200 protein-coding genes, 1 pseudogene and 1 riboswitch (1 of these 202 cut by a window edge) are annotated in these 224,032 nt (G+C 70.1%); of the genes and pseudogenes, 95 read left to right on the top strand and 106 right to left on the bottom strand.

The window, feature by feature from the left end:
* Window positions 1–1,505, bottom strand: partial view of a peptide MFS transporter gene (locus tag FHT37_RS19550; RefSeq protein ID WP_091730114.1) — the 5' portion only. The gene continues 37 nt to the left of window position 1, outside the view; only the first 1,505 of its 1,542 coding nucleotides appear in the window; it begins with the start codon at window positions 1,503–1,505; the stop codon falls past the left edge of the window.
* 267 nt (window positions 1,506–1,772) lie between these two features.
* The gene (locus FHT37_RS19545) at window positions 1,773–3,947 is read right to left on the bottom strand and encodes a cation-translocating P-type ATPase (protein ID WP_255489841.1); all 2,175 of its coding nucleotides are present in this window, start codon (window positions 3,945–3,947) and stop codon (window positions 1,773–1,775) included.
* A 258-nt stretch (window positions 3,948–4,205) separates the two neighbouring features.
* Here FHT37_RS19545 and FHT37_RS19540 point away from each other — a divergent pair, with 258 nt between their 5' ends.
* Window positions 4,206–4,700, top strand: coding sequence for a Cd(II)/Pb(II)-responsive transcriptional regulator (locus FHT37_RS19540; RefSeq protein ID WP_091730107.1), 495 nt, complete (start codon window positions 4,206–4,208; stop codon window positions 4,698–4,700).
* On the opposite strand, the gene FHT37_RS19535 is transcribed toward FHT37_RS19540, so the two are convergent.
* A complete protein-coding gene (locus FHT37_RS19535) occupies window positions 4,633–5,550 on the bottom strand; it encodes a LysR family transcriptional regulator (RefSeq protein ID WP_183483758.1) in 918 nt (305 codons plus the stop codon). The two genes, FHT37_RS19540 and FHT37_RS19535, sit on opposite strands and share 68 nt — an antisense overlap.
* A gap of 145 nt (window positions 5,551–5,695) precedes the next feature.
* Here FHT37_RS19535 and FHT37_RS19530 point away from each other — a divergent pair, with 145 nt between their 5' ends.
* A complete protein-coding gene (locus FHT37_RS19530) occupies window positions 5,696–6,625 on the top strand; it encodes an alpha/beta fold hydrolase (protein WP_183483756.1) in 930 nt (309 codons plus the stop codon).
* 3 nt (window positions 6,626–6,628) lie between these two features.
* On the opposite strand, the gene FHT37_RS19525 is transcribed toward FHT37_RS19530, so the two are convergent.
* Window positions 6,629–7,540, bottom strand: coding sequence for a LysR family transcriptional regulator (locus FHT37_RS19525; RefSeq protein WP_183483754.1), 912 nt, complete (start codon window positions 7,538–7,540; stop codon window positions 6,629–6,631).
* 96 nt (window positions 7,541–7,636) lie between these two features.
* On the opposite strand from FHT37_RS19525, the gene FHT37_RS19520 reads away from it, so the two are divergent.
* From FHT37_RS19520 to FHT37_RS19505, 4 genes are all read left to right on the top strand, one after another.
* The gene (locus FHT37_RS19520; protein ID WP_183483752.1) at window positions 7,637–8,752 is read left to right on the top strand and encodes an alkene reductase; all 1,116 of its coding nucleotides are present in this window, start codon (window positions 7,637–7,639) and stop codon (window positions 8,750–8,752) included.
* A gap of 177 nt (window positions 8,753–8,929) precedes the next feature.
* Complete coding sequence (locus FHT37_RS19515; RefSeq protein WP_091730086.1) at window positions 8,930–10,066, top strand: HD-GYP domain-containing protein; 1,137 nt, start codon at window positions 8,930–8,932, stop codon at window positions 10,064–10,066.
* Between the two features lie 140 nt (window positions 10,067–10,206).
* Window positions 10,207–10,992, top strand: a complete 786-nt coding sequence (locus FHT37_RS19510; protein WP_183483750.1) for a hypothetical protein — start codon at window positions 10,207–10,209, stop codon at window positions 10,990–10,992.
* A gap of 71 nt (window positions 10,993–11,063) precedes the next feature.
* On the top strand, window positions 11,064–12,713 hold the full coding sequence (locus tag FHT37_RS19505; RefSeq protein ID WP_183483749.1) for a SulP family inorganic anion transporter: 1,650 nt from the start codon (window positions 11,064–11,066) through the stop codon (window positions 12,711–12,713).
* Between the two features lie 19 nt (window positions 12,714–12,732).
* On the opposite strand, the gene FHT37_RS19500 is transcribed toward FHT37_RS19505, so the two are convergent.
* Window positions 12,733–14,079 (bottom strand): MFS family transporter, encoded by a 1,347-nt coding sequence (locus FHT37_RS19500; protein WP_183483747.1) that lies wholly within the window; start codon window positions 14,077–14,079, stop codon window positions 12,733–12,735.
* 78 nt (window positions 14,080–14,157) lie between these two features.
* Complete coding sequence (locus FHT37_RS19495; protein WP_183483745.1) at window positions 14,158–14,826, bottom strand: LysE family translocator; 669 nt, start codon at window positions 14,824–14,826, stop codon at window positions 14,158–14,160.
* Between the two features lie 398 nt (window positions 14,827–15,224).
* Here FHT37_RS19495 and FHT37_RS19490 point away from each other — a divergent pair, with 398 nt between their 5' ends.
* Together FHT37_RS19490 and FHT37_RS19485 are read left to right on the top strand one after the other, a co-directional pair.
* Window positions 15,225–15,548: a DUF4148 domain-containing protein gene (locus tag FHT37_RS19490; RefSeq protein ID WP_221211165.1), complete on the top strand. Its 324-nt coding sequence runs from the start codon at window positions 15,225–15,227 to the stop codon at window positions 15,546–15,548.
* 408 nt (window positions 15,549–15,956) lie between these two features.
* The gene (locus FHT37_RS19485; RefSeq protein WP_147240047.1) at window positions 15,957–16,871 is read left to right on the top strand and encodes a LysR family transcriptional regulator; all 915 of its coding nucleotides are present in this window, start codon (window positions 15,957–15,959) and stop codon (window positions 16,869–16,871) included.
* 7 nt (window positions 16,872–16,878) lie between these two features.
* Here the strand turns inward: FHT37_RS19485 and FHT37_RS19480 are convergent, their stop codons facing one another.
* The 4 genes from FHT37_RS19480 to asd all read right to left on the bottom strand — a co-directional run bounded on the left by FHT37_RS19480 (window position 16,879) and on the right by asd (window position 21,479).
* A complete protein-coding gene (locus tag FHT37_RS19480) occupies window positions 16,879–17,283 on the bottom strand; it encodes a YkvA family protein (protein WP_183483743.1) in 405 nt (134 codons plus the stop codon).
* 33 nt (window positions 17,284–17,316) lie between these two features.
* Window positions 17,317–19,020, bottom strand: a complete 1,704-nt coding sequence (locus tag FHT37_RS19475) for an AMP-binding protein (RefSeq protein WP_183483741.1) — start codon at window positions 19,018–19,020, stop codon at window positions 17,317–17,319.
* A gap of 153 nt (window positions 19,021–19,173) precedes the next feature.
* Window positions 19,174–20,487, bottom strand: a complete 1,314-nt coding sequence (locus tag FHT37_RS19470; protein ID WP_183483739.1) for a tryptophan--tRNA ligase — start codon at window positions 20,485–20,487, stop codon at window positions 19,174–19,176.
* A gap of 143 nt (window positions 20,488–20,630) precedes the next feature.
* Window positions 20,631–21,479 (bottom strand): archaetidylserine decarboxylase, encoded by an 849-nt coding sequence (gene asd, locus FHT37_RS19465; RefSeq protein ID WP_091730050.1) that lies wholly within the window; start codon window positions 21,477–21,479, stop codon window positions 20,631–20,633.
* 148 nt (window positions 21,480–21,627) lie between these two features.
* Here asd and FHT37_RS19460 point away from each other — a divergent pair, with 148 nt between their 5' ends.
* Complete coding sequence (locus FHT37_RS19460; protein WP_183483737.1) at window positions 21,628–22,452, top strand: rhodanese domain-containing protein; 825 nt, start codon at window positions 21,628–21,630, stop codon at window positions 22,450–22,452.
* A 200-nt stretch (window positions 22,453–22,652) separates the two neighbouring features.
* Here the strand turns inward: FHT37_RS19460 and FHT37_RS19455 are convergent, their stop codons facing one another.
* On the bottom strand, window positions 22,653–23,777 hold the full coding sequence (locus FHT37_RS19455) for an RDD family protein (protein ID WP_183483735.1): 1,125 nt from the start codon (window positions 23,775–23,777) through the stop codon (window positions 22,653–22,655).
* Window positions 23,778–24,010: 233 nt separating this feature from the next.
* Between FHT37_RS19455 and FHT37_RS19450 the strand changes: the two genes are divergently transcribed.
* The 3 genes from FHT37_RS19450 (at window position 24,011) to FHT37_RS19440 (ending at window position 27,309) form a co-directional block, all read left to right on the top strand.
* Window positions 24,011–25,312 (top strand): UDP-N-acetylglucosamine 1-carboxyvinyltransferase, encoded by a 1,302-nt coding sequence (locus tag FHT37_RS19450; RefSeq protein ID WP_091730040.1) that lies wholly within the window; start codon window positions 24,011–24,013, stop codon window positions 25,310–25,312.
* Window positions 25,294–26,256, top strand: coding sequence for a TIGR02285 family protein (locus FHT37_RS19445; RefSeq protein ID WP_183483733.1), 963 nt, complete (start codon window positions 25,294–25,296; stop codon window positions 26,254–26,256). The genes FHT37_RS19450 and FHT37_RS19445 overlap by 19 nt, the downstream gene beginning before the upstream one ends.
* Before the next feature lie 120 nt (window positions 26,257–26,376).
* Window positions 26,377–27,309 carry a pseudouridine synthase gene (locus tag FHT37_RS19440; protein ID WP_183483731.1) on the top strand — a complete coding sequence of 311 codons (933 nt, stop codon included), beginning with the start codon at window positions 26,377–26,379 and terminating at the stop codon, window positions 27,307–27,309.
* Between the two features lie 216 nt (window positions 27,310–27,525).
* Here the strand turns inward: FHT37_RS19440 and FHT37_RS19435 are convergent, their stop codons facing one another.
* The gene (locus FHT37_RS19435; RefSeq protein ID WP_147240304.1) at window positions 27,526–28,008 is read right to left on the bottom strand and encodes a 6,7-dimethyl-8-ribityllumazine synthase; all 483 of its coding nucleotides are present in this window, start codon (window positions 28,006–28,008) and stop codon (window positions 27,526–27,528) included.
* Between the two features lie 107 nt (window positions 28,009–28,115).
* A riboswitch (FMN riboswitch) is annotated at window positions 28,116–28,288 on the bottom strand.
* Between the two features lie 276 nt (window positions 28,289–28,564).
* Here FHT37_RS19435 and FHT37_RS19430 point away from each other — a divergent pair.
* Window positions 28,565–29,863 (top strand): diguanylate cyclase, encoded by a 1,299-nt coding sequence (locus tag FHT37_RS19430; RefSeq protein ID WP_183483729.1) that lies wholly within the window; start codon window positions 28,565–28,567, stop codon window positions 29,861–29,863.
* A gap of 70 nt (window positions 29,864–29,933) precedes the next feature.
* On the opposite strand, the gene FHT37_RS19425 is transcribed toward FHT37_RS19430, so the two are convergent.
* Together FHT37_RS19425 and FHT37_RS19420 are read right to left on the bottom strand one after the other, a co-directional pair.
* Window positions 29,934–30,752: an HDOD domain-containing protein gene (locus tag FHT37_RS19425; RefSeq protein ID WP_091731834.1), complete on the bottom strand. Its 819-nt coding sequence runs from the start codon at window positions 30,750–30,752 to the stop codon at window positions 29,934–29,936.
* 155 nt (window positions 30,753–30,907) lie between these two features.
* Window positions 30,908–31,669 carry a TSUP family transporter gene (locus tag FHT37_RS19420; protein WP_183483722.1) on the bottom strand — a complete coding sequence of 254 codons (762 nt, stop codon included), beginning with the start codon at window positions 31,667–31,669 and terminating at the stop codon, window positions 30,908–30,910.
* 617 nt (window positions 31,670–32,286) lie between these two features.
* Here FHT37_RS19420 and FHT37_RS19415 point away from each other — a divergent pair.
* The 4 genes from FHT37_RS19415 to FHT37_RS19400 all read left to right on the top strand — a co-directional run bounded on the left by FHT37_RS19415 (window position 32,287) and on the right by FHT37_RS19400 (window position 37,076).
* The gene (locus tag FHT37_RS19415; protein WP_183483720.1) at window positions 32,287–32,952 is read left to right on the top strand and encodes an RNA polymerase sigma factor; all 666 of its coding nucleotides are present in this window, start codon (window positions 32,287–32,289) and stop codon (window positions 32,950–32,952) included.
* Complete coding sequence (locus FHT37_RS19410; protein WP_221211163.1) at window positions 32,952–33,452, top strand: hypothetical protein; 501 nt, start codon at window positions 32,952–32,954, stop codon at window positions 33,450–33,452. The genes FHT37_RS19415 and FHT37_RS19410 overlap by 1 nt, the downstream gene beginning before the upstream one ends.
* Before the next feature lie 77 nt (window positions 33,453–33,529).
* Entirely contained in the window at window positions 33,530–34,696 is a 1,167-nt protein-coding gene (locus tag FHT37_RS19405; protein ID WP_183483716.1) for a hypothetical protein, read from the top strand.
* Between the two features lie 49 nt (window positions 34,697–34,745).
* Complete coding sequence (locus FHT37_RS19400; protein WP_183483715.1) at window positions 34,746–37,076, top strand: DEAD/DEAH box helicase; 2,331 nt, start codon at window positions 34,746–34,748, stop codon at window positions 37,074–37,076.
* 58 nt (window positions 37,077–37,134) lie between these two features.
* On the opposite strand, the gene FHT37_RS19395 is transcribed toward FHT37_RS19400, so the two are convergent.
* Window positions 37,135–37,299 (bottom strand): hypothetical protein, encoded by a 165-nt coding sequence (locus FHT37_RS19395; RefSeq protein WP_158238893.1) that lies wholly within the window; start codon window positions 37,297–37,299, stop codon window positions 37,135–37,137.
* A gap of 207 nt (window positions 37,300–37,506) precedes the next feature.
* On the opposite strand from FHT37_RS19395, the gene FHT37_RS19390 reads away from it, so the two are divergent.
* Both FHT37_RS19390 and FHT37_RS19385 read left to right on the top strand, forming a co-directional pair.
* Entirely contained in the window at window positions 37,507–37,911 is a 405-nt protein-coding gene (locus FHT37_RS19390) for a thioredoxin family protein (protein WP_183483713.1), read from the top strand.
* Between the two features lie 174 nt (window positions 37,912–38,085).
* Entirely contained in the window at window positions 38,086–39,462 is a 1,377-nt protein-coding gene (locus FHT37_RS19385; protein WP_183483711.1) for a M17 family metallopeptidase, read from the top strand.
* A gap of 21 nt (window positions 39,463–39,483) precedes the next feature.
* Here the strand turns inward: FHT37_RS19385 and FHT37_RS19380 are convergent, their stop codons facing one another.
* The 5 genes from FHT37_RS19380 to FHT37_RS25180 form a co-directional block, all read right to left on the bottom strand.
* Complete coding sequence (locus FHT37_RS19380; RefSeq protein WP_183483709.1) at window positions 39,484–41,187, bottom strand: GMC family oxidoreductase; 1,704 nt, start codon at window positions 41,185–41,187, stop codon at window positions 39,484–39,486.
* Between the two features lie 70 nt (window positions 41,188–41,257).
* Window positions 41,258–42,685, bottom strand: coding sequence for a cell envelope integrity protein CreD (creD, locus tag FHT37_RS19375; protein WP_183483707.1), 1,428 nt, complete (start codon window positions 42,683–42,685; stop codon window positions 41,258–41,260).
* 62 nt (window positions 42,686–42,747) lie between these two features.
* Window positions 42,748–44,265 carry a two-component system sensor histidine kinase CreC gene (creC, locus tag FHT37_RS19370; RefSeq protein ID WP_091729966.1) on the bottom strand — a complete coding sequence of 506 codons (1,518 nt, stop codon included), beginning with the start codon at window positions 44,263–44,265 and terminating at the stop codon, window positions 42,748–42,750.
* Window positions 44,266–44,271: 6 nt separating this feature from the next.
* Window positions 44,272–45,003: a two-component system response regulator CreB gene (gene creB / locus FHT37_RS19365; RefSeq protein ID WP_183483705.1), complete on the bottom strand. Its 732-nt coding sequence runs from the start codon at window positions 45,001–45,003 to the stop codon at window positions 44,272–44,274.
* 8 nt (window positions 45,004–45,011) lie between these two features.
* Complete coding sequence (locus FHT37_RS25180) at window positions 45,012–45,944, bottom strand: helical backbone metal receptor (protein WP_310739762.1); 933 nt, start codon at window positions 45,942–45,944, stop codon at window positions 45,012–45,014.
* Window positions 45,945–46,240: 296 nt separating this feature from the next.
* Between FHT37_RS25180 and FHT37_RS19355 the strand changes: the two genes are divergently transcribed.
* A complete protein-coding gene (locus tag FHT37_RS19355) occupies window positions 46,241–46,735 on the top strand; it encodes an RNA-binding protein (protein ID WP_183483703.1) in 495 nt (164 codons plus the stop codon).
* A gap of 166 nt (window positions 46,736–46,901) precedes the next feature.
* Here the strand turns inward: FHT37_RS19355 and FHT37_RS19350 are convergent, their stop codons facing one another.
* Genes FHT37_RS19350 through FHT37_RS19325 form a run of 6 tightly spaced genes read right to left on the bottom strand, consistent with a single transcriptional unit; the run spans window position 46,902 to window position 52,003 of the window.
* Window positions 46,902–47,678: an SDR family oxidoreductase gene (locus FHT37_RS19350; RefSeq protein WP_091729957.1), complete on the bottom strand. Its 777-nt coding sequence runs from the start codon at window positions 47,676–47,678 to the stop codon at window positions 46,902–46,904.
* Complete coding sequence (gene lptC, locus FHT37_RS19345; RefSeq protein ID WP_091729953.1) at window positions 47,675–48,382, bottom strand: LPS export ABC transporter periplasmic protein LptC; 708 nt, start codon at window positions 48,380–48,382, stop codon at window positions 47,675–47,677. Before lptC ends, FHT37_RS19350 begins: the two co-directional genes overlap by 4 nt.
* Window positions 48,382–49,014 (bottom strand): HAD family hydrolase, encoded by a 633-nt coding sequence (locus FHT37_RS19340; protein ID WP_183483701.1) that lies wholly within the window; start codon window positions 49,012–49,014, stop codon window positions 48,382–48,384. Before FHT37_RS19340 ends, lptC begins: the two co-directional genes overlap by 1 nt.
* Window positions 49,014–50,003, bottom strand: coding sequence for an SIS domain-containing protein (locus tag FHT37_RS19335; protein ID WP_183483700.1), 990 nt, complete (start codon window positions 50,001–50,003; stop codon window positions 49,014–49,016). Before FHT37_RS19335 ends, FHT37_RS19340 begins: the two co-directional genes overlap by 1 nt.
* 30 nt (window positions 50,004–50,033) lie before the next feature.
* Complete coding sequence (locus FHT37_RS19330) at window positions 50,034–51,344, bottom strand: ATP-binding protein (RefSeq protein WP_310739761.1); 1,311 nt, start codon at window positions 51,342–51,344, stop codon at window positions 50,034–50,036.
* Window positions 51,341–52,003 carry a response regulator transcription factor gene (locus FHT37_RS19325; protein WP_183483698.1) on the bottom strand — a complete coding sequence of 221 codons (663 nt, stop codon included), beginning with the start codon at window positions 52,001–52,003 and terminating at the stop codon, window positions 51,341–51,343. The genes FHT37_RS19330 and FHT37_RS19325 overlap by 4 nt, the downstream gene beginning before the upstream one ends.
* A 170-nt stretch (window positions 52,004–52,173) precedes the next feature.
* Between FHT37_RS19325 and FHT37_RS19320 the strand changes: the two genes are divergently transcribed.
* A complete protein-coding gene (locus FHT37_RS19320) occupies window positions 52,174–52,923 on the top strand; it encodes a phosphatase PAP2 family protein (protein WP_310739760.1) in 750 nt (249 codons plus the stop codon).
* Between the two features lie 70 nt (window positions 52,924–52,993).
* Complete coding sequence (locus FHT37_RS19315) at window positions 52,994–53,572, top strand: DJ-1/PfpI family protein (RefSeq protein ID WP_091729937.1); 579 nt, start codon at window positions 52,994–52,996, stop codon at window positions 53,570–53,572.
* A 221-nt stretch (window positions 53,573–53,793) separates the two neighbouring features.
* On the opposite strand, the gene FHT37_RS19310 is transcribed toward FHT37_RS19315, so the two are convergent.
* The gene (locus FHT37_RS19310; protein WP_091729933.1) at window positions 53,794–55,065 is read right to left on the bottom strand and encodes a Glu/Leu/Phe/Val dehydrogenase; all 1,272 of its coding nucleotides are present in this window, start codon (window positions 55,063–55,065) and stop codon (window positions 53,794–53,796) included.
* 281 nt (window positions 55,066–55,346) lie between these two features.
* Here FHT37_RS19310 and FHT37_RS19305 point away from each other — a divergent pair, with 281 nt between their 5' ends.
* Window positions 55,347–57,344 carry a monovalent cation:proton antiporter family protein gene (locus FHT37_RS19305; RefSeq protein ID WP_091729928.1) on the top strand — a complete coding sequence of 666 codons (1,998 nt, stop codon included), beginning with the start codon at window positions 55,347–55,349 and terminating at the stop codon, window positions 57,342–57,344.
* Window positions 57,345–57,403: 59 nt separating this feature from the next.
* Here FHT37_RS19305 and FHT37_RS19300 read toward each other — a convergent pair whose 3' ends face one another.
* Complete coding sequence (locus FHT37_RS19300) at window positions 57,404–59,509, bottom strand: acyltransferase family protein (RefSeq protein ID WP_183483696.1); 2,106 nt, start codon at window positions 59,507–59,509, stop codon at window positions 57,404–57,406.
* 174 nt (window positions 59,510–59,683) lie between these two features.
* On the opposite strand from FHT37_RS19300, the gene FHT37_RS19295 reads away from it, so the two are divergent.
* The 4 genes from FHT37_RS19295 to FHT37_RS19280 all read left to right on the top strand — a co-directional run bounded on the left by FHT37_RS19295 (window position 59,684) and on the right by FHT37_RS19280 (window position 64,052).
* Complete coding sequence (locus FHT37_RS19295; protein WP_183483694.1) at window positions 59,684–60,430, top strand: histidine phosphatase family protein; 747 nt, start codon at window positions 59,684–59,686, stop codon at window positions 60,428–60,430.
* Between the two features lie 77 nt (window positions 60,431–60,507).
* Window positions 60,508–61,767, top strand: a complete 1,260-nt coding sequence (locus FHT37_RS19290) for an acyl-CoA dehydrogenase family protein (protein WP_183483692.1) — start codon at window positions 60,508–60,510, stop codon at window positions 61,765–61,767.
* A gap of 162 nt (window positions 61,768–61,929) precedes the next feature.
* Window positions 61,930–63,456 carry a diguanylate cyclase gene (locus tag FHT37_RS19285; RefSeq protein WP_183483690.1) on the top strand — a complete coding sequence of 509 codons (1,527 nt, stop codon included), beginning with the start codon at window positions 61,930–61,932 and terminating at the stop codon, window positions 63,454–63,456.
* 35 nt (window positions 63,457–63,491) lie between these two features.
* Window positions 63,492–64,052: an adenine phosphoribosyltransferase gene (locus FHT37_RS19280; protein WP_147241709.1), complete on the top strand. Its 561-nt coding sequence runs from the start codon at window positions 63,492–63,494 to the stop codon at window positions 64,050–64,052.
* A gap of 12 nt (window positions 64,053–64,064) precedes the next feature.
* Here the strand turns inward: FHT37_RS19280 and mnmE are convergent, their stop codons facing one another.
* The 5 genes from mnmE to rpmH all read right to left on the bottom strand — a co-directional run bounded on the left by mnmE (window position 64,065) and on the right by rpmH (window position 68,420).
* Window positions 64,065–65,441: a tRNA uridine-5-carboxymethylaminomethyl(34) synthesis GTPase MnmE gene (gene mnmE, locus FHT37_RS19275; RefSeq protein ID WP_183483683.1), complete on the bottom strand. Its 1,377-nt coding sequence runs from the start codon at window positions 65,439–65,441 to the stop codon at window positions 64,065–64,067.
* A 277-nt stretch (window positions 65,442–65,718) separates the two neighbouring features.
* Window positions 65,719–67,401 carry a membrane protein insertase YidC gene (gene yidC, locus FHT37_RS19270; RefSeq protein ID WP_091729900.1) on the bottom strand — a complete coding sequence of 561 codons (1,683 nt, stop codon included), beginning with the start codon at window positions 67,399–67,401 and terminating at the stop codon, window positions 65,719–65,721.
* A complete protein-coding gene (yidD, locus tag FHT37_RS19265) occupies window positions 67,394–67,723 on the bottom strand; it encodes a membrane protein insertion efficiency factor YidD (protein ID WP_091729896.1) in 330 nt (109 codons plus the stop codon). Before yidD ends, yidC begins: the two co-directional genes overlap by 8 nt.
* Window positions 67,724–67,749: 26 nt before the next feature.
* Window positions 67,750–68,052: a ribonuclease P protein component gene (locus FHT37_RS25810; protein ID WP_404932658.1), complete on the bottom strand. Its 303-nt coding sequence runs from the start codon at window positions 68,050–68,052 to the stop codon at window positions 67,750–67,752.
* Between the two features lie 233 nt (window positions 68,053–68,285).
* A complete protein-coding gene (gene rpmH / locus FHT37_RS19255) occupies window positions 68,286–68,420 on the bottom strand; it encodes a 50S ribosomal protein L34 (protein ID WP_067065970.1) in 135 nt (44 codons plus the stop codon).
* Between the two features lie 305 nt (window positions 68,421–68,725).
* On the opposite strand from rpmH, the gene dnaA reads away from it, so the two are divergent.
* The 9 genes from dnaA to FHT37_RS19210 all read left to right on the top strand — a co-directional run bounded on the left by dnaA (window position 68,726) and on the right by FHT37_RS19210 (window position 81,316).
* Complete coding sequence (gene dnaA, locus FHT37_RS19250) at window positions 68,726–70,261, top strand: chromosomal replication initiator protein DnaA (protein ID WP_183483679.1); 1,536 nt, start codon at window positions 68,726–68,728, stop codon at window positions 70,259–70,261.
* 70 nt (window positions 70,262–70,331) lie between these two features.
* Window positions 70,332–71,456, top strand: a complete 1,125-nt coding sequence (dnaN, locus tag FHT37_RS19245) for a DNA polymerase III subunit beta (RefSeq protein ID WP_091729890.1) — start codon at window positions 70,332–70,334, stop codon at window positions 71,454–71,456.
* Between the two features lie 118 nt (window positions 71,457–71,574).
* On the top strand, window positions 71,575–74,103 hold the full coding sequence (gene gyrB, locus FHT37_RS19240; protein ID WP_147240953.1) for a DNA topoisomerase (ATP-hydrolyzing) subunit B: 2,529 nt from the start codon (window positions 71,575–71,577) through the stop codon (window positions 74,101–74,103).
* Window positions 74,100–74,612, top strand: a complete 513-nt coding sequence (locus FHT37_RS19235) for a hypothetical protein (protein WP_183483677.1) — start codon at window positions 74,100–74,102, stop codon at window positions 74,610–74,612. The genes gyrB and FHT37_RS19235 overlap by 4 nt, the downstream gene beginning before the upstream one ends.
* Window positions 74,613–74,662: 50 nt before the next feature.
* Window positions 74,663–75,247: a DUF3617 family protein gene (locus FHT37_RS19230; protein ID WP_183483676.1), complete on the top strand. Its 585-nt coding sequence runs from the start codon at window positions 74,663–74,665 to the stop codon at window positions 75,245–75,247.
* Window positions 75,248–75,358: 111 nt separating this feature from the next.
* Complete coding sequence (locus FHT37_RS19225; RefSeq protein WP_183483674.1) at window positions 75,359–77,131, top strand: hypothetical protein; 1,773 nt, start codon at window positions 75,359–75,361, stop codon at window positions 77,129–77,131.
* A gap of 8 nt (window positions 77,132–77,139) precedes the next feature.
* Window positions 77,140–78,645 (top strand): cell wall hydrolase, encoded by a 1,506-nt coding sequence (locus tag FHT37_RS25175; RefSeq protein ID WP_221211162.1) that lies wholly within the window; start codon window positions 77,140–77,142, stop codon window positions 78,643–78,645.
* 21 nt (window positions 78,646–78,666) lie between these two features.
* Window positions 78,667–80,511 (top strand): hypothetical protein, encoded by a 1,845-nt coding sequence (locus tag FHT37_RS19215; protein ID WP_221211161.1) that lies wholly within the window; start codon window positions 78,667–78,669, stop codon window positions 80,509–80,511.
* Entirely contained in the window at window positions 80,495–81,316 is an 822-nt protein-coding gene (locus FHT37_RS19210; protein ID WP_141225388.1) for a M15 family metallopeptidase, read from the top strand. Before FHT37_RS19215 ends, FHT37_RS19210 begins: the two co-directional genes overlap by 17 nt.
* Before the next feature lie 7 nt (window positions 81,317–81,323).
* On the opposite strand, the gene pcaC is transcribed toward FHT37_RS19210, so the two are convergent.
* The gene (gene pcaC / locus FHT37_RS19205) at window positions 81,324–81,722 is read right to left on the bottom strand and encodes a 4-carboxymuconolactone decarboxylase (protein WP_183483671.1); all 399 of its coding nucleotides are present in this window, start codon (window positions 81,720–81,722) and stop codon (window positions 81,324–81,326) included.
* A gap of 104 nt (window positions 81,723–81,826) precedes the next feature.
* Here pcaC and FHT37_RS19200 point away from each other — a divergent pair, with 104 nt between their 5' ends.
* Window positions 81,827–82,882: a helix-turn-helix domain-containing protein gene (locus FHT37_RS19200; protein WP_091729861.1), complete on the top strand. Its 1,056-nt coding sequence runs from the start codon at window positions 81,827–81,829 to the stop codon at window positions 82,880–82,882.
* Window positions 82,883–83,371, top strand: a complete 489-nt coding sequence (locus FHT37_RS19195) for a nucleotide-binding protein (RefSeq protein ID WP_091729856.1) — start codon at window positions 82,883–82,885, stop codon at window positions 83,369–83,371.
* 33 nt (window positions 83,372–83,404) lie between these two features.
* On the opposite strand, the gene ilvB is transcribed toward FHT37_RS19195, so the two are convergent.
* A complete protein-coding gene (gene ilvB, locus FHT37_RS19190; protein WP_183483669.1) occupies window positions 83,405–85,267 on the bottom strand; it encodes a biosynthetic-type acetolactate synthase large subunit in 1,863 nt (620 codons plus the stop codon).
* A gap of 89 nt (window positions 85,268–85,356) precedes the next feature.
* On the opposite strand from ilvB, the gene FHT37_RS19185 reads away from it, so the two are divergent.
* A complete protein-coding gene (locus tag FHT37_RS19185) occupies window positions 85,357–85,824 on the top strand; it encodes an Lrp/AsnC family transcriptional regulator (RefSeq protein ID WP_221211160.1) in 468 nt (155 codons plus the stop codon).
* Between the two features lie 72 nt (window positions 85,825–85,896).
* On the opposite strand, the gene FHT37_RS19180 is transcribed toward FHT37_RS19185, so the two are convergent.
* Window positions 85,897–86,643, bottom strand: coding sequence for a GntR family transcriptional regulator (locus FHT37_RS19180; protein ID WP_183483667.1), 747 nt, complete (start codon window positions 86,641–86,643; stop codon window positions 85,897–85,899).
* 332 nt (window positions 86,644–86,975) lie between these two features.
* Here FHT37_RS19180 and FHT37_RS19175 point away from each other — a divergent pair, with 332 nt between their 5' ends.
* Window positions 86,976–87,326, top strand: coding sequence for an H-NS histone family protein (locus FHT37_RS19175; protein ID WP_310735233.1), 351 nt, complete (start codon window positions 86,976–86,978; stop codon window positions 87,324–87,326).
* A 53-nt stretch (window positions 87,327–87,379) separates the two neighbouring features.
* Here FHT37_RS19175 and FHT37_RS19170 read toward each other — a convergent pair whose 3' ends face one another.
* From FHT37_RS19170 to FHT37_RS19155, 4 genes are all read right to left on the bottom strand, one after another.
* Window positions 87,380–89,503, bottom strand: a complete 2,124-nt coding sequence (locus FHT37_RS19170) for a M13 family metallopeptidase (protein WP_183483665.1) — start codon at window positions 89,501–89,503, stop codon at window positions 87,380–87,382.
* Between the two features lie 116 nt (window positions 89,504–89,619).
* The gene (locus FHT37_RS19165; protein ID WP_255489824.1) at window positions 89,620–91,767 is read right to left on the bottom strand and encodes an esterase-like activity of phytase family protein; all 2,148 of its coding nucleotides are present in this window, start codon (window positions 91,765–91,767) and stop codon (window positions 89,620–89,622) included.
* Window positions 91,768–92,002: 235 nt separating this feature from the next.
* Window positions 92,003–92,449, bottom strand: coding sequence for a BON domain-containing protein (locus FHT37_RS19160; protein WP_183483664.1), 447 nt, complete (start codon window positions 92,447–92,449; stop codon window positions 92,003–92,005).
* Window positions 92,450–92,604: 155 nt separating this feature from the next.
* A complete protein-coding gene (locus tag FHT37_RS19155; RefSeq protein WP_183483662.1) occupies window positions 92,605–94,059 on the bottom strand; it encodes a CHASE3 domain-containing protein in 1,455 nt (484 codons plus the stop codon).
* A gap of 47 nt (window positions 94,060–94,106) precedes the next feature.
* On the opposite strand from FHT37_RS19155, the gene FHT37_RS19150 reads away from it, so the two are divergent.
* Window positions 94,107–94,739 (top strand): response regulator transcription factor, encoded by a 633-nt coding sequence (locus tag FHT37_RS19150; RefSeq protein WP_091729829.1) that lies wholly within the window; start codon window positions 94,107–94,109, stop codon window positions 94,737–94,739.
* Here the strand turns inward: FHT37_RS19150 and FHT37_RS19145 are convergent.
* The 3 genes from FHT37_RS19145 to FHT37_RS19135 all read right to left on the bottom strand — a co-directional run bounded on the left by FHT37_RS19145 (window position 94,717) and on the right by FHT37_RS19135 (window position 95,873).
* Window positions 94,717–95,148, bottom strand: a complete 432-nt coding sequence (locus FHT37_RS19145; RefSeq protein WP_183483660.1) for a response regulator transcription factor — start codon at window positions 95,146–95,148, stop codon at window positions 94,717–94,719. The two genes, FHT37_RS19150 and FHT37_RS19145, sit on opposite strands and share 23 nt — an antisense overlap.
* Before the next feature lie 178 nt (window positions 95,149–95,326).
* Window positions 95,327–95,644, bottom strand: coding sequence for a BON domain-containing protein (locus FHT37_RS19140; RefSeq protein WP_091729824.1), 318 nt, complete (start codon window positions 95,642–95,644; stop codon window positions 95,327–95,329).
* Between the two features lie 34 nt (window positions 95,645–95,678).
* Entirely contained in the window at window positions 95,679–95,873 is a 195-nt protein-coding gene (locus tag FHT37_RS19135) for a hypothetical protein (RefSeq protein WP_091729820.1), read from the bottom strand.
* Window positions 95,874–96,118: 245 nt separating this feature from the next.
* Between FHT37_RS19135 and FHT37_RS19130 the strand changes: the two genes are divergently transcribed.
* Window positions 96,119–96,403: a hypothetical protein gene (locus tag FHT37_RS19130; RefSeq protein WP_091729815.1), complete on the top strand. Its 285-nt coding sequence runs from the start codon at window positions 96,119–96,121 to the stop codon at window positions 96,401–96,403.
* Window positions 96,404–96,493: 90 nt separating this feature from the next.
* Window positions 96,494–97,096 carry a DUF2242 domain-containing protein gene (locus tag FHT37_RS19125; protein WP_221211159.1) on the top strand — a complete coding sequence of 201 codons (603 nt, stop codon included), beginning with the start codon at window positions 96,494–96,496 and terminating at the stop codon, window positions 97,094–97,096.
* Window positions 97,097–97,132: 36 nt separating this feature from the next.
* Here the strand turns inward: FHT37_RS19125 and FHT37_RS19120 are convergent, their stop codons facing one another.
* Window positions 97,133–99,355 (bottom strand): M3 family metallopeptidase, encoded by a 2,223-nt coding sequence (locus FHT37_RS19120; RefSeq protein WP_183483658.1) that lies wholly within the window; start codon window positions 99,353–99,355, stop codon window positions 97,133–97,135.
* A gap of 228 nt (window positions 99,356–99,583) precedes the next feature.
* Here FHT37_RS19120 and FHT37_RS19115 point away from each other — a divergent pair, with 228 nt between their 5' ends.
* The 3 genes from FHT37_RS19115 (at window position 99,584) to FHT37_RS19105 (ending at window position 101,905) form a co-directional block, all read left to right on the top strand.
* Window positions 99,584–100,627: a Gfo/Idh/MocA family protein gene (locus FHT37_RS19115; RefSeq protein WP_183483657.1), complete on the top strand. Its 1,044-nt coding sequence runs from the start codon at window positions 99,584–99,586 to the stop codon at window positions 100,625–100,627.
* An 83-nt stretch (window positions 100,628–100,710) separates the two neighbouring features.
* Window positions 100,711–101,232, top strand: a complete 522-nt coding sequence (locus FHT37_RS19110) for a GNAT family N-acetyltransferase (protein WP_183483655.1) — start codon at window positions 100,711–100,713, stop codon at window positions 101,230–101,232.
* A 31-nt stretch (window positions 101,233–101,263) separates the two neighbouring features.
* Window positions 101,264–101,905, top strand: a complete 642-nt coding sequence (locus FHT37_RS19105) for a glutathione S-transferase family protein (protein ID WP_183483653.1) — start codon at window positions 101,264–101,266, stop codon at window positions 101,903–101,905.
* A gap of 17 nt (window positions 101,906–101,922) precedes the next feature.
* Here the strand turns inward: FHT37_RS19105 and FHT37_RS19100 are convergent, their stop codons facing one another.
* The 5 genes from FHT37_RS19100 to FHT37_RS19080 all read right to left on the bottom strand — a co-directional run bounded on the left by FHT37_RS19100 (window position 101,923) and on the right by FHT37_RS19080 (window position 106,998).
* A complete protein-coding gene (locus FHT37_RS19100; protein ID WP_091729794.1) occupies window positions 101,923–102,324 on the bottom strand; it encodes a hypothetical protein in 402 nt (133 codons plus the stop codon).
* Between the two features lie 8 nt (window positions 102,325–102,332).
* Entirely contained in the window at window positions 102,333–103,046 is a 714-nt protein-coding gene (locus FHT37_RS19095; RefSeq protein ID WP_091729789.1) for a Bax inhibitor-1/YccA family protein, read from the bottom strand.
* A 108-nt stretch (window positions 103,047–103,154) separates the two neighbouring features.
* Window positions 103,155–104,093 carry a LysR family transcriptional regulator gene (locus FHT37_RS19090; protein ID WP_183483651.1) on the bottom strand — a complete coding sequence of 313 codons (939 nt, stop codon included), beginning with the start codon at window positions 104,091–104,093 and terminating at the stop codon, window positions 103,155–103,157.
* A gap of 287 nt (window positions 104,094–104,380) precedes the next feature.
* A complete protein-coding gene (locus FHT37_RS19085; RefSeq protein ID WP_183483649.1) occupies window positions 104,381–105,586 on the bottom strand; it encodes a PLP-dependent aspartate aminotransferase family protein in 1,206 nt (401 codons plus the stop codon).
* A complete protein-coding gene (locus FHT37_RS19080) occupies window positions 105,583–106,998 on the bottom strand; it encodes a pyridoxal-phosphate dependent enzyme (RefSeq protein ID WP_091729777.1) in 1,416 nt (471 codons plus the stop codon). Before FHT37_RS19080 ends, FHT37_RS19085 begins: the two co-directional genes overlap by 4 nt.
* 395 nt (window positions 106,999–107,393) lie before the next feature.
* Between FHT37_RS19080 and FHT37_RS19075 the strand changes: the two genes are divergently transcribed.
* Together FHT37_RS19075 and FHT37_RS19070 are read left to right on the top strand one after the other, a co-directional pair.
* Complete coding sequence (locus FHT37_RS19075; RefSeq protein WP_091729773.1) at window positions 107,394–107,597, top strand: hypothetical protein; 204 nt, start codon at window positions 107,394–107,396, stop codon at window positions 107,595–107,597.
* On the top strand, window positions 107,594–108,028 hold the full coding sequence (locus tag FHT37_RS19070; protein ID WP_254783491.1) for a type II toxin-antitoxin system VapC family toxin: 435 nt from the start codon (window positions 107,594–107,596) through the stop codon (window positions 108,026–108,028). The genes FHT37_RS19075 and FHT37_RS19070 overlap by 4 nt, the downstream gene beginning before the upstream one ends.
* Here FHT37_RS19070 and FHT37_RS19065 read toward each other — a convergent pair.
* The 4 genes from FHT37_RS19065 to FHT37_RS19050 form a co-directional block, all read right to left on the bottom strand.
* Complete coding sequence (locus tag FHT37_RS19065; RefSeq protein WP_183483646.1) at window positions 108,003–108,893, bottom strand: ABC transporter permease; 891 nt, start codon at window positions 108,891–108,893, stop codon at window positions 108,003–108,005. The two genes, FHT37_RS19070 and FHT37_RS19065, sit on opposite strands and share 26 nt — an antisense overlap.
* Window positions 108,894–108,902: 9 nt before the next feature.
* A complete protein-coding gene (locus FHT37_RS19060) occupies window positions 108,903–109,799 on the bottom strand; it encodes an ABC transporter ATP-binding protein (RefSeq protein ID WP_091729764.1) in 897 nt (298 codons plus the stop codon).
* A 2-nt stretch (window positions 109,800–109,801) separates the two neighbouring features.
* Window positions 109,802–110,785 carry an ABC transporter substrate-binding protein gene (locus FHT37_RS19055; protein WP_222617131.1) on the bottom strand — a complete coding sequence of 328 codons (984 nt, stop codon included), beginning with the start codon at window positions 110,783–110,785 and terminating at the stop codon, window positions 109,802–109,804.
* A 68-nt stretch (window positions 110,786–110,853) separates the two neighbouring features.
* A complete protein-coding gene (locus FHT37_RS19050) occupies window positions 110,854–111,789 on the bottom strand; it encodes a TauD/TfdA family dioxygenase (RefSeq protein ID WP_183483644.1) in 936 nt (311 codons plus the stop codon).
* Window positions 111,790–112,030: 241 nt separating this feature from the next.
* Here FHT37_RS19050 and FHT37_RS19045 point away from each other — a divergent pair, with 241 nt between their 5' ends.
* Window positions 112,031–112,843 (top strand): glycosyl transferase, encoded by an 813-nt coding sequence (locus FHT37_RS19045; protein WP_091729754.1) that lies wholly within the window; start codon window positions 112,031–112,033, stop codon window positions 112,841–112,843.
* A gap of 27 nt (window positions 112,844–112,870) precedes the next feature.
* On the opposite strand, the gene FHT37_RS19040 is transcribed toward FHT37_RS19045, so the two are convergent.
* On the bottom strand, window positions 112,871–113,269 hold the full coding sequence (locus tag FHT37_RS19040) for a response regulator (RefSeq protein WP_183483642.1): 399 nt from the start codon (window positions 113,267–113,269) through the stop codon (window positions 112,871–112,873).
* Window positions 113,266–113,769, bottom strand: coding sequence for a GAF domain-containing protein (locus tag FHT37_RS19035; protein WP_183483641.1), 504 nt, complete (start codon window positions 113,767–113,769; stop codon window positions 113,266–113,268). The genes FHT37_RS19040 and FHT37_RS19035 overlap by 4 nt, the downstream gene beginning before the upstream one ends.
* Window positions 113,770–114,252: 483 nt before the next feature.
* On the opposite strand from FHT37_RS19035, the gene FHT37_RS19030 reads away from it, so the two are divergent.
* The 10 genes from FHT37_RS19030 (at window position 114,253) to FHT37_RS18985 (ending at window position 127,417) form a co-directional block, all read left to right on the top strand.
* Window positions 114,253–115,305: a sulfate ABC transporter substrate-binding protein gene (locus FHT37_RS19030; RefSeq protein WP_221211158.1), complete on the top strand. Its 1,053-nt coding sequence runs from the start codon at window positions 114,253–114,255 to the stop codon at window positions 115,303–115,305.
* A gap of 51 nt (window positions 115,306–115,356) precedes the next feature.
* The gene (gene cysT, locus FHT37_RS19025; protein WP_091729746.1) at window positions 115,357–116,238 is read left to right on the top strand and encodes a sulfate ABC transporter permease subunit CysT; all 882 of its coding nucleotides are present in this window, start codon (window positions 115,357–115,359) and stop codon (window positions 116,236–116,238) included.
* A 1-nt stretch (window position 116,239) separates the two neighbouring features.
* Window positions 116,240–117,130 carry a sulfate ABC transporter permease subunit CysW gene (cysW, locus tag FHT37_RS19020; protein ID WP_091729742.1) on the top strand — a complete coding sequence of 297 codons (891 nt, stop codon included), beginning with the start codon at window positions 116,240–116,242 and terminating at the stop codon, window positions 117,128–117,130.
* Window positions 117,127–118,200 carry a sulfate/molybdate ABC transporter ATP-binding protein gene (locus FHT37_RS19015; RefSeq protein ID WP_183483639.1) on the top strand — a complete coding sequence of 358 codons (1,074 nt, stop codon included), beginning with the start codon at window positions 117,127–117,129 and terminating at the stop codon, window positions 118,198–118,200. The genes cysW and FHT37_RS19015 overlap by 4 nt, the downstream gene beginning before the upstream one ends.
* A gap of 52 nt (window positions 118,201–118,252) precedes the next feature.
* Entirely contained in the window at window positions 118,253–119,176 is a 924-nt protein-coding gene (locus FHT37_RS19010; protein ID WP_147241232.1) for a CysB family HTH-type transcriptional regulator, read from the top strand.
* Window positions 119,177–119,364: 188 nt separating this feature from the next.
* Window positions 119,365–120,312 (top strand): CysB family HTH-type transcriptional regulator, encoded by a 948-nt coding sequence (locus FHT37_RS19005; RefSeq protein ID WP_091729729.1) that lies wholly within the window; start codon window positions 119,365–119,367, stop codon window positions 120,310–120,312.
* A 178-nt stretch (window positions 120,313–120,490) separates the two neighbouring features.
* Window positions 120,491–123,304, top strand: a complete 2,814-nt coding sequence (locus FHT37_RS19000) for a TonB-dependent siderophore receptor (protein ID WP_183483637.1) — start codon at window positions 120,491–120,493, stop codon at window positions 123,302–123,304.
* A gap of 256 nt (window positions 123,305–123,560) precedes the next feature.
* Window positions 123,561–124,520: a sulfate ABC transporter substrate-binding protein gene (locus FHT37_RS18995; RefSeq protein WP_183484197.1), complete on the top strand. Its 960-nt coding sequence runs from the start codon at window positions 123,561–123,563 to the stop codon at window positions 124,518–124,520.
* Between the two features lie 354 nt (window positions 124,521–124,874).
* Window positions 124,875–126,326, top strand: coding sequence for a hypothetical protein (locus FHT37_RS18990; protein WP_183483635.1), 1,452 nt, complete (start codon window positions 124,875–124,877; stop codon window positions 126,324–126,326).
* Window positions 126,327–126,544: 218 nt separating this feature from the next.
* Window positions 126,545–127,417, top strand: coding sequence for a TIGR02285 family protein (locus FHT37_RS18985; RefSeq protein ID WP_183483634.1), 873 nt, complete (start codon window positions 126,545–126,547; stop codon window positions 127,415–127,417).
* 45 nt (window positions 127,418–127,462) lie between these two features.
* Here the strand turns inward: FHT37_RS18985 and FHT37_RS18980 are convergent, their stop codons facing one another.
* The 7 genes from FHT37_RS18980 to FHT37_RS18950 all read right to left on the bottom strand — a co-directional run bounded on the left by FHT37_RS18980 (window position 127,463) and on the right by FHT37_RS18950 (window position 139,165).
* Window positions 127,463–132,889: a diguanylate cyclase gene (locus FHT37_RS18980; protein ID WP_183483632.1), complete on the bottom strand. Its 5,427-nt coding sequence runs from the start codon at window positions 132,887–132,889 to the stop codon at window positions 127,463–127,465.
* Between the two features lie 138 nt (window positions 132,890–133,027).
* Window positions 133,028–133,690 (bottom strand): redoxin domain-containing protein, encoded by a 663-nt coding sequence (locus FHT37_RS18975; RefSeq protein WP_221211157.1) that lies wholly within the window; start codon window positions 133,688–133,690, stop codon window positions 133,028–133,030.
* Window positions 133,691–133,760: 70 nt separating this feature from the next.
* Window positions 133,761–136,034: a protein-disulfide reductase DsbD gene (locus FHT37_RS18970; RefSeq protein WP_183483630.1), complete on the bottom strand. Its 2,274-nt coding sequence runs from the start codon at window positions 136,032–136,034 to the stop codon at window positions 133,761–133,763.
* A gap of 427 nt (window positions 136,035–136,461) precedes the next feature.
* Entirely contained in the window at window positions 136,462–136,908 is a 447-nt protein-coding gene (locus tag FHT37_RS18965) for an SRPBCC family protein (RefSeq protein WP_091729712.1), read from the bottom strand.
* A 138-nt stretch (window positions 136,909–137,046) separates the two neighbouring features.
* Entirely contained in the window at window positions 137,047–138,171 is a 1,125-nt protein-coding gene (locus tag FHT37_RS18960) for an L-dopachrome tautomerase-related protein (protein WP_183483628.1), read from the bottom strand.
* A gap of 118 nt (window positions 138,172–138,289) precedes the next feature.
* Window positions 138,290–138,910 (bottom strand): alpha/beta hydrolase, encoded by a 621-nt coding sequence (locus tag FHT37_RS18955; protein WP_091729704.1) that lies wholly within the window; start codon window positions 138,908–138,910, stop codon window positions 138,290–138,292.
* 36 nt (window positions 138,911–138,946) lie between these two features.
* Window positions 138,947–139,165, bottom strand: coding sequence for a molybdopterin-binding protein (locus tag FHT37_RS18950; RefSeq protein ID WP_091729700.1), 219 nt, complete (start codon window positions 139,163–139,165; stop codon window positions 138,947–138,949).
* Window positions 139,166–139,368: 203 nt separating this feature from the next.
* On the opposite strand from FHT37_RS18950, the gene FHT37_RS18945 reads away from it, so the two are divergent.
* The 9 genes from FHT37_RS18945 (at window position 139,369) to FHT37_RS18905 (ending at window position 145,591) form a co-directional block, all read left to right on the top strand.
* Window positions 139,369–140,409: a S1/P1 nuclease gene (locus tag FHT37_RS18945; RefSeq protein ID WP_183483626.1), complete on the top strand. Its 1,041-nt coding sequence runs from the start codon at window positions 139,369–139,371 to the stop codon at window positions 140,407–140,409.
* Between the two features lie 338 nt (window positions 140,410–140,747).
* Window positions 140,748–141,860, top strand: a complete 1,113-nt coding sequence (locus FHT37_RS18940) for a 6-carboxytetrahydropterin synthase (RefSeq protein WP_091729693.1) — start codon at window positions 140,748–140,750, stop codon at window positions 141,858–141,860.
* Entirely contained in the window at window positions 141,857–142,504 is a 648-nt protein-coding gene (gene queE / locus FHT37_RS18935) for a 7-carboxy-7-deazaguanine synthase (RefSeq protein ID WP_091729689.1), read from the top strand. The genes FHT37_RS18940 and queE overlap by 4 nt, the downstream gene beginning before the upstream one ends.
* 394 nt (window positions 142,505–142,898) lie before the next feature.
* On the top strand, window positions 142,899–143,213 hold the full coding sequence (locus FHT37_RS18930) for a nucleotide pyrophosphohydrolase (protein WP_147239893.1): 315 nt from the start codon (window positions 142,899–142,901) through the stop codon (window positions 143,211–143,213).
* A complete protein-coding gene (locus FHT37_RS18925) occupies window positions 143,210–143,872 on the top strand; it encodes a PolC-type DNA polymerase III (RefSeq protein ID WP_183483624.1) in 663 nt (220 codons plus the stop codon). The genes FHT37_RS18930 and FHT37_RS18925 overlap by 4 nt, the downstream gene beginning before the upstream one ends.
* Window positions 143,873–144,023: 151 nt before the next feature.
* Window positions 144,024–144,542, top strand: coding sequence for a GNAT family N-acetyltransferase (locus FHT37_RS18920; protein ID WP_147239891.1), 519 nt, complete (start codon window positions 144,024–144,026; stop codon window positions 144,540–144,542).
* A gap of 3 nt (window positions 144,543–144,545) precedes the next feature.
* A complete protein-coding gene (locus FHT37_RS18915; protein ID WP_221211156.1) occupies window positions 144,546–144,878 on the top strand; it encodes an AbrB/MazE/SpoVT family DNA-binding domain-containing protein in 333 nt (110 codons plus the stop codon).
* Window positions 144,875–145,357, top strand: a complete 483-nt coding sequence (locus FHT37_RS18910; RefSeq protein ID WP_183483622.1) for a putative toxin-antitoxin system toxin component, PIN family — start codon at window positions 144,875–144,877, stop codon at window positions 145,355–145,357. The genes FHT37_RS18915 and FHT37_RS18910 overlap by 4 nt, the downstream gene beginning before the upstream one ends.
* A 15-nt stretch (window positions 145,358–145,372) precedes the next feature.
* A complete protein-coding gene (locus FHT37_RS18905; RefSeq protein ID WP_091729668.1) occupies window positions 145,373–145,591 on the top strand; it encodes a hypothetical protein in 219 nt (72 codons plus the stop codon).
* Between the two features lie 36 nt (window positions 145,592–145,627).
* Here the strand turns inward: FHT37_RS18905 and FHT37_RS18900 are convergent, their stop codons facing one another.
* Window positions 145,628–146,716: a hypothetical protein gene (locus tag FHT37_RS18900; protein WP_183483621.1), complete on the bottom strand. Its 1,089-nt coding sequence runs from the start codon at window positions 146,714–146,716 to the stop codon at window positions 145,628–145,630.
* A gap of 160 nt (window positions 146,717–146,876) precedes the next feature.
* On the opposite strand from FHT37_RS18900, the gene FHT37_RS18895 reads away from it, so the two are divergent.
* Window positions 146,877–147,857 carry a YafY family protein gene (locus FHT37_RS18895; protein ID WP_147239888.1) on the top strand — a complete coding sequence of 327 codons (981 nt, stop codon included), beginning with the start codon at window positions 146,877–146,879 and terminating at the stop codon, window positions 147,855–147,857.
* Window positions 147,858–147,867: 10 nt separating this feature from the next.
* Here the strand turns inward: FHT37_RS18895 and FHT37_RS18890 are convergent, their stop codons facing one another.
* Together FHT37_RS18890 and FHT37_RS18885 are read right to left on the bottom strand one after the other, a co-directional pair.
* A complete protein-coding gene (locus FHT37_RS18890) occupies window positions 147,868–148,482 on the bottom strand; it encodes a cob(I)yrinic acid a,c-diamide adenosyltransferase (RefSeq protein WP_183483619.1) in 615 nt (204 codons plus the stop codon).
* Window positions 148,483–148,549: 67 nt separating this feature from the next.
* A complete protein-coding gene (locus tag FHT37_RS18885; protein WP_183483617.1) occupies window positions 148,550–148,861 on the bottom strand; it encodes a hypothetical protein in 312 nt (103 codons plus the stop codon).
* 268 nt (window positions 148,862–149,129) lie between these two features.
* Here FHT37_RS18885 and FHT37_RS18880 point away from each other — a divergent pair, with 268 nt between their 5' ends.
* Window positions 149,130–150,497 (top strand): FAD-binding oxidoreductase, encoded by a 1,368-nt coding sequence (locus FHT37_RS18880; protein WP_255489886.1) that lies wholly within the window; start codon window positions 149,130–149,132, stop codon window positions 150,495–150,497.
* Here the strand turns inward: FHT37_RS18880 and FHT37_RS18875 are convergent, their stop codons facing one another.
* The 5 genes from FHT37_RS18875 to FHT37_RS18855 all read right to left on the bottom strand — a co-directional run bounded on the left by FHT37_RS18875 (window position 150,498) and on the right by FHT37_RS18855 (window position 157,375).
* Window positions 150,498–152,006, bottom strand: coding sequence for a SpoVR family protein (locus FHT37_RS18875; protein WP_254783525.1), 1,509 nt, complete (start codon window positions 152,004–152,006; stop codon window positions 150,498–150,500).
* Window positions 152,007–152,119: 113 nt separating this feature from the next.
* Window positions 152,120–153,409, bottom strand: coding sequence for a YeaH/YhbH family protein (locus FHT37_RS18870; RefSeq protein ID WP_091729645.1), 1,290 nt, complete (start codon window positions 153,407–153,409; stop codon window positions 152,120–152,122).
* Window positions 153,410–153,440: 31 nt separating this feature from the next.
* Window positions 153,441–155,363: a PrkA family serine protein kinase gene (locus FHT37_RS18865; protein ID WP_091729643.1), complete on the bottom strand. Its 1,923-nt coding sequence runs from the start codon at window positions 155,361–155,363 to the stop codon at window positions 153,441–153,443.
* Window positions 155,364–155,788: 425 nt separating this feature from the next.
* On the bottom strand, window positions 155,789–156,697 hold the full coding sequence (locus FHT37_RS18860) for a ParB/RepB/Spo0J family partition protein (protein ID WP_091729640.1): 909 nt from the start codon (window positions 156,695–156,697) through the stop codon (window positions 155,789–155,791).
* 87 nt (window positions 156,698–156,784) lie between these two features.
* The gene (locus FHT37_RS18855) at window positions 156,785–157,375 is read right to left on the bottom strand and encodes an alpha/beta hydrolase (RefSeq protein WP_183483614.1); all 591 of its coding nucleotides are present in this window, start codon (window positions 157,373–157,375) and stop codon (window positions 156,785–156,787) included.
* Between the two features lie 79 nt (window positions 157,376–157,454).
* Here FHT37_RS18855 and argC point away from each other — a divergent pair, with 79 nt between their 5' ends.
* Window positions 157,455–158,420, top strand: a complete 966-nt coding sequence (argC, locus tag FHT37_RS18850) for an N-acetyl-gamma-glutamyl-phosphate reductase (protein WP_183483613.1) — start codon at window positions 157,455–157,457, stop codon at window positions 158,418–158,420.
* A complete protein-coding gene (locus tag FHT37_RS18845; protein WP_183483611.1) occupies window positions 158,420–158,869 on the top strand; it encodes a GNAT family N-acetyltransferase in 450 nt (149 codons plus the stop codon). The genes argC and FHT37_RS18845 overlap by 1 nt, the downstream gene beginning before the upstream one ends.
* Before the next feature lie 25 nt (window positions 158,870–158,894).
* Here FHT37_RS18845 and FHT37_RS18840 read toward each other — a convergent pair whose 3' ends face one another.
* From FHT37_RS18840 to mnmG, 4 genes are all read right to left on the bottom strand, one after another.
* The gene (locus tag FHT37_RS18840; protein ID WP_183483609.1) at window positions 158,895–159,689 is read right to left on the bottom strand and encodes a GNAT family N-acetyltransferase; all 795 of its coding nucleotides are present in this window, start codon (window positions 159,687–159,689) and stop codon (window positions 158,895–158,897) included.
* Window positions 159,690–159,702: 13 nt separating this feature from the next.
* Window positions 159,703–160,476, bottom strand: a complete 774-nt coding sequence (locus FHT37_RS18835; protein WP_091729619.1) for a ParA family protein — start codon at window positions 160,474–160,476, stop codon at window positions 159,703–159,705.
* Window positions 160,477–160,564: 88 nt separating this feature from the next.
* Window positions 160,565–161,245, bottom strand: a complete 681-nt coding sequence (gene rsmG / locus FHT37_RS18830; protein ID WP_183483607.1) for a 16S rRNA (guanine(527)-N(7))-methyltransferase RsmG — start codon at window positions 161,243–161,245, stop codon at window positions 160,565–160,567.
* Between the two features lie 48 nt (window positions 161,246–161,293).
* Window positions 161,294–163,261 (bottom strand): tRNA uridine-5-carboxymethylaminomethyl(34) synthesis enzyme MnmG, encoded by a 1,968-nt coding sequence (gene mnmG, locus FHT37_RS18825; protein ID WP_183483605.1) that lies wholly within the window; start codon window positions 163,259–163,261, stop codon window positions 161,294–161,296.
* Window positions 163,262–163,471: 210 nt separating this feature from the next.
* On the opposite strand from mnmG, the gene FHT37_RS18820 reads away from it, so the two are divergent.
* The gene (locus FHT37_RS18820) at window positions 163,472–163,732 is read left to right on the top strand and encodes a YkgJ family cysteine cluster protein (protein ID WP_091729611.1); all 261 of its coding nucleotides are present in this window, start codon (window positions 163,472–163,474) and stop codon (window positions 163,730–163,732) included.
* 90 nt (window positions 163,733–163,822) lie between these two features.
* Window positions 163,823–164,824: a tripartite tricarboxylate transporter substrate binding protein gene (locus tag FHT37_RS18815; protein ID WP_091729606.1), complete on the top strand. Its 1,002-nt coding sequence runs from the start codon at window positions 163,823–163,825 to the stop codon at window positions 164,822–164,824.
* Window positions 164,825–165,044: 220 nt separating this feature from the next.
* On the opposite strand, the gene FHT37_RS18810 is transcribed toward FHT37_RS18815, so the two are convergent.
* From FHT37_RS18810 to FHT37_RS18795, 4 genes are all read right to left on the bottom strand, one after another.
* Entirely contained in the window at window positions 165,045–167,225 is a 2,181-nt protein-coding gene (locus FHT37_RS18810) for a peptidase domain-containing ABC transporter (protein WP_310739758.1), read from the bottom strand.
* Window positions 167,218–168,462 (bottom strand): HlyD family efflux transporter periplasmic adaptor subunit, encoded by a 1,245-nt coding sequence (locus tag FHT37_RS18805; RefSeq protein WP_183483603.1) that lies wholly within the window; start codon window positions 168,460–168,462, stop codon window positions 167,218–167,220. The genes FHT37_RS18810 and FHT37_RS18805 overlap by 8 nt, the downstream gene beginning before the upstream one ends.
* A 56-nt stretch (window positions 168,463–168,518) precedes the next feature.
* Window positions 168,519–168,707, bottom strand: coding sequence for a hypothetical protein (locus tag FHT37_RS18800; RefSeq protein WP_147239876.1), 189 nt, complete (start codon window positions 168,705–168,707; stop codon window positions 168,519–168,521).
* Between the two features lie 125 nt (window positions 168,708–168,832).
* On the bottom strand, window positions 168,833–169,546 hold the full coding sequence (locus tag FHT37_RS18795; protein ID WP_091729594.1) for a helix-turn-helix transcriptional regulator: 714 nt from the start codon (window positions 169,544–169,546) through the stop codon (window positions 168,833–168,835).
* A 362-nt stretch (window positions 169,547–169,908) separates the two neighbouring features.
* On the opposite strand from FHT37_RS18795, the gene FHT37_RS18790 reads away from it, so the two are divergent.
* Entirely contained in the window at window positions 169,909–170,154 is a 246-nt protein-coding gene (locus tag FHT37_RS18790) for a hypothetical protein (RefSeq protein WP_091729590.1), read from the top strand.
* A 2-nt stretch (window positions 170,155–170,156) separates the two neighbouring features.
* Here FHT37_RS18790 and FHT37_RS18785 read toward each other — a convergent pair whose 3' ends face one another.
* The 4 genes from FHT37_RS18785 to FHT37_RS18770 all read right to left on the bottom strand — a co-directional run bounded on the left by FHT37_RS18785 (window position 170,157) and on the right by FHT37_RS18770 (window position 174,303).
* Window positions 170,157–171,335 (bottom strand): ABC transporter permease, encoded by a 1,179-nt coding sequence (locus FHT37_RS18785; RefSeq protein WP_183483602.1) that lies wholly within the window; start codon window positions 171,333–171,335, stop codon window positions 170,157–170,159.
* Entirely contained in the window at window positions 171,332–172,147 is an 816-nt protein-coding gene (locus tag FHT37_RS18780) for an ATP-binding cassette domain-containing protein (protein WP_091729580.1), read from the bottom strand. Before FHT37_RS18780 ends, FHT37_RS18785 begins: the two co-directional genes overlap by 4 nt.
* Window positions 172,144–173,640 carry an alpha/beta fold hydrolase gene (locus tag FHT37_RS18775; RefSeq protein ID WP_255489815.1) on the bottom strand — a complete coding sequence of 499 codons (1,497 nt, stop codon included), beginning with the start codon at window positions 173,638–173,640 and terminating at the stop codon, window positions 172,144–172,146. Before FHT37_RS18775 ends, FHT37_RS18780 begins: the two co-directional genes overlap by 4 nt.
* Before the next feature lie 165 nt (window positions 173,641–173,805).
* Window positions 173,806–174,303 (bottom strand): MaoC family dehydratase, encoded by a 498-nt coding sequence (locus FHT37_RS18770; RefSeq protein WP_183483598.1) that lies wholly within the window; start codon window positions 174,301–174,303, stop codon window positions 173,806–173,808.
* Window positions 174,304–174,505: 202 nt separating this feature from the next.
* On the opposite strand from FHT37_RS18770, the gene gstA reads away from it, so the two are divergent.
* Complete coding sequence (gene gstA, locus FHT37_RS18765) at window positions 174,506–175,114, top strand: glutathione transferase GstA (protein ID WP_091729567.1); 609 nt, start codon at window positions 174,506–174,508, stop codon at window positions 175,112–175,114.
* A 34-nt stretch (window positions 175,115–175,148) separates the two neighbouring features.
* On the opposite strand, the gene FHT37_RS18760 is transcribed toward gstA, so the two are convergent.
* The 4 genes from FHT37_RS18760 to FHT37_RS25165 form a co-directional block, all read right to left on the bottom strand.
* A complete protein-coding gene (locus tag FHT37_RS18760; protein WP_255488890.1) occupies window positions 175,149–176,738 on the bottom strand; it encodes a thioredoxin fold domain-containing protein in 1,590 nt (529 codons plus the stop codon).
* Window positions 176,739–176,826: 88 nt separating this feature from the next.
* On the bottom strand, window positions 176,827–177,315 hold the full coding sequence (locus FHT37_RS18755) for a GFA family protein (RefSeq protein WP_183483596.1): 489 nt from the start codon (window positions 177,313–177,315) through the stop codon (window positions 176,827–176,829).
* A gap of 127 nt (window positions 177,316–177,442) precedes the next feature.
* Window positions 177,443–177,943 (bottom strand): hypothetical protein, encoded by a 501-nt coding sequence (locus FHT37_RS25170; RefSeq protein WP_221211155.1) that lies wholly within the window; start codon window positions 177,941–177,943, stop codon window positions 177,443–177,445.
* A complete protein-coding gene (locus tag FHT37_RS25165; protein ID WP_221211154.1) occupies window positions 177,862–178,245 on the bottom strand; it encodes a helix-turn-helix domain-containing protein in 384 nt (127 codons plus the stop codon). The genes FHT37_RS25170 and FHT37_RS25165 overlap by 82 nt, the downstream gene beginning before the upstream one ends.
* Window positions 178,246–178,366: 121 nt before the next feature.
* On the opposite strand from FHT37_RS25165, the gene FHT37_RS18745 reads away from it, so the two are divergent.
* Window positions 178,367–178,702 carry a DUF2834 domain-containing protein gene (locus tag FHT37_RS18745; protein WP_175538400.1) on the top strand — a complete coding sequence of 112 codons (336 nt, stop codon included), beginning with the start codon at window positions 178,367–178,369 and terminating at the stop codon, window positions 178,700–178,702.
* Here FHT37_RS18745 and FHT37_RS18740 read toward each other — a convergent pair.
* Both FHT37_RS18740 and FHT37_RS18735 read right to left on the bottom strand, forming a co-directional pair.
* A complete protein-coding gene (locus FHT37_RS18740; protein ID WP_255489814.1) occupies window positions 178,678–179,430 on the bottom strand; it encodes a hypothetical protein in 753 nt (250 codons plus the stop codon). The two genes, FHT37_RS18745 and FHT37_RS18740, sit on opposite strands and share 25 nt — an antisense overlap.
* A 359-nt stretch (window positions 179,431–179,789) precedes the next feature.
* Entirely contained in the window at window positions 179,790–181,079 is a 1,290-nt protein-coding gene (locus tag FHT37_RS18735; RefSeq protein WP_183483594.1) for a DUF4397 domain-containing protein, read from the bottom strand.
* 204 nt (window positions 181,080–181,283) lie between these two features.
* On the opposite strand from FHT37_RS18735, the gene FHT37_RS18730 reads away from it, so the two are divergent.
* Entirely contained in the window at window positions 181,284–183,344 is a 2,061-nt protein-coding gene (locus tag FHT37_RS18730) for an NADPH-dependent 2,4-dienoyl-CoA reductase (RefSeq protein ID WP_183483592.1), read from the top strand.
* A 171-nt stretch (window positions 183,345–183,515) separates the two neighbouring features.
* A complete protein-coding gene (locus FHT37_RS18725) occupies window positions 183,516–185,807 on the top strand; it encodes an EAL domain-containing protein (protein ID WP_183483590.1) in 2,292 nt (763 codons plus the stop codon).
* On the opposite strand, the gene FHT37_RS18720 is transcribed toward FHT37_RS18725, so the two are convergent.
* Entirely contained in the window at window positions 185,808–186,161 is a 354-nt protein-coding gene (locus FHT37_RS18720) for a hypothetical protein (protein ID WP_141225384.1), read from the bottom strand. It abuts the gene before it with no gap.
* Window positions 186,162–186,303: 142 nt separating this feature from the next.
* Window positions 186,304–186,774 (bottom strand): Lrp/AsnC ligand binding domain-containing protein, encoded by a 471-nt coding sequence (locus tag FHT37_RS18715; RefSeq protein WP_091729536.1) that lies wholly within the window; start codon window positions 186,772–186,774, stop codon window positions 186,304–186,306.
* A gap of 114 nt (window positions 186,775–186,888) precedes the next feature.
* On the opposite strand from FHT37_RS18715, the pseudogene FHT37_RS18710 reads away from it, so the two are divergent.
* A pseudogene (locus FHT37_RS18710) lies at window positions 186,889–189,849 on the top strand (L-glutamate gamma-semialdehyde dehydrogenase); the annotation flags it as partial.
* Between the two features lie 678 nt (window positions 189,850–190,527).
* On the opposite strand, the gene FHT37_RS18705 reads toward FHT37_RS18710, so the two are convergent.
* Entirely contained in the window at window positions 190,528–190,875 is a 348-nt protein-coding gene (locus tag FHT37_RS18705) for a hypothetical protein (protein WP_183483586.1), read from the bottom strand.
* 197 nt (window positions 190,876–191,072) lie between these two features.
* On the opposite strand from FHT37_RS18705, the gene FHT37_RS18700 reads away from it, so the two are divergent.
* From FHT37_RS18700 to FHT37_RS18680, 5 genes are all read left to right on the top strand, one after another.
* Window positions 191,073–192,512, top strand: coding sequence for a PLP-dependent aminotransferase family protein (locus FHT37_RS18700; protein ID WP_091729525.1), 1,440 nt, complete (start codon window positions 191,073–191,075; stop codon window positions 192,510–192,512).
* 41 nt (window positions 192,513–192,553) lie between these two features.
* Complete coding sequence (proC, locus tag FHT37_RS18695; protein WP_183483584.1) at window positions 192,554–193,369, top strand: pyrroline-5-carboxylate reductase; 816 nt, start codon at window positions 192,554–192,556, stop codon at window positions 193,367–193,369.
* 66 nt (window positions 193,370–193,435) lie between these two features.
* Window positions 193,436–193,996 (top strand): chorismate lyase, encoded by a 561-nt coding sequence (locus tag FHT37_RS18690; RefSeq protein WP_091729518.1) that lies wholly within the window; start codon window positions 193,436–193,438, stop codon window positions 193,994–193,996.
* Between the two features lie 75 nt (window positions 193,997–194,071).
* The gene (locus tag FHT37_RS18685) at window positions 194,072–195,241 is read left to right on the top strand and encodes an HPP family protein (RefSeq protein ID WP_183484187.1); all 1,170 of its coding nucleotides are present in this window, start codon (window positions 194,072–194,074) and stop codon (window positions 195,239–195,241) included.
* A gap of 85 nt (window positions 195,242–195,326) precedes the next feature.
* Window positions 195,327–195,941, top strand: coding sequence for a DUF4337 domain-containing protein (locus FHT37_RS18680; RefSeq protein ID WP_147239983.1), 615 nt, complete (start codon window positions 195,327–195,329; stop codon window positions 195,939–195,941).
* 72 nt (window positions 195,942–196,013) lie between these two features.
* Here FHT37_RS18680 and ubiA read toward each other — a convergent pair whose 3' ends face one another.
* From ubiA to FHT37_RS18645, 7 genes are all read right to left on the bottom strand, one after another.
* On the bottom strand, window positions 196,014–196,931 hold the full coding sequence (ubiA, locus tag FHT37_RS18675) for a 4-hydroxybenzoate octaprenyltransferase (RefSeq protein ID WP_183483582.1): 918 nt from the start codon (window positions 196,929–196,931) through the stop codon (window positions 196,014–196,016).
* 99 nt (window positions 196,932–197,030) lie between these two features.
* Entirely contained in the window at window positions 197,031–197,372 is a 342-nt protein-coding gene (locus FHT37_RS18670) for a helix-turn-helix domain-containing protein (protein ID WP_183483580.1), read from the bottom strand.
* 37 nt (window positions 197,373–197,409) lie between these two features.
* Window positions 197,410–198,396, bottom strand: a complete 987-nt coding sequence (locus FHT37_RS18665) for a branched-chain amino acid ABC transporter permease (protein ID WP_183483578.1) — start codon at window positions 198,394–198,396, stop codon at window positions 197,410–197,412.
* Window positions 198,393–199,280: a branched-chain amino acid ABC transporter permease gene (locus FHT37_RS18660; protein ID WP_147239979.1), complete on the bottom strand. Its 888-nt coding sequence runs from the start codon at window positions 199,278–199,280 to the stop codon at window positions 198,393–198,395. Before FHT37_RS18660 ends, FHT37_RS18665 begins: the two co-directional genes overlap by 4 nt.
* Window positions 199,281–199,369: 89 nt before the next feature.
* Window positions 199,370–200,578 carry an ABC transporter substrate-binding protein gene (locus FHT37_RS18655; RefSeq protein WP_091729485.1) on the bottom strand — a complete coding sequence of 403 codons (1,209 nt, stop codon included), beginning with the start codon at window positions 200,576–200,578 and terminating at the stop codon, window positions 199,370–199,372.
* A gap of 98 nt (window positions 200,579–200,676) precedes the next feature.
* Entirely contained in the window at window positions 200,677–201,387 is a 711-nt protein-coding gene (locus tag FHT37_RS18650; RefSeq protein ID WP_091729481.1) for an ABC transporter ATP-binding protein, read from the bottom strand.
* Window positions 201,387–202,157, bottom strand: coding sequence for an ABC transporter ATP-binding protein (locus FHT37_RS18645; RefSeq protein ID WP_183483576.1), 771 nt, complete (start codon window positions 202,155–202,157; stop codon window positions 201,387–201,389). Before FHT37_RS18645 ends, FHT37_RS18650 begins: the two co-directional genes overlap by 1 nt.
* 390 nt (window positions 202,158–202,547) lie before the next feature.
* Here FHT37_RS18645 and FHT37_RS18640 point away from each other — a divergent pair, with 390 nt between their 5' ends.
* Window positions 202,548–203,501, top strand: coding sequence for an MBL fold metallo-hydrolase (locus tag FHT37_RS18640; RefSeq protein WP_183483574.1), 954 nt, complete (start codon window positions 202,548–202,550; stop codon window positions 203,499–203,501).
* Window positions 203,502–203,540: 39 nt separating this feature from the next.
* Here FHT37_RS18640 and FHT37_RS18635 read toward each other — a convergent pair whose 3' ends face one another.
* Entirely contained in the window at window positions 203,541–204,350 is an 810-nt protein-coding gene (locus tag FHT37_RS18635) for an ABC transporter substrate-binding protein (RefSeq protein ID WP_147239977.1), read from the bottom strand.
* Between the two features lie 215 nt (window positions 204,351–204,565).
* Between FHT37_RS18635 and FHT37_RS18630 the strand changes: the two genes are divergently transcribed.
* Window positions 204,566–205,108 carry an outer membrane beta-barrel protein gene (locus FHT37_RS18630; RefSeq protein WP_183483572.1) on the top strand — a complete coding sequence of 181 codons (543 nt, stop codon included), beginning with the start codon at window positions 204,566–204,568 and terminating at the stop codon, window positions 205,106–205,108.
* Between the two features lie 54 nt (window positions 205,109–205,162).
* On the opposite strand, the gene FHT37_RS18625 is transcribed toward FHT37_RS18630, so the two are convergent.
* From FHT37_RS18625 to FHT37_RS18615, 3 genes are all read right to left on the bottom strand, one after another.
* Window positions 205,163–206,803, bottom strand: a complete 1,641-nt coding sequence (locus FHT37_RS18625) for a peptide chain release factor 3 (RefSeq protein ID WP_183483570.1) — start codon at window positions 206,801–206,803, stop codon at window positions 205,163–205,165.
* Window positions 206,804–206,863: 60 nt separating this feature from the next.
* Window positions 206,864–207,469 (bottom strand): DJ-1/PfpI family protein, encoded by a 606-nt coding sequence (locus FHT37_RS18620; protein WP_183483568.1) that lies wholly within the window; start codon window positions 207,467–207,469, stop codon window positions 206,864–206,866.
* An 80-nt stretch (window positions 207,470–207,549) separates the two neighbouring features.
* Window positions 207,550–208,770: an acetate/propionate family kinase gene (locus FHT37_RS18615; RefSeq protein ID WP_147239976.1), complete on the bottom strand. Its 1,221-nt coding sequence runs from the start codon at window positions 208,768–208,770 to the stop codon at window positions 207,550–207,552.
* Window positions 208,771–209,074: 304 nt separating this feature from the next.
* On the opposite strand from FHT37_RS18615, the gene FHT37_RS18610 reads away from it, so the two are divergent.
* Window positions 209,075–210,037 (top strand): phosphate acetyltransferase, encoded by a 963-nt coding sequence (locus FHT37_RS18610; RefSeq protein WP_183484184.1) that lies wholly within the window; start codon window positions 209,075–209,077, stop codon window positions 210,035–210,037.
* A gap of 96 nt (window positions 210,038–210,133) precedes the next feature.
* On the opposite strand, the gene FHT37_RS18605 is transcribed toward FHT37_RS18610, so the two are convergent.
* The 3 genes from FHT37_RS18605 to FHT37_RS18595 all read right to left on the bottom strand — a co-directional run bounded on the left by FHT37_RS18605 (window position 210,134) and on the right by FHT37_RS18595 (window position 213,360).
* Complete coding sequence (locus FHT37_RS18605; protein WP_091729451.1) at window positions 210,134–210,658, bottom strand: Dps family protein; 525 nt, start codon at window positions 210,656–210,658, stop codon at window positions 210,134–210,136.
* Between the two features lie 438 nt (window positions 210,659–211,096).
* Entirely contained in the window at window positions 211,097–212,212 is a 1,116-nt protein-coding gene (locus FHT37_RS18600; protein WP_091729446.1) for a trypsin-like serine protease, read from the bottom strand.
* Between the two features lie 227 nt (window positions 212,213–212,439).
* Window positions 212,440–213,360, bottom strand: a complete 921-nt coding sequence (locus FHT37_RS18595) for a hydrogen peroxide-inducible genes activator (protein WP_091729441.1) — start codon at window positions 213,358–213,360, stop codon at window positions 212,440–212,442.
* 95 nt (window positions 213,361–213,455) lie between these two features.
* Here FHT37_RS18595 and panB point away from each other — a divergent pair, with 95 nt between their 5' ends.
* The 3 genes from panB to FHT37_RS18580 all read left to right on the top strand — a co-directional run bounded on the left by panB (window position 213,456) and on the right by FHT37_RS18580 (window position 216,076).
* Window positions 213,456–214,304: a 3-methyl-2-oxobutanoate hydroxymethyltransferase gene (gene panB / locus FHT37_RS18590; protein WP_091729437.1), complete on the top strand. Its 849-nt coding sequence runs from the start codon at window positions 213,456–213,458 to the stop codon at window positions 214,302–214,304.
* A gap of 2 nt (window positions 214,305–214,306) precedes the next feature.
* Window positions 214,307–215,140 (top strand): pantoate--beta-alanine ligase, encoded by an 834-nt coding sequence (panC, locus tag FHT37_RS18585; protein WP_183483566.1) that lies wholly within the window; start codon window positions 214,307–214,309, stop codon window positions 215,138–215,140.
* 216 nt (window positions 215,141–215,356) lie between these two features.
* The gene (locus FHT37_RS18580) at window positions 215,357–216,076 is read left to right on the top strand and encodes a peptidylprolyl isomerase (protein WP_183483564.1); all 720 of its coding nucleotides are present in this window, start codon (window positions 215,357–215,359) and stop codon (window positions 216,074–216,076) included.
* Window positions 216,077–216,085: 9 nt separating this feature from the next.
* On the opposite strand, the gene recG is transcribed toward FHT37_RS18580, so the two are convergent.
* Window positions 216,086–218,260 (bottom strand): ATP-dependent DNA helicase RecG, encoded by a 2,175-nt coding sequence (gene recG / locus FHT37_RS18575; protein ID WP_183483562.1) that lies wholly within the window; start codon window positions 218,258–218,260, stop codon window positions 216,086–216,088.
* Between the two features lie 130 nt (window positions 218,261–218,390).
* Here recG and FHT37_RS18570 point away from each other — a divergent pair, with 130 nt between their 5' ends.
* From FHT37_RS18570 to sigJ, 4 genes are all read left to right on the top strand, one after another.
* A complete protein-coding gene (locus FHT37_RS18570; RefSeq protein WP_183483560.1) occupies window positions 218,391–220,757 on the top strand; it encodes a YCF48-related protein in 2,367 nt (788 codons plus the stop codon).
* 185 nt (window positions 220,758–220,942) lie between these two features.
* Window positions 220,943–221,704, top strand: a complete 762-nt coding sequence (locus tag FHT37_RS18565; protein WP_183483557.1) for an ABC transporter substrate-binding protein — start codon at window positions 220,943–220,945, stop codon at window positions 221,702–221,704.
* 114 nt (window positions 221,705–221,818) lie between these two features.
* Window positions 221,819–222,862, top strand: a complete 1,044-nt coding sequence (gene queA / locus FHT37_RS18560; RefSeq protein WP_183483555.1) for a tRNA preQ1(34) S-adenosylmethionine ribosyltransferase-isomerase QueA — start codon at window positions 221,819–221,821, stop codon at window positions 222,860–222,862.
* 69 nt (window positions 222,863–222,931) lie between these two features.
* On the top strand, window positions 222,932–223,966 hold the full coding sequence (sigJ, locus tag FHT37_RS18555) for an RNA polymerase sigma factor SigJ (protein ID WP_183483553.1): 1,035 nt from the start codon (window positions 222,932–222,934) through the stop codon (window positions 223,964–223,966).
* Window positions 223,967–224,032 lie beyond the last annotated feature (66 nt).

The following is a 224,032-nucleotide window of genomic DNA, read 5'->3' as shown; positions in this document are numbered from 1 at the left end:
CTCAGCAGCATCAGCAGCACGCCGGCGGCGGCCGGGATGATGGTGAAGATCAGGAAGAAGGTCGACATCGAATAGGTCGACGAGATCGCGTCGATGTAGGAGCCCGTGGCGCCCGCGATCTTGTTGGCGATCGCCGCGTTGACGAACCAGACGCCGAACATCAGGCCCAGCAGCCGCGCCGGCGCCAGCTTCGAGATGTAGGACAGTCCCACCGGCGACAGGCACAGCTCGCCCATCGTGTGCAGCAGGTAGGCCAGCGTCAGGAAGATCATGCTGACCTGCGCCGTCTTCGCGCCCGCCGGAATGCCCGACGCGCCATACGACAGCGCCGCGAAGCCCAGGCCCAGCAGCACCAGGCCGACGCCGAACTTCACCGGACCGCTCGGGTTCCAGTGACGCTCCCACATCTTGCTGAACATCGGCGCCAGGATCACCAGGAAGAAGGAGTTCAGCACCCCGAACCAGGTGGCCGGAATCTCCGATTGCTCCATCTGGAACTCGCGCCCCAGCATCCACAACGACAGCCCCCAGATCAGCGCCAGCGCCACCACCAGCAGGCCGTTGGACAGCGCGTACTTGCCTTCGGTGCTGCGGGAAAGCTTGACCAGCAGCCAGCTCAGGATCGCCACCGGGATCAGCGTCATCAGCGAATTGACGATCTTGAACACCAGCCCGCTGGTGCCCACCAGCGCGCGGTCGGTGTAGTCCGCCGCGAAGATGGTCATCGATCCGCCGGCCTGCTCGAAGGCGAACCAGAAGAAGATCGTGAAGAACGAGAACACGCCGATCGCGATCAGGCGGTCACGCACGATGTGCGCCGGCGTGTCGTCCAGCGGCTCGCTCGCGTCCACCATCGGCGCGTCCTTGCTTGGCGCGCCGCCGATGTCGCCGAAGATGCCCTGGCCGAACCAGAACTGCAGCGCGCCCAGGATCATGAAGATCGCCGCCAGGCCGAAGCCGTAGTGCCAGCCGATCTTCTCGCCGATGTAGCCGCACAGCGAGATGCCGAAGAACGCGCCCGCGTTCACGCCCATGTAGAACAGCGTGTAGCCGCCGTCGCGCTGGCCCTCGTTGTCCTTCGAGTACAGCTGGCCCACGATCGCCGAGATGTTCGGCTTGAACAGGCCCGTGCCCAGGATCACCAGCCCCAGGCCGACGTAGAAGGTCGCCTTGGTGTCGAAGAACAGCGCGATGTGGCCGGCCGCGATGATGAAGCCGCCCAGCACCACCGAGCGCCGCGTGCCCAGCATGCGGTCCGCGATGTAGCCGCCGATGATGGGCGTCAGGTAGACCAGCATCGTGTACCAGCCGTAGAGGCTGGTGGCTTCCTCGCGGGTCCAGCCCCAGCCGCCCTTGGTCGTGGCCGAGATCAGGTACAGCACGAGCAGCGCCCGCATGCCGTAGTAGGAGAACCGTTCCCACATCTCGGTGAAGAACAGGACGAACAGGCTGTTGGGCTGGCCGAGGATGGTCTGCCGCGCTCCGGGAGTTTGAATTGTGTTCAAACGACGCTCCGTGATGGATCGCTGAGGGATCGATGACCCGGCGCTCCGGGTCACGGGAAACCGCGTTCCAGGGATCAGAACGCGTTTGCCGCTGGTCCAGGCCCCGGACCGGTCGATCCCTTGGGGCCCGCCAGCGGCAGGCGCGCCATTGTCAGCGAAAGGTCAGCTTCAACCGCCGCCTCGGGATTAGGGCTCACCCTAGGTCGCGCGGACCTTCCCCAGCGCCCTCGCACGGCGTCCATGGCCGGTTCACGCCGCGTCGACGGCTCAGGGGCGCTCCTCGCGCAGCAGACGCAGGCCGTTGAGCACCACCAGCAGGCTCGCGCCCGCGTCGGCCAGCACCGCCAGCCACAACGAGCCGATGCCCGCCAGCGTGAGCGCCGCCACGATCGCCTTCAAGCCCAGCGCCACGACGATGTTCTGCTTGAGCACGGTCGCCACCCGCTCGGACAGGCCGATCAGCTCCGGCAGCTTGCGCAAATCGTCCTGCATCAGCGCGATGTCGGCCGTCTCCAGCGCGGTCGCGCTGCCGGCGGCGCCCATGGCGATGGCGATGTCCGCACGCGCGAGCGCCGGCGCGTCGTTGACGCCGTCGCCGATCATCGCGACCGGCCCCTGTTCATCGGCCATCCGCGCGATCGCGTCGAGCTTGTCCTGCGGCAGCAGCGGCGCGCGCACCGCGTCCTCCGGCAGGCCGAGCCGGCCCGCCATCGCCACCGCGCTGGCACGCTGGTCCCCGCTGAGCATCGTCAGCGCCAGGCCGCGAGCGCGCAGCGTGCGCAGCACCTCGGCGGCCTCGGGCCGTGGCGTGTCCGACAGCGCCAGCAGCGCCAGCGTCTGCGGGCCGCGCATCAGCCAGACCAGCGTGTGGCCCTGCGCCTGCAGCGAACGGGCCGCCGATCGCGCCTCGTCGTCGACGGCGCCGCGCTGCTCGGCCAGCCGCTCGTTGCCAAGGGCAAAGTCCTGCCCCTCCAGCTGCGCGGTCAGGCCCAGGCCGGGCAGGTTGCGCAGATGCTCGACCGGCTCCAGCGCCGTGCCCAGCCGCTGCGCATGGGCCGCGACGATGGCCTGCGCCAGCGGATGCGCGCTGCCGGCGTCGAGCCGCGCGGCCAGGTGCAGCGCCTGGTCGACGCTCACCGACGGGTACAGCGGCTGCACCGCCGCCAGCTGCGGCCGGCCTTCGGTCAGCGTGCCGGTCTTGTCGAAGGCCAGGGTCTTCAACTGCCGGGCGCGCTCGAGGTACAGCCCGCCCTTGATCAGGATCCCGCGCCGGGCGGCCGCGGCCAGGCCGCTGACCACGGTGACCGGCGTCGAGATCACCAGCGCGCACGGGCAGGCGATCACCAGCAGCACCAGGCCCTTGTAGACCCAGTCGCCCCAGGCGCCCAGGCCCAGCAGCGGCGGCAGCACCGCCAGCGCGACCGCCACCAGCACCACCGCCGGGGTGTAGACGCGGGCGAAGCGGTCGATGAAGGCCTGCGTCGGCGCGCGCTGCGACTGCGCCTGCTGCACGGCCGCGGCCATGCGGTCGAGCAGCGTGTGGCCCTTGTCCGCCGTCACCGCCATCTCCAGCAGGCCGTCGCCGTTGATGCTGCCGGCCAGCAGCGTGTCGCCGGGGGCCTTGTCGACGGGCATGGCCTCGCCGGTCAGCGCGGCCTCGTTCAGGCTGGAGCGGCCGCTGAGCAGCCGGCCGTCCAGCGGCACCCGCTCGCCCGGCGGCACGCGCACCCGCGCGCCGATCGCCACCTGCGCCGCCGGGACGGTGGTCCAGCGTCCGTCCTCGCCCTGGACCTGCGCGGTCTCCGGCGCCAGTTGCGTCAGCGCGCGGATCGCGTCGCGGGCGCGGGCCAGGCTGAGGCTCTCCATCATCTCGGACAGGCCGAACAGCCACACCACCATCGCCGCCTCGGGCCACTGGCCCAGCACGATGGCGCCGATCACCGCCAGGCTCATCAGCAGGTGGATGTTGAGCGTCACGCTCTTGAGCGCGATCCAGCCCTTGCGCAGCGTCGGCAGGCCGCCGAGCAGCATGGTCGCCATCGCCAGCGCGATCACCAGCGGGCCGGATTCGTCGAAGCCGGCGAAGGCCAGCGACTCCGCCGCGATCGCGGCCACGCCCGCCAGCGCCATGCGCCAGCGCAGCCCGGTCGAGATCGCCGGCGGCGGCGCGGGTGGCGCTGCGGCGGTGTCGACGGCCTCGGCGCTCATGCCGGCGGCCGAGATCGCCGCGCGCAGCGGGGCGTCGTCGGGCAGGCGGTGGTGGACGTCGAGCAGGCGATTGATCAGGTCGAACTCCAGGGCGACCACGCCGTCCTTGCCCTGCAGCTGCTTGCGCAGCAGGCCCTCCTCGGTCGGGCAATCCATGCCGGCGATGAAGTAGCGCTGCCGTGTCGTCCCGGCCAGGGCCTCGGCCGAGACCCGCGGCGCGGGCTCGACGGCCATGTCGTCGTGGTCGTGGTCGTGGCTATGACCGTGGTTGTGTCCGTGGTCATGCGCGTGAGCATGTCCGTCCCCGCGTCCTTGATCGTGGCCCTGACGGGTCTGGCTCGCGGGCGCGGGCGCCGGGTGACCGCAGCAGCCGCCGCAGGACGCCGCCGCGGGCTCGGGCGCGGCGGGACGGTGATCGTGTTCCTGATGTGCCATGGGGGTGGATTGGATAGTCTGTAGCCGCTCCAAGGTCAAGCGGCTATCCTGCCCGGCATGCGAATCGGCGAACTGAGCAAGTCCACCGGCGTGGACATCGAAACCATCCGCTTCTACGAGAAGAGCGGCCTGCTGCCGCCGCCCGCGCGCAGCGAGAACGGCTATCGCGACTACGCCCATGCCCATCTGGAGCGGCTCGCCTTCATCCGGCACTGCCGCGCGCTGGACATGTCGCTGGCGGACGTCGCGCTGCTGCTCGACAGCCTGGGCAGCCGCGACCCCGAGGCCCTGGTGCAGGTGGATGCGCTGGTCGCCTCGCAGCTCGGCAAGGTCCGCGCCCGGCTCAAGAGCATGCAGGCGCTGGAGGCCCAGCTGGTCGCGCTGCAGAAGCGCTGTGACGCCGACCATGACCACCACGCCTGCGGCATCCTTGAGGAACTCGTGTCGGCAGCGCACGGCGAGGCCTGCGCCTGCCACCCGGACCTCAAGGCGCCAGCGGCAGCGCGGCCCGCGTCAGCCGGTCCCGCAGGCGCGGCACCGCGAAATCGATGAAGGCTCGCAGCTTCAGGGGCAGGCGGCCCTGCGGCGCATAGACCAGGTGCACCGGCCGAGGCGCGGCTTCGAAGTCCTCGAGCACCAGCCGCAGCCGCCCCGCGCGGACGTCCTCGTTCACCTGGTAGGACAGCGCCCGCACCAGCCCTGCGCCCGCGCGACCGGCGTCGAGCGCGGCATCGATGGTGTTGACGCTCAGCCGAGATCGGAAGGCGCCAGTGCGCGCCACCCCGTCCTGGCGGAACGGCCAGACACCGCCGGTGGACACGCTCTCGAACGAAATCACGCGATGCCGCGCCAGTTCGTCCGGCGTGGCCGGCGCGCCGTGCGTGGCAAGGTAATCCGGCGCCGCGCAGACCACATGCCGGACCTCGCCGACCCGCGTCGCGATCAGGCCGCTGTCGGGCAGGGCGCCGATGCGCAGCGCGACATCGATCTGGTCGTCCAGGAAACGGGTGATGCGGTCGGTGAGCTTCAGGTCCACCGCGACGTCCGGATAGGCCTCCAGGAAGCCGGTCACCGTCGGCAGCAGGTGCAGGCGGCCGAACATCACCGGCGCGGTGACGATCAGGTCGCCTCGGGGCTCGGTGTATTCGCCGGCGGCGGCGCGCTCGGCCTCGTCGAGCTGCTCCAGAATGGCCTTGGCTGCTTCCACATAGGCCCGGCCCGCGTCGGTCAGCTCCAGCCCCTTGGCCGACCGGATCAGCAGCGCCGCGCGCAGGTGCTTCTCGAGGTCGGCCACCTTGCGGCTGAGGGTCGCCAGCGGCAGCCCGAGGCGACGGCTCGCCTTCGACAGGCTGCCGGCTTCCACCGCGGCGATCAGCATCGCCATTGCATCGAATCGATCCATCGGGTCCAGCGTGCGACAACCCTCCCGGATTTCGAGAGGCTTGCTCCCGATCCTAGCGGCTTCCCGTGAAATCCGGGAAGCAAGAGACTGGCGCCATGCCTTCCGACGCGGGTCGCCGACCCCGGGAACGGCGCCAGGAACCGTCATGAGCACCGCCCACGTCCCCGCTCACGTCCCCGCACAAGCCTCCAACCCGGCCGCCGGAGCCTTCGCTGCCCCGGCCGCCGCGGTCTTCCACCGCCACGCCACCGTGCTGGGCCGCCAGGTCTTCTATCGCGAGGCCGGCGACCCCGCCGCCCCCACGCTGCTCCTGCTGCATGGCCTGCCGACCAGCAGCCGCATGTTCAACCCGCTGATCCCGCTGCTGGCGGACCGTTTCCACGTGATCGCGCCCGACTACATCGGCTTCGGCCATTCGGACGCGCCCTCGCCCGAGGACTTCGACTACAGCTTCGACCAGCTGGCGGCGCATGTCGCCGGCCTGGTGGACATGCTGGGACTGAAGGCCTACACGCTCTACATGCAGGACTACGGCGGCCCGATCGGCTTCCGTCTGTTCCAGCAGCGCCCGGAGCAGGTGACCGGCTTCATCATCCAGAACGCCAACGCCTACCTGGATGGCGTGGGCGACGAGGCCAAGTCGGTGCTGCAGCCGCTGTGGGCCGGCCGCACCCCGGCGACCGAAGCGCCGGCGCGCCACCTCATCAGCCTGGAGGGAACGAAGTGGCACTGGCTGGTCGGCGCGCAAGACCCGGCGCGCATCGACCCGGACCACTGGCTCATCGACCAGGCGCTGCTGGACCGCCCCGGCATGCAGGAGGCCCACCTCGACCTGCTGGAGAACTACCGGACCAACGTGGCGCTCTACCCCGAATGGCAGGCCGCCTTCCGCCGGCATCGCCCGAAGACGCTGATCGTCTGGGGCCAGCACGATCCGATCTTCGTCCCGGCCGGCGCGCGGGCCTACCTGAAGGACCTGCCGGACGCGAAGCTGGTCTGGCTGGAAGGTGGGCACTTCGTGCTGGACGAGCATGCGCCGCGGGTGGCGGCCGAGATCCGCGCGACCTTCGGCTGAGCCTCAGCGCGGCATCGAGCGCGCGAACTCCTCCAGCCGCCGGCGCAGTTCATCCCGCAGCTGCCGCAGGGCCGGCGACAGCTGCGCGCGACCCGGCACGACGAGATGCAGCGGCGACGGGTCGCCGCGCCAGTGCGGATGGACGTGGACGAGCTGCCCGCTGGCGAGTTCCTGGGCCACGTCCGGCCACGACTTGTAGGCGATGCCCAGCCCGGCGAGCGCCCAGCGCTTGACCACCTCGCCGTCGTCGGCGACGCGCCGGCCGACCAGCGGCAGGTTCACCGGCTCGCCGGCGATCGACACCGGCCAATGCGTAGGCACTTCGCCCGCGCGCAGGTAGCGCAGCGCCTCGTGGCGCGCCATGTCCTCGGGCGAGGTCGGCAGGCCGTGCAGCGCCAGGTAGTGCGGCGCGGCGACGAGCACGCGGCGGCAATCGGGCAGCAGCGGCAGCGCGACCTGCGCGTTGCCGGCCGGCGGCCCGTAGCGCACGGCGGCGTCGACCGGCCGGCGCAGCAGGTCGGTCAGCGGGTCGCCGATCTGCAGGCGCAGCGTCAGCGCCGGATGGCGCTCCTGGAACTGCTCCAGCCACGGCAGCAGCACATGACGGCCCAGGTCCGAGGGCACGGTCAGGTGCAGCACGCCGCTGAGCGCCTCGCGTCCGGCGAGCGCCTCGTCCCGCCCGTCGGTCAGGGCGCGCAGCGCCGCCCGCGCATGCGGCAGGTAGCGCTGGCCCTCGCCCGACAGCCGCAGGCTGCGCGTGCTGCGCACGAACAGCGGAAAACCGAGCTGCTCCTCCATCCGCTTGAGCGCCGCGCTGGCCGCGGCCGGCGACCAGTCCAGCGCCTTGGCCGCCGCCGTGAGGTTGCCGAGATCGGCGATGCGCACCAGCAGTTCGAGGTCGGTGATCCGGGTCATCGTTCGATTTTCTTTGAAAAAGCTTCGACCGCCACCCGGCTCAACTGGCCGGCCATCGCTTCCAGACTGGCGACCATCAAACAACCTGGAACGACGATGACCGCTTCCCTTCTCCCTTCCACCGACCTCTTCACCCCGTTGACCCTCGGCCCGCTGACGCTGCCCAGCCGCGTCGTGATGGCGCCGATGACCCGGGCGCGCAGCTCGCAGCCCGGCAATGTGCCCAATGCGCTGATGGCCGCGTACTACGCGCAGCGCGCCAGCGCCGCGCTCATCGTCAGCGAGGCCACGCAGGTCTCGCCCCAGGGCCAGGGCTACAGCTTCACGCCGGGCATCCACAGCGAGGCACAGGTCGAGGGCTGGCGCCTGGTGACCCGCGCCGTGCACCGCGCCGGCGGCCGCATGGTGCTGCAGCTCTGGCATGTGGGCCGGATGTCGCATCCGGTCTTCCACGACGGCGGCCTGCCGGTGGCGCCGTCCGCGCTGTCGCCCGAGGCCCAGGTCTGGGTCGCCGACGAGCACGGCGTCGGCCGCATGGTCGATTGCCCGGTGCCGCAGGCGCTGACGACCGACGGCATCCGCGCCATCGTCGACGACTTCCGCCGCGCCGCCGCCAACGCGATGCGCGCCGGCTTCGACGGCGTGGAGGTCCACGCCGCCAACGGCTACCTGATCGACCAGTTCTTGCGCACCACCTCCAACCATCGCGACGACGCCTACGGCGGACCGCGCGCGCATCGCCTGCGCTTCCTGCTGGAGGTCGTCGACGCGGTGGCCGCCGAGGTGGCGCCCGAGCGCATCGGCGTGCGGGTCGCGCCCTACATCACCGCCCGCAACATGGCCTGCCCGGACATCATCCCGACCATCCTCGAGGCCGCCGCCGAGCTGTCGCGCCGCGGCGTGGGCTACCTGCACCTGGCCGAGGCGGACTGGAACGACGCGCCCCAGGTGCCGGAGGACTTCCGCCGGGCGCTGCGCCGGGCCTTCGCCGGCCGGATCATCGTCGCGGGCCGCTACGACGCCCCGCGCGCCGAGGCGCTGCTGGCGTCGGGGCTGGTGGACCTGGTCGCGTTCGGGCGGCCGTTCATCGCCAATCCGGACCTGCCGGCCCGGCTCGCGGGCCGCCTGCCGCTGGCGAGCTTCAACGGCCAGGCGCTGTTCGGCGGGAGCGCGGCCGGCTACAGCGACTACCCCGCGATCACCGCGACCTGACCCCCCGTCCTCCCCATTCGTGACGGAGTCGGCGCTTCCCTCGCCCGGCAGGGGGAGGGGCGGCCCCCGGGCTTCAGCCCGGCGAGGGATGGACGATGTAGAGTCCGGGCCGCCCGCGTTACAACTTTCAGACATGTCGAGCGCGGCCGGTCCTCCCTCCGCTCACCGCGCCCCTTCATGCGTGTCTGTTCACTGTCATCGGTCAAGAACCGCATCGTCCTCGGCCAGCCGCTCGCCTTCAGCGTGCGCGACGCCGACCGGACCTTGCTGCTGGCGCGCGGGCAGGTCATCGCCGACGAGGCCCAGCTCCGTGCGCTGATGGGCCGCGGCGCGCTGGTGGAGGTCCACGAGCTGACCGAGGCGATGCGCCAGCCGCAGCCGACGCGCTCGCCCGCCTACCTGCGCGACCGCCTGCCCGAGGAATGGGACCGCGGCATGCAGGACGTGCGCAATGCGCTGTCCGCCACGCCCGACCGCATGGCCGAAGCGCTCGACGGCGCGACGACGCTGCTGCTCTCGCTGATCGACAGCTCGCCCGAGGTGGCGCTCGCCCAGGTGGTGCGCCAGCCCGGCACGGGCACCGGGCATTACGGCGTGACGCACTCCCTGCACGCCGCGACCGCCTGCCAGGCGGCGGCGCGCTACCTCGGCTGGGGGCCGGAGGACCAGCGCCGGGCCTTCCAGGCCGCGCTGACGATGAACCTGGGCATGCTGGACCTGCAGGCGCGGCTGTCCAGCCAGGTGTCGCCGCTGACCTCGATGCAGCGCGACGCCATCCATGAGCATCCGATCCGCAGCGTCGAGATGCTGAGCGCCGCCGGCATCGACGACCACGACTGGCTGGAAGCGGTGCTGCAGCACCACGAGACGCCGGACGGCCGCGGCTACCCGCACGGCATCGGCGACATCGGCGAGCTGGCCGAGATGCTGCGCTACGCCGACGTCTACACCGCGCGGCTGAGCAGCCGCGCCAACCGGCCGGCGATGAGCGCGGCGCAGGCCGGCCGCGAGCTCCACCAGATGGCGGCGCAGAGTCCGCTGGCGGCGGCGCTGATCAAGGCCTTCGGCATCTTCCCGCCCGGCAGCCTGGTGCGACTGGCCAGCGGCGAGGTCGGCCTGGTCGTGCGCAATGGCGAGAAGGCGCATCGCCCGATGGTGAGCGTCTTGACCAACGCCAATGGCGAGCCCCGCCACACCCCGGTGCTGCGCGACAGCAGCCGCGACGACCACGCGGTGGTCGCGCTGCTGCCGGCCCACGCCGCGCCGATCCGCCTGTCCGACGAGCGCATCGCGACGCTGATCGCCGGCGCCTGAGGCATCGCCGGTCGGGCACCGGCTCACTCTTGCTTTCCGCCCACCCCGATGGGTGGCACCTGTCGGGGGCCGCCTTCCTATGGGTGGACGCCTTGGCGCGCCCGCCCGCGCAGACTGCGACCCGTTCGATCAAACGGGGGATGCATGTGAGGCGCGAGCTGGAACTGAAGTCGGGAACGTGGCGGGCGGTGGTCGCGCCGGCCCGGGGCGGGCGGCTGCGCTGGCTGGGCCAGGCGCGGCCGGGCGGCCACGAGCCGTGGCTGCGGCCGCTGATCACCGAGCGCGGCGCGCTGGTGGGCGGCGCGGCGGCCCGGCTGGAGGCGCCGACCGCGGTGGCCGAGGGCATGGACGCCCTGGTCCCGGACCCGATGACCTTCGACCAGCCCTGGCAGGTGACCCAGCAGTTGCCGGACCAGGTGACGCTGATGCTGCATCCCGGCCGCTCGGCGCCCGGCACCTGGGGCTTCCAGGCGAGCCAGACCCTGCGGCTGGACGAGCATCGGCTGGAGTGGTCGCTGTCGGTGCGCAACCTGAGCCGCATGCCGCTGCCGGCGCGCTTCGGCTGGCTGATGCACTTCCCCGAGGATTTCGCCGACGCCGCCTGGCTGGACGACACCATGGACCTGGTGCGCCGCATCGAGCGCGGCCGCGTCGAGCTGCGCGAGCCCTGGTGCGGCGTCGCCTCGCTGAGCGGCGCGGGCGGTCGCCTCGTGCTGGCGCGCGCGGCCGCGCCGCTGGACACGCTGCGCTTCGAGCGCCATCCGACGCGCAACTCGGTCCAGCTGGGGCTGTGGACGGCGGACGAGCCGCGGCTGGCGCCGCTGCCGCGCGGCGAGGAACTGACGCTGCGCCTGAGCCTGGACCTGCTGCTGCCGCGACTGCCGCCGCTGCCGAAAGCGCCGTCCGCGGGGCCGCTGATCCTCTGAGCGCGGGCGGCGGCGGGCGGCCCGGCCCCTATACTGCCGCGCGCCGCGCTGCTGCCGCGGCGCCCCCGTTCATGCCGCCGTTGCCGTCCCTCGCCGCCTTGCGGCCCTACCTGCGCGACGCCTTGCGCGACGACCTCGTCGCCGCCGTGGTGGTCAGCGTGCTCCTGATTCCCCAGAGTCTGGCCTACGCGATGCTCGCGGGTCTGCCGCCGCAGGTCGGCCTCTACGCCAGCCTGCTGCCGCCGCTGTTCTACGCGGCGCTGGGCTCCAGTCCCTTCCTGAACATCGGCCCGGTCGCGGTGCTGGCGCTGATGATCATGCAGACGCTGCAGCTGGCGCCGGCCGGCGTCAGCCCCAGTGAGGCCGCGCTGGTGCTGGCCGCCGAGGTCGGGCTGTTCCTCGGTGCCGCGGCGCTGCTGCGCCTGCATGCGCTGGCCGCGCTGCTGTCGGTGCCGGTGCTGCACGGCTTCGAGTCCGGCGCCACCATCGCCATCGCCGCCAGCCAGCTGCCGGTGCTGATCGGCTCGGCCGCCAGCGGCGGCACGCTGCCGGAGCTCTGGCGCTCGCTGAGCGCCCACGGCTTCGACGGGCGCGGCGTCGCGGCGCTGTTCGGCGTCGTCTCGCTGCTGACGCTGGTGGCGGTGCGGCGCCTGCCCAAGGGCTTCGTCTCGCGCATCGCGCCGCTGGCGGTGCTGCTGGCCGGCATCGGCATCGCCTGGGCCTGGGACCCGCAAGGCCTGCCGCGCGTCGGCGAGCTGCCGCCGCTGGCGCTGGTCTTCACGCCGCCGCGGCTCGATCCCGAGCTCTGGACCGCGATGCTGCCCGGCGCGGCGCTGATCGGGCTGCTGGGGTATGTCTCGAGCTTGGCGGTCGCGGAATCGCTGGCGCGCCGGGTCGGGCAGCGCGTCGACGCGCGGCGCGAGCTGATGGGACTGGCCGCGGCCAACCTGGCGGCGGCGGTGTCCGGCGGCATGCCGGCGGCGGCGAGCTTCTCGCGCAGCGTGCTGATGAGCGACGCGGGCAGCCGCACCCGCATGACCGGCGTCTTCGTCGCCGCGCTGATGGGCGTGGTGCTGCTGACGCTCTCCCCGCTGCTGGCCTGGGTGCCCAAGCCGGTGCTGGCGGCCAGCATCATGGTGGCGGTCCTGTCGGGGCTGAAGTTCGGCCCCTATGCCGACGCCTGGCGCTACGCGCGCGCCGAGGCGCTGCTGATGGTGGCGGTCACGCTGCTGGTGGTCTTCGTCGGCATCACCGCCGCGCTGGGCCTGGGCGTGGCCGGCGCGATCGCGCTGCTGCTGCAGCGCAGCGCGCGGCCGCATGTGGCCCTGATCGGCCGCATCGCCGGCACCGAGCATTACCGCAACGTCGAGCGCCACCAGGTCGTGCTCGACCCCGAGGTGCTGGGCCTGCGCATCGACGAGAGCCTGCTGTTCCTGAACGGCCGCAGCCTCGCCGACGTCGTCCAGGCCCACCTGGACACGCACCCGACGACGAAGCGGGTGCTGCTGCAGATGTCGCCGGTCAACGCCATCGACTTCAGCGGCCTGAGCGCGCTCAAGGAGCTGCACGAGACGCTGGAGCGCCAGGGCCGCCGTCTCGACCTCAGCGAGGTCAAGGGGCCGGTGCTGGACCGGCTCAAGGTCAGTGGCTGGGAGTCCTGGTTCCGCGGCCGGCTGTACCTGTCCCACCACCTGGGCATGCAGGACCGGGAAGGGCGCTGATCACTCGCGCCTTCCGGCGTCAATGCACGTCGTTCAGGTGCCCATGCTTGCGCGGGTCCGGCATCAGGAAGCAGACGAGGAAGGCGAACAGGCACATCACCGAGACGTAGACGTAGAACGCGCTCTCGACGTTCGCCGCCTTGAGGCTGAGCGCGACGTACTCCGCCGAGCCGCCGAAGATCGCGTTGCCGATCGCATAGGAGAGCCCGACGCCCAGCGCGCGGATCTCGGGCGGGAACATCTCCGCCTTGATGAGGCCCCCGATGGAGGTGTACAGCGAGACGATGGCCATCGCCACGACGATCAGCCCGAAGGCCGCATAGGGGCTGTGCACGCCCTTGAGCGCCGACAGCAGCGGCCAGGTGCCCAGCGCCCCGAGCAGGCCGAACCACAGCATCGAGGTGCGCCGCCCGATGCGGTCCGACAGGGCACCGAACAGCGGCTGCATGCACATGTAGACGAACAGCGCCGCGGTCATCACGGTGCTGGCCACCTTCTTGTCCATGCCCACGCTCAGCACCAGATATTTCTGCATGTAGGTGGTGTAGGTGTAGAAGGCCAGCGACCCGCCCGCGGTGAAGCCCAGCACGATCAGGAAGGGCTTCATGTGCTTGCTGAACAGCTCGCGCATCGATCCGGCTTCCTTGCGCTCGAGCTGCTCGGCCTTGGCGGTCTCGGCCAGCGAGCGGCGCAGATAGAAGGCGATCACCGCGGTCGCGGCGCCCGCCACGAACGGGATGCGCCAGCCCCAGGCATGCATCTGGGCGTCGGTCAGGGTCTGCTCCAGGATCGCCACCACCAGCACCGCCAGCAGCTGGCCGCCGATCAGCGTCACGTACTGGAAGGACGCGTAGAAGCCGCGCTGTCCGCGCAGCGCCACCTCGCTCATGTAGGTGGCGCTGGTGCCGTACTCGCCACCCACCGACAGCCCCTGGAACAGCCGCGCCAACAGCAGCAGGGTGGGCGCCATCACGCCGATGGTCTCGTAGGTCGGCATGAAGGCGATGGCCAGCGAGCCGCCGCACATCATGAGGACCGAGATCATCATGGCCGTCTTGCGGCCCTGCTTGTCGGCGATGCGGCCGAACAGCCAGCCGCCGATCGGCCGCATCAGGAAACCGGCCGCGAACACGCCCGCGGTGTTGAGCAGCTGGACCGTCGGGTCGCCCTTCGGGAAGAAGGCGTGCGCGAAATAGATCGAGGTGAAGGCGTAGACGTAGAAGTCGAACCACTCGACCAGGTTGCCGGAGGAGGCGCCGACGATCGCCAGGATGCGATCGCGTTTCTCGTGCGGCGTGTAGTGCCCGGGCTGGCCGGACGCCGGCGGCAGCGCGCCGCCGGTCAGGGGAGGAGTCTTGGCAGTCATGCCGGCAGACTACTCCCGCGATGGAAATCCCTCACGTCCGGTTCGGACGAACCGAACGCCACGCGCACCGCGGTCGGGCTAGCCCACTTCGGCGACCGCCAAGCGCACGCCGAAGGCCAGGAACAGCGCGCCGATGCCGCGGTTGAGCCAGCGGCCCAGCGCCTGCGCCCAGGCCTGACCGCGCGCGCGGGCACCCGCGGCGGCACTCGACCAGGCCAGCAGGTGGCACCACACCATGCCGTTCACGTTGAAGATCGCCCCCAGGAAGAGGAAGGCGGCGGCCTTGCTCGGCGCGTCGGCCGAGATGAACTGCGGCACGAAGGCCAGGAAGAACAGCCCGACCTTGGGGTTCAAGACATTGGTCAGGAAGCCCTGCGCGAAGATCCGGCGCAGCGGCAATGGCGCCGGCGGGGGCATGCCTTGGAGGGATCCGGGGGAGCCGCTCTCCGCCGCCGCGGCGCGACGCTTGAAGAGCATCCCCGCGCCGAGGTAGATCAGGTAGGCCGCGCCGAGCAGCTTGACCACGGTGAAGGCCGCCGCCGAAGCGGACAGCAGCGCCGACAGTCCCAGCGCCGCCGCCAGCACGTGCACGCAGGTGCCGGCCCCGATGCCCAGCGCGGCCGCGGAGCCGGCGCGGAAACCCTGGGTGGCGCTGCGCGCCATGATCAGGAGCGAGTCCGGACCGGGTGTCATGTTGAGCAGCAGCCCGGAGGCGATGAACAGGCCGAGGTCGTGGGTACCGAGCATCGAAGGCGTCTCCCGAAAGGCCGACATCATGCCTGCCCCCCGCCCTTTCCCCCGGCGCGGCGGGCGCCATGCGCCATCACGCCCCTTCCGGGGGACGCCGCGCGCGCTGCGCCCGGGAATATCGGCCGCTGCCGGCGCGAATGCCGATTGTTCCGATCTTTTCAACGGAGTGTTGCAAGCGAATGGATTTAAGGGTCAACCCTTATCGCTCATAGTTCAGCCCATCGACACATCGAAACCGCTCCAGGAAATCTCCACCAGGCGACGACTGAAACCTCCGGGCAACCGGCGGAATTCAAGAGAAACCCAGTGGCATCCCAAGCGCAATCGTCGGGTCGAATCCTCCACCCCGTGCCCCTTCGCTGATCGCCCTGGGACCGAAACCGAAAGGAAAGATCATGAGCACCAAGAACATCCTCGCTTCCGTCCTGTTCGCTTCCGCCGCCCTGGTGGCCGGCAGTGCGATGGCCAACGACAACCCCCACACCCAGCCGGTCAACACCCCCAGCGCCGTGAGCCGCGCCGAAGTGCTGGCCGACCTGGAGATCTACCGCGAATCGGGCCTGGCCGCCGTCGAGCAGTCGGAGACCTACGGCTACGACAACGCCCGCCGCGACGCCGCCAAGGCGCGTTACGCCGAACTGCGCAGCTCGCCGTACTACGCGACCCTGGTGAAGAAGTTCGGTGGCAGCGCCCCGGCCACCGCCGTCGCCGGCCGCTGAGCGACTCGTTTCCTGTCCCCTCCTGAGAGAACTCGAACAATAGATTCCTGAGAGCGATTTTTGGGTCAAGGGCTTCGGCCCTGGTCGGCGGCGGTTCTCCGCACTCCACCCTCCTGTCCGTCGCCGACCGCCTATACCCCCCTCGGATGAGCCAACGCTCGCCGAGGGGGTTTTCTTTTGCTTAAGTCGGCTTTAAGTTGAATTCAGAGTGACGCGCGAATCGATACTCGTGTCGATCGAGGAGATATTCAATCGATATTCGCCCCGGCGCGCTGAAACGGGGCACCAGAACGCCGCGCAAAAGGCCGATTCGGATCGGAACGCGCACGACCGTGCGGATTCCCTGAGAATCGCCCGTCGGCCCGCCAGCAGTCCCCCATCTTCCGGGCCGCCAGAGCGAGGGTGTCGATGGACCGGATCGTGCAAATGCGGGCGTTCGCCCGGGTGGTGGAAACCGGCAGCTTCACCAAGGCGGCCGACTCGATGGACCTGCCCAAGGCCAGCTTGACGCGCCTGGTGCAGGCGCTGGAAGCGCGGCTGCGGGTGCAACTGCTGACGCGCACCACCCGAAAGGTGAGCGTCACGCAGGACGGCGCCGCCTATTACGAGCGCACCATGGCCCTCTTGAGCGAGCTGGAGGCCATCGACCAGGGGATGCTCCACGACCAGAGCAAGCCCCGCGGCCGCCTGCGCGTGGACGTGACGACGCTGACCGGCTCGCGGGTGCTGATCCCGGCGCTGGCGGACTTCCATGACCGCTACCCCGACATCCAGATCGCGCTGGGCGTGAGCGACCGCGCGATCGACCTGCTGGTCGACAACGTCGATTTCGTGCTGCGCGTGGGCGCGGTGCAGGATGCCGGGCTGGTGGCGCGGCGGGTCGGACAGATCCAGTTCTGCACCTGCGCCGCGCCGGCCTACCTCCAGAAGCACGGCACGCCGCAGGCGCCCCAGGACCTGGACCGGGAGCCGCACCAGGCGGTGGGCTACTTCTCGTCGCGCACCGGGCGGGTGTTCCCCTTCGTCTTCCATCGCGGCGACGAGCGCGTCGAGATCGAGGGCCGTCGGCGGCTCGACGTCAACGACAGCAACGCCTATGTCGCGGCCGGCCTGGCGGGCCTGGGCGTCGTGCAGCTGGCCCGGTACGCGGTGCAGGACCAGCTCGACAGCGGAGAACTGGTGCCGCTGTTCCCCGAATGGCATCACAACGCGGTGCCGGTCTACCTGGTCTATTCGCCCAACCGCTATGTCTCGGCGCGCATGCGCGTCTTCATCGAGTGGGTGGCGGAGACGCTGGCCAAGAAGGGCCTGGGGCCCGATTGACGCGAGCTCAGACGGTCCCGGCGGGCGCGCCGCCGCTGCGGCCTACCAGCCACGTGACGACCAGCGCCAGCAGCAGCACCCACACCACCACGATCGCGCCGGCCACCTTGAGGTTGCGCGGCAGCCGGCCGCGCTGCGCGGCGGCGCGCTGGCGCGCCCGGGCGATCACAGCCGGCGGCATCAGGCGCAGCACCAGCCAGAAGCCCAGCGGCACCAGGATCAGGTCGTCGAGCAGGCCCAGCACCGGGATGAAATCCGGGATCAGGTCGATCGGGCTGAGCGCGTAGGCGGCGACCGCGATCGCGACGAGGCGCGCCAGCCAGGGCGCCTCCGGATCGCGGGCCGCGTAGAAGACGGTGAGCAGCTCGCCCTTGAGCAGGGCCGCCCAGCGCTTGAGGGATCCGCGTTTCATCCGCGCATCATGCCCTCATCGCGCGAGCGGGGCTCAGTCGGCCCAGATGACTTTCCGGCGCCGGCCGATCCAGTTTTCCAGGCGCGGACCGTAGACCTCGTCGACGCGGTTGCGGCGCACCTTGAAGGTCGGCGTGATCAGGCCGTTGTCGACCGTCCACGGCGTGGCCGTCACGATCAGGCACTCGAGCTGCTCATGCGGGTCCAGGCGCGCATTGACCTTCTCCAGATGGGCGGCCAGTTCCTGCTCCAGCGCGCCGCGGTCGCGCGCGGCGGCCTCGGGCGACAGCATCGCGATGCCCACCGGCTGCGCGAAGTTGGCGCCGGTCACCGCGCAGGCCTCGATCGCGGGATGCGTCGACAGCCGGTCCTCGATCGGCGCCGGCGACACGTACTTGCCCTTGCTGGTCTTGAAGAGATCCTTCACCCGGCCGGTGATGCGCACGCAGCCCGCGAGCGCGCCCTTGTCGGAGATCTCCGCCTTGTCGCCGGTGTGCAGCCAGCCGTCGGCGGTGAGCGTCTCGGCTGTCAGTTCCGGCTGCTTGTAGTAGCCCAGCATCAGCGCCTGGCTCTTCATCTGCAGCTCGCCGGTGATCGGATCCAGGCGCACCTGCACGCCGTCGTAAGCGGGCCCGACGCTGCCGATCTGGTCCTGGCCCGGCACGGTGATGTGGGACAGCGCCAGGTTCTCGGTCATGCCGTAGCCCTCGTTGATCGGCAGGCCCAGCGCGCGGTACCACTTCAGCAGCGCGACCGGCATCGGCGCGGCACCGCCGGCGGCAAACTTGCATTCGTCCAGGCCCAGCGCCTTGAGGATCTTCCTGCGCACCAGCTTGCCGATGATCGGCAGCTTGAGCAGCCGCTCGAGCTTGGGCTGCGGCACCTTGGCCTGAACGCCCTGCTGGAACTTGGTCCACAGCCGCGGGACCGAGAAGAAGACCGTCGGCCGGGCGCGCTGCAGGTCGGCGGCAAAAGTGTCCAGGCTCTCGGCGAAGTACACCGTCATGCCGGTGTGCAGCCAGCCGTGCTCGACCAGCGCGCGCTCGACCACGTGCGCCAGCGGCAGGTAGGACAGCATGCGGTCGGACTCGGTCAGCGGGATGCGCTTCAGGCCCGAGCCGATCGCCCAGGCGAAATTGCCGAACGAGTGCATCACGCCCTTGGGCGCGCCGGTCGTGCCGGAGGTGTAGATGATGGTGGCCAGCTCATCGGCGCCGCGGGTCGGCTTGCCCTTGAGCGGCGGCGTCTCGGCGCAGATCGCGTCCCAGTGGTCGTAGGCGTCCTGCGCGTCCTCCGGCGAGACCGGATAGGAGATGCACGGCAGCCCCAGCGGCACGCCGGGCCGCATGCCTTCCCAGCCGTCGAGCTTGCCGACGAAGAGCAGCTTGGACTCGCTGTGGCTGAGGATCTGGTGGATGGTGTCCGCGGCCAGCGTCGGATACAGCGGCACGCTGACGTAACCGGCCATCCAGATGGCCAGGTCGCTCATCAGCCACCAGGCGCAGTTCTTGGACAGGATGGCGACGCGCGCGCCCGGCTCCCAGCCCTGCTCCAGGCCCAGCGTCTTCAGGTGGGCGGCCATGCGGCGGGCCTGGTCCGCGACTTCCTTCCAGGTGAAGTCCTTCACCACGCCGCCGCCCATCGGCTGGCGCAGCGTGACCCGGTTCGGCGTGTCGAGCTCCCAGGCGTACAGGCGTTGCAACGCGAGGGAATCAGCCGGCAGGCGGGTCGTGGACATCGGGGGTCTCCTTGTTGTGATGGTGCTGAAACCGGACGGAATCAGCGCCGGAGACTACGCCGGCCCGCGCGAGGCAACGAGCGGGTTTCTTCGATGACCGTGATCGACTTGGCACCCTAAACCAGGGTTTCCTTTGGACACGGGGGGAGACGCTCAGCCCTTGGCGGCCGCCGCCTCGAGCTCCGCAGCGACCAGCGCCTCGAGCGCCGGCAGCAGCAGCTCGTCGCCCACTTCTCTGGACACCGGCGCGCCATCGAGCGCCGCGGCGCCTTCGCGCTTGAGCTTGGCGACCCACTGGCCGGCTTCCTTGCCCTGCGGCAGGCCGGTGCTCTGCAGCAGCAGCGTGCCGTCGGCGGCGAGCAGCTTGAAGTAGAAGAGCCCGTCGGACTCGCGGTACTGCTTGAACGCGGGGACGGTCGACTTGGCCTTGACCGCGTGCGCGACCGGCGCGGCCAGCGGCTGGAAGCGGCGCAGGCCGACGGCCTCGCGGGCGCGGGCCAGCAGCGGCGCGGCGATGGCGCGGGCCTTGGCGGCGCCTTCCATCAGGATGGCCTCGATCTTCTCGGGGTTGGCCATCAGCGCGTCGTAGCGCTCGCGCATCGGGCCGATCTCGGCGTCGATCAGCGCGAACAGCTGATCCTTGGCCTCGCCCCAGGACAGGCCGCCGTGCAGCGCGGCGCGGAAGGCCTGGCGCTGCGCCGGCGTGGCGAACGCGTCGTAGATCTGGACCAGGTGCGAGCCCTCGGTCTCCTTGGGCTCGCCGGGCAGCCGCGAGTCAGTCACGATCTTGGAGATCGCCTCGCGCAGCGCCTTCGCGCCGCCTTCGAACAGCGGGATCACGTTGTCGTAGCTCTTGGACATCTTCCGACCGTCCAGGCCCGGCAGCAGCTCCATCTCCTCGTCGATGCTGGCCTCGGGCAGCACGAACAGTTCGGCCTTGAACGTGTGGTTGAAGCGCTGCGCGACGTCGCGCGCCATCTCGATGTGCTGCGCCTGATCCTTGCCGACCGGCACGCGATGGGCGTTGAACATCAGGATGTCCGCGGCCATCAGGATCGGATAGCTGTACAAACCCATCGTGATGCCGGCGTCCGGGTCCTCGCCCGCGGCGACGTTGGCATCCACCGAGGCCTTGTAGGCATGGGCGCGGTTCATCTGGCCCTTGGAGGTGACGCAGGTCAGCAGCCAGGTCAGTTCGGGGATCTCGGGGATGTCGCTCTGGCGGTAGAACACCACCCGGCTCGTGTCCAGGCCGGCGGCCAGCCAGGTGGCGGCGATCTGCAGGCGCGAGGCCTCGATGCGGGCCGGCTCGTCGCACTTGATCAGCGCGTGGTAGTCGGCCATGAAGAAGAAGCTCTCGACGCCGGGCTCGCGGCTGGCCGCGATGGCGCGGCGCACCGCGCCGACATAGTTGCCGAGGTGCAGGGTGCCGGTGGTCGTGATGCCGGTCAGGACACGCAGGGTCATGGGAGCTCGTCGCCGTCGTTTCGCAAAACGGCGATTGTCCCGCAAAGGCGGACCGGCGCGGGCCCCCTCCAATGGCGATGCGTTGGGGGAGGCGCCGGGGAATGCGTGGGGGGACCCCTTGAGGGGGACGCCGGGGAGCCGCGTCAGCCCAGCGTCGCCATCGGCTCGCCCAGGCGCACCGCGCTGCCGGGCTGCCAATGCGCGTTGAACTGCATCGGCAGGTGCTTCGGGAACAGCATCACGACGGTCGAGCCGAGCAGGAAGCGGCCCATCTCGGCGCCACGCTCGTAGCTGAAATGCTCGTTCTCGTAATGCCAGGTACGGGGACGGCCCGGTCTTGGCGGATTGACGACGCCATGCCAGACCGTGGCCATCGAGCCGACGATGGTCGCGCCGACCAGCACCAGCACCCAGGGGCCGAACTCGCCTTCGAAGAGGCAGACCACGCGCTCGTTGCGCGCGAACAGGCCCGGCACGCCGCGCGCGGTGACCGGGTTCACCGAGAACAGGTCGCCCGGCACATGCACCATGCGCACCAGGCGGCCGCCGCAGGGCATGTGGATGCGGTGGTAGTCGCGCGGGCTGAGGTAGATCGTCGCGAAGTGGCCGTCGCGGAACTGCGCGGCCAGGTGCTGGTCGCCGCCCAGCAGCGCCGCCGTCGAATACTGGTGGCCCTTGGCCTGGAAGAGCTGGTCCGCGCGGATCGGGCCGAACTGGCTGATGGCGCCATCGACCGGGCAGATCAGCGGCGCATCCGCCAGCGGGCGGGCGCCGGGCTTGAGCGCGCGGGTGAAGAACTCATTGAAGGTCGCGTACGCCGCGGGATCGGACTCGGCCGCCTCGGCCATGTTCACGCCGTAGCGGTCGATGAAGCGCCGGATCGTCCAGGTCGTGAAGCCGCCCAGTTCCGCGCTCGCCAAGCGCCCGGCCAGGCGCGTCATGGCCAGCTTGGGCATCAGGTATTGAGGCAGGACGGCAAGGCGATCGGACACAGCGGTGGGCCCCCGGAAGGGCGGGAAAAAGGGTGGCGGATTCTAGGCGGGCAAGGAACGGTCCCGCACCCGGGTTGGTCCCGGGCGGCGCGCGTCCCCCGGTACCATCGCGGTTTCCCTCTTCTGCACCCCCTCTGCCCCCCCCCCGATGGCCGCCCCCGAGCACCAGCACAGCTCGTTCTACAAGTTCGTCCGCCTGGACGACACGACCGCGCTCGCCCAGCGCCTGCGCGAGCTCAACCAGACTCTCGGAAACGCCATCGGCGGCAACCTGCTGCTGGCGCCCGAAGGCATCACCGGCGCACTCGGCGGCCCCGTACCGGCGCTCGACGCCTACGAGGCCGCCTTGCGCGCCGAGCCACCCTTCGCCGACCTGCACTTCAAACGCAGCTTCTGCACCACGCGGCCGTTCACGCTGCTCAAGGTGCATGAGAAACCGGAACTCGTGGCCTTCGGACTGGACGGCGTCACCGGCCTGGCCGATTCGCGCGACACCCACGTCTCGCCCAGCGAATGGCGCGAACTGATCCGGCGCGACGACGTTGTCGTGCTCGACAACCGCAACCACTTCGAATTCACGCTCGGCCACTTCGAAGGCGCCGTCGACCCCGGCGTGCGGCACTTTCGCGACTTCCCCGCCTACGTGGAAGCGCACGCCGAAACCTGGCGTCGCGAGGGGAAGACCGTCGCGATGTACTGCACCGGTGGGATCCGCTGCGAAAAAATGTCCGGCTGGATGGCCGAGCGCGGCTTGACGGTGCGGCAGCTCGATGGGGGCATCCTCAACTACTTCGAACAGATGCCCGATGCCGAGGTGGATTGGCGCGGAGAGTGCTTCGTCTTCGACAAGCGCATCGCGATCGACACCCAGCGGAGGGAGACCGATACGACGGCGGAAGAGGTCTATGGGGATGATCCGGCCGAGGCTTGGCGGTTGGCGCGGGCGAGGCGCTTGGATCCTTCGAAAGGCTGATCGACTCCGTTGGGCCAGGCGCGGGCACTCCACGACGCGGGGGGCATCACGTCCGTGAACCCCCCGCATCGTTCCGGCCCCACAGGCACTCGCTGACGGCGGGCCTTGGCGAAGCGGCCGGGGTGGTCGCCGGCGAGGTCTTTCGTGAGCGCGGGACGGGCGCTCGGTGGCGTCGGGCCTTGGCGGAGCGGCCGGGGCGGTCAGCCGGTGAGGTCTTCCGTCAGGCGCAGGCGGCGGGGGTTGCGGGTGTCGATGACCGCGGTGTGGGCAGCCTTGTCGTGCAGGCCCTGGCGATTGGCGTCCCACAGGATCTGCAGGAAGCCCATGCCGCCCGTGGTGGCGCCGGCCGCGTAGCCGCCATAACGCCGCACGCAGAGCATCGGCTTGAGCGGCTTGCCGGTGAGCTCGACGATGCGCAGGCCCATCAGCTTCTTGCCCGGCGTCTGGCCCGGCCAGATCAGCGGGAAAGCAACGAAATACGCGAAGGCCCAGGCCAGGTTCAGGCCCACCAGCTCCCACCAGTGCCGCAGCTTCTCGATCGGCGAGCGCTTGGCCTCGTCCTTGAGCTTGCGGACCTCCTCCTGCAAGGCCTTGATGCGCACCCGGTCGGCCTTGCGCTGCAACTCCCGGTCGTGCTCGAGCCGCGCCAGATCCAGTTCGCCCGCGCTCGCGGCCGAGGCCGCCGCGGCGACCGCTGCCTTCACCAGGTCCTTCGTCTCGGCACCGGCCTCGTCCGACTCGTCGTCCGAGCGGTCGTTCCGGTCGGGGGAAGCGGCGGCGACGGCCTCGCGGCGCGCCTGCTTCGTCGGCTCGTCGATGTGCTCCATCGTGCTCGAGTACAGCCCGAACGCGACCAGGCACAGCGCCGGCGCCCAGCCGAGCCAGCCGCTGTCCGCCCGCAACTCGCCGCGCGAGGCACGCTGGTGCTTGTGCCAGCGCCACGCGATCCAGCAGAAGCCCGCCAGCAGCGGCGTGTTGCCGAAGTTGGAAAGCACCGTCACCAGGGTCACGTCGACCGCCATCGCCTTGGCGCGCTGCCACGGCGAGGCCAGCGGCAGGCCCAGCAGCGCGGGCGCGACGTTGAGGTCCTCGGGCGTGATCCAGTCGCGCGGGTCCTGCGGCGCTTCGCCGGTCGCAGCGCTCGGGGCGGTCGGGGCAGCGCGAGCGGAAACCGCGGCGGAGGCGACGGTTGCAGAGGCGACGGCTGCGGCCGCGGTGGTGGCAGAGGCGGCAGCGGCTGCGGTGGGGGGGAGGGGAACGGGCGCCGGGCTGTCGGGCAGCGCCGGGGCGGCAGCCGACGGGGACGGATCGACGGGCGTGGTCATGGGCCGGCATTGTCGCGAGCGCGACCCGGCCCGCAGGCCCATGACTTCCCCTAGCGGCGGCGCCGCGAGCGGGCGGAAGTTTTCCTCCGGCGCCGGAAGGGACGCGCGCTGGCGGGCGGTCCGGCCGCGTTGCAAGATGTCGCCCCATGTCCCGACCGGGCGCCGGGCCATCGAACGACCCCCGATAATTCGCGCTCGCCCACCGATTCCCACCGCGCGCTCCGCGCCAGGCCATGTCCAATCTCATCGTCCACGGCGGCTCGCCCCTGAAGGGCCGCATCGTTCCCTCGGCCAACAAGAACGCCGTCCTGCCCATCCTGTGCGCGACGCTGCTGACCCGCGAACCGGTGCGGCTGCACGGCGTGCCGGAGATCACCGACGTCAAGAAGATCCTCGAGGTCTTCCGCAATCTCGGTAGCCATGTCGCCGTGGACTTCAAGAGCGGCGTGCTGGACCTGCATCACCGGGACACCCACTTCGACGCGGCCAAGGACCACCTGCCCGAGGAGATGCGCTCGTCGATCATGCTGGTGCCGGGCCTGATGGCGCGCTTCGGCGCCGCGCGCATCGAGGACGACGTCAAGGGCTGCACGCTGGGCGCGCGCGAGATCGATCCGCACGTGGAGGTCTTCGAGCGCTTCGGCGCCAGCGTTGACCGCGCCGCGGACGGCCTGCTGCTGCAGGTCCCCGGCCAGCTCAAGGCCAACGACCACTGGACCGACTACGCGTCCGTGACCACGACCGAGAACTTCGTGCTCTGCGCCGCGCTGGCGCACGGCACCTCGACGCTGATGAACGCGGCCAGCGAGCCGCACGTGCAGGAGTTCTGCCAGTTCATGCAGATGCTGGGCGCCAGGCTCGAGGGCCTGGGCACCTCGCGCCTGACCATCCACGGCGTGAAGGAACTGGGCGGCGGCGAGTTCACCTTCGCCGAGGACTTCCACGAGATCGTGACCTTCCTCGCCCTGGGCGCCATCACCGGCGGCGACGTGAGGGTCAAGAACTCGCATCCGGAACAGTTCCCGCTGATCGACCGCACCTTCGCCAAGTTCGGCGTGCAGATCGTCCACGAGGACGGCTGGTCGCACGCGGTGGTGGACGGCAAGCTCAAGGTCAAGGAGCCCTTCACCCGCAACATCCTGCAGAAGGTGGAGGCGGCGCCCTGGCCCTACCTGCCGGTGGACCTGCTGCCCATCTTCGTCGCGCTGGGCGTCAAGGCCGAGGGCAGCGTGATGTTCTGGAACAAGGTCTACGACGGCGCGATGGGCTGGACCACCGAGCTGTCCAAGTTCGGCGCGCACGCCTTCCTCTCGGACCCGCATCGCATGGTGACCTTCGGCGGCAAGACGCTGAGCCCGGCCGAGGTCGAGAGCCCCTACATCATCCGCGTCGCGATCGCGCTGCTGATGGTGGCGGCCAGCATCCCCGGCAAGTCGGTCATCCGCAACGCGACGCCAGTCCGCCGCGCGCATCCGCAGTTCGCCGAGAACATCACCCGCCTCGGCGCCAAGGTGGAATGGGTCGACGGCGACTGATCGCCGCCTGGGCGATCCTGACGGCGGCCTGCGCCGCCGCGCAGCCGACGCCGCCGGGCGCGACACCGAGCGCGACACCGGGAGCGACAGCGGCCGCCTCCTCCGCGCCGCCCGTGCTGCGCTGGCTGGTGCAGGACATGCCGCCGCACTTCGCCTACCGCGACAAGCGGCCGCCGCAGCGCGTCGAGGATCTCGGCGACGGCGAGGTCGACGGCTTCCTGCGGCTGCTCATCGAGCGCATGCCGCAGTACCGCCACGAGTTCATCGAGCTCAGCCTGCCGCGTTTCGAGGCCCAGGTGCGCCAGGGCGAGACGATCTGTTCCGTGCTGCACGTGCGCACGCCCGAGCGGCTGCAGTGGCTGTACTTCACCACGCTCCATCCGCCGATGCTCTCGCGCCAGATCCACGTGGTGGTGCGCCGCGAGGACCTGGCGAAGTTCGCGTCGAACGGCCAGCCCCTGCAGCTCGCCGACCTGCTGCGCCGCACCGACCTCACCGGCCTGCTGCCGCGCGACCGCAGCTTCGGACCGCGCATCGACCGCCTGCTCGCGGAGCATCCCGAGCGGGCGCCGCGCTCGGTCGTCGCCGGCCGCGGCGCCCATCTGCTGCCGATGCTGCGCGCCCGGCGGATGGACTACACGCTCGAGTACCCGGTGACCGTCGACGACTTCAGCGCCAGCCACGCGGGACCGCCGGAGCTGGTCAAGCTGCCGCTGGTCGAGGGCCGCAGCACGCTGGTGGCCACCGCCGGCTGCAGCCGCACGCCGGACGGCCGGCGCGCGATCGAGGCCATGGATCAGGCGGTGCGCCAGCTCGCCGCCGACCCGCAGCGCGAGGCCTGGATCAAGGCCTGGCGCAAGGGCACGCCGATCGACGCCGACGACCTGCAGCGACTGAACCGCTTCCTCGACGAACGCGCGCGCGGACCCGCACAGATCGAGTGATCGCCTGATCGAACGACCGCCCTCCTCAGATCCCCTCCCGCCCACCGACCTCGCTCACCGGTCCCGCTCAGCGCCGCCCGCGCTCACCGCCACTCCCTCGACGCTCTTCGACGACTCGCCATGGCCCGCCCTCCCAAGCTCGAACTGCCGCTGCGAGACGGTGTTGCCGCGAGCGCGCTGGCCTGCCCGCCGGGGTCGTGGCCGCTGGTGCTGGACTTCCTGGCCGAGCGGCTGCCGCTGGTCGCGCGCGACGACTGGGCGATGCGCATGGAACGCGGCGACGTGCTGGACGACATCGGCGCGCCGCTCGCGCCGGACGCGCCTTACCGGGCGCAGCGGCGCCTCTACTACTGGCGCTGGCTCGCGGCGGAGCCCGAGGTCCCGGGCCAGGCGCGCGTGCTGCATCTGGACGAGCACCTGCTGGTGGCGGACAAGCCGCACTTCCTGCCGGTGACGCCCAAGGGTCGCTATGTGCAGCAGACCTTGCTGACGCGGCTACGCCGGGAGACGGGACTGGCGGACCTGAGCCCGGTCCATCGGCTTGACCGCGAGACGGCGGGGCTGACCTTGTTCTCGGTCCAGCCCGCGACACGTGACGCCTACCAGCGCCTGTTCCGCGACCGCGATGTGGAGAAGGTCTACGAGGCGATCGCCCCGTGGCGCGACGAGGTCGCCGCGCGGCTGCCTTTCGACTACGAGAGTCGTCTCGAGGAGCATCCGGTGGACTTCATGCAGATGCGCACGGTGGCGGGCGAGCCGAACGCACGCACGCGCATTGCGCTGCTCGAGCGCCTGGCCGCGGACCGCGCCCGTTACGAGCTGCGGCCGCACAGCGGCGTGAAGCACCAGTTGCGAGCGCAGCTGTGCGCGCTGGGTCTGCCCATCGAGGGCGACCGCATCTATCCGGTGCTGCGCCCGGTCGAGGACGAGGTGGATTTCAGCCGGCCGCTGCAGTTGCTGGCGCGCGAGATCGCCTTCACCGATCCGATCAGCGGCCAGCCGCGGAAGTTCGTGACTTCCCTGAAGCTGGCCGGGTCCCCCGCGCCTGGATAAGGCCCGAGTACTACGATCTCACTGGGCCCGGACCTGGATAAGGCCCGAGCGCCTGGATCTCACTGGGCCCGGAACAGGGCTTGGGGTTCCCGGACGGGACGCCCCATGCCCTGTGATGGGCCGCGCTTAGCGACGGCACGCGAGCGCCGCCGGCAGGGCGCTCAAGCGCCCCGCACGCCTCGCAACGTCGAGCGCATCGAGCGCGTCGAGCGCCGCTCAGGCCGTCAACGCATCGAGCCGCCGCAACGCCGCCAAGGTCGCGCGGCAAGCGCTCGCGAGCTCGGTGCCCTTGACCACCAGGTGCTCGTGAAAGAACCCGTGGTGGGTCGCATGCTCGTGGAAGGCCAGCGGCGTCAGCACCGCCGAGAACACCGGCACGCCGGTATCGAGCTGCACCCGCATGAGCCCGTCGATGACGGCTTGCGCGACGAAGTCGTGGCGGTAGATGCCGCCGTCGACGACCAGCGCGCAGGCGAGCACCGCATCGAACTGCCCGCTGCGGGCGAGTTTCATCGCATGCAGCGGGATCTCGAAGGCGCCGGGGACGTCGAAGGTCTCGACGCGAACGGGGCCTGAAGCCTCGAGGCCGCGGATCGCGGCCTCCCGGCATCGGCCGACCAGGTCGGCATGCCAGCTCGCGGACACGATGGCCACGCGGGGGACGGCGGAGGAGGGGGAGTGGAGGGGGGTCTGATTCATGTGAACCCTTTGCAAGGTGGAACGATGAATCAGGGCGCGCACGCACAACGCGGCCGCCCGGCGGCGCAGGCGCGAACGCTTGCGCCGGCCCGCGAGGCCGACGATGGACGCGATCTCTTTCATCCGGACTGTGACCGTCGGCCCTGGCCTCTCACCAGGTCTGCTGACCCCGGCACCGCAAGGGCGATGCCGGGCGCTCGCGGGCTCCCGGGATCGACGGCCTGACGACCGCGTCCCGGATACCGCCGGTGGGGACTTCCACCCCGCCCTGAGAACGCTGCCCCTCGCGCCTTCGGGGGAAAGCGCGGCGGGGCGGGCGGATTCTAGGCAGCGCGGCGCGGCGTCGATGTCGCCTCGGCGCAAGACCCTGAAGGGAAGGGTCGGTGGGGCGATCCTCGATCCGCCGACGGCCCGTCCGGATCGCCGCGGGGAACGCCGGGCGACGTCCCGCTTGGAGTTTCCCCGGGGAAAGCGCCGGGCGCGGCTCGGCACAATGGCTCGACGGTGACTTGACGGCGACCCGCCGCGACTCCGGTCGCGGCCCTGGCATCCACCCATGACCCACAAGGCCATCCGCATCTCGCTCGGCGCGCGCCCGCTGCTGGCGCTGCTCGCGCTGGGCCTGCTGCTGATCGTGCTGTCCAGCGGCTGGCAGCTGCGCCAGACCACGCTGCAGCGCGCCGCGGAGACCGGCGCGGAGCTGAGCGCCATCCCCCTGATGTATGCCGGCCCCCTCGCCTACAGCCTGCAGCAACGCCCCCAGAAGCCGGAAGCCGTGCATGGCCTGCTGCATCACATCCTGACCCGCCACAAGCTGCGCCGCGTGGAACTGCGCACGCCGGACGGCGAGCAGTTCCGTGCCCTGTCCGACGACGACGGCGAGCCCGGCGAGAGCGCCGAGTTCTCCCTCGCCGACACCGGCGAGCTGCGCCTGCAGGCCACCGCCGCGACCGTGCTGGATACCCTGCGACGCGATCCGCTGCTGCGCAGCACGCTCATCCACCTGGCCATCGCGACGGCGCTCGGGCTGGCCGCGGTGCTGCTGCTGGACCGCTGGGTGCTGCAGCAGTTGCGGCGGCTGTCCGAGCAGGCCAGCCGCTTCGATCCGACACTGCCGCCGCCCTCGCCGTTCTGGCCGGAAGCCCACGAGCCGCGACCGCGCGAGCTGCTGCAGCTGGAGCAGGCCATCGACCATGTCCGCACCTCGCTCGGCGACGAGCTGCATCGCGAGCAGTCGCGTGGGCGCGAGATGCGCGAGGAAATCGCGCGCCAGCATCGGGCCCTGCAGCAGGCGGAGCGGTCGCTGGAGGCCAAGCGCAGGGAGCTGGCCTCGATGGAGCGGCACGACGCGCTGACGGGCATCGCGAACCGGCGGGAGTTCGACGCAGCGCTGCGGCGCGAATTCAAGCGCGCACAGCGCGATCAGGGCCGCCTGGCCTTGGCGATCCTGGATATCGATCACCTGAAGCCGTTCAACGCGCACCACGGCCGCGGCGCCGGCGACGAGGTGCTGCGCCGCCTGGCCCGGTTGCTGTCGGATCATTTCCAGCGCGACACCGACCTGGTCGCCCGCCTGGGCGGCGAGGAATTCGCCGTGCTGCTGCCCGGCCTGGACGCCGAGGCGGCGCAAGGGCTGATGGAGACGCTGTGCGATGCATGGCGCTCGCTCGCGGTGCCACATGGCGCGCTCCCCGACGGTGCACCGGACGAAGGCATCGTGACCCTCAGCGCCGGCCTGGCGGCCTCGCAACCCGGCCATCCCTACCTGAGCCCGCAGGCGCTGATGCAGGCGGCGGACGAAGCCCTCTACCTGGCCAAGCACATGGGCCGCGACCGGCTCTGCCTGGCGTCCTGAACCCGTCTTCCCAAACGGAACGGCCGCCCCGGAGGGCGGCCGTCGTGGCAACGGGCGCGGTGCGGCGCGATCAGCGGCCGCGCGATTCCGCCTGCTGGAGCTGCTCTTCAACGCGGCGCGCGGCGCGCAGCATCAGCGTCTCGTCGAGCTGCGCCTGCGGGGCGATCTCCATCACCGTCTCGTCGAGCGACTCCGGCTTGTTCATCAGCGTCCAGGCGACCAGCGAGATCGCGCCGACGCCGCGGCGCTGCATGGCCTCGGGCATCTGCAGCTCATCCTGCACCTGCACGTGGTATCTCACGCTGGCCACGGCGGCGGGCGCCAGGCCCCAGCTCTCGCACAGGGCCGCGCCCAGCGCGTCATGGCTGACGCCGAAGGCGGTGTGCTCCAGTTGGACCAGTTCCTTGTCGCTGCCGGCCGCCCGCAGCATCGCCGGGTAATGCCCGGGCGCGTGGCGATAGAGCACCGCCTTGCCGCATTCCTCGAACAGGCCGGCCGAGTGCGCCGCCCAGGGGTCCACCCCGAGCATCTGTCCCATGCGGCCCATCAGCAGGCCGCGCTTGGCGGCGCGGGACCAGACGGGTTCAAGCTCGACGGCGGGCGGGAAGGCGGCGCGCAGGCCCATCTCGAAGGTGATCGCGGCGACCTCGCGCATGCCCAGGTAGGTCAGCGCCTGGTGCACCGTCTGGACCCGGCCTCGCAGGCCGTAGAGCGAGGAATTCACCGCCTTCAGCACGGCGGCGGCCAGCGCCATGTCGGTTTCCACCAGGGAGGAGACGGCCTGCAGGTCGATGTCCTCGTCCGCCATCAGCAGCGAGAGCTTGACCAGCACTTCCGGCTGGGTCGGGATCTCGATATCCAGCGCACGCAGTTGAGGATCGACAGGCATGGTGAGCAGCGGTTGTTTGGTCGGATGGTAGCCCGGGCGGCGGGACGCCGGCATCCCGCCTTTGGCGGACAGCCGGTGACGAGTTGTTCACGGGGCGTTTGGCGTTCCCGGGGACGGCGTACGCCGGCGGCCGCGGCGTGGTTCGCGGCGCGGTGTCAACGCAGGAAGGCGTCGTAACCCGTCTTGAGGATCAGCAGCGACACGACGACGACGAACATGCCGCGCACGAACCCGGCGCCCTTGGCCAGCGCCATGCGCGTGCCGACCAGGCTGCCGATGACGTTCGCCACCGCCATCACCGCGGCGACGTGCCACCAGACGTGGCCCTTGGCCGCGAACAGCACCAGCGCCGCGAAGTTGGTCGCCGTGTTCAGCAGCTTGGCGGTCGCGGAGGCGTGCAGGAAATCGAAGCCCAGCAGGCGCACGAAGAGAAAGACGAAGAAGCTGCCGGTGCCCGGGCCGAAGAAACCGTCGTAGAAGCCGATCGTCAGGCCGATCGCGCTGGCGATGAGCGTCTGCGTCGTCGCCTCGTGACGGGGGGCATGGTGCCGGCCGAGGTCCTTCTTCGCCAGCGTGTACAGCAGCACGCCGAGCAGGATCGCCGGCAGCGCCTTGCGCAGCCCGCTCGGATCCACCTGCGTCACCGCCCAGGCGCCCGCGAAGCTGCCGACCAGCGCGGCGCCCGCCGCCGGCATCAACGCCAGCCAGGGCAGCGACACGCGCTTCGCATATTGATGGGTGGCCCAGGCAGTCCCCCAGATGGCGGCGCCCTTGTTGGTGCCGAAGAGGGTGGCCGGCGCCGCGTTGGGATAGACGCTGAACAGCGCGGGAACCAGGATCAACCCGCCGCCGCCCACGACGGCATCGACAAAACCGGCCAGCAGCGACGCGACGGCCGCGGTGAACAACTCGATCATGAACAGCGATTCGCAAGGGCAGGAGCAGCCTCGGTCGCGAGGCTGCGGACATGGGCCGCGAACGATCGCTGGGAACGCACAACACCGGACCCCGAAAACAAAACGGGCACCTGATTCAGGTGCCCGCGAATTGTGACAGTGTCACTGCGATTCGTTGGTGTTGGTTTGATCTGTTTGTCTCCTCAGCCCCCGTAGGCAACCCCCTTGGCGTCGGCTTGTCGCTGGCGCGGGACGGGTGTCGCGTCGAGTGGGATGGATGCTAGGACCCGGTCCCCATGCACGCACTTGGGGTTTTCACCCGGCGCATGCACCAAGATGGAACGGTTAGCCGGCCCTCACTTGCACGAAATAGCCCCGACGAAAACGATTTGCGAACATCGCACGCCGCACTGTTCTCGCTCGTGGGCGAGGGCCGCCAGTGTGGCGCGAAGGTGTCATTTCCCTGAAACATGGGGGTGGTGCGCGCGCTGGCGGGCTGTTCTTTTTTGCGTGGCGGGAACTTTTGGAGCCGCCCGCGCAATACGGTCATGCTGCGAGACGCGGTCTCGCGCTGCCGAACTCCTCGGCGACCGCCGGTCGCCGCTCCGCCACCGACGCAACGACCACGCCGAACGCCGATGAGCTTGTGGACCCGCCTGGCCGGCCGCGCCCGCCCGAACCCTGACGCCGAGCCCGACGCCCGTTCGGCGTCGACCTCCTGCGCCACCAGCGCGGCGCTGGTGCGCCGCCTGCGCCAGGGCGATGCCGGCGCGCTGGAGCCGCTGTACCGCAGCGAGTCGCCCGGTGTCTATCGCTACGCGCTGGCCCTGTGCGGCCAGGCCGACTGGGCGGCGGACGCGATGCAGGAGGCCTTCGTGCAGTTCGCCGGCCGGCCCGAGGGCTGGGACGCGGGCCGCGGGACGCTCGGTGCCTACCTCGCCGGCATGGCCAGACATCACCTGCTGGGCCGCTGGCGGGACCGCCCGGTCGCCCATGACGAAACCGACGCCGAGACCGCCGACGACCCGGCCGAGGCGCCCGAGCAGCAGCTGGTTCGCGCGCAGGACCAGGCGCGCGTGTGGGCGGCCCTGGCGCAGTTGCCCTGGACCTTTCGCGAAGCGGTGGTGCTCGTCGACCTGCAGGAGCGCCCCTATGCCGAGGCGGCGCGCATCGCGGGCGTCGAGCTCAACACGCTGCGCAGCCGCCTGCACCGGGGCCGCGCCCGGTTGCTGGCCGCCTTGCAGGACGAGTGTCGGCCCGGGGTCGACACCGCCGCGTTCGACCGTTCATCGAAGTCCGCATGATGAAGACCACCGACTCCTCCCTGCCTCGCACCGCTCGATTGGCCGACTGGCTGTGGGCCGTCGCGCAGGACCTGAGACAACGCGCCCCGTCGCGCGAACGCGATGACGCGGTGCTCGACGCGATGCGGCGCCAGTTCGACGCCCGGCAGAAAACCGCCAAGGCCGGCCGGTGGCGCTGGGCGTTGGCGGGGCCCGCGCTCTGCGCGTCGGTGCTGGTCGCCTGCGTGTGGCTGCTGGGCTCGGCGCCGCCGGGCGAGTCCGGCGCCACCGTGATGGGCAACCCCGGCAGCGGCTTCATCGTGCTGGTGTCGGCGGACCGCTGGGCTGCGTACGAGAAGGCCGGCGCGAGCACCGCCTGGCTCGTTCCCGCTGAAGTTCCGCGCGAGCGGCTGGCCCTGCTGGGCCTGCCTTACGACCCCACGGACGCCGCAGCCCCAGTGCGGGCGGAACTGCTCGTCCACGCCTCCGGCGACGTGCTCGCGATGCGCGTCATGCCCTGAACCGACCGACGTCCTCATCGCTCGACATGGATCGCTCTGCCTCTTCATTCCCGCTGCCCTGCTTCCTGGAGACCGCCATGAACACCGCCTTCCCCCCACTCGCAGCCCTCACCCTGGCGTTCGCCGCCACCGCGGTCCACGCGCAGCCCGCGCCCGCCCCCGACGCGCGACCCGCGCCTCAACCACATGGGTCGGCTTCGCCGCGCCCGTCGCCACCTTCCTCGCCCGCGATGCCCGCCGTCGTGCCGCCCGTCCCGCCGACGCCTCCGGTCCCCGACGTCGCCGAACTGATTGCTGAGTCGGGCGTCGCCACGCACATCCTGAGCGCCGAGCGCGTCGTCAAGGGCGCGCCCTATTGCGCGCAAGCCGTGCACGAGACTGTCCAGGCCCTGGCCGACGGCAATCGCATCGTCCGGCAGCAGACCAGCCAGCTGTGCCGGGACGGCGAGGGCCGCACGCGGCAGGAGGTGGAACGCCAGGGCCGCAAGATGGTCTACCTGCGCGACGCGGTCAGCGGCGAGAACTGGCTGCTCGACCCCGAGCGCAAGACCGCCCGCTACCTGGGCGGCGGCCGCGCCTCGGCCGAAGCGCAGCGCGAATACGGCGAACGCATGCGCGAGTACCAGGACAAGATGCGCGACTACAACGAGAAGATGCGCGAATACGGTCGCAAGATGCGCGATTGGGCGCAGGAGAACTTCGCCCACGGTGAGCCAACCCCGCGCGGCGACACGCCCCGGCCGCCGTCGCCGCCCGCCGCGCCGCGCGTGGCGACGCCAGTGGTGATCGCGCCGGGCGAGGGCGGCCAGGAAGTCCGCGTCATCCGCGTCGAAACCCCGACGAGCCCCACCCCGCCGATGCCGCCGCTCCCGGCGGCCCTGGCTCTGCGTCTGGAACCGCTGACCGTCCCCGGCGTCGACGGGCCGCTGAGCGACCTGCCGCCCAAGGAGATCGAGGGCCTCAAGGTCACCGGCGGTCGGGCAACGCGCATCATCCCCGCGGGCAAGATCGGGAACGAGAAGCCGATCGTGATCTCCCGCGAGGTGTGGACCTCGCCCGATCTCAAGGTCACCGTCAGCGCGCAGACCAGAGATCCGCGCAGTGGCGAGCAGAACTACCAGTTGCGCAACATTCGCCGCGCCGAGCCGGATGCCGCGCTGATGCAGGTCCCGGCGGACTATGCGAAGACGGGCCTGCCCAAGCCGCGGGCGCCCAAGGACGCCAGGGAGCGCAAGGAAGGCTAGGCGGCCGGTCCGACTCGCGCGTCGCGGCCGGCACCGACAATCGCGCCCGATGACCGCACCGCCCGTTCCGCTCCCGCCGAAATTGACCTTGCAGACCCTGAGCCGCGGCGATGGCCTGCTCGGGATGCGGCCGCACGGCAAGCTGGGGCCGCGCGGCGATCGCGTGACGCTGCTGCGGCTGGAGCGCTGGCCGGCGGATCCGGCCGCGCTCGAGCAGTGGCAGGCGCTGCCCCTGCATGCGGTCGACGTGGAGATGCTGCAGTGGCGGGACGCCTCGTTCGGCCATGGCCTGACGCCCTGCTGGACGCTGGAACAGGAAGATCTGTTTCCCGATTTCGCCGCCGACGAGTTGCCGCGGCTGCGCGGTCTCGGCTGGGAGATCGAGTGTCTGCCCGGCTTCGCGCATCACAGCGTCGCGATCGATGCCTGGTCGCTGGAGGTCCAGCCTGCGGGTGACGTGCCGGATGAAGGATTCCGGCCCGAGATGCCCGGCCAGGCCGACCGGCTGCCCGGCCTGGCGCTGTCGCGCCGCAAAGGGTCCTGGCTGCTGAGCCTGGGGGTGACCGTGCAGGGGACTCGCGTCGATCTGGCGCCGATGATCTGGGATCTGCTGCGCAAGGACCGCCGCTGGCTCTACGCCGAGGCGATCGCCGGCATCGACGACGACGCGATCGTGGGCCTGAAGGCGCCGGGCGGACGTCGCCTGCACACGACCGCTGCGCCGCTCAAGCGGCTGATGCTCAACCTGCTGGACGTGCTGGTCGCGCAGCGATCGAGGCGCGGACCAGTGGCGCTCACCGCTTGGGAGGCGGCGCGGCTGGCGGCGCTCGACACGCCGGACAGCCGTTGGCAGGTCTACGGCGCCGACGAGTTGCGCACGATGTGGCAACGCCTGCGCGATGCCGGGCCGCCGCCCGTGCCGGCCGAGCCGCCCGGGCTGGGGATCACGCTGCGCCCGTACCAGTTGCAGGGCCTGGCGTGGCTGCAGTACCTGACGCGCCAGCAGTTGGGCGGCATCCTGGCCGACGACATGGGCCTGGGCAAGACGGCGCAGGCGCTCGCGCACCTGTGGGTCGAGAAGCAGGCCGGGCGGCTGACGGCGCCGGCGCTGGTCGTCGCTCCGACCTCGCTGATCTTCAATTGGACGCAGGAAGCGGCGCGCGTCGCGCCGGGCCTGCGGGTGGCCGCGCTCGCCGATCCGGCGGAGCGCGGCGAGGTGCTCAAGCGCCTGGGCGAGATCGACCTGCTGCTGTGCAGCTACGGCTTGGCCTGGCGCGAAGTGCGGGCGCTGACCCGGCCGACGTTCTCGGTGCTGGTGCTGGACGAGGCCCAGGCGGTCAAGAATCCGCGCTCGCGCGCCGCACGGGCCCTGCGGCGGCTGCGTGCCGGGCAGCGGATCGTGCTCACTGGCACGCCACTCGAAAACCACCTCGGCGAGCTCTGGACCCAGTTCGACTTCCTGATGCCGGGCTACCTCGGCGAGTCGCGCTCCTTCGCCCGCCACTGGCGCAAGCCGATCGAGCAGACCGGGGATGCCCGCCGCGCGCGGGAGCTCGCGAGCCGCGTGCGGCCATTCATCCTGCGCCGGCTGAAGGAAGAGGTCGCGCGGGATCTCCCCCCGATGACGGTGCTGACCCAACGCATCCCGCTGCTGGGGCGGCAACGTCAGCTGTACGAAAGCGTCCGGATCGGCGCCGACCACCTGGTGCGACGGCTGCTGAAGGAGTCTGAGATCTTCGGCTCCGGCCTGATGTCGGTGCTGGACGCCATGTTGAAGCTGCGCCAGGTCTGCTGCGACCCGCGGCTGGTGCCGGGCATCGAGATGGCCCCAGGGATGGAGACGGCCAAGCTCGCCTGGCTCCGGGAGAAGGTGCCCGAGATGATCGCCCAGGGGCGGACGATCCTGGTGTTCTCCCAGTTCACCGGCATGTTGGCGCTGATCGAGGACGCGATGCGCGACGCGGGCGTGCCGCTGATGAAGCTCACCGGCGACACCCCCGAAGGGCGGCGGGGCGAGGTGGTCCGGCGCTTCCAGGCGGGGGAGGCGCCGCTGATGCTGGTCAGCCTGAAGGCGGGTGGCGTTGGGCTGACGCTGACGGCCGCCGATACCGTCATCCAGGTGGATCCGTGGTGGAACCCCGCGGTCGACGCCCAGGCCCACGCACGGGCGCATCGGATCGGCCAGTCGCGGCCGGTTTTCGTCCACCAGCTGGTGATCGAAGGCTCGATCGAGGAGCGGATGCTCGAACTGCAGGCCCGCAAGCGGGCGCTGGCTGACGGCCTGTTGGGCCGCGATGGCGGGGAAAGTCTGGAGAAATTCAGCGCCGACGAGATTGATCGGCTGCTGGCGCCGCTGCAGTCACCGGAGGACGAGGACTGAGCGGCGGCTGTGGCGGCGGACGCCGGCCCGGGACCGGGGGCGGCTTCCGCGCCGGGGATCAGCGCTTGCGGTCGAAGCGCAGGGCGCGCGCGACGCTGCGGCGGTCGCAGCCCAGACTGGCCACTTCGAAGGCCTCGTGCTTGCGGCCCTTGTCGTGGTTCGCCAGTTCCGGCATCGGAAGGCGGCGCGGCTGGGATTCGGTACGGGTCTGGAACTTCATCATGGTCGGGGACCTCTGGCTTTTCAGCGTCGGGAAGCGGGGGATGACCGCTTTGTGCCAGCTAACGCAAGCCTTTGGGACTGCGTTGACAGCGCCCTCACAAATCTGAACAAAGCTCGCGCCATCGTCACGCATGACGCACCAATCAGGTGCATAGGACGCAATTCGAACGCGATCGCGCCTGGCGCTTTCCCGCTAAGCTCGCCTCCCATGTCCGCCGTGTCGCCGTCCCCCTCGTCTCCCCCGTCGGCCCCCTCGTCCGAACTGCTGATCGCCTGCCTGTGCGCCGCCTGGTGCCGCACCTGCGACACCTATCGGGACGATTTCGCGAGCTTGCGCCAACTGCATCCCGGCGCCCGTTTCCTCTGGGTCGACATCGAGGACGACGCCGAACTGGTCGACGACCTGGAGGTCGAGACCTTCCCCACGCTGCTGATCGGCCAGGGCGAGCGGCTGTGTTTCATCGGCCCGGTGCTTCCCGGCCCGGGCGCGGCGCAGCGTCTGATCCAGGCGGCCGAGGACAACCCGGCGATGTCCGCCGCCAGCCCGAGCGCGCCGGCCGGCACCACCGCCGCGGCGCAGGCCTTGCTGTCGCGCCTGCGACAGTCCTGCTGATCGCCCTTCCCCTCACCGGTTCCTGACGGCGACCCGCCATCGGGCGACGCTCGTCGGCGGCGTGCCCCCGGACGGCGGCATGACCCCCTCCACCGAGGGAAGCGCGAGCGAGAATGCGCCACCGCCAACCCCCAGGCCGGCCTCCCGCGCGACCCGCGACGGACCGGTGCATCGATGAACGTCCAATTCAAGAACTCGGTGGCTCGCGCCACGCCCATCCTGGCGCTCGATCGCGCCACGTACCAGGCCCTCGGCCCCAAGCTGCCCAAGCGCACCCAGCAATGGCTGGCGACGCTCGGCTTCTCGGCGGCGCCGGACACCTTCGCGCTGGTGCCGGGCGAGGACGGCAAGCTGGCCCAGGTCTTCGCCGGCGTGGCCCATGCCGCCCATCCGTTCGCGCTGTCCGCGCTGCCGCTGGCGCTGCCCGAGGGCAACTACACGTTGTCGCCGGAGGGCCTGGCGCTGCAGGACGAGGCTGCGGCACTGTCCTGGGAGCTGGGCTGCTACCAGTTCGACCTCTACAAGCCGCGCAAGCGCGAGCCGGCGCAGCTGCTGATCAAGAGCAGCGCGGACGGCCAGCGGGGGCTGGCCATCGCGACCGCGATCTCCGCCGTGCGCGACCTGGTCAACACCCCGGCCGAGCACATGGGCCCGGAGGAGCTGTCGAAGGCCGCCGCCGTGGTGGGCAAGCAGCATGGCGCCAAGTTCAAGGAAATCGTCGGCGACGACCTGCTGAAGAAGAACTTCCCCGCCATCCACGCGGTCGGCCGCGCCAGCAGCCGCGCGCCGCGCCTGGTCGAGCTGAACTGGGGCAGCGACAAGCATCCGCGGCTGACGCTGGCGGGCAAGGGCGTGTGCTTCGACACCGGGGGCCTCGACATCAAGCCGGCCGACGGCATGCGCCAGATGAAGAAGGACATGGGCGGCGCGGCCAACGCGCTGGGCCTGGCCACGCTGATCATGGCGCTGAAGCTGCCGGTGCGCCTGCAGGTGCTCATCCCGGCGGTGGAGAACTCGATCAGCGGCAATGCCTACCGGCCCGGCGACGTGATCAAGACGCGCGCCGGCCTGCACATCGAGATCGGCAACACCGATGCCGAAGGCCGCGTGATCCTGTGCGACGCCCTCGCCTACGCGGCCGAGTTCAAGCCCGAGCTGATCATCGACCTGGCGACGCTGACCGGCGCCGCGCGCGTCGCGCTGGGCGCGCAGTTGCCGGCGCTTTTCGCCAGGCACATGGACACCGCCCGCGACCTGGTCGACCTGGGCCTCAAGATGGACGACCCGCTGTGGCACCTGCCGCTGTGGGCGCCCTACAAGGAAGGCATCACCTCCAGCATCGCCGACATCGTGAACACCGGTCGCAGCCCGCTGGCCGGCGCGATCAACGCCGCGCTGTTCCTCGAGGCCTTCATCCCGGCCGAGCAGGACTGGCTGCATGTCGACCTCTTCGCCTGGAACGACATCGCGCGCCCCGGCCGGCCGGTCGGCGGCGAGGCCCAGACCATCCGCACGCTGCTGGCCTACCTGGAAGAGCGCTTCAGCGGCTGACCGCCGCTCCCTCCCCGTCGGTCATTCCCCGGCGCGCAGCCAGGCGGCGGCGCGCTCCGCGATCATCAGCGTCGGCGAATTCGTGTTGCCGCTGGTGATCGTCGGCATCACGCTGGCGTCGATGACGCGCAGGCCGCTCACGCCGCGCACGCGCAGGCGGCTGTCGACCACCGCGCCGTCGTCGCCGTCGCGCCCCATGCGGCAGGTGCCGACGGGATGGAAGATCGTCGTCGCGATGTCCCCCGCCAGCCGCGCCAGCTCCTCGTCCGTCTGGAACTGCACGCCGGGCTTGTATTCGCTGGGCCGGTAGCGCGCCAGCGCCGGCTGTTCGACGATGCGTCGCGTCAATCGCAGGCTGCGCGCGGCGACCTCGCGGTCCTCGGCGGTGCTGAGGTAGTTGGGCGCGATCAGGGGCGCGTCGGTCGCATCCGCGCTGCGGATCGCGACGCTGCCGCGGCTGGTGGGATTGAGGTTGCAGACGCTGGCCGTGAACGCGTTGAAGCCGTGCAGCGGCTCGCCGAAGGCCTCCAGCGACAGCGGCTGCACGTGGTACTGCAGGTCGGGCCAGGCCTTGTCCGGACCGCTCCGGGCGAACGCGCCCAGTTGCGAAGGCGCCATGCTCATCGGCCCGGTGCGGCGCAGCGCGTACTCGAGCCCGATGCGCGCCTTGCCGAACCAGCTCGACGCCAGCGTGTTGAGCGTGCTGACGCCCTCGACCTGGAACACCGCGCGGATCTGCAGGTGATCCTGCAGGTTGCCACCGACGCCCGGCAGGTCGCGCGCGACCTGGATGCCGTGCCGCTGGAGCAGCGCCGCCGGGCCCAGGCCCGACAGCTGCAGCAGCTGCGGCGAGCCGATCGCGCCCGCGGCGAGCAGCACCTGGCCGCCCGGGTTCAGGCGGATTTCCTCCAACCCCTGAGGCGTGCGCACGAGCACGCCCTCGCAGCGCGTCGCGCCGTCGACCTGCTCGAACAGCAGCCGCTGCGCCTGCGTGCCGGTCCACATCTCGAAGTTGGGGCGGCGATAGCAGGTCGGTCGCAGGAAGGCCTTGGCCGTGTTCCAGCGCCAGCCGGCGCGCTGATTGACCTCGAAGTAGCCGACGCCTTCGTTGTTGCCGCGATTGAAGTCCGGCGTCGCCGGGATGCCGGCCTCCTGCGCGGCCGCGGCGAACGCGTCCAGCACCGCCCAGCGCAGCCGCTGCTTCTCCACGCGCCACTCGCCGCCGTGGCCATGCAGGGCGGGATCGAAACCCGGCGGCCGCTCGGCGCCGTCGTCCAGCCGCCAATGGTCCTCGTGCTGGCGGAAGTAGGGCAGCACCGCGTCCCAGCGCCAGGCGTCGTCGCCGGAGGCGGCGGCCCAGCCGTCGTAGTCGCGGGCCTGGCCCCGCATGTAGATCATCCCGTTGATGCTGGAGCAGCCGCCCAGCACCTTGCCGCGCGGGTAGCGCAGGCTGCGGCCGTTCAGGCCGGCGTCGGGCTCGGTCTTGAAGAGCCAGTCGGTGCGCGGGTTCCCGATGCAGTACAGGTAGCCGACGGGAATGTGGATCCAGTGGTAGTCGTCGCGGCCGCCGGCCTCGAGCAGCAGCACGCGTTTGGCGGGGTCGGCCGACAGCCGGTTGGCCAGCAGGCAGCCGGCGGTGCCGGCGCCCACGATGATGAAGTCGAAGCGGCCCGAGGCCGCCTCGCGGACCGTCGCCGGTCCGCCCGCAGGGTTGTCTCCGCCCATGTCTCTCTTGTCGTCCAGGGTCCGTGGAGACCCATGCTGACCGAGCCGCGGGCGGGCGGCAACCGCGTTGTCACGGAGTGCCCGCGGGCGCGACCTCCGGCGGATCCGCAGTGCGCCCGCCCAGCGCATACCAGTCGATGCGCCGCGTCAGCGCCATCACCGCGGCCAGCACCGCGAAGAGCAGGGTCGCGCCGACCAGCAGCGAGGCCGTCTCCAGGCTGAGCAGCACGTACAGCGCGCCGTAGAGCACCGCGACCAGCGCGCCGAAGCCCAGGCCGCGCCAGGCCGCCCCGAGCATCGAAGCCCCGTAGAAAGCCAGCAGCCCGACGGCCGCGCCAGCCGCCAGCGCATAGGAGACCGGGAAGCTCAGGTGCTCCGACAGGCTCAGCAGCAGCAGGAAGAACAGCGTCATCGCCAGGCCGACCAGCAGGTACTGCACCGGATGCACGCGGCGGCCGGACAGCAGCTCCAGCAAGCCGACGCTGACGAAGGTCAGCACGATGAACATCAGGCCGTACTTGATGGCGCGGTCGCTCATCACATACGGGTTGACCGGGTCGATCATCGAGAAGGCCAGCGTGTCCGCCACGACTTCGGCGCGGCCCTCCTGCGCGGCGACCCGGGCCGGCGCATACGCGGCGGGGCCGGCATCGGGGTCCCGCGCCACGCCGGGCAGCGCGAAGCCGGCGAGCACATCGCGCGGCGCGGTCGTGGCGAGCTCGGTGACCTGCCATTGCGCTTCGAAGCCGCTGTCGTCGATCCGCCGGGACATCGGCAGGAAGCGGCCGCCGAAGCTGGGATGCGGCCAGTTCGAGCGCAGCTTCACCTGCGTCGCCGACGCGGCGGGCACGATGCCGAAGTCGGTCATGCCGATCAGCTTGATGGCCACCGTCAAGCTCAGCGGCTGGTCCAGCGCGGAGTCCGGCAGCACGGCATGCAGGCCATGCGGATAGCTGCCGTGGCGGGTGCCCGGGCGCACCGCCAGGGCCTCCGTGCCGCGCTTGAGCGTCACCGCGCGCAGGCCGCGCGCGTCGCTGACGGCGACCATCACGCGCGGGTCCTCGCAGTTCAACCGGCCCTTGTGCTCGGCCACCGGCACCAGCGCGCCGAGCGACGCCCAGCGCGCCTGCAGCGCGACCTCGCCCGCGTAACCGTTCACCTTGAACAGGCCGCGCTGGCGCTGTTCCTGGTTCAGCGTGCCGTCGACGGCCAGTTCGGCCGGCACCGCCGACAGCACGAAGTCGCGCCGCTCGGCGGTGCGTGTCTGGTCCTTGCCGGTCCCACTGACGTTCTCCCACTCCTCGGTGCAGCTGCGCTGCAGCACCGGCCCGAGCAGCACCTGCGGTCCGGCCTGCGCCAGCGCCACGCTGGCCTCGGCGGCGCGCTGGCGCTGCTGGCGCTCGTCGACCAGCCAGCCGATGCGCATCAGCACCATCAGCAACAGCAGCGTCACGCCGCCCAGGATCAGCAGCTTCCACCACAGCGCCTTGCTCTGCATTCTTCCTCTCCTTGCCCGCGGGCCATCCAGGGAAGGCGGCAGTCTCGGCAGGCGGGGTGAGCTCAGGACGAAGTTTGTGTGGCGGCCGTGAAGTGGGGGAAGGACAGCCGCACGCGCAGGCCGGGCTCGGCCGGCTCGAAGCGCAGGTCGCCGCGGTGCAGGCCGGCGATCTGGCGCACGATCGCCAGGCCCAGGCCCGAGCCCTTGCGCAGGCTGCCCGGTCGCGCCGTCGAGAAGAAGCGCTCGCCCAGCTGCGCGAACGCGGCGGTCGGCACGCCGGGCCCCTGGTCGCGGAGCTCGAAGAACGCGCGGCGGCCGCCCGCCCCGGACGCGGGCTCGATGCCGACCTGCAGCGTCAGCTCCGCGCCGGCGGGCGAGAAGTCGATCGCGTTGACCAGCAGGTTGCTGATGGCGAGCATCAGCATCTCGGCGTCGGCCTGCAGCTCGACCTCGTCGCGGCGCAGCCAGCGCACCGTCAGCGCCTGCTGCGCCAGGCGGTCGTCGAGTTGCGCGAGCACCTCGTCGACCGTGGCCGCCAGCGCCACCGGCCGCGGATGCGCCGGCCCGCGCCGCAACTCCAGCGTCGACAGCGCCAGCAGCCGCTCGACCAGTTCCGTCATGCGCTCGCTCTGCGAGACCACCTGCGCGGCGAAGCGCTGGCGGTCCGGCGCCGGCAGGTCGTCCTGCAGCAGCTCGCCGGCTCCGCGCAGCGCCGCCAGCGGGCTCTTGAGCTCATGCGTGAGCGCGCGCGCCATGTGCTCGAGGCGCTCGCGCCCATCGAGCCGCTCCCGCATCGCGTCCATCGCATGGGCCAGGTCGCCGAGTTCACCGGGCACCTTGGGCGGCGCCTGGCGCTCGCCCATCTGCACTTCCTGGGCGTAGCGGCGCAGGCGCCGCACCGTGACGATCATCCAGGCCGTCACCGCCACGCCCACCGCCAGCGATACGGCCAGCAGCGACAGTCCCGCGATCCAGATGCGGCGCTCGGCGCGGTAGATGATCTGCTGCACCGCGGCGGCCGGCTTGGCGACGGTGACCACGCCGATCGTGCGGCCGTCCAGGCGCACCGGCGCGGCCACGTACATCACCGGGCTGCCCTGCGCGTCCTTGCCGTTGCCCAGGTCGCCGGCGTTGCCGTAGGGGGTCAGCTGTTCCGGCGTCGTCCGGGCGCCGTATTCGCCGCGCAGCGTGCGGGCGACGTCATTCCAGGCCGAGTAGTCCTGCCCGACCGCCGGCGCGGGACTGGTGTCCAGCACCACGCGGCCGGCGGCGTCGGTGACATAGATGCGGAAATCCAGCGTGCGCTTGCGGGCGCTGAGGATGCGGGCGTCCACCGGCCGCTCCGCGTAGTCCTTCACCCGTTGCGCGAAAGCGGTGCCCACCAGGTCGCCGCCGGGCGGCATCGCGGCCAGTTCATCGCGGGCCAGCGCCGCCACCAGGTTGGCGGTGTCCACCATCATGTCTTCCATCACCTCGCGCACGCTGGGCTTGAACTCGCCCAGCACCACGCGCAGCAGGATGAAGGCGCTCAGGCCCGCCACCAGGAAGAAGCCGAGGAACAGCCGCAGGCCCAGGCGCATGCGCCGTCACTCCAGCGAGTAGCCCATGCCGCGGTGCGTGCGGATGGGGTCCAGCTCCGGGCGCACCTGGCGCAGCTTGGCGCGCAGCGTCTTGATGTGGGTGTCGACGGTGCGGTCGCCGCTGTCGGCGTCCAGGCCCCAGACGGCATCGAGCAGGCTCTCGCGGCTGTGGATGCGGCCGGGCGCCTTCAGCAGGCGCAGCAGCAGGCCGAGCTCGCGGCGGGTCAACGGCAGCAGCTCGCCATGGAAACGCACGCGGGAGCCCTCGGCCTCGACGAGGAAACCGGCCACGGCCGGCGCGCTCGGTTCCGCCGGGGCCTGGGCCCGCCGCAGCAGCGCCCGCACCCGCGCCACCAGCTCGCGGTTGCTGAAGGGCTTGGCGAGGTAGTCGTCCGCGCCGAGTTCCAGCCCCAGCACCTTGTCGCTCTCCTCGCTGCGCGCGCTCAGCATCAGCACCGGCAGGCGCCCGAGCGGGCCCTGGCGCAGTTCGCGGCACAGGTCCAGGCCGTTGCCGTCGGGCAGGCCCACATCCAGGATCGCCAGGTCCGGCGGGGTCGTGGCCAGCGCGGCGCGGGCCTCGTGCAGCCAGCCGCAGGCGCGGACGCTGTAGCCCTCGCGTTCCAGCACGAAGCTGACCGTCTGGGCGATGGCGGGGTCGTCCTCCAGCAGCAGCACCTGACCGGCGAACGGCGCGGGCGGCAGGGCGGGCGGGGACGGAGCGGGAGCGGTCGAACTCATGGGCGCGATCATCGCGGAGCGGCGGACAGTCCGCGAAGGTAACGCAGCCCCTCGGCGGCGCGCGGGCCATACCAGCTGACCAACTCGCCATCGACGAGGCGCACCCTCGCGTTCGGGCAGAGCGCCTGGGCTTCGGTCAAGTGCTGGGCGCCGAACCGGTAGGGCTCGGAACTGAGCAGCAGTTCGTCGACGCCGGCCAGCCAGGGCTCGTCGCCGGTCAGCACCGGATAGCGCGCCGCGCCATGCTCGCCGCCCTCGACCGGGGGCCAGGTCGACCAGCCCACCTCCGCGAGCATGCGGGAGATATAGGTATCGCGGGCGACCGTCATCCAGGGGTCGCGCCAGATCAGATAGAGGACGCGGGGCGCCGGCCGCCCCTCGCCGGCTGCCCGCAGGGCCAGGCAGGCCGCCAGTTCCTCCCGCAGGGCGTCGGCCAGCCGGTTCGCCCGGTCACGGAGATCGGGGACATGCGGGAGCGAATCCGTCCCTGTCGAACTTTCTTCCGAGCCTTGGAGATTTCTGCCGGTGAGTTCAGACCTGACCCTCCAATCGGCGGCAAAAACCTCCACCATCTCCACCATCTGGGTGACCAAGGTCAGGTTGTCAGCGGGTGCGCAGGGATGCGTCACCACCACATGGGGGACGAATTCGCGCAAGGCCTGGACCGTCTCGAGCCGGTTTTCATCAACGTTCACGATGACATGACTGGGGGCCAGCCTCCGCAGCTTGGGGAGATTGACGTCCTTGGTTCCACCGATCTTTGATATTGCTGACACCGCCGGCGCGGGATGAATGCAAAAACCGGTGCGACCGACCACCCAAGGCCCCAGTCCGAGGGCGAACAGCAGTTCGGTCACCGACGGAACCAGCGAGACGATGCGCAGCTCGGGCGTGAGCGGGACGGGTGTGGACGGCGGGCGCTGGAGGGCGATGGGCGTCACCTTGTGCGATTAGGGGGCGGGTTCACCCGCATAGTGGAAAACACCGAGCGCCGGCGGGGGGTCTCGGGAGCCGGTTTTGCCCCGATGTAAAGCCGGGGGCGAGGGATTTCCAGCGCTTCCGACACTGCTCGGGGTTTGCGCGCATAAGCCGAAAAACAACAACCGGCTTGACGCGTTGCGAACCGCCAATCCTGTCACACATAATCGGATCGCCTGAATGCAGCGCCTTCGTATGAGTGGTTCACGATGGGTTGAAGCAGCACATTGGGTTATTTGGTTTTGAAAGGGCTTCCCCCATGGGAAACAAGCTATACGTGGGCAACCTCGCTTACAGCGTGCGAGATGAGTCGCTCCAGGAGGCATTCTCGCAATTCGGCACCGTCATCTCCGCCAAGGTCATGATGGACCGCGAGACCGGCCGTTCCAAGGGCTTCGGCTTCGTGGAAATGTCGACCGACGACGAAGCGCAATCCGCCATCAACGGCATGAACGGTCAGGCCCTGGAAGGCCGCGCGATCGTGGTCAACGTGGCGCGTCCGCGTGAAGACCGTCCGGGCGGCGGCTTCGGTGGCGGCGGCGGCGGCGGTGGTCGCGGCGGCTTCGGTGGCGGCGGCGGCAGCCGTGGCGGCTACGGCGGTGGTGGCGGCTACGGTGGTGGCGGCGGCGGCGGTGGTCGCGGCGGCTACGGCGGTGGCGGCGGCAGCCGTGGCGGCTACGGCGGCGGTGGTGGCGGCGGCGGCTACGGTGGTGGCGGCGGCGGCAGCTACGGCGGCGGTCGCGGCGGCTACTGAGCCACGGCGGGGTTGATCCCCGCCTCGCAATGAACAAGGCGCTCCTCGGAGCGCCTTTTCTTTTGCCCGCATGGCAGAGCATCGCGGGAATCGTCATCGGCGCCACGGCGGCCGACGCGCGTCGGCCCACCCCGGTGGGCGCGAGCGCCCCGAAGGGCGCTGCCGCTCAGCGCTCGCCCTGCCGATGCTTGCGCGGACGCCCCGCCAGCAGCCGGTCGAAGACCGCGCCCGGCAGCAGGCGCATCGCGTGCGCCACGAGCCCCATCTGCCAGGGAATGAAGCGCACCCGGGCGCCGGCCTCGATCGCGGCGTAGGCCTTGCGCGCGAAGTCGTCCGGCTGCATCAGGAAGGGCATGCTGTAGCGGTTCTCGCGCGTCAGCGGCGTATCGACATACCCCGGTGCGATCGTCACGACCTTCACGCCATCGGGCCGGCATTCGCCGCGCAGGCTCTCGCAATAGCTGAACACCGCCGCCTTGCTGGAGCAATACGCCCCGTGCCCCGGCAGTCCCCGGATGCCCGCGACGCTGGCGATGCCCACCAGCGTGCCGCCGCGGCGCTCGCGCATCGGGCCGACGAAGGGATGGAAGGTCGCCGCCAGGCCGATGTTGTTGGTCGCGTAGACGCGCTGCATCACGGCCAGGTCCTCATGGATCGCCGTGTCCATGCCGATGCTGATGCCCGCGTTGGCGATCACCACATCGGGCAGGCCCTGCTCGGCGATGCAGCGGCGGCCGGTGGCGGTGATGGCCTCGATGTCGCTGACGTCGGCGCGGTAGACCCGCCAGCGTGACGGCGCCAGGCCTTGCTGCTCCGCCCAGGCGCTGAGTTCCTCGACGCGGCGCGCGACCAGCGCGAGGTTCCAGCCCTCGCGGTAGTACTGGAGCGCGAGCGCCTGGCCGATGCCGCTTGAGGCACCGGTGATGTAGACGAGTCGATTCATGGCTTGCGTGCGGGCGTCGGCGCCGAGGCCTTGGCGGCCGGTGCCGCGGCGCGCGCGCCAGGTCGGGCGGCGAAGGTGGCGCGGCCACCGCCGCTGAAGCTCAGGCGCCCGGTGAGCTGGTCGTAGACGAAGCTCTTCACCTGCATCTCGCCGCCCATGCCGATGACGCGCGCCGGCAGATGCGAGCGGATCTGCTGCTGCGGGACGAAGGCATGGAGGAACTCGCCATACAGCTCCAGGTCGGGCGGCTGCGACGGATCGCCGTCCGGATAACGCTTGACCTTCACGTCCCCGAGCAGCTGCACCTCGCTGCCATCGCCGTTGGACAGGCCGCGCTGCGCGTCGGCGACCAGCAGTTCGCCCTGCTTGCCGTAGGCGCGCAGCTGCGGCGCGTCGATCTCCAGCGTGTCGTTGTCGGGGTAATGCCGCATCTCGGTGCCGATGATGCGTCCGGTCAACCGGCCGTCGCTGCTGAAGCGCTCGACCTCGAAGCCGTTCATCCGGTAGTCGGGCTCGTGCTTGGGCGCGGCCTTCTCGCGCGGCGTCTCCAGCTGCGGCGTGTTCTTGATCAGCCACCAGGTGAAGCCGGCCAGCATCGCCATCAGCAGCAGCGGCACGTAGCTGGCCAGCATCGACTGCAGGCGCCACAGCAAGGGCTGGACGCGGCGCCGCGGCGAGGTCGGCGGCGGAGCGAGCGCCGCCATCAGTGGCCGCTCCCGTCCAGGGTCTCGAGGTGGCCGTGCAGCAGCCGCGCGTACTGGCCGGCGGCCATCAACAGCAGGTCGCAGAACTCACGGGCGGCACCATGGCCGCCAGCGGCGGCGGTGACATGATGCGCGGCCGCCTTGACCTCGGCATGCGCCTGGGCCGGCGCGCAGGCGAAACCGGCGCGCACCATCAGCGGCAGGTCGGGCCAGTCGTCCCCGATCACCGCCACCTGCTCCCAGCGCAGGCCGAGCTGGTCGAGCAGCGGCTGCGCCGCGGCCAGCTTGTTCCTGGCCCCATAGACGGCGTGCGGCAGGCCGAGGTCGGCGACCCGCCGCCGCACCGCCGGCGAATCGCGGCCGGTGATGATGATCGGCACGATGCCGCCCTGCGCGAGCAGCTTCATCCCGTGGCCGTCCAGCGTCGCGAAGGCCTTGAACTCCTCGCCCTGCGCGCTGAGGTAGATGCGGCCGTCGGTCAGCACGCCGTCGACGTCGAAGATCGCGGCCCGCAGGCCGAGCGCCGGGCCCTGCGCCTTGAGCAGCAGTTCCGGCGGAAAGGCCAGCGCGGGCTGGAGCTCGCGCACGACCGGCGCGTCCGCGTCCGCGGGAGTCAGGGAGGAAGCGCTCATCAGATCACCTTCGCGCGCATCAGGTCGTTGATGCTGATCGCGCCGACCAGGCGCTGTTCGTCGTCCACGGCCAGCACCAGCGTGATGCGGGCCTGCTCCATCAGGTCGGCCGCGTCGACGGCCAGCGCGTCGGCGGCCACGGTGCGCGGATTCGGATGCATGACCTGGCCGGCCGTCAGGCCGCGCAGGTCGCCGCCGCGCTCGATCAGCCGGCGCAGGTCGCCGTCGGTGAAGATGCCGCCGGCCTTGCCGTCGGCGCCGACCAGCACCGCGCAGCCCAGGCCCTTGTCGGACATCACCCGCATCATGTCGAGCAGCGGCAGCTCGGCATTCACGCGCGGCAGCGCGTCGCCGCCGCGCATCAGGTCGCGCACATGGGTCAGCAGGCGCCTGCCGAGCGAGCCCCCCGGATGGGAGCGGGCGAAGTCCTCGGCGCGGAAACCGCGCGCGTCCAGCAGCGCCACGGCCAGCGCGTCGCCCAGCGCGATCTGCGCGGTGGTGCTGGCGGTCGGCGCGAGGTTCAGCGGGCAGGCCTCCTGCGCCACGCGCGAGTCGATCACGAAGTCCGCATGCTTGGCCAGCGACGACGACAGTCCGCCGGTCATGCCGATCAGCGTCACGCCCTGGCGCTTGAGCACCGGGATGATGGCGTTGAGCTCGTCGCTTTCGCCGGAATTCGACAGCGCCAGCACGATGTCGCCGGGCGTGACCATGCCGAGGTCGCCATGGCTGGCCTCGCCGGGATGGACGAAGAACGCCGGCGTGCCGGTGGAGGCCAGGGTGGCGGCGATCTTGCGGCCGACGTGGCCGCTCTTGCCCATGCCCATCACGACGACGCGACCGGAGCAATCCAGGATCTTGCGGACCACCTGTTCGAACGATTCGCCCAGGCGGGGAGCAAGCGCGAGCAGTGCGTCCGCCTCGACTTGCAAGGCCGCGCGGGCCACGTCGAGCGCGCGGGAATGGGTGAGGGCGGCGTGGGTCGTCATAAGGGCGAAAGTGTAGCCGCCGGGGTCGATTCAGTCCGGCGCCGGCCCCAGTCTGAGGGCCACGCCGAAGCCCGCTTCCATGGCCGGCAGCCGCAGGTCGCCGCCGTGGGCGCGGGCCACGAGGTCGGCCATCATGAGGCCCAGGCCCATGCGCCCTTCGTACTGCTGCCGCTCCAGCGCGTCGTTGAGGTCCACGCGCTGCCAGTCGGCCACGCCCTCGCCGTTGTCGGTGAGCTCCAGCGTCATCCCCCCGTCCAGCTGGGCCTTCAGGCGCAGCCGTACCTGCGAGGCCCCGTGGCGCCAGGCGTTGTCGATCAGGTTGATCAGCGCGGCGGCCAGCAGGTCCGGATCGGCGTCGATGCCGGCCTCCGGCGGCAGGTCCAGCACCAGGCCGTCGGGCAGGGGCAGGAGCTGCATCAGCTCGACCAGGTCCAGGCGCTGCCAGCGCAGGCTCATGCCGGTGCGGAACAGCGTCAGCAGCGCGGTCACCACGCGGCGCAGCCGGTCGCCCGCCTCGCGGGTGCGCTGCAGCCGGGCGCGCGACTCGGGCGGCGCCTCGCGCAGCGCCATCGCGAGCTGGGCGTCCATGCCCGCGAGCGGCGTGCGCAGCGCATGCGCCGCATGCGCGCTGAAGGCGCGCTCGTTGGCGACGCGCTGGGCCAGGCGCTGGCCCAGGTCGAGCACCGCGGCGCGGATCTCCGCCAGCTCGCTGCGCGGCTGCTCCGGCAACAGCTGCCGGGTGTCGAGCGGGTCGTAGCCGCCCAGCGCGGCGGACAACTCGCTCAGCGGCGCGAGCTCGGCGCGCGCGCGCCGGTTCATCCACACCATGCACAGCCCGCCCACCAGCAGCGCGGACAAGGCGCTGGCCAGCCCGACGCGGCTGCGCACCTCCTTCCGCTCGGCGCTGGTCTGCGCCACCATCAGCCAGCCGGGGCCGGCCGCCGTCGGCAGCGGGCGCACGTGCACGCGCCAGTCGTCGCCATCGCTGCCGTCGTCCTGCCAGTCGCTGAAGCCCGGCGGCAGCTTCCAGGCCTTGACCGGCGCGAGCGGCGAGCGGTGCAGCAAGGCGCCGTCCGGCGCCACCAGCTGCCAGGCGAAATGGGTGCTGAGGTCGTCGTTATAGGCGATCTGGGCCGGCATGGCCTGGCTCTGGCGCAGCAGCTGGCCCAGCACCTGCGAGGACGCCTGCAGCGTCTCGTCGAGCAGTTCGTCGACCTCCTCCTGCACGACCAGCCAGACGCTGACGCCGGCCAGCACCGCCCAGAACGCCGAGATCAGCAGCAGCTGGCGCGCCAGGCGGCCGGCGATGGACGGGCGGCGCGGCCCTGGCGTGCCGCTCACGGCGCCCCCGGGCCAAGCCGGTAGCCCAGGCCGCGGACGGTCTCGATGAGCTCGCGGCCGAGCTTGCGGCGCAGGCTCGACACGTGGACCTCCAGCGCGTTGCTCAGCACCTCCGCGTCGTCGCCCAACACCTGCAGCTCCAGGTCGCGCTTCGGATAGAGCCGGCCGCCGCGCTGCACCAGCGCCTCCAGCACGGCCCACTCGCGTGCGGTGAGCTCGACCGGCTGCCCGTCGCGCGTGGCCCGCTTGGCGGCCAGGTCCAGCACCACGTCGCCATGGCGGCGCTGCGAGCTGCTCGCGCCCGCATGGCGGCGGCTGACGGCGCGCAAGCGGGCCGCCAGTTCCTCGGGCGCGAAGGGCTTGACCAGGTAGTCGTCGGCGCCGCTGTCCAGGCCCTGCAGCCGGTCGGCGAGCAGGTCGCGCGCGGTCAGCATCAGCGCCGGGATCGACACGCCGCGCTGGCGCAGGCCGCGCAGCCAGTCCAGGCCGGAGCCGTCCGGGAGCTGCCAGTCGACCAGCAGCGCATCGAACTCCTCATGCTGGCGCGGCAGCAGTTCGGCCAGGCGGCGGGCCCAGGTCACGGCATGGCCTTCGTCGCGCAGGAAATCGCGCAGGGCCTCGCCAAGCAATTCGTCGTCTTCGAGCAGCAGGAGTCGCATGGGCGTGCGGCGGGCAGCCGCGGGAAAGGAGGCCGTCGGGCCGAAAACGATACCAGCGGCCACCGGTCGGTCCGGCCGCGGCGCGCACTGTGCGGACTGTCGCAGAACTTCAGCCGGCCTTCAGCTTGGCTTCAGTCGAACTTCAGGGCGGCGGTGCCCACTGCGAGGCCGTGAACACGCCTCCCCTCTCCCCCCTGCCGCTGGGCGCCGGATCGGCGACCGCGCCCGTCCTTTCCCCCGTCGGCGCGCTGCGCCTGCCGGACCTGCGCCGCGGCTGGCTGGTCGCGCTGGCGGGGCTCGCCGCGCTGCTGCTCTGGGACGCGGCCGGCTGGGACCTGGCCGTGGTGCGGCTCTTCGCCGATGCGCACGGCTTCGCGCTGCGCGACCACTGGCTCACCTCGGGCCTGCTGCACCAGGGCGGGCGCTGGGTGGCGACCGGCCTGGCGGTCGTGTTGCTGATCAACGCGCTGCGGCCCCTGTGGCCGGGACTGACGCGGCGCGAGCGCTGGGGCGCCGTCGCGCTGACGGCGGTCAGCCTGGTGCTGATCCCGTTGATGAAGCAGGGCAGCAGCACCAGCTGCCCGTGGGACCTGGCCGAATTCGGCGGCGTCGCGCATTACGTGTCGCACTGGCGCTTCGGTGTCGGCGACGGCGGACCGGGGCACTGCTTCCCATCGGGCCATGCGAGTTCCGCCTTCGCCTTCTTCAGCCTCTTCTTCATGCTGCGCCGCGCCTATCCGCGGCAGGCGCGGATCGCACTGGGTGCGGTGCTCGTGATGGGCACGCTGTATGGCCTGGCGCAGATGGCGCGCGGCGCGCATTACCCCAGCCACACGATGTGGACCGCCTGGATCTGCTGGACGCTCGCGGTCGCTGCCGCGCCGGCGCTGCGAGCCCGCGACGCCGACGCGGGTACATGAGGGATTCATCGACCTGACGGCCTTGGCCTCCCAGAATCGGCGCTCCCTCAACCGACTCTGGAGAGATGCGATGGGCAAGAAGCTGCTGCTGCTGGCGGGCGACTACGTCGAGGACTACGAGTTGATGGTGCCGTTCCAGGCGCTGCAGGCGGTGGGACACCGGGTCGACGCCGTCTGTCCGGGAAAGAAGGCCGGCGATTTCGTGCTCACGGCCATCCATGACTTCGAGGGCGCGCAGACCTATTCGGAGAAGCCGGGTCACCGCTTCACGCTGAACGCCAGCTTCGACGCGATCAAGCCGCAGGACTACGACGGACTGGTGATTCCGGGTGGCCGGGCTCCCGAGTACCTGCGCACGATGCCTGGCGTCCTGCCGCTCGTGCAGCACTTCTCCCAGGCCGACAAGCCGATCGCCGCGATCTGTCATGGCGCGCAACTGCTGGCCGCCGCCGGCATCATCCGTGGCCGCAAGGTATCGGCCTACCCCGCGTGCGCCGCGGAAGTGGAACTGGCTGGCGCCAGCTACGCCGACATTCCGGTCGACCAGGCGGTGACCGACGGCAAGCTGGTCACGGCGCCAGCCTGGCCCGCGCACCCCGCCTGGATCGCACAGTTCCTGCAGGTGCTCGGCACGAAGATCAGCCACTGACCTCCTCCCCCAAAGTCCCCGCTCGCAAAACCGTCGAAGGACGGAGGTGATGGGGGACGGCAGGGCGTGGGGTTTTGGCGCTCGCCGCCAAGGCCCCATGCCCTGGCGGCCAACGCCCCGGCCTGCGCATGAACTCCACCTGCGCCCTCCGCCGACCCATGAAAAATGGGCCCACATGGGGCCCATCCACTCCGTAACCGCGAGAAACCCGCGGCTGTGGATCAGGGATACAGACCACGCTCTTCACGGGCCTGCAGCACGCGCGTGCAAGCGACCGTGAACGCCGCCGTCCGCAGCGGGATCTTGTGCTGCTCGGCCGTGTCCCAGATGCCCTTGAACGCGCCGACCAGGATCTTGTCCAGGCGGACGTTGATCTCGTCCTCGGTCCAGAAGAACGACGAGAAGTCCTGCACCCACTCGAAGTAGGAAACGGTCACGCCGCCCGCGTTGGCGATCACGTCGGGGACGACGATGATGCCGCGGTCCGCCAGCACGGCGTCGCCGTCGGGCGTGGTCGGGCCGTTGGCGCCTTCCAGCACCAGGCGGGTCTGGACGCGCTTGGCGCGCTCGCCCGACAGCTGGCCTTCCAGCGCGGCGGGGATCAGCACGTCGGACTTCACGTCCCAGAAGTTCTCGTTGTCGATGCGGTCCGCGCCCTTGAAGCCGGCGACGCCGCCGGTGTGGCCGACGTGCTCCAGCAGCGAGGCCATGTCCATGCCGCTGTCGTTCTGGATGGTGCCGGTGTGGTCTTGCACGGCCACGACGATCGCGCCGTTGGCGGCGAACATCTTGGCGGCCACCGAGCCCACGTTGCCGAAGCCCTGCACCGCGACGCGGGCGCCTTCCATGTTGATGTTCAGGCGGCGCATCGCTTCGCGGCCGACGACGAACACGCCGCGGCCGGTGGCGGCCACGCGGCCCAGCGAGCCACCCAGCGGGATCGGCTTGCCGGTGACGACGCCGGTGGCGGTGGCGCCGACGTTCATCGAGTAGGTGTCCATCATCCAGGCCATGATCTGGCCGTTGGTGTTGACGTCAGGCGCAGGGATGTCCTGGGTCGGGCCGATGATGATGCCGATCTCGCTGGTGTAGCGGCGGGTGACCTTCTCCAGCTCCTTCAGCGACAGCGTCTTGGGGTCCAGGCGGATGCCGCCCTTGGCGCCGCCGTAGGGCAGGTTCACCGCGGCGTTCTTGACCGTCATCCAGGCCGACAGCGCCATCACTTCTTCCAGCGTGACGTCCGGGTGGTAGCGCACGCCGCCCTTGCCGGGACCGCGAGTCAGCGAGTGCTGGACGCGGTAGCCCTCGTAGTGGGCGATGGTGCCGTTGTCGAGTTCGATGGGGATGTCCACGATCAGCGCGCGCTTGGGGCGGCGCAGCGTTTCCACCCAGCGGGCCAGCTTGCCCAGGTAGGGCTCGACGGCGTCGATCTGGGACAGGTAGGTGCCCCAGGGACTGTTGCGCGTGGGGGAAACGAAACTCAGGTTGGGCATGAAATGCTCCGTAACTTTTCGGTGGCGCGAACGGTACCCCGAAGCCCTGCGCGTCCGCCACGTCCGGCAAAGCCGAGTACACATGCGGGCATGCGCCCGATGCATAAGGCGGGTAGTTTGCGCCTGACGCGTGACCAAAGCCAGTCCCGCCCCGCGGCGGCGGACCGTGCGCCGCGACCCGCGCCCGCATGGCTGGGGCGCCGCTCGCCGGCCGTATGGCGAGGTCAGTCCTTGCTGCATCCCGGGCCGCCCGGGGCCGGGGGGCCAGTACCATCGCCGCCATGCTTTCCGCGCTGGACCTGACCCTCATCTACCTGATCGCCGCCGTGCTGGGCGTCGTGGTGTGCCGCTCGCTGAAGCTGCCGCCGATCCTGGGCTACCTGGTGGTGGGCGTGCTGATCGGTCCGAACGCGCTGGCGCTGGCCAGCGACGTCCCCGGCGTGCAGCACCTGGCCGAGTTCGGCGTCGTGTTCCTGATGTTCGCGATCGGCCTGGAGTTCAACCTGCCCAAGCTGCACAGCATGCGCGCGATGGTGTTCGGGCTGGGGCTGCTGCAGGTGGTGGTGACGATCGGCGGCACCATGGCCGGCAACCTCTTCCTGCGCTGGTTCTTCGGCCTGATGGGCTGGCCCTGGGACCTGGGCTGGCAGGGCTCGCTGGTGCTCGGGTCCGCGATGGCGATGAGTTCCACCGCCATCGTCGTGAAGCTGATGGCCGAGCGGCTGGAGCTCGAGAGCGAGCATGGCCGGCGCGTGATCGGCGTGCTGCTGTTCCAGGATCTGGCCGTGGTGCCGCTGCTGGTGCTGATCCCGGCGCTGGGCGGCAGCGGCACGCAGATGATCGAGTCGCTGGGCTGGGCGGCGCTGAAGGCGACGCTGCTGCTGGTGCTGCTGCTGACCGGCGGCCAGCACCTGATGCGCCGCTGGCTGACGCTGGTGGCGCGGCGCAAGAGCCAGGAGCTCTTCATGCTCAACCTGCTGCTGGTGACGCTGGGCCTGGCCTGGCTGACCGAGCATGCGGGGCTGTCGCTGGCGCTGGGCGCGTTCGTCGCCGGCATGCTGATCGCGGAGACCGAATACAAGCACCAGGTGGAGCTGGACATCCGGCCCTTCCACGACGTGCTGCTGGGGCTGTTCTTCATCACCATCGGCATGCGGCTGGACTGGCAGACGCTGGTCTTCCAGTGGCCGCTGGTCATCATCCTGACGCTGGTGCCGACGACGGCGAAGTTCGTGCTCGTGGCCGGGCTGGCGAAGCTGTTCCGCGCGCCGACCGGCGTGGCGCTGCGCACCGGCCTCTACCTGGCGCAGGCGGGGGAGTTCGGCTTCGTGCTGCTGACGCTGGGCGCGCAGCACAACCTGATCGCCGCGCAATGGGTCAGCCCGGTGCTGGCGGCGATGGTGCTGTCGATGCTGATGACGCCGCTGATCATCGAGCACAGCAACCGCATCGTGATGAAGCTGTCGGCCAGCGACTGGCTGCTGCAGTCGGTGCAGCTGACGACGATCGCGAAGAAGTCGATCAAGACCGATGCCCACGTGATCATCTGCGGCTACGGCCGCAGCGGGCAGAACCTGGCGACGCTGCTGGAGGCGGAGCACATCCCCTACATGGCGCTGGACCTGGATCCGGACCGGGTGCGGCAGGCGGCGGCGGCCGGCAAGAGCGTGGTATTCGGCGACGCGGCGCGGCTGCCCAGCCTCATCGCCGCGGGCCTGACGCGCGCGAGCGCCGTCGTCATCTCGTACCACGACACGCCGTCGGCGCTGAAGGTGCTGCACGAGGTGCGCGGGCACGCGCCGCATGTGCCGGTGGTGGTCCGGACGATCGACGATACCGACCTGGAGAAGCTGCGCGCCGCCGGCGCCACCGAGGTGGTGCCGGAAGCGATCGAAGGGTCGCTGATGCTGGCCAGCCACGCGCTGGCGCTGGTCGGCGTGCCGATGCGGCGCGTGCTGCGCATCGCGCGCGATGCGCGGGACCGGCGCTATGGGCTGCTGCGCGGCTACTTCCACGGGGCGGACGACGACACCTCGGAGGAGCGCGACCAAGCGCGGCTGCAGTCGATCAGCTTGCCGATGGCGAGCGCGCTGGAAGGCCGCACGCTCGGGGAGCTCGGGCTGGCGGGATGGGGCGTCAGCGTGCTCTCGGTGCGCCGTCCCAACGGCGCGGTGAAGGACGCGAGCGACGACCTGGTGCTGCAGGGCGGGGACACGCTGGTCATCTCCGGCACGCCCGAGGCGCTCGCGCGCGCCGAGCACGGGTTGCTGGTCGGCTGACGCCGCCCCGCGCGGGATCTGCCACTCCGAGAACTCCCTCGGCGAGGGACTCATTCAGTTCAATTTCGCAACGCGAGCTGCCGTTCGCCCACGGCTTCCGACATCACTGCCGGCATCAGCAGTCTCGAGCCCTCGCGGCTGAGGTGGCCCTGGTCGCGGTAGAGCGGCACGCCGTCGCGCTCGACCTGGCAGCTCGTGCCGTCGCACAGCAGCGGCTCGAAGCGCAGCACCGGCAGCCGCGCCTCCGCCTTCGCGAGCGCCTCGATGAACGCATGCTCGGAGGCGCGCCGCTGTTCGTAGTCCTTCACATCGATCACGCAGCCCGGTGTAGCGCCGATGGTCCAGCGACGCGCCTGCCGGCGCTCCAGACAGCCAGCGATGTCGAACGGCGCCGAGGGCGGTGGCGCCACCACCATCACCCGCTTGCCCATCGCCTTCAGACGCTTCACCGTCTCGGCCATGTCCGCCAGCAGGGCCTCGCGCATCGCGCGCTCGCCGCGCACCCGTCCGTCGTCCGACGCATCGCCGCGGGTGCGCTGCAACTCGTACTTCGACGCGTCCAGGTACTGCGTGAGCAAGCTGGACAACACCACGGTCTCGATCTCCGGATGCCGCGCCAGCCAGCGCAGCACCGATGCGTTGAAGGCCTGGCACTGCTCGATCCACGGTGAAGCGAAGCTGTTGCCGCGGCCCAGTCCCGGTCGCACCGGCGTCAGCCCGGGGAACGGGCCGCAGGAGGACTTCGTCGCCTGCACCAGCCCCTGGTCGCTGGCCACGCGCACCAGCCCCGGCACCAGATGCATCGCGTAGGAATCGCCCCAGACCATCCAGCGCGCGCCCGGCCGCGAGCGGCAGTCCTCGCGGCCGTCGAAGGGCTCCTCGGCATCGCAGTTGGCCGACAGGCCGTAGTTGGGCTTGCGCAGCTCGACGAAGTCGATCGCCCCCGGCGCCGGCTTGTGCAGCGCCAGCACGATGCCTCCCAGCGCCAGCGCCGCCGTGCCGCTGCCCAGGATCCAGGCCCCGCGAGGCCCGGTCAGCGCCGCCTTGGCCGGCCGTTCGACGCCACGGTGCAGCAGCCACGCCAGCGGGAACGACAGCAGCACCGCGCCGATGCGCCAGGCCATCAGCGCCTGCGGATCGGCTTTCAACCCGACCCAGGCGTTGTGCAGGATCGCGATCAGCGGCCAGTGCACGAGGTACAGCGCATACGACCAGTCGCCGATGCGGATCAGCGGCGCCGCGACGCGCGGCCAGCGCTGGGGCTCGCGCAGCAGCAGGACCAGGGTCGCCAGGCCGACGACCAGCGCCGCCGGCCCCGGGTGCGCGGTGCCGAAGAACTGCGGCGCCGCGGGGACGACAAGCAGCAGCGCCCATGACGGCAGCGTCAGCGTCCTCAGGACGCGCTGACAGCGCAGGGCGCGCGCGTCGGCCGTGTCGGCCAAGGACCTCGCCGTCGCCGTTGCTGTCGCCATCGACGCCGACACGGACGTCATCAGCGCGCCGATCGATCCCAGCCCCAGCTCCCACGCCCGCGTGGGCAGCAGGTAGAACGCACCGCCGGCGTCGATCGGCTGCCACCACACCAGCAGCGCCAGGCTGCCGAGCGTCACCGCGATGGCCGTCGCCGTCCGCAGCCGCGCGGGGCTGAAGACCAGCAGCGCGGGCAGCACCAGGTAGTACTGCTCCTCCAGCGCCAGCGACCAGAAATGCAGCAGCGGCTTGAGGTCGGAGGCGCCCTCGAAGTAGCCGGTCTGCTTCCACAGCACGAGGTTGTTGGCGAAGCCCAGCGCGCCCAGCAACTGGCCGACGAAGTCGATCTGCTCGCGGCGGTTGAGCGCCCACGGCACGAGGAGCAGCGTCGCGCCGAGCACCACGTAGGCCGCCGGCAGCAGACGCCGCGCGCGCCGGCCGTAGAAGGCGCGGAAGGAGAAGTCGCCGCGCCGCAGCGCGCGCTGGATCAGGCCGGTGATCAGGTAGCCGGAGATGACGAAGAAGATGTCGACACCGAGGTAGCCGCCCGACGCGCCGGGGACCTGCGCGTGATAGAGCAGCACCCACAGCACGGCGACCGCGCGCAGTGCCTGGATGTCGTCGCGCAGCGGTGGCTCGCCGGCCGCGTGCGGGCCCGGCGGGCGATGAGGGGGGAGCGGAGCGGGGCTTGTCACCAAGGCGTCAGGACGGAGGCGGGGAACGAAAGCGGCACGGGCGCGCCGCTGCACGGCACGGCACGGCACGGCACGGCACGGCACGGCACGGCACGGCGGCGAATTGTGGCCCCGTCCGCGGGCCTGCCGCCTGCGTGACAGTGCGGCCTGCGTCGTTGCGCCACACTGCCGCCCATGTTGGACACCCAGCCCCGCAGCCCGCAACGCCGCCGCGTCTACCTGATGCGGCATGGCGCGGTGACCTACTTCGATGGCCCGACCGGGCGCCCGGTGCTGCCCGAGCAGGTGCGTCTGAACGACGACGGCATCGCGCAGGCGCAGGCCGCCGGCGAGGCGTTCCGCGCGGCTGGCGTGCGATTCGATCGCGTGATCGTGTCGGGCCTGCCGCGCACCGTCGAGACCGCCGACCTGGTGCTGCGCCACGCCGGCCAGGGCGAGCTCTCGCCGCAGGTCTGGCCCGAGTGGCAGGAGATCCGCGGCGGCCGCCTCGGCGAGATCCCCACCGATGAACTCGCGCGCACCTTCACCGGCCTGCAGCGCAGCCCGGTCCCGGAATCGCAGCGCTTCCTCAACGGCGAGAGCGTCGGCGAGCTGCTCGATCGCGTGCTCGGCGGCGTCGCCCGCCTGCAGGCCGATCCCGATTGGGACTGCGCGCTGCTGGTGCTGCATGGTGTCGTCAACGCCGCGATCCTGTCGCATGCGGTCACCGGCGGCCAGCGCCTGATGCTCGGCAGCTGGGTCCAGTCGCCGGCCTGCATCAACGTGCTGGACGTCGCCCCGCCGACCGGCGACGCGCCCGGCGACTGGCTGCTGCGCGTCTGCAATTTCGCGCCCTCGCATCCGCTGCATGCGGACGAACGGTCCACCACGATGGAGGCGCTGTACGCGCAGTACCTCCGCTATCGCGGCCAGCGCGGCTGACGCGCGCTGCGCCGACCCGCCGCGCGCCTCACGGCCTCACGAACGCCTCAAGAACGCCTCACCGGGAGACTCCCCCAATGAACTTCGACTACAGCCCCAAGGTTGAACAGCTGCGCGAGCGCCTGCTGGCGTTCTTCGACCAGCACATCTATCCCAACGAGCATCGCTACCACGCCGAGATCGAGGCCAACCGCCGCGCCGGCAACGCCTGGATCCCGACGCAGGTGATCGAGGAGCTCAAGCCCAAGGCGCGCGCCGCCGGGCTCTGGAACCTGTTCCTGCCGCGCTCCGCGCGCGCGCCGGAAGGGCTGTCCAACCTCGAGTACGCGCCGCTGTGCGAGATCATGGGCCGCGTGTACTGGGCGCCGGAGGTCTTCAACTGCTCCGCGCCCGACACCGGCAACATGGAGACGCTGGAGCGCTACGCCAGCGAAGCGCTCAAGGACCGCTGGCTGGAGCCGCTGCTGCGCGGCGAGATCCGCTCCGCCTTCCTGATGACCGAGCCCGACGTGGCCTCGTCGGACGCGACCAACATCCAGTGCCGCATCGAACGGGACGGCGACGAGTACGTCATCAACGGGACGAAGTGGTGGTCGTCGGGCGCCGGCGATCCGCGCTGCGCGCTCTACATCGTGATGGGCAAGACCAACCCGGACGCCGGCCGCCACGAGCAGCAGTCCATGGTGCTGGTGCCGGCGAACACGCCCGGCATCACGGTCAAGCGCCACCTCAGCGTCTTCGGCTACGACGACGCGCCGCACGGCCACATGGAGATCGAGCTCAAGAACGTGCGGGTGCCGGTGGAGAACATCCTGCTGGGCGAGGGCCGCGGCTTCGAGATCGCGCAGGGGCGCCTGGGCCCGGGACGGATCCACCACTGCATGCGCTCGATCGGCGCGGCGGAGCGGGCGCTGGAGCTGATGTGCAAGCGGGCGATCTCCCGGGTCGCCTTCGGCAAGACGATCGCGCAGCAGACGGTGACGCAGGAGCGCATCGCCGAGGCGCGCTGCAGCATCGAGCAGGCGCGGCTGCTGACGCTGAAGGCGGCCTACATGATGGACACCGTCGGCAACAAGGTCGCCAAGGCCGAGATCGCGATGATCAAGATCGTGGCGCCGACGATGGCGCTGAAGGTGATCGACTGGGCGATGCAGGTCCACGGCGGCATGGGCGTCAGCGACGACACCCCGCTGGCCTACATGTGGGCGGGCCAGCGCACGCTGCGCTTCGCGGACGGCCCGGACGAGGTGCACCGCAACTCGCTGGCGAAGCTGGAACTGGCGCGCCACATGAGCCTGCCGAACGCGGGCGACATGCCGGTCACCCGCGGCGGCTGACCCGTCCCCGTACACCGTCGCTCACAAAGCGTGGCACCCCACCAACGAGGGGACGTCGCCCGAACCCGCTTCTCCCCCCGTGGAGCGGTATTCATCGCGGAGCGGGCTGGCTAGGATCAGCCACCCTTTTCCATGGCGTCGCCGCCGGCGCCGCGCTCCGCGATGAACCGATCCGCCGAAGTCCGCACCTGGCCGCTGCTGGCGTTCGCGCTGCTGGTGGGCCTGCAGGCCATCGTGCTGACGGTCACCCTCGGCGGCGACGCGGTCGACGGCTGGCTGGCGTGGGTGGGCGTGGCCTCGCTGGCGCTGACGGTGCTGCTGGCGGTGGCGGTCGTGTCGACGCTGGCGCGCACGCAGGCCCGCGCCCGGCTGGCGCAGCGCACGATGGAGGAAGCGATCGACGCGCTGCCGGCCAGCGTCGAGATCTTCGACGCCGAGGACCGCCTGATCGCCTACAACCGCCGCCTGGTCGAGATCTACCCGCACATGCTGCGGCACTTCCAGCGCAAGAGCACCTTCGAGGACCTGGTGCGGGAGTCCCTGGCGCGCGGCGGCATCCCGGAGGCGCGCGGCCGCGAACCCGAATGGCTGGAAGAGCGCCGCCAGGCGCGCGGCAAGCAGGTGTCGCCGCTGCTGCAGCGGGTGCATGACGACATGTGGCTGCGCATCTACGAATCCCGCACGCCATCCGGCGGCATCGTCGGCGTGCGCATGGACGTGACCGATCTGATCCACGAGCAGCAGCGCCTGGCGGCGAGCCGGGCGCAACTGCGCGCCACGATCGAGTCGGCCGCCAACGGCATCCTGACGCTGGACTCCGGCGGCCATGTGCTCGAGGCCAACCCGAGCTGCGAGTCGCTGTTCGGCTTCACCGCCTCGGAGCTGCAGGGCGTCCACCTGGGCATGCTGCTGGGCGCCGCGTCGGCGGCGGCCTCGGGGGCGGTTGGCGTGGCGGGCGCGACGCAGGAGGCGCCGCTGGACCCGCGCTCGCTGCTGGGCCAGCCGCGCGAGTTCACCGCCCGTCACCGCAGCGGCGAGGCGCTGCACCTGCAGCTGGCGATCGCCGAGGTCCGGACCGATACGATCCACCTCTACGTCTGCATCGTCACCGACCTGACCGAGCGCAAGCGCCAGGAGGAGCGGCTGCGCCGCGCCAACGAGCTGCTGGCCCGGCAGTCCACCACCGACGGGCTGACCGGCGTCGGCAACCGGCGGCTGTTCGACCAGCTGCTGCAGACCGAGTGGCAGCGCGCGACTCGCGCAGGCCGGCCGCTGGCGCTGCTGATGGTCGACATCGACCATTTCAAGCAATACAACGACTGCTACGGCCACGTCTCCGGCGACGACTGCCTGCGGCGCGTCGCGACGCTGCTGCGCAGCTGCGCCGGACGCGGCGGTGAATCGGTGTGCCGCTACGGCGGCGAGGAATTCGCGGTGCTGCTGGTCGACACGGACCTGGCCGGCGCGCAGGTGGTGGCGCAGCGCTGCCTGGACAGCGTGCGGCTGGCCGCGATCGAGCATGTGGGCTCGCCGGTGCGGCGCTCGGTGAGCCTGTCGATCGGCGTGGCCGCATTGATCCCGCGCAGCGGCGAAGAGGCCCAGCGCCTGATCCAGACGGCGGACGCCGCGCTCTACGAAGCCAAGCAGGCCGGCCGCGCGCGCCTGATCTGCCAGCAGCAGACGGCATGACCCCGCCGAGCCCGGCCGGCGCGACAATCGCGCCCATGCCGCACACCGACCTCACCCCTGACCCGATCGCCTTCCTGAGGCAGCAGATCCGCACCGTGCCGGACTGGCCGGAGCCAGGCGTGCAGTTCCGCGATATCACGCCGCTGCTGGCGAACCCGCGGGCCTTCCGCGTGCTCATCGACCAGTTCGTGCACCGCTACTTCGACCTGCGGCCCGATGCGATCGCGGGGCTGGATGCGCGTGGGTTCATCATCGGCTCGGTGCTGGCCTATGAGCTCAACGTCGGTTTCGTGCCGATCCGCAAGAAGGGCAAGCTGCCCTTCACGACGGTGCAGGAGACCTATGAGCTGGAGTACGGCAGCGCGACGGTGGAGATGCACACCGACGCGGTGAAGGCCGGCGATCGGGTGCTGCTGATCGACGACCTGATCGCCACCGGCGGCACGATGATGGCCGGCAAGCGGCTGCTCGAGCGGCTGGGCGCCGAGGTCATCGAGGGCGCGGCGATCGTGGACCTGCCGGAGCTGGGCGGCTCGAAGCGCTTGCGGGAGGGCGGGTTGAAGGTGTTTTCGCTGGTGGCGTTCGAGGGGCATTGAGGGCCTCGGCGCTCACTTGCCGATGCAGAACCGGCTGAAGATCTCTCCCAGCAGATCGTCAGCGGTGAACGCGCCGGTGATCTCGCCGAGCGCGTCGTGCGCCAGGCGCAACTCCTCCGCCATCAGGTCCAGCGCCGGCGGCTCGGTCTCGGCCTGGGCCAACGCCAGCCCGATGTGCTCCTGGGTGCGGCGCAGCGCCTGCACGTGGCGCTCGCGCGCGATGAACAGGCCCTCCGGCACCGCGTGCCAGCCGACCTGCTCCAGCAGGCGTCGGCGCAAGGCGTCCAGGCCCTCGCCCGTCTTCGCCGACAAGGTCAGCGCGTCCGCCGGCAAACCCGCCGGCGCATGCGCGTCGGCCTTGTTGTAGATCTGCAGGATCCGCGCCGGATCGACGCTCGTCAGGCGGCCGCGGATTTCGGCGTCCTCGGCCTCGTAGTCGGCGTGGCCGACGCGCGTCAGGTCGTGCAGGAACAGCACCACGTCCGCATCCGCGATCGCATCCCAGCTGCGGGCCACGCCGATGCGCTCGACCTCGTCCTCGGTGTCGCGCAGGCCGGCCGTGTCGCTGATGTGCAGCGGCACGCCCTCGATCTGGATGGTCTGGCTCAGCTTGTCCCGCGTCGTGCCCGGGATCGGCGTCACGATCGCCAGCTCGGCGCCGGCCAACGCGTTCAGCAGCGAGCTTTTGCCGACATTCGGCTGCCCCGCCAGCACGACCTTGATGCCCTCGCGCAGGATCGCGCCCTGGCGGCTGCGATCGAGCAGCGCCTCCACCCGCTGCAGCAACCGGCGCAACTTGCCCAGCGCATCGGCCTGCTCGAGGAAATCAATCTCCTCCTCGGGGAAGTCCAGCGTGGCTTCGACCAGCATCCGCAGCTGGATCAAGCCGTCGCGCAGCCCGCCGACCTCGCCGCTGAGCGCGCCGGCCAGCGCCCGACCGGCGCTGCGCGCGGCGGCTTCGGTGCTGGCGTCGATCAGGTCGGCGACGGCCTCGGCTTGCGCCAGGTCCAGCTTGCCGTTGAGGAAGGCGCGGCGTGTGAACTCGCCCGGCTCGGCCAGCCGCATCCGCAGCGCGGGATCGGCCTCCAGGCAGCGCGCCAGCAGCAGTTGCAGCACCACCGGGCCGCCGTGGGCCTGCAATTCCAGCACATGCTCGCCGGTGTAGGAATGCGGCGCCGGGAAGAGCAGCGCCAGGCCGTGGTCGATCGCCTCGCCCTGGGCGCTACGGAAAGGCAGGTAGGTCGCCTCGCGAGGCTTGAGCGTGCGGCCACAGATCGCCGTCACCAGCGGGGCCAGGTCTTGTGGCGCGGACACCCGCACGATGCCGACGGCCCCGCGTCCGGGCGCGGTGGCGATGGCGGCGATGGGATCCTGGTGTCGCGACAGCATGGGCGCGATTGTCTCGCAGCGTCCGGGCACCAAGAACAACGGCGATGGGCCGCCAGGCCGCATCGCCGTCATCGTGGATGGCGCGGGGCAGGCCTCGTCGCCGCCTCTCGTGAGCCGGCGTCTTGCGCCTCCGGTCCCCCACCGTCCCGAGTCAGGTGGAGAAGCGATCCCCGCATGGACTCGATTAAGCGCCTGCGCGCGGACGAAAAAAAGCCCCCGGGGTGCGGGGGCTCCTGCGATCGGCGTGAGGAATTGGCGAATCCCCCGCCGCCGTCGATCACTTCTTCGAGCCGCTGACGCCGATCTGCTTGTTGATCATCCATTGCTGGGCGATCGACAGGATGTTGTTCACCAGCCAGTACAGCACCAGGCCCGACGGGAAGAAGAAGAACATCACGCTGAAGGCCAGCGGCATGATCCACATCATCTTGGCCTGGACCGGGTCGGCCGGCTGCGGGTTCAGCCAGACCTGCAGCAGGCTGGAGGCCGTCATCAGCAGCGGCAGCGGGCCGATCGGCGCGCCGAACAGGTGGCCGAACAGGCTGTCGGGCTTGGACAGGTCGTGGATCCACATCACCCACGGCGCGCCGCGCATCTCGACGCTGGACAGCAGCACCCAGTACAGCGCGATGAAGAACGGCATCTGCAGGAAGATCGGCAGGCAGCTGCCCAGCGGATTGATCTTCTCTTCCTTGTAGATCCGCATCATCTCCTGCTGCATCTGCTGCGGCTTGTCCTTCAGGCGCTCGCGCATCTCCTGGATGCGAGGATTCACCGCCTTCATCTTGGCCATGCTGCGGTACGCGCTGGCGTTCAGGCCGTAGAACGCGACCTTCAGCAGCACGACCAGCAGGATGATCGCCCAGCCCCAGTTGCCCAGCAGCGTGTGCAGGACGTCCAGCAGCCAGAACAGCGGCTTGGACAGGATCTTGAAGATGCCGTAGTCCTTCACCAGCTCCAGGCCCGGGGCCAGCACTTCCAGCTTTTTCTCTTCCTGCGGGCCGACGTACAGCAGGTTGTCCAGCTTGGCCGACGCGCCCGGCGCCACGGCCGGGAAGTTCATCACCATGCCGGCGGTGTACAGGTCCTGGTTGAGCGGACGGACGTTGAACTCGCGCGGCCCGGCTTCGTTGCGGATCCAGGCGCTGACGAAGTAGTGCTGGACCATCGCGACCCAGCCGTCATCGGCGTTCTTCTCGTACTCGGCCTTGCCCTTCTTGAGGTCGTCGAACGCGAGCTTGTGGTACTTCGCCTTGTCGGTGTAGATCGCCGGGCCGGAGAACGAGGTCGGCGCGAAGGACGGACCGGTGTGCTCGACATGGCCGTCACGCACCAGCTGCAGGTACAGCTGCGGCGTGACCGCGGCCGCGCCGGTGTTGGTGACCTCGTGGTTCACCGCGATGGCGTAGTCGCCCCGCTTGAAGGTGTAGGTCTTGGCCAGCTTCACGCCGCCCTGTTCACCTTCCAGACGCACAACCAGGGTGTCCTGGCCGTCCTTGAGCTCCTTGGGGCCGTCGACCAGCGTCAGCACCGTCTGGTCGCTGGGCGCGTTCGGCACGTTCAGCAGGCCGGAACGGGCGCTGTAGTTGCGCATCGGATCCAGCACGACGACATGGCCGCTGGGGTTGGTGTCGTCGGCATGCTTGAGCAGCTCGACGCGCACCAGGCTGCCGCCGCGGGTGTCGATGGTGGCCTTGACCACGTCGGTGCTGAAGGTGACCAGCTCGTTCTTGACGACGGGCGCGACCGGCGCGCCGGCAGTGGCGCCGGAAGCAGCCGCGGCGGCCGGCAGCGCGGCGGCGGAAGCGGCCGATGCCGGGGCGGCGGGTGCGGTGGCGACCTTGGCCGGCGCCGGATGGAACAGCGACGGCTGGCCGTTGTGCCGCTGCCACCCGTCCCACAGAAGGACCAGCGACATCGTGAACACCACCCACAAGATGGTGCGGCGAATATCAGTCATGGGAAGCTTTTGGATTGGCGGTTGAAGAGGCTGACCCCGGGCGGCATCTGGAGGGACGCTCGGTGAACCGGGTGAACAGGCGGGGCGGATTGTCGGGCACGGGATCGTGTCCGCCCAGACAGAAAGGGTTGCAACGCAGGACCCGTCCGACCGCAAGGTAGGTGCCGGCGGCGGCGCCGTGGCGGCGCAGGGACTGCATCGCGTAGTTCGAGCAACTCGGGCTGTAGCGGCAGCCCGCGCGCAACCAGGCGCTGAACAGCAGCTGGTAGCCGCGCACCAGCCCCATCAGCAGTCGCGTCGGCAGGCCGGGGCGGTCGTCCATGGTCGCTGTTCCGAACCGCGATCCGGTCAGCCGGCGGCGCCCGGGGGCGGTGGCGCGAGCTTGCGGGTCAGCTGCAGCAGCTCCGCGCGCGCGGCGGCGCGCAACGCGTCGGAAGAGGCGCTGGGGTACTGCTTGCGGTCGAAGGGCATGCGCAGCCGCACCACCCAGAGGCCGGGCGGCAGCGTCGGCAGGTCGCCGAACACGGCGCGGATCTGGCGCTTGAGCAGCGCCCGCGTCACGGCGCGCTTCGCGTGCCGCTTGGGCACGACGTAGCCCAGCCAGGCCCGGTCGGGCGCGGCTGGAACCGATTCAACGGGGGTGGGCGCCACGTTCGCGGAGGACCGTTCATCCACAGCTTGGGGATGAATCGGTGCATCACCTGTGGACAAGTCAGCCGTTCCTGTGGATGGACGGCGCTTCGGCAGCGAGGGGCTGGCGGCCAGGTGATGCACGGCGAAGTGCGGGCTGCGTGCGCGGCTGGGGGTGCCCAGCACGCGCTCGAAATCGGCCGATCGCACGATGCGGCCGATCACGGTGCTGTCGGAGTCGTCTTGCGCTTCGCTCAGACGGCCAGGCGCTTGCGGCCCTTGGCGCGGCGAGCGGCGATGACGGCCTTGCCGCCACGCGTCTTCATGCGGACCAGGAAGCCGTGGGTGCGGGCGCGACGGGTCTTGGAGCCTTGATAAGTGCGTTTCATGTTCAACCTCTTGGAAATCTTCGGTACTTCCCGTCGCCTCGCGCCACCTTGGCGCCGCGGACGGTGGCGACGGTGGACATCTCGGAGGGATGTCGCAAGCCGCTCGAAAAGCGGAGGCCCACGCAGCAACGTCCGGGCGTCCGGAAAACCCGCGATTACAGCAAAGATTTGCATCAGGGTCAATCCGGAGGCTGGCAGGCACGGGGATTACCAGCACTTGACCGGGGCAAAAAATCTGTGGATAACCCTGGCTTCGCGGTCTCGCATCGGTACAATCCGGCCGCTCGAAGAATAAGTTTTCCACAATGAGCGCAGACTTGTCAGGGGCGGCCTTGTGGCAGCGCGGCTGCGAACGCCTGGCCGCCGAACTGCCTGAGCAGCAATTCAATACCTGGATCCGTCCGCTGCCCCCGGCAGAGGTCGCCCAGCAGGAAGAGAACGGCCACGAGGCCGTCCTGGTGTCCCTCCGCGTCCCCAACCGATTCAAGCTGGACTGGATCCGCAGCCAGTACGCCGGCCGCATCGAGGCCATCCTGACCGAGCTCGCCGGCAAGCCGGCTCGCCTGGAACTGTCGCTGGCGCCGCGCGAGGCGATCGCGCCGCTGCCGCGCACGCAGCCGTCCAGCATGACCATGGGCCAGGTGCTGAACCAGCACGGCCTGGGCGCGCCAGCAGCCGGCCGGCCGGCCGTGCCCGCGTCGGCCGCCGCCCGTCCGGCCGCCGCGCCCGTGGCCGCCCAGCCGACCGCGCCCGCGGCGCCGGCCACCGCCGCGAGCCTGATCCAGCCGGGCGCGACGCCCAACGTCCCGCCCAGCGCCACCCGCCACCGCATCAACACCAGCCTGACCTTCGACACGCTGGTCCCCGGCCGCGCCAACCAGATGGCGCGCACCGCGGCCCTGCACGTCGCCGGTGCGCCCGGGCAGATGTACAACCCGCTGTTCATCTACGGCGGTGTCGGCCTGGGCAAGACCCACCTGATCCACGCCGTCGGCAACGCGCTGCTCAAGGACCGCCCCGACGCCCGCGTGCTCTACCTGCACGCCGAGCAGTTCATCTCGGACGTGGTCAAGAACTACCAGCGCAAGACCTTCGACGAACTCAAGGCCAAGTACCACTCGCTGGACCTGCTGCTGATCGACGACGTGCAGTTCTTCGCCGGCAAGGACCGCACGCAGGAAGAGTTCTTCAATGCGTTCGAGGCGCTGCTGGCCAAGCGGGCCCACATCATCATGACCTCGGACACCTATCCGAAGGGCCTGGTGGACATCGACGAGCGCCTCACCAGCCGCTTCGACGCCGGTCTGACCGTCGCGATCGAGCCGCCCGAGCTGGAAATGCGGGTCGCCATCCTGATCAAGAAGGCCGAGGCCGAAAGCGCGCCGATGCCGGAGGACGTGGCCTTCTTCATCGCGAAGAACGTGCGCGCCAACGTGCGCGAGCTCGAGGGCGCGCTGCGCAAGGTGCTGGCCTACAGCCGCTTCTCGCACAAGGAAATCAACATCCAGCTCGCGCGCGAGGCGCTCAAGGACCTGCTCTCGATCCAGAACCGGCAGATCTCGGTCGAGAACATCCAGAAGACGGTGGCCGACTTCTACAAGATCAAGGTCGCGGACATGTACTCGAAGAAGCGCCCGGCCAGCATCGCCCGGCCGCGCCAGATCGCGATGTACCTGGCCAAAGAGCTGACGCAGAAGAGCCTGCCGGAGATCGGCGAGCTGTTCGGCGGCCGCGACCATACGACGGTGCTGCATGCGGTCCGCAAGATCGGCGGCGAGCGTCAGAAGAACACCGAGTTGAACCAGCAGTTGCATGTGCTGGAGCAAACGCTGAAGGGATGAGGAAAAACGCCTTCGCCTTCAGCGAAAATGCCGCGTTCGCCCGAACAGCCAACAGTGGAGAGAGGTTGACATGATCGTGTTGAAAGACAGCCAGGACAAAGTGCTTGCCGCGCTGCAGGCGGTGTCCGGCATCGTGGAACGGCGCCACACCCTGCCCATCCTGGCCAACGTGCTGGTCCGGAAGCAGGGCAAGCAGGTGGAGCTGACCACGAGCGACCTGGAAATCCAGGTGCGCACCACGGTCGAGTTCGAGGGCGACGACGGGGACTTCTCCACCACCATCGGCGCGCGCAAGCTGATCGACATCCTGCGCTCGATGCCGTCGGACCAGACGGTGAGCCTGACGTCCAACCAGAACAAGATGACGCTGCAGGGCGGCAAGAGCCGCTTCACGCTGCAGACGCTGCCGGCCGACGATTTCCCGCTGGTGCAGGAAGCGGCCGACTTCGGTCCCGCGTTCAGCGTGCCACAGAAGACGCTCAAGGGCCTGATCAACCAGGTCCACTTCGCGATGGCGGTGCATGACATCCGCTACTACCTGAACGGCATCCTGTTCGTGGCCGAGGGCAAGACCCTGACGCTGGTCGCGACCGACGGCCACAGACTGGCGCTGGCCCAGGCCGAGACGGACACCGAGATGCCCAAGCAGGAAGTCATCCTGCCCCGCAAGACGGTGCTGGAACTGATGCGCCTGCTCAAGGACGGCGGCAAGGGCGACGACGAGAGCGCTCCGATCGAGATGCGCTTCGCCGGCAACCAGGCCAAGTTCAGCTTCAGCGGCATGGAGTTCGTGACCAAGCTGGTCGAGGGCAAGTTCCCCGACTACAACCGCGTCATCCCGAAGAACCACCGTTTCCACGTGATCCTGGGCCGCCAGCCGCTGCTGGCCGCGCTGCAGCGCGCCGCGATCCTGACCAGCGAGAAGTTCAAGGCGGTGCGCCTGTCCTTCGAGCCGGGCCTGCTGTCGATCGCCTCGAGCAACGCCGAGCAGGAAGAGGCCAAGGAAGAACTCGAGATCGACTACGGCGGCGACCAGATCGAAACCGGCTTCAACGTGACCTACCTGATGGACGTGCTGGCCAACATGTCGCAGGACATGGTGCGGGTGGACCTGAACGACAGCTCGTCCAGCGCGCTGCTCAGCATCCCCGAACACACCGGCTTCAAGTACGTCGTCATGCCGATGAGGATCTAAGGTCGTTGCGCAACCTTCGCTCCCCGGAGCGGGAACGTTGCGCACCCCCTGCCCCCGCCAGGCGGGGGTTCCAGCCAGTTTTTTCAGCGGCCGCCGCGGCGGCCTGAGTACCCCTCCGATGACCGATAACAGCACTCCTGAGAACACCCCGACGCCCGCGCCGCAGAACGACGGCGCGGGGTACGGCGAGTCCAGCATCCAGATCCTGGAAGGCCTGGAGGCGGTGCGCAAGCGCCCCGGCATGTACATCGGCGACACCTCGGACGGTACCGGCCTGCACCACCTGGTGTTCGAGGTGGTCGACAACTCGATCGACGAGGCGCTGGCCGGCTACTGCGACGACATCGTCATCACCATCCACACCGACAACTCGATCTCCGTCATCGACAACGGCCGCGGCATCCCGACCGGCGTGAAGATGGACGACAAGCACGAGCCCAAGCGCTCGGCGGCCGAGATCGCGCTGACCGAGCTGCACGCCGGCGGCAAGTTCAACCAGAACAGCTACAAGGTCTCGGGCGGCCTGCACGGCGTGGGCGTGTCCTGCGTGAACGCGCTGTCCAAGACGCTGCGCCTGACGGTGCGCCGCGAAGGCAAGGTCCACCAGCTGGAGTTCAAGAAGGGCGTGCCGCAGGACCGCCTGATCGAGGTCCGCGACGGTTTCGAGACCAGCCCGATGAAGATCGTCGGCGAGACCGACAAGCGCGGCACGGAAGTCCACTTCCTGCCGGACACGGAGATCTTCACGCAGAACTCCGAGTTCCACTACGACATCCTGGCCAAGCGCCTGCGCGAACTCTCGTTCCTGAACAACGGCGTGAAGATCCGCCTGGTCGACGAGCGCAACAACAAGGAAGACAACTTCGCCTTCGCGGGCGGCGTGCGCGGCTTCGTCGAGTTCATCAACAAGGGCAAGACGGCGCTGCACCCCAACATCTTCCACGCCCAGGGCGACAAGATGTCGGAGCAGAACACCAACATCGGGGTCGAGGTCTCGATGCAGTGGAACGACGGCTTCAATGAAAGCGTCCTCTGCTTCACCAACAACATCCCGCAGCGCGACGGCGGCACCCACCTGACGGGTCTGCGCGCGGCGATGACGCGGGTGATCAACAAGTACATCGAGGACAACGAACTGGCCAAGAAGGCCAAGGTCGACGTCACCGGCGACGACATGCGCGAAGGCCTGGCCTGCGTGGTCAGCGTCAAGGTGCCGGAGCCCAAGTTCAGCTCGCAGACCAAGGACAAGCTGGTGTCGAGCGAAGTGCGCGGCCCGGTGGAGGAAATCGTCGCGAGCAAGCTGGGCGACTGGCTGCTGGAGAACCCGACCGACGCCAAGATCATCTGCGGCAAGATCGTCGAGGCGGCGCGGGCGCGTGAAGCGGCGCGCAAGGCGCGCGAGATGACGCGGCGCAAGGGCGTGCTGGACGGCATGGGCCTGCCGGGCAAGCTGGCGGACTGCCAGGAGAAGGATCCCGCGCTGTGCGAGATCTACATCGTGGAGGGTGACTCCGCCGGTGGCTCCGCGAAGCAGGGCCGCGACCGCAAGTTCCAGGCGATCCTGCCGCTGCGCGGCAAGATCCTGAACGTCGAGAAGGCGCGCTACGAGAAGCTGCTGACCAGCAATGAAATCATCACGCTGATCACGGCGCTGGGCACCGGCATCGGCCGCGGCGCGGGCAGCGACGACTTCAATCCGGACAAGCTGCGCTACCACCGCATCATCATCATGACCGACGCGGACGTGGACGGTGCGCACATCCGGACGCTGCTGCTGACCTTCTTCTACCGGCAGATGCCGGAACTGGTGGAGCGCGGTCACATCTACATCGCGCAGCCGCCGCTGTACAAGGTCAAGGTCGGCAAGCACGAGCAGTACCTGAAGGACGGCCACGAGCTGGACGGCTTCCTGCTGAAGGTCGCGCTGAACGATGCCGAGCTGCACACCGCCGGCGTGGGCGCGGGTCCGGTGCTCAAGGGCGAGGACCTGGAGACCAAGGCGCGCCAGTACGTGGCGGCGCAGAACGTGATCGAGCGCCTGTCCGCCTGGATGGACGGCGAGGCGCTGCACCTGCTGGCGTCGGGCCTGTCGCTGAACCTGGACACGAAGGATGCGGCGGAGATCTCCGCGACGGCGCTGGCCTCGGCGTTGCACGACGCGGTGGTGACGGCCGAGACGGATCCGCGCACCGACAAGCAGCTGCTGCGCATCAGCCGTCGTCATCACGGCAACGTGCGCTCGAGCATCATCACGGCGGACTTCGTGCACGGCGCGGACTATGAAGTCCTGGCCGAGGCCGGCAAGACTTTCAAGGGCCTGGTGGGCGAGGAAGCCGTGATCCGCAAGGGCGAAGGCGAGAAGGCCAAGGAAAGCAAGGTGACGGACTTCCGCGGCGCGATGGCCTGGCTGATGACGCAGGCGGAATCGAGCGTGGGCCGCCAGCGCTACAAGGGCCTGGGCGAGATGAACCCCGAGCAGCTGTGGGAAACGACGATGGACCCGACGGTCCGCCGCCTGCTGCGCGTGCAGATCGAGGACGCGATCGAGGCGGACCGGGTGTTCACGATGCTGATGGGCGACGAGGTGGAGCCGCGCCGGGAGTTCATCGAGACGAATGCGCTGAGGGCGGCCAACATCGACGTGTGATCACCCGTTCCTGCCTCGCTCCCCCTTTCGCCGGCCTGCTCCTCGCCATCGCCGGCCTGCCTGCGCTCGGACAATCCGAGCCGCATTCCCCTCCGGTCTATCCGCCCGACTGGATCGACCTGCCGACCGCGCCGATGGTGCTCGAGCTCAAGCCGGTGCGCGGCGAGCTCGCCCTGGTGCTGACCAACCGCGGCCCGCGGGGCATCGTCGCTGTCGAGCTCGGTTGCGTCCGCGAGCGCGGCACCGGCCACGAGGTGCTCAGCGAGTTCGCCGGCGTTTCGATCAGCGACGGCAGCATCGCGCCAGCGCATCACGTCGACATGAGCCATGAATTCGACCGGCCGCGTGATCAGTCACCGGCCCGTCCGATGCGCTGTCCGCAATCCCGCGCCGCCGTCACGCGGGTCGCTTTCGAGGACGGCACGGCATGGCACGCCGGGCCACCGGCCGACATGACCTCGGTCACACCCGCCCCCTTTGAAGGGGGCAAGCCGCCTCGACAGCGGTAGCCGCGCCCGTGGAGACTGCGCCTCGTCGTCCGATTCCACGAGGCTCACGCATGCGCGCTTCCCGCTTCCGTCTCTCTTCCGCCGCCGCTTCGGCGCTCGCCCTGTCGCTGGGCCTGCTGACGCTGTCGGCGCCCGCCCAGGCCCAATCCATCAGCGTCAAACCCGGCCTGTGGGCCAGCGCGAGCGTCAACACGCTCAACGGCCGGAAGATGCCCACGATCTTCGACATCAACGGCGCCCTGACGCCGCAGCAGAAGAGCAGCCTCGCCGCCGCGATGGCCAAGGTCGGCCTGCCCACCGGTGGCAGCCCGCATCTGGACTGCCAGCAGAGCCCCGAGTTCGCCCTGCCCAAGCCGCAGAGCGTCGACGACTGCACCACGCAAGTGAAGCCCGGCGACGCCACCAGCGGCACCTTCACGATGAGCTGCAAGAGCGCGACGGCCAGCGGCATGGGCAACGGCTCCTACCAAGTCACCGACAAGTCCAGCGCCACCGTCAAGGTGACGTTCAAGGGCACGACCGCGCAGGGCATGCCGATCACCTATGAATCGACGTCGGTGCACAAGTGGATCGGCAGCGACTGCAGCGCACCGCCGCCCGGCATCGATCCGTCGCTGATGGAGCTGATGCGCTGATCCCCGGCGGGGCGCCTGACCCGCCCCGCGAAGCGGGGGGCGGTCCTCAAGCTTGAGGATGACGCCCACCGCCGGTGGCCCCGATCCTGCCTCCCCCAGGAGGGTCCCACCGTGAACAGCCTTGACCGCTGCCTGCGCCGGGCAACGCTGCCGGTGCTCGTGCTGATCGCCGGCTGCAGCACCGCGCTGCAGCCGCAGATCTTTTCCAGGCACCTGACGGCGTCGAAGAACGTGTCGGGCGAATACACGCTCGACAAGAACGACGAGCCCAAGACCTTCGACGAGGTCTACAAGGAGGTCGCCCTGGTCCGCGGCCGCTACGTCTCGGCGGTCAGCGACCTGTCCAACGCCAGTCCGCAGCTGTCCGCCTGGCTGCTGGGCCTGTCCGCCGCGGGCGCCGCCGTGGCGCTGGGAGACGGCAGCGCGCGCACCGTCGCGGGCATCGCCGGTGTCGGCGCCGCGAGCTATGCGGCGGGCAACCTCTTCATCGTGCGCGCGCGCATCGATGTCTATCGCGCCGGCGCCGAGGCGCTCCAATGCGGCCTCAACGCGGCGGCTCCGTTCCGGAACAAGGCCCGCCTCGTCGGCGAGCCCGACGATCCGGATTACAAGGACACCCTCTATGGCCTGAAGGCCGCCGTGGCGCGACGCAGCGACGAGCTGCGCGTGGCGATGCGCCAGTCCCAGGAGGTGGACCAGCCCGAACTCAGGATCGTCCCGGCGCGGACGCGCAGCTGCCCGCGCCCCAGGCCAGCCTGCCCGGCGGCGCCCGCCGGCGCGACCGCCGAGGAACTGAAGCTGTTGAACCGGTCCGCCTGCCTGCGCGAGCAGGCGACATGGGATCGCGACTGTGTCTCGACGTCGGAACGGACCGAGACCCTCCCCGCAGCCCCGGAGGCCATCCAGACCATGAAGGAGGCCCGCGCCAGCCTGGAAGACGGCAACCGGGCCCGGCGGCGCGCGGATCGGGCGATCGACCTGATCGAAGGCGCGGCCTCGGACCTGTGGGCCCGCGCCGTGGCCGTGCAGCTCAAGGTCAGCGAGGAAGTCGACAAGACGATCCCCAACCAGACGGCCGTGCTGGCCGCCATCAAGGCCGCGGGGCCGGTGGCCGGTGCGCTGGAAGACGGCTTCAAGCGCGCCGGGGTCACTGGGGCGTCGACGCCCGCATCGGCGCCTGGCGGCGCGTCGGCCACCGGCGAATCGCAGGGAACGGCCCGGCAGGTCCGCGCGCTGAGCGCCGGCGACCGCGCCCGTCTCCGAGACCTCGCGCAGCTCACGCTGGAGTTGCAGGAGGCGACATCGAGCCTCGACGAGATCGCGGCGAACGTCGCCGGCAGTGGCGCCGCGAAGGCGCGCAAGGCCATCGCGGCCTGCACGATGAAGATCAACAACACCACCCTGCGGGTCTCGCCCGACGCCACCAGCCTGCCGCTCGAGCTCGGCAAGACGCAGCCCTTCTTCGTCAGCAGCACCGGCGGCGTGCCCTCGGCCGACGTGGAGGTGGACGGCAAGACGACTTCGCTGCCGGTCCAGGTGCAAGGCGGGCAGTTCCGCGTCGACTACACGGCCAAGGACGTCAAGGCCGGCGACACCGCGCTGCTGACGATCCGCGACGGCAGCGCCGAGCATGCGGTCAGCCTGTCCATCATCGAGGCGACCGGCCCGGCGCCGACGCAGACGTCGACGGCCGGTGCCGCGCGCCGCAAACCGCTCGCCATCGACGCCGACACGCAGCGGAAGATGGGCCTGACGCCACCCGCGAGCGAGGCGGAGCTCTACGCCGCCATCGACCGCTGCCAAGCCAAGGGCATGGCCCCGAAGACCGGCGAGTGGGACGACGCCACGCAGAAGGCCGCCGGGCGCGGCGACTGCAAGCCGTGAGCGGGACGATGGCCGCCCACGCCGCTCCCTTGCTCGCCGTGCGGACCGCCCTCGGCGCGCTGATGACGTCGCGTCGCGAGGACGAGGCGCTGGCCGCCCGGCTCGGGCTGTCGGCGGACGCGGCGCGCGCGCTTCACTGGTGGCGCCTGCCGCTGGCGGGCGGCCAGGGGCCGCGGCGCCTGACCCTGGCCTTCGGCGATGACTGTCCGGGACGGCAACTGCCGCGCGTGCTCCGCTCGCCGCTGACCGGCGAGACGATGCCCGTCGACGCGGTCCGCGGCGGACGGTTCGGCCACGCCCAGGCCGCCTGGGTCCGCGCCGAGAACGCCTCCAACCGCTTCCTCGAAGGCACGCTGACCGCCGTGCTGCGCCGGACCGCGCGCCCGTCCAGCCTGCTGGCGCTGACCTCGGGCCATGTGCTGGCCGCGGCCCGGCCGAGCGCCCGCGGCGACGACGTGACGCTGTGGCTGGACGGCGAACCGGACGCGGCCCCGATCAACGGGCGCCTCTTCGACTGGCAGCCCAATTTCCAGGCGCTGCCGCTCACCTGCGCCGTGGACGCCGCGCTCGTGGAGGTGTCTGCCGCGGCGCTGCGGCCGCTCGCCGGTCGCGGCGCGGAGTGGCCGGTGGGCACCGCCTCGGCGCTGGCCGACGACCAGCTGTTCATCCGCACCCGCGGCCGCGCGATCGGCGGCCAGGCCCCGCATCTGTTCGGCGCCAGCCTGTGCATCGCCGGCGACGAGTCCCGCCCCTACCTGCTCGATGGCGCGCTGTGCTGGACGCCCGACGAGGCCACGCTCGGCGGCGACAGCGGCGCACCGATCTGGAACAGCCGCGACGAGCTGGTCGGCCTGCATGCCGGCGTCGCCCCCGATGGCGTGGGCCTGCGCTGCGCGATCGCCGTTCCCATCGCGCCGGTGCTGGCATGGGCCGGCGCCGAGCTCGTGCGCCGGGATGAGCCGCTGGTCCGGGCCGGGCCCCTGGCGACGCCGGCGGCGCCCGTACCCGCGCCGATGGCTGGACCGGGTCCGGCGTCGGTCCCCGCGAGCTCGACCGCGGTTCCCGCCGCGGCCGGCCCGGCCGGGCAGGACGTCGTCATCCTGGCCCGTACCGTCTGGGGCGAGGCCCGCGGCGAGCGCGGCCAGATCGACGGGATGGAGGCCGTCGCCCACGTGGTGCTGAACCGCGTCCGGCGCGCGACCTATTGGGGCCGTGATGTCGTCGAGGTCTGCCGCAAGCCCTGGCAGTTCAGCTGCTGGAACCGCAACGATCCCAACCTGCCGCAGCTGCTCGCGGTGGACGCCACCAACGCGCGCTTCGCCCAGGCGCTCGCGATCGCGCGGCGGCTGATGGCCCAGGAACAGGATCGTCCGCAGGAACGGCTGCGCGGCGACCCGACGGCCGGCGCCACCCATTACCACGCCGCGCGGCTGGCGCCGCCGCCCCGGTGGGCCGCCGGCCATCGGCCCTGCGCGCGCATCGGCGCGCACCTGTTCTTCAACGACATTCCGTGAGGCCAAACGATGGACACCCGGATGATCGACGTCGTGATCGGAGTGGCGCTGGTGTTCGCGATCACCAGCCTGCTCGCGACGGCCCTGCAGGAGCTCTGGGCGTCCATCCGGTCGCTGCGCGGCAAGTACATGGAACGCGCGGTGGTCTCCTTCTTCGGCGACGACCCCGTCTTCGCCAAGGGCCTGCTCGCGCACCCGCTGATCGTCGCGCTCTCGAAGGCCACCCGCGCGGAGGACCGCAAGCCGTCCTACATCAACGCGGACGCCGTCATCAGCTCCCTGATCGCGCTGCTCTGCGACAAGCACCTGGCCGGGCTGCGTCCGGCCACGCCGGCAGAGTTCGTGGCCACCGTCACGGACGCCTCGCAGCGCGCCGGTGGTGCCTCGTCGGGCGCCCTGCCCAACCCGGCCTTCGTCGACGCGATGCGCGGGCTCGCCATGGGCGTGGAGCAGGACTGGCCCGCCTTCGAAGCCCGGCTCGCGGCCTGGTACGACGCGGTCGGCGAACGCTCGATCGGCTGGTTCAAGCGCCATACGCAGGTGACGCTGTTCGTCTTCGGCTTCCTCGCCGCGATGGTCGCCAACATCAACCCCATCCTGATCTCCGCGCGACTCTGGCAGGACGAGGCGCTGCGCAAGGCCACGCTGACCGTCGCGCAGGAGGTCGCCACCAACTACAACCAGCAGGTGTCCGCCGCGGACAAGCCGGCCGTCACGCCCCCCGCGGCGCCGGTCAGCGCGCCTGCCGCCGCACCGGCAATCCCCGCCGCATCGCCCCCCGCGGCTGCAGCGGCCTCGAAGACACCGGGCCTGCCGGCTCCGGCACTCGCGCGGGCCCAGGCGTCGCTGCAGCCCCTGAATGCCGCCTTGCTCAAGCGACTCGCGGACACCAGCGACGCGCAGGTCCGCCAGCCGCTCGAGACGCTGCTGCGTGCCGCGATCACGCTGCGCGGCGCGCTCAACGCGACCCCGCCCGATGCGCAGGCCATCGCCCGATCGAGCGCCGCGCTGGAGCAGGCCTTCCTGCCCGGCGAGCCGCATGCCGAGCTGCGCGCGCTGTTCGAGCCGGTACGGCTGGCCCTCGTCACGCCCACGGCGGCGGCTACGGCCGCGCCGGGCGCCGCCTCTGCGCCGACGGCGCTCGCCCGTCTCGTCAAGCCGACGGGCAAGGAGATCCCGCGCCAGTGCGAGCGCTTCGGGGACGACGTGGCGGCCAAGTCCTACTGCACGCGCCTGGCGGAACTGGACACGCTGCAGAGCATCGGCCTGCCGCTGGGCTGGACGGGATCCGCCTGGCCGACCTATTTCGACGAAGCCTGCGATCCGGCCGGGAAGGCGGTCCCCTGCCGCCTCGGCGACCGGATCGGCGATGGCGGCTGGTGGGGCAACCTGCTGATCGCGCTGCTGGGCTGGAGCATGACGGCGGTGGCCTGCACCCTGGGCGGACCGTTCTGGTTCGATTTGCTGAACCGGCTGGTCAAGCTGCGCGCCGCCGGCACGAAGGCGCAGGAAACGCCCGCGGCCGCCAATGCCGCGAGTGGCGCGGAGCCCCCCAAGTCGATGCTGGCCCGCACGCCCACGACCGCTGCGCCCGGTGCGACGCAAGGAGCGCCCCCGGAAGCGATGAGCGACGCGCTCAACGACGCCGAGCGCGGCCTGTCGCCGCAGGAGGTCGAGCGGGTGCAGCGGGGCCTGGGCCTCACCGGCGCCGAGGTGACGGCGCTCTTCGATGGCCGCACGCGCGCCGCGATCAAGACCTGGCAGGGCGAGCGCGGGCAAGCGCAGACGGCCGAGCTGACCTTGGTCCAGATCCAGGAACTGCTCGGCCTGGCTCCCGGGAGCAATGACGATGACTACCTCGCCTAAGCCAGTCGCGACGCCGCTCGCACCGCCGCGCCGCGTGCGCATCGAGCAGAAGCTGAACCTGCGCGGCGGGCCGGCGGTCGGTTTCGCCCGCATCGGCCGACTCGAGCCGGGCGACACCCTGATGGTCGATCGCGTCATCGACGGTGAGGCCTACCTGGGACGGCGCGCCTGGTATGGCGTCGAAGGGCGCGAGCACTACTTCTGGTCAGGCGCCGCCCAGTTCGAGGACGCCGCCACGCCGGTGCCGGCGGCACCGGCCGGCGCGGTCGCGCCCGACGTGCGGCGGCGGGGCAACGGCACGATCCTGCCGCTCTCGCAGGCGGAGCTGGCCGGCACCTTCGGCGCCTTCCAGTCGACGCCGGGCGCGCAGCGCGGCTCGATCGTCATCACGCCGGCGGCCTGGGTGACGCAGCACATCGCGCCCTTCAGCCATCCGGTGCTCGCGGCGCTCGGCCATCCGGCGGTGAGCCTGCACCGGCTGGCCCATCCGCACTTCCAGGCCGTGTTCGACCGCATCGACGCGCTCGGACTGGGCTCGCTCATCCAGACCTTCGACGGCGGCTGGGTGCCCCGCCACAAGAACTGGGATCCGGGCAATCCGGACCTCAGCTCCCACAGCTGGGGCGTCGCGATCGACCTGAACGCGCGCTGGAACGGCGCCGGCCATCCCCCCGCGTCGCCCGGCCAGCAAGGCGACCTCACCCCGCTGGTGCCGCTCTTCGCCGCCCAGGGCTTCGCGTGGGGCGGCCACTTCAGCAGCAACGTCGACGGCATGCACTTCGAGCTGGCCCGCCGCAATCCCTGACCGCGGCTCAGCCGTCGATCTCCTTGAAGACCTCGGCGGCCGAGCGGAACGCATCGATCGCCGCCGGCACGCCGCAGTAGATCGCCGTCTGCAGGAAGACCTCCTTGATCTCCTCGCGCGTGAGCCCGTTGTTGAGCGCGCCGCGCACGTGGATCTTGAGTTCGTGCGGCCGGTTCAGCGCGGTCAGCATCGCCAGGTTCAGCAGCGAGCGCGAGCGCCGGTCCAGCCCCGGCCGGTTCCAGACATCGCCCCAGCAGTACTGGGTCACCAGCTCCTGCATGTCGATGGTGAAGTCGGTGGCGTTCCGGATCGACGCATCGACGTAGGCATCGCCCAGCACCTCTCGTCGGGTCTGCAGGCCTTGTTCGAAGAGCTCGGGATTGCTCGGAGCGAAGGGGCGAGTCATTGAGGGTCTCCTGTAGCCGGTGCGCGACTGGACACGCTACTTGAATCAGTCGTTGGTTGACGAAACGATCAGGAATAGAATTCCCGTCAACCTAGGAGCACGCGATGATCCACGACCGACTCCGGCGGGCCCGCGTCTTGAAAGGGCTCAGCCTTGACGCACTGGCCCAGGCCATCGGTGACATCACCAAGCAAGCACTGAGCAAGTTCGAGCGCGGCGACGCCATCCCGAATTCGACGCGCCTGCTCCAGTTCTCCAAAGCTCTGGGCGTGCGACCCGAGTACTTCTTCCGCGCTGAAGCCGTGACCTTGTCGCCGCTCGAGTTCCGCAAGCTGGCCCGCATGCCGAAGTACCGGCAGCGACAGGTGGAAGAGCAGATGCGCGACCACCTCGAACGCTATATCGGTCTCGAGCGCTGCTTCGACGCCGTCAATGTCCGCATCGCCCCGACGGCCCCTCAGATCCTTCAGGTCGAGTCCTTCGACGCGGCGGAGAGCGCGGCGGAGCGCCTGCGCCGCGACTGGGGCATCGGCGGCGATGCCATCGCGAACCTGACGCAGTTGCTGGAAGAGCGCGGCATCAAGGTGGCGCTGCTCGATGCGCAAGATGACTTCGACGGTGCGTGCGCCGCCACGGAGGATCACGAACATGTGCTGATCGCGCTCAATACCGCGCGGCCAGGTGAGCGCATGCGCTTCACGGCGGCACATGAGCTCGGCCACTGGGTGATGGCCTTGCCGGAGGACATGTCCGAAGCCGACAAGGAGCGATGCTGTCATCGCTTCGCCGGCGCGTTTCTCTATCCCGGCGCACAGGTGCTGCTCGACTTCGGCAGTCACCGCCGATCACGCGTGCATCCTGCGGAGCTCCTGAATGCAAAGCGGCGCTACGGGATTTCGATGCAGGTGGCCCTTCGTCGCCTGAAGGATCTCGGCCTGCTGAACGAGGCCGGCTACAAGGCAGCGGTCATCCAGTTCTCCCAGGCTGGCTGGCGCACCGCGGAGCCGGAGGCGCTGTTGCCGGAGCAACCGCGACGTTTCGAGTCGCTCGTGTTCTGGGGCCTGGCCGAGGGCCTCTTCACCCCGTCCCGTGCCGCCGAGTTCCTGCAACGTCCGCTGGACACGCTCGAGCCCGCCCTCTCAGCGCCGGTGGGAGCATGAATGCAGCGGGTCTACGTCAGCGATACCAACATCTGGATTGATTTCCGGAACGCTGATCTCCTGGACGTCCTTTTCCGACTCCCGTTCCGCTTCTGCAGCACCGACTTTGTCCTCCACGAACTGCAGGACCTTGCCCACGAAGAGCTGACCCGGCGCGGTCTGATCGTGGAATCACTTGGCAGCGAGGCCGTGGCGGACCTCATGCACCTCACTGCCGAGCACAACAACAGCTCTCTGGCGGACGTTTCCTGCTATTACCTGGCGCGGCAGTCCGGCTTGCCCTTGCTGACCGGCGATGGCCGGCTGCGCAGGCAAGCCCAGAAGGACGGCATGGCGGTGCACGGCGCGCTGTGGCTGCTCGATCAACTGCTGGCGCACGCGGTTGTCGACGAAAGCGCGCTCGCGGCGGCCCTTCATCGCATGTTGGCGGCGGGTGCCCGATTCCCTTCGGAAGAGTGCCAACGGCGATTCAAGGAATGGGCGACTTGATCCCGCACGGTCGATGACAAGTTGCCGCGGGGGTTAGGGCGTCCGGGCCGCCAACATCACCTCGTGATGCCCCTTCCCCGCCGGAATCATCGGGAAGCAGTTCTCCACCGGCGCGACGGCCACGTCGAGGAAATACGGGCCGTCGCTCGCCAGGCAGTCGGCGAGCGCCGCATCGAGCGCATCCCGCCGCGTGACCCGCGCCGCCTCCCAGCCGAAGCCTTTCGCCACCGCGACGAAGTCCGGCATGCAGGCGTTGTAGCTGTGGCTGTAGCGCTCGCCGTGATGCAGCTCCTGCCACTGCCGCACCATGCCCATGTGGCCGTTGTTGCACAGCACCACCTTGACCGCCGCGCGGTGCTGCCGCGCCGTGGCCATCTCCTGCAGGTTCATCAGGATCGACGCATCGCCGCTGACGCACACGACCAGCCGCCCCGGATGCGCCACCTGCGCGCCGATCGCCGCCGGCAGGCCGTAGCCCATCGTGCCGGCGCCGCCCGAGGTGAGCCAGCGCCGCGGGCGCTCGAAGGCCAGGTGCTGCGCCGCCCACATCTGATGCTGGCCGACGTCCGTCGACACGATCGCGTCCCGGCCGGCGAGCTGCGCCTGCAGCCGCGCGATCAGCGCCTGCGGCGCGATCACCTCCGGCGTGTCCTCGAAGGCCAGCGATCGGCGCGAGCGCCAGTCCTGGATCCGCGCCCACCAGTCGGCCAAGCGCTCCGGCGGCATCGGGCGTCGCTCCAGCGCGCGGCGCAGGCGCGGCAGCAGCGTCCGCGCGTCCCCGCACAGGGCGAGGTCGGCGCGCCGGACCTTGTCGATGGACGAGGGGTCGATGTCGAGGTGGATCACGCGCGCGCCGGGCGCGAAGGCATCGAGCCGGCCGGTCACCCGATCGTCGAAACGCGCGCCGGCGCAGACGATGAGGTCGGCGTGATGCATCGCCAGGTTGGCCTCCAGCGTCCCGTGCATGCCGAGCATGCCCAGCCAGTGCGGTGACGACGCCGGCACCGCGCCCAGCCCCATCAGCGTCAGCGTGCAGGGCGCGCCGGCCAGCGCCACCGCGGCCGCGAACGCGGCGCAGGCCTCGTCCCCGGCGTTGACCAGGCCGCCGCCGCCGTAGAACACCGGCTGGCGCGCGGTGGCGATCCAGTCCGCGGCCGTTTCCACCGCACGCACGTCGACGATGGGCGAGACGGGCAGCGCCGCCGCTTGCGGCCGCTCGTGTGCGGTCCGGGCGGTGGGCCTGGCATCAAGCCTCTCATCAGGCCGCGCCGGCGCCAGCTGCACATCCTTCGGCACGTCCAGCAGCACCGGGCCCGGACGACCGCCCCGCGCGATCTCGACGGCCTTGCGCACCAGCGCCGCGACGTCGCCACCGGGCCGCAACTGCGCATTCCACTTGGTCACCGGCCGCGAGATGCCCAGCGCATCGCACTCCTGGAAGGCGTCGGTGCCGATCGCCGCGCTGTTCACCTGGCCGCTGATGCACAGCACCGGCACCGAGTCGCACAGCGCGTCCAGCAGGCCCGTCGTCGTGTTGCTCATGCCGGGGCCGGAGGTCACCAGCACGACGCCCAGCCGGCCGGTGCTGCGCGCATACCCCTCGGCCGCATGCACGGCCGCCTGTTCGTGGCGGACCAGGATGTGGCGCAGGCGCGGCTCGCCGTGCAGCGCGTCGTACAGCGGCAGCACCGCACCGCCGGGATAACCGAACACGGTGTCCACGCCGCAGGCCACCAGCGTGTCCAGCAGCGTCTGGGCGCCGTTGCGCGGTGGCGCGTTCCCGAGCGGCGCGACAGGGCCGGCGCTGGCCGGCGATGAAGGGGAGGAGGGAGAACAGGGCGCGTCGATGACCGCGCCGCGGGCGCTGACCTGGGCGCCGTCGAACCTGGCATTCATGCGTCCAGTGTCCCGGCACTGGCTCGGAAAGGGTTGCGGTTCTTGCCTCATAGAATCCGCCGCACAGCAAATCTTCCTTCCAAAGCGCGATGGATCAGCAAATCAAGCTCGACAAGTTCGACCGCGCCATCCTGCGCGCGCTGCAGCGCAATGCGCGCGCCAGCCTGCAGGAGGTCAGCGAGGAGGTCGGCCTGACCACCTCGCCCTGCTGGACGCGCATCAAGCGGCTGGAGGAATCCGGCGTGATTGAGGGCTACACCGTCAAGGTGAACGCCGAGAAGATCGGGCGGCCCGAGCAGCTGATCGTGCAGCTCACCCTGAACAAGCACACCGACGCGGCGATGGCGGAATTCGCCCGCCACCTCGAGGCCATCCCCGAGGTCATCGATGCCTACCTGGTCTCCGGCGATTACGACTACGTGCTGCGCCTGTCCGTGCGCGACACCCGCGACTACGAACGCCTGCTGCGCGAGAAGCTCTACAAGATTCCCGGCGTGCGCCACAGCAAGTCCAGCTTCGTGCTGCGCTGCCTGAAGGCGAGCTCCCTGCCCCTGTGAACGGCGCCCTGTGAATGGCGCCGCGCCGAATGGTGGGCTGCGGCGGTCGGCGCGACCTCCGATCGAGGCCGTTCAGTTGGCGTCCGGCGCCTCGCTCGAGGTCGAACCCGGCGCGAACGACGCGCCCTCGACCCGCGCCGGCAGCTCGGGTAGCCGCAGCAGGCGCAGCATGTAGGTCCGCGCGGCCGCGACATGGCGGCGCATCGCCTCGCCCGCGGTGACCGGGTCGGCCTGCCGGATCGCCTCGACCATCGCCCGGTCCTGGACGGCCAGCACGTCCAGCTCCGACGCCCACAAGGCCATGCGCGAGCGCCGGACCGCCTCCAGCAGCCGCCCGCGCGAGGCCTGCATCCCCAGCGCCTGCGCATTGCCGCCCCAGCGCGCGAGTTCCTCGTGCAGCGTCTCGTCGGCCGCCAGCAGCTCCCGCGCACGGCCATCTCGGGCGGCCTCCTCCACCGCCCGCACGAGCGCCTCGACCTGCGGCCCGTGCGCCGCCTCGCGGGCCTCGGGCCGACCGCAGGCCTGAGCCAGCAGCATCGTGTGCAGCGCTTCGCGCACGTCGAAATACTCCTCGATGAAGCGCGCGTCCACCGCTCGCACCACCGCGCCCTTGTTCATCCGCATGTCCACCATGCCGTCCCCCTGCAACTGCAGCAGCGCCTCCCGCACCGGCACGTTGCTGACCTGGTAATGCGCGCTCAGCTCGTGCAGCGTCAGGTGCTGGCCCAGGCGCCAGCAGCCGTCCTCGATGTCGGCGCGGATCTGGTCGCGCAGGCGCAGGTAGGTCGGCGCATTGATCGGGTGTGTGGATCGAACCATCGCGGCACTCCGTCCAGCAATTGCGGTGAATGAACGATTCACTCTAAGGAGCGCGCTCCCTGTCCATTCCCGGCGAAACGCGTCGCCGCCCGCGTTCTTGCCGAAGCGCAATGAACCGATGTCTCGCGCCGGCATGGACTGCGCAATCGACATGTATGTCGCCTGGCGCCCTACTGGAATCAGTCGAATCACCCCGTGTCAATGGGACAGGCTGTGTCGTTTCCGCATCGCTCGCGCGCAGGGCGCTACAGTCGCGCCCGGGAGGTCAGCGACACAGAGGCAGATGCCCAGGTCAATTCACCCCGAATGGAGTCAGCCGAATGGCGAAATCCTTGAAACAAGTCCTGAGTCAGATCGAGAAACTTCAGAAGGAAGCCGAGGCGCTGCGCGCGAAGGAAATCTCCGGCGTGGTCGCGCGGATCCGCGAGGCCATCGATCACTACGGCCTGACCCCCGAGGAATTGTTCGGCGCGACCCTGCAGCGTCCGCGCGCCGGCCGCAAGGCCGCCGCGAAACCGGCCCGCGCGGCCACCACCGCCAAGCGCAAGGCGCCGCGCGGCGCCGGCACGCCGAAATACCACGATGGCGCCGGTCGCACCTGGACCGGCGTCGGCAAGCGTCCCACCTGGTTCAAGGAAGCGCTGGCGGCCGGCAAGACGGCCGAGGACCTGCTGATCGGTTGACGTCGGCGGCCCGGGTCGGCGGACCCTCGCGCCGCGAGGCCCGCCGGGCCGCGTCACCAGATGCGGCAGCGCTCGGCGTCGGGCTTGACCATCTTCTGGCCCGGCTTGCAGTGGAAGGCCCGTTCGAACTCGGGCATGTTCACCGCGACCCCGTTGATCCGGTAGCGCCCCGGCGAATGCGGGTCGGTCAGCGCATGCACGCGCGCGTACTCCGGCCGCGCGTGGCTGCAGTCCCACTGCGCGAAGCCGACGAAGAAGCGCTGCTCCGGCGTCAGGCCGTCGCGGTCCGCCGGCGGCGGCGACATGTCCGCGATCTGCGCCTTCCAGGCCGCATGCGCCAGCACCAGGCCGCCGAGGTCGGCCAGGTCCTCGCCCAGCGTCAGCTTGCTGTTGATGCGGATGTCGTCGACGACCACGTACTGCGCGTATTGCTTGGTCACGCAGGCGGCGCGCTGCTCGAAGGCCTTGCCGTCCTTCTTCGTCCACCAGTCGCGCAGGTTGCCCTTGGCATCGAACTGCCGGCCTTCGTCGTCGAAGCCGTGGATCAACTCATGGCCGATCGTCCCGCCGGTGTTGCCGTAGTTCGGCGCGTCATCCAGCTTGGGGTCGAACAGCGGCGGCTGCAGCACGCCGGCCGGGAAGTTGATGTCGTTCATCTGCGCGTCGTAATACGCGTTGACTGTCTGCGGCGTCATGCCCCACTCGCCGCGGTCCAGCGGCTTGCCGATCTTGGCCAGCTGGCGCTTGAGCTCGAAGGCATTGCCCCGCATCACATTGCCGGCGAAATCGTCGCGCGCGACGCTCAGCGCGCCGTAATCGCGCCAGCGGTCCGGATAACCGACCTTGTTGACGATCGCATGCAGCTTCTCCTGGGCGCGCTGCTTCGTGGTCTCGCTCATCCAGCTCAACGACTGGATGCGCGCGGCCATCGCGTCCTCGATCTGCTTCGTCATCGTCAGCGTCTTGTCCTTCAGGTCGGGACTGAAGTTGCGGGCGACGAACTCCTGGCCCAGCGCCTCGCCGAGCTGCGCGTCGACCAGCTCGACGCAGCGCTTCCAGCGCGCCTTGTTCTGCGGCACGCCCTGCAGCGTCTGGCCGAAGAACTCGAAGTTGGCCTGCACCGCGGCGCCGGAGAGCGTCGGCGCCTGGCTGCTGACCAGCTGCCAGCGCAGGTAATGGCGCCACTGCGCGAGGTCGCGCTGGCGCAGTTCCCTGGCCATGGCCTTGAAGAAGGCCGGCTCGGTCACGTTGTAGGCCGCCTGCGGGTCCAGGCCCAGCGCGCGCTGGTAGGCCGCCCAGTCGAAGCCGGGCGTGAGCGCCTGCAGCCCGGCCGCCTTCATCGGATGGAAGCCCTTGTAGGGATCGCGCTTGTCGACGCGGCTCAGCGAGGCGCGCGCCAGCGCGGTCTCCAGGGCCATCACCTGCCTGGCCTGCGTGCGCGCCGCCTCCGGCGCATCGCCGAGCAGCTCGAAGCTGCGCGCGATATGCGCGACGAACTGGTCCCGCAGGGTGCGGGATTTCTCGTCGGCCTTGAAGTAGTACTCGCGGTCCGGGAGGCTCAGCCCACCGGCGTAGGCGAAGGCGATGACGCGCGTCGAGTCGGCCATGTCCTGGCCCGAGCTGAAGTGGAACAGCACGCGCTCGTTGTTGGTCGCCAGGTGCAGCGCGGCCAGCAGGGCCGGCAGCTCGCGGCGGTCTTTCAGCGCGTCGATGCGCGACAGCAGCGGTCGCAGCGGCGCCAGCGCGTGGCGCTCGGCCGCCGCTTCGTCCATGCAGGCGGCGAAGTAGTCGCCCATGCGCGCCTGGTTGGCGCTGCGCGCCGGATCGGCGGCCGAGAGCTTGTCCAGGATGCCCCAGAGGTAGCGCTGGTTCTCGTTGGCCATCTTGGCGTAGACCGACCAGCGCGCCTGGTCCGGCGGGATCGGGTTGGCCGCCATCCAGCCGCCGCAGGCGTACTGGTAGAGGTCGTCGCAGGGATCGGCGCTGCGATCCATCGCCGCGGTGTCCAGGCTCGGCGTGTAGGGCAGCTGGTCGAGCGGCGCTTCGGGCGCGGCGGCGGGTGCGGACGCGGCCGCGCCGGTCGCGGGCGTCGCGGCCTGGGCGAAGGGGGCGGCGCCAAGGGAAACGGCCGCGACAAGCGCGGCCGCCGTGGTGCGGGCGAGAGGGTGACGGGTCATGCGCGACAGCCTGGAGTTCTTGCTGGCGGGCATTCTCCGTCAGCGTCCCGCGGCCGCCGAGGTGCCGGAGGACACCTCGGGTAGACCCGACCGCGAGGGGCCGGGCCGCCGGCCGGTCAGGGCGCCACGTAGCTGCCCAGCGCCTTCGGGAACTTGAACAGCCACAGGTGGGTGAGGCGGTCGACCTCGTTGCCGCGGGTCACGCGCGCGGTGGTGGCGCCGGCCGCGCAGCTGCCGTCCTGGACGATCACGCCGTTGGCGTCGACGCTGCACTCGGTCGGATCGCCGGCCAGCAGCTTGCCCTTGGCGTCCACCAGCGTCGACTTCAGGCCGAAGTCGTTGTCGTTGATCAGCGCCAGCGTGTTGCCGTCGACGACCGCCAGGCCCTCGGCCTTCTCGGCCTTCCAGCCGGCGGCGTTCAGGTCCAGCAGCACCGTCTTCTTCAGCTTCACGACCTTGGCCCAGGTCACCGCCGAGGCGGTCACGCCATCGATGCTGTTGCGCTCGAGCTCGGTCCCGATGGCGGCGATGTCGGTCGCCTCGGCCGGCAGCTCCACCAGCATCAGGAAGTTGCGCACCGCGCCGGTGGAGTCGGCGCCCTGCTCGATGACGATGAACCTGCCGTTGCCCAGCGAGACCAGGTCGCCGAGCTTGGCGCTGCCGGTGCGGTTGCGGTCCCACTTCTCGCCCTTGGCGGCGAGCGGGTAGCTGAGCGGATAGGCGTAGAGCCGCGAGGTCTCGGTCTTGGGATCGAACTCGATCCAGCGCGCGAACTGGGCGAAGTCGCGCACCTTGACCTTGTCGGTGGTCTTGCCGTCCTGGTCCAGGTCGGCGCTGTCGACCACCTCGAGGCTCTTGCCGGCGGCGTCCACCGGATCGATCGGGCTCTGCAGGAAGCCATGCAGCCGGCCGGTCGCCGCGTCCATCGTCAGGCCCTCCATGCCGCGGTTGGGCCGGCGATGCTTCAGCACCTCGGGCAGGCTGCCGGCGGTCGTGCCGGGCGCGTAGCGCTTGACGACCTGGAAGCTGGCCGTGTCGATCTTCACGATGAAGGGGCCGTACTCGTCCGAAGTCCAGAACACCTTGTTGGCGGCGTCGGGGACCAGCGTCTCGCTGTCCAGGCCGTTCGCGTCGAAGTTGCCCTTGGTCTGGTCGAACTTCAGGGTGTCGGCCAGCGGCACCTCGGCGCTGTTGCCGACGGCGCCGAAGGGCAGCGGACGGCCGGTGACCTTCGAGCCGTCGGGGTTCTTCAGCGGATTCAGGCTGGTGATGACCGCGCCGTCCTTGCCCAGCGTGATCACGCCGATCGACGGCGCGAAGCTTGGCGCGGGGAACATCTTGGTCGTCGCGGCCGCGCCGGTGTCCGGGCGCGGCGCGCTCGGGCTGTCGCCGTTGGGGCCGCGGTCGGTGATGCCCCAGAACTCCAGCGCGCCGTCCACGTTCCTGCCCTTGTAGGCCAGGCCCGAGCCGACCGCCGGATAGAAGCCCTTGGGAAAGTCCTTCTTCGCGTCGGCGTTGCTGCCCTCGTAGGGCACGTACTGGTTGTCGGCGGCGCGGATCTGGAACTTGGTGATCGCGACGGCGCCGCCGGCGCTGTCCTGGGTGGCGCTGCTGGTCTCGGTCTTGCCGAGCAGCGTGGCCATCGTCGATTCGTAGTGGTCGACCGCGGCGGCGCGGCGGCTGGCGCTCATCGCGCGGCCGGCGTAGGGCTGGCCGTAGGCATCGTTCTGCCCGGCCGGCAGCAGCGCGGCGAAGGCCTTGTCGAAGTCGGCAGCGGGCAGGGTGAAGTCCAGCGCCTGGGTCAGCGCGTCGTGCACCGCGGCCGTGATGCGGATGCCGTTGGTGGGATCGTCGTCCTCGTCCAGCGCCTGCAGGAAGACGAGGCGGTTCTGCAGCTTGACGTCGCCCAGCGCGCTGGTGCCGGCGAGGTCCGCCGCCGCGACGGTCGCCGCGCAGGCGGCGCTGCCCACGACGACGCCGCCGACGCTGAAGCTCACCGTGTCGCCCGCCTTGCAGGTGAAGACGCCGTTCGCGCCGGTCTTGCCGGAGATCGCCGACGGCGTGGCCTGGTAGCTGACGCCCTCCACCGGCGCATCGACGAGCCGGCCCTGCGTCGGCTGGACGACGGCCGGGATGTCGTAGCCGTCGTTGTCCTTGGTGTTGCAGGCGCTCAGCGCCGCGATCGCGGCCAGGCTCATCAGGGTCCGGCCCAGCAGGCTCGGGCGGCACAGGCGGGGAACGGAACGGACGGTCGTCTTCTTCATGTCGATCTTTCGTGGCTCGAGGACGCCGCTGCCCGGTCTCCCTCGACGGGCCGGGCGGCGACAGGGCGGCACGCTAGGCAGCGCGGATGACAGCCCCGTGAAGCGCGTTAACGAATCGTCACGAATACGACAGGAAACCGGGAATACCCCGGGCGAAGGCCGACAGCAGAAAGCCCCGGCACCGCGTCGGGCGACGCGGGCCGGGGCCCCGGTCAGACGGCTGCAGAGGAGGAGATCAGCCGTTGACCTTGATGCGGTTGTTGACCGACTGGACGCCCTTGGCGGCCAGGGCCATCGAGCCGGCGCGGTCACGCGCGGCCAGGTCGGGCGCGGTGCCGTCCAGGGTCACGTGGCCCTTCTCGGTCTCGACCTTCACATCGAGCGCGCTGAGCTTGGGGTCGCCCGCCAGCGCGGTCTTGATGGACGTCGTGATCTGGGCGTCGTCGACGGCGGCGCCGACCTTGTCGGCGGTCCGGTCCATCTTGTTGCCCATGTTGTCCATGGCCTGGCGGGTGTCCTGCTTCGCTTCCTCGGACTTCTGCTCCATCTTGGAGATGCCGTCGTCCAGGCGCTGGCCGGCGGTGCGACCGTCGTCCTCACGACCGCAGGCGGTCAGGGCGACGGCGGCCACCACGGCGGGCAGCAGCAGGGCGAGTTGGCTGGGGCGGGAAGAGTGCTTCATGGCGAGGCTCCTTTCGGGGATATCGCGGTGTCGCGGAAATTCCGCGGAAGGCCGCGGATCCATGCCCTCACTCTAGGCAGGCGCCCGGCGCCGCCGGGTCGGCGGCCACCGGAAGCGACGGTCGCCGGGCGTCCCGGGCGCTCGTAGGAGCCCGCCTACAGCCCGCCACCCGCGGGCGAGGCGCCACCTTCCCCGGGCATCCCCGCCATGCCAGGAATCGGAAAGTCGATGCGCGGGATCTCCGGCTCATCGCGTTTGAGCGGCAACCAGGCGCAGACCTCCGTGCCCTGCCCCGGCGCGCTGCGCAGGCGCAGCTGGCCGCGCTCGGCCTCGACGCGGAAACGCATGCCCAGCAGCCCGTGCGAGCCCAGCGTGAGCCGGTCCGGCTCGAAGCCCTGGCCGTTGTCGGAAACCACGACCATGGCCTGCGCGTATTCGCGCTTGAGCGTCACCTCGACCTCGGTGGCCCGGGCGTACTTGGCGGTGTTGGTCAGCGCCTCCTGCACCAGCCGGAAGGCCGTCAACTGCGCGCTGGGCGGCAGCTCGACCGCGGGATCCAGGCTCATGCGGATCGGCACGCCGAGCCGCTCGGAAGTCTCGCGGCACAGGATCTCGAGCGCCGGCACCAGGCCGAGCTGGTCCAGCGTCGACGGCCGCAGGTCCTCGATGATGCGGCGCTTGAGCGCGATGCCGCTGTTGAGCGTCTCCGTCAGGTGGTTGAGCCGCTGCATCAGGTCGGGCGCCCCGGCCTGCAGCTTGGGCCGCAGCCGCGCGACGTCGAGCTTGGCCGCGGTCAGCAACGCGCCGAGCTCATCATGCAGATCGCGGGCGAGGCGGGCGCGCTCGTCCTCGCGCGCGGTCTGCAGGTGGCGGGCCAGCTGGGTGAGCTCGGCGGTGCGGCGCGCCACCTCGACCTCCAGCCGGTCGCGTTCGGCGCGCACCTCCTGCGCCTGCTCGGCGCGCTGGTCGTCGAGCGCGCGGCTCTTGCGCACGAACAGCACGAACACGATCAGGCTCAGCAGCGTCATGCCGGCCACGCCGATGCGGCTGAGCATCAGCGTGTCGTAGACCTGGCCGGTGCCCAGCGCGATGCGGCGGTTCTCGTCGGCCAGCAGCTCGGCCGAGCGACGGCGGATCTGCTCCATCTGGTCGCGGCCGATGTCGGTCATCATGAGCTCCCGGCCAGCCGCCTCGCGCCCGCTCTCATAAAGCTTGAGCACCTCCTGCAGCTCGCTGAGCTTGGCACCGACGGCGCTGGCGATCTCCTTGCTGCGGCGCTCGGCATCCTCGGCGCCGACCTGCGCGTACATCCGCTGCAGCGCGCTGAGCCCCTGCGAGGCGTCTTCCGCGGCGAAGCGGTAGGGGTCCAGGTATTCCGGCCGGCGGGTGATCAGGTATCCCCGTTGCCCTGACTCCGCGTCGGTCACGCGGGCCATCAGCCGGAGCAGCTCCATCCTGGCCCGGCCCAGCGTGTCCAGGCGGTCCATCTGCGACACGGCGCCGAAATAGGCCAACTCGCTGATCAGGATCATCAACAGGGCCACGAACACGCCCAGCGGCATCGCCCAGGTCTTGCGACCCAGGTTCGTGACGGTGTCCTTCAGGCTCATCCTCTACACTCCCCGAGCGATTTCGCTCGCTTGACCATCGCCTCACCATGATCCGAATCGCCATCGTCGACGACCACGCGATTGTCCGCGCCGGGCTGCGGCAATTCCTCTCCGAACAGGTCGACCTGCGCGTCACCGGCGAAGCCAGCTCCGGCCGCGAGGCCCTGGACCTGGCCCGCGCCGGCGAAGTCGACGTGATGCTGATGGACCTCTCGCTGCCCGACCAGAGCGGCGTCGAGACCCTGGCCGCCATCAAGGCCCGCAAGCCCGAGCTGCCGGTGCTGATCCTCAGCGGCTTCCCCGAGACCCACTACGCGACCACGCTGCTGCGCCAGGGCGCCAGCGGCTACCTGAACAAGGAATGCGACCCCGAGGAGATCGCCACCGCGATCCGCACCGTGTTCCGCGGTCGCAAGTACATCACGCCGGCCGTGGCCGAACTGCTGGCCGAGGGCCTGGGCGCGCCGGCCGACCAGGCGCCGCACGAATCCCTGTCCGAGCGCGAACTGCAGGTCTTCCTGCGCCTGGCCCGCGGCGAGACCGTCGGCCACATCGCCGACGGCATGTCGCTGAGCGTGAAGACGGTCTCGACCTACCGCTCGCGCGTGCTGGAGAAGCTCGCGCTGAACACCAACAGCGAGCTGACGTATTACGCCCTCAAGAACGGGCTGATCGAGTAGCCGCATCGCGATGGGCCGCATCGGCCAGGCCGCCGCAGTAGGCGAGCAGGTCCTCGAGCTCGGCTGACTTGTCGAACACCTTGTCGGCGCCCAGCGCGAAGCAGCGCTGGCGCATGTCCGGCGTCGCGTAGTTGCTCAGCACCACGCGGCGCGCCTGCGGCATCCGCTCGCCGGCGGCGCGCAGCACGTTCAGCCCGGTGCCCTGGGCCAGGAAGATGTCGATGATCAGCAGGTCGCAGCCGGGATGGCTGTCCGACAGCCAGTCCAGCGCGCCGCGCTCGTCCTCCGCGTGACCGAGCACGCGCAGGTCCACCATCTCCTCGAGCGTCGCCACCAGGTTCTCCCGGATGACGGCGTTGTCCTCGACGAGGAAGCAGGTGAGGGCGGCGCTGGCGGGCTGGGACTCCATGGCGGGACTCGTGTACTTCTCGGAACCACAAGCGGGTGCGCGCGAACGGACGGTGTGCCTCCGCATCCCGTCCGTTCGCGCACAACGCCCGGGGCGGTCGGTCAAGCCGCCACCGGGCGCGTGTCGGTCGCGCGTCAGCGCGTCAGGCTGGGCCTCCGCGGCCCGATCGGTCACCCGATCAGTTGCGGATGGCGATCTCGTTCTTGACGCGCTTCACGCCCTTGACTTCGCGCGCCAGGCGCTCGGCATCGGCCTTCTCGGTGGCGCTCTTGGCGAAGCCCGACAGCATCACCTCGCCCTGCAGCGTCTCGACGTGGATGGAGCTGGCGTCCACGGTCTTGGCCTCGACGAACTTGGACTTCACCGCGGTGGTGACGGCGGCATCGTCGACGTACTCGCCGACCGAGGATTGGCCGCGGGTGACGGCGCAGCCCGGCAGCATCGTGATGGCGCCCACAGCGGTGGCCAGGGCGAGAACGGTGGCTCGAATCATCATGTTGATCTCCTTGGATTGATGACAGGGCTCGGACTCACGCGGCGTGGCGGTCTGTCGACACGACGGCAGGGGCCGGCTCGGCGAACGTCGCGGGGGCGTGGTCCATCAGGTAGGGCAGGGCCGCTTCCAGTCCCAGGACCGGTTCGTGGTCGCCGACGGCGGTCCACTGGACCTGGCAGGCGATCTCATGAACATGCAGGGCGAGGGAATGGTGGTCGGCGATACCCATCTGTCGGCTCCTTGTGCACCCCGCGGTGCGCTGGAATTGACTCTACGTATGCCGAACAGCCGGCCCTGTCGTCCGCATCCGCGATGTTTTGTAGGACAAGCGGAGATCGCCGGCGAATGGCGCACGCGCGGTTCGGATCGAAGGCGGCGAGGGCGATCACCGCCTGCGGGATGAGGCAATGTCCTACAGGGCGTCGCGGGCGACCCCGACACCCACGGGCATGCGCCCTGCCTACGATCGCGGCCATGGAAACGCTGGAAATTGTGAATGCCGAACTGCTGTTGTCGACCCCGCTGACGGTGGTCGTGCGGGCGCGGCTGGACTTCATTGAAGCCGACGGCCACGAGACGCAACGCGAACTGGCCCTGGTCATCCCGCGCAGCCGCTGCGACGGCGACCGCCCGCTATGGCCGGCGCTGATGTCCGCGGCCAGCGAGCACTGGCACCGCTGCCCCGGCAGCGCGCGCCGCCTGCAGGTCTGCATCGACGGCGAATGGGAGACGCTGCTGACCTCGCAGCTGGCCCACTGAGCCCGCGGCCGCACAGCGGTGCGGTGACGACGGGGCGTCGTCAGCCCGGACACGGATAATCCGCCGCTGGCCGATCACGGCCTGACGACGATGATCCGACGCCTCACTTCCGATTCCCTTCGCCCCTGGGCCATGGCGGCCCTGGCGGCCGCGCTGCTGGCCGGCTGCGGCGCCTTCGCGCCGGGCAGCGCCGCGCGCAAGAACTCCGTCTACCAGAACGAGCGCTTCGCGGCGGACGAGACCTTCTCGCGCCTGTTCGACGCCAGCGTCAACGACACCTGCGAGGCCGCGCGGCGCGCGCTGCTGAGCCAGGGCTACGTGATCAACACCGCGACGCCGGACTCGATCGCCGGCACGAAGCGCTTCCAGCCCGAGGGCGAGGTGCACGTGGAGATCAGCTTCACCATCGTCTGCGTGCCCGAGGGCGGCAGCGGCAAGCTGGCCACCGCCTACGTGTCCGCGCTGCAGGACCGCTACAACGTCAAGCGCAGCGCCAATTCCACCAGCCTCGGGGTGAGCGCGATCGGTTCAATCTCGGTGCCGCTGTCGTCGACCTCGGAATCGCTGGTCAAGGTCGCGTCCGAGACCATCCCGGCCGGACAGTTCTACGACCGCTTCTTCGCGCTGATGCAGCGGCTGATCACGCAGCAGGGGGTCGAGGACACGAAGGACCTCGACAAGACCGGCGGCTGAGGACGGGCGCCCGCTCGCGGCGGGCGACGCCTGCGATCAGGGCTGCGCCGCCTGCTGCGGCGACCCGGCGGTGCGGGTCTTCTCGATCACCAGCCCGCGGCGCTCGAGCAGCGGCTGGATCTGCGGCTCGTGGCCGACGACACCGCGGAACAGCGTCAGCGCGTCCTGGCTGCCGCCCTGCGACAGCAGCTTGGCGCGGAAGGTGTCGCCCAGCTCGCGCTTGAGGCCGCCATTGGCCTTGAACCACTGCACCGTGTTGGCGTCCAGCACCTCCGACCACACGTAGGCGTAATAGCCCGCCGCGTAGCCGCCCATGATGTGGCTGAAGTAGGGCGTGCGGTAGCGCGGCGGCACCGCGTCGTAGTCGTAGCCCTCCTCGCGCAGCGCCTGGGCCTCGAAGGCCATCACGCCGTCGGCCGCCGGGATCCGGTCCAGCGGGAGCTGGTGCCAGCGCTGGTCCAGGCTCGCGGCGCTCAGGTACTCGGTCGAGGCGAAACCCTGGTTGAACTGCTTGGCCGCCAGCACCTTGTCCAGCAACGCGCGCGGCATCGGCTCGCCGGTCTTGTAGTGCTTCGCGTAGTTCGCCAGCACGCTCGGCCAGTCCGCCCACATCTCGTTGACCTGCGACGGGTACTCGACGAAGTCGCGCGGCACCTTGGTGCCGGCCATGCTCGGGTACTTCACGTTGGAGAACATGCCGTGCAGCGCATGCCCGAACTCGTGGAACAGCGTCGTCACCTCGTCCCAGGTCAGCAGCGTGGGCTTGCCGTCGGCCGGCTTCGGGATGTTGAGGTGATTCGCCACCACCGGCTTCTGGTTCATCAGCCCGCTCTGGTCGACGTAGGCATTCATCCACGCGCCACCGCGCTTGGAGGGCCGCGCGTACAGGTCGGCCAGGAAGATCGCCAGCTGCGAGCCGTCCGCGTTGAAGACGTCGTAGACCAGCACGTCGGGGTGGTAGACCGGCAGGTCGCGGCGTTCCTTGAACTTGAGGCCGTAGAGCTGCCCCGCCGCGTAGAACACGCCGTTCTCCAGCACGTTCCTCATCTCGAGGTAGGGCTTGAGCTGCGACTCGTCGAAGCCGTACTTCTCGGCCCGCAGCTTCTCGCTGTAGAAGCTCCAGTCCCAGGCGGCCAGCTTGAACGAGGGCTGATGACGCGCGGCCTGCTCGCGATCGATCACGGCCTGCAGTTCGGCGCCCTCGCGCCGGGCCGCGCCGACCGCCGACGGCGCCAGCTGGCGCAGCATGCCGTTGACGGCTTGCTGGGTCTTGGCCGTCTCATCCTTGAGCACGAAGTCGGCATGCGTGGCGAAGCCCAGCAGCCGCGCCCGCTCGGCCCGCAGCGTGACCACGCGTGAGACCAGCGCGGTGTTGTCGAAGGCATTGCCGCGCGAGCCGCGTGCCACCGAGGCCTCGTACACCCGCTGGCGCAGCGCGCGGTTCTCCAGCTGCGCCAGCACCGGCTGGCCGGTCGTGTTCAGCAGCGCGATCAGGTACTTGCCGTCCAGGCCGCGGGCCTTCGCAGCCGCCGCGGCGGCGGAGATCTGCTCCTCGTCCAGGCCCTTGAGCTCCTCCAGGCTGTCGACGACGACCGCCGAGTCGTTCACTTCCGCCAGGACGTTCTGGTTGAAGCGCGCCCCCAGCTGCGCCAGCTCGGCGTTGATCGCCTTCATGCGGGCCTTGCCGTCCTCGTCCAGCTTCGCGCCGGCGCGCAGGAACTGCTGGTACTGGCGTTCGATCAGGCGCTGCTCCTGCGCGCCCAGGCCCAGCGCGGCGCGGCGCAGATACAGCGCCTCGATGCGGGCGAAGAGCCTGGGATTGAGCTGGATCGCGTCGCGGTGCGCGGCCAGGCGGGTGGCGTAGTCGGCCTGCAGCTTCAGCCGCGCGGGGTTGGCGTCGGCGCCGGTGAGGCTCATCAGCAGCGTGGTCGCGCGGCCCAGCGTGCGGCCGCCGCGTTCGAGCGCCACGATGGTGTTGTCGAAGGTCGGCGCGGCCGGGTTGTCGGCGATCGCGGCCACCTCGGCCAGTTGCTCCGCCATGCCCTGGTCGAGCGCGGGGCCGATGTCGGCGTCGGGAATGCGGTCGAACGGCGGGTACTGCAGCGGCAGCGGACTCGGCGCCAGCAGCAGGTTGGCGGACGGCGCGCCGGTGGCGGCCGACGCCACGGCGGAGGCCGGGGCCGCGGCGGGCGTGACGGTCTGCGCCAGGACGGGCGCGGCGAGGGCCACGGTGGCGGCCAGGACGAAGGGAATCCTCATGGGAGACGGCCTGCGTGGGTCACAGGCATTCGTGTTGTGCGAGGCCGCCACCTTAGCCGATGACCCCGCCGGGAACGAAGGGCATGGGCGTCGTCCGCCCCCGTGGCGAACCCTGCCCCGGGACAACCCTGAGGCCTTCCGCGGCAAGACGTCACGACGGCGTTGGCGATTAGCATGTCGGCTCCCCTTGCCGCACATCGCGGGACCGGCCCGCTTCCCCACCGACCCATGTCCGACTCCACCTTCCAGTGGGCCGTGATCGGCCCGGGCGCGATCGCCCATCGCTTCGCCGATGCCGTCGCGCGCCTCGACGGCTGCCGCCTGCACGCGGTCTGCGGCCGCGATGCCCATCGCGCGCAGCAGTTCGCCGACCGCTGGTCCGCAGCGGGAGAGCCCGCCGTGCTTGCCCACACCGATCCGGCGGTGCTGCTGGCCGATCCGGCCATCGACGGCGTCTACGTGGCCACGCCCCATGGCCAGCACTACGAGCCCGTCCTGGCCGCGCTGCGCGCCGGCAAGGCGGTGCTGTGCGAGAAGTCGCTGGTGCCCAATCAGGAGATGGGCCGCCGCCTGGTCGAGGCCGCGCGGACGCACCGGAGCTTCCTGATGGAAGCCGTCTGGACGCGTTTCCTGCCGGCCTACCAGGAGCTCGCGGCCTGGCTGCGCGACGGCCGTCTCGGCGCGCTGCACGGGCTGCAATCGAGCTTCTGCTTCCCCGCGCCCTACGACCCCGACAGCCGCATCTTCAGCCCGGCGCTGGCCGGGGGCGCGCTGCTGGACGTCGGCATCTACAACCTGACCGCCACGCGCTGGGTGCTGCAGCACGCACTCGGCGAGGTGCCGCCGCTGGTCGACCTGCAGGTGCGGGCCAAGCTCGCGCCGACCGGCGTGGACGCGCGGCTGGCGGTGGCGCTGGACTTCGGCGATGGGCTGGTGTCGCAGTTCCATTGCGCGGTGGACACCTTCGCGCCCAACACGATGCAGGTGCTGGGCGCGGCTGGCGCCATCGTGCTGCCGGAGACCTTCTGGGAAGCGACGCGTCTGCAGTGGCTGCCGGCGCGCGGCACGGTCGAGACGATCGAGCGCCCCTTCGAGATCAACGGCTTCGAGAACGAGATCCGCGAGGCGATGCGCTGCGCCCGCGCCGGTGAGATCGAAAGCCCGGTGGTCCCGCATGCGGAGACGCTGGCGGTGCTCGGGTGGATGGATCGCATCCGCGCGCTGGCCGGCGTTCGCTATCCCTTCGACGACGACTTCCCGCCGCCGCGCTGACGCGGCCGGGAGAAGACCACAGGAACAGCCAGCAGCGAGGCCTCATGGAGACACGACCCGGCGCCTTTTCCGACTCGATCCCCGTGCCGCTTCCCGACAGCCCGGCGCTGCGGATCGAGCGCGCGGCGCCCGACGACCTGCCGCGCATCGAGAACCTGATGCAGTTCTACAACTACGACCTCAGCGAGTGGACGCCGGTGGCGTTCGCGCCCGAGGGGCGCTACCAGCTGCGGCCCAAGGCGCCGTACTGGGCGCAGCCGGACGTGCATCCGTTCCTGATCTGGGTCGGCGACGAACTGGCCGGCTTCGCGGTGGTCGACCGCGACTGCGAGGACAGCCAGTCCGACCACAACATGGGCTACTTCTTCCTCGCGCGGGGCTACCGCGGCCACGGCTTGGCGGCGCGCGCGGCCGGCGAGGTGCTGGCGCGCTTCCCGGGCCGCTGGGAGGTCTACCACCTGATGGCCAACACCCCCGCCGCGCAGTTCTGGCCCGGCGTCATCCGCGGCCGCGCCGCCGGCGAGATCGATCGCGAGGTCCGCACCCTCCACGGCGACGAGTGCTGCCTCTACCGCTTCACCGTGGCGCTGCCCGCCGGCGCCTGAGCCCACCACGTCCCCTCACGAAAGTTCCGCCATGCAGCTCATCGGCATGCTCGACTCCCCCTACGTCCGCCGCGCCGCGATCGCGATGCAGCTGCTGGGCCTGCGCTTCGAGCACCGCTCGCTGTCGGTGTTCCGCACCTTCGACGAATTCAGCCGCATCAACCCGGTCGTCAAGGCGCCGACCTTCGTCTGCGACGACGGCACGGTGCTGATGGATTCGACGCTGATCCTGCAGTACGCGCAGTCGCTGTCGCCGGGACGGGCGCTGCTGCCGCCCAGCGATCCGGCGCTCAAGCGCGCACTGCGGCTGATCGGCCTGGCGCTGGCGGCCACCGACAAGAGCGTGCAGGCGGTGTACGAGCAGCAGCTGCGCCCGGACGACAAGCAGCATGCGCCCTGGCTCGAGCGGGTGGGCGCCCAGCTGCGCGCCGCGCTGCTGGAGCTCGAGGCGGAGATGGGCAAGGCGCCGCTCTCGGCCGAGCGCGACGCGATCGGCCTGGCGGGCATCACGATCGGGGTGATGTGGGAATTCGTCCGGCAGATGACGCCGGAGCTGCTGCCGCCGGCGGAGCGGCTGCAGACGCTGATCGCCTATGCGACCGAGGTCGAGCAGCTGCCCGAGTTCCGCGCCGCGCCTCATGGCGACGGCCTCGTCCAGCCCTGCGGGGGCTGAACGAGGCCGGGGACGCGTCAGCGTGTCGCCGCTGCTGTGCCGCCGCCGGTGCGCGGCAGGCTCTTGATCAGGTGATTGAGCAGCAGCGCGATCACGATCAGCGCCGTCAGCCCGAAGGCCCAGGTGACCCACACCACCGGCACCAGCCAGCCGATCGCCGTCCCGGCCATCGGGGCGCCGGTGCCCGCCATCTCCATCAGCCAGCGCACAAAGGACTGGAGCATCTCGAGCAGCCCGGTGTCGAGGAAGGGCTCGGCCCAGGCCGGGAACTTGAACTCGACCGCGGCCTTGCCCAGCTCGGTGGCGCGGCCGGTGGAGAGCGCCTCCACCGTCCAGCGCACCAGGCCGGCCGCCGCCCAGGCCAGTCCGCTCCAGACCAGCGCGAACACGCCGGTCAAGGACCACAGCAAGGTCTTCATCGTCGCCGTCAGTCGTCGCTGGAGCCGGCGAAGCCGAAGATGCTCAGCAGGCTGGTGAACAGGTTGAACAGCGAGACGAACAGGCTGACGGTGGCCATCACGTAGTTCCGCTCGCCGCCGTTCACGATCATGCTGGTGTGGAACAGGATCATGCCCACCGACAGCAGCGCCACGACGCCCGAGACCACCATCGCCAGCATCGGCAGCTGGAAGAACAGGTTGGCCAGCGACGCCAGGATCGCGATGATCATGCCGGCGAACAGGAAGCCGCCCATGAAGCTGAAGTCCTTCTTGGTCGCCAGCACATAGGCCGACAGCACCAGGAAGGTCGCGCCGGTGGTGCCCAGCGCCAGGGCGATCGTGTTGGCGCCGCCGGGCAGGTTCAGGATGGCGCTCAGCAGCGGGCCCAGGGTGTAGCCCATGAAGCCGGTCAGCGCGAAGACCAGCGGCACCGACGCGGCGGAATGCTGCGTCTTGTGGATCGCGAACAGCAGGCCGAAGTAGCCGATGAGCGTCAGGATCATGCCCGGGGCGGGCAGCTTGAACGCCACCGCGGCCGCCGCCACCGCGCCGCTGAACAGCAGCGTCATCGACAGCAGCGCATAGGTGTTGCGCAGCACGCGCGCCACATCGGCGCGCTGGGTGAAGACCGAATCGCCGCCGCTGGCGGTGGCGGGCGTCCAGGCCGAGGGGGACGCCGGATGTCGTTGGTAGTCGCTCATGACTGGTTCTCCTGGATCCGAGTGAGCCGTTGGACGGAACGCGCGCTCTCGCGCGCACGAGGTGCGGACCTTAACGTCGTATTCACTTCGTATAAACCTGCTTCAATCTCATTCTTCTGAAGCAATTTCCGATTCGCTGTCCATCACCGGTTCCTGCATGCCGCGACGCTGCAGCAGCTTGGCCACCAGCGGATGGTTCTGGCCGCGACGCGAGTAGATCCCGTGGACGTCCTCGACGACCTCGGTCTGGCCCAGCAGGTGCAGGCCGGCCATCATCGACAGGTCGTCCGCGCCGAGTCGGCTGACCGGGAAGACGCCCAGGCCGCGCGCGGCGAAGACGCTCATCAGCGCGCTGTCCTCGAACTCGCCGACGATCTGCGGCCGGATGTGGTGCTGCTCGAACCAGCGCTCCAGGCCCGCGCGCAGCGAGGCATGGCGCGTCGGCAGCAGCACCGGCAGCGTCTCCAGCACGTGAGGGAAGCCCTTGTTCGGCGCGCGACGGGCGCGCTCGACCAGTTCCGCGGGGCCGTACCAGTCGACCGAGGTGCTGGCCAGCAGCTGGCTGGTGATGCGCAGCGTGGGATTCACCGGCGCGGGCTGGTCGGTCAGCACCAGGTCCAGGTGGTGCAGGGCCAGCTCGCCGATCAGCTGGTCGACCTCGCCCTCATGGCAGACGAGGCGCAGGTTCGGCGTGTCCAGGACCGGCGCCAGCAGGGCATGGGCGGCCAGCTTGGACAGGCCGTCGGACAAGCCCACCGACAGGCGCTGCACGCGCTGCGTGGCGGCCTCGTGAACCTCGTGCGGCACCATCTGGCCGATCTGGAAGATCTCCTCGGCGCGGGCGAAGGCGGCTTGACCAGCCTCGGTCAGCACCAGGCCGCGGCCTTCGGGCTTGAGCAGTTGATGGCCCAGCGAGCGCTCGAGCTCCCGCACCTGCGCGCTGATCGTCTGCACCGCCATGCCGAGGCGGTCCGCCGCCCGGGCGAAGCCGCCCTCCTTGGCGACGACCCAGAAGTAGTGCAGATGGCGGTAGTTGAGGGCAGACATGAGAGGGCCTCCGAGAAAAACGAAGCCGGATCATAAATAACTTCGCTTAAACGGAAGTTAAGAAAGACTTGTCGAAGGTTTTTCCGACGAGCCAACAAATCCGGTGCGCGTGGATTCGCCACTTGGCGGTGCAACGCTTCGCGCGTTTGACGCGCACATCTTCACGCATTCTTCACGTCGCACTTCGATTCTTGTGCGGCCAGCGGTTCGGAAAAGCAGAACGCGCCGGCGGCCTCCCGGCCCCGGCGCGTTCGTCCGCCGCGGAATTCCCGCGGCGCGCCCCTCGGTCAGACGGCGTCCAGGCCCGCCTTCAGGTCGTCGCGCAGGTCCTCGAGGTCCTCGATGCCGGCGGAGATCCGCACCAGCGAATCGGTGATGCCCAGCCGCGCCCGCGTCTCCACCGGGATCGACGCGTGCGTCATCAGCGCGGGCAGCGAGATCAGGCTCTCGACGCCGCCCAGGCTCTCGGCCAGCGAGAAGATCCGCACCCGCTCCAGGAAGCGGCGCGCGCCGGCCAGGTCGGTATCGAGCTGGACGCTGATCATCCCGCCACCGCCGCGCATCTGGCGCTGGGCGAGCGCCTGCTGCGGATGGCTTTCCAGGCCCGGATAGTGGACACGGCGCACCTTGGGCTGGCCTTCCAGCCAGCGGGCGAGCTCCAGCGCGCTCTCGTTGTGGCGCGCCATGCGCAGCGCCAGCGTCTTGAGCCCGCGCAGCGCGAGGAAGCTGTCGAAGGGGCCGGCGACCGAGCCCACCGCGTTGTGCAGGAACTCGAGCTGCTCGCGCAGCGCCGCCTGGCGCTGCTCGCCCCCGACCACGACCACGCCGGAGATCACGTCGCTGTGCCCGTTGAGGTACTTCGTCGCCGAATGCATCACCGCGTCGAAGCCCAGTTCCAGGGGACGCTGCGCCCAGGGGCTGGCGAAGGTGTTGTCGGCGATGGCCAGCGCGCCGTGCTCGCGCGCGATCTTCGCGACGGCGGCCAGGTCGGTCAGCTTCAGCAGCGGGTTGCTGGGCGTCTCGATCCAGATCATCTTCGTCTCGGGCCGCAGCGCGGCGCGGACGTTCTCAGGATCGCTGCTGTCGACGTAGCTCACCTGCAGGCCGGCGCTGCGCTTGCGCACGCGCTCGAACAGCCGGTAGCTGCCGCCGTAGAGGTCGTCGCCCGCGACGATGTGCGAGCCCGCGTCCAGCGTGTCCAGCACCGTCGCCATCGCGGCCAGGCCGGACGAGAAGGCGTAGCCCTGCACGCCGCCCTCCAGGCTGGCGATCGCGCGCTCATAGGCCTGGCGGGTCGGGTTGTGGGTCCGGCCGTATTCGTAGCCCTGATGGACGCCGGGGCTCTGCTGGCGGTAGGTCGAGGTCGCGTAGATCGGCGGCATCACCGCGCCGGTCAGCGGGTCGGGGCGTTGGCCGCCATGGATCGCGCGGGTGTCGAAGCGCAGGTCGGCGTCGGCCGGATGGTCGTTGTCTTTCTCGGGGGAATGGCTCATGACAAGCCCTTTCGCAGGTGGTTCAACAGGTCGAAGCGGGTGACGAGGCCGTGGAAGCCGCGATCGTCGGCGATCACGGCCACCAGGCCCTTGCGCAGCTGCGCGATCAGGTCGGACAGCGGCGCGCCCGGCGGCAGCGTCTGCACATCATGGCTCATCGCGCTGTCGACGCTGTCCTTGAAGTGGCGCGCGTCCATGTGCATCTGCGCGAGCAGGTCGGACTCGTCCAGCAGGCCCACCAGCTTCCCGTCCTTGAGCACCGGCAGCTGCGAGACCTCGGCCTGGCGCATGCGCGAGAAGGCGGTGGCCAGCGTGTCCTCGGGGCTGACGCTGATGACGGCGCCGTCTTCCGGCCGCCGCGCTATCAGGTCGCGCAGGTCGCCCTTGCTCTCGCGTTTGAGCAGGCCCTGGTCGAACATCCACGGGTCGTTGTAGACCTTGGAGAGATAGCGGGTGCCCGTGTCGCAGACCAGCGTCACCACGCGCTTGGGCGTGGTCTGCGCGCGGCAGTACTTCAGCGCCGCGGCCAGCAGCGTGCCGGTGGACGAGCCCGCCAGGATGCCCTCGGCGCGGTACAGGTCGCGCGCGGTGGCGAAGCTCTCCTCGTCGGTGATCGCGTAGGCGTGGCGCACGCCGCTCAGGTCCGCGATCGGCGGCACGAAGTCCTCGCCGATGCCCTCGACGGCCCAGGAGCCGGCCTCGCCGAAGCTGCCGGTCTCGATGAAGTCCTTGAGGATGGAGCCGGCCGGATCGGCCAGCACCACGTCCAGGCCCGGCCGGACCTTGGCGAAGAAGCGCGACAGGCCGGTGATCGTGCCGCCGGAGCCGACGCCGCAGACCAGCGCGTCGATCCGGTGGCCGACCTGCTGCCAGATCTCCGGACCGGTGGTGGTCTCGTGCGCGAGCGGGTTGTTGGGGTTGTTGAACTGGTCGGCGTACCAGGCGCCGGGGAGGTCCCGGACCAGGCGCGCGGCGCGGTCCTGGTAGTAGTCGGGGTGGCCCTTGCCGACGTCGGAGCGGGTGATGTGCACCTCGGCGCCGAGCGCCTTGAGCTGCAGCACCTTCTCGGCCGACATCTTGTCCGGCACAACCAGCACGACCCGGTAGCCCTTCGCCCGCGCGACCAGCGCGAGCCCGAGCCCGGTATTGCCGGCCGTGGCCTCGACGACGGTGCCGCCGGGCGGGAGCAGGCCGTCGCGTTCGGCCGCCTCGATCATCGACAGGCCGATGCGGTCCTTGATCGAGCCGCCGGGGTTCTGCGATTCCAGCTTCAGGAAGAGCTGGCAGGGGCCGGTGTCGAGCCGGTTCACCGGCACCAGCGGCGTGTTGCCGATCAGGTCCAGCACGGCGGGGCGGTCGGGCCGCTCGATCGCTGGCGACGCGGTGGGGGAAGAGGTCTCCTTGGCACTCATGGGCGCTCCTTGTGATCCTGGTGGGATGGTCGGGCGACGCGTCCGGCGGGGTGGTACCGGACGCGGGCAAACCGCGCAGCCTATCCGCCGGGAGCGGGTCGCTCCAAGCGCGGTTGTCGCCGCAGCTTATCCGCTTCGCTTCGTTCCCGGCGTGGCGCCGCGTCCCTACCCTTCATCCATGTCGTCCAGCATGAGGAAGTCCAAGACCCAGCCATGAACTGACCCTTGTCATCCGATGCGAGCAGCGCCCCGGCTTCGGCCGGGGCGTTTGTTTTTGGGGGCGGCACCACTGGTGTCGGTGGGCCGGTCCGGCAGCGGCATAGGAACAGGCCACTGACGGCGGGGGCGAGGCGGGGCAAGCTCATGCCCTTCTTCAACGCACCCCGGGGACAGTCATGATCAACGAAGCGCTTTGCCAACGCGCGCTCGAAGTCGCGGACCAGCCCATGAGTCGCGAGCAGCTCATCAACACGGCATTGCGCTGGTTCATTGCTCGCCAAGCGCAACTTCGCCTGGCCACGATGGGTGGCATAGCCCCCCACCTGCCCGACATTCCGCGTCGTCGGCAGGATCCGGAGGACGAGAGGGACCTGCAATGATGAAGGTCGTCGTGGACACCTCGGTCTGGATCGACCACTTCCGCCGCGCCAATCCATCGCTCCTGGCACTCCTCGAACTGGACGTCGTGCTCGCGCATCCGATGATCCTCGGGGAGCTTCGTTGCGGCACCTTGCCGGAGCCGCGGACGACCGCGCTCTCGACGCTGGAAGACCTGGAGCTGAGCGCGCCGGTCGACGTGGACGAGGTGATCGGCCTGATCGAAGGACAGCGGATCTTCGGCAAGGGTTGCGGGCTGGTCGACATCGCATTGCTGATGTCAACGCTCAAGACGCCTGGCGCGTGCCTTTGGGCCACAGACAGGCGACTCGCGGCGCTCGCGAGGCGTTTGGGCATCGCTCACGCCGAGACGCCGGCCAGACCGCATGCGCCCCTCGACAAGGCCTTCAGCGCTGCATGCCCCACCGCCTGACCGTCACGCGTTCGATCGTGCTGAACACCAGCCGCTCGACCAGCCATCCGATCAGGATCACCAACGCGAGTCCCGCGAAGACGCGATCGGTCATCAGCTCATTGCGGTTCTGGAAGATGTACCAGCCCAGGCCGCCCTGGCCCGAGGAGGCGCCGAAGAACAGCTCCGCGGCGATCAGCGTCCGCCACGCGAAAGCCCAGCCCACGCGCAACCCCGACAGGATGGCGGGCAGCGCCGCGGGCAGCAGGATCTGCGCGACATAGCGCGGCCCCCTGAGGCCATAGTTGCGGCCCGCCATGCGCAGGGTCTCGGGCACCGCCGCGAACCCCGCCGAAGCCGCCAGCGCCAGCGGCCACAGCACCGCATGGACCAGCACGAAGATCAGGCTCCCCGAGCCCAGTCCGAACCACAGCAGCGCCAGCGGCAGCAGCGCGATCGCGGGCAGCGGATTGAACATCGCCGTCAGGCTGGACAGCAGGTCGCGGCCCCAGCGCGACGAGGTGGCCAGCGCCGTCAAGCCCAGCGCGAGCGCCACGCCCAGCGCATAACCCTGCAGCAGCAGCCTCAGCGAGATGAACGCCCGCTGCAGCAACTCCCCGCTGGCGAGCCCCTCCCAGAGGGCGCTCGCGGCCGCGGTGAAGGTCGGCAACAGCAGGTCGTTGCCGGCGGCGCGCGCGGCGATCTCCCACAACGCGGCCAGCAGCGCCAGCAGCGCAGCCTGGCGCCAGGCGCTCGAGTCCAGCGCGCGCCGCCACAGCGGCACGGGCGTCGCCTCGACCGGCGGGGCGTCGGTCAGCGCGAATTCGCGCTCGGCGCGCGCGGCAGGGTCCAGCAGCCGAGATGTCGGCAACGCGGTCACGGTCATCGCGTCTCCTCAAGTCAGGGCCGCGGCCCGTTCAGCAGCCACCGGCTCGCTGATCGCATCGACCGCCGCCGGGTCGCCGAACAGCAGTCGTTCGATGCGATTGGCCTGCGCGGCCCGCTGCGCCGGCGTCAGCCCTTGCGCATTCAACTCCGCCCGCACGCGTCCCGGATGCGGCGACAACACCAGCACCCGGTGCCCGACGATCAAGGCCTCCTCGATCGAATGGGTCACGAAGAGCAAGGTGAAGCGCTCCTGCTCCCACAGCGCCAGCAGCTCGTCCTGCATGCGACGTCGCGTCAGCGCATCCAGCGCGGCGAAGGGCTCGTCCATCAACAGCACGCGCGGCTTCATCGCCAGCGCGCGGGCGATCGCGACGCGCTGCTTCATGCCGCCGGACAGCTGATGCGGATAGGCCGACGCGAAGTCCGCCAGGCCCACGCGGGCGAGCCAGTCCCCCGCCTGCTCCAGCGCCACCTTGCGCGGCGACGACCCCGAGGCGATCAGCGGGAACGCGACGTTCTCCAGCACCGTCTTCCACGGCGGCAGTTGGTCGAATTCCTGGAACACCGCGATGCGGTCCGGCCCGGGTCCGTCGATCGGTCGGCCGTCGACGAGGATCCGGCCCTCGGCGGGCGCGATGAAGCCGCCGACCGCCTTCAGGAGCGAGGACTTCCCGCAGCCCGACGCGCCAAGCAGCACGAAGCGCTCCGACGGCATCACGTCGAAGCCGACGCGATGGGTCGCGCGGATCGGGCCGCGCTCGCCGCGGTATTCGAGGCTGACGCCTTCCACCCTCAACCGCGCCTGCTGCGCCAGCGGCACGCCCGCCGCCTGGCCGCCGGCCTCGCACACCTCGCAGCCAGGCCGGGTGTCGATCGCGTCAAGCCGTTCCAGCACCGCGCTCATGCTCAGCTCCCCGCCGCGTTGTGCGGATCGTCGAAGAAGTAATCCTGCGCGGAGGCCGGCTTGTTCTTGATCGCGCCGATCCGATGCATGAAGGACGCCAGCGCGAAGGTGTTCTGCGGCGTGATCTTGAACTGCACCTCCGGGTTCTTGATCACCTTCAGCAGCAGGTCCTTGGGCACCTTGGAGTTCTCGTTGCGGATGTAGATGTCGGCCGCGCGCTCGGGGTGCTTCGCGATGAAGTCCGCCGCCTCGGCCAGCGCGCCGACGAAGGCCTTGTAGGTCTTCGGGTTGTCGCGCCGGAACTTCTCCGTCGTGTACAGCACCGTGGCCGACGCCGGCCCGCCCAGCACCTCGTAGCTGCTGAGCACCACATGCACGTTGGGATTGCCCGCCAGGCCCTGTTCCTGGAACGGCGGATTGCCGAAGTGGGCGTTGATCTCGGTGCCGCCCTTGATCAGCGCCGCGGTCGCTTCCGGATGCGGCAAGGCGACCTGCAGGCGGTCCAGCCGGTTGAACTGTGCATCGCCCCAGCGCCTGGCCGAGGCCAGCTGCAGGATGCGCGACTGCACCGACACGCCCACCGCCGGCAGCGCGATGCGGTCCTTGTCGCTGAAGTCGTCGATGCTCTTGACGGCGGGATTGCTGCTGGTCAGGTAGTACGGGAAGTTGCCCAGCGAGGCGATGCCGCGCACGTTCTGCCGCCCCTGCGTCTTGTCCCACAGCGTCAGCAGCGGGCCGACGCCCGCGCCGGCGATGTCGATGCTGCCGGATAGCAGCGCCTCGTTGATCGCCGGTCCGCCGGACAGCTGCACGCGCTCGACCTGGATGTCGACGCCGGCGGCCTTGCCGTGCTTCTCGATCAGCTGCTGATCCTGGGCGACGTTGAGCAGCAGGTAGACGATGCCGAACTGCTCGGCGATGCGGAGCTTGCCTTCCGCCTGCGAGGCGGTGCCGGCCAGCGCGAGCGCCAGTCCGAGGGCGGCCATCAGGGGTTTCTTGAAGAAAGAGGTCATGGCAGGGAGGTGGAGGCGGGTGAAGCACGCGAAGGGGTGGGTCATCCCACCGGAACGTCGCCCTCGATGGTGGTGCGGTGGAGGTGGCGGCGCAGGGAATCCGGACAGCCCGCGGCCAGGTGCAGCAGCGAGCGGTTGTCCCAGAACACCAGGTCGTGCGCCTGCCAGCGGTGGCGGTAGACGATGCTCTCCCGGCTGCTGTGCTGGAAGAGCTGCGCCAGCAGGTCGCGGCTTTCGTCCTCGGGCAGGTCCAGGATGCGCGTCGTGAAGTGCTCGCTGACGAAGAGCGCGCGTCGGCCGGTCTCCGGGTGAATGCGCACGACCGGCTGCGACACCGGCTTGACCTCGGCGATCTGCGCCGGCGTCAGCTTCGGGCGCCAGGGATTGCGCGCCCGCAGTTCCTCGTACTTCGCCAGGTAGCTGTGCTCCGCGCGCTTGCCGGCGATCGCGGTCTTCAGCGCCAGCGGCAGGCCGTCATAGGCGAGATGCTGGTTCGCGAACAGCGTGTCGCCGCCCTCCGCGGGCAGTTCCTGCGCATGCAGCAGCGAACCCAGGCTGGGGCGCTCCTTGTAGGAGAGGTCGGAATGCCAGTACTGGCCGGCGTCGCCCAGCCCGACCGGCTGGCCCTGCGCATCGCGGAGGTTGGACACCTGCAGGATCTCCGGATGGCCCGGCAGTTGGAAGTTGCGCAGCACATGAATCTGCAAGGGCCCCCAGCGCCGGCTGAAGGCGATGTGCTGCGCGGGCGTGATGCGCTGGTCGCGGAAGACCAGGACGTGGTGGTCCAGGTGCGCGCGGTGCAGTCGCGCGAAGTCGGCGTCGTTCAGCGGCCGCGCCAGGTCGAGCCCCAGCACCTCGGCGCCAAGCGGCGCGTCGAAGGCCTGGACCTGGAAGGCCTGCGAGGGCGCGTCGGCGTCTTCCACGAACGCGGCGGGCCGCAGGGGCGGGACGGTCAGGGGCGGGGCGAGGGCTGTCATGGGCGCCGACTCTAGGCAGCGCGCTTCCTCGCCGGAACGAAGGTCCTGGCATGTCCAACTGCGCCCATCGCATATCGAAGCCAGTCCGGCGGCGGGTGCGTCAGTCGCCCGGCGGGGCGCCCGATGTCCCGCGTCATCGAGGCGGAAAGCCCCGTTTGCAATCCAGTTACAGGCAGCTGCGTATAGTGTCGTCCTTCCCTATCTGGGTGAGACCACAACCAAAATGAGCCATCGCTCCCCCATGAAACAAGTCATCTGCGTCAAGTGGGGCACCGCTTACGGCCCGGAATACGTCAACCGCCTCTACGGCATGCTGCGCCGGCATGTGACCGGCGATTTCCGCCTGGTCTGCCTGACCGACAACGCCGAGGGCCTGCGCCCGGAGGTGGACGCCTACCCGCTGGAGGAACTCGGCTGCGAATGGCCGAAGAAGTCCCTGGGCAAGTGGCGCAAGCTGGTGATGTGGAGCGCCGACCTGGGCCAGAAGACCGGCCTGTCCGGCCCGGTGCTGTTCATCGACCTGGATTCGGTGATCGTCGACAACATCGACGGCTACTTCACCCACGGCCATCCCGACGACGTGGTGCTGGCCCGCAACTGGGCCAAGCCGATGCAGCGCCTGGGGCAGACCTCGGTGTTCCGCTTCCCGGTCGGCAAGTACCCGCACATCATCGAGAAATTCCGCGCCGACCCCCAGGCCGTGGCCGACAAGCATGGCTTCGAGCAGCACTGGGTGACCGCCTCGGTGCCCGGCGGCATCAAGTTCTGGCCGCACCTGTGGACGCGCCATTTCCGCCTGCACTGCCTGCCGGCCTTCCCGCTGCGCTACTTCAAGCCGGCCAAGCTGCCGGCCGGCGCGCGCATCGTGACCTTCCCGGGCGGCCCGAACCCGGCCGACGTGATGCTGGGCCGCTGGAACACCCAGGACCCGCCGCACGAGAAGCCGTGGGACCACTTCCGCGCCGCCTTCGCTGGCGGCGTCAAGCACCGCTGGCGCCATCTGCGCAGCTACGTGCTGCCCACCCCCTGGCTCACCCAGCATTGGGTGGAGTGACCTCCACCGGGGGTGTGCCCGCAGCCCTCACTGGGCCGATTCGGGGCGAGCCAGGTCCTGGATGACCTCCAGCGCGGTCTTGACCTTGAAGGGCTTGAGCATGATGCGGCGCACCTGCAGCTCCTTGTAGAGCTGCGCGGTGGGCAGGTCGCAGGCCTCGGCGGTCAAGGCCACCGGGGTGGACGGCGGGCAGCGCAGGGCGCCGGCGCGCACGCTCTGCAGCAGCGCGAGCGCGTCCAGCCCCTGCCCGATGTCCAGCAGCAGGCCGTCCATCGACTGGTGCTCCAGCAGGCGCTGCGCCGCCTCGAGGCTGCTGGACTCATGCACCTGCGCGATGCCCAGCTGCCGCGCAACCATCGCGACCGTGCGGCGGAACAGCGAATGCGGGTCGACCAGCAGCAGCTGGGGCGGCGCGACGGCGCTCATGAACCCGACTCCGCGGCCTTCCCGAGCAGTTCGGAGACCACCACGTCGCGCAGGCTCATGAGGATGGCCAGGTCGGTATCGTCCAGCGTGCGGCGGCGCCGATCGATCAGGCACAGGGTGCCGACACGGACGCCAGGGCGGATCTCCAGCGGCGCGCCGGCGTAGAAGCGGATGTGCGGCGGCCCCAGCACCATCGGGTTGTCCGCGAAACGCGGATCCTGGGTGGCGTCGGACACCACCATCACCTCCGACACGTGGATGGCATGGCCGCAGAAGCTGCTGCGCCGGTCGGTCTCGCACACCGCCAGCCCGAAGCGGGCCTTGAACCACTGGCGGTCGTCGTCGACCAGGCTGATCAGCGCGATCGGCACGCCGAATTCCTCGGCGGCGAACTCGACGATGCGATCGAAGCGCTCCTCGGGCGGCGTGTCCAGGATCAGCAGCTCGCGCAGCGCCTGGATCCGCTCCGCTTCGTTCGCGGGGATCGGGGCATTCATCATGGAGGCGGTTCCTCGCTCTTGCGGTGGGGTTCGTGCTCCTTGCGCAGCCTAGCCGACTCCCCCAGCGCTCGCCACCGCCCTCGTCCACCGGAGGGAGGACAGCGCGGCCTGTCGCAGGCGGCCGGTGCCCGCCCATATGAGCCAGCCGACGCTGCTCACTTGCATTCCGCATTGGCGACGACGGCCGACCCGCACCAGACTCCGTTCCACGGGGCGCGCCCATGTCGCCCCCCGCCGGCGGCGGCAGTAGGGCCGCCGGGAAGGCATGGTGAAAGCCCAGGTCGCGACCGGGCGCCGCCCTCGGGGTCTTGGGGGAGGCGCTTCCGGCGGAGCCCGATCGCGGTCCTGGCGCCTTTCATCCCGCCCGCCTCGCATATTCGATATGCGAGATAAGCAAATGCTCAAACAATCGTTCCTGGAATAAGGACTGTTTGGCAAGCTTCGCAGCCCGACCTTCAACGTCGCCGGCTCCGCCTGCTTGCCATGTTTCAGAACAACGCCCACAAGAACCGCTCCCTGTTCTCCGCCACGCGCCGCCGGGCCCTGATGCTGGCCGCCGCGGCGCCGCTGCTGGGCGTGCCGATGCTGGCCTCGGCCGAGCAGCCCACGACGCTGCTGAACGTCTCCTACGACGTGGCGCGCGAGCTCTACAAGCAGATCAATCCGGCCTTCGTCGCCGCGTACAAGGCCAAGACCGGCCAGACGATCACGGTGAACCAGTCGCACGGCGGCTCGTCCAAGCAGATCGGCTCGGTGATCGGCGGGCTGGAGGCGGACGTGGTCACGATGAACCAGGCCACCGACGTCGACGCGCTGGCCGAGAAGGGCCTGACCGGCGCCGACTGGCGCAGCAAGTTCCCCAACGGCGCCGCGCCCTACAGCTCGACCATGCTGTTCCTGGTGCGCAAGGGCAATCCCAAGGGCATCAAGGACTGGGCCGACCTGGCCCGTCCCGGCATCTCGGTGATCATTCCCAACCCCAAGGTGACCGGCAACGGCCGCTACGGCTACCTGGCCGCCTGGGGCAGCGTCATCGCCAAGGGCGGCAGCGACGCGCAGGCCCGGGACTTCGTCTCCAAGGTGCTGGCCAACGTGCCGGTGCTGGACGGCGGCGGCCGCGGCGCCACCACCACCTTCACCCAGCGCGGCATCGGCGACGTGCTGCTGACCTTCGAGTCCGAGGCCGAGCTCATCGAGAACGAATTCGGCAAGGGCAACTTCGAGGTGGTCGCGCCCAGCATCTCGGTCGAGGCCGACGCGCCGGTGGCCATCGTCGACAAGGTCGTCGCCAAGAAGGGCTCGGCCGCGCTGGCCAAGGCCTACCTGGACTTCCTGTGGACGCCCGAGGGCCAGGAAATCATTGCCCAGAACAACTTCCGCCCGCGCGATCCGGCGATCTTCAAGAAGCACGAGAAGCGCTACGCGCCGATCAAGCTGTTCAGCGTCGACCAGACGCTGGGCGGCTGGGCCAAGGTCGGCAAGACGCACTTCGCCGACGGCGGCACCTACGACCAGATCATGGCCGCGCGCCGCTGATCGAAGCCCGCGCCGTCCGCCCTCCCCGCCGACTCCTGACCGACTGATCCGATGAACACCGCCGTGCTCCCCGCGACGCAGGCCGCCCCGGCGCCCGCCCGCAAGCGACGCCGCGTGCTGCCCGGCTTCGCGCCGACGCTGGGCTTCACGCTCTTCTACCTTTCGCTGCTGGTGCTGATCCCGCTCTGCGCGGTCTTCCTGAAGTCCGCCGGCCATGGCGTCGAGGCCTTCTGGGCCGCGGCCACCTCGCCGCGGGTGCTCGCGTCCTATCGCCTGAGCTTCGGCGCGGCGCTGCTGGGTGCCTTCATCAACGTGATCTTCGGCTTCATCCTGGCGTGGTCGCTGGTGCGCTACGACTTCTGGGGCAAGAAGCTGGTGGACGCGCTCATCGACCTGCCCTTCGCCCTGCCCACCGCCGTGGCCGGCATCGCGCTGACCGCGCTGTACGCGCCCAATGGCTGGATGGGACAGTGGCTGGAGCCGCTGGGCATCAAGGTCGCCTTCACGCCGCTGGGCGTGCTGGTGGCGCTGATCTTCATCGGCCTGCCCTTCGTCGTGCGCACGGTGCAGCCGGTGCTCGAGGACCTGGACACCGAGCTCGAGGAGGCCGCCGCCTCGCTGGGCGCGCACCGCTGGCAGGCCTTCCGCCTGGTGGTGCTGCCGATGCTGACGCCGGCGCTGTTGACCGGCTTCGCGCTGGCCTTCGCGCGGGCCGTGGGCGAATACGGCTCGGTCATCTTCATCGCCGGCAACATGCCGATGGTCAGCGAGATCACGCCGCTGATGATCATCACCAAGCTCGAGCAGTACGACTACGTCGGCGCTACCGCGATCGCGGTGGTGATGCTGGTGTTCTCGTTCGTGCTGCTGCTGGGCATCAACGGACTGCAGGCCTGGAGCCTGCGCCGCAACGGACTGGACGGGAAGCGCTGACATGGCCGGATCCGCCGCATCGCTCGGCCGGGCCCGCTCGGCCGGTCACTATCAAGGGAACCCCGCCACCGCGGAAAAGCGCTGGGTGCGCTACACGCTGCTGACGCTGGGGCTGGCCTTCTTCGCGCTGTTCCTGCTGCTGCCGCTCGCCGCGGTGTTCACCGAGGCGCTGCGCAAGGGCTGGGACACCTACCTGGCCTCGCTGATCGAGCCCGACGCCGTCTCCGCGATCAAGCTGACGCTGATCGCCGCGGTCATCGCAGTGCCGCTGAACGTCGTCTTCGGCGTCAGCGCCGCGTGGGCGATCACCAAGCACGACTTCCGCGGCAAGCAGCTGCTGATCACGCTGATCGACCTGCCGTTCTCGGTCTCGCCGGTGGTGGCGGGCCTGATCTACGTGCTGATCTTCGGCGCGCAGGGCTGGTTCGGGCCCTGGCTTGCGGAGCACGACATCAAGGTCATCTTCGCCGTGCCCGGCATCGTGCTGGCCACCGTCTTCGTGACCTTCCCCTTCGTCGCGCGCGAGCTGATCCCGCTGATGCAGGCGCAGGGCCGCGATGAAGAAGAAGCCGCCACAGTGCTGGGCGCCAGCGGCTGGCGCACCTTCTGGCATGTGACGCTGCCCAACATCAAGTGGGGCCTGCTCTACGGCGTGATCCTGTGCAACGCGCGCGCCTTCGGCGAGTTCGGCGCGGTATCGGTGGTCTCGGGCCATATCCGCGGCCAGACCAACACGCTGCCGCTGCAGGTCGAGATCCTCTACAACGAATACCAATTCGCCGCGGCCTTCGCCGTCGCGTCGCTGCTCGCGCTGCTGGCGCTGGTCACGCTCGGACTCAAGCAGTTCGTCGAGTGGCAGGCCTCGCGCAATGTGATCAAGGAAGAAGCATGAGCATCCAGGTCCGCAACATCCACAAGTCCTTCGGCAGCTTCACCGCGCTGGGCGACGTCAGCCTGGACTTCCCCACCGGCGAGCTGACCGCGCTGCTGGGTCCCTCGGGCTGCGGCAAGACCACGCTGCTGCGCATCATCGCGGGCCTGGAGACCGCCGACCGCGGCCAGGTGCTGCTCGACGGCGCCGACGCCTCCGACACCCACGTGCGCGAGCGCGAGGTCGGTTTCGTGTTCCAGCACTACGCGCTGTTCCGCCACATGACGGTGTTCGACAACGTCGCCTTCGGCCTGCGCGTGAAGCCGCGCAAGCAGCGCCCGCCCGAGTCGGAGATCAAGCGCAAAGTCCACGAGCTGCTGCAGCTGGTGCAGCTGGACTGGCTGGCCGATCGTTATCCGCCGCAGCTGTCCGGCGGTCAACGCCAGCGCATCGCGCTGGCCCGCGCGCTCGCCGTCGAGCCGCGCGTGCTGCTGCTGGACGAGCCCTTCGGCGCGCTCGACGCCAAGGTGCGCAAGGAGCTGCGCCGCTGGCTGCGCCGCCTGCATGACGAGCTGCACATCACCAGCATCTTCGTCACGCACGACCAGGAAGAGGCGCTGGAAGTGGCCGACCGCGTCGTGCTGATGGACCACGGCCGCGTGGAGCAGGTCGGCTCGCCGACCGAGGTCTACCAGCGTCCGGCCACGCCCTTCGTCTACGGCTTCCTCGGCGCGGTCAACCGCTTCGAAGGCCGCGTGGACAGCGGCATCGTGCGCGTCGGCGACCAGACGCTGGCGCAGGGCGCCGGCGCCGCGATCGAAGGTGCCCAGCAGGGCCTGGTGCAGGCCTACGCGCGCCCGCACGAGCTGGTGATCATCCCGGCGCAGGACGCACCCGGCCTGCCGGCCACCGTCGAGCGCGTGCTGGCCTTCGGCGCCGCGGCGCGCGTGGAACTGCGCGGCGCCTCGGGCGAGCACCTGGAAGCCGAACTCAGCCGCGAACAGGCCGAGGCGCTGCAGCTGGCCTCGGGCCAGCGCGTCCGCCTACAGGCCTCGCGCCTGAGCCTGTTCGGCATCGATCAGGCTGCTTGATCCCCCTCGATCAGCGAGCCGCAGAGCGCGCGATCCCTCGAGTCCTCCGACCATGAATCTCCAACAGCTCCGCATCGTCCGGGAGGCGGTGCAGCAGAACTTCAACCTGACCGAGGTGGCGGCGGCGCTGTTCACCTCGCAGTCGGGCGTCAGCAAGCACATCAAGGACCTGGAGGACGAGCTCGGCGTCGAGCTCTTCCAGCGCCGCGGCAAGCGGCTGCTCGGGCTGACCGAGCCGGGCAAGGAGTTGGCGGTCGTCGTTGACCGCATGCTGCAGGACGTGCGCAACATCAAGCGGCTGGCGCAGCAGTTCAGCAGTGCGGATCAAGGCCAGCTGACGATCGCCACCACGCACACGCAGGCGCGCTACGCGCTGCCGCAGGTGGTGGCGCGCTTCAAGGCGGCCTACCCGCGCGTGCACCTGGTGCTGCACCAGGGCAGTCCGTCGGAGATCGTCTCGCTGCTGCAGTCGGGCGAGGCCGACATCGGCATCGCCACCGAGGCGCTCGGCAAGGACGACGCCTTCGTCACCTTCCCGTTCTACGAATGGCGCCATGCGGTGGTCGTGCCCGAGGGCCATGCGCTCACGCGCCAGCCGCTGACACTGGAGGCGCTGGCCGAGCAGCCGCTGATCACCTATCACGAGGGCTACACCGGCCGCGCCCGCATCGACGCAAGCTTCGCCGCCGCGGGCCTGGCGCCCGACGTGGTCATGTCGGCGCTCGATGCGGACGTCATCAAGACCTACGTGCAGATCGGGCTGGGCGTGGGCGTCATCGCGGCGATGGCCTTCGAGCCGGGTCGCGACTCGGGCCTGCAACTGATCGACGCGAGCCACCTGTTCCCGCCCAACACGACGCGCATCGCGCTCAAGCGCGGCCACTACCTGCGCGGCTTCGCCTATCGCTTCCTGCAGGAATGCGTGGCCGAGCTGACCGAGGACGCGGTCCGCGAGGCGATGGATCCCGACGCCTGAGGCTTGAAGCGCAGGCGCATCGTGCCTGCATTGCTCATGCGGGCGCCGCGGGATTGCTTATCGGAATTTGTTGGAGGACATCGGCGGCGCGGATTCGAATAATCAATCCGCATAAGCAAGCCGCTTTCGCGACGTTCATCGAATGCCGTCGAGGCCGGCGAGCCCTCCCCCCGATGTGACTGCCGACGATGAACTTCCAGCAACTCCGATCCGTCCGCGAGGCCCAGCGCCGCAACTTCAACCTGACCGAGGTGGCGCAGGCGCTGCACACCTCGCAGCCCGGCGTGAGCCGGCAGATCCGCGAGCTCGAGGACGAGCTCGGCATCGACATCTTCGTGCGCGCCGGCAAGCGCCTGACCGGCCTGACCGAGCCGGGCCGCAACGTGATGCCCATCGTCGAGCGGCTGCTGCGCGAGGCCGAGAACCTGCGCCGCGCCGGCGAGGACTTCGCCCGCGCCGACAGCGGGCATCTGCGCATCGCCGCCACGCACAGCCAGGCGCGCTACGCGCTGCCGCCGGCGGTGCGCGATTTCCGCGAGTCCCATCCCGAGGTCAGCCTGCAGTTCACGCAGGGCTCGCCGCAGCAGGTCGCACGGCTGCTGATCGACGGCGAGGCCGACATCGGCATCGCGACCGAAGCGCTGGCGCTGCATCCGCAGCTGCTGACGCTGCCGTGCTACCGCTGGACCCACACGGTGCTGGTGCCGCCGGGCCATCCGCTGGAGGCCGAGGCCAGCGCCGGCACGCCGCTGACGCTGGAGCGTCTGGCGGAGTTCCCGGTCATCACCTACGAGACCGGCTACACCGGCCGCTCGCACATCGACGACGCCTTCGCGGCGGCCGGGCTCGACCTCAACGTCGTGCTGGTGGCGATGGACGCGGACGTGATCAAGACCTACGTCGAGCTCGGGCTGGGCGTGGGCATCGTCGCGGCGATCGCCTACGACGAGGAGCGCGACCGCCATCTGCGCGCGATCGATGCGCGCCATCTCTTCGCCGACAACCTGACGCGGCTCGCGGTGCGGCGCGACGCCTACCTGCGCGACTATGTCTACGCCTTCATCGAGACCTTCGCGCCGCCGCTGACGCGTGACCTGGTCGAGCAGGCGCGGGTGTCGCCCAACGGGTCGGACTGAGGGCCTCGCGGAAGCTCCGGCTGACCGGCGGAGTGAGGACCGCCGGGGGTGCCGGAAGAAATTCCGCATGTGCATAACCGGACCGCACAACAAAGCAAAGCAGAAACGATTGCTTCATCGACCTGAGGGCGCTTCCTAGAGTGACGGGCTCACCAGTTCACTCCCACGAGGAAGTCTCTTGAAGCCCTTCGTCGAGCACGCGGCCCGCCTCACCGGATCGGCCGCCACGCTGGCCGCCGCACTGGCGGCCGCATCTCCCATCGCCGTCCTTTCCATCGCTGTCCTTCCCGTCGGCAGCGTTCACGCCCAGGTTCCGGCCACGGCGCCCGCCCAGGACGCCAGTCCGGCCAAAGATCCCAAGGACGCCAAGGCGGTCAACGACGCGAAGGACGCGCCCTTGCCGTCGGTGGTCGTCACCGGCTCGCGCATCTCGCGCGTCAACAGCGAAGGGCCGAGCCCGGTCACCGTCATCAAGTCGGAGGACCTGGACCGGCTCGGCTACAAGAACGTCTCCGACGCGCTGAGCGGCCTGACCGAAAACACCGGCTTCACCCAGGGCGAGGATTTCGGCAACACCTTCACGCCGGCCGCCAATGCGATCAGCCTGCGCGGCCTGGGGCCCAACCACACGCTGGTGCTGGTCAACGGCCGACGCGTCGCCGACTACCCGACCGCCTACGAGGGCTCGGTCAACTTCGTCAACATCGCCAACATCCCGTCCGCGCTGATCGACCGCATCGAGGTGCTCAGCGGCGGCGCGTCCTCGGTCTACGGCTCGGACGCGATCGCCGGCGTGGTCAACATCGTGCTGAAGAAGCGGGTCGAGGGCGTCTCGGTAAACCTGCGCGCCGGCGGCACGCAGCGCGGCGGCGGGGAGAACGCCCGGGCCCAGGTCACCGGCGGCTTCGACGGCGGCCGGCTGCAGGGCGTGTGGGGCATCGAGCTCAGCGGCCGCGAGCCGATCTGGAGCCGGCAGCGCGACTTCATGGCCGACACCACGCTGGGTGGCGCGGCGCCGACGGTGGTCTTCGGCCGCCGCAACGCCACCGGCGGCGCCTACCTCACGCCCAGCGACGGCTGCGCCGCGGCCGGAGGGCTCTTCGAGGGCTCGGTCGCGCCTTATCAAGCCAGGAACGGCACCTACTGCGGCAGCGGTCGGGCCTCGCCGACCTACTGGACCACGCAGACCGGCAACCGCAGCGCGCAGGCGGCCGGGGGCCTGACCTGGCAGCTCGATGGCGGGCTGGAGCTGTTCGCCGAAGGCCAGTTCGGCTGGGCGCGGACCGAGAACAACACCCGCGGTCCGAGCTGGACCTCGGACGCCGCCGGCAAGGGCTACTTCCGCAATGCCGCGACCGGCCAGCTGGAGATCTGGACCCGGCGCTTCGCGCCCGAGGAACTGGGCGGCGTGGACCGCTTCAACCGCCAGTGGCGAGACGCGACGCACAACGTGGCGGTCGGCGCGCGCGGGGAGCTCACCGGCAGCTGGACCTTCGAGGTCGCGGCCAACAGCTCCTACTACCTCAACCGCACCACGACCCCGCGCCTGACGGCCGGCATCGAGTCCCTGCTGCTCGGCCCGCGCATCGGGACGGACGCGGACGGCGTGGCGATCTACTCGGCCGATCCGGCGCGGCTGTTCCGCCCGCTCACGCCGCAGGAGATCGACAGCGTCAGCGACCGCAGCTGGACGCGCAACGCGAGCTGGAACCAGCAGCTGAGCGCCTCTGCGAGCGGCGAGTGGTTCCGGCTGCCCGGTGGTCCGGTGCGGGCCGCGGTGGTGGCGGAGGCCGGCACGCAGGGCTTCCGCAACGAGGCCGACCCGCGACTGGGGCAGGGCGTCTTCTACAACACCAGCGCCTCGCCGACGGTGCGCGGCACGCGCGAGCGCCTGGCGCTGGGCGGTGAGTTGAACGCGCCGATCACCCGGCAGCTGACGGCCACCGTCGCCGCGCGCCATGACCGTTATGAATTCGCCGGCCGCAGCGACGGCAGCACGACCTACAACGCCGGCCTGGAGTTCCGGCCGCTGTCCACTCTGCTGCTGCGCGCGCAGCACGCAACCAGCTTCCGCGCGCCGGACATGAATTACATCTTCGCGCAGCAGACCAAGGGCTACTACTCGTCGTCGACCGACTACTACCGCTGCGCGCAGGCCGGCCAGCCGCTGTCGCAATGCGATTTCGCCGGCGTGTCGCCGGGCTTCAACTACGTGCGCACCGGCTCGTCGGACCTGAAGTCCGAGCGCGGCCGCTCCTGGGGACTGGGCGCGGTGTGGCAGCCGGCCGCGTCCTTCGATCTCTCGGTGGACCTGTGGAAGATCGCCATCCGCGACCTGGTCACCGACCTCAGCGCCGACGGCGTGCTGCGCACCGAGGCGGACTGCCGCACCGGCGTGAAGGACGCGCAGTCGCCGACCTGCCAGGACGCGGTGGCGCGCGTGCGCCGCAATCCGCTGGATGCGCTCGTGCGGCCGGGCGAGGTGGCGGAGATCCGCGTCAACCCGATCAACGCGGCCAACGAATCGACCTGGGGCGTGGACATCGGCGCGCGCTACAGCTGGACGACGGCGACCTGGGGCCGCTGGACGGCCGACGCGAAGTACACGCGGGTCAAGAGCTTCAAGTACCAGCAGTTCGCCGGCGACGACAACCGCAACCTGGTGGGCACGCCGGACTTCAGCGACTGGCCGAGCAAGCTCAACGCCAGCTTGTCCTGGCAGGTCGGCGACTGGACGCACACGCTGGCCGCGCAGCGCAACGGCCGCATCGCCCGCGAGGCGCAGGACGGCTGGCTGGGCCCGTACTGGAACGTCAACGCGAGCACCGCCTGGCAACTGGACAAGCGCACCCGCGTCAGCGTCATCGTCAACAACCTGTTCGACAGCATCCGCCGCGATCCCAGCGCGACCTGGCCGTACTACCCGGTCGGCTACTACCTGCCGCATGGGCGGCAGGGCTGGATCGAGCTGGACTACCGCTTCGGCGGCTGAGCGCGGCGGCCCCTCCCGTCGATCCGACTGCTGGCGCGACCCCGCGCTGGCTTGCGGGCCGCTCCTCACGAGGGAGCGGCCCTTTTTCCAGGCCAGGCTGCAAAGCAAAGCAGATCTTCTTCGTTCCCTTGGCCGGTGCGCTTGCCTACATTGGGCGCTCCCCTCAACCCCCCGTGAAGAGAAGACTCCCGTGAACGCACTCCGACGCACCGTCTCGCTGCTTGCCACCGCCGCTCTGCTGGGGGGTGCCGCGCTGATGCCCCAGGCCCATGCGCAGGGCGCGGTCACGCTGCTCAACGTCTCCTACGACCCGACGCGCGAGCTGTACCAGGACTTCAACGCCGCGTTCGCGAAGTACTGGAAGGCCAAGACCGGCGAGACCGTGACGGTGAAGAACTCGCACGGCGGCTCGGGCAAGCAGGCGCGCTCGGTCATCGACGGCCTGGACGCCGACGTGGTGACGCTGGCGCTGGCCTACGACATCGACGCGCTGCACGACCACGGCAAGCTGCTGCCCGCCGACTGGCAGAAGCGCCTGCCGAGCAACGCGTCGCCGTACACCTCGACGATCGTCTTCCTGGTGCGCAAGGGCAATCCGAAGCACATCAACGACTGGCCGGACCTGGCGCGTGGCGGCATCGACGTGATCACGCCCAATCCGAAGACCTCGGGTGGCGCGCGCTGGAACTACCTGGCGGCCTGGGCCTATGCGCTGAAGCAGCCGGGCGGCAACGCCGAATCGGCCAAGGCCTTCGTCAAGCGGATCTATGCCAACACCAAGGTGCTGGATTCCGGCGCGCGCGGCTCGACGACGACCTTCGTCGAGCGCGGCATCGGCGACGTGCTGATCGCCTGGGAGAACGAGGCCTACCTGGCGGTGAAGGAGCTGGGGCCGGACAAGTTCCAGATCGTCACGCCCAGCCTGTCCATCCTGGCGGAGCCGCCGGTGTCGGTGGTGGACAAGACGGTGGACAAGAAGGGCACGCGCAAGGTGGCGCAGGCCTACCTGGAGTACCTGTATTCGCCGGAGGGCCAGGAGATCGCCGCGAAGAACTACTACCGTCCGCGCGACCCGAAGGTCGCCGCCAAGTACGCCAAGCAGTTCGCGCCGGTGAAGCTGGTGACGATCGACGAGGTCTTCGGCGGCTGGCGCAATGCCCAGAAGACCCACTTCGACGACGGCGGCGTCTTCGACCAGATCAACGAGAAGCGCTGATCCGGCGCCTCGAGCAAGAACACCTGTTTGTCTCCTCGGTCGGTCTCGGGCGCCGCGCAAGCGGCGTCACAGGCAATCAGACCGTTCGCTCTGTGCGAGCAGCCCCGCTGGCGATGGCCGGTGGGGCTTTTTTTTGTCCTGACGTTCTCGTAGCTACCCCATGAACATTCGTGAATGGGGAACGGCCGCTTGCTAGCGGGAGACTCCGGAGCGCCGCGTCATCGCTGCGGCGCCCGCGCCTTCGCATCGTTGAAGGAGTTTTCGCGCCGGCAAGGTTCGATGCCGAGACCGCACATAAGGTCTGTGGAACGTCTTCGACACCGGCGCCGACCGCCGGCACACCTGGCAGTACAGATGACCATCAACAATCTTCGCAATCTCTTCCGGACGAATCGCACGCCCTCTGCGGAATCCAGTAGCTCGCCAGCGCAACGCCAAGAGACGGCTCCCGAGGCACGAGCCTCGCAGAACGCGCCAGCATCGCCTTACGGTATTCCGACCGGGCGGCGCCATCAGGCTGCGGCCACGGCTGAAGATGGACGCAGGCATCGAGTGCAGATCGGCAATCCCACGCCACGCAGCGATGCAGCACGCCACGCTGGGGCGGCAGCTGGCGCGACCGTGGCTGGCCCTGGGCGCATGCCAAACCGTGAAGTGATGGAAGGCGCGTTGCGCCTATTGGGTGGGACAGACCGCTCCAACATCACAGGCATGAGCCATCGAGAGGTGCTCCACGTGACCAATCACGTCCACCAGATCGCCATGCTGCCCGCATCTCGCCTCGACCCACGGGTCGTCGAAGCTGCGCAGCGAGGCAGCGGCAGCGCGGAACAACTGGTGCGCAACCTGTTGGCGTTGGTGACGTCAGACTCGCCGGTATTGCCGCGAAGCCAGAGATCGGAAATACGTCCTGGCGATCAGTTGTTGGCCTCGGCCCCCGCAAATCAGCCTGATCGGGCGACCAACCGCCCCAGCCATACAAACATGCCCAGGCAGGACGTCCAGTCCAATGCCGACCGTCGCACAGCGATGTTGCATGACGCCATGGACATGCTCACCGGCATGCACGACATCGACTTGACGGCCGTGGCGGGCCGCAACACGCAAAACCTGGTCGATCATCTGCAGGACATCCACTCGCCGCCCTCTGGCGGTCTGAATGCGCAGGTGGCAAGGGCCGCGACCCGGGCGAACGGCGACCCCGAGCAGTTGGTGCTCAACCTGCTGCGTCTTGTGACCAGGAAAGAACCGGTGCTGTCCACACGAGCGACCTCATCGGTTCAGCCGCCGACCGTGCCGAGCGCAGAAGTGATTGGTGACGCCGTCGTGCTGGTGGCGCGCGGCACCGGCATGCCGCAGGCCACCGAGCAAAACCGGCGCGATGTGGCCGGCCATCTGCGGGACATCGTGACGCAGCCTTTCTCGTCATTGCATGCAGGCGTGCGGCAGGCGGCACAACGGTGGCACGACAACCCGGAACAGCTGGCCAGCAGTCTGCTGACCCTTGTGACCGCGAACCCGCCGGTGCTGTCGAACAACCCGAGCCCTTCAACACAGACCGCAGACCGGCGCTCCCCGGCAGCCGACCAAGGCGAGCGCAGGAATGGAGCGCAGACCGTACAGGGCTCAAACCACGCCCGTTCGCGTGCCCGTCATCTGGACAATGGCTCGGCGACTCCGGCACACCGTGGCCCATTCGACGTGGGGCACTATCCGACCGAGCTGATGGGCGATCCGCAAAACCCGAACAACAACCACGCCCGAATCTTTTCGCGTCCGAACAACCCACGCGGGCCACGAAGCTGAGTTCAGGAAGCATTGCGCCCAGACCTGGACCTTGCCTCGTTGATTGGCCGGAGGGCCGGCCCGACACTCCGCGCTCGAAGACACGCCGGGAGTGACCAACTACCGCTCCGCGGCTCCGGCGTGAAGGATGGCGGACGAGCGTCGCGGGTGATCCCCGTATGCTGCCCGCCGTGAACCCCCTTGCCTCGACCCGCGGCCGTTTTGTCGCGTCGCTTCCGTTGGCCGCCTCGCTCTTGGGCGGGCCGTCCGCGCACGCGCAGGGGGATGCCGTGGCGGTGGCGGCGGTCGCGCCGCCGGTGGTCGCCAAGATCACCTGGCTCGCCTCCGACCACGCGCCGCAGATGACCGGCGCCAGCGCGAGTGGCGTCACCGGCCACGTGATCACCTACCTCGACAAACGCTGGCCCGGCGTCCGGCACGAGATCGTCTTCGCCAACGCCAAGCGCAGCTGGCAGATGATCGAAAACGGCGACGAGGTGTGCCGCGCCAACGTGGTCCGCACGCCGGAGCGCGAGCGGGCCGCCTACTTCATCAACACGCAGCTCACGCCGCCGCCGCAACTGATCGTGCGACGCGAGCTGCTCAAGCGGCTGCCGCGCAACGGCGCCGGCGAAGTGGTGCTGCCACGCCTGCTCGCCGACACCTCGATGCGGGGCGCGCTGATCGACGGCCGCAGCTATGGGCCGGTGCTCGACGAGGCACTCGCCGCACGGCCGGCCGACAGCGCCGTCTCGCTGTACTCGCCGAAGGACTTCGGCGCGCGCCTGCTGCAGATGATCAGCCTCGGGCGCGCGGACTATTCAGTCGAACTCGACATGGCGCTGGTCATGGCCGGACATCCGGCGGACCTCGTCAGCGTCCCCATCCACGGCGCCAGTGAGCTGGTCATGGCCGGCATCGCCTGTCCCCGCACGCCTTGGGGCCTGGCCGCGATCCGGGGCATCGACAAGGCCTACGGCCGCCCCGAAGGCGCCGCCAGCCTGCGCAAGGGCCTGATGCATTGGCTCACGCCGGAAACGAAGGCCCACTACGCAGCCCGCTTCGACGCGTTCTATCGCGAACGCGCCAAGCCCTCTCGCATCGATCCCTGATGCCGGTGCCGATGCCGGCAGCGACCTCAGGACCGCCGCCGCCCATCAGGCCTGGTACTCGACGCGGTTGCGTCCGCCGTCCTTGGCGCGGTACAGCGCCTGATCGGCGCGGCCGAGCAGTTCGTCCACCCGCAGGTCCTCGGGGCGCAGGGCCGTCACGCCGAAGCTCGCCGTCAGCGACGCCGGCGGCAGGCCCGGCTGCAAGGCCATGCCGCTGGTCTCGATGTGATGGCGTAGCCGCTCGACCAACTGCATCGCATGCGCCAGCGAGGTCTGCGGCAGCAGCAGCGCGAACTCCTCACCGCCGAGCCGTCCCAGCAGGTCCTGCTTGCGCACGACCTGCGCGCACAGCTGCACCAGGCGGCACAGCGCCGCGTCGCCGCGCGCGTGGCCCAGCGTGTCGTTGATGCGCTTGAAGTGGTCGACGTCCATCATCACCAGCGCCATCTCCAGCCCGTAGCGCCGGCTGCGCGCCACCTCCGCCTCCGCGTGGTCCAGGAAGCAGCGCCGGTTGGCCGCGCCGGTCAGGGCATCGGTGGTCGCCAGCCGCTGCAGCTCGAGCTCCAGCCGCTTGCGGTCGGTGAAGTCGACCAGCGTGCTGAGCACCGAGGGCTCGCCGTCGTACACGACCGGCACCATCGACAGCAGCATCCACAGCTCGCCGCCGTCGGCCGCCAGCAGGCAGACCTCCTCGCCCTGCAGACGGCCTTCCTCCTTGAACTTGAGCTGCATGCGCTCGCGATCGCCCGGGTCGCGGTAGAAGCTGATCGCCGGCTTGCCGACCAGCTCATCCAGCGTGCGTCCCGCGATGACGGCCGACGGGCCATTCGCATAGACGATCAGCGCATCGCGCTCGCGCGTCACCACCATCGGGATCGGCGCGTGGTCCAGCACGGCGCGCAGGCGCTCCTCGCTGTCGGCGAGCTCGCGGGTGCGCTGCGTCACGCGGCGCTCCAGGCTGGCGTTGAGCTCCTGCAGCTCCGCCACCAGTCGCGCGTTGTCCACCGCGTTCACCACGTTGGCGCAGAGCAGCTCCAGGAAACTCACCCGCGCCTCGGTGAACACGCCGGCCGCGGCCGCGTTCTCCAGGTAGAGCGCGCCCACCGTCTGCCCCTGCTTGAGCAGCGGCAGCGCCAGCACCGAGCGCGGCGGCGCGGCATGGCGCTGGAAGTAGTCCTCCATCGTCGCCAGGCCCCGCGCGTCGACGATCAGCTCGCGTCGCCCGTCGCCGAGCACCCGAGCCATGAGCGCCAGCGGCAGCTGCGCCCCGGCACGTTCCAGCGGCAGTTGCTCCAGCAAATGCAGCCGGGGCTGCTCGCCCAGGGTCGCCTCGGCCTGCAGCACCCAGCGCGACGCGCCTGCCGTGCCGCTGGCCAGCACGATCGCCGCGCGCTGCGCGCCGGCGTTCTCGGCGACGACCTCCAGCAGGCGACGCAGCAGGCGCGGCAGGTCCGGCTGGCTGCTGATGGCCTGCACCGCCTTGGTCAGCGTGCTGAGGTCGGCGGCATCGGCGCGGATCTCCGTGCCCTCGGTGGCGGCACCGGCCGACCGGCCCGGCGCATCGGACAAGGGCGCGAGCGCCAGCGCCTCGCCGGCGAGCGCGATCACGCCCCAGTCCTTCCACGCCAGTTGCAGGCGCTGACGCGCCCGGTCGGCCTGCGCTGGATCGCGCTCGCGCCACCAGTCGACCTGCGCGCGCAGCACGGCCGCGACATCGAGCGGCGTGCCTTGCGGCCCCTCCGCCGCTGCCAGCGCCCGGTCCAGGGCCGCGGCGATCTGCTCGTCCGGTTCACCGGCCAGCATCGCCTGCTGCGCCCGCAGCAGCGCGACGCGATCGGCCAGGTGGCCCGGCCCCGCGTCCTGCCAGCGCTGCAGGCGCCGCAGCGCGTCGTCCTCGAGCGCCTGGTCGCGCGCCCCGCCGGCCAGCGCGACGCGCTGCGCCGCCCAGGCCGCGATGAACAGCAGCAGCGATTGCGCATGCATGCCGCGGCCGGCCGCGAACAGGCCGCGCGCTTCGAGCGCCAGCCGCAGCGCGGGCTCCGGCCGGTCCGCCACGAAGTGCAGCACCGCCTGCCAGCCGTGCAGGAACATCAGCCCGGTCTGGTCCTGACGCTCGCCATAGGTGCGCGCGAACGCCTCCAGGCCGTCGAAGCCGTCCTCGGGCAACCGCGGCTGCTGTAGCGTCCGCACCAAGGCGAGCAGCGCGTCCTCGTAGTCCGCCGCGACCGGCTGGCGCATCGCGCGCAGGCGCCGGCCATGCGTCACCAGCTGCTCCTCCAGCGCCGGCAGCGGCATGCCGGCCAGGAAGGCATGCGCGTCGTGCACGTACAGGCCCAGGCCCGCATGGCGCAGGTTGCCGAATTCCAGCCCATTGCGATGCGTCTGCATCAGGCCGTTCATGCTCACGCGCAGGCCCTGCACCCAGTGGCTGAGGAAGGCATGAAAGGAGAAGCCCGCATGCGCGTAGACCTGCATCCAGCCGTGCCGGCTCACGAGCTCGGTCGACATGCGGCCCAGGTCATGCGCGAAGCGGTAGTCGCCGAGGAACTCCGCGCACATCAGCCCGAGCACCGAATACGCCGACAGCGCCTGCGGCACATGGCCGTGGTCCACCATCAGGCGGACCTGGAACAGCGTCAGCAAGGGCAGCAGCGCGGGCCGCACGATGTAGGCGGCGGCGGTCATCTTGGCGGCGATCGAGATCAGCAGCAGCCGTTGCTCGTCGCGCATCGGCGCGCGCGCGGCCAAGGTGTCCAGCCCGATCGCGGCGATCTCGCGCTGCAATCCGGCCAGCAATTCCATGACCTGCGCCATCGGGTCGGGCCCGGCGGCGCGCGGCAGCTCCGCACCCAGCAGCAGGAACAGCTCCAGTCCCAGGTCGACGGTCTCGGCCAGCCGCCCTTGCGCGTAGAAGGCCTCCATGCGGACTTCCAGCAGCCGCGCGCGCTGCGCGTTGTCGCCGGCATCGGCGAGCGCCGATTCGAGCAGCGCATCCATCCGCGACGGCCGGCCCGCCAGGTAGGCCATGCGGGCCGCGTGATGCAGCCAGGCGGCCCGCTGCGGCGCCAGGGGCGCCAGCTCGAGCGCGAGCTCCGCGTAGTCGGCGGCGGGCTCGAAGGCCGCGGCGTCCATCGCCTGGAACGAGGCCTGCGCGTTGAACGCGGCCAGCGCCTGGCGCTCCGCCTCCTGCGCCGGCTCGCACAGCAGCAGCCGCGACGCGTTCAGGTGATGCAGGACCGTGTAGGGCAGCGGCAGGTCGGCATGGGCGGCGAGGTGGCTGTCGCGCAGCAGCCGGCCGATGCGCAGTTGCAGCGCCGGCCGCTGGTCGGCCGCGATGCGCTGCAGCGCCGCCTCCTGCACGCGGTCATGGGCGAAGGCGTAGCGCACGCCCTCGCTGGCCTGTCCCTGCAGCTGCGGGGCGTAGCGGTACAGCGCGCTCGCCGGCACCAGCAGCTGCGCCTGCAGCGCCGGCAGCAGGTCGGTGGCCAGGGCGTCGGCGGGCACGTCCAGCGCGGTGGCCAGGCCGTCCAGGCCGAAGTTCGCGCCCAGCAGCGCCGCCACGCTCAGCGCCTGGCGCGTCGCATCGGGCAGGCGCTCGAGCTGCTGCAGCATCAGCGCGACGACGTTGTCGGCCGTGCGCGTCGCCGCGATGCGTTCGAGCGCATGGTCCCAGCGCTGCGTCGCGGCGTCGTAGTGGATCAGGCCGCGCCGCACCAGGTCCTCGAGCAGGCGGCGCAGGAAGAACGGATTGCCGGCGGTGCGGGTCTGACACAGGCGCGCGAGTTCATCCAGGCCGGCATCCTCGACCTCGGGATCGCGACGCAGGCTGTCCGCGAGCAGGCGCCGCGTGTCGTCCAGGCCCAGCGGTCCGACGCGCAAGGGCGTGAAGCGCTCGCCGAGCTGCTGGCGCAGTTCCGTCAGCTCCTGCGCGATCGGATGGCCGGGCGGGGTCTCGTTGTCCCGGTAGGCGATGACGAACAGGGTGTGGCGCAGCGTCGCGTCGTTCAGACATTCGCGCAGCAGCCGGCGCGACGCGCGGTCGGCCCATTGCCAGTCATCGAGGAACAGCGTCTGCGGCTCGCCCTCGCGCGCGAGCGCCGCGAAACCCTGGCTGATGCTGCGCAGGAAGCGGTTCTCCGCCTCCGCCGGGCCCACCGGCACCAGCGGCGCGTCCGGCGTCAGCAGCGGGGCGATCTCCGGCAGCGCCTGCGCGAGCAGCGCGGCATTCGCGCCCAGGCGCTCCCGCAGGCGATCGCGCCAGCTCGATTGATGTTCAGCGGGCAGCGACAGCACCTGCGCCGCGCGCTGCTGCAGCAGGTGCAGCAGCGGACCGTAGGGCCGGTCCTGGCCGTATTGGTTGAACTTGGCCGCGGCGAAGTGGCCGCGCTGGGCCAGCAGGCTGCGCTGCGCGGCCAGCACCAGCGCGGTCTTGCCGATGCCGGAAAAGCCCGCCACGGCCACCAGCCCCGGCCCGCCGGCCTGGCCCGACGCGGCCTCGTCGAAGGCCTGCCCGAGCTGCGCCTGCGCCGACTCGCGACCGTAGAGCCGGCCACTGGGCTGGAAGCGCACGGCGGCATCGCCATGGCCGGGTTCGAAGCCGGGCAGGTCGCGGCCCTGTGCCAGCGCCGCCTGGCAGAGCTGCAGGTCCTGGCGCAGGGCCTGATGGCTCTGGTAGCGGCTTTCGGGCTCCTTGTGCAGGCAGTGGGCGACGACCTGCGCCAGCGGCGCGAAGACCTGGTGATTGCGGCTGGTCGCCATCGGCGCGGCGAGCGCCAGGTGCGCATGCACCGCCCGCGCCGGATCGTCGACGCTGAAGGGCGGCGCGCCGGTCAGCGCCTCCAGCAGCGTGGCGCCAAGGCTGTAGAAGTCCGCGCGGTAGTCGACATCGCGGCTCATCCGGCCGGTCAACTCGGGCGCCAGCGTCGCCAGCGAAGCCTCGATCAGCTCGGCGCGCTGGACCAGCGGCCGTTCCCGCTCGATCTCGGCGGCCAGGCCGAGGTCCGCGATCAGCGTCCGGCCGGCCTCGCGGCCCGCGCCGGGCAGCAGCAGCACCTGGCCCGGCCCGAGGTTGCGATGGATCAGACCCTGGCCATGCAGGTGCTGCAGCGCCTCCACCAGATCCAGCGCGATCCGGATCAGCGCGTCGTTGTCCAGCGTGCCGCGCCGCAGGCGCTGCCGCAGCGTCTCGCCTTCCAGCTCGGGCAGCAACAGCGCGGGACGCTGGTCATGCTCGACCAGCGCGCGCGGTCGCAGCACGAAGGCGGGATCCAGGCGCTGGGCCAGTTCATATTCGCGGCGCAGCCGGGCGATGGCGGCCGCGTCCGGCCGGGCGTCGCGCAGGCGCTTGAGCAGCGCCCGCCCGCCCCGGCCGTCGCCGACCTGGAGGACCTCGCTCCGCTGACCCTGATGGATCGTCCGCTCCGCCTGCCAGGCCTCTGGATCGGCCGCCTCCCACGCTCGTCTGTCCGTCATCCCGTCCGCTCTCGGTTGTCGACGGACTGTAACGGGAGACCGGCCCGGCACCGCGTCGCGTCGGCGCCAGTACCGCGACGAATGCGGCCGGAAACGGAAGAAAGCGACAGATCGGCGCGCGGCGCGCCGATCGCCGCGTCAGCTGCCGTACTTGATCGAGCAGCCGTAGGGCTTGGTGCTGGCGTGCGTGATCTTCTTGCCGGCGGCCAGTTCGCCCAGCGCGGTCTTCACGTAGGGATCCGCCTTGGGGATGTCGTCGACCTTGGCGGTGGCGATGCTGTCGATGCCGCCCTTGTAGACCAGCACGCCCTGCGGATTGACGATGAACAGGTGGGGCGAGGTCTGCGCGCCGTAGCTCTTGCCGATCTGGCCGCTCGGGTCCAGCAGCACCTGCGTCGGCGCGGCGCCGCGGTCCTTGTTCAGCTTGAGCGCGGTCGGCCCGTCCACATGGCCCTGCTGGCCCGGCGCCGACGAGATCACCTGCAGCCACACGACGCCTTGCGCCGTCGCCTCCTTCTGCAGCGCGGGAATGTTGCCGCTGCCGTAGTGCTTCTTCACGAAGGGGCAATCGTGGTTGGTCCACTCCAGCACGATGGTCTTGCCCTTGTAGCCGTCGAGCGAGACGGTCTTGCCTTCGGCCGTCGTCGCGGTGAACGCGGGCGCGGGCTGGTCGAGCTGCGCCTGGGCGCGGGCCAGGCCGCCGGTGGCCAGCAGCACCGTCGTCGCGGCGCCGGCCAGCACGGTGCGGCGCGACAGCAGGCCACGCAGGAAGGAGGTCTTGGAGGTCATCGAGCGGGTCATGTTGCAGTCTCCAGGGATGAAATCGAAGCCGAGGGTTGATCGGATCCGGGGGATCGATCGGGAAGCTCGCTCAGGCGGCACCGCCACGCAGCGCGGTGGTAACGATGCCCGGCGTGAGCAGTTGCGGCAGCACCTGGGCGTCGTTGCCGGTGCCGGCCGGATAGAACAGGTAGAGCGGCACGCCGCTGCGATCGTGCTGCTTCAGCAGCTCGGTGATGCGCGGATCCTGGCGCGTCCAGTCGCCCTTCAGGTAGGTCACGCCTTCGCGCACGAAGGCCTGGCGCACCTCGTCGGTGGACAGGGCCACGCGCTCGTTGACCAGGCAGGTGATGCACCACGACGCGGTCAGGTTCACGAACACCGGCTTGCCCTGCGCGCGCAGCTGGGCCAGGCGCTCCGGCGAATACGGCTCGTGATCGGCGCTCGCCGACGGACCGCTCGTGCTGCCCGAACCGCCACTTCTCACCGCCACGTCCTCGCCGGCCACACCGCCGAGCGTCGGCACCAGCGCCGCCGCGGCGACGACGGCAGCCAAGGCGGCGCCCGCGCCCGTCCACCGCCAACGCGGCGTCGCGTGACGACTCACTGTGCGGATCCACGCGGCCAGCGCCAACAGACCCATGCCGGCCAGCGCCACCAGCACGCCCATCGGTCCGGCCTGCTGCGCGATCACCCACACCAGCCAGATCGCCGCGGCAAACATCGGGAAGGCGAGCGCCTGCTTGAGCAGGTCCATCCAGGGCCCGGGCCGAGGCATGCGGCGCTGCAACGCCGGCCACCAGGCCAGCGCGAGGTAGGGCAGCGCGAGCCCCAGACCTAACGCGAGGAACACCGCCATCAGCTCCACGGCCGGCTGCGCCAGCGCGTAGGCCATGGCAGCGCCCATGAAGGGCGCGGTGCATGGCGTCGCCACGACGGTCGCCAGCACGCCGGTGAAGAAGCTGCCGCTGAGACCCGGCTTCTCCGCGAGGCCCTGTCCGACACCGGCGAAACCAGCGCCGATCGACAGCAGCCCGGCCAACGACAGGCCGAGCACGAACATCAGCCAGGCGAGCAGCAGCACGAACAGCGGCGACTGGAACTGGAAGCCCCATCCCACGCCCGTGCCGGCGCCGCGCAGGGCCAGCAGCACCGCGCCGAGCGCGGCGAATGCGGCCAGCACACCGGCGGTATAGGCCAGCCCCTGACGGCGATGCGTGGATGCGCTGCCGTGCAGAAAGCCCAACGCCTTGATGGCCAGCACCGGAAACACGCAGGGCATCAGGTTGAGGATCAGGCCGCCGATCAGCGCCAAGCCCATCGCGGCCCACAGGCCGAGACCAGCGGCCTCAACGGCACCGGCACCGGCGGTGGCGGTTGCGGTGGCGCCTGGGGTCTTCGTCGTTGTCGCGGCGGGCGAAGTCGCGGGATTGGTCGCATTGGCGACGTTCCCGGCGTTCGTCGCGTTCGTCGCATTGGCCGTGTTGGACGACAAGGTCCCGCCACCCGTGTCCAGGCTCCCGCTGACGGGCAGTCTGACCGCCCAGGCCTGGCCGTCGATCAGCAGCAGGCCGTCCAGCGGCTTGCCGGCTGAAGGCGGCTCATCGCCAACCGGCATGCGCAGCCGCCACTGCTGGCCATCGCGATCCAGTTGGGGCTTCGCCGCATGCTGGATGCGTCCCCAGGCCTCCGGCAGGAACAGCGCCTGATGGGCCTCTCTGGCTGAGGCGCCGCCGGCACCCGCGGCCGGCCAGTTCACGATCAGGTCCCGGCCTTCGAGCCGCGCGACGGCGGCAAAGGGCGCCGGACCGGGCAGCGCGGCTCGAGCCACGGCAAGCGCGCTGTGCTCGAGCGAAGGCTTGGCCGTGGGCCCCACCGGCAGGGAGAGCGACAGCGTCGCCTGTTGCGGGATGCATTCCTCGCGGCAGACCAGCCAGGTGGCTTCGGCGCCGATCGTCGCGGTGGAGCCGGGGGTCAGGCCTTGCGGCAGGCGGATTTCAGTCAGGAGGACGACCCGGTCCTCGTAGCCGTAATTGGTGATGGGGCCGACATCGAAACGCTTGGGGGCGGGCCAGAGGATGTCGCTGGCGGTGGCGCCTTGGGGCAGCTTCCATTCGATGCTGGTGGGCTGGCCGGAGTCGCCGGGGTTTTTCCAGTAGGTGTGCCAGTGGGGTGCGATCTTCTGCTCGAGCGCCAGCAGCAGGGTCTGGCCGGGCGCGACCTGGGTGCTGTCGCTGATCAACCGGACCTGGACTTCATCGGTGGCGGCGCGATCCGAGGGTGGCGCGGCGAGCGACGCGCTCGTGAAAGTCGCGAGGGTGATCGCTGCGAGTGCTGGCGCGATGGCGAGTCGGAAAAGACGCATGGGTGCGATGCTAGGGAATGGGGCCGACCCTCACAAGGCGTCGACTTCCTTGTTTCCTTACTCCCTGGATTCGAAGAATCCGGTGTCCCTGTGATCCTGGATTCGCTCGATCCGTGACGCCCCCGAGTCATTCTCTCGGCCACGACGTCGACGACCACGAGCGCGGCTGGGGCCGGAACAGGGCTTGGGGGTCCAGGAGGGATCCCCCATGCCCTGTGGAGAGCCCGCGCTTGGCGAAACGCAGGAGAGGACCCTGGGCGACGGCGAAAAAAATGAGGAGAGCCTGACAAGCCCTGACAGCCGCAACCCGACGCCGGGCAGCGCCGGCGCTCCAAAAAATCAGAGGGGCAGAAAAACAGGCAAAACAGGCAAAACCAGGGAGGCCCCATCGGGCCGCCCGATCGAGCCACCGATCAGCCGTTCGGAATCAGCCGTTCGGAATGTCCGGCTCGACCAACTGGGTGAGCAGCGCCAGCGACTCCTGCCATCCCAGATGGCAGGCCTGCGACGGGATCACGTCCGGGATGCCTTCCTGGGTGATCTGCATCTCGGTCCCGCAGAAGACCTGCGACAGCTCCACCGTGGTGGTCATTTCCCCCGGCAGGTTGGGGTCGTCGAACTTGCTGGTGTAGCGGAGCCGCTTGCCGGGCTGCAGCTCCAGGTAGTTCCCGCCAAAGGTGTGGGTTGCTCCGGCCGAGAGGTTGGTGAAGGACATGCGCCAGCTGCCGCCGACCTTCGGTTCCATGTGGTGCATGGTGCCGGTGAAGCCATGCGGCGGCAGCCATTTGCACATCGCCGCCGGGTCGGTGAACGCGCGATAGACGCGCTCCGGCGGCGCCTTCAGGACGCGGTGCAGGCGGAGGGTGAAGGGCATCGGTGTCTCCTGGATTCATGCACGAATGGGACACGGACCATAGCCCTGGATCGTGTCCGGCGCGAGACTCCTCGCCCCTGACAGGGATTCCCCGGGACCTCGGCCCGGCGTGTCAGCGCAGGGTCCCGGCGCGGGGGCTCAGCGCGCCGTGTCGCCTGCCCACACCCGCATGATCCGGTAAGGCGGCTTGCCTTCGTCCCGCCCGCCGGTGAAGGCCGGCGTCTTGTACAGCTGGTTCACCGAGATGTAGAGCCAGGACGAGTCGCCCACATGGACGCTGTCGGGCCAGTCCAGCCGTGCGTCGCGCACCAGCGGGACGAGCTTGCCATCGGTACCGAGGCGGTCGATGCCGCCCTCGTTGACGTTGGTGAAGAAGTGGCGTCCGCTCGCGTCGGTCGCGGCGCCGTCGGAGACTGGTTTCGGGCCAACGCGGCGGATCGTCGCGGCGGTCTCGGCGTCCGGGACGCCGGTGCGCAGCAGCCGCGCCGGCACCGAGTACCAGCTGCGACCGTTCATCGCGCCGAAGAACAGCGTCTCGCGATCGGCCGAGAGCGTGATCGGATTGACCGCGACATTCGCCGGCTTGCCCTGGAACTGGATCGGCCGGCCGCCGATGACCATCCGCGCCTGCGGCTCGGCCTGCAGCGCGGCGTGACCGCCGAAGCGGCGAGCACGACCGGTCGCGATCTCGACGGCGATCAGACCCGGGTTCGCGATGTCGGCCAGATAGACCCAGCCCGCACGGTCGTCGACGACCAGGTCCTGCACGAAGCTGCCTTTGGGCGCGATCTCCGGCGGCAGCTCGATGCGCTGGACCTGTCGGCCCGATTCGGCCTCGAAGGCCCAGAGCCGGGTCTTTCCGAGGTTCAGGCCCATGTCGACGATCCAGATGCGGCCGAGGCCGTCGCCGATGATGCCCAGCGGCGTGTCGATGCGATTGTCGCTGGCGGTCGACGTGCCACGCTGGAGCTCGGTGGACGGCCAGGGCTTGAAGCTGTCCCGGCCGGTGATCTCGATCAACTGCGCCGCGGCGGGCGCGCCCAGCGGATGCACGGTGGCGAACAGTCGGCCCCCGGGCCCGGGCACCACGTTGCCGGGACGGATCGGGAGCTCGGCGACGACTTCGAGCTCGCCGGGGGTCGCCGCGCGGGCAGACAGGGCGGGGACGGCAGCGAGCGCGAAAGTCAGCGCGCCGGCCAGTGCGGTCGCGGCGCGATGGATCGAGTGGGAGCGGGCGGATGGCTTCGAAGGATGGCGGTTCATGGAGTCCTCGTTCAGACGATCGGTGGAGACGGGACGCAGTGTTCCGCCGGGCCGACTTTCAATGAACGGGTCAACCGTTGAACCTATTTCAAGCCTCGTTTGAAGCTGGCCCACCCGATCAGACCGAGAACGACCACTCCAGGATGCTGGCCCGCGCCGGTCGGCGCTCGCGCGCGGCGCGGGCCCGGGCGGCCTCGACCCAGCGCTTGGCCAGCGGGAAGGGGCCGAAGCCCGATTCGCTGTTGATGTGGCCCACCAGACCGATGTTGCTGTAGCTGCTGCCCCAGCGCGTCGCCCAGCGCAGCGCGCTGGAGGCGCTCATCCAGGGATCGTTCTGGCTCGCGATCAGCGCCGTCGGCCGGCCCAGCCGCTGGTGCGGCAGGCTCTCCGCCAGGCCGAACTTGTCGGGCTCGGCGGGGGCGACCAGCAAGGCCTCGCGCACCGGCGAATCGGGATGGCGCTGCAGGTGATGCGCCAGCGCCAGGCAGCCGAAGCTGTGCGCCACGGCGATCCATTCGCCGGGGCCGGCGCTGTCGATCCGCGCGTGGATGCGGTCCGACCAGCGCTCCAGGTCGGGCTGGCTGAAGTCCCGCTGCCGCACCCGGTGGGCGTCGCGGTACTGCTGCTCGAGCCAGCTCTGCCAGTGCGCCGGCCCGCTGTCGTGCAGGCCGGGGATGATCAGCAGCCGCGGCTCGGCGCTGCCGTTGTGCTGCGCGGAGCGGTGAGGGTAGAGCGCCATGGCGGTCTCCTGCGGGGTCGATGCGGACAGCGCGCGTCAGAGGGTCGCGATCGACACCTCGGTGGACTTCACCAGCGCGACGACTTCCTTGCCGACCGTCAACTGGAGTTCCTTGACCGAGCGCGTCGTGATCACCGAGGTGACGATCAGTCCACCGGCGGTCTGCACGTCGACCTCGGACACGACCGGTCCTTCGACGATCTCCTTGATGGTGCCGCGGAACTGGTTGCGGACATTGATGGCGGTGATGGTCATGCGAGGGGCTCCTGAGAAAGTGTCGGTCAGCTTAGGCAGCGCCCTTCATTTGCCGAACGAAGCGCTTTGCCCATGGACATGCGGCCGGCGCATAAGCCCCGGCCCCCGGGGATCTCCGTTGATGTCCGTCACGAGGCGCCATGCACAATCCGCGATCCCTTGCCGGCGCATCGCCGGTGCATCGTCCGACACGGGTTCCTGTCATGACCACTTCCTTCGCACGCGGCATCGCCGCGCTGTCGCTGCTCGCCGCCTGCTGCGGCTCCGCCTTCGGCTTCGGTGCCGCCGGCCACAACGCGGTCGGCGACATCGCCGCCCAGCTGATCAAGGGTCATCGCGCCGAAGCCGAGGTCCAGCGCATCCTCGGACCGGTCTCGCTGCGCGACATCGCCGTCTGGGACGACTGCGTGAAGGGCATCGACACCGGCAACGACTTCAAGTACGCGGTGACCGGTCGCTTTCCCGAATGCGCGGTCTTCGAGAACAACGCCGAGGAAGAGGCCCGGATGCGCGACTACGTGAAGCGCAATTTCGAGCAATGCGGACCCAAGCCGGGCGAGGAGTCCTGCAACAAGCAGTACCACTACGCCAACGTCGCGATCCAGCGGGGCCGTTATGTGCCGGGCGCGATCGGGACCAGCGACCACGACATCGTGCCGGCGCTGAAGGCCGCGATCCTCGTGCTCAAGACCGGCCGGCAGACGCCGCCGATGGACTTCAATGAGCGCGAGGCGCTGGCGCTGGTGGTCCACGCGCTGGGCGACATGCACCAGCCGCTGCACATGGGCTCGCTCTACCTGGACGCCGACGGCAAGCCCTATGACCCGGACCGGCAGGGCGCGGATGCGCTGACGCACACGGTCGGCGGCAATGCGATCACGATGCCGCGTCCGGACGGCACGCCGGGCGGCAACCTGCACAGCTACTGGGACGGCCTGCCGGGGCGCCTGAGCGCCGAGCAACTGGCCGCGATGCCGGCGCTCGCCAAGGCCGTGCCGCCGACCACGGGGAATCCGGACGACTGGCCGGTGCTATGGGCGAGTGAATCGCTGATCGGCGCGAAGGAGGCCTTCGAGGGCATGAGTTTCGGCGCCCGTCAGCAGAGCTTGCGCGGCCCCCGCTGGATGGGCACGCCGCCGGCCGGTTATGAAGCCCGCAGCCTCGAACAGACCCGAGAGAACGTCATCAAGGGCGGCGCGCGCCTGGCGCAGCTGCTGCGGTCGATCTGGCCCGACAAGCCCTGACCCGTTGAACCCGGCCTCGTGGTCAGCGCCCCGCCATCGCGGGGCTTTTTTTCGTCCTGACGGACGATCCGGTCTTGAGAACAGGCCTGTGCACAAGCCTGGGGATGGCGCTTGAACAACTCGGCGCTTGTCCACAGTGGCGTGGCCGCTCCGGAAGTTGTTGTCTCGCCATCCCGCCGTTGCCCCGGGTCCGGCCCACACCGTTGCGCTGGTCGCAAGTCCTTGTCGGGCCAGGAGAAACGGTGGTTGTCCACAGAAACCGGCCAACACCTACTAATACGACCAAAGAGATATTCAACACAAGGAGATAAGAAAACCGGGCATGTCACACTGTCGGGATGTCTGCTTTTCCTGCTTCCCTTTTCACCGCTTCGGCCGGCTTCGAGTCCGCCTGCCAGATCGACGCGCTGCCCCCCGGCCACCGCTCGCGCGGCCTGCACGGCCACAGCTACCTGGCCACCATCCGCGCCGAGCTTCCCGCCGGCTGGGCCCCGTTTCCCGGCGCTGAAGTCAGCGCACTGCGCGACTGCCTCGAGCGCTGCATCGCCCCGCTGGACCATGGGCTGCTGAACACGCACATCCCGCAGCCGACCGACGAGAACATCGCCCGCTGGATCCGCCAGCGCCTCGAATCCGAATTCCAGGTCCCCGGCATCACCCAGGTCGGCATCCAGAGCACCTCGAATTCAGGCGTGGACCTGGACGCCAACGGCCATGCCCATGTCTGGCGCCGCTATCGCTTCCAGGCCGCCCACCAGCTGCCCAATGTCCCGATGGGCCACAAGTGCGGCCGCATGCATGGTCATGGCTTCGAGCTGATCCTGCATGCCAACCAGGACCTCGGCGAGCGCGACCTGAGCATCGACTACGACCACCTCGACGAGCTCTGGGCGCCGTTCCATGCGCAGCTGAACTACCGCTGCCTCAATGAGATCGAAGGTCTGTCCAATCCGACCAGCGAGCTAATCTCGTCCTGGCTCTGGGCGCGGCTCAAGCCGCAGTTGCCGGAACTGAGCTGGGTGACGGTGTACGAGACCGGCTCCAGCGGTGCGAACTTCGACGGCGAGCGCTACCGGATCTGGAAGGAATTCACCCTCGACAGCGCGGTGCAGCTCAACCGGGCGCCGGCGGACCATCCGCTGGCCGGCATCCATGGCCACACCTTCACGCTCCGACTGCACCTGAGCGCCGCGCTGGACCAGGTCTTCGGCTGGGCGATGGACTTCAGCGACGTGAAGCTGCTGTTCGGTCCCATCTTCAAGGCCATGGACCACCATCCGCTGCATGAGCTGGCCGGATTGCCGGACGCCGACACCGCCAGCCTGGCCGCGTGGGTGCTGCGCCAGGCCAAGGCCCAGTTGCCGCCGCTGGAGCGCGTCGACCTCTACGAGACCCGCGGCAGCGGCGTCATCGTCAGCCACGGTCCGTTCGAGGAGCTGATCCCGGTATGACCTACGCCGTCAAGGAAATGTTCTACACGCTGCAAGGCGAGGGCGCCCAGGCCGGCCGCGCGGCCGTGTTCTGCCGCTTCGCCGGCTGCAACCTGTGGTCCGGTCGCGAGCAGGACCGCGAGAAGGCCGTCTGCAGCTTCTGCGACACCGACTTCGTCGGCACCGACGGGCAGGGTGGCGGGAAGTTCGCTTCCGCCGATGCGCTCGCGGAGGCGATCGACGCGCAGTGGCCCAAAGACGCCGATGGCCGCAAGACCGGCACGCCCTACGTCGTCTGCACCGGCGGCGAACCGCTGCTGCAGCTCGACGGGCCGCTCATCACCGCGCTGAAGGCCTTGGGGTTCGAGATCGCCGTCGAGACCAACGGCACCCAGCCAGCGCCCGAGGGGCTGGACTGGATCTGCGTCAGTCCCAAGGCGGACGCCGAACTCGTGCTGACCCGGGGCAACGAGCTGAAGCTGGTTTATCCACAGCCGCTGGCCTTGCCCGAGCGCTTCGCCGACCTGGACTTCGACCACTTCTTCCTGCAGCCGATGGACTCGATCCTGCAGAAGCAGAACACCCGCGAGGCCGTCGCGTATTGCATGGCGCATCCGCAGTGGAAGCTGTCGATCCAGATGCACAAGGTGGTCGGGATCGATTGACGCGATGCCAGGAACGGGCGGCAGTTGTCCCCAGTTCGGCGCTCGCTAGCGCATCCGAGGGCGGGCTGTAAAGCCAACAACGCTGTGGAAAACTTTCTGGCAACCGGGGCCTTCTCCACAGCCGGAGAGGGTCCGCCCGGTCTTGTTGTCGGTTCATGCAATGCCAAACCGGCCCTCCACGCACAGGGTTTGGATGCCGACAAGTCGTTGGTTCCAAAGAGAAATATCGACTTGTCCACAGAAACTACGGCCCTCTACTAAGACGACCAGAGAGATATATAAAACCTTGATGTTGAAAAGAGAGGCAGGAAATTTCGTCCCGGCGTTGCTGTGGGGCGCTTCCTGCGCACAGGCCGCTTGAGCGGGCGACGCCGGACTTGCACACTGCCGACCCATGGACATTGCCGACCTGCAACGACGGCTGCGCGAATTCGCCGCGGCCCGCGACTGGGACCCCTACCTCACGCCGAAGAACCTGGCCATGGCGTTGGTGGTGGAGTCGGCCGAGCTCGTCGAGATCTTCCAGTGGAAGACGGCCGAGGAGTCGCAGCAGCTGTCGCCCGACGAGCATCGCCACCTCGGCGAGGAAGTGGCCGACGTGCTGATGTACCTGCTGCAGATCGCGGACCGTGCCGGCATCGACGTGCCGGCGGCGGTCGACCGCAAGATCGCGATGAACGCGAAGAAGTACCCCGCACCGACCGCATGAAACGCACGATCGCCGTCATCGACTTCGAGACCACCGGCCATTCGCCGCAGGGTGGGGGACGCGCCACCGAGATCGGCGTCGTGCTGCTGCGCGACGGCGAGATCGTCGGCCAGTACCAGAGCCTGATGAACACCGGCGCCTGGATCCCGCCGATGATCGAGCGCCTCACCGGCATCAGCAACGAGATGCTCGAGGATGCCCCCGATGCCGCCCGCGTCATGCGCGAGGTCGCCGAGTTCACAGCCGGCTGTGGTTTCGTCGCGCACAACGCGGGTTTCGACCGCGGCTTCTGGCTGCACGAACTGGACCGCGCGGAAGCCGCGTCCCGCATCGCGCCGGAGTTCGCCTGTACCGTGAAGCTGGCACGGCGGCTTTATCCGGAGTCGCCGAACTGCAAGCTCGGCACGCTGGCCAAGTACCACGGCCTGCCCGACAACGGCCGCGCGCACCGCGCGCTCGCCGATGCGATGACCACCGCGCAGCTGGTGCAGCGCATGCAGCGCGACATCGGCACCGAACTTGCCGAGTTCCTCGGAGAGTTGTCCGTCGAGCACGAATTGCTGCTGCGCTTGCAGGCGGTCGCGCGGCCGCAATGGCACAAGGCGGCCACCGGTTTCGCGCGCGATTTCCGTCGGCATCTGCAGGCGTCGCTGGTCTGAAGTTCGGATGTGGTGACGTTCGGGCGCCTCGTCCCGTCGACGCTGCGTCCGGCGATCAAAGGTCAGCAAAACATTTGCTGTCAAGGTGCCCGTTTCGCCGCATTGGCTGGGACAATCCCGCCCTTTCCTGAATTGCGTTTGTTCTCAAGGTATGTCGAGTATTCAGATTCGCCCGGCCACGCTGCGTGATGCCAAGGCCATCGCCCAGATCCAGGTGAGTTCCGCTCAGGACGCGTACAAGGCGTTCTGGCCCGACACCGCCCTCAACGGGTTGTCCGTCGCCCAGCGCCAGGCCTACTGGCGCGAGGCCATCAACATGTGCGAGCCGCAGGTGCTGGTCGCGCACCTGGACAACGAGGTCATGGGCTTCGTCGGCTTCGACCGTTCGCGCGACAAGGGCACGCCGTCGACGACGGGCGAGATCTGGGCCATGTACGCGGCACCGTCCCATTGGGACAAGGGCGTCGGCCAGGCGCTGGTCGAGGCGGCGCAGGAAGGCCTGCAGGAAGAGGGCTGCACCCGCGTCACGCTCTGGACCTACAAGAACAACGAGCGCGCGATGCGCTTCTTCGAGATCGCCGGCTTCCGCGCCGAGTCGGACAGCGTCAAGGCGGTGGACGTCGAGGGCAAGCCGCTGGAGCAACTGCGCCTGCAGCGCTCGCTGGTCTGAGCCGTGCTGGCGAAGCTGACGTCCAAGAACCAGCTCACCCTGCCGAAAAGCGTCACCGAGAAGCTCGGTCCGGTGCAGTACTTCGAGGTCCAGCTGCAGGCCGGCCAGGTGCTGTTGACGCCGGTGCGCATCCAGCGCGGCGATGCGGTGCGGGCCAAGCTGGCGGAACTCGAGCTCGGTGATGAGGTGGTCGCTCAGGCGATCGCCTTCGCGTCCAAGGCCGCCAGGCCGGCTGCGAAAGCGGCGGCAAAAGTGGCGGCGAAAAAGCCGGCGAGAACTGCGAAGTCCCCGGCCGCGAAACAGGCCGCCGGCAAGAAGACCCGCAAGTCCGCATGAGCCGTCGATCGAAGCCGGCGGCGCCGGTGCTCGTCGTCATCGATCCCGCCCTGATCCTGCACGCCTTGCTGAGGTCCGGCGGCGAATCGCTGGGTCTGCGTCGCGCTTGGCAGCAGGGCGTGCTGCGCCCGCTGGTCAGTCCCGGGCTCGCGTCGACGCTGATGCGCGCGCTGGCCTACCCGAAGCTGCAACTGTCCGCGGCGCAGCAGCAGGAACTGCTGGCCGATTTCCTGCCGTATGCGCAGGTCGTGAAGCCGCAGCGGCAAACGCGTCTGGCCGTTGTGCCGGAGGAGGCCCAGGCCCTCGTCGAACTGGCGCTGCAAGGCGAAGCGTCACTGCTGCTCAGCGACGATGCGGTGCTCGCGGAATGGTCTGCGAACAGTCGAAGCCAGGCCGCGCGGCAACTCTGCACGGTCCAGTCGATGTCCGCATGGTTCCAGGTGTTGCCCCCCTCCCAACGCGACCTGCTGCTTTGCTAGATTCCGCGGTCGCATATGGCCAGCTTCCAAGACCGCATCCCTGCCAACATGTGGCGCGTGGTGTTCTATGAACGCCGCGGCAATCGCGTCCACCTCGACCGCACCGGCCCCTGGCTGCCGGAAAAGACCCTCGCCCGCAACTGGGCCCACTGGTTCATCGAGCGCGGTTATCACGTCGCGCTGCAGGACCAGAACGGCGGCCTGGAGAAGCTGCACGTCGGACTGCCCGGCTGAAGCGGGCCGCCCACGCGCCGCGTCTCGCGTCGCCTCTCACGCCGCCGCGCGGAACCCCTGACGCTCGAGCGCCCAGCCGTCGGTCGGCGCGGCGTGGCTCTGCACGCGAATGTTGCTCAGCTGCTTCTTCGCGGCACGCTGCACCAGTTGTTCTGCTTGCTCGGGGGTCAGTTGTTGCGCGAAGTGCGTCCAGCGCTTCTGCAGCAGCGGATCGCGCCACGCGTCTTCCAGGGCCCAGCGGATCTCCATCGGATCGGTGAGCGACTGGCAGCGCAGCACGCGCGGCACCAGCGCCAGCACGAACTTCGAGAAATCCGCGCGCTGCTGCGTGGCCATCAGCGCCTCCAGGCGCGTCAGCCTCTGGCTCCAGCCGGGCGTCGCCAATTGGCGCGTCACCAGCGCCTGCAGCGCCTGGACGGGGTTGAACAGGCGCAGCCGATTCGGCGGCAGCACCAGCATCGGCAGTTGCGCGGCCAGCTCGTGCGCCATGGGCGTGACGAAGCTCGCCAGGATCGCCATCCGTTCCCAGGCTTCGGCGTTGAGGCCGCCGGCCATCGTCATCGGGCCTTGGCGCAGGCTCTGGCCCATGGCCCAGCATTGCTGCCAGCCCCGGTCCAGCTTCGCGACGTTGGCGGCGTGGCTCATCAGCGCCAGGTTGCCAGCCGCATAACCGGCGTCGTCACGGACCCGGTCGATCGAGCGGCGCTGCGGGTGGTCCGCTTCGTCGCTGAACGGCAGGCGGCTGACCGGGCAATGGCTGGTGTCCAGCTGCTGCAGGTAGTTGGGCGTGACCAGCAGGGTTTCGAAGCTGCGGCCGCGCTGCCAGGCATGCAGGCGCAGCGAGAGCCACAGCTGCGTGTGCCGATGAGACTTCAGCGTGCGGGCACCGAAGGTCGAGCGTCCCAGTTGCCATCCCTGCTGCAGCGGCGACTGGCGGAACAGCTGCTCCACCGGTGGCGTCAAGCCGTGATGGGCATAGTCCCAGCCCAGTTCGAAGCCGACGCGCTCATGGCTCGACGCGCCGGCTTCGTCCTTCCGGTCCTCCAGCGTGTCGGCGGCCGTCATCGGCAGGGCCAGTTGCTGGATGGTGATGTCGTCGGCATTGCGGCGGATCGTGGCGACCATGGGCTGCTCCTTGAAGACTGGGATACCGGGTGGCCTGCGGCTACTGCTTCAGGCTTGGGATCAAGTATTCAAGTTGGGTAGCTCATAGAATGAGCCACCCCGAAATTGGTCAGTAGAAAGTCGGGGCTGACCCACCTAAATCTGTCAGGAGGCCCCCCGCATGGATCGCACCGAGCGCTTCTACAAGATCGAGATGCTGATCCGCAGCCGCGGCTGCGTGAGCTTCGCGGAGATGCGCGAGCTGCTGGAGGTCTCGCCGGCGACGCTCAAGCGCGACCTGCAGTACCTGCGCGAGCGGATGGACGCGCCGATCGAATACGACGCCACGGAGAACGGCTATCGCTTCGGGCAGCAATGGCGGGGTCAGCGGCATGAACTGCCGGGCGTCTGGTTCAGCGAGAAGGAGCTGCACGCGCTGCTCACCATGCATCAGATGATGGCGGGTCTCGACGAAAACGGCCTGCTGAGCCGACACCTGCAGCCGATGCTGGACAAGCTCACCGGCATGCTGGGCGGCGATGCCGTCGAGGCGCAGGAAATGACGCGGCGGATCAAGCTGATCTCGACGGCGCGGCGCCGGGTGCCGTCGGAGCATTTCGAGACCGTGGGCAGCGCGGTCGTGAAGCGCCAGCGGCTGCGGATGCGTTATCGCAAGCGGGGAGCGGGAGGCGGCTCGGTCAGCGAGCGCGTGGTGTCACCGCAGCGCCTGGTGCATTACCGCAATACCTGGTACCTGGACGCGTGGTGCCACGCCAGCGATGGGCTGAGACGGTTCGCGCTCGACGCGATGGAGGATGCGGAAGTCCTCGAAGGGCAGGCCGCGCGCAGCCTGCCGTTGAAGGAGCTCGAAGGGGAACTGGACCAGGGCTACGGGATCTTCGCGGGTGGCGATCCGCAATGGGCGACGGTGGTGTTCAGCGCGCAGATCGCCGCGTGGGTGTCGAGCGAGGAATGGCATCCGTCCCAGCGCAGCGAATGGCTGCCCGATGGACGCTGGCAGCTGGAACTGCCCTTCGTGGACGCGACGGAACTGCTGATGGACCTGCTGCGCCATGCCGGCCAGGTCGAGGTGCTAGCCCCGCCCTCGTTGCGCGAGGCTTACGCGAAGCGCCTTACCGCCGCTGCAGCTGCCCTTGCCTGAGCCCTTGTCCTCACGCCTGTCCGCGGTCTTCCTGAGCCTCTTGAGCCTCTTGCGCCTCATAGCGCGCCAACCGCTCGCTCTTCCAATAGACGTCATCACCCCCCTTGCCGTCGAGGTTGGCGCGATTGAGAACCCGCGCCAGCACGAACAGCAAGTCCGACAACCGGTTCAGGTAGTGCCGCGGCGTGGCGTTGAGGGCCTCGTTCGCTGCCAGCGTGACCACCGCCCGTTCGGCGCGGCGGGCGATGGTGCGGCAGACATGCGCGATCGCAGCGCTGCGGGTGCCGGCCGGCAGGATGAACTCCGCCAGGCGGGGCAGGGCGGCGTTGTGGTCGGCCAGCGCCTGGTCGAGGTGGAGCACCGCCGCTTCCTTGAGCAGGCTGTAGCCCGGCATGCACAGCTCGCCGCCCAGGTTGAACAGCTCATGCTGGATGGTGACCAGCAGTTCGCGCACCTCGTCGGGCAGCGGCTCGGCCAGCAGCACGCCGATCTGGGAATTCAGTTCGTCCACATCGCCCATCGCCTGGATGCGCAGGTGGTCCTTGGGGACGCGGGTGCCGTCGCCGAGGCCGGTGGTGCCGTCGTCGCCGGTGCGGGTCGCGATCTGGGAAAGTCGATTGGCCATGGCGGATGCCGCGCGGGCTGCGGAAGTGCAAACCCGGCATCTTGCCGCAACTCGACCGGGAAGGCGGTCAGTTGCGGCTGCCGCTGCGATGGAAGACCGGGCGATGGTGCGACATGGCGGCGGCATGGCCATGCACGTCGTGCACGGTGTGTCTCGGGATGCCGACCGGCCGGGGCACATGCTGCGCCGGCTGACGGCCGCCGGGTTCGAGGTGGCCGCGGGCGGGCTGTCCGGGATCGATGTCCTCGTCGGCAGCGTCGCCGGGCAGGTGGCGGAGCTGATCCATCCACCAGACCCTCAGCCAATCCATGCGCAGGGTGGCCAGCACCACCAGCGCCAGCAGCAGGGCCCAGATCGTCCATAACCACAGGTGGGACATGGCGGACTCCTCGTGGCGCGCGACCAGGCGCGCGATCCGTTCATGCTGTCACTGTGCGGGTCGCGGCGCAAGCGGGACGATGCAAGTGAATGCAGCGACGCGTCTTCCTAGAATCCATCGCATCGACGAGCGATGACCCGCCGGCCGATCGGTGCTGCCGATCCGGGAACGGCGGCACCAGGAGACCACGATGAACGCGCCTCGAGAACTCGGTGACGACCAGGGAGACCCCGGCGCGCCGCACCAGCCGGTCTACGCCCCGCGCGCGATGCCGGCGGCGATGCTGGAGGCGCTGAAGGCGCGCTTCGGCGACCGCTGCAGCACTGCGATGGCCCTGCGCGAGCAGCATGGTCGCGACGAATCGCCCTTCGACGTGCCGCCGCCGGAGGCGGTCGTCTTCGCCGAAAGCAACGACGAGGTCGCCGCGGTGCTGGCCCTGGCCAACGCGCATCGCGTGCCGGTGATCCCCTACGGCGCCGGAACTTCGCTCGAAGGCCACCTCCTGGCGGTGCAGGGCGGCGTGAGCCTGGACCTGTCGCGGATGAAGCGCATCCTCAGCGTCAACGCCGAGGACCTGACGGTGACCGTGCAGGCCGGCGTCACGCGCAACCAGCTCAATACGGAGATCCGGCACCAGGGACTGTTCTTCCCGATCGACCCCGGCGCGGATGCATCGATCGGCGGCATGTCGGCCACGCGGGCCAGCGGCACGAATGCGGTGCGCTACGGCACGATGAAGGAGAACGTGCTCGGGCTGACGGTCGCGACGCCGGACGGGCGACTGATCCGCACCGGCTCCCGCGCGCGCAAGAGCAGCGCCGGTTACGACCTCACGCGCCTGTACGTCGGCAGCGAGGGCACGCTGGGCGCGATCTGCGAGATCACGCTGCGGCTGTACCCGCTGCCGGAGGCGGTGTCGGCGGCGGTCTGCTCGTTCGAATCGATCGATACCGCGGTCCGGACCACGATCGCGATCATCCAGATGGGCGTGCCGATCGCGCGTTGCGAGTTGCTCGATGCACACGCGGTGCGGGCGGTCAACCGCCATGACAAGCTCACGCTGCGCGAGGCGCCGATGCTGCTGATGGAGTTCCACGGCTCCGAAGCTGGCGTGGCGGAGCAGGCGGCCACCGTGCAGGAGATCGCCGCCGAGCACGGCGGCACCGGCTTCGAGTGGGCGACCACGCCGGAGGAGCGCACGCGCCTGTGGACGGCTCGGCATCACGCCTACCTGTCCGCGCTGCAGATGAAGCCCGGCTGCCGCGCGGTGACGACCGACACCTGCGTGCCGATCTCGCGCCTGGCGGAGTCGATCAATGCGTCGGTGGAGGAAGTCGAAGCGAGCGGGCTGCCGTACTTCATCGTCGGCCACGTCGGCGACGGCAATTTCCACATGGGTTACCTGATCGATCCCGCCATTCCGGCCGAACGCGCAACCGCCGAGGCGCTGAGCGCGCGGATGGTGGCGCGCGCGATCGCCCTCGAAGGCACCTGCACCGGCGAGCACGGCATCGGCCTGCACAAGCAGGGCTTCCTGCTCCAGGAGGCCGGGGAGGGCGCGGTCGATCAGATGCGAGCGCTCAAGCGGGCGCTCGATCCGAACGACATCATGAATCCGGGGAAGGTCTTCGCCTGATCAATGCTGCGGTGCCGGCACGCTCCACCGGCGCGTGACATCGCCGCGCGCATTGACGCTCTCCAGGTGGACGCCGAAGCCCCACAGGCGCGCCACATGCTTGAGCACTTCCTGGGCGTCGTCGTGCAGCGGGCGGTCCAGGTGCTGCTGGTGGCGCAGGGTCAATGAGCGGTCGCCTCTGAGGTTCACGTTCCAGACCTGGATGTTCGGCTCCCGCGTGGACAGGTCGTATTGCCGGGACAGGGTCTGGCGCACGTGCTGGTAACCCTGCTCGTCGTGGATCGCGGAGATCTCGTACTCCGCCTGGTGCTCGTCGTCCAGGATCGAGAACAGCCGGAAGTCGCGCATCATCTTCGGGCTCAGGTACTGCGCGATGAAGCTCTCGTCCTTGAAGTTGCGCATCGCGTGATCCAGCGTCGGCAGCCAGTCGCTGCCGGCGATCGCGGGGAACCATTCGCGGTCCTCGTCGGTGGGGTGCTCACAGATGCGCTTGATGTCGGTGTACATCGCGAAGCCCAGCGCATACGGATTGAGCTGCGCCATCGGCGGCTGGGCCACCACGTTGGTGTGGGACTTGAGCCACTCGATCATCATCCCGTCCGACAGATAACCGTCGTCGTACATCGTGTTCAGCAGCTTGTGATGCCAGAAGGTGGCCCAGCCCTCGTTCATCACCTGCGTCTGCCGCTGCGGGTAGAAGTACTGCGCGATCTTGCGGACGATGCGAACGATCTCCCGCTGCCAGGGCTCCAGCAGCGGGGCGTTCTTCTCGATGAAGTACAGCAGGTTCTCCTGCGGCTCGTCGGGGAAGCGGCGCTTCTCTTCCGCCTTGGCCTCGTCCTCGGGCCGGCGCGGCAGCGTGCGCCACATGTCGTTGACCTGCTGCTGGGCGTAGGACTCGCGGTCCTTGCGCATCGCCTGCTCCTGCGCCAGCGACAGCTTGGCCGGGCGGCGGTAGCGGTCCACGCCGTGGTTCATCAGCGCATGGCAGGAATCCAGCGTCGACTCCACCGCATCGAGTCCGTGGCGCTGCTCGCAGTCGGCGACATAGTTCTTCGCGTAGACCAGGTAGTCGATGATCGACGACGCATCGGTCCACATCCGGAACAGGTAGTTGTTCTTGAAGAAGCTGTTGTGACCGTAGCAGGCGTGCGCGATCACCAGCGCCTGCATCGCCATCGTGTTCTCCTCCATCAGGTAGGCGATGCACGGGTCGGAGTTGATGACGATCTCGTAGGCCAGGCCCATCTGGCCGCGCTTGTAGTGGCGCTCGGTCGAGATGAACTCCTTGCCGTAGCTCCAGTGCCGATAGTTCACCGGCATGCCGACCGACGCGTAGGCGTCCATCATCTGCTCGGCGGTGATGACCTCCAGCTGGTTCGGGTAGGTGTCCAGGCCGTAGCGTTCCGCGGTCTGGCGGATCACCTCGTGGTACTGCTCGATCAGATCGAAGGTCCAGTCGCTGGGCGACTCGAGCGGTCGGTCGGGCCGCTTCTCCAGGGGCCGCATCTTCGTCAGCGGCGCGCGCACGCGGCGGCCGCCGTACTCGTTCGCGCCCACGCCCACGCCCACATGGCGACGGTTCTCGAGACTGCTCATGGTGCTGTCCTCCGGCGTCGCGCTCACGCGGCCGCCCCTTCCTTCTTGAACAGGTCGCGGAAGACCGGGTAGATCTGCGCGACCTCGACCGCCTTGCGCATCGCGAAGTGAGGCACGTCCTCCTCGAGCTTCGCGTACTCCTCCCACAGGTTCTGCTCGGCTTCCGCCACCTGCACGTAGGCGTAGTAGCGGCACAGCGGCAGGATCTTGTCGGCGAGCAGCTCGCGGCAGCGGCCGCTGTCGTGATGCCAGTTGTCGCCGTCGCTGGCCTGCGCGCCGTAGATGTTCCAGTCACCGGAGGGGTATCGCGCCCGGATGATCTCTTCCATCAGGACCAGCGCCGAGGACACCACCGTGCCGCCCGTCTCCGTGGCGTGGAAGAAGTTCTGCTCGTCGACTTCCTGCGCCTGCGTGTGGTGGCGGATGAAGACGACCTCGATCTTCTCGTAATGCCGCGTCAGGAACAGGTAGAGCAGGATGAAGAAGCGCTTGGCCAGGTCCTTGCGGCTCTCGTCCATCGAGCCCGACACGTCCATCAGGCAGAACATCACCGCCCGAGTGGTCGGCTGCGGCACCTTGATGCGGTTGCGGAAGCGCAGGTCGATCGGGTCCAGGAAGGGGATGTTGGACAGGCGCTGGCGCAGCAGCACGATGCGGGCCTCGGTCTCCGCGATCAGCGCCTGGACCTCCGGCTTGCGCGCGTCCTCTTCCTGCGTGAGCGTCTGCAGCCGGGCTTCGAGCTCATGCAGCTCGCGCCGCTTCTCCATGCCCAGCGCGATGCGGCGCCCCAGCGCCCCGCGCATCGAGCGCACCACATGCAGGTTGGTCGGCGTGCCGTCGGTGACGTAGCCGGCGCGCACAGTCTTGTACTCGGGCGTCTCGGCGAGCGTGGTGCGCGCCAGGTTGGGCAGCGCCAGGTCCTCGAAGAAGACCTGCATGAACTCCTCCTTGCTGAGGTGGAAGACGAAGTCGTCCTCGCCCTCGCCGGAGTCGCTCGCCTGCGACCCGCCGCCGCCGCCCTGGCCGCCCTGCGGCTTGCCGATGCGGTCGCCCTTGATGTGCTCGGTGTTGCCGGGCCGCACCACCTCGCGGATGCCGCCCTCGCCGTGGCTGAAGACCGGCTCGCTCAGGTCGCGTTTGGGGATGTGCACGTCCTCGCCGCGCTCCATGTCCCGGATGCCGCGCTTGTCGACCGCCCGCCGCACCGCCTCGCGGATCTGGTCCTTGTAGCGGCGCAGGAAGCGCTCCCGATTCCCGATCGACTTGTTCTTGCCCGACAGCCGCCGATCGATGATCTGTTGAAGGCCTGTCATGTAGGGACCTTTCCGGTGGCGTCCGTTCGGCTCAGCTCGACTTCCGCACGCGCAGGTACCACTCGCACAGCAGCCGGACCTGCTTGGGCGTGTAGCCCTTGTCGACCATGCGCTGCACGAAGTTCTCATGCTTCTTGGCCTCGTCGGCGCTGGCCTTGGCATTGAAGCTGATCACCGGCAGCAGCTCTTCGGTGTTGGAGAACATCTTCTTCTCGATCACCGTGCGCAGCTTCTCGTAGCTGGTCCACGTCGGGTTCTTGCCGGCGTTGTTGGCCCGCGCCCGCAGCACGAAGTTCACGATCTCGTTGCGGAAGTCCTTGGGATTGCTGATGCCCGCGGGCTTCTCGATCTTCTCGAGTTCCGCGTTCAGCGCGGAGCGGTCGAATACCTCGCCGGTGTCGGTGTCGCGGTACTCCTGGTCCTGGATCCAGTAGTCGGCGTAGGTGACGTAGCGGTCGAAGATGTTCTGGCCGTACTCGCTGTAGCTCTCGAGGTAGGCGGTCTGGATCTCCTTGCCGATGAACTCGGCATACCTCGGCGCAAGCACCTCCTTGATGAAGCCGACGAATTTCTGTTCAGCTTCCTGAGGGAACTGCTCGCGCTCGATCTGCTGCTCCAGCACGTACATCAGGTGGACCGGATTGGCCGCCACCTCGGTCGAGTCGAAGTTGAAGACCTTCGACAGGATCTTGTACGCGAAGCGCGTGGAGATGCCGGCCATGCCTTCGTCGACGCCGGCGTAGTCGCGGTACTCCTGGATGGACTTGGCCTTGGGGTCGGTGTCCTTCAGGTTCTCGCCGTCATAGATCTGCATCTTGCTGAAGGCGCTGGAGTTCTCCGGATCCTTCAGCCGCGTGAGCACCGCGAACTGCGCCATCATCTTCAGCGTGCCGGGCGCGCACTTGGCCTCGGCCAGCGAGGAGTTGCGGATCAGCTTCTCGTAGATCTTCACTTCCTCGCTGACGCGCAGGCAGTAGGGCACCTTGACGATGTAGATGCGGTCGAGGAAGGCCTCGTTGTTCTTGTTGTTGCGGAAGCTCTTCCATTCGCTCTCGTTGCTGTGGGCGAGCACGATGCCGTCGAAGGGGATCGCGCCGAAGCCCTCGGTGCCCTTGAAGTTGCCTTCCTGGGTCGCCGTCAGCAGCGGGTGCAGCACCTTGATCGGCGCCTTGAACATCTCGACGAACTCCAGCAGCCCCTGGTTGGCCAGGCACAGGCCACCGGAATAGCTGTAGGCATCGGGGTCGTCCTGCGCGTAGGTCTCGAGCTTGCGGATGTCGACCTTGCCCACCAGCGAGCTGATGTCCTGGTTGTTCTCGTCACCGGGCTCGGTCTTGGCCACGCCGACCTGCTTGAGCACGCTGGGCAGCCGCTTGATGACCTTGAACTTGCGGATGTCGCCGCCGTATTCGTCCAGGCGCTTGACCGCCCAGGGGCTCAGGATGCGATTGAGGTAGCGACGCGGGATGCCGTACTCGCGCTCGAGCAGCGGGCCGTCCTCGACCGGGTCGAACAGCCCGAGCGGGCTTTCGTTCACCGGGCTGTCCTTGAGCGCGTAGAAGGGCACGTGCTCCATGAGCTGCTTCAGGCGCTCGGCGATCGAGCTCTTGCCGCCGCCCACCGGCCCGAGCAGATAGAGGATCTGCTTCTTTTCCTCCAGCCCCTGCGCGGCATGACGGAAGTAGCTGACGACCTGCTCGATCGCGTCCTCCATGCCGAAGAACTCGGCGAAGGCGGGATAGATCTTGATGACCTTGTTCTGGAAGATGCGGGACAGCCGCGGGTCGTTGCGCGTGTCCAGCATCTGGGGCTCGCCGATCGCCTTGAGCATGCGCTCGGCCGCGGTGGCGTAGGCAAGGGGGTTGCGCTTGCACTCGTCCAGGTACTCCTCCAGCGTGAGTTCCTCGACCTTGCTGCGTTCATAACGAGCCGCGAAATGGCTGATCACATCCATGCTGACCTCCGGAGTAGTTCGTAGGGAGGCGACGCGCGTCCAGGTGTGACCACGGACCCCGCATCGTCCAGGAAGTTCTGGCGACGTCCATGACTCAAGGCGTCATCAGAGCTTTCCGAGCTCAGCAAGCATTCAGCAAACGGCCAGCCCATGCTGGCCCAAAGTCCTTCGCCCTGTCGCGGATCGCGACCGACAACCTCAAGGGCGGCGCGGCTTTGGAGGCCATGCTACGCCCATCGAGAGCGATGCGCGATAGCAAGACGTGACCCCGTTGTACTCCCTCGTGCAACGTCTGTGAAGCACTGCCGTTGACGCCCCCCCGTGTGTGGGGCACCTGTGGGAAGTACGAAGAAGACAGCATGCATCCCGCGTGCCATCCTCATGGATTAGTCGGCGGACCGGCGCGCAACGCGGCCCGTCCGCGCTCACTCCTCCGCGCCTGGCGGACGCAGCTTTTGCAGCAAGCCGTTCAATTCGTCGAGCGAGCCGAAGCTGATCGCCACCTCGCCCTGTTCGCCGCGCTTGGTCTTCTTGCGGACGCGGATCTCGACCTGCGCCGTCAGCAGGTCGGACAGCTCTTCCTCGAGGCGCAGCACGTCGCGGCTCTTGTCCGACTTCACGCGCAGCAGCGGGGCCTGGCGGCCCGCGCCCTGCTGGCGCTGGACCAGCTTCTCGGCCTCGCGCACGCTGAGCTTCTTGGCGGCGATCTCGGTCGCGCTGGTGATCTGGTGGGCACCGTCGAGCGCCAGCAGCGCGCGGGCATGGCCCATGTCGATGTCGCCGGCCATCAGCATGTTCTGGACCGGCTCGGCCAGGTTGAGCAGGCGCAGCAGGTTGGACGCCGCGCTGCGCGAGCGGCCCACCGCCTGCGCCGCCTGGTCATGGGTCAGGCCGAACTCGTCGACCAACCGCTTCAGGCCCTGCGCCTCTTCCAGCGCGTTGAGGTCCTCGCGCTGGATGTTCTCGATCAGCGCCATCGCCGCGGCGGCCTCGTCCGGCACCGGCTTGACCAGCACCGGCACCTCGGCCAGCCCGGCCAGCCTGGCGGCGCGGAAGCGCCGTTCGCCGGCGATGATCTCGTAGCGGACCGCGCCCTGGGGCGCGATCGGGCGCACCAGGATCGGTTGCATGATCCCTTGCGCCTTGATGCTCTCGGCCAGCTCGTACAGCGAGCCCTCGTCCATGCGCGTGCGCGGCTGGTACTTGCCGGCCTGCATCTGCGCCAGCGGCAGCACGCCGGGTTCGCCTTCGCGCACCGCCGGTGCATCGCTCACTTTGGGGCCCAGCAGGGCCTCCAGGCCCATGCCCAGGCCCTTGGGTTTCTTTGTCGCCATGGGGCGCGATTCTCCGTGATTCCTTCGCTCTTCCGACGGCCCCCGCCAACCGCCTTGCGGGGGAAGGCTCGCGGCCGACCGGGCGCCTCAGCGGGCGAGGCGCTGCAGCATCGCCCGCCCTTCGGGCCAGGCGCCGAGTCCGGACGCCGCGTTCAGGTGGCCGAGCGGCCCGGCCAGCACGAATTCGGCGCCCCAGTCCGCGGCCATGCCGGCGGCGCGTTCGGGGCGGCAGAAGGGGTCGTCGGTGGAGGCGACCACGATCGCCGGGAACGGCAGGCGAGGGCGGCGGATGGGCCGCCAGTTGTGCAGCTGGGGCGGGGTGTCCTCGCGCTCGGTGTCGGGCGGCGCGACCAGCAGCGCGCCGGCCACCAGGCGCGTGTGGCTAGAGTGGTCGGCCCAGGCCGCCACCAGCTGGCAGCCCAGGCTGTGCGCGACCAGCAGCGCGGGCCGTTCGACCAGGCGCGCATCCTGCTGGAGCACCTCGTCCAGGCGCGCCATCCAGTCGCCGCGGCGAGGCCATTCCCAGTCGTCCTGTTCGACACGCGTGTCGCCATGGCGGCGTTGCCACTCGCTCTGCCAATGGTCGGGATCGGAATTCAACCAACCCGGAAGCAGGTAGACCGGACCCCCCAAAAGGGGATCGTCGAGGTCATTCGAGGGAAGGGCGTGCTGTGACATCTGTTGGCCTTATGCTTCGCGCTTTCTTTGGCGCCATCGGGGAAGGGCCCCGGCGGCAGCGGATTTTGCAGGAGCGGCGATGAAGTACGCGGTGTATGTCGACGGGCAGGAAGGCACGACCGGCCTGCGCATCAATGAATATCTGGCGCAGCGCGCCGACATCGAGGTGCTGCGCATCGACGCCGACAAGCGCAAGGATCCCGCCGAGCGCGCCCGGCTGCTGAACGCTGCCGATGTCGCCTTCCTCTGCCTGCCGGACGCCGCCTCGCGCGAGGCGGCGGCGATGGTGACCAATCCCAAGACCTGCCTGATCGACGCCAGCACCGCGCACCGCACCGCGCCGGGCTGGGCCTTTGGCCTGCCGGAACTGGCCAAGGGCCAGCGCGCCGCGATCCGCGAATCGAAGCGCATCGCCAACCCCGGTTGCCACGCGAGCGCCTTCATCCTGGCGGTGCGCCCGCTGGTCGATGCCGGCCTGCTGTCGCGCGACGCGCTGGTGACCGCGACCTCCATCACCGGTTACTCCGGCGGCGGCAAGTCGATGATCGCGGAGTACGAGGCCGGCGGTCAGCCGAAGCTGACGGCGCCGCGTCCTTACGCGCTGGGCCTGGCCCACAAGCACCTGCCGGAGATGATGGCCCACACCGGCCTGAAGCAGGCGCCGGTGTTCATGCCGATCGTCTCCAACTTCTACAAGGGCCTGGCCGTGACCGTGCCGCTGCACTTGAGCCAGCTGCGCGCCGGCACGACGCCGCAGCAGGTGCGCGACGCGCTGGCCGCGCATTACGAGGGCGAGCGCTTCGTCCACGTGAAACCGCTGCGCGACCCGGACACGCTGGCGGGTGGCTTCTTCGATGTGCAGGCCTGCAACGACACCAACAACGTCGACCTTTTCGTCTTCGGCAGCGAGCAGCAGGTCCTCGTGATGGCGCGCCTGGACAACCTGGGCAAGGGCGCCAGCGGCGCCGCGGTGCAGAGCATGAACGTGCACCTGGGCGTCGACGAATCGCTGGGCCTGACCGGTCCGGACCTCAACAGCATCTGATGACGGATCCGACGCGGATCGCCAGCCGCGAATGGCGCCGGGATGGCGCCGTTCCGCAGGCCGACCTGGACGCCATCCGCGACGGCGTCATCACCCACGGACGCCAGCAGACCCAGGGCAGCGATGCCCGCGACATCGCGGTGGCGCTCTACGACGGCGACGTGCTGATCGCCGGCGGCTTCGGCCGCACGGAGTTCCAGCGGCTCTACATCAGCTACCTGTGGGTCGAGGCCGATCACCGCGGCCAAGGCTTGGGCGGCGACTGCCTGCGCCAGCTCGAGGCGCTGGCCCTGCAGCGCGGCTGCGTCGATGCGCTGATCGAAACCTTGCTGGACGAGGTCGCCGAGCTCTACGAGCACCTCGGCTACGCCTGCATCAGCCACGTCCACGACTTCGTGCCGGGCTTCACCCGGCACACCTTGCTGAAGGTCTGGCAGGCGCGCGACTGAGCCTCGCCGCACGAGGCGAGGGTGCTCAGGTCCAGGCGCGAGGATCGTCGCTGCGGTAGTGGTAGCGGTAGGCCTGCAGGAAGCCCAGGCGGGCATAGAGGCGCTGCGCGGCATCGTTCTCGGCGCCGACCTGGAGATAGGCCGTCGTGGCGCCTTGCAGGCGCGCCTGGGCCAGGAGCGCGGCGCAGAGCTGATGGCCGTGCCCGCGACCGCGTTGGTCCTCGGGCGTGAAGATGTCGAAGAGTCCCGCCATGCCGCCCACTGAGGTGCCGGCCGGCCCGGGATCGATGGCCACCTGGCCGCAGGCGAGCAGCACGCCATCGCGTTCCAGCTTGAAGGCTTGGTGACGCACGCTGGCTTCTTCGAGGCGCCGCGCATGGCCGGTGATCTCCTCGACGCTGGAACGGCGCAGCGCGCCGATCAGCGCGGCGTAGTCGGCTGCGGAAAGCGGCGTCAGCCGCTCCGACGAACCAGGCTCGCCGAAGCCGTCCAGGGACGGCAGCACCATCACGTCGGCCGGATCGAAGCGATGCCAGTGCATCGCGGCAAGGCGGTCGTCGAGGTCGTCCGGTTGGCTGAACGGGGTGAGGCGCAGGATCAGCGGCAGCCCGGCCTGCTCGAAGCTGACGCGGCAGCGGCGCAACAGTTCTTCCAGGGGAAGCGATCCCCCCGCAAGCGGGTTCACACAGCGAGACCGCTTGGCCTTGCCCGGCGACAAGCGCAGCAGCCACCCCTCCACCTGGGCTTCACGTGGCGCCGACGCCGCGTTGAGGCCGGCCAGTTCGGCGCGGCGGGCGAGGGCGTCCAGTTCCGGCGACATCGATGGGACGCGCTCAGCGCATGCCGCCGACGCGCTTCACCATTTCCTTGGCGAAGTCGATGAAGGCATGCGCGCCCTTGGATCCGCCATCGAAGACCACGCCGGGCAGGCCGTAACTGGGCGCCTCGGCAAGACGGACATTGCGGGGGATGACGGTATCGAAGACCTTCTCGCCGAAGTGCGCCTTCAGCTGCTCGCTCACCTGCTGCTGCAGCGTGATGCGCGGATCAAACATCACGCGCAGCAGGCCGATGATCTGCAGGTCCGGATTCAGGTTGGCGTGGATCTGCTTGATCGTGTTGACCAGGTCGGTCAGGCCTTCCAGCGCGAAGTACTCGCACTGCATCGGCACGACCACGCCGTGGGCCGAGCACAGGCCATTGAGCGTCAGCATGGACAACGAGGGCGGGCAGTCGATCAGGACGAAGTCGTAGTCCTGCGCGGCGGCGGCCAGCGCGGTCTTCAGGCGCTGCTCGCGGCGTTCCAGCTCGACCAGCTCCACCTCAGCGCCCGCCAGTTCCCGGTTGGCGCCCAGCACGTCATAGCCGGCCTTCTCGCTGCGCTGGCGGGCTTCGGCGATGGTGGCCGATTCGAGCAGCACGTCGTAGACGGTGAGGGCGAGGGCGCGCTTGTCGATGCCCGACCCCATCGTCGCGTTGCCCTGCGGATCCAGGTCGACCACCAGCACGCGCTGGCCGACCTTGGCCAGGCCGGCGGCCAGATTCACGGTGGTGGTCGTCTTGCCGACGCCACCTTTTTGGTTCGCAACGCAAAAGATCTTGGCCATGAATGCTGGGAGAACGAACTCGGGAGAGGGCGCAGCTTAACCGCTGGCGCATGGGTCGGCGACGCAGAGTCGCCGGGAGAGGGCGACCTCAGGCTGCGGATGTCGCTTCCGCCCCAATGGGGCGAATCCAGAGCAGGCAGCGCTGGGCGTCAAGCCCGGGCACGATCAGCTGTTCCACGTGAAACACGCTCAGGTCCGGGGCCCGTTGACGGAGTTCAACAAGCTCCTCGACCGGTTGCTGCCCCTTCATGGCCGCCCACACGGCACCGGGCTTCAGGTGCATGCGGGTCCATTCGGTGAAATCCGCCAAGGACGCGAAGGCCCGCGAGGTGATGACGTCGAACGGCGCCGTCTTCAGCTGCTCCACGCGGGAGTGCTCCGCATGCAGGTTGGGCAGGCCGATTTCCGCCGCGACCTGAGTGATGAAAAATGCCTTCTTGCCGACGGTGTCGACGCAGGTCACATCGATGCTCGAATCGCAGATCGCGATCACCACACCAGGCAATCCGCCACCGCTGCCGACGTCCATCAGGCGAAGCGGCTGGCCGGCGGCATGGCGGCGCAGGGGCGAAATCAGGCTGAGGCTATCGACCAGGTGCTGGGTCAGCATCGCTTCCGGATCCCGGACGGCCGTCAGGTTGTAGACCTTGTTCCACTTCGACAGCAGCTGTAGGTAGGCGATCAGCTGATCCAGTTGCTGGTCGTTCAGACCGAGCGCCATGGTCTGGGTGGCGGCGGCAAGTCGGGAGCGCAGGTCAAGGTCGGTCATCAACGGCGTGATCGATCGATTCGGGATTGGGGTGTGGGAAGGGATGAATCAGGCGGCGGCCGATTCGGCGGCTGCATCCTGGTCGGTAAATCCCTTGAAGCGGCCCTTGCGCAGGTGGATCAGCAGCAGCGAAATCGCCGCCGGTGTGATGCCCGAGATGCGCGAAGCTTGGCCCAGGGTTTCGGGACGATGCTTGTTCAGCTTTTGTCTGGCCTCGAAGGAGAGGGCGGTGACCAAGCCGTAGTCCAGGTCTTCGGGCAGCTTCAGGTGCTCGTAGTTGGAGGCGCGGGCGACGTCCTCCTGCTGCTTGCTGATGTAGCCGGCGTACTTGACGCTGATTTCGATCTGCTCGACCACCGCATCGCTCAGGTCCGCGCCGACGGACGCGGCCAGCGCGGCGCGCGACACGCCGGCTTCCGGACGTGCAATTGCAGCCACTTCAGCGATGGTGTCGAAGGTGACGCCGGGGCGGCGAAGCAGGTCGATCAAGTTGTACTCGCGCTCGAGTGGCTTGCCGACGAGGCGCTCTGCGTCGGCGGCCGGCAGGATGTTCGGATGCACCCAGGTCGACTTCAGCTTCTCTGTTTCACGTGAAACAGCATCACGCTTGCGGTTGAAGGCATCCCAACGAGCGTCGTCCACCAGGCCCAGTTGCCGCCCCGCTTCGGTCAGCCGCATGTCGGCGTTGTCTTCGCGGAGCTGGAGCCGGAACTCGGCGCGACTCGTGAACATGCGGTAGGGCTCGGTGACGCCCTTGGTGATCAGGTCATCGACCAGCACGCCGAGATAGGCCTGGTCGCGGCTGGGCAGCCAGGCGTCCCTGCCTTGAACCTGCAGCGCCGCGTTCAGGCCGGCGAACAGCCCCTGAGCGGCCGCTTCCTCGTAGCCGGTGGTGCCGTTGATCTGGCCGGCGAAGAACAGGCCGCCAATGGCCCGCGTCTCGAAACTGGACTTCAACTCGCGCGGGTCGAAGTAGTCGTACTCGATCGCATAGCCCGGGCGCAGGATGTGCGCGTTTTCGAGTCCGGGGATGGATTGGACGGCCGCCAACTGGATGTCGAAGGGCAGGGAGGTCGAGATCCCGTTCGGGTAGAACTCGTGCGTCGTCAGGCCTTCGGGCTCCAGAAAAATCTGGTGCGAGTCCTTGTCTGCGAAGCGGTTGATCTTGTCCTCGATGGACGGGCAGTAGCGCGGACCCACGCCCTCGATCACGCCGGTGAACATCGGACTGCGGTCGAAGCCGGAGCGGATGATCTCGTGGGTGCGGGAATTGGTGTGGGTGATCCAGCAGGGCAACTGCTGCGGATGCTGCGCGGCGCTGCCCATGAAGCTGAATACCGGCACCGGGTCCAGGTCGCCGGGCTGTTCGGCGCACTTGGAAAAATCGATGGTGCGACCGTCCAGTCGCGGCGGGGTGCCGGTTTTCAAACGGCCTTGGGGCAGCTTCAATTCCTTGAGCCGGCCGGACAGCGACACGGCCGGCGGGTCGCCGGCGCGACCGGCGGCATAGTTGTCCAGGCCGATGTGGATCCGGCCGTCGAGGAAGGTGCCGGCGGTCAGCACGACCGCCCGGGCGCGGAAGCGCAGGCCCGACTGGGTGACCGCGCCGACGACGCGGTCCCCCTCGACCATCAGGTCGTCGACGGCCTGCTGGAACAGCATCAAATTGGGCTGGTTCTCCAGCCGGCGCCGGATAGCGGCCTTGTAGAGGATGCGGTCCGCCTGCGCGCGGGTGGCGCGGACCGCCGGGCCCTTGGAGCCGTTGAGGATGCGGAACTGGATGCCGCCTTCATCGGTCGCCGCGGCCATCGCGCCGCCCAGCGCGTCGACTTCCTTGACCAGGTGGCCCTTGCCGATACCGCCGATCGACGGGTTGCAACTCATCTGGCCCAGCGTCTCGATGTTGTGGGTCAGCAGCAGCGTGCTGACGCCCATGCGGGCCGCCGCCAGTGCGGCCTCGGTGCCGGCATGGCCGCCGCCGACCACGATCACGTCGAACTCTTTCGGATAAAGCATGGCAAGGCGTCCAGCGGAATCGGCGATCGGTCGATCGAGGCCATCGCGGCGCGCGGAAGGCGCGAATCCAGGCGATGGACAGCCGGCTGGCGTTCAGATGAGGGAAGGGCGCGATTTTACGCGGGGCTGTGGATAAGTCACTGCCTCAGGGAGATAGCGGGCGGACCTTGTTGGCGTCTGCGAAGGGCGTGCGGCGACAATCCCGCCGTCATGAACTGCCGCCCCCACTGCGCCGCCTGCTGCATCGCCCCGTCGATCAGCAGCCCGATCCCCGGCATGCCCGACGGCAAGCCGGCCGGCGTGCGCTGCATCCAGCTCGACGACGAGCTGCGCTGCCGGATCTTCGGCCGGCCGGAACGGCCCTCGGTCTGCGGATCGCTGCCGCCATCGGAGGACATGTGCGGCGACTCCCGCGAGCAGGCGATGCGCTGGCTCGGCTGGATGGAGGAGCAGACCGCGCCCCCGGCCTAGGCCCTCACGCGGCGCCGACGGACCGACAGCGCCTTGAAAGCGCGTGTTCGTAGAGTCATCCTCTCCAGAAGAACCGACCGGAGACATCGCATGACCCCCACGAACGAGGACCGCCGCCGCTTCCTCCTCCAATCCGCCGCGCTCGGCGCCACGGGCACGACCCTCGGCGCAAGCGCCCCCGCCTTCGCGCAATCCACCTGGCCGTCGCGCAACGTGCGGCTGGTCGTGCCCTTCGCGCCCGGCGGCAGCAGCGAGATCGTGGCCCGCGCCACCGCCGCCGAACTGAGCAAGACGCTGGGCCAGGCGGTCTACGTCGACAACAAACCCGGCGGCGGCGGCAACATCGCGATGGTGGAGGTGGCGCGCGCGGAGGACCAGCACACGCTGATCCTCGGCCACATCGGGACGCTGGCAGTGAACCCGTACATCTACGACAAACTGCCCTACGACCCCAACCGCGACTTCAAGCCGATCACGCTGCTGGCCAAAGTGCCCAGCCTCTACGTCGTCCATCCCGACGTGCCGGCGAAGAACCTCAAGGAATGGGTCGCGCTGGTGCGCAAGAACCCTGGCAAATTCAGCTACGGCTCGGCCGGTAACGGCAGCGCGGGGCACCTGGCGATGGAGTACCTCAAAATGGTCGCCGACCTGTTCATCCTCCACGTTCCGTACCGCGGCACCGGCCCGCAATTGACCGACCTGCTGGCGGGACGGCTCGAGGCCGCGTCGGTCGGCGCGCCGGCCATCCTTCAATTCATCAAGGCCGGGAAGCTGCGCTGCCTGGCTACCGGCTCGAAGGAACGCCTGCCCCAATTGCCCGACGTGCCAACCGTCGCCGAGCAAGGCTATCCAGGCTTCGAAATGACCCAGTGGTACGGGCTGTGCGCGCCGGCCAATCTCGCGGCGGCAAACACGGACAAACTCGCCGTGGAATCGGCGAAGGCCATCCGATCGGTTTCTGCGAAGGAGCGCCTCAGCCACGATGCGGCGGAACCGATCGGCAATACGCCGGCGCAATTCGCGGCGTTCATTGCGCAGGAACAGCAGCGCTGGAAGCAGGTGGTGGCACGGGCGAAGATCAAGCCCGATTGAGGGGGCTTCTGTGACCCCTCCGGGGCGCCAATTGGGGTGCCCTCGGGAGGGCGACTGCGGTTGGCCAAGCGCGGGCTCTCCACGACGCGGGGGGCGTCCCGTCCGGGAACCCCCCGCATCATTCCGGCCCCACAGACGCTCGCTGACACCGCCCTGCGCGTGACACTCGCTGACGCCGTGAGGGCGTCGAGGCGGTGGCGGGGAGGGGTTGTCGGTTGGGTCAGCGGTGCTGGACTGAGCGCAGGTCCTGCACGACGCGGCCACCTTGCAGGCTGACGACGCGCTGCGCCGCGGCGATGGTCTCGGGGCGGTGCGCGATGACGATGCGCGTCAGCGAGAGCTGGCGCAGGCTGGCGTTGACGAGGCGCTCGCGCTCGACGTCGAGCGCGCTCGTCGCCTCGTCCAGGAACAGGAACTGCGGGCGCTTGTAGAGCGCTCGGGCCAGCAGGATGCGCTGGCGCTGGCCGCCGGACAGGCTCGAGCCCATGTCGCCGATCAGCGTCTGGAAACGCATCGGCATGGCCTCGATGTCCTCCAGGACGCAGGCCAGTCGCGCGCATTCGCGGACCCACTCGGGATCGACGTTGAGGTCGAAGAAGCTGATGTTGTCCGCGATGCTGCCGGCGAAGAGCTGGTCGTCCTGCATGACGGTGCCGATGCGCTCGCGCCAGGCATTGGTGCCCAGCTGGGCGAGGGCGACGCCACCGATGCGGATCTCGCCGTGCTGCGGCGCGTGGATGCCCAGCATGAGCTTCATCAGCGTGGTCTTGCCGCAGCCCGACGGGCCGACGATGGCGACCGATTCGCCAGGCTCGATGCGCAGCGAGCAGCCGGCAATGACCTCCGGCTCGCCGTCGGCATAACGGAAGCGCAGGCCGTCGAGCTCCAGCGGCGCCTCGCGCGGCACCGCGCGGCCGGGCGCGTCCAGGTCGGCCTCCGGCGCGGTGAGGACGATGTCGGCCAGGCGCTCGCCCTGCAGGCGCAGCATCTTGAGCGCGACGACCTTGTCGATCAGGCCGGCGATGCGTTGGCTGAACTGGTCCTTGTAGGCGAGGAACGCGAACAACATGCCGACCGAGAGTTCCTTGTCCAGCACGAGCATCGCGCCCAGCGCGACGATGGCGACGCGCTCGAGCCCGAACAGCAGCTTGTTGCCCTGCGTCATGCCGAGCTCGAGCTTGCGGCCGGTCAGCGAGGCATTCATCTGCTCGACGACCAGGTTGGCGAAACGCGCGCCGCGATCGGCCTGCGCGTTGAAGAGCTTGATCGCCTGCGCGCCGCGCAGCGATTCGAGGAAGTGGCTGTTCTGGCGCGCCTCGTGGGTCAGCGCTTCTTCCTGGGCGTCGCGCAGCGGCCGGAAGCAGGCCCAGCGCAGCAGCGCGTAGCCGGCCACCGCAGTGAGCGCGACCGCCGTGAGGCGGCCGCTGTAGAGCACCATCATGGCCAGCGTGAGCAGGACCATGAGGCCGTCGAGCACGGCCTCGATGAAGCTGCCGGTCAGCGTTTTCTGGATCTCCTGGACGCTGGAGAAGCGCGACCAGATGTCGCCGAGATGGCGTTTCTCGAACCAGGCCAGCGGCAGCCGCAGAAGGTGCGAGAAGACGTTGGAGAGCCATTGCAGGTTGAGCGAGGCCGACAGGATCATCACCGCCCACGAGCGCAGCAGGCCCATGCCGACCTGCAGCAGCACGAGCAGCGCGAAGCCGATGCCCAGCGTGACGAGCAGGTCGCGGTCAGCGCTGACGATGACGCCGTCGACGGTCCATTGCAGCAGGAAGGGCGCGAGCAGGCCCAGCAGCTCGAGTCCGAGCGCGAGCGCCAGCACCTGCGCGATGGAGCGCTTGAGCCCGCTGACGTGGCCGAGCAGCTGCCGCCATTGGGGCGCCGGCGCCGGCGCCTTGCGGGCGAAGTCCATGCCGGGCCGCAGTTCGAGCGCGACGCCGGTGAAGTGCTTGGAGACCTCGGCCAGCGGCAGCCGGCGCTCGCCGTGCGCGGGATCGAGCACGACCGCGCGGTCGCCGTCGACGCGATCCAGCACGACGAAGTGGTTGAAGTCCCAGTGCAGGATGCAGGGGGTCTGGAGCTTGTGCAGCGTGTGCGGCTCGGCACGCAGCGCGCGGGCGGTGAGGCCGAGTTGCGCGCCCATGCGGACCAGGTCCGCCATCGTCAGGCCCTTGAGCGAGACGGCGAAGCGGTCCCGCAGCTCGCCCAGTGCCCAGCGCTGGCCGTGCGCCGCGGCGACCATGGCCAGGCAGGCGAGGCCGCACTCGGCGGCCTCGGTCTGCAGGATGACGGGACGGCGGCGGCGCCAGCCGAGGTTCAGCTTCGCCAGGAAGCCGGTGGGCGCGGCGCCCGGCGGCGGAGCGCCTGGCGGGGCGCCGGAAGCGGGGACGTCAGACACGGCGGGCGAGGCTCAGCAGCGGTTCGAAGATCCATTCAATCAGGCGGCGCCGCTCGAGCAGCACGTCAGCCTCGAGCAGCATACCGGGGCTGAGCGTCTGGTCCTGCCCGTAGGCCTCGACCGACTGGCGCTGCAGCTGCACGGTGATGCGGTACATCGGCTCGCCTTGCGCCATCGCGGCAGGCAGGCCGAGCTGGGCGAGCTCCGCGGCCTGCAGCGGGGTGCGCGCGACCTGCAGGACTTCGCCGGCCTGCTGGCCGAATTTCTGGTACGGGAAGGCCTGGTAGCGCAGCAGCACCGCCTGGTGCGGGCGCAGGAAGCCGACGGCGCTGGACGGGGCGTAGAGATGCGCCTGCAGCGGCGTGCGGGCGGGGAGCAGGGCGGCGAGTTGCGTGCCGGCCTGCACGACCTGGCCCGGCTCGGCCAGCACGGTGCTCATCTGACCATCGCTGGGCGCGCGCAGCACGAGCCGGCGGCGCGCCTCGTTCTCGACGCCCTGCGCCTGCAGCGCGGCGATGTCGCGCGCGAGTTCCCCTTGCTGGACCTGTGCCTTCAAGGGAATCGCCTGAAGCTCAGCTTGCAAGCCCAACGCCTCCCGCTGCAGGTTTTCGCGCTCGCGCGAAAGTGCCTGCCGTTGGGCCTGCAAGCCAAGCAACTCCTCCCGCTTGGTCTGGACCTGGGCGCTCGATACGAACTGGTCCTTTGCCAGCGATTCCAGCCGTCCCAGACTCTGCTGCGCCAGCGCCTCGCGCTGGGCATGCAGCTGCAACTCGGCATCAGCCTGCCGCAGCGTGGATTCGAGCGTGGCGATCCGCGCCTTCAGCGAGGCCGCCTGGCTGTGCGCGAGTTCCCGCTGCTGCGCCTGCGCGGCACCCAGCGATTGCTCGCGGTCCTTCAAGGTCCGTGACAGGCTGTCGCCCGTCGGATTCGCGCTGTCGAGGGACAACACGAACAGCACGTCGCCCTCACGCACCTGCTGCCCATCCTGGACGGGCCGTGCCACGACGGTGGCGCTCTGCGGCACGCTCAGCCGCATCACGCCGCGCTCGGGCACCAGCAGGCCGTTGACGCGGGCCTTGCGGGTGTATTCGGTACTGAACAGGAAGGCGCCGACCGCGACGACACCCCCCAGCGCCAGAAGGCTCAACCAGCGCAAGGTGGCGGGCCGATGCAGCTGCACCGATCCCAGCCAGGCCTGCTGCTGCGAGGCCTGGGCTTCGGCGCGGAAGAGCGCCACCACGATTTGCTACGCCTGGTTGCGAACCTGACGGATCGCGCGTGAGCCGCGAGGGCTCACCAGGTGCCCTTGGGCGCGGGTTCCACGTCCGCCGACGCGGTCGTGCTCAGCGTGGCATCGCTGCCGACCAGCCAGGTGCCCTTCGGGGCGCCGCCGCCGACGTGAACCAGGGCCTGCAGGTCCAACTCGACCAGACCTTCTTCGACTTGCGTGGTGACAGCGACGTTTTGCGGTTGGGCTTGCATAAGAGGCTCCAGATTCGGTGACGTGCCCGGAAAAGTGTTGAGCACGGGACGCATTGAAGCAGCGCGCCGCCTGACGCATAACTGTCAGCTCTTACAGTGTTTACAAGGTGCCGCCGCGGGCAGCATCAGCGAATCAGGCCCAGCCGGAGCGCCTTCAGCACCGCCTGATGCTTGTTGGAGCAGCCCAACTTGTGCATCGCATTGTTGATGTGCAGCACCGCCGTGCGTTCGGTGATGCTGAGGATGGCGCCGACTTCCCAGGCGGTCTTGCCTTCCATCGTCCAATGCAGGCACTCGAGCTCGCGCGGCGTGAGCCGCGGCGATTCGGTGACCTTCTCCTCCGGCAGCAGCACGCGCAGCGCGGTGTCGACCGCGTGCACCGCGAACAGCTGCAGGTCCGCGACCATGCGCGTGAGCTGGCCCGAATCGCTGGGCAGCGGCTGGTCGCGATCGACGCCCAGCACGAAGTGCCGCCCTTCGGGCAGGTGCAGCGCCAGGCAGATGCCGGTGCTGTAGCCGAATTGCGCCTGCGATTCCCAGATGTCGCTCGCGCCGTGGCGGGCGTAGGTCTGGCGGTCCCACACGATGGGCATGCTGTTGCGCTTGCAGTGCTGCATGACCGGATCGCGGCGGCCGAACTCGGGCGCGTGCATCACCTCCGCATAACCGGCGGGGCAGTTGTCGATGGTGATGAACTCGGTGTCGGCCAGCGTGTGGTCCACCACCGTGATCGCCGAGACCGTCTGGAAATCCAGTTTTTGCGCGAAGCGGATCACCTCACTGCGGAACTCTTCGCGTGAGCGCGCTTCCAGGACTGATTGATAACCGCCTTGCAGCATTGATCGCTCCGGCCCATCGGCCGGCCTTGTGGGCCTCTTCGGGTGGCTGTCGCGGGGGGCGCCGGGCTCGTCGGGGTTCCGCCACGCGCCCACTGCGACCGCATAGGCCACGTGACGCATTCACGCCCCTGACAGGGTTTACAGCTGGCGGGTCGTGCTCATCATGACCACACTGCTGGTCAAGGGGAGAAGCAGCAACCGCCGATCCGCAATAGCCAAACCAAACAATTCTGACAATGACACCAGCTTGGATTGTGTACGCGTGGCCACGAATATTGTGTGATGTGCAGCGTCTACCCCGCTTACAGTTCGCGCATTTGAGCACGCGCGTGTTGGTGGCGGGAGACGAGGATCACCCGGCCATGGGGCAAACCCTGTGGAGTGGCGAGTCGGAATTCGGCGCCGCCGGCGTGGCCTGGGACTGGGTGCGCATGCCTTACGGCATCGTGTCGATGGTCGATCCGATGGCACTGGTGACCAATCTCCAGTTCCTGAATGGCGAGGGCGAGGTGCTCGCTCCCATCGAATCGGCCATCCAGCTCAACGGCATCGTGCACACGCTGCCCTGGCAGGAGCAGGTGCAGCTGGCGCTCGCGACGCGGCACTGAGCTCATCGCGCCACGGCCGCGCGCATCGAGCGCGCCACCAGCGCCAGTCCGGCCACGGTGAGCGCGGCGCCGACGATCACCGTCGGCATCACCTTCGCGAAGGTCAGCGGCTCGCCCTTGAGCACCTGCATCATGAGCAGGTTCTGGCCCAGCCCCGGCACCCACAGGTGCCAGGAGGCCTCGCCGCCGGGATGGATGATGGCCACCACCGGCGCCAGCGAGATCGCGGTCACCACCAGCGTGGTGCTGGCCTGCGCTTCCTTGAAGGTCTTGGTGCGGATGGCCAGCGCCATCAGCACCGCCGCCAGGCCCGCGGCCAGCGGGATCTGCAGCAGCAGGAAGCGCAGCGCCTCGCTCCAGCCGAACTGGAACATCGCCGCCAGCGCGTCGCTGCGCATCAGCCACTGGCCGGGCAGGAAGCTGAGGTTGGACAGCACGGCCACCGCCAGGCCCGCCATCATCACCGCGGCCCACTTGCCGGCGACGATGGCGGCATGCGGCGCCGGATTGACCAGCAGCGGCTCGAGCGAGCCGCGCTCGCGCTCGCCGGCGGTGCTGTCGAGCGCGGCGGTCAGCGCGCCGTAGAGCACCGCCATCATGATGAACATCGGCAGGATCTGGGTCAGCCGCGTCGAACGCGCCTGCAGGCTGGCGAGGTCGCGTTCCTGGACCTCGACCGGCTGCAGCTGCCGCGCGCCGATGCCGCGCATCGCCAGCGTCAGCGTCGCGCGCTCGCTGCCGAAGCCCTGCAGCAGGCGGCCGATCGTGCCCACGCCGGCCTCGGCGCGCTGGTTGGCGCTGTCGGTGACGATCTCGATGCGCGGCGCTTCGCCGCCGGCCAGCAGCGTCTCGAAGTCGGCCGGCACCACCATCACCGGATCGCTCAGCGTGGACGAGCGCAGCTGGGCCTCGTAGTCGGCCGGCGCGGCCTTGATCGTGTAGTTCTGGCGCTCGAGGTAGTTGCGCAGCGTGGGCGCATGCTCGATGCCCACGGCGAGCAGCTCGCGCTGCTCGGCGCGCTCCTGCAGCGAGGCCGTCAGGCCCGACATCAGCATCAGCAGCAGCGGCCCCATCAGCACCGCCGGCACCAGCAGGCGCAGCAGCGTGCGGCGGTCGCGCAGCGCGTCCACGATCTCCTTGGCGAAGACGGTGCGGAAAGCCTTGAGGAAGGGACCGTTCATGCGGACTCCAGGTGGCGCGCGTGCGCGGCCTCGGGGAAGGCGAGGTCGACGAAGGCGTCCTCGAAGCGTTGCCGGCCGGTCTGCGCGAGCAGGCCGTCGACGGTGCCGGTCGCGACCGAGCGCCCATGCGACATGACCACGACCTGGTCGCAGAGCTGTTCCACCTCTTGCATGATGTGGCTCGAGAAGACGATGCACTTGGCGCCGCCGGCCGGCGAGCGCAGGTGGCGCAGCACCTCGCGCAGCGCGCGCGTGGCGACCACGTCCAGCCCGTTGGTCGGTTCGTCCAGCACGATGTTGGCCGGGTCGTGCACCAGCGCGCGGGCCAGCGCCGTCTTCATCCGTTCGCCCTGGCTGAAGCCCTCGGCGCGGCGGTCCAGGATGGCGCGCATGTCCAGCAGTTCCGCCAGCGACTCCGCCCGCGCCTGGGCCTGCTCCATCGGCAGGTCCTGCAGCCGCGCGAAGTAGACGATGTTCTCCCGCGCGGTCAGGCGCGGGTACAGGCCATGGGCGTCACCCAGGATGCCCATGCGCGACAGCGCCTCGCGCGGCGAGCGCAGCACGTCCACGCCGTCGACCTCGATCGCGCCCCGGTCCGGCGGGAACAGGCCCGCCAGCATCCGCAGCGAGGTCGTCTTGCCCGCGCCGTTGGGGCCGAGCAGCCCGGTGATGCGGCCGTTGGGCGCGTCCAGGTCCAGGTGATCGACCGCGACGACGGTGCGCGCCGGGCCCTTGCGGCCGAAGCGGGCCGCCAGCGAGCCGCCGCCGCCGCGCGTCTGGAAGGCCTTGTGGAGGGCATGCAGGCGGATCATCGGTCGGACTCCCGGACGGCGGAGGCGGCGGCCGCGAGGGTCGCCGGGGTGGGGGGCAGGAAGGCGGGCGGGCGCGGCAGCTTGAGGGCGCAATTCGCGTCGACGGCCAGGGCATCGGCATCCCGCGGTGCGTCGATGAAGCGGAACAGCACGTCGCGCATGCAGGGCAGCGCCAGCACGACGCCATGGCCCGCGGTGGGCACGACCACATGCCGCGCCTGCGCGCCCAGCGCGGCCTGCACGCGCTGGCCGTGGCGCTCGGGCGTGGCGGGATCGCTGCCGCCGCTGGCGATCAGCACCGGATGGCGGGCCGGCGGGAGGGCATAGAACGCGGGCTCGACCGCGCCGCGCGGCCAGCTGGCGCAGACGCGCGCGTAGAGGTCGCGGTCCAGGGTGCCGAAGTCGGGCGAGGGCGCCTCGGTCGAGGCGGCGATGCGGGGCGCGTCCTCGGCGCAGATCACCGAGAAGTGCATGCCCTCGAAGATCCGCATCGCGCGCGAGCCGCCGCCGAGCTGGCCGGCCAGCCCCGCCAGCGCGTCGAAGCGGCCCAGCGAGGCTTCATGGATGGCCGCCGGCAGCGCCGCGGCGACCTGGGGCGCGTACAGCGGCGGGCGCACCAGGCCCAGCAGGCCTTCGCGCGTCAGGGTGACTTCCTCCGGCCGCCCGGTCAGCGGATGGGTGAAGGCCACCTTGCGCGGCATGCCCTTGAGCAGCGCCTGCCATTCCGCCTTCAGCGCGGGATAGCGGGCCTGGCAGTCGGCGGCCTGGGCGCAGGCGGCGAAGCTGAGGTCCAGCGCGCGCTGCGCGTCCTGGGAGAAGCTGACCGGCAGCACCATGTCCGGCGGCGCGACGCCGTCGATGACGGCGCGGCGCACCCGGTCGGGGAACTGGCGCTGGTACTCGAGCGCCGCGCGGGTGCCGTAGGACGCGCCGATCAGGTTCCAGCGCTCGACGCCGAGCGCTGCGCGCACGGCGTCCATGTCCTGCATCGCGATCGTCGTGGTGTAGAAGCGCAGGTCGCCGTGGGGCAGCCGTTGCAGCGCGTCGCGGCATTGCTCGAGCAGCCGGACCTTGGCGCCGGGCTTGAGCAGCTCGTCCAGGCTGCGGTCGCTGTTGTCGGGGCAGGAGAGCGGCGCCGAGCGGCCGGTGCCGCGCTGGTCGATGAACACCAGGTCGCGGCGATAGTTCAACCGCGACAGCCGCGGCATCACCGAGGCCGTCAGCGCGATGGCGCTCTGGCCGGGACCACCGGCCAGCAGCAGCACCGGGTCGGGCAGCTTGTTGCGGGCCAGCGCGGGCACCACGACATAGCGGATGTCGATGCGCACGCCGTCGGGCCGGGCCGGATCGAGCGGCCGGCTCACCTGGCCGCACAGCACCTCGGTGGAGACGCCGTCGACCCGGCAGGCCTTCAGCGGCGAGGCCGCCTCGGGCGATGCGGCGCGGGCGCCGCCGGCGGCCAGCGCGAGCGCTGCCGCGATCGCCGCTGCCAACGCTGCTGCTGAAGCCGCCACTGAGGCCGCCGCCTTCGGTCGCAGGGCCGGGACCGGCCGGGCTCGGGGGGCAGGCCTTGCCCCGGGACGCGTCAACATGGACTCTCTCCTCCGTCGTGCCCGGCGATTATGGCCAGCGGGAGGGACGCGGCCGGGTGCCTTCGGTCAGGTCCCGCGGCGACCGAACATGCCCCAGCCTTCCATGGTCATGACCAGCTCGTCCTTCTGGTTGAAGACTTCCCAGCTCGAGCGCACCAGCCCGATGGCCGGGCGGCTGCGGCTGTCCTTGGTCTCGAGCACGGTCATGCGCACCCGCAGCGTGTCGCCGGGGCGCACGGGCTTGAGCCAGCGCAGCTGGTCGATGCCGGGGGAGCCCTGGCTGGTCGAGTCCAGCAGGTAGGCGTCGCACATCATCCGCATCACCAGCGCGCAGGTGTGCCAGCCGCTGATCGAAAGGCCGCCCAGCACCGAGGCGTTGGCGGCGTCCTCGTCCAGGTGCAGCGGCTGCGGGTCGTAGGCCGCGGCGAAGGCCAGGCCCTCCTCGCGGTCGACAAGGCGCGAGCCGAACTCACGGACCTGGCCGACGCCGAAGTCCTCGAAGGCATGGGTCGGGGAGGAGGCCGGAGCGGCAGTCGGGGCGGGGGCGGGCGTAGGGGTGCTCATCGGTCAGGTCCTCGGACAAGTCGCGACCGGGCGACTGTAGGCGCGCGGCCGCCGGGCGATTGGCGCGACGGCGACATCCCCGCGCGCCGCCCTCGGCATTGCGCCCGTCCGGTTGGGCGCGTATGGTCCCCGGGTTCCGCTTCCCCAATCCGTTCCCCCATCGCCCGTTCGCTGCCGAGCGGGCCACGTCGAAGGAGACCCCATGAAGCTCTACTACAGCCCCGGCGCCTGCTCGCTGTCGCCGCACATCGTCCTGCGCGAGGCCGGCCTGGCCTTCGAGCCGGTGCTGGCCAGCACCAAGACCCACAAGCTGCAGGACGGGACCGATTACTACGGCATCAATCCCAAGGGGTATGTGCCGCTGCTGGAGCTCGACGACGGCCAGCGGCTGACCGAAGGGCCGGCGATCGTCCAGTACATCGCCGACCAGGCGCCCGACAAGCAGCTCGCGCCGGCCAACGGCACGATGGCGCGCTACCGGCTGCAGGAGTGGCTCAACTTCATCACGTCCGAGCTGCACAAGACCTTCAGCCCGCTGTTCAACCCGGCGGTCTCGGAGGACGCCAAGGGCGTGTTCCGCAGCAAGCTGCATGAGCGCTTCAAGTGGATCGACGGCCAGCTCGAAGGCAAGCAGTTCCTGATGGGCGAGCAGTTCTCGGTCGCGGATGCCTACCTGTTCACCGTCTCGAACTGGGCCCAGCATGTGGGCGTGGATCTCGCCGGCTACCCCAATCTGGTGGCCTACCGCGGACGCGTCGCGGCCCGGCCGGCCGTTCAGGAAGCCATGAAGGCGGAAGGCCTGCTGAAGTAGTCGGGGCCCTCGGTGGGGGTGAGGGCCAGCGGCCTCACCCCTTCTTCAGCAGCGACTCGCAGGCGCCCTTGTCATCGGCGTCCTGCTTCGCGCACACGCCATCGAGCTGCGTCCGCAGCCGCGCGAGGGTGGCCTCATGCTGCCCCTTCGCGTTCCACGCCACCAGCTGGCTGCCGACCTTCTGCAGCGCACGCGCGCTGCGCTCGTAGAACGCGCCTTTGTCCTTCCCCGCCTCGGCCAGCAGCTGCGAGGCGGCCTTCTCGATGCGTGCCGCGTCCTGCGGCGCCAGCTCGACCAGCGCGCTCAGGTAATTCGACCCCCACTGCAACCGCGTCGCCGGCCCTTCGCTCTTGTTGAAGGCCTCCTCGTACCAGCGCAGCGCCTCTTCCTTGCGACCTTGCTTGCGAGCGTTGCCGCCCAGCGAGCTCATCAGGTAATACGGGCTGTGGCTCTTGGCCAGGCTGGCCTTGAGCAGCGCGTCGCTGTCGCTCCACAGGCCGGCGCGTCCGAGCAGGAAGGCCGCTGACGTGATCACCGCCTGACGCTCATAGCCGTCGGTGACCTCCTTGTCGACCTTGGCGGCATGCGCCTTCACCTCCGCCAGCAGCGGTGCGGGCAGCTTGGGCGTCAGCTCGGTCTTGGACTGGTCCAGCCGCGCCAGCTCGACCCGCGCGATCAGCGATTGCAGGCGGTCGGCCCGTGACAGGGAGGCGTCGGCCTCGAAGCGCTTGAGCGCCGCGTCGAACTTCGCGACCAGCGCCTGTCGCTCCGGACCCGCGGCGGGCGCCAGCGCACGGACGATGTCGTCGCCGTTGTTGCTCAGCACATCCATCTGCGCGCGGGCAGCGGCCGGATCCGCCAGCACCTGCTCCACGCGGGACCGCAGCGCGGCATCCGCCTTGAGCGCGCCGCCGCCCTCGGTGGCGGCCAGCGCCTTGAGCCACAGCCGGGTGGTGGTTTCCTCATCGACGCCCTGGCTCGCCGCGGCGAGCCGCGCCAGCAGCGCGGGCCGCTGCGCGGCGGGCACCAGCTGCTGCTCGTCGGTCTCCCAGGAATAGAAACCCAGCAGCTTCCACTCGTTGGCGGACAGCTTCCGGCCCGCCTGGGCATCGGCCAGCACCGTCTTGACGGGCCGGCCGCCGGCCAGGCCCAGCTGCAGCACGCGCAGCACCTGCGGTGCGTCGACCTCGCCCGGCAGGCGCGTGAGCTCCTGGCCGTCGTTGCCGAACAGGATCATGGTCGGATAACCGCGCACCTTGAAGCGCGCGCCCAGGCGCTGGGCGCCGGGGTTGTCGCCGTCGATGTGGACCGCGACGAAGGCGCGCGACTGCTCGATGAAGTCGGCGCGGTTGAACAGCGTGGCCTTGAGCTGGTTGCACGGCGGGCACCACTTGGCGCCCCAGTACAGCAGCACCGGCTTCTTCTCGCCGCGGGCCTGGGCGAAGGCGCGCTCGATGTCGGCGTCGCCGGAGGCTTCCTGCCACGACACCGAGGACGCCGCGCTCGCGGCGGTCGCCACGGGCATCAGCGCCGGGATCGCGCCGATCGTGGACAGCGCGGCGGCAAGGACGGTCAGTCGGGCGGCCGAGCGCAGGCGCCGGGCGGTCGAGGTGCGGAAAGTCATGGCGGAACGCGCGGCCTCGTGAGCCGTTGGTGTCGAGGGAAGGCGGCATTGTGGCGCCGCGCCGGCCCGCCCGATATGCGGGACGCTTCTAAGCTTGCTTGCCCCGCAGGATCGCGCCGCGCCGCAGGCTCTCGGCGGGCCAGCGTTCGCGGGCGTCGTAGTACTCGGGCACGGCGACGGCGCCCGGCGGCAGCTGCACCCAGGGCTGTTTGGAGGCGGTGAAGATGTGGATGTCCGGCGGCAGCCGGTCCGGCTCGTCCAGCGTGCCCACGCGCACGAAGTGCATCGCGTCGCCGGCGCCCGCGTAGTTGCTCCACACCGCGATCCAGCAGTTCGGGCAGCGCCAGATCTTCTGGCCCTTGCCGCTCGCCGACGGATTCATCACCGGCACCGGTTCGCCCGCGAGCAGCTCCACGCGGTCCGCCTCGATCAGCGCGTTGAGCGCGAAGGCCGCGCCGCTGGCGCGCTGGCACCAGCGGCAATGGCAGCAGTGGACGAACAGCGGCCGGCTGGTCATGCGGTAGCGGACCTGGCGGCAGTCGCAGCCGCCTTCGAAGCTCTCCGGGGTGTCGCTCATGGCGTGTCTCCTCCTGATGCGGAGGGCGCAGGATAGCCGGCCGAAAACGGCGAGTGCCCGTGGCGCGCCACGCCGCCGCGCGAAACGGGGACGGCGCGGGGCGCGGTCGTCGCCGGCGGAGCAGGGCTCAGTCGTCCGCGAGCGCCCGGCGCGTCGCGGCGTCCACGGGGAAGAAGTGCTCCACCCGCAGCGACGCCAGCGTGACGTCCAGCGGTGAGCCGAAGCTGGTGAACGCCGAGAACAGGCTGAGCACGCCCGCCGACGAACGCAGCCGCGTGTGCAGCAGCGGCGTGTGGGCGTGCGGCGCGACGCGCTGCGGCACATGCGGACGCAGTTCCTCCAGCAGCGGCTTGAGCTCGGCGAAATGCGCGGCCTCGTGCTGGGCGCGGCTCCAGAGCGCGGCGCAGACCTCGGCCTCGTTCTCGCACAGCGCGCGCAGCCCGCCCGGCTGCAGGCAGGCGCGCAGCAGGTTGAAGCCGGGCTGGAGCATCGCCTCGGCGTCGACGCCCAGCAGCGTCATCAGCCGGTGCGCGCCGCGGTTGGCCATCACCAGGTTCCAGCCGCCGTCCAGCACCAGCGCGGGCGCGGGGTCGTGCGCGTCGAGCAGATGGCGCAGCGCCTCGCGCACCGCGCCGAGGTCGGGATCGTCGAGCGAGCGGCGCGGATAGTGCGGCGCGTAGCCGGCGGCCAGCAGCGCCTCGTTGCGGCGCGGCAGCGGCGCGGCAGCGGCGCGTCCAGCGCGTCCAGCAGCGCGATCAGCATCTCGCGGCTGGGCCGCGCGCGGCCGGTCTCGATGCAGCTCAGGTGGCGCTGCGACACGCCCACGCGCAGCGACAGCTCGAGCTGGCTCAGGCGGCGCTCGCGGCGCAGCTGCGGCAGCAGCACCGTGACGGGGGAGGTCGCGGAGGTCGAGGCGGTGAACGTGTTCATGCGGGGCATGCTAGCCGCGGGGTGGATGGCGGCAATGACCTCGCAGGTCATTGAGCCGGCGCGCGCCGCCGCCGAGACTGACCGCCATGTTCAACCCGTCGATGACCTCAAGGAGCCCGTCATGCTGAAGATCTCCCTCGCCCTGGTGCTGGCCGTGTTCGGCGCGTATTCGATGCACGTCGTCGTGGAGCTGGGTTACGTCGGCCTGTGGATGTCGCTGTTCGAGCGGCCCGGCAGCCGCCAGGCGGTGGCCGACCTGATGATCGCCTGCGTGCTGCTGCTGGGCTTCCTGTGGCGCGACGCGCGGCAGCAGGGCCGCCGCTTCTGGCCGTATGCGGTGATCACGCTGGCGGCCGGCTCGGTCGGTCCGCTGCTGTACCTGCTGCTGGCGCCCAAGGCCGCGACCGCGCCGGCGCCCCGGGCCGACGGCCTTCAGGCCTCGCCCAGCAAGTCCTGACCCTCGTCCAGCGGCGGCGCTTCGGGCGCCGCCTTCGCGAGCGCCATCCAGGTGCCGAAGTCCGGCCTCATCGGCCGGCGCGGCGCCGGACGGCCCAGCTCGAAGCGCCAGCCCTCGCCCAGCTCATGCGCGAACAGCACGCCAAAGGCGGGCGGGATTTCCTCCACCGCGGCGATGCCGGCGCGCAGCACGTACCAGCACTGGCCGCTCAGCGCGAGGTAGGCCTGCGCCTTGGCCGGGCGGCGGAGTTCCGAGAGCAGGTCGGCGCGACTGACCTTGATCTCGTGGACGGCCGGTTCGAGGTAGTCCTCGACGGTGGTGTTGCGCACCGAATAGACGTCGGGCATCGCGTTGACCCAGCGCAGGCGGTCGGGTTCGTCCTCGCGCGGCAGTCCGGCGCGCAGCGACAGTCCGCGCCAGACCACGCGCCCCGCGCGCTGCAGCTCCACGGCCATCCGGCCGACCAGGTCCTCGTGCCGGTCGCGGGCGGCGCGGTTCCTGCGCAGGCCCAGGTGCAGGACCTCGATGCCGGGGGCGGTCAGCCGCAGCGTCTCGCGGCCGTGCGCGTCCTGCTGGCGCTCCAGCCAGCCCAGCGCCAGCAGCTCCACCTCCAGCATGTCCTGGCACGGCCAGCCCGCCGAGCGCCACAGCTGGCGCAGGCGGCGGATCTGGATCACGGTGGGACGGAGCGGCGGCGAGGACATCCGGCGATGTTGCCCGACAGGCATGGCGAAACCCGGCAGTAGCCACGTCGCGGCATGCGCGGTGCTGCCTGACGCGCTTGCCCGGCCGGGCCTGGACACGTGCTACCACGCGCCCCGTCGCCTATCACGCCGCCCGGTCGAATAATGGACGTCATGGCGACTATCAGGGCTCATAAAGGTTCTGATGGGAGCCCTAAACCCGACAGACCTCTTCCGGTCCAGCCATGCGGACCGCGAAAGGTGGGCGAGGATCTCAACAGGAGAAAAAAAGCCACGCCTCGTGAGAGGACGTGGCCAACAGGGAGGAAGTTGCCGGGGCCCGGAGCGTCGGGCCCGAGGGCCGGGCGAGGGCCCGGCCGGCGCATTCCAGCGCTTTCGGCGCGTCAGTTGTTGGTGCGTTCGCGGCGCAGCGAGCCCACCATCGCGGTGTTGTCGCCCATCACGAAGACGGTGTAGACGTAACCCGCCGTGATGCCCAGGTCGCTCAGCGAGTACACCGGCGTCGTCGACGACGGCGAGGTCACCGTCAGCAGCGCCGAGGTCGAGGCCGGCGTCGTCTGCGCCGTTGAGGCGGTCCCGGCCACCACGTTCGACGCCAGCGCGCTGTAGTCGACGTTCAGCGTCAGGCCGGTCGCGGCGCTCGCCACGCCGTTGACCAGGCGGATCTTGGCGGTCGTCGTCGGGCTGGTGGGCAGGCGGTTGTCATCGGTCAGCACCGCCAGCTGCGGACTCGCCGCCGGGCCCCACACCATCAGCGTGTAGTCGTTGCCCGCCACCAGCGTCGGCTTGGCGAAGGACATCAGCTGGCCGTTGACGTAGACCGACAGGTCGGCCGCGCCGGCCGTGAGTGTCGTGTAGTCGCCGATCGTGGGCGCGACCGAGGTGGGCATCAGCGCCGTCTGGCCGACCGAGCCCGACACCAGCGCGCTGCCGCCCACCGCCGCCACCAGCCGCGCCCGCGCGGTGGTGTTGGGGAAGTTGGTCGTCGCGCCCTGCTGGATCAGCTGGATGCCGTTGACCAGCACGCCGCCGGCGCTGCCGGTCAGCACCAGCGTCGAGACGCCGGCCGAGGGCAGGGTGATGCTGGGGATATCCAGGCGCACGTCGCTCTTGGAGCCGGCGGCGGTCAGGCGGACCCGGAAGGTGCCGCTGTTCAGCGACACGTAACCGCTGCCCGAGCCGGCCGCGATGCCGGCCGCCACCGTCGACGCGGTGTCCAGCGTCTCGTCCGCGCCGGTGACGTAGACGTCCATCGAGCCCGCGTCCGGCGCCAGGTTCAGCACCAGCAGCTTGGACTTGCCGGAGGCCGGCGCTTCCTGGTCCTCCTGCAGCAGCGTCGTCTGCAGCGAGCCCGCCGAGCCGTAGGCGATCATCGCGTAGTGGCTGCCGGCCGCCAGCGTCGGCGTGGACGAGGCCAGCGTGCTGCCGACGCTGTTGCTCTGAATCTCGGTGCCGGTGGCGGAGGTCTTCACGTCGGCATAGCTGCCGACCCCGGCGTAGGCCACGGCGGAGTTGACCGTCGTGCTGTCCACCGACATGTCCAGCGCGGCATAGCCGATGCTAGCGTTGAGAAGGCGCATCTGCGCCGTGCTGCTGTCACCGCCGCCCCCGCAGGCGGTCAGCAAGGTGGCCGCGGCCACGCTCAGGCCCCAGGCCCAGGTCTTGAATCGCATCGTCCGACACTCCGATTGAGGATGGCGGGATTGAACGAGGCCCGTGTTGCTGCGGCTTGTGGCCGCTTGCCAGGTTTGTGTAGTTCCATATCAAGACCGACACAGCATTGCTGGCGCCCGGCCCAGCGCGGGGCGCACCTGGGGTCTTCCCTCCTGGGTTCCACTCTCTAAACGGCCGGCGGGCGCGCCGCTAGCATCCGCGCCATGAATGCCTACCCGCAGCTGCTGTCGCCCCTGGACCTGGGCTTCACCACCCTCAGGAACCGCGTGCTGATGGGCAGCATGCACACGGGGCTGGAGGACTCGCGCAAGCACATCGGGCGCCTGTCCGAGTACTTCGCCGAGCGCGCCCGCGGCCAGGTCGGCCTGATCGTCACCGGCGGCTACGCGCCCAACATCGCCGGCTGGGCCAAGCCCTTCGCCGGCACCTTGATGACCGGCGGCGCCGCGCGGCGGCACCAGGCCATCACGCGCGCGGTCCACGCCGAGGGCGGCAAGATCGCGCTGCAGATCCTGCACACCGGCCGCTACGGCTACCACCCGTTCAACGTCGCGCCTTCGGCGCTGAAGTCGCCGATCTCGCCCTTCACGCCGCATGCGCTGAGCGAGCGCGGCATCGAGCGCCAGATCCGCGCCTTCATCCGCTGCGCCGTGCTGGCGCGCGAAGCGGGCTACGACGGCGTGGAGGTGATGGGCTCCGAGGGCTACTTCATCAACCAGTTCCTGGTCGCCGCGACCAACCAGCGCGACGATGCCTGGGGCGGCGACTTCGCGCGCCGCATGCGGCTGCCGGTGGAGATCCTGACCCGCATGCGCGAGGCCGTCGGGCCGGACTTCATCATCATCTACCGCCTGTCGATGCTGGACCTGGTCCCCGACGGCGGCAGCTGGGACGAGGTGCTGCAGCTCGCGCGCGCCGTCGCTCAGGCCGGCGCGACCATCATCAACACCGGCATCGGCTGGCATGAGGCCCGCATCCCGACGATTGCCACCAGCGTGCCGCGGGCCGGCTTCGCCTGGGTCACGAAGAAGCTGCGCGACCAGCTGCACGCCGAGGGCCTGCGCATCCCGCTGATCACCAGCAACCGCATCAACACGCCGGAGGTCGCCGAGTCGGTGCTGGCCGACGGCTCGGCCGACATGGTCTCGATGGCGCGGCCGCTGCTGGCCGACCCCGCCTTCGTGCGCAAGGCCGCGGAGGGCCGCGCCGACGAGATCAACACCTGCATCGCCTGCAACCAGGCCTGCCTGGACCATGTCTTCAAGCAGGAGGTCGCGTCCTGCCTGGTCAACCCGCGCGCCGGCCACGAGACGCTGCTGCGCATCGTGCCGGTGGCCCCGGAGCAGCGGCGCAAGCGCGTGGCCGTGGTCGGCGCCGGACCGGCTGGCCTGGCCGCCGCCACGACGCTGGCCGAGCGCGGCCATGCCGTCACCCTGATCGACGCCGCCACCGAGATCGGCGGCCAGTTCAACCTCGCCAAGCGCATCCCGGGCAAGGAGGAGTTCCACGAGACGCTGCGCTACTTCAAGCGGCGGCTGGAACTGCTGGGCGTGACGCCGCAGCTGGGCCGGCGCGTCGGTGCCCAGGACCTGATGGACTACGACGAGGTGCTGCTCGCCACCGGCGTCACGCCGCGCGATCCGCGCATCCCCGGCCAGGAGGAAGGCGTCGCGCGGGGCCAGGTCCTGACCTACCTGGAAGTGCTGCGCGGCGAGAAGCCGGTCGGCCGCCGCGTGGCGGTGGTCGGCGCGGGCGGCATCGGCTTCGACGTGTCGGAGTTCCTGCTGGAGCAGGGGCACTCGCTGGCGCTGGATGCGCCCGCCTGGCGCCGGCATTGGGGCGTCGGCGATCCGCAGGAGACCCGCGGCGGCCTGGCGCGTCCGCAACCCGAGCCGGCCGGGCGCGAGATCACGCTGCTGCAGCGCCGCGCCGGCAAGCTCGGCGCCGGCCTGGGCAAGACCACCGGCTGGATCCATCGCGCCGCGCTGAAGACGCACGGTGTACGGATGATCGGCGGCGTGCAGTACGAGCGCATCGACGCGGCCGGCTTGTGGATCAGCCGGGGCGAGGATCGCACCGAGCCCGAGCGCATCGACTGCGACACCATCGTGCTGTGCGCCGGCCAGGAGCCCTTGCGCGAACTCGAGGCGCCGCTGCGCGCGGCGGGCCGGTCGGTGCACCTGATCGGCGGTTCGGCCGAGGCGAAAGAATTGGACGCAAAGCGTGCAATCCTGCAGGGAACCCAGGTGGCGGCCTCGCTGTAAACCCTAGCGGCCCCTTCAGCCGCGCGCCGATACTCCGAAGGTCGAGCCAAAGGGAGCGGCCGCCACACGCGGTCGCCGCCGACCTGGGGCCAGCTGTTGCCCCTCCATTCATAAGAAAAGCTTGGGTGAGCCATGCGTCTTCGCCTGACCCGTCGTTGGGGATGCCTTGCCGTGTCCGCGCTGCTGCCTGCGTGCCTGAGCACGACGGCATGGGCCGGCGCGTCCGCGCCTGCGTCGGTCCAGGCGGCGGCGACCGGGATGGCCTCGCGCCTGCCGGCGTGGATCGATTCCGGCTCGACCGTGTTCTGGCTGGGCGCCGGCTGCGTGATCGGCGGCCTGACGCTGGGCGTGATGGTCAGCCTGTTCGTGCAGCAGCGCGGCCGGCTGCAACGCCGACGCGAGGAACTCAAGCGCGTGCGCCGCGAGCGCGCCCGCCTCAGCGCGCTGCTGAACGCGATCCCCGACCCGATGTATTTCAAGGACGCGAACGGCGCCTATGAGGGCTGCAATCCGGCCTTCGAGCGCGCCGTCGGCCTGAGCGAGCAGGAGATCATCGGCCGCCGCGACGCCGACCTGCCCAACCCGCCGGGCTGGGTCGACACGCAGGCCGACGGCCGCACGCTCACCTGGCGCGATGGCGCCGACGGCGGCGCCCGCTGCCTGGACGTACTCAGCGCGCCGGTGGTCGACGACGACCAGTACCTCGGCCAGGTCGCCATCGCGCGCGACATCACCCAGCTGCAGCAGGCCACCGATGCCGCCCGCCGCGCCGCCACCGTCTACGAGCACTGCGGCGAAGGGATCATGGTCATCGACCACAACCTGCGCATCGTCGACGTCAATCCGGCGCTGGTCGCGATGGTCGGCCACGACCGCCAGACGCTGCTGGGCAAGCGCCCGCTGCTGTTGCGCGAGGCCGAGCAGGACCCCGAGAAGCTGCGCGCGCTCTGGGCCGACATCGAGTCCCGCGGCAAGTGGAGCGGCGAGGTCACCGAGCGCCACAAGAACGGCGAATCGATCCCGATGTGGGCCACCTTCGTGAAGGTGCCGGCGCCGTCGGGCGATCCCGACCAGGTGCAGTACCTGAGCGTGCTGACCGACATCTCCCGCATCAAGCAGACCGAGGCCGAACTGCTGCACCAGTCGCTGCACGACAGCCTGACCGGCCTGCCCAACGCGGCGCTGCTGCGCGACCGCATCTCGCGCCAGATCGGCAACGCGCAGCGCGAGCACACCTGCGTGGCGGTGCTCTACATCGACCTGGACGGCTTCCGCGACGTCAACGACATCGCCGGCCATGCCGCCGGCGACCAGGTGCTGCTGACGGCCGCGGCGCGTTTCGCCAATGTCACGCGGCTGAGCGACTCGGTGGCGCGGGTGGGCGCGGATGAATTCGTCGTGGTGCTGTCCGGCCTGGTCGACGAGGAAACCGCGATGCGCCTGGGCGACCGCCTGATCCAGGCGATGGACGAGCCGGTCATCATCGACAACCACCGCTTCAATGTCGGCGCCAGCATCGGCCTGGCGCTGTTCCCGGCCGACGGCACGCAGGTCGACGAGCTGCTGCGCAATGCCGAGGTCGCCATGGTGCGCGCCAAGCTGCATGCGCGCGGCTCGGTCCAGGCCTACCGGCCGGAGCTGACCCAGGCGGTGCAGCAGCGCTTCGAGCTGACCCACGCGCTGCGCCAGGCCAACGAGGCCGCGCAGTTCCGCCTCGAATACCAGCCGCAGGTGCGCCTGAGCGACGGCCAGCTGATCGGCGCCGAGGCGCTGCTGCGCTGGCGGCATCCGACGCGCGGGCCGATCTCGCCGGCGGACTTTATCCCGCTGGCCGAGGAGACCGGCCTGATCATCCCGATCGGGCGCTGGGTGCTGGAGCAGGCCTGCGCGCAGGTGGCGCGCTGGCAGGGCCAGGAGGGCAAGCCGCAGCAGGTCGCGGTCAACGTGTCCGCCCGCCAGCTGCGTCAGCCCGATTTCATCGAGACGCTGGACTTCATCCTCGGCGAGACCGGCTGCCCGCCCAGCGCGCTGGAGCTGGAGGTCACCGAGAGCCTGCTGCTGGAGGATGCCGAGCAGGCCATCAGCCTGCTGACCCGCATCTCCAAGCGCGGCGTGCGCGTGGCCATCGACGATTTCGGCACCGGTTATTCCTCGCTGGCCTACCTGAAGCGCATGCCGGTCAGCACGCTGAAGATCGACCGCAGCTTCGTCCACGAACTCAGCAGCGACGCCAACGTCGCCGCGATCGCGCGCACGGTGATCGTGCTGGCGCGCAGCCTCAACCTGGACGTGCTGGCCGAGGGCGTGGAGACGCTCGAGCAGGCCGAGTGGCTGCGCCGCGAAGGCTGCGACTGGGCCCAGGGCTGGTACTACGGCCGCCCGATGCCGGCCGAGGACTTCGTGCTCACGCCGCCGCCCGAGCCGCTGCGCCGCGCGCCGGCCAAGCGGCTGCAGCTGGCCTGATCAGGCGTCGCCGTCGCCGTTCACGCGGCGCCGGGGCGCGGTCGGCGGGGCCGGCTCGCTGACCCAGAGCCGCCATTCGCGGGCGCTGATCTCGCGCACTTCCAGGCCGCGCCTGAGGACGTAGCTCGAGTCATGCCAGCTCTCGACCGGACCGGCGACGGTGCGCTTGGGCGGGGGTTCGAAGCCGAACTCGGAGTCGCCGAAGCTGCTGCCGCTGTCCGCGTACTGGCTCTCGCCATGGCTGAAACGGCTCTCGCCGTAATGGCTGGGATACAGGCTGTCGGACCCGCCGCCGGTCGCCATCGGCCTGGACGCCGCGGGCGGGAGCTGTGGGAGGGAGGACCGGTACTTCATCGCTGGAACTCCGGGATCACGGGGAAGGGGCACTCCATGGTGATCCTCTCGGCCCGCGACCGTCAGCCCGCAGATGGAGGGGCTGGCGGGGGAGGACATCTCCCCCTTGAAATCACTTGCCGGCGTCGGCGGTGTGTGCAAGTCACAGCGGTAGCGCTGTCGTGTGCTTCACCTCTTCCATCACCGCGTAGGTCCGCGTCTCGCGCACGCCCGGCAGCGTCCAGATGACGGCGCCGATGAACTCGCGGTAGGCCGCCATGTCCGACACCCGCGTCTTGAGCAGGTAGTCGAAGCCGCCCGCCACCAGGTGGCATTCCAGGATCTCCGGCCGCGCCTGCACCGCGGCGCGGAAGTTGTCCATGACGTCGTGGACGGTGCGGTCCAGCAGGATCTCGATGAACACCAGCATCTGCGCGCCCAGCTTGGCCGGATTCAGGCGCGCCTCGTAGCCGAGGATGAAGCCCTCGCGCGTCAGCCGCCGCACCCGCTCCAGCACCGCCGTCGCGGACATCTGCACCTCCTCCGCCAGCTTCAGGTTGCTGATGCGCCCGTCCTGCTGCAGCAGCGCGAGGATGCGCCGGTCGATCTTGTCCAGGTCCTGGAGGTCGCTCATGCTGGATTCCGTGCGGTGGATGGCCTAAACATTGGAGATTAATTCGGAGCCCTCCTTTTTACACTCACGATATTCGCTAGGGGAGCGCCCCTCGCACGAACATTCGAGGATCCCATGACCGCCTTCGCCCTGCCGCCCGAGACCTCCCGCCTGCCGGACCCCTACCGCGAGGAGCTGCCGCTGGTGCGCGCGCTGGCCGCGCCGCTGCAGACGCTGCACTGGCCGGCGGTGGTCGACCAGGCGCGCCCCTGGGTGCAGCAGGTGCGCGCGAACCCGGCGCCGTTCTGGGCGATGGAGTCGCTGCTGCGCGAGTACCCCATCACCAGCGCCGAGGGCCTGGCCCTGATGCGCCTGGCCGAGGCGCTGCTGCGCGTGCCCGACGCGGAGACCGCCATCGCGCTGACCGCCGACCAGCTCGGCCGCGCCGACTTCGAAGGCGGCTCGGACGGCCCGCACAAGATGCTGGCCGGCCTGGCGGCGAGCGCGATCTCGCTGTCCAAGAAGTTCCTGCCGGACGCCGAGTCCGATGGCGGCCTGATGAAGCGCCTGGGCGCGCAGACGGTGGTGGCCGCGACGGTGCGGGCGATCCAGTTGCTGGGCCGCCAGTTCGTGCTCGGCCGCAACATCCAGGAGGCGATGAAGGAGGCCGACGCCGCGCGCAAGGCGCAGGCGCAGCTGCGCTTCTCCTACGACATGCTGGGCGAGGGCGCCCGCACCGAGCGCGATGCCGAGCGCTACCAGGCCTCCTACCTGAATGCGATCGCCGCCATCGCCGCCGGTCGCAAGGCCGAGTCGCCGGAGGGCAGCGACGGCATCTCGATCAAGCTGTCGGCGCTGTTCTCGCGCTACGAGGTGCTGCAGCGCGAGCGCGTCTACGCCGAGCTGCTGCCGCGCGTGTGGCAGCTGGTCGAGAAGGCGGCGCAAGCCAACATCAACCTGACGATCGACGCCGAGGAGGTCGACCGGCTGGAGCTGTCGCTGGAGCTGCTGGACGCGCTGGCGGCGCGCATCGCCACCCACTTCCCGCAGTGGCGCGGCTTCGGCCTGGCGGTCCAGGCCTACCAGACGCGTGCCCGCGACGTGGTGGAGGTCGTCGCCGCGATCGCCCGCCGGCATGGGCTGCGCTTCATGGTGAGACTGGTGAAGGGCGCCTACTGGGACGGCGAGATCAAGCGCGCCCAGGAGCAGGGCCTGCCCTGCTACCCGGTCTACACGCACAAGCCGCACACGGACGTGTCCTACCTGGCCTGCGCGCAGGCGCTGCTGCAGCACCACGACGTCATCTACCCGCAGTTCGCGAGCCACAACGCCGGCACCATCGCCGCCATCCTGCAGATGGCCCGCGCACTGGGCGCCAAGTTCGAGATGCAGCGCCTGCACGGCATGGGCGAGGGCATCTACCGCGAGGTGCTGAAGGACGGCAGCATCCCCTGCCGCGTCTACGCGCCGGTCGGCGAGCACCGCGACCTGCTGGCCTACCTGGTGCGCCGCCTGCTGGAGAACGGCGCCAACTCCTCCTTCGTCCACCAGCTGGCCGATCCGACGGTGGCGCCGGAGGAGCTGCTGGCCTCGCCGATGACGCAGATCCAGGAGGCCGCGGCGCTGCCGCTGCCGGTGGCGCTGTACCGCGACGCGGCGGGCCGCGGCCGCGACAACTCCGCGGGCCTGGACCTGGCGGTGCCGGCGCAGCGCCAGCCGCTGCTGGACGCGCTGGCCGCCTGCAACGTGCCGACGCTGACGGAAGCCTCGCCCGATGAAGTGGACACGGTGATGGCGCGCCTGCAGGGCGGCTTCGCCGGCTGGAACGCGACGCCGGTGGCCGGGCGCGCCGCGGTGCTGCGCCGCGCCGCCGACGCGCTGCAGGCGCAGCTGCCGCAGTACTGCGCGCTGCTGGTGAAGGAGGCCTACAAGAGCTTCGGCGACGCGATCAGCGAAGTCCGCGAGGCCATCGACTTCCTGCGCTACTACGCCGATGAAGCGGAGCGCCTGGCCGCCGATGGCGTCGCGCTGAACGGCCGCGGCGTGTTCGTCTGCATCTCGCCGTGGAACTTCCCGCTGGCGATCTTCGCCGGCCAGGTGGTGGCGGCACTGGCCGCCGGCAATGCCGTCGCCGCCAAGCCGGCCGAGCAGACGCCCGCGGTCGCGGCCGAATGCGTGAAGCTGCTGCATGCCGCCGGCGTCCCCGAGGACGCGGTGCAACTGGTGCATGGCCGTGGCGAGACCGTCGGTGCGCGCCTGGTGGCCGCGCCGCAGACGGCGGGCGTGTGCTTCACCGGCTCGACGCAGGTGGCGCAGATCATCAACCGCCAGCTGGCGGCCAAGCCCGGCGCCGCGGCGCTGCCGCTGATCGCCGAGACCGGCGGGTTGAACGCGATGATCGTGGACTCGACCGCGCTGCCCGAGCAGGTCATCGACGCCGTCGTGCAATCGGCCTTCCGCAGCGCCGGCCAGCGCTGCTCGGCGCTGCGCCTGCTGGCGGTGCACGAGGCGGTGGCCGATGGCGTCATCGAGATGCTGCGCGGCGCGGTCAAGGAACTGCGCGTCGGCGACAGCGCCGATCTGGCCACCGACGTCGGTCCGCTGATCGACGACGAGGCCTTCCAGGGCGTCTCCCGGGAAGTCCAGCGCCTCAAGCGCGAGGCGACGCTGATCGCCGAGGCGGTGCCGGCCGATGCCTGCCCGCGCCTGCTGCCGCCGGTGGCGGTCGAGCTGCCGACGATCGCCTCGCTGAAGCAGGAGATCTTCGGCCCGGTGCTGCATGTCGTGCGCTGGAGCGGCGACGTGGACGGCGTCGTGCGCGAGATCAACGCGCTGGGCTACGGCCTGACGCTGGGCATCCAGACCCGCATCGACAGCCGCGCGCTGCGCCTGGCGTCGCAGGCGCGCATCGGCAATGTCTATGTGAACCGCAACATCATCGGCGCGGTGGTCGGCGTGCAGCCGTTCGGCGGCGAGGGCATGTCGGGCACCGGCCCGAAGGCGGGCGGCCCGCACTACCTGCTGCGTTTCGCGGCGCAGCCCAAGGTCGAGGCGACCGAAGCGGCGGCCCCGGCGTTGGTGACGACGGTCGCCGGCGCGGACCTCGGGCCGCTGTTCGCGGCGCACGAGAGCTGGGCCGAACGCGCGCTGGACGAGCGCGCCACCGCGCTGGAACGCGCCAGCGCCGGCCAGCCGCCGGTGGTGGCCGGAGCCTGGCGCACGCTGGGCGCGGCCGCGCGTCGTGCGCTGGTGGATGTGAAGCTGCCCGGCCCGACTGGCGAGAGCAACGAGCTGCGCCTGCACGGCCGCGGCGTGATCGCGGTGCTGGCGCAGGGGGCGTCGACCGAGGAACTGGCGCGCGCGCTGGGCGCGGCGCTGGTGGCGGGCAACGCGGTGGCGGTGGTGGGCGGCGGCGACACGGCGCAGGACCTGCGCACCGCGCTGATGCGCGGGGGCGTGGCGGCGGCGGCGATGCAGTTGCTGCCGGCCGACCAGCTCGGCGCGGTGCTGCGCGCGGCGAAGCTGGCCGGCGTGATCGCGCCCGCGGGCCTGCAGCTGGCGGCGCAGCGCGAGCTCGCCGGCCGCGACGGCGCGATCCTGCCGGTCGTGCCGATGATGGAACTGGCGGATGCGCGCCAGCTCTACCGCCTGGTCGCCGAGCAGACGCTGACGATCAACACCGCGGCCGCCGGCGGCAACGCCGCGCTGCTGGCAGGCGTGCACTGAGCCTCTGCGCTTCAGCGCCCCCAGCGCCGCGTGCCTGGCGCCCGGCGCTCAGCGCCGAAGGCTGAACCGGCCGACGCCGTCCCGGGAGGGACGGCCGTCGATCCGCCACCAACCGGTGCGCGGCACGATCCAGGTCTCCCCTGCGCGCAGGCGCATCGGTTGCGGCCAGCAGTGGTCGGCCCACAGCGCGGGCGCGTCCTCGACGCTGATCTCGCCGCCGCGCAGGTGCAACACCGTGCCGCGGGCCAGCCGCAGCAGCGTCGACTGACCGGCCGCCAGCGCGTGATCGTCGGCGGTCGACGCTTGCCTCGGCGCCATCGCCTTCGCCAGACGGGTCGGCACGTGCTGCCCGGACCACGGCGCGGGCAGCCATCTCAGGACATGGGTGAGGAACATGAGGTCATCGCCCGACCGGTCGCGGGTCCGGGCGCCATGAGGATGATGGGGACCAGTGTTCCGATCGCCGCCGCGTCGCGACAGGTACAGCCGACCGATTTGTTCTGCGCAACAGCGCTCGCGCGCTTGCTGTTCCGTATCCACTGCCCGCCCGCTGTTCCGGTGTCGCGCGGACCGCCGGGCGCAGAATCGCCGCCATGGACGCCACCGACCCCCTCTACGCCCAGGTCGCCGCGCATTACCGCCAGGCCATCACCGCCGGCACGATGCCGCCGGGCAGCCGGATGCCGTCGGTGCGCACGCTGATGGGGCTGCACCGGGTGAGCCTCAGCACCGCGCTGCAGGCCTATCGGCTGCTGGAGAGCCAGGGCCTGCTGCAGGCCCGGCAGCGCGCCGGCTACTTCGTCCGCCCGCCACGGCCCACGCGCCTGGCCCGCGCGGCCGAACCGCGCCAGACGCAGGCGGACCCGGCGCGTTTCGTCGGCGTGCATGAGCGGATCTCGGACATCCTCACCCGCGGCATCGCGGCCAAGCCCGAGGTCAATCTGTCCGGCGCCTGCGCGCATCCCTCGCTGTACCCGACCCGCGCGCTGGCGCTGCACGGCCAGCGCCTGCTGCGCCGCCGTCCGGAGATCCTTGGCACGCAGCCCGATCCGCAGGGGCTGCTCGGTCTGCGCCAGGCGTTGTCGCGCCTGGCGCTCAACGCGCAGATCCAGCTCGACCCCTCGCAGCTGGTCATCACCCATGGCTGCACCGAGGCGCTGAGCGTCGCGCTGCGCGCGGTGACGACGCCTGGCGATGCGGTCGCCGTCGAATCGCCCACCTACTACGGCCTGCTGCAGCTGCTCGAAAGCCTGGGCCTGCGCGCGCTCGAGATTCCGACCAGCCCGCACACGGGCCTGTCGGTCGAGGCCCTCGAGGCCGCCGCCGCGCAGGAGCCGCGGCTGAAGGCGGTGGTGGTGGTGCCCAACCTGCAGAACCCGCTCGGCGCGGTGATGCCCGACACGGCCAAGCAGGCCTTGCTGGCGCGCTGCGAGGCCCGTGACCTGGCACTGATCGAGGACGACACCTACGCGCTGCTGTGCGACACGCCGCAGCGCGCGATCAAGTCCTGGGACACGACCGGGCGGGTGATCTTCTGCTCCTCGCTGCACAAGACGCTGGCGCCGGGCATGCGCGTGGGCTGGATCGCCGCCGGGCGCTGGCAGCCGCGGGTGGAGATCCTCAAGTACGCGCAGAGCCGGCCCAACGAGATGCTGGGGCAGGCGATCCTCGCGGAGTTCCTGGCCGGCGGCCAGATCGACCGCCACCTGCGGGCCCTGCGCGCGAAGCTCGCCACGCAGCGCGAGCAGATGGCCGCGGCGCTGTCCGACGAGCTGCCGACCGGCACGCGCCTGTCCATGCCGCCGGGCGGCCCCAGCCTGTGGGTGGAATTGCCCGAGGGGCTGTCGTCGCTGGCGCTTTTCGACGCGGCGCTGGAGAAGGGCGTGCGGCTGGGCCCGGGGCTGATGTATTCGAACTCGGACCGCTTCGACAACTTCATCCGCATCAACGCCGGCAATCCGATGGACGAGGCGCAACGTCGCGCCATCGCGACGCTGGGCCAGCTCTGCGCGTCGATGCTGCGCGGGCGCTGACCGTCCTCCCGCCCGAGGGCCCGCGGCTACACTGCCGGCCCATGAGTTCCTGCATCGCATTCATCGGTGGCGGCAACATGGCCAGCGCCATCATTGGCGGCCTGCGCCGCGCCGGGCATCCGGCCGAGGACCTGCTGGTGGTCGAGCCCTTCGAGGCGCAGCGCGAGCGCCTGGCCGCGGACTTCGGCCTGCGTCCGATGGCGACCGCCGATGCCGCGCTGTCGCGCGCCCGCGCGGTGGTCTGGGCGGTCAAGCCGCAGCTGTTCCAGGAAGCCGCCGAGCCGGTGGCGCCGCATGTGGGCGGCGCGCTGCAGCTGTCGGTGATGGCCGGCCTGCGCGCCGACGCGATCGCCCGCGCCACGGGCGCCGCGCGCGTCGTCCGCGGCATGCCCAACACGCCGGCGCTGATCGGGCAGGGCATCACCGGACTGCATGCGAGCGCCGCCGTGACCGCGGACGATCGCGCGCTGGTCGAGCAACTGCTGCAGGCGACCGGTCGCACGCTGTGGGTCGATGCCGAGGGCGACCTCGACACCGTCACCGCGCTGTCGGGCTCGGGCCCGGCCTACTTCTTCTTCCTCGTCGAGCACATGGTCGCCGCCGCCCGGGCGCTGGGCCTGGACGAGGCCAAGGCCCGCGAGCTCGCGCTGGCGACCTGCGGCGGCGCTGCCGCGCTGGCCCTGCAGTCGGGGGAATCGCCGACCGCGCTGCGCGAGAAGGTGACCTCCAAGGGCGGCACCACGCATGCGGCGATCACCAGCCTGCAGGCGGACGGCGTCGGTGATGCGATCGAGCGCGCGGTGAAGGCCGCGCATCGGCGCGCGGGCGAGCTGGGCGACGAGTTCGGGCGCGGCTGACGCCCCGTGCTTCACGCGCCGCGCCGACGTCCGCCGATGTCCTGATCCAGAGTTCCGTTCCGACCGATGGGGATCGCCGATCGCTGGGGCCTGCGCGCGTGGCTGCGCGCGCCGGGCTCGCTGAGCAAGCGCCTGGCCGCGACCGGCCGCCGCTACGAGGTGCTGGTGCTGCGCCAGACGGTGGCGCCGCTGCGGCCGCAGGAGCGCGCCGCGCTCGGTTTGCCGCGTCGCGGCCTGACCGTGGTGCGCGAGGTGCTGCTGCATGTCGACGGCCAGCCGCTGGTGTGGGCGCGCTCGGCGGTGCATGGCCATTCGCTGGCGGGGCCCTGGAAGGCGCTCAAGGGACTGGGCAGCCGGCCCCTGGGCCATCTGCTCTACGACGATCCCCGCATCCATCGCAGCGAGCTGCAGCCGCGCCGCGTGACCCGCCATGGCGCGACCCACCGGCAGATGCAGCGCCAATGGCTGGCCGCGACCGGCACCGAGGCGCCCGCGCGGATGCAGTGGTCGCGCAATTCCGTCTTCACCCGGCACGGGCAGCAGCTGCGGGTGATGGAGATGTTCGTGCCCGACGTCGCGCTGCGCGACCCCGGGCCGCTGCGGCGCAAGTCGCGGCCTCGGCGCTGAACGCCGCCGAGCCGCGCGCGACGCCCACCGGAGACGCCGATGCCTGATCCGACTTCCCCTGCCGATGCCGGGCCGATGACGCTCGGGGCGCGCCTGGTCGGCGCGTTCCGGCGCTGGCTGCAGGCGCTGCGGCCCGCGCCGATGCGCGTCGATGCCGGCGAGCGCCTGCGCGTGGTGGCCGGCGCGATCGCCGGCGTGCTGGTGACGGCCGTGCTGATGGAGCTGCTAGCGCGCCATGCGCCGGGCGTGCCGCGGCTGGTCGCGCCGCTCGGCGCGAGCGCGGTGCTGGTCTTCGGCGTGCCCGCCAGCCCGCTCGCGCAGCCGTGGGCGGTGGTGGTCGGGAACACCGCGTCGGCGCTGGTGGGCATCGCCTGCGTGCATCTGTTCGGCGGCGTGCCGGAACTGGCCGCCGCGATCGCCGTCGGCGGCGCCATCGGGCTGATGTTCCTGCTGCGCTGCCTGCATCCGCCCGGCGGCGCGGCGGCGCTGCTGATGGTGCTGTCGGGCGCGCACGACTGGCACGTCGCGCTCGACACGGTGCTGCCGAACTCGGCGCTGCTGGTCGCGGCGGGCATGCTCTACAACGGCGTCACCGGCCGGCGCTATCCCCACCCGCAGGTGGCCGCGCCCGCCGCGGCGCCGGCCCGCGGCGGTCCGGCCGGCGAGGCGACCGCCTTCAGCGGCGCCGACCTGGAGACCGTGCTGGCCCATTACAACCAGGTGCTGGACATTCCCCGCGACGACCTGCAGGCCATCGTCGACGAGGCCGGCCTGCTGGCCGCGCGGCGGCGGATAACGACGCTGCGCTGCGCCGACGTGATGTCGCGCGAGGTGAAGACGGTGGAATGGGGCACGCCGCTGCAGGAGGCCTGGTCGCTGCTGCGGGAACACCACATCAAGGCGCTGCCGGTGGTGGACCGCGCGCGGCGCGTGGTCGGCATCGTGACGCTGGCGGACTTCCTGCGCGGCGCCTCGCTCGACCTGCACGCGGACTGGGCGACCCGGCTGCGACAGCTGATCCGTCCGACGCCCTCGACGCACAGCGACAAGGCGGAGGTCGTGGGCCAGATCATGAGCCGGCAGGTGCGCGTGGCCAGCGCGGACCGCCCACTGGCGGACCTGGTGCCGCTGTTCGCGGCGACTGGGCACCACCACATCCCCATCGTCGGCGACGAGGCGCGGCTGGTCGGGATCCTGACGCAGTCCGACCTGGTCGCGGCGCTGGCCCGGGTGGATCGCCTGTAGGCCGCCTGGCGCGGCGATCCGTACAGGTCCCGCTCAGGTTCGCTCGGTATGCTGCGGCCGCTCCGTTTTCCTGGATGCCGCGCCGATGGACATCGACCCCGAAGAACTGATCGAGAACGCCCGCCAGGCCGTGGACCGGCCCGAGGCCGCCGCGCGCCCGTCGCGGCTCAATGCCGTCGTGGCGGTGACCGTCGCGCTGCTGGCGACCTTCATGGGCATCTGCAAGGTCAAGGACGACAACATCAACCAGAACATGCAGCAGGCGCAGGCCGACAAGATCGACCACTGGGCCTTCTACCAGGCCCGCAACGCCCGCGAGGAGATCGCCAAGGCGGCGCTGACGCAGCTGAAGCTGCAGGCGCTCGGCGCGCCGGAGTCGGCCGCCGACGGCTACCGGCAGGCGATCGCGCACTACGAGACGCTGGCGGCCGAGCAGTCGGCCAAGAAGGACGAACTGCGCAAGCAGGCCGAGGCCGACCAGCAGCGCTACGACGCGCTCAACTTCCGCGACGACCAGTTCGACCTGTCCGATGCGTTGCTGGCCATCGCGATCGCGCTGCTGGCGATCACCGCGCTGACGCAGATGTGGGCGCTCTTCGCGGTGGCCATGGTGCCGACGGTGTTCGGCGTGCTGATGGGCCTGGCCGGGCTGGGCGGCTGGCCGCTGCATCCGGACCTGATCGTCCAGCTGCTGTCCTGAGCCGCGCGCCGGGCCGGACGTGGGAACGGGCGCACGAGGCGCCCGTTTGTCATGGGATCGCGACCGCGGCGCTCAGCGCAGCGCCAGGTCCAGCACCGTGCCCGCGAAGATCGCGAAGCCGACCCAGTGGTTCTCGCGGAAGGCCTTGAAGCAGCCGTCGCGGCCGCGGTCCTTGATCAGCGTGTAGTGCCAGACCACCTGCGCCGCTGCGGCGGCGAGGCCCGCCAGGAACCAGTGGCCCATGCCCAGGCGCAGGCCCAGCGCCGCCCACAGCGCGAGGAAGACGACATAGAAGGCCATCACCCCGATGACGTCGAAGCGGCCCAGCGTCAGCGCGGAGGTCTTGATGCCGATGCGGATGTCGTCGTCGCGGTCGACCATCGCGTATTCGGTGTCGTAGGCCAGCACCCAGAACAGGTTGGCGGCGAGCAGTCCCCAGGCCGACAACGGCACCGAGGCGGCGATCGCCTGCAGGCTCCACTCGCGCCCGCCCAGCGCCGCGGAGAAGGCCATCGGGATGCCGAAGGAGAACGCGACGCCCAGCACGGCCTGCGGCATCGAGACCCAGCGCTTGGTGAACGGATAGAGGATGGTCACCGCGAGCGCGGCGAAGGACAGCAGGATGGTGGGCGGGTTGGTCGTCAGCACCAGCGCGAAGGCGACCAGCGACAGCACCGCGCCGAGCACCAGGGCTTCCTTCACCGAGACCAGCCCGGCGGTGACGGGTCGCTGGGCGGTGCGCTTGACGTGCTTGTCGAAGTCGCGGTCGGCGACGTCGTTGACGGCGCAGCCGGCGCTGCGCATCAGGAAGGTGCCGATCGTGAAGACCAGCAGCAGGTGCCAGCCCGGCCAGCCGTCGGCGGCCATCCACAGCGCGGAGAGCGTCGGCCACAGCAGCAGGTAGGTGCCGGCCGGCCGATCCCAGCGGATCAGGTTCAGGTAGAGCGACAGACGCGACGGCGCGGCGGGGGAGGGGGCGGCGGGAGTCATGGCGGGATTGTCGCGCTGCGGGCCGCACGCGTTGCGCGTAGTGCTCATGGCAGCTTGCGGCGAAGCTCGGCGCTTTAGCGTGCCAGGCTATGGAGGTCCTTAGAAGTTCAGCTCCTCGAGTTCCGCCTGCGTGAGGCTACGAACTCGGCGGCGCTGATCCTCGCGTTGCTGTTGCAAGAGGGCGGGATCGCTCTCGGTCAGAAGCTCGACCAACGTCATCCCTGGCGCTATCGCATCCAGATAGCGCAACAACTGGCCCATTGCCAGCCCCGGCTCGCCCCGTTCGATGCGGTAAGCCGTGTTGCGCGATAGACCGGCGCGAATTGCGGCATCCGCCTGCTTGATCTGGCGCGCTACCCGCAGCCGCGCCAGGAGATCGCTCAGTTGAGCGCACTCGGATTGCAGATGGACTGGCAGGGCGGAGAGCTGATGAACTTTCATGCTCGTCAAATCGAGCCTTATCTCGATAACGCTCGATTTAACGAGCATTCCCCGGCCTGCGGAACCGCTCCACCAGCGCCCCCGCCTCGCCCACCAGCCCGCGACGGAAGGCCAGCACGCACAGGATGAAGATCAGCCCGGTCACCAGGCTCACCGATTCGCCCAGGCCAGTGAACCACTGGACCCCGGTCACGCCGGCCAGCCACTGGCCCAGGTCGCCGATCTTGTTCTCCAGCGCGATGATCACCAGCGCGCCGACGATCGGCCCCACCATCGTCCCCATGCCGCCCACCAGCGTCATCAGGATCACCAGGCCCGAGGTCGTCCAGATCGCGTCGGTCAGCGTCGCGAAACCCAGCACCAGTGTCTTGGTCGCGCCCGCCAGCCCCGCCAGCCCCGCCGACAGCACGAAGGCCATCAGCTTGAAGCGCGCCGCGTCGTAACCCAGCGAGGTCGCCCGCGCCTCGTTCTCGCGGATCGAGGTCAGCACCTGCCCGAACGGCGAGTGCACCGTCCGGTAGATCAGCCAGAACCCGAACACGAAGATCGCGAGCACCAGGTAGTACAGCGCGGTGTCGTTCTCCAGGTTGATGCCCAGGACGCTGCCGCGCGGCACCGACTGCAGGCCGTCCTCGCCGCCGGTGAACGGCGCCTGCAGGAAGTAGAAGAACAGCATCTGCGCCAGCGCCAGCGTGATCATCGAGAAGTAGATGCCCGAGCGCCGGATCGCCAGCAGCCCGAACACCAGTCCCGCCAGCGCCGCCATCAGCGTGCCGAAGGCGATCCCCAGCAGCGGCGGGAAGCCCCACACCTTCAGCGCATGCCCGGCGGCGTAGGCCGCCGCGCCCAGGAAGGCGGCATGGCCGAAGCTCAGCAGCCCGGTGAAGCCGATCAGCAGGTTGAAGGCGCATGCGAAGAGCGCATAGCACATCACCTTCATCGCGAAGATCGGATACACGCCCAGGAAGGGCAGCAGCGCGATGGCGACGAACAGGGCGGCGTAGCCCAGCGGTTTCTTGTTCATTTCTCTTTGCCGAACAGGCCGGCGGGACGCACCAGCAGCACCAGGGCCATGATGACGAACACCACGGTGTTGGAGGCTTCCGGATAGAAGACCTTGGTCAGGCCCTCGATCACGCCCAGCCCCAGGCCGGTCAGGATCGAGCCCAGGATGGAGCCCATGCCCCCGATCACCACCACCGCGAAGACGACGATGATCAGGTTGGAGCCCATCAGCGAATTCACCTGCAGGATCGGCGCCGCGAGCACGCCCGCGAAGCCCGCCAGCGCCACGCCGCCGGCGTAGGTCAGCGTCACCAGCCGCGGCACGTTGACGCCGAAGGCCTGCACCAGCTTCGGGTTCTCGGTGCCGGCGCGCAGCGTCGCGCCCAGCGAGGTCTTCTCGATCAGCACCCACACGCCCAGGCACACCACCAGCGAGGCGACCACCACCCAGGCCCGGTAGTTCGGCAGGATCATGAAGCCCAGGTTGGTGGCGCCCTGCAGCGCCTCGGGCGCCGAGTAGGGCTGCCCGCCCACGCCGAAGAAGGAGCGGAAGACGCCCTCGATCACCAGCGTCAGCCCGAAGGTCAGCAGCAGGCCGTAGAGGTGGTCCAGCTTGTAGAGCCACTGCAGCAGCAGCCGCTCGATGACCAGGCCGAAGGCGCCCACGATCAGCGGCGCGATCAGCAGCATCGCCCAGTAGTTGATGCCGAAGTACTCCAGCCCCATCCACGCCAGGAACGCGCCCATCATGTAGAGCGCGCCATGGGCGAAGTTGATGATGTTCAGCATGCCGAAGATGACGGCCAGCCCCAGCGACAGCATCGCGTAGAACGAGCCGTTCACCAGCCCCAGCAGCAGCTGGCCCAGCAGCGCGGGCAGGGGGACACCAAAGAAGTCGGTCATGCGTCGTCGCTCATCGTCATCGTCTTGGACATCGCGGCGGACCGGCACGCGCGCAGCCAGGCCGCGCGACGCGCCAGCGCCGGTTCAGCTCACTTCTTGACCAGCGGGCACTTGGAGTCGGCCAGCTTGGTGAAGGCGTCGTCGCCCGGGATGCGGGTCACGACCTTGAAGTAGTCCCAGGGCTCGGTGGACTCCTTGGCCGACTTCACCTGCAGCAGGAACATGTCGTGCACGCCGCGGCCGTCTTCCTTGCGGATCGTGCCCTTGGTGTAGAAGTCGTTGATCGGCGTGGCCTTCATCTGGGCCACCACCTTGTCGCCGTCGTCGGTCTTGATGGCCTCCACCGCCTTCAGGTAGTGCGCCACCGCCGAGTAGTCCGCCGCCTGCAGCGACGAGGGCATGCGCTTCATCTTCTCGAAGAAGCGGCGCGCCCAGGCGCGTGCCTCGGGGCTCTGGTTCCAGTACCAGCTGTCGGTCAGGTACATGCCCTCGGTGGTCTTCAGGCCCAGCGAATGCACGTCGTTGATGAACATCAGCAGGCCGGCCAGCTTCATCGTCTTGGTGATGCCGAACTCGTTGGCCGCCTTGACCGCGTTGATGGTGTCGCCACCCGCGTTGGCCAGGCCCAGGATCTGGGCCTTGGAGCTCTGCGCCTGCAGCAGGAAGGAGGAGAAGTCGCTCGCGTTCAGCGGGTGCTTCACCGCGCCCAGCACCTGGCCGCCGGACTTGGTCACCACCGCCGAGGTGTCGGCCTGCAGCGAGGTGCCGAAGGCGTAGTCCGCCGTCAGGAAGTACCAGCTCTTGCCGCCGGCCTTGGTCACCGCCGCGCCCGTGCCGTTGGCCAGGGCCACCGTGTCGTAGGCGTAGTGGATGGTGTAAGGCGTGCATTCCTCGTTGGTCAGGCGCGAGGTGCCGGCGCCGATCGAGATGAAGGGCTTCTTCTTCTCCGCCGCCACCTTGGCCATCGCCAGGCTGGTGCCGGAGTTGGTGCCGCCGATCAGCAGGTCCAGGCCTTGCGTGTCGAACCACTCGCGCGCCTTGGACGCGGCCACGTCGGCCTTGTTCTGGTGGTCGGCGAAGACCAGCTCGATCTTCTTGCCGGCGGCCATGCCCTTGGCATCCGCGATCGCGAGGCGGATCGCCTCCACGCCGCCGGCGCCGTCGATGTCCGCGTAGACGCTGGACATGTCGGTGATGATGCCGATCCTGACCACGTCGCCGGAAATCTGCGCCTGCGCGCCGAAGCTGCCGCAGGCCAGCACCGAGGCCAGGGCAAGGGTCTTGAGGGTCGTCTTCATCGCTTGTCTCCTTTTCTAACGGCCTCGTCGGGCCACGCGGGTTTCAGACTCGAAGCTCGAAATCAACGGGGGCGGTCACGCGGTGACCGCACGGGGATTCACACGCTCAGCAGCTCGTCGAGCAGCGCGCGCTTGCTCTCGAGCTGCGCGGCGGCGAAGGACTCGACCACCTGGCCGTGCTCCATCACGACGAAGTGGTCCGCCAGCGGCGCGGCGAAGCGGAAGTTCTGCTCCACCATCACGATGGTGAAGCCCTGCGCCTTGAGCGCGGTGATCATGCGGGCCAGCGCCTGGACGATGACCGGGGCCAGGCCCTCGGAGATCTCGTCCAGCAGCAGGATGTCGGCCCCGGTGCGCAGGATGCGGGCCACGGCCAGCATCTGCTGCTCGCCGCCCGAGAGCCGCGTGCCCTGGCTGTGCCGGCGCTCGGCGAGGTTGGGGAACATCGCGTAGATCTCGTCCTCCGACATCACCTTGCCGCGCCCGCCCTTGAGCGTCGGCGGCAGCCGCAGGTTCTCCTCGGTGCTGAGCGAAGCGAAGATGCCTCGCTCCTCCGGGCAGTAGCCCAGGCCCAGCCGCGCGATGCGGTGCGTGGGCAGCTGCACGGTTTCCTGGCCGTGGACCTTGATCGAGCCGCTGCGGCGGTCGGTCAGGCCCATGATGGCGCGCAGCGTCGTCGTGCGGCCGGCGCCGTTGCGGCCCAGCAGGGTCAACACCTGGCCCTGCGGCACGGCCAGGTCGATGCCGTGCAGGATGTGGCTTTCGCCGTACCAGGCCTGCAGGCCCTTGATCTCGAGCGCGTACGCCATCAATGCGCTCCCTGCAGCTCGGCGACCTCGGAGCCCATGTAGGCCTCGAGCACCTTCGGATGGCGGGAAACGGTGGCGTAGTCGCCCTCGGCCAGCACGGCGCCGCGCGCCAGCACGGTGATGCGGTCGGCGATGCTGCTGATCACCTTCATGTTGTGTTCCACCATCAGCACGGTCCGTCCTTCGGCGACGCGCTTGATCAACGCGGTGACGCGGTCCACGTCCTCGTGGCCCATGCCCTGGGTCGGCTCGTCGAGCAGCATCAGCTCCGGCTCCATCGCCATCGTCGTGGCGATCTCCAGCGCCCGCTTGCGGCCGTAGGGCAGGTCGGCGGCGCGCAGCGCGGCCATGTCGCGCAGGTCGACGAGCTCCAGCAGCTCCAGCGCGCGGCCGTCCAGCTGGCGCAGGCCGCCCAGGCCCTTCCAGAAGTGATAGCTCGTGCCGGTGAAGCGCTGCAGCCCGATGCGCACGTTCTCCAGCACCGTCAGGTGGGGGAACACGGCCGAGATCTGGAAGGAGCGGATCACGCCGCGGCGGGCGATCTGGGCGGGCTTCTCGCCGGTGATGTCGTGGCCGTTGAAGAGGATCTGGCCGCGGGTCGGCGTCAGGAACTTCGTGAGCAGGTTGAAGCAGGTGGTCTTGCCGGCGCCATTGGGGCCGATCAACGCATGGATGTGACCGCGCTGCACTTGCAGGTCGACGGAGTCCACGGCGGTGAAGCCCTTGAACTCCTTGGTCAGTTTGCGTGTCTCCAGGATGAGGGTGCTCATCGGCGCAAGGTGGGCGCCGGTGTGCGGAGCCTCTGTAGTGGAGCCAGGAATTTAGGGCCCCGGCGGGCGCCCTCGACAGCGTAAAACCCTTTACGCAGCATTGCGCAAGGGCTAACCCGGGGGCCTTCGTCAAGGGCGTGCCCGGCAGGTTCGGATCACGCAACAGGCGTCTTTCACGAGGCTGACGACCGGGGGCCAGGACGTGCCACAACAGCGGCACAGCGAACGCGTGTCACCAGAATCTCCTGCGGGAGAGCGGTGCTTCTTCCGATCGGGGAGCGCGCGCCGCGGGCCGCGTGGCTATGCTGCGCGCCTGCTCGAACGCAGGACATCCCCGAGGCGCGCCGGACGCGCCTCGCGACACGACATGACAAGCACAGGAGGTTCCTCATGACCCGTTCCGGAAAGTTCGCCGCCCTCGGTCTCGCGCTCGCGCTGGCCGCGGCGGGCGTGCAGGCGGCGGCCCCGCAGGTGAAGACCCAGGCGCCGGGCTACTACCGCCTGATGCTGGGCGATTTCGAAGTCACCGCTCTCAGCGACGGCACCGTCGATCTGCCGGTGGACCAGCTGATGGACAAGGCCAAGCCCGGCAGCGTGGTGAAGGCGCTGGGCAAGCAGTTCCTGAAGCCGCCGGTGGAGACCTCGATCAATGGCTACCTGATCAACACCGGCACCAAGCTGGTGCTGATCGACACCGGCGCCAATGGCGCCTTCGGTCCGACCACCGGCAAGCTGCTCGCCAACCTGAAGGCGGCGGGCTACCAGCCCGAGCAGGTCGACGAGGTCTACATCACCCACCTGCATCCCGACCATGCGGCCGGGCTGAGCAAGGACGGCCAGGCGCTGTTCCCGAACGCGGTGGTGCGGATGGACCAGCACGACGCCGACTACTGGCTGAACCTGGACAACGCCGCCAAGGCGCCGGCCGGGCACAAGGACTTCTTCGCCGCCGCGATCGCGGCGCTCAAGCCCTACAAGGACGCGGGCCGGCTCAAGCCGTTCAGCGGCGAGACCGAGCTGGTGCCGGGCGTGCGCACGCACGCGGCCTACGGCCACACGCCGGGCCACACGGTCTACATGGTCGAGAGCCAGGGCCAGAAGCTGGCGGTGTGGGGCGATCTGATGCACGTCGCCGCGGTGCAGTTCCCGGACCCGTCGGTGACGATCGCCTTCGACACCGATTCGAAGGCGGCGATGCCGCAGCGCAAGCTGGCCTACGCCGATGCGGCGAAGCAGGGCTACTGGGTGGCGATCGCGCATGTGTCCTTCCCCGGCATCGGCCACGTGGCCGCCGACGGCAAGGGCTATCGCTGGGTGCCGGTGAACTACAGCATCAAGCCTTGAGGGGCAGGGCGACGGCGGGCGGGCCGCCCGTTGTCGCCCTCAATCGAAATACTGCTGCCGCAGGCGCTCGTAGCGCCCATCCCGCCTGAGGCGGTCCAGCGCGACCTGCAGCCGCCGCGCGACCGCCGGGTCGCTGTCGGCGGGCAGGCCGAACCAGTAGGCCTTGTCCACGTCCATCGACAGCACCGGCGTCAGCGTCGAGTACGGCAGCTTCAACTCGCGCAGGTGCCAGGCCGCGGCCCAGTCCAGCATGACGATCAGGTCCATGCGGCCGGCGAGCAGCTTGCGCAGGTTGGTGGCGTCGTCCAGGCCCAGTTCCAGCTCCTGCTCCGGCCGCAGGCCGTCCGCCAGCAGCTGACGGGCGGCGGCCGAGTCCCGCGACACCCCCAGCCGCAGCCCGTTGAGCTGCTTGAGGCTGGCCGGGCGCACGTCCGTGCGGTGGCGCAGCCGGTACACGAGGATCCGGCGCGGACTGATCGGGCCGACCCAGCGGTATTGGTGTTCGCGCTCTGGCGTGCGCACCAGCGAGAACAGCACGCTGTCGGCGCGCCGCGCCGCTTCCTGCACCGAGCGCTGCCAGGGCAGCACCTCGATGCGCAACCGCACACCGGCCTCGGCGCTCATCAGACGCAGCAGCTCGGTGCTGAAGCCGCTCGCCTCGCCCGCTTCGGCGTAGTTCAGCGGCGGCAGGTTCTCGGTGAAGGCGACCAGCTCGCGCGGCGCGTCCTGGACCGCGCTGGCCGGCACCTGCGCGGCGATCGCCGTCGGCATCGCGCCCGCGATCAGGCCCGCCGCCAGCAGGAGGCAGCTCAGACGGCGCTCCTGCAGGGGCTCGATCACGTTCGGCATCGGCGCAGTGTAGGAAGCGGTGATGACACGGCGCCAACGGGGCGCCCGGTGAAACGTCAACAAGGTCACGGCATCAAGCCCGGGGAAGCCCTTTCCCTCCGAAGAGGGGAACGGCGTGCAGGCGCGCGCCCGTCGGCGCGGCGACGGCTATCCTGCGCGCCGCCGCGAAGTCGCCAGGATCGGCGCCGCGCCACATTTCCCAGGGAGAACACCACATGAAGACGCTTCGGGTCGCCGCGATGGCCGCCCTGATGGCCACCGGGGCCACCTCCGCCACCTCGACCATGGCCGCCCCTGCCGCCGAATTGGGCGAGCCGCTCGTTTACGCCTCGATCGCCGCGGGCGGTGTCGATGGCAGCCACGAGTCCTACAAGCGCGACGGCAGCCAGCTGTCGATCGGTTATGGGCTGGGTTATCGCTTCAATGCCAACTACAGCGTCGAGCTGTATTCCCGCAGCCTGGAGTTCAAGATCTTCGGCCCGCGCCGCGACTTCGAATATCCGGACTCGCATGTCGGCATCGCGGCCGTGGGCCGCTATCCGCTGGCGCGGATGTTCAGCCTGACCGGTCGCGTCGGCATCGGCCGCACCAAGATGTCCCGCGACGACGGCGTGAACCCGAGCGACAAGACCACCGTGACCGCCGGCGTCGGTGCCGCGCTGGAGTTCGGCCGCCACGTCGCGCTGACCGCGGGCTACGAGCGCTTCTCCGGCATCAACACCGGCCTGTGGCTGGTGGGCTGGCAGCTGGCGTACTGAGCCACCGGTCGCCGGGGCGCCGCAGCGCCGGCCCCCGGCCCGCCCCGCGCCGTCTCAGGCGTCCATCTGCTTCTGGAAGACCAGGCCCGCGTGCTCGCGCAGCGCGTGGAACTTGATCTTGGGCCAGTTCTCCTGCATCGCGCGCAGCTCGCCGGCGTACTCGAGCAGCACCGTCGGCGCGTTGACCGCGTCCCAGGCCACGCGGTGGGCGTTGTGGTCGATGAAGCGGCGCAGCTCCTTCTCGCCGCCGTCGGCCTCGTCGCAGGTCACCCAGCGCGCGACGTTGTAGCGCGCCGGCGTGATGCGGGCCTTGACGCCGTACTCGTGCTCCAGGCGGTGCGCGACGACTTCGAACTGCAGCTGGCCGACCGCGCCCAGCAGCAGTACGCTGCCGGCCTCGGGGCGGAAGACCTGGATCGCGCCTTCCTCGCCGAGCTGGCGCAGGCCCTCGCGCAGTTGCTTGGTCTTGAGCGGGTCCGCCACCTCGACCGAGCGGAACATCTCCGGCGCGAAGAAGGGCAGGCCGGTGTACTGCAGCGCCTCGCCCTCGGTGATGGTGTCGCCCAGTTGCAGCACGCCGTGGTTGGGGATGCCGATGATGTCGCCGGCGAAGGCCTCGTCCAGCAGCTCGCGGCGCTGCGACAGGAAGCTCACCACCGTGTTGGGCCGCAGCTCCTTGCCCGAGCGCACGACCTTGAGCCGCATGCCGCGCTCGAAGTGGCCCGAGGCCACGCGCAGGAACGCGATCCGGTCGCGGTGCGCCGGGTCCATGTTGGCCTGGATCTTGAAGACCACGCCGGTGAACTTGGGCTCCTCGGGCTGCACCACGCGCTGCATCGCGGCGCGCTCGGCCGGCGCGGGCGCCAGCTCGACCAGCGCGTCCAGCACTTCCTGCACGCCGAAGTTGTTCACCGCGGAGCCGAAGAACATCGGCGTCTGCCGGCCGGTGAGGAAGGCGTCCTCGTCGAAGGCGGGGGCCGCCTCGTTGACCAGCTCGATCTCGCCCTGCGCGTTCTCGTACTGCATGCCGAAGCGCTCGACATAGGCCGGGTTGTCCAGGCCCTCCAGCACTTCCTCGGTGCCGGCGGCGCGGTCCTCGCCGGGCGAGAACACGCGCATGCGCTGCTGACGCAGGTCCATCACGCCGTGGAAATGCTTGCCCATGCCGACCGGCCAGGTGAAGGGGACCACCGTCATGCCCAGTTCGCGCTCGATCTCGTCCATCAGCGCCAGCGGCTCCTGGACCTCGCGGTCGAGCTTGTTGACGAAGGTGAGGATCGGCGTGTTGCGCGCGCGGCAGACCTGCAGCAGGCGGCGGGTCTGCGGCTCCACGCCGTTGGCCGCGTCGATGACCATCAGCGCCGCGTCGACGGCGGTCAGCACGCGGTAGGTGTCTTCCGAGAAGTCCTGGTGGCCCGGGGTGTCCAGCAGGTTGATGACGCAGTCGCGGTATTCCATCTGCATCACCGACGAGGCCACCGAGATGCCGCGCTGCTTTTCGATCTCCATCCAGTCGGAGGTCGCGTGGCGCGAGGCCTTGCGCGCTTTCACCGAGCCCGCGATCTGGATCGCGCCGGAGAACAGCAGCAGCTTTTCCGTCAGCGTGGTCTTGCCCGCGTCAGGGTGCGAAATGATGGCGAAAGTGCGGCGGCGGCGCACTTCGGACTGGATACGGCTGGGCTGATCGGTGGACATGACGGCTCTTGGGCGGCGAACCCGCGATTATCGGGGTTCTTCCCTGCCGTGCCCTGGCCCTCAGTCCGGCGTCATGAACGGACGCACCCGCGCCAGCAGGCGCTCCACGTAGTCCGCCTTCTCGCCGACGGGCGCGGCGTAGGCGAGCGCGTCGCGCGTGGCGGCCTCGCCGGCCTTGCTCCACATCAGCCACGCCGCCAGGTATTGCGAGGCCAGGCAGCCGCCCGAGGTGGCCACCGGGCCGCGGGCATGGAAGGGCTCGTCGAGCACCCGCACGCCGGCCTCCACCAGCCAGGGCCGGGTGCTCGCGTCGGTGCAGGCCGGCGCGTCGCCCAGCAGCCCCAGGCGCGCCACCAGCAGCGCGCCGGAGCACTGCGAGGCGATCAGCTGCCGCGTCGGATCGATCTGCAGCCGGTCCAGCAGCGCGGAGTTCTCCGCGATGGCCCGCGTGTAGATGCCGGAGCCGAACCAGACCGCGTCGGCCTCGTTGGCCCATTCGAGCGGGCGTTTCAGCTGCACGGTGACGCCATTCATCGAGGTCACCGCCGGACCCGGCCCGCACAGCTCGGCGGACCAGCCCTGCGGCTTGAGCCGGTTCAGCAGTCCCAGCGGAAGGAAGCTGTCGATCTCGTTGAAGCCGTCGAAGGAGAGGATGGCGATGCGCATCGGAGGTCCCACCAGGCGATGCGGCCGACTGTAGCGCTCACACCCGCGCCGCCCAAGCCGGTGGGGTTATTGCCGCGGGCTCACTCGCCGGCCAGCAGGCGGAAGGTGTGGCGCGCCATCATGAGTTCCTCGTCGGTGGGGATGACCCAGGCCTCGCAGCGGCTGTCGACGGTGCTGAGGCGGCGTTCGGGCGGGCCGTCGCGGTTGGCGGCCTCCTGCACCGACACCCCCAGCCACAGGCAGCGCGACAGCACCCGGCGGCGGATCTCGGCCGAGTGCTCGCCGATGCCGGCGGTGAACACCAGGCCGTCGAGGCCGCCCATCTCCGCGGCCAGCGCGCCGATCTCGCGGGTGACGCGATGCACGAACACGTCGACCGCGAAGCGCGCCCGCGGCACATCGCTGGCCAGCAGCTGCCGCATGTCGCTGGACACGCCCGACAGCCCCAGCAGCCCGGACTCCTTGTAGAGCAGCGTCTCCAGTTCGCGCGCGTCCATGCGGTGCTCGTCCATCAGGTAGAGCAGCACGCCCGGGTCGACGGCGCCGCTGCGCGTGCCCATCGGCAGTCCGTCGACGGCGGTGAAGCCCATGCTGCTGGCGATGCTGCGCCCGCGATGCAGCGCACAGGCGCTTGCGCCGTTGCCCAGGTGCAGGACGACGACGCGCCCGTCCGCCAGCCGCGGCGACAGCGCCGGCAGCCGCGACGCGATGTACTCGTAGCTCAGCCCATGGAAGCCGTAGCGCCGCACGCCGGCCTCGAACAGCGCATACGGCAGCGCGAAGGCATCGGCGACGTCGGACTGGCCGCGGTGGAAGGCGGTGTCGAAGCAGGCCACCTGCGGCAGGCCGGGCAGGGCGGCGAAGGCGCGGCGGATCGGCGCCAGGTTGTGCGGCTGATGCAGCGGCGCCAGCGGGACCAGCGTCTCCAGCTGGCCGAGCACCGCCGGCGTCACTACCACCGGTTCCTGGAAGGCCGTGCCGCCGTGCACGACGCGGTGCCCGATGCCCAGCATCGAGAGGCCCGGGAATTCGTGCCGGACGAACTCGACCAGGTGCTCGAGCGCCCCCTCGTGGCCGAGCCGCTCGCCGACCGGCCAGTCGCGCGAGCCCGCCTTCGTGCCGTCGGCATGGGCGGCTTCGAAATGCGGCGTCGCGGTGCCCAGGCCCTCGACCTGCGCGCGCAACTCCAGCCGCAGGGGGCCCTGCCGGCGATCGTCGTGCAGCGAAAACATCGACAGCTTGATGCTGGACGAGCCGGCGTTGACGACCGCGATGAACTCGCCTTCCAGCCTTGGACCCATCGCTCACCCCTTCATGAGGGCCGCCGCCGATGCCAGACATCTGCCCGTTTCCGGCACCGCCGCGCGACCCCGCGTCGCTTGATTTGTTGCAGCGCAGCATGCATCATCGACCGCGACTCGTCGTGAAAGCCCGAGGAACAAACAGGGTCAAGCGCGCGGCGGGTCGGGGCGTCGGAAAACTTGTCCGAATGCGCGGCGACAACGGGACGCCACGCGGTCCTCCAGCACAGGGAGCCAGCCAGTGATCACCTCGTTCCGAAGCGCCGGCGGGCCGGCCGGCCAGGCGCCGTCATCGGTGCCGTCCATCGCGCCATCCATCGCGCATCCGCCCAGTGCGCACCCCCATTACGACCGCCTCATCGAGGCCGTGCGGCACCTGCCGCCGCTGCGCATGGCCGTCGTGCATCCGTGCAGCGACGTGGCGCTGCTGGCGGCGACCGAGGCCGCCTCGCTCGGGCTGATCGAGCCGGTGCTGATCGGCCCCGCGGGCAAGGTCTCGGAGGCCGCGGCGGCCGCCGGCGTGGACCTGGCTCGCTTCACGCTGTTCGATGTCCCGCACAGCCACGCGGCCGCCGAGATGGCGGTGACGATGGCGCTCAAGGGCAGCGTGGACGCGCTGATGAAGGGCAGCCTCCATACGGACGAACTGATGGGCGCCGTCGTGCGCCGCGAGGGCGGGCTGCGCACCGCCCGGCGCATCAGCCACTGCTTCGTGATGGACGTGCCGGGGCATCCCCAGCCGCTGATCATCTCGGACGCGGCGATCAACATTGAGCCGACGCTGGAGGAGAAGGTCGACATCGTCCAGAACGCGATCGACCTGGCGCATGCGCTGCGACTGCCCGAGGTGCGGGTGGCGCTGCTCTCGTCGATGGAGACGGTGAATCCGAAGGTGCCGTCGACGATCGACGCCGCGGCGCTGTGCAAGATGGCCGACCGCGGACAGATCACCGGCGCGGTGCTGGACGGCCCGCTCGCGATGGACAACGCCATCGATCCGGAGGCGGCCCGCATCAAGGGCATCGTGTCGCCGGTGGCGGGCCGGGCCAACGTGCTGATCGTGCCGGACCTGGACGCCGGCAACATGCTGGCCAAGAGCCTGAGCTTCCTGGCGCAGGCCTACGCGGCGGGCGTGGTGCTGGGCGCGAAGGTGCCCATCGTGCTGACCAGCCGCGCCGATTCGCGCACCGCGCGGCTGGCGTCCTGCGCGCTGGCCTCGATGCTGGCCGAGGCCCGCCGCGGCGGGCGCATCAAGGCGATCGGCTGAGACCGCGACCGGAGGCCCCGGCGCCGGCCCACGAAAAAGGGGACCTCGCGGTCCCCTTGCTGCCGGCGGCGGCCGGTGCGCCCGCCGTCGCGGCGATCACTCTTCCAGCAGCGAGCGCAGCATCCACGCGGTCTGCTCATGCACCGTCAGGCGCTGGGTGAGCAGGTCGGCGGTCGGTTCGTCGCTGGCCTTGTCGACCAGGTCGAACAGCGCGCGCGCGGTGCGAGCCACGCCTTCATGGCCGTCCACCAGGATGCGCACCATGTCCAGCGCCTTGGGCGGCGTGGCCGGCGCGTCCGGCAGCGAGCTCAGCTGCGCGAACTGGGCGTAGGAGCCCGGCGCCTTGTGGCCCAGCGAGCGGATGCGCTCGGCCACCGGGTCGACCGCGTTCCACAGCTCGGTGTACTGGGCCATGAACATCGCGTGCAGCGAGTTGAACATCGGCCCCGTCACGTTCCAGTGGAAGTTGTGCGTGGTCAGGTACAGGGTGTAGGTGTCGGCCAGCAGCTTGGACAGGCCTTGCGCGATCGCGGCGCGGTCCTTGTCGCTGATGCCGATCTGGAGGGACGGCGCACCCTTGGCGGAGGGCGCCTTGGCGGGAGAGGGGCTCTTCTTGGCCATCGAGGGACTCCTTCTGGGAATGGAAGACAAAAGACGCTGCGCAGCCTAACTGATCCACGGCCGCGGTCGTGTGAACGGCGCGCGCGTCAGACGACGCTGTGGCGCATCCAGTCGATCAGCGTCTGGGTGTTCAGCGCGGCGCCGGCGGCGACCAGCAGCCAGCCGACGGCGCGTTGCCCGGATCGAAGGGTCATGTCTTGCTCCTTGCAGATGAACCCACGACGGGACGCGCCTCGGGCGCTGGCCGCGTTTGTAGGTCCTCGATTCGCCGCCGACATCTCCCGGACGGAGGATGCCGGCGGCCGATGAGGTGCTACTTTAGTGATTAGCTATCGATATCGCCATTCGAATAGCTTCACCGATGTCATAGCCAGAATCAAACGTGGCGGCGCCAACGAAAAAGCCGCCCGGAGGCGGCTTTGCTGGCGCGTGGGGCGATCAGGCCTGGACGCGACGGCGGCGGCTCCAGCCCAGGCCCAGCAGGCCCAGGCCGGCCAGCGCGAAGGAGGCCGGTTCCGGCACCGCGTTGGCGTTGATGAAGTCGCGGTGGATGCTCACCGGCACGAAGCCGTTGAACTCGCCGAAGCTGCTGTTCAGCGCGTCGTCCACGTCGCCCCAGAAGCTGCCGAAGGTCAGGCCGAAGGAGGTGACCGAGGCCACCTTGCCGTCGATGAACTCCGGACCGCCCGAGTCGCCGCCGGCCGAGGACACCTCGTTGGCGCCGCGGCCGGTGTTGCAGAACTTGGCGCTGGGCGGCAGGCCCAGGCCGTCGACCGCGATGTTGCAGGCCAGGTCGTTGGCGGGCAGGCCGTTGTCGAAGTCCGACAGGTAGGTGTGCTCGATCTGCTCGGCCGGCTCGCCCAGGATGTCGGCCCAGACGCCGCCGAAGTCGGCGTCGCCGAGGCGGAAGTCATAGCGGTTGTCGCCCTGGCGCAGGCGGCCGGTGCCCAGGTTGTCGCCGACGTTGCCGCCGGTGTCCGAGCGCGCGCCGTAGCCGGCGATGTTGAAGTCCTTGCCGGTCAGGTCATCGCCTTCATACAGGCCGTGGGACTTGACCGACCAGTCCACCAGCTTGTCCAGCGACAGCACGGCGATGTCGTTCTGGTCGATCACCTCGCCGGTGTAGGCGGCGTGGACCGCGTAGTTGGTCACCTGGTAGGAGAACGAGGGCTGGTTCCAGGTGATGTTGTCCGGGTTGTTGCCGGTATAGAAGTAGACCGAGGTGCTCAGCGGGCGCGCGTTCGTGCCGTCGCTGACGCAGTGGGCGGCGGTCAGGATCGAGCGCTGGTTGGGCAGCAGCGTGCCGGAGCAGATGAACTGGCCGGCCGCGCCGTAATCCATGATCAGCGTCGCGACGCCGCCGTACTGCGAGCGCGGCGCGAAGTAGCGCGGATCGCCGCCGCCGGCGGCGGTGGCGGTCGAGGTCACGCCGACGATGGTGCTGGCGGCGGTCCAGCTCAGGCCATTGGCGGAGCCCGACACGGTGGTCGGGCCCGCATGCGCCACGCCCGCGGTCAGCAGCGCGGCGGCGAGGAGGGTGGGTCGAAGTTTCAAGATTTCCCCCTGATGCGATGGTTGGACATGGCGATGCACCCCGGTCCCTGCGTCCGGGGCGAGCGCGGCCACGGAGCCGGGTGGGCGCCGTGCGCATAGCGAGGCTATCGGTGACGACTTCGTGAGAAATTCACGGATACCCTGACGACCCCCGCTTCGAGGGGGGCGGGTCTTGCCAGCCCGTCGCGACCTGTAGCGGCCGGCGGCGGGGGACTACCGCGGGCCGGTCAGGAGAGCAGCTTCACGCCGCTGAGCTTGCAGGCGTAGACCGCGTTGCGTAGCGCGGCGACCGCTTCGTAGCGGGTGAAGGTGCGGCGCCAGGCCAGCACCACGCGACGCGTCGGGGCCGGGTCTTCGAAGGGCACGTAGCGCAGGTGCGGCGGGACATGCTCCGGCACGCTCAGCGCCGGCACCACGGTGACGCCCATGCCGGAGGCCACCATGTGCTTGATCGTCTCCAGCGAGCTGCCCTCGAAGCTCTTGCGGATGCCCTCGGCGTCGGTGGAGAAGCGCGCGAACTCCGGGCAGACCTCCAGCACGTGATCGCGGAAGCAATGGCCGTTGCCCAGCAGCAGCATGGTCTCGGCCTTGAGCTCCTCGGCGCTGATGCGCTCCTTCTTCGCCAGCGGATGCACCGCCGGCACGGCGACGACGAAGGACTCGTCGTACAGCGGCGCCACCGCCAGGCCGGCGTCGGGGAAGGGCTCGGCCATGATGGCGCAGTCCAGTTCGCCAGTGCGCAGCATGTCCAGCAGCTTCTGGGTGAAGTTCTCCTGCAGCATCAGCGGCATGCGCGGGTAGAGGTCGATGCAGTGGCGCACCAGTTCGGGCAGCAGGTAGGGCCCGATCGTGTAGATGATCCCCAGCCGCAGCGGGCCGTCCAGCGGGTCCTTGCCGCGCTTGGCGATGTCCTTGATCGCGCTGGCCTGCTCGATCACCGACTGGGCCTGGCGCACGATGTCCTCGCCCAGCGGGGTCATCGTCACCTCGTTGGCGCCGCGCTCGAAGATCTTGACGTCGAGCTCCTCCTCCAGCTTCTTGATCGCCACCGACAGCGTCGGCTGCGAGACGAAGCAGGCTTCCGCCGCGCGGCCAAAGTGGCGCTCGCGGGCGACGGCGACGATGTAGCGCAATTCGGTCAGGGTCATGGGCCGGCATTGTCCTCAGAATGCGGCCTTCTGGCACCGTCCCGTACACTGCCGCCCCACCCCAAGGGCCCCGGCCCATCCTCCAGGGGACACGCATGACCGAACCGACCCCCCCCTACGCCGCGCCGCGCCCGCAGGCGACCGCCGACCGCAAGCCCGTGACGCTGCAGCGCCTGCTCGACATGCATGCCGCCGGCGAGAAGATCGCGATGCTCACCGCCTACGACGCCACCTTCGCCCATGCGATGGAGGAGGCCGGCGTGGATTCGATCCTGATCGGCGACTCGCTGGGCAACGTGGTGCAGGGGCTGCAGACGACGGTGCCGGTCACGCTGGAGTCCATGGTCTATCACACCGCATGCGTGGCCCGCGCGCGCCGCCTGGCCTGGATCGTGGCCGACCTCCCCTACGGCACGTATCACGAGTCGCCGCAGGTCGCCTGGCGCCATGCGATGCAGCTGGCGCAGGCCGGCGCCCACATGGTCAAGCTCGAGGGCGGCGGCTGGACCACCGACACGGTGCGCTTCCTCACCGAGCGCGGCATCCCCGTCTGCGCCCACCTCGGACTCACGCCGCAGACCGTCACCGCGCTGAGCGGCTACAAGGTCCAGGGCCGCGATGAAGCCGGCGCCGCGCAGATCCGGGCGCATGCGCGCGAACTCGTCGACGCGGGCGCGCAGATGCTGCTGCTCGAGATGGTGCCCGCCGCGCTGGCCGGCGAACTCACGCGCACGCTGGGCGTGCCGGTGATCGGCATCGGCGCCGGCGCGGAATGCTCCGGCCAGGTCCTGGTGATGCACGACATGCTGGGCGTGGGCGGCGGCCGCAAGCCGCGCTTCGTGCGCGACTTCATGCAGGGCTCGGCCTCGGTCGGCGAGGCCTTCGCGCGCTACGTCGCCGACGTCAAGTCCGGCGCCTTCCCGGCGCCCGAGCACAGCTACTGATCATGCAGATCCACCACGACATCGCCGGCCTGCGCGCCGCGCTCGCGGGCGACCGCCCGGTCGCCTTCGTGCCCACGATGGGCAACCTGCACGACGGCCACCTGGCGCTGGTGCGCCAGGCCCGCGCGGCGGTGGGCGAGGGCGGCCTCGTGGTCGCCAGCATCTTCGTCAACCGGCTGCAGTTCGCGCCGCACGAGGACTTCGACCGCTACCCCCGCACGCTGGCGCGGGATGCCGAGCTGCTCGAGGGCGCGAGCTGCGACTTCGTCTTCGCGCCCGACGAGCGCGAGATGTATCCCGAGCCGCAGGGCTACAAGGTGCATCCGCCCACCGAGCTGGCCGACATCCTCGAGGGCCACTTCCGGCCCGGTTTCTTTGTCGGCGTCTGTACCGTGGTGGCCAAGCTGTTCCAGATCGTGCAGCCGGACGTGGCCGTCTTCGGCAAGAAGGACTACCAGCAGCTGATGGTGATCCGGCGCATGGTCGACCAGCTGGCGATGCCTATCCGCATCCTGGCCGGCGAGACCGAACGCACTGCCGATGGCCTGGCGCTGTCCTCGCGCAACGGCTACCTGAGCGAGCAGCAGAAGCAGGACGCGCTGCTGCTGTCGCGCACGCTCAAGGCGATGATCGGCCGCTGGCAGGCGGGCGAGCGCGACCTGGACCGCATCGAGGCCGACGCCATGCAGGCGCTGCGCGACGCGGGCTGGGCGCCGGACTACCTGACGCTGCGCCGCCGGCATGACCTCGGCCCGGCGCGCGAGGGCGAGGCGCTGGTCGCGCTGGCGGCCGCCCGGATCGGCCAGACCCGCCTCATCGACAACCTGGAGTTCTGAAACCGACGGTGTCTTTCCGTCGCCGATCCTGGGCACTCCGGGGCGCGGATGGCGACGCTGGGTGACACCCATCACCCTGTGAAGGTGTCGTTAGGGAAAGCCCGATCGGTTTTCGTGCGGGCCGCGCACCGGGGCCATGACGTGTGTCGAGGCGACCACGATACTTCGCGCTTCTTTGCCAGAAGCGGGGGCCACAAGCTCCCATTGCGAGCCCCCATGAAGACGACTTCCTTCTCTTCCTCGATCGCCGCCGCTCCCCGGTGGCTGGCCCTCTCGGCCGCCCTGGGCGGTGCCCTGATGCTGGCCGCCTGCGGCGGTGGCGATGACAACGACAGCGGCAGCCCGGCGCAGAGCCCCAAGCCCAACCCGGTGACGACGCCGCCGACGCTCACCTGCAGCGCCGCCGGCATTGCCGCGTCGAACGCCAGCACTGCCGCGCGCACCGTGTGCATGCTGACCAGCGACGGCGAGATCGTCATCGAGCTGGACGCCCGCACGCCGATCACCACCGACAACTTCCTGAAGTATGTCAGCGCCAAGTACTACGACAACACCATCTTCCATCGCGTCGTGCCGAACTTCGTGGTGCAGGGTGGCGGCTTCTCGACGGGTTACGTGGCGAAGAATCCTGGCGCCAACCTGGGCGGCACGATCAAGCTGGAGACCAACGTCGGCCTGTCCAACACGAAGTACACGATCGCGATGGCGCGTGGCACTGCGGCCGACTCGGCGACCAGCCAGTTCTATTTCAACTCGGTCGACAACAGCGCGACGCTGGACTACAAGAGCGCCTCGCAGCCGGGTTATGCCGTCTTCGGTCGCGTCATCTCGGGCCAGGCCACGGTCGACAAGATCAACGCCGAGCCCCAGCTCTACAGCGGTTCGGAAGTGACCGCCACCGAAGTGCTGCTGTACTGGGCCATCCAGCTGAAGTAAGGGCCCTGACTAGGCCTTGAGGTACTCGGTCTTGTGACCGAGCCACCGCTCCACGTGCAGCCGCGCCGCCCGCGGCTGCTCGTCGAGCAGTTTCGGCGCCAGCGCGCGCGCGGCGCTCAGCAGCGGCGCGTCTTCCTGCAGGTCGGCGAAGCGCAGCAACTGCGCGCCGCTCTGCCGCGCCCCCATGAATTCCCCCGGCCCCCGGATGTCGAGGTCGCGCCGCGCGATCTCGAAGCCATCGGTGGTTTCGGCCATCGCGCGCAGGCGTGACTTGCCGGTGTCCGAGAGCGGCCCGGTGTAGATCAGCACGCACACGCTGGCGACCGAGCCGCGGCCGACGCGTCCGCGCAGCTGGTGCAGCTGCGACAGGCCGAAGCGTTCAGCGTGCTCGATGACCATCACGCTGGCGTTGGGCACGTCGACGCCGACCTCGATGACGGTCGTCGCGACCAGCACCTGCATCTGCCCGCCGCTGAACAGCGACATCACCGCCGCCTTTTCCGCCGGCGCCATGCGGCCATGGAGCAGCCCCACCATCTTTCCGGGCAGCGCGTCGCCCAGCTCGGCGTGGGTTTCGGTCGCGTTCTTGAGGTCGAGCGCTTCCGACTCCTCGATCAGCGGACAGACCCAGTAGACCTGGCGGCCGTCGTCGACGGCGGCGGCGATCTTCTCGATCACGTCGTCGCGCCGGCTGTCGGCGAACACGCGGGTCACGATGGGGCTGCGGCCGGGCGGCAGCTCGTCGATCGTCGACACGTCCAGGTCGGCGAAGTAGGTCATCGCGAGCGTGCGCGGGATGGGCGTGGCGCTCATCATCAGCAGGTGTGGCTCGAGCGGGCCTGAACCGGGCGGCACGCCCGGCCCGGCGGAGGCCGCCGCGCCGGCCGCCTCGTCCGCGAGCTTCTTGCGCAGCGCCAGCCGCTGCGCCACGCCGAAGCGGTGCTGCTCGTCGATGATGGCCAGCCCCAGCCGGTGGAAGCGGACCTTGTCCTCGATCACCGCGTGCGTGCCCACGATCAGCGTCGCCTCGCCCGAGGCGGCGGCGTCGAGCATCTTCTGCCGCGCCTTGCCCTTGACGCTGCCGGTGATCCACGCCACGTGGATGCCCAGCGGCTCCAGCCAGCCGATCAGCTTGCGGAAATGCTGCTCGGCCAGGATCTCGGTGGGCGCCATCAGCGCGCACTGCCAGCCGGCATCGATGGCCACGGCCGCCGCGAGCGCCGCCACCACCGTCTTGCCGGAGCCGACGTCGCCCTGCAGCAGCCGGTGCATCGGCTGGGGGCGGGCGAGGTCGGCGGCGATCTCCTCGGCGACGCGGCGTTGCGCGCCGGTCAGCGCGAAGGGCAGGGCGGCGAGCAGCCGTTCATGCAGCCCACCGGGCGCGCCGCGCAGCACCGGCGCGCGCAGATGGGCGCGCTCGCGCTGGGCGCGCTGCTGGCTGAGCTGCTGCGCGAGCAGTTCCTCGAACTTGAGCCGTTGCCAGGCCGGATGGGTGTGATCTTCCAGCGTCGACAGGCCGGCCGACGGCGGCGGGTGATGCAGGAAGTTCAGCGCCTCGCGCAGCGGCGGCAGGCCGCGCGGAATCAGCGCCTGCGGCAGCACCTCGTCCAGCGGCGCGCGGCGCAGCGCCGAGGCGACCGCCTTGCGCAGGTAGGCCTGCGGCAGCTGCGCGCTGGTCGGGTAGACCGGCGTCAGCGACGCGGCCAGCGGCGTGTCCGCGTCGACCTTGCGGAAGCTGGGGTGGACCATCTCCCGGCCGAAGAAACCGACGCGGATCTCGCCGCGCACGCGGGCGCGCGTGCCGACGGCCAGCGTCTTCTGGTGCGAGGGATAGAAGTGGAGGAAGCGCAGCGTCAGCAGGGCGCCGTCGTCGTCGCGCAGCTTGACCAGCAGTTGCCGCCGGCCGCGGATCTCGATGCGGCTCTCGATCACCTCGCCCTCGCACTGCAGCGTGTCGCCATCGCGGGCCTGGCCCAGCGGCGTCAGCGTGGTCTCGTCCTCGTAGCGCAGCGGCAGGTGCAGCGCGAGGTCGATGTCGCGCGTCAGCCCCATCTTTTCCATCGCCTTCTGCGGCGCGGACTTGGCGGCCGGCGCCTCGGTCGCCGGCGCGCGCCCGCTCGGATCGGCCCCCGCGCGTTTCGCGGCGGGCGACGGCGGCGGGACGGTGCTGCGGGCCTCGGACATGGCCGCGATTCTGCCTCGGCGTCTCCCCCGTTCGGGTGGAGCGGGTGCACCCGGGGCTGGCGCGGCAAGGGCCTCGGGCAGAATCCGCCCGCTTCAAAAAGAAGACAAATTGATACATCGGGAGGATTCCTTGAATACGAACAAGCGTATGCGCGCCGGCTGGGCTGGCGTGCTGATCAGTGCCGCGCTGCTGAGCGCCTGCGGTGGAGGCGGTGGGGGCGATGACGCGCCACCGCCGCCGCCGCCGGTCCAGGGCGTGGCCATTCCGGACAACCTGGCGATCGCCGCCGCCGCCTCGACCGACGTCACGTCCGGCACTGCCTTCACCAGCAATGCCGCGGCCACCACCGGCCTGAGCTTCGCGTGGAACTTCGGCGACGGCACGACCAGCACCGAGGCCAGTCCCAAGCACGACTACGCCAAGGTCGGCGATTACGCGGTGACGCTGAAGGTCTCCAACGCCGCGGGCGCTTCCAAGGAAGTGAAGTGGACGGTGTCGGTCAACAACCGCACCCACGTGCAGGGCCTGAGCTGCACCGGCGCCGAGGGCGCCGGCTGGTGCTGGCAGGCGCCGCGGCCGACCGGGACCGTGCCGGCGGCCTTCTTCTTCATCGACGCGAGCAATGGCTGGTCGGTCGGTGACAACGGCGAGATCCTGCGCACCCGCGACGGCGGCGGCAGCTGGACCAAGCAGGCCTCCGGCCTGACGACGCGGCTGACGACGATCCGCTTCTCCGACGCCAACAACGGCTGGGCCGCCGGCGACGCGGGCGCGCTGCTGCGCACCACCGATGGCGGTGCGCGCTGGACGCTGCAGCCGACCGCGCAACCGCCGATGACCGGCGCCTCGCTGCAGCTGGCCGGCGCCGGCACGCTGGTGATGTCGATGAACGGCCTGATCCGCGCGACCGCGGACGGCGGCGCGACCTGGAGCCAGGCGACGCTGACGCAGGAGCCGATGCTGGCCGCCGACGGCACGCTGTGGTGGTTCGACAGCGGTGCGCTGCGCAAGTCCACCGACCTGGGCAAGACCTCGACGGTGGTGCTGCCGGCCACGCCCAACGTGCCGCTGAGCGGCTTCCAGGTCTTCGGCAACGCGGTGGTGGCCACCGGCACGAGCTCGAACTACGTGAACGGCCAGGGCTGGGTCTACACCCTCTCGATCCGCCAGAGCGCCGATGGCGGCCAGAACTGGGACACGGTCGTCCCGCAGGGGCTGCCGTCGACCGGCTACTTCTCCTCGGGCAATCCGCAGTTCGTCGATGCGTCCACCGGCGCCGTCGTCACCAACGGCACGCTGTACCGCAGCGTCGACGGCGGACGGAACTGGTCCGCGGTGGCGGCGCCGGCGAACGTGTACCCCGGGTTCACGGTCAGCTACAGCCTGGCCGCCCGCGGCGTCTGGATGCGGCAGTACTACGCCGCGTCCGGCCTCGGCACCGTGACCGAGCTCAGCACCGACCTGGGCCTGACCTGGCGCGCCGCGCGCCTGGACTTCGGCGGCCAGCTCACGCCCATCGACGGGCAGACCTGGCTGGTGACCGGCTGGGACAGCGTGACGCGGATCAGCACCGACCTGCAGACCTGGAAGCGCATCGCGGGTCCGGACGCCGATGCGGCGGGCAAGACGCTGCAGGCCTTCTGGTTCTTTGATGCCAAGCGCGGCTTGGCCCTGTCGGCCAAGGGCGACCTGATGGAAACCGCCAACGGCGGCCTGGACTGGACCGTCAAGGTCGGTGGGCTGACCAGCTCGGGCTACTACTCGATGCTGCCGCGCTTCCAGTTCGTCGACGCGAAGAAGGGCTGGCTGCTGGCGGCGGACGGTCGCATCTACCTCACCGACGACGGCGGCCTGAGCTGGCTCACGCCGCTGCAGTCGAGCGGGCGCACCGTCACCGCCTTCCACTTCATCGACGCGAGCACCGGCTTCGCGCTGGCCAGCGACTACCAGCAGTCGCAGCAGCGTCAGTTGCTGCTGGCGACGACGGATGGCGGCAAGTCCTGGACGCAGCAGGCGACGCTGGACGGCTACTACAACGACCTCAAGTTCAGCGGCCCGCTCAAGGGCACGCTGGTCGGCAACGGCGGCGCGGTGGGGGTCACCAGTGACGGGGGCAAGACCTTCACCGGTCGCTTCTCCGGCACCAGCGCGACCCTCCACCAGTTGGCCTTCAGCGATGCCGACACCCTCTGGGCGGTCGGCGATGGCGGCCTGCTGATGTCGAGCAAGGACGGCGGCGCGAGCTGGACCCTCCAGACCAACGTCAGCCTGCCGATGACCGGCCTGCGCGCCATCCGCTTCCTGACGGCGCAGCAGGGCTGGGCGGTCGGCGACAGCGGCACCGTGCTGATGACCACCGATGGCGGCGCGACCTGGAAGAAGCAGTTCGTGGGCACGCAGGGCTCGCTGACGCAGGTGTTCTTCGTCGACGCACGCACCGGCTGGGTCGCGGGCAGCGCCGGCACCTTGCTGGCCACCGGCACGGGCGGCCAGTAAGCCGTCGCCCGTCCCCTGAAGCCGGCCCGGTCGCGAGACCCGGCCGGCTTTTTCATGGCCCTGCGTGATCGATTGCCGCTTCCGGGCCCGCAACCGGGCATTTCCCCCGGGTCGTCGAGGCGACCGCCGCCACGGTCCGCTGCTAGGCTGTGCCGACCTCCCTGGCCCGCCCGCACCGACCGATCATGACCACCCGCCGCGACAGCCTCCTCCGGCTCGCCGCCGCCGCCTTGCCGGTGCTGCCGTTGCTGCCGGCGCGGGCGGCGGAGCGACCGCTGCGCCTGGTCGCGACCGAGTTCCCGCCCTACACCGGCAGCGCGCTGCCGGGCGGCGGCGTGGCCTGCGAGGTCACCCGCGCCGCGCTGCGGCAGGCCGGTCGCGAGATGGAACTCAGCTTCCGGCCCTGGGCGCGTGCGCTGCTCGAGTTCCAGCGCGGCGACCACGACGGTGTCATCGGCACCTGGCGCTCCGAGGAACGCGAGCGCACCATGCGCTTCCCGCCGCCGCTGGGCATCGTGAACCAGGTCGGCTTCATGGCGCGGACCGACCGCAGGCGCCGCATCGATGACCTGGGCGCGCTGGCCGGGCTGCGCATCGGCGTCGTCCACGGCTACGTGAATCCGCCCCGCTTCGACGCGGCGAACCTGTCCGTCGAAGGCGCGGTGGACGACCTGGCCAACCTGCGCAAGCTGCTGGCCGGGCGCGTCGACCTGGTGCTGATCGACAAGGGCGTCGGCGCCCACCTGCTGGAGACGCAGCTGCGCGAGGCGGCCGGCAGGCTGAGCTGGCTCGATCCGGCGGTCTCGGAGATCCCGCTGTACACGGTGTTCTCCAAGGTCCGGCCCGAGGGCGAGCGCTTCGCCGCCGCGCTTTCCCGAGGCGTCAGCGAGCTGCAGGGCACTGGCCGGCTGGCGGCGCTGCTGCACCAGGGCGCGCGCTGGCAGTGAGGCCCCGCGGCCCGGCCGCGCCGGGCGCCCATGGGAGAATCGCCGCTTCCGTTCCCCCTCCGTCCCCCTCCGTTCCCTTCCGATTGGCACGGGTCCGTCCGGCCCTCAACGCGCATGTCCCGTCACTTCACGGTGAGCGATTTCGACTTCGCTCTGCCCCCCGAACTCATCGCCCAGCATCCCGCCGCCGAGCGCAGCGCCTCGCGGCTGCTCGATGGCCGCGCCGACCCACCGGTCGACCGCGTGTTCCGCGAGCTGCCCGAGCTGCTCCATCCCGGCGACCTGCTGGTGTTCAACGACACCAAGGTCATCAAGGCGCGCCTGTACGGCGCGAAGGCCAGCGGCGGGGCGGTCGAGGCCCTGGTGGAGCGGGTGCTGCCCGGCACGCGCGAGGTCTGGGCCCACATGCGCGCCAGCAAGAGTCCCAAGCCGGGCGCGGTGGTGCGTTTCGCCAAGGCCTTCGATGCCGAGGTGCTGGGCCGCTGCGGGCCGGATGACGGCCTGTTCCACCTGCGCCTGTCCGGCGATCCGTTCGAGCTGCTGGAGCGGCACGGCCATGTCCCGCTGCCGCCGTACATCGCCCACGACGACTCCGCCGACGACGTGCGGCGCTACCAGACCGTGTTCGCGCGTGAGCCCGGGGCCGTCGCCGCGCCGACCGCCGCGCTGCACTTCGACGAGGCGCTGCTGGCGCGCCTGGCCGAGCGCGGCATCGGCACGGCGCATGTGACGCTGCACGTCGGCGCCGGCACCTTCCAGCCGGTGCGGGTCGAGTCGCTGGCCGAGCACAAGATGCACAGCGAGTGGTTCCAGGTCACGCCCGAGACCGTCGACGCGATCGCGCGCTGCCGCGCCGCCGGCGGCAAGGTCACCGCGGTCGGCACCACGACGCTGCGGGCGCTGGAGTCGGCCGCACTCGGCGGCGGCCTGAAGGCCGGCGCGCGCGAGACCGACATCTTCATCACGCCCGGTTTCGACTTCCAGGTCGTGGACCGGCTGGTGACGAATTTCCATCTGCCCAAGAGCACGCTGATGATGCTGGTCTCGGCCTTCGCCGGTTACGAGCCGATCATGGCGCTGTACCGCCATGCGATCGCCCAGCGCTACCGCTTCTTCAGCTACGGCGACGCGATGCTGCTGGAGCGCGCCCGCGGCTGAGCCCCCGCCGGTGTCACAACCGGGTAGGCTGCGTCGTCTTGTGAGCAAGACGACACCGGACGACGCGCCATGCCCGACATCGATTCCTCCCCAGCCGCTGCTTCCGATGGCGGCCACGCCGCGCCGGCGGCGGCCGACCAGTCCCCGGCGGCCCGCGCGCTGCGCTTCGACCGGGAGCACGCGCGCCCGCTGCGCGCGCTGGCCTACCGGATGCTGGGTTCCCGCGCCGAGGCCGAGGACATCGTCCAAGAAGCCTGGCTGCGCTGGGCCGATGTCGACGAGACCACGGTGCGGCACGTGGGCGCCTTCCTGTCGCGCCTGGTGACCAACCTCTGCCTGGACCGCCTGCAGTCGGCGGCGGCGCGGCGCGAGCAGTACGTCGGTGTCTGGCTGCCGGAGCCGCTGGTCGACGAGGCCAGCGACTGGTCACCCAGTCCCGAGGCGCAGGCCGAGTTCGCGCAGGACGTGTCGGTGGCCTTCCTTCTGACGCTGGAGCGGCTGTCGCCGCTGGAGCGGGCCGCCTTCCTGCTGCATGAGGTCTTCGAGCTGGACTTCGACGAGATCGCGCGCCGCCTGGGTCGCAGCGCCGCGGCCTGCCGCCAGCTGGCGAGCCGGGCGCGGCAGCACGTCAAGGCGGACTACGCGCGCCACGAGGTCGAGGACGAGGAGCGCCAGCGCCTGTTCCAGGCCTTCATGGGGGCGCTGCAGTCCTTCGACGTCGAGGGCCTGGCCCGCGTGCTGACCGACGACGCGGTGCTGCTGGCCGACGGCGGCGGCAAGGCGTCCGCGGTGCCGCGGATGCTCGAGGGCGGCGCGCTGGTGGCGCGGACCTTCGTCGGCTTCGTCCGGATGCGCACCAGCCGGGACTGGCGCGTGCGGCCGGCGCAGATCAACGGGCTGCCGGGCTACATCGTCTACGACACCGCCGGCGAGCCGATCCAGACGGTGGCGCTGCGACCCGCGACGGCGCCCGGCCGCATCAGCGCGATCTACGTCCAGCGCAATCCGGACAAGCTGCGCCACCTGCCCCGCATCGATCCGTTGGCGCTCCCCGCACCGGATCGGCCCGCAATGCCCGACCCGGGTGCGGACACGCCCCCCTGAAGCGCGGGATGCGCCCATCCGGGGCGTGACGCAAGTCCCGACCCCCGATGCGGACTGTGGTGTCCC

It is taken from the genome of Mitsuaria sp. BK037, from assembly GCF_014193045.1.
In the GTDB taxonomy this organism is placed as follows: Bacteria; Pseudomonadota; Gammaproteobacteria; order Burkholderiales; family Burkholderiaceae_C; genus Roseateles.
This window is presented reverse-complemented; position numbering and strand designations above follow the sequence as displayed.

What these genes read in the sequence shown, in the direction of transcription:
- FHT37_RS19060 (WP_091729764.1), bottom strand. Translation starts at nt 109,799, where the DNA reads ATGAGCGCGGTGCTGGAACGGCTTGACGCGATCGACACCCGGCCTGGC.
- FHT37_RS19460 (WP_183483737.1), top strand. Translation starts at nt 21,628, where the DNA reads ATGGCCGCCCCCGAGCACCAGCACAGCTCGTTCTACAAGTTCGTCCGC.
- yidC (WP_091729900.1), bottom strand. Translation starts at nt 67,401, where the DNA reads ATGACTGATATTCGCCGCACCATCTTGTGGGTGGTGTTCACGATGTCG.
- FHT37_RS18835 (WP_091729619.1), bottom strand. Translation starts at nt 160,476, where the DNA reads ATGGCCAAGATCTTTTGCGTTGCGAACCAAAAAGGTGGCGTCGGCAAG.
- FHT37_RS19215 (WP_221211161.1), top strand. Translation starts at nt 78,667, where the DNA reads ATGATCGACGTCGTGATCGGAGTGGCGCTGGTGTTCGCGATCACCAGC.
- FHT37_RS18730 (WP_183483592.1), top strand. Translation starts at nt 181,284, where the DNA reads ATGAATGCCTACCCGCAGCTGCTGTCGCCCCTGGACCTGGGCTTCACC.
- FHT37_RS18780 (WP_091729580.1), bottom strand. Translation starts at nt 172,147, where the DNA reads ATGATCCGCCTGCATGCCCTCCACAAGGCCTTCCAGACGCGCGGCGGC.
- FHT37_RS18885 (WP_183483617.1), bottom strand. Translation starts at nt 148,861, where the DNA reads ATGTCCCACCTGTGGTTATGGACGATCTGGGCCCTGCTGCTGGCGCTG.
- FHT37_RS18650 (WP_091729481.1), bottom strand. Translation starts at nt 201,387, where the DNA reads ATGGCGTACGCGCTCGAGATCAAGGGCCTGCAGGCCTGGTACGGCGAA.
- FHT37_RS19120 (WP_183483658.1), bottom strand. Translation starts at nt 99,355, where the DNA reads ATGAGGATTCCCTTCGTCCTGGCCGCCACCGTGGCCCTCGCCGCGCCC.
- FHT37_RS18910 (WP_183483622.1), top strand. Translation starts at nt 144,875, where the DNA reads ATGAGCCGTCGATCGAAGCCGGCGGCGCCGGTGCTCGTCGTCATCGAT.
- FHT37_RS18890 (WP_183483619.1), bottom strand. Translation starts at nt 148,482, where the DNA reads ATGGCCAATCGACTTTCCCAGATCGCGACCCGCACCGGCGACGACGGC.
- FHT37_RS19420 (WP_183483722.1), bottom strand. Translation starts at nt 31,669, where the DNA reads ATGATCGAGTTGTTCACCGCGGCCGTCGCGTCGCTGCTGGCCGGTTTT.
- FHT37_RS18845 (WP_183483611.1), top strand. Translation starts at nt 158,420, where the DNA reads ATGACGGATCCGACGCGGATCGCCAGCCGCGAATGGCGCCGGGATGGC.
- FHT37_RS19400 (WP_183483715.1), top strand. Translation starts at nt 34,746, where the DNA reads ATGACCGCACCGCCCGTTCCGCTCCCGCCGAAATTGACCTTGCAGACC.
- FHT37_RS18920 (WP_147239891.1), top strand. Translation starts at nt 144,024, where the DNA reads ATGTCGAGTATTCAGATTCGCCCGGCCACGCTGCGTGATGCCAAGGCC.
- FHT37_RS19430 (WP_183483729.1), top strand. Translation starts at nt 28,565, where the DNA reads ATGACCCACAAGGCCATCCGCATCTCGCTCGGCGCGCGCCCGCTGCTG.
- FHT37_RS19055 (WP_222617131.1), bottom strand. Translation starts at nt 110,785, where the DNA reads ATGGCCGCCCTCGGACTGGCGCTCGCGCTGGCCGGCACCGCCTCGCAG.
- cysT (WP_091729746.1), top strand. Translation starts at nt 115,357, where the DNA reads ATGAACACCGCCGTGCTCCCCGCGACGCAGGCCGCCCCGGCGCCCGCC.
- FHT37_RS19195 (WP_091729856.1), top strand. Translation starts at nt 82,883, where the DNA reads ATGCAGCGGGTCTACGTCAGCGATACCAACATCTGGATTGATTTCCGG.
- FHT37_RS19415 (WP_183483720.1), top strand. Translation starts at nt 32,287, where the DNA reads ATGAGCTTGTGGACCCGCCTGGCCGGCCGCGCCCGCCCGAACCCTGAC.
- pcaC (WP_183483671.1), bottom strand. Translation starts at nt 81,722, where the DNA reads ATGACTCGCCCCTTCGCTCCGAGCAATCCCGAGCTCTTCGAACAAGGC.
- FHT37_RS19325 (WP_183483698.1), bottom strand. Translation starts at nt 52,003, where the DNA reads ATGCGACTCCTGCTGCTCGAAGACGACGAATTGCTTGGCGAGGCCCTG.
- queE (WP_091729689.1), top strand. Translation starts at nt 141,857, where the DNA reads ATGACCTACGCCGTCAAGGAAATGTTCTACACGCTGCAAGGCGAGGGC.
- FHT37_RS19045 (WP_091729754.1), top strand. Translation starts at nt 112,031, where the DNA reads ATGAAACAAGTCATCTGCGTCAAGTGGGGCACCGCTTACGGCCCGGAA.
- FHT37_RS18905 (WP_091729668.1), top strand. Translation starts at nt 145,373, where the DNA reads ATGGCCAGCTTCCAAGACCGCATCCCTGCCAACATGTGGCGCGTGGTG.
- gyrB (WP_147240953.1), top strand. Translation starts at nt 71,575, where the DNA reads ATGACCGATAACAGCACTCCTGAGAACACCCCGACGCCCGCGCCGCAG.
- FHT37_RS19035 (WP_183483641.1), bottom strand. Translation starts at nt 113,769, where the DNA reads ATGATGAATGCCCCGATCCCCGCGAACGAAGCGGAGCGGATCCAGGCG.
- FHT37_RS19140 (WP_091729824.1), bottom strand. Translation starts at nt 95,644, where the DNA reads ATGATGATTCGAGCCACCGTTCTCGCCCTGGCCACCGCTGTGGGCGCC.
- FHT37_RS18865 (WP_091729643.1), bottom strand. Translation starts at nt 155,363, where the DNA reads ATGGATGTGATCAGCCATTTCGCGGCTCGTTATGAACGCAGCAAGGTC.
- FHT37_RS18715 (WP_091729536.1), bottom strand. Translation starts at nt 186,774, where the DNA reads ATGAGCGACCTCCAGGACCTGGACAAGATCGACCGGCGCATCCTCGCG.
- FHT37_RS18755 (WP_183483596.1), bottom strand. Translation starts at nt 177,315, where the DNA reads ATGAGCGACACCCCGGAGAGCTTCGAAGGCGGCTGCGACTGCCGCCAG.
- FHT37_RS18640 (WP_183483574.1), top strand. Translation starts at nt 202,548, where the DNA reads ATGACCCGTTCCGGAAAGTTCGCCGCCCTCGGTCTCGCGCTCGCGCTG.
- mnmE (WP_183483683.1), bottom strand. Translation starts at nt 65,441, where the DNA reads ATGCTGTCGCGACACCAGGATCCCATCGCCGCCATCGCCACCGCGCCC.
- FHT37_RS18965 (WP_091729712.1), bottom strand. Translation starts at nt 136,908, where the DNA reads ATGCCCTTCACCCTCCGCCTGCACCGCGTCCTGAAGGCGCCGCCGGAG.
- FHT37_RS19470 (WP_183483739.1), bottom strand. Translation starts at nt 20,487, where the DNA reads ATGACCCTGCGTGTCCTGACCGGCATCACGACCACCGGCACCCTGCAC.
- FHT37_RS18645 (WP_183483576.1), bottom strand. Translation starts at nt 202,157, where the DNA reads ATGAGCACCCTCATCCTGGAGACACGCAAACTGACCAAGGAGTTCAAG.
- FHT37_RS18925 (WP_183483624.1), top strand. Translation starts at nt 143,210, where the DNA reads ATGAAACGCACGATCGCCGTCATCGACTTCGAGACCACCGGCCATTCG.
- FHT37_RS18655 (WP_091729485.1), bottom strand. Translation starts at nt 200,578, where the DNA reads ATGAAGACGACCCTCAAGACCCTTGCCCTGGCCTCGGTGCTGGCCTGC.
- FHT37_RS19105 (WP_183483653.1), top strand. Translation starts at nt 101,264, where the DNA reads ATGCAGCTCATCGGCATGCTCGACTCCCCCTACGTCCGCCGCGCCGCG.
- FHT37_RS19390 (WP_183483713.1), top strand. Translation starts at nt 37,507, where the DNA reads ATGTCCGCCGTGTCGCCGTCCCCCTCGTCTCCCCCGTCGGCCCCCTCG.
- panC (WP_183483566.1), top strand. Translation starts at nt 214,307, where the DNA reads ATGCAGATCCACCACGACATCGCCGGCCTGCGCGCCGCGCTCGCGGGC.
- FHT37_RS19150 (WP_091729829.1), top strand. Translation starts at nt 94,107, where the DNA reads ATGATCCGAATCGCCATCGTCGACGACCACGCGATTGTCCGCGCCGGG.
- FHT37_RS19130 (WP_091729815.1), top strand. Translation starts at nt 96,119, where the DNA reads ATGGAAACGCTGGAAATTGTGAATGCCGAACTGCTGTTGTCGACCCCG.
- FHT37_RS18620 (WP_183483568.1), bottom strand. Translation starts at nt 207,469, where the DNA reads ATGCGCATCGCCATCCTCTCCTTCGACGGCTTCAACGAGATCGACAGC.
- FHT37_RS18705 (WP_183483586.1), bottom strand. Translation starts at nt 190,875, where the DNA reads ATGTTCCTCACCCATGTCCTGAGATGGCTGCCCGCGCCGTGGTCCGGG.
- FHT37_RS25165 (WP_221211154.1), bottom strand. Translation starts at nt 178,245, where the DNA reads ATGAACACGTTCACCGCCTCGACCTCCGCGACCTCCCCCGTCACGGTG.
- rsmG (WP_183483607.1), bottom strand. Translation starts at nt 161,245, where the DNA reads ATGACCGACCTTGACCTGCGCTCCCGACTTGCCGCCGCCACCCAGACC.
- FHT37_RS25175 (WP_221211162.1), top strand. Translation starts at nt 77,140, where the DNA reads ATGGCCGCCCACGCCGCTCCCTTGCTCGCCGTGCGGACCGCCCTCGGC.
- yidD (WP_091729896.1), bottom strand. Translation starts at nt 67,723, where the DNA reads ATGGACGACCGCCCCGGCCTGCCGACGCGACTGCTGATGGGGCTGGTG.
- FHT37_RS19425 (WP_091731834.1), bottom strand. Translation starts at nt 30,752, where the DNA reads ATGCCTGTCGATCCTCAACTGCGTGCGCTGGATATCGAGATCCCGACC.
- lptC (WP_091729953.1), bottom strand. Translation starts at nt 48,382, where the DNA reads ATGGCGGCGCTCGCTCCGCCGCCGACCTCGCCGCGGCGCCGCGTCCAG.
- FHT37_RS18760 (WP_255488890.1), bottom strand. Translation starts at nt 176,738, where the DNA reads ATGACTTTCCGCACCTCGACCGCCCGGCGCCTGCGCTCGGCCGCCCGA.
- ubiA (WP_183483582.1), bottom strand. Translation starts at nt 196,931, where the DNA reads ATGACTCCCGCCGCCCCCTCCCCCGCCGCGCCGTCGCGTCTGTCGCTC.
- FHT37_RS18970 (WP_183483630.1), bottom strand. Translation starts at nt 136,034, where the DNA reads ATGCGTCTTTTCCGACTCGCCATCGCGCCAGCACTCGCAGCGATCACC.
- FHT37_RS19075 (WP_091729773.1), top strand. Translation starts at nt 107,394, where the DNA reads ATGATCAACGAAGCGCTTTGCCAACGCGCGCTCGAAGTCGCGGACCAG.
- FHT37_RS19080 (WP_091729777.1), bottom strand. Translation starts at nt 106,998, where the DNA reads ATGAGTGCCAAGGAGACCTCTTCCCCCACCGCGTCGCCAGCGATCGAG.
- rpmH (WP_067065970.1), bottom strand. Translation starts at nt 68,420, where the DNA reads ATGAAACGCACTTATCAAGGCTCCAAGACCCGTCGCGCCCGCACCCAC.
- FHT37_RS19455 (WP_183483735.1), bottom strand. Translation starts at nt 23,777, where the DNA reads ATGACCACGCCCGTCGATCCGTCCCCGTCGGCTGCCGCCCCGGCGCTG.
- dnaA (WP_183483679.1), top strand. Translation starts at nt 68,726, where the DNA reads ATGAGCGCAGACTTGTCAGGGGCGGCCTTGTGGCAGCGCGGCTGCGAA.
- FHT37_RS18580 (WP_183483564.1), top strand. Translation starts at nt 215,357, where the DNA reads ATGAAGACGACTTCCTTCTCTTCCTCGATCGCCGCCGCTCCCCGGTGG.
- FHT37_RS19340 (WP_183483701.1), bottom strand. Translation starts at nt 49,014, where the DNA reads ATGAGCGCTTCCTCCCTGACTCCCGCGGACGCGGACGCGCCGGTCGTG.
- panB (WP_091729437.1), top strand. Translation starts at nt 213,456, where the DNA reads ATGACCGAACCGACCCCCCCCTACGCCGCGCCGCGCCCGCAGGCGACC.
- FHT37_RS19485 (WP_147240047.1), top strand. Translation starts at nt 15,957, where the DNA reads ATGGACCGGATCGTGCAAATGCGGGCGTTCGCCCGGGTGGTGGAAACC.
- FHT37_RS18735 (WP_183483594.1), bottom strand. Translation starts at nt 181,079, where the DNA reads ATGCGATTCAAGACCTGGGCCTGGGGCCTGAGCGTGGCCGCGGCCACC.
- FHT37_RS18840 (WP_183483609.1), bottom strand. Translation starts at nt 159,689, where the DNA reads ATGTCGCCGGAACTGGACGCCCTCGCCCGCCGCGCCGAACTGGCCGGC.
- FHT37_RS18770 (WP_183483598.1), bottom strand. Translation starts at nt 174,303, where the DNA reads ATGAGCACCCCTACGCCCGCCCCCGCCCCGACTGCCGCTCCGGCCTCC.
- FHT37_RS19085 (WP_183483649.1), bottom strand. Translation starts at nt 105,586, where the DNA reads ATGAGCCATTCCCCCGAGAAAGACAACGACCATCCGGCCGACGCCGAC.
- FHT37_RS19050 (WP_183483644.1), bottom strand. Translation starts at nt 111,789, where the DNA reads ATGACAGCCCTCGCCCCGCCCCTGACCGTCCCGCCCCTGCGGCCCGCC.
- FHT37_RS18955 (WP_091729704.1), bottom strand. Translation starts at nt 138,910, where the DNA reads ATGGCGCTCTACCCTCACCGCTCCGCGCAGCACAACGGCAGCGCCGAG.
- FHT37_RS19515 (WP_091730086.1), top strand. Translation starts at nt 8,930, where the DNA reads ATGCGTGTCTGTTCACTGTCATCGGTCAAGAACCGCATCGTCCTCGGC.
- FHT37_RS19445 (WP_183483733.1), top strand. Translation starts at nt 25,294, where the DNA reads ATGGGTCGACGGCGACTGATCGCCGCCTGGGCGATCCTGACGGCGGCC.
- FHT37_RS19525 (WP_183483754.1), bottom strand. Translation starts at nt 7,540, where the DNA reads ATGACCCGGATCACCGACCTCGAACTGCTGGTGCGCATCGCCGATCTC.
- cysW (WP_091729742.1), top strand. Translation starts at nt 116,240, where the DNA reads ATGGCCGGATCCGCCGCATCGCTCGGCCGGGCCCGCTCGGCCGGTCAC.
- FHT37_RS18860 (WP_091729640.1), bottom strand. Translation starts at nt 156,697, where the DNA reads ATGGCGACAAAGAAACCCAAGGGCCTGGGCATGGGCCTGGAGGCCCTG.
- FHT37_RS19405 (WP_183483716.1), top strand. Translation starts at nt 33,530, where the DNA reads ATGAACACCGCCTTCCCCCCACTCGCAGCCCTCACCCTGGCGTTCGCC.
- FHT37_RS19100 (WP_091729794.1), bottom strand. Translation starts at nt 102,324, where the DNA reads ATGAAGACCTTGCTGTGGTCCTTGACCGGCGTGTTCGCGCTGGTCTGG.
- FHT37_RS19435 (WP_147240304.1), bottom strand. Translation starts at nt 28,008, where the DNA reads ATGAATCAGACCCCCCTCCACTCCCCCTCCTCCGCCGTCCCCCGCGTG.
- FHT37_RS18940 (WP_091729693.1), top strand. Translation starts at nt 140,748, where the DNA reads ATGTCTGCTTTTCCTGCTTCCCTTTTCACCGCTTCGGCCGGCTTCGAG.
- FHT37_RS18855 (WP_183483614.1), bottom strand. Translation starts at nt 157,375, where the DNA reads ATGTCACAGCACGCCCTTCCCTCGAATGACCTCGACGATCCCCTTTTG.
- FHT37_RS18595 (WP_091729441.1), bottom strand. Translation starts at nt 213,360, where the DNA reads ATGACCCTGACCGAATTGCGCTACATCGTCGCCGTCGCCCGCGAGCGC.
- FHT37_RS18995 (WP_183484197.1), top strand. Translation starts at nt 123,561, where the DNA reads ATGCCCCAGGCCCATGCGCAGGGCGCGGTCACGCTGCTCAACGTCTCC.
- FHT37_RS18950 (WP_091729700.1), bottom strand. Translation starts at nt 139,165, where the DNA reads ATGACCATCACCGCCATCAATGTCCGCAACCAGTTCCGCGGCACCATC.
- FHT37_RS19475 (WP_183483741.1), bottom strand. Translation starts at nt 19,020, where the DNA reads ATGTCCACGACCCGCCTGCCGGCTGATTCCCTCGCGTTGCAACGCCTG.
- FHT37_RS18720 (WP_141225384.1), bottom strand. Translation starts at nt 186,161, where the DNA reads ATGAAGTACCGGTCCTCCCTCCCACAGCTCCCGCCCGCGGCGTCCAGG.
- FHT37_RS18745 (WP_175538400.1), top strand. Translation starts at nt 178,367, where the DNA reads ATGCTGAAGATCTCCCTCGCCCTGGTGCTGGCCGTGTTCGGCGCGTAT.
- FHT37_RS18900 (WP_183483621.1), bottom strand. Translation starts at nt 146,716, where the DNA reads ATGGTCGCCACGATCCGCCGCAATGCCGACGACATCACCATCCAGCAA.
- FHT37_RS18795 (WP_091729594.1), bottom strand. Translation starts at nt 169,546, where the DNA reads ATGCTGCAAGGCGGTTATCAATCAGTCCTGGAAGCGCGCTCACGCGAA.
- FHT37_RS19185 (WP_221211160.1), top strand. Translation starts at nt 85,357, where the DNA reads ATGGATCAGCAAATCAAGCTCGACAAGTTCGACCGCGCCATCCTGCGC.
- dnaN (WP_091729890.1), top strand. Translation starts at nt 70,332, where the DNA reads ATGATCGTGTTGAAAGACAGCCAGGACAAAGTGCTTGCCGCGCTGCAG.
- argC (WP_183483613.1), top strand. Translation starts at nt 157,455, where the DNA reads ATGAAGTACGCGGTGTATGTCGACGGGCAGGAAGGCACGACCGGCCTG.
- FHT37_RS19210 (WP_141225388.1), top strand. Translation starts at nt 80,495, where the DNA reads ATGACTACCTCGCCTAAGCCAGTCGCGACGCCGCTCGCACCGCCGCGC.
- FHT37_RS19295 (WP_183483694.1), top strand. Translation starts at nt 59,684, where the DNA reads ATGTTGGACACCCAGCCCCGCAGCCCGCAACGCCGCCGCGTCTACCTG.
- FHT37_RS18665 (WP_183483578.1), bottom strand. Translation starts at nt 198,396, where the DNA reads ATGAACAAGAAACCGCTGGGCTACGCCGCCCTGTTCGTCGCCATCGCG.
- FHT37_RS18565 (WP_183483557.1), top strand. Translation starts at nt 220,943, where the DNA reads ATGACCACCCGCCGCGACAGCCTCCTCCGGCTCGCCGCCGCCGCCTTG.
- FHT37_RS19305 (WP_091729928.1), top strand. Translation starts at nt 55,347, where the DNA reads ATGCTTTCCGCGCTGGACCTGACCCTCATCTACCTGATCGCCGCCGTG.
- FHT37_RS18875 (WP_254783525.1), bottom strand. Translation starts at nt 152,006, where the DNA reads ATGCGGCCCCTGGAGAAGCGGCCCGACCGACCGCTCGAGTCGCCCAGC.
- FHT37_RS19090 (WP_183483651.1), bottom strand. Translation starts at nt 104,093, where the DNA reads ATGTCTGCCCTCAACTACCGCCATCTGCACTACTTCTGGGTCGTCGCC.
- FHT37_RS19310 (WP_091729933.1), bottom strand. Translation starts at nt 55,065, where the DNA reads ATGCCCAACCTGAGTTTCGTTTCCCCCACGCGCAACAGTCCCTGGGGC.
- FHT37_RS18880 (WP_255489886.1), top strand. Translation starts at nt 149,130, where the DNA reads ATGCCGGCGGCGATGCTGGAGGCGCTGAAGGCGCGCTTCGGCGACCGC.
- FHT37_RS19115 (WP_183483657.1), top strand. Translation starts at nt 99,584, where the DNA reads ATGTCCGACTCCACCTTCCAGTGGGCCGTGATCGGCCCGGGCGCGATC.
- FHT37_RS18740 (WP_255489814.1), bottom strand. Translation starts at nt 179,430, where the DNA reads ATGCCTGTCGGGCAACATCGCCGGATGTCCTCGCCGCCGCTCCGTCCC.
- FHT37_RS18980 (WP_183483632.1), bottom strand. Translation starts at nt 132,889, where the DNA reads ATGACGGACAGACGAGCGTGGGAGGCGGCCGATCCAGAGGCCTGGCAG.
- FHT37_RS18895 (WP_147239888.1), top strand. Translation starts at nt 146,877, where the DNA reads ATGGATCGCACCGAGCGCTTCTACAAGATCGAGATGCTGATCCGCAGC.
- FHT37_RS18700 (WP_091729525.1), top strand. Translation starts at nt 191,073, where the DNA reads ATGGACGCCACCGACCCCCTCTACGCCCAGGTCGCCGCGCATTACCGC.
- FHT37_RS19180 (WP_183483667.1), bottom strand. Translation starts at nt 86,643, where the DNA reads ATGGTTCGATCCACACACCCGATCAATGCGCCGACCTACCTGCGCCTG.
- FHT37_RS18800 (WP_147239876.1), bottom strand. Translation starts at nt 168,707, where the DNA reads ATGCAAGCCCAACCGCAAAACGTCGCTGTCACCACGCAAGTCGAAGAA.
- FHT37_RS19200 (WP_091729861.1), top strand. Translation starts at nt 81,827, where the DNA reads ATGATCCACGACCGACTCCGGCGGGCCCGCGTCTTGAAAGGGCTCAGC.
- recG (WP_183483562.1), bottom strand. Translation starts at nt 218,260, where the DNA reads ATGTCCGAGGCCCGCAGCACCGTCCCGCCGCCGTCGCCCGCCGCGAAA.
- FHT37_RS18930 (WP_147239893.1), top strand. Translation starts at nt 142,899, where the DNA reads ATGGACATTGCCGACCTGCAACGACGGCTGCGCGAATTCGCCGCGGCC.
- creC (WP_091729966.1), bottom strand. Translation starts at nt 44,265, where the DNA reads ATGCGCCTGGGCCTGCGGCTGTTCCTCGGCTTCTTCCTGGTGGCGGGC.
- FHT37_RS18870 (WP_091729645.1), bottom strand. Translation starts at nt 153,409, where the DNA reads ATGACAGGCCTTCAACAGATCATCGATCGGCGGCTGTCGGGCAAGAAC.
- ilvB (WP_183483669.1), bottom strand. Translation starts at nt 85,267, where the DNA reads ATGAATGCCAGGTTCGACGGCGCCCAGGTCAGCGCCCGCGGCGCGGTC.
- mnmG (WP_183483605.1), bottom strand. Translation starts at nt 163,261, where the DNA reads ATGCTTTATCCGAAAGAGTTCGACGTGATCGTGGTCGGCGGCGGCCAT.
- FHT37_RS18820 (WP_091729611.1), top strand. Translation starts at nt 163,472, where the DNA reads ATGAACTGCCGCCCCCACTGCGCCGCCTGCTGCATCGCCCCGTCGATC.
- FHT37_RS19545 (WP_255489841.1), bottom strand. Translation starts at nt 3,947, where the DNA reads ATGGCCGTCGAGCCCGCGCCGCGGGTCTCGGCCGAGGCCCTGGCCGGG.
- FHT37_RS18635 (WP_147239977.1), bottom strand. Translation starts at nt 204,350, where the DNA reads ATGCCGAACGTGATCGAGCCCCTGCAGGAGCGCCGTCTGAGCTGCCTC.
- FHT37_RS19350 (WP_091729957.1), bottom strand. Translation starts at nt 47,678, where the DNA reads ATGAATCGACTCGTCTACATCACCGGTGCCTCAAGCGGCATCGGCCAG.
- FHT37_RS18690 (WP_091729518.1), top strand. Translation starts at nt 193,436, where the DNA reads ATGGGGATCGCCGATCGCTGGGGCCTGCGCGCGTGGCTGCGCGCGCCG.
- FHT37_RS19535 (WP_183483758.1), bottom strand. Translation starts at nt 5,550, where the DNA reads ATGGATCGATTCGATGCAATGGCGATGCTGATCGCCGCGGTGGAAGCC.
- FHT37_RS19500 (WP_183483747.1), bottom strand. Translation starts at nt 14,079, where the DNA reads ATGACTGCCAAGACTCCTCCCCTGACCGGCGGCGCGCTGCCGCCGGCG.
- gstA (WP_091729567.1), top strand. Translation starts at nt 174,506, where the DNA reads ATGAAGCTCTACTACAGCCCCGGCGCCTGCTCGCTGTCGCCGCACATC.
- FHT37_RS18785 (WP_183483602.1), bottom strand. Translation starts at nt 171,335, where the DNA reads ATGAACGGTCCCTTCCTCAAGGCTTTCCGCACCGTCTTCGCCAAGGAG.
- FHT37_RS19530 (WP_183483756.1), top strand. Translation starts at nt 5,696, where the DNA reads ATGAGCACCGCCCACGTCCCCGCTCACGTCCCCGCACAAGCCTCCAAC.
- FHT37_RS19155 (WP_183483662.1), bottom strand. Translation starts at nt 94,059, where the DNA reads ATGAGCCTGAAGGACACCGTCACGAACCTGGGTCGCAAGACCTGGGCG.
- FHT37_RS19495 (WP_183483745.1), bottom strand. Translation starts at nt 14,826, where the DNA reads ATGCTCGGTACCCACGACCTCGGCCTGTTCATCGCCTCCGGGCTGCTG.
- FHT37_RS19095 (WP_091729789.1), bottom strand. Translation starts at nt 103,046, where the DNA reads ATGAGCGACTACCAACGACATCCGGCGTCCCCCTCGGCCTGGACGCCC.
- FHT37_RS18975 (WP_221211157.1), bottom strand. Translation starts at nt 133,690, where the DNA reads ATGACCCGCTCGATGACCTCCAAGACCTCCTTCCTGCGTGGCCTGCTG.
- FHT37_RS18815 (WP_091729606.1), top strand. Translation starts at nt 163,823, where the DNA reads ATGACCCCCACGAACGAGGACCGCCGCCGCTTCCTCCTCCAATCCGCC.
- FHT37_RS18660 (WP_147239979.1), bottom strand. Translation starts at nt 199,280, where the DNA reads ATGACCGACTTCTTTGGTGTCCCCCTGCCCGCGCTGCTGGGCCAGCTG.
- queA (WP_183483555.1), top strand. Translation starts at nt 221,819, where the DNA reads ATGTCCCGTCACTTCACGGTGAGCGATTTCGACTTCGCTCTGCCCCCC.
- FHT37_RS18625 (WP_183483570.1), bottom strand. Translation starts at nt 206,803, where the DNA reads ATGTCCACCGATCAGCCCAGCCGTATCCAGTCCGAAGTGCGCCGCCGC.
- FHT37_RS19510 (WP_183483750.1), top strand. Translation starts at nt 10,207, where the DNA reads ATGCATGTGAGGCGCGAGCTGGAACTGAAGTCGGGAACGTGGCGGGCG.
- FHT37_RS18945 (WP_183483626.1), top strand. Translation starts at nt 139,369, where the DNA reads ATGACCACTTCCTTCGCACGCGGCATCGCCGCGCTGTCGCTGCTCGCC.
- sigJ (WP_183483553.1), top strand. Translation starts at nt 222,932, where the DNA reads ATGCCCGACATCGATTCCTCCCCAGCCGCTGCTTCCGATGGCGGCCAC.
- FHT37_RS18990 (WP_183483635.1), top strand. Translation starts at nt 124,875, where the DNA reads ATGACCATCAACAATCTTCGCAATCTCTTCCGGACGAATCGCACGCCC.
- FHT37_RS19280 (WP_147241709.1), top strand. Translation starts at nt 63,492, where the DNA reads ATGCCGCACACCGACCTCACCCCTGACCCGATCGCCTTCCTGAGGCAG.
- FHT37_RS19160 (WP_183483664.1), bottom strand. Translation starts at nt 92,449, where the DNA reads ATGAAGCACTCTTCCCGCCCCAGCCAACTCGCCCTGCTGCTGCCCGCC.
- FHT37_RS19290 (WP_183483692.1), top strand. Translation starts at nt 60,508, where the DNA reads ATGAACTTCGACTACAGCCCCAAGGTTGAACAGCTGCGCGAGCGCCTG.
- FHT37_RS18670 (WP_183483580.1), bottom strand. Translation starts at nt 197,372, where the DNA reads ATGAAAGTTCATCAGCTCTCCGCCCTGCCAGTCCATCTGCAATCCGAG.
- FHT37_RS19505 (WP_183483749.1), top strand. Translation starts at nt 11,064, where the DNA reads ATGCCGCCGTTGCCGTCCCTCGCCGCCTTGCGGCCCTACCTGCGCGAC.
- FHT37_RS19165 (WP_255489824.1), bottom strand. Translation starts at nt 91,767, where the DNA reads ATGAAGAAGACGACCGTCCGTTCCGTTCCCCGCCTGTGCCGCCCGAGC.
- creD (WP_183483707.1), bottom strand. Translation starts at nt 42,685, where the DNA reads ATGCAGAGCAAGGCGCTGTGGTGGAAGCTGCTGATCCTGGGCGGCGTG.
- FHT37_RS19010 (WP_147241232.1), top strand. Translation starts at nt 118,253, where the DNA reads ATGAATCTCCAACAGCTCCGCATCGTCCGGGAGGCGGTGCAGCAGAAC.
- FHT37_RS19145 (WP_183483660.1), bottom strand. Translation starts at nt 95,148, where the DNA reads ATGGAGTCCCAGCCCGCCAGCGCCGCCCTCACCTGCTTCCTCGTCGAG.
- FHT37_RS19355 (WP_183483703.1), top strand. Translation starts at nt 46,241, where the DNA reads ATGGGAAACAAGCTATACGTGGGCAACCTCGCTTACAGCGTGCGAGAT.
- FHT37_RS19030 (WP_221211158.1), top strand. Translation starts at nt 114,253, where the DNA reads ATGTTTCAGAACAACGCCCACAAGAACCGCTCCCTGTTCTCCGCCACG.
- FHT37_RS19170 (WP_183483665.1), bottom strand. Translation starts at nt 89,503, where the DNA reads ATGACCCGTCACCCTCTCGCCCGCACCACGGCGGCCGCGCTTGTCGCG.
- FHT37_RS19410 (WP_221211163.1), top strand. Translation starts at nt 32,952, where the DNA reads ATGAAGACCACCGACTCCTCCCTGCCTCGCACCGCTCGATTGGCCGAC.
- FHT37_RS19040 (WP_183483642.1), bottom strand. Translation starts at nt 113,269, where the DNA reads ATGAGCGCCGTCGCGCCGCCCCAGCTGCTGCTGGTCGACCCGCATTCG.
- FHT37_RS19480 (WP_183483743.1), bottom strand. Translation starts at nt 17,283, where the DNA reads ATGAAACGCGGATCCCTCAAGCGCTGGGCGGCCCTGCTCAAGGGCGAG.
- FHT37_RS19450 (WP_091730040.1), top strand. Translation starts at nt 24,011, where the DNA reads ATGTCCAATCTCATCGTCCACGGCGGCTCGCCCCTGAAGGGCCGCATC.
- FHT37_RS19490 (WP_221211165.1), top strand. Translation starts at nt 15,225, where the DNA reads ATGAGCACCAAGAACATCCTCGCTTCCGTCCTGTTCGCTTCCGCCGCC.
- FHT37_RS19065 (WP_183483646.1), bottom strand. Translation starts at nt 108,893, where the DNA reads ATGACCGTGACCGCGTTGCCGACATCTCGGCTGCTGGACCCTGCCGCG.
- FHT37_RS19440 (WP_183483731.1), top strand. Translation starts at nt 26,377, where the DNA reads ATGGCCCGCCCTCCCAAGCTCGAACTGCCGCTGCGAGACGGTGTTGCC.
- FHT37_RS18790 (WP_091729590.1), top strand. Translation starts at nt 169,909, where the DNA reads ATGGGGCAAACCCTGTGGAGTGGCGAGTCGGAATTCGGCGCCGCCGGC.
- FHT37_RS19385 (WP_183483711.1), top strand. Translation starts at nt 38,086, where the DNA reads ATGAACGTCCAATTCAAGAACTCGGTGGCTCGCGCCACGCCCATCCTG.
- FHT37_RS19285 (WP_183483690.1), top strand. Translation starts at nt 61,930, where the DNA reads ATGAACCGATCCGCCGAAGTCCGCACCTGGCCGCTGCTGGCGTTCGCG.
- FHT37_RS19135 (WP_091729820.1), bottom strand. Translation starts at nt 95,873, where the DNA reads ATGGGTATCGCCGACCACCATTCCCTCGCCCTGCATGTTCATGAGATC.
- FHT37_RS18630 (WP_183483572.1), top strand. Translation starts at nt 204,566, where the DNA reads ATGAAGACGCTTCGGGTCGCCGCGATGGCCGCCCTGATGGCCACCGGG.
- FHT37_RS18680 (WP_147239983.1), top strand. Translation starts at nt 195,327, where the DNA reads ATGGACATCGACCCCGAAGAACTGATCGAGAACGCCCGCCAGGCCGTG.
- creB (WP_183483705.1), bottom strand. Translation starts at nt 45,003, where the DNA reads ATGAGTTCGACCGCTCCCGCTCCGTCCCCGCCCGCCCTGCCGCCCGCG.
- FHT37_RS19540 (WP_091730107.1), top strand. Translation starts at nt 4,206, where the DNA reads ATGCGAATCGGCGAACTGAGCAAGTCCACCGGCGTGGACATCGAAACC.
- FHT37_RS19380 (WP_183483709.1), bottom strand. Translation starts at nt 41,187, where the DNA reads ATGGGCGGAGACAACCCTGCGGGCGGACCGGCGACGGTCCGCGAGGCG.
- FHT37_RS19395 (WP_158238893.1), bottom strand. Translation starts at nt 37,299, where the DNA reads ATGATGAAGTTCCAGACCCGTACCGAATCCCAGCCGCGCCGCCTTCCG.
- FHT37_RS19070 (WP_254783491.1), top strand. Translation starts at nt 107,594, where the DNA reads ATGATGAAGGTCGTCGTGGACACCTCGGTCTGGATCGACCACTTCCGC.
- FHT37_RS18685 (WP_183484187.1), top strand. Translation starts at nt 194,072, where the DNA reads ATGACGCTCGGGGCGCGCCTGGTCGGCGCGTTCCGGCGCTGGCTGCAG.
- FHT37_RS19015 (WP_183483639.1), top strand. Translation starts at nt 117,127, where the DNA reads ATGAGCATCCAGGTCCGCAACATCCACAAGTCCTTCGGCAGCTTCACC.
- FHT37_RS18605 (WP_091729451.1), bottom strand. Translation starts at nt 210,658, where the DNA reads ATGGCCAAGAAGAGCCCCTCTCCCGCCAAGGCGCCCTCCGCCAAGGGT.
- FHT37_RS19005 (WP_091729729.1), top strand. Translation starts at nt 119,365, where the DNA reads ATGAACTTCCAGCAACTCCGATCCGTCCGCGAGGCCCAGCGCCGCAAC.
- FHT37_RS19315 (WP_091729937.1), top strand. Translation starts at nt 52,994, where the DNA reads ATGGGCAAGAAGCTGCTGCTGCTGGCGGGCGACTACGTCGAGGACTAC.
- proC (WP_183483584.1), top strand. Translation starts at nt 192,554, where the DNA reads ATGAGTTCCTGCATCGCATTCATCGGTGGCGGCAACATGGCCAGCGCC.
- FHT37_RS18960 (WP_183483628.1), bottom strand. Translation starts at nt 138,171, where the DNA reads ATGAACCGCCATCCTTCGAAGCCATCCGCCCGCTCCCACTCGATCCAT.
- FHT37_RS19125 (WP_221211159.1), top strand. Translation starts at nt 96,494, where the DNA reads ATGATCCGACGCCTCACTTCCGATTCCCTTCGCCCCTGGGCCATGGCG.
- FHT37_RS19335 (WP_183483700.1), bottom strand. Translation starts at nt 50,003, where the DNA reads ATGACGACCCACGCCGCCCTCACCCATTCCCGCGCGCTCGACGTGGCC.
- FHT37_RS18615 (WP_147239976.1), bottom strand. Translation starts at nt 208,770, where the DNA reads ATGGGTCCAAGGCTGGAAGGCGAGTTCATCGCGGTCGTCAACGCCGGC.
- FHT37_RS19520 (WP_183483752.1), top strand. Translation starts at nt 7,637, where the DNA reads ATGACCGCTTCCCTTCTCCCTTCCACCGACCTCTTCACCCCGTTGACC.
- FHT37_RS19230 (WP_183483676.1), top strand. Translation starts at nt 74,663, where the DNA reads ATGCGCGCTTCCCGCTTCCGTCTCTCTTCCGCCGCCGCTTCGGCGCTC.